A 230,686-nucleotide genomic window follows, 5' to 3' on the forward strand; every position below is an offset into this window, starting at 1 on the left:
ATCCCCTCCAAGTGGCACTCAAAACTTCATGTTAACACGAGGTTTTTTTGAGTGTCTACTTGAAGGGGATAATACCAAAATGGTAGCTTTTTATTTTTTTGTTATAAAGTTGTCGAGTGACAAAAACATTACGTCTTTAAGTGCCGCGAATTTCGCGGCTTTTTGTATTTAAGGGATCAAGTTCTTGTCAAAACCAAATGACAAGAACTTGATCCCTTTACCGAAATTGACAAAACTTAATCTCAATCTCGACGATAAGCAGGGGACCGAAAGGGCTGAGTCGGTTCGCATATGGTAGCAAGAATCTTAAAATGAAATCAATAAAAAATTACAATTCCCTTACATAGGGTCCTAGTAAAAGAACAAATTTGCAAAGAACAAACTACATCTACCAGCCTATGGAAATAGAATTCAATATATGAAATTATTAGTAGCAGATTCACCTATCTTATTGAAAACTTCGAGAGGATGTTGTACATGCTTAAAAAGTCAGTTATTGTCTCTTCTGTTGTATTGATGTCTATGATACCTATGTTTTCGTTAAGTAGTGAATCTTATGCCTCGGACTTTAAAAAAGGAAAAGAGACTTCCATTAAAGTGATGGAGTATAATATTCACCACGCCGAAGGCATGGATGACATTCTAAATTTGAACAGAATTGGTGACGTTATTAAATCATCGGGTGCTGATATCATTGGTCTGCAAGAAGTCGATAATCATTTTTCCACGCGCAGTAATTTCGAGGATCAGGCGAAATGGTTAGCCAATTACTTAGGCATGCATTACCAATTTGCTGCAAATCTTGACAATGATCCTTTAAATGCGGGGGAACCTCGTCGTCAATATGGAACGGTTATCTTAAGTAAATATCCTATTCTTTCTAGCGAAAATCATTTACTTGATAATACGCAATATCCTGCAGAGCAGCGCGGCCTTGCGAAAACGGTAATTAATGTGAATGGCAATCATATTAATTTCTACAATACTCATCTTGACAATAAAACATCTGAAGCAAGAGATATACAAGTCAACGAGATCCTGACCATTGTAAATCAAGATCATGGAACAAGTATCTTAGTGGGAGACTTCAATGCCACACCAGATAGTCCTGAGATTATAAAAATGTCTGCGCAGTATCATGACACATTTGCGGAACTTGGTCTAAATGATGCCTATACGTCCTATTATTATTCAGACAAGCCTAATCGTCGAATCGACTACATCTATACGTCTGACGATGTAAAAATAAAAGCAGGGAAGGTTATAGATACGATTGCAGCAGATCACTTGCCCATTACGGCTGAGCTCGTTATTAATAAGAAAGAACATCCATCTCATGGTTAGCCTCGGTCACTCTGGAGCAAGGGGCTGGTTCCGGGAGCTGCCTGCACGGCCCGTTTAAGCGTTTCAAATACCAGTGGATTGTTATTGGAACGCCCTAGAACCTAGGAAACGATGGATTTATCATGAAGGTCGAGAATCGCGCTCAAGGTATCCAAAGACACGCTCTACTCGCTCGTAGATACCCATCATGACCTGCATCAACTGCAGACATGCGGACCAAGATTACAGTCTACTAAGAAGGTTTTCGTATATGTGAGTATCCAGTGTGATAATCACTGAAGATAGCGCTAAGCTTACGGATTAATAATGACCGGCCGCGGGATCTCCTCGCGGCCTTCTTTGTACCCGAAAAGAAGGATTTTCCTCCCATTTGGGGCGCAACGAACCAAGTATTGGAAGCGTAAAATGTGTAGTATTGTATTTCTGCGAAAGAGGGGGGCGAAGGTATCGCCCTTCGAGAAGATCCTTAAGGGAGGCTGTGATGAACGAAACCGCATTTGACGGACCATTATTCGCAAGCTTGAAGCCGGGCTTAACCTCGTTCTGTTACCGAATGCTAGGCTCCATGGACGATGCGGACGATGCCGTTCAGGAGACGAGCATTCGGGTCTGGCAGAGCTGGAGCACGTTCAGACAGGATTCCTCGTTCAAAACTTGGGTCTATCGGATTGCCTCCAACCTGTGCTTGGACAAGCTGAGACAAGCCAAACGCCGCGCCCTTCCCGTTGACCTGTTCGACCCGGCCATCGTCATCGTCGAGCCGCGCGACACGCTACCGGACTCTGCCTGGATCTGGCCGTCTCCCGACTTTGGGGGCAATCCGGAGGATCGGCTCGTCCGCAGAGATACCCTTCAACTGTGCTTCATCGCTCTCCTGCAGACCTTGCCTCCGCGGCAGCGCGCGGTACTCATTTTGAAGGATGTATTTGAGTGGTCCTCCAAGCAGATCGCGGAAACGTTGGCGATGTCCCCGGCAGCGGTAAACAGCGCGCTGCAAAGAGCCCGAGAGACGATGGACCGGGCGCAGCTTCGCTCGGATGAGCTCAGCAGCATGGACGTTCAACCGGAGCAGCAGCTGCTGTCGCGGTACGTGGAGGCCTTCGAGCAATTCGATATTGCTGCGCTCGTCGCGTTGTTCCACGAGGAAGGGTGCATGTCGATGCCGCCCTTCGAGATGTGGATCCGCGGCAGGGAAGATTTGTCCGTCTTCTATTCGCTTACGCGTTGGCATTGCGAAGGTTCGCGATTTGTGCCCATTACGGTGAATGGCGGTTATCCGGCGTTGGCCCAGTATATGCCGGGCAAAGAAGGCGCCGGCCTGGTACCCTGGGGCATCCACGTCATCGAAAGCAGAGAAAATCAAATCCTGCACGTTCAAAACTTCATTCATACGCCATTATTTTCGCGATTTGGGCTGCCTGAGCGAATTGACCGATGAATTTCGTCATTGGCTTACGTCTATATCATTGAGAATAACCAAACCACGAATATCATGAGAGAGGTGTCTATTTAAAATGGAAACGAGTCAACCGACGAAAGTAACCGTGCAAGCCGTCATTCAAGCCCATGTCGAGAAGGTATGGCGCTATTGGACCGAGCCGGATCACATCACGAAGTGGAATCAAGCGTCCGAGGACTGGCATGCGCCGAGAGCCGAAAACGATCTGCGGGTCGGCGGCAAGTTTCTGACACGGATGGAAGCGAAGGATGGCAGCATGGGCTTTGATTTTGGCGGCGTCTACGATGTCGTGAATCGGCATGAGGCGATCGGCTACACCATGGAAGACGGGAGAAGAGTGGATATTGCTTTCGTCGATCAAGGGAATGAGACGAAGGTCATTGAAACGTTCGACGCGGAAAGCTCCAATCCCGTCGAATTCCAGCAAGCAGGCTGGCAAGCGATCATGGATAATTTCAAAGCCCATACCGAACAAAACTAATCATCGCGAAGAAGACGCCGGGCAAGATGCCCGGCGTCTTTCTATTTGAACCCTAGTACGATCGTGCTCTCCGTTCGCCTTAACCTTGTGCCGCATCCATGTTCATATAGTTAATGGCCCACAAATGGCCGTCCAAGTCCACGAAGCCCCAATGATACATGAACCCATGATATTCAGGCTCAGCATGCAATTTCCCGCCCAAAGAGACCGCGGTATTTACGATTTCATCGACCTTTTCCCGGCTCTCGAAGGCCAATGCGATCGTCATCTGCGCATACTTGCTCGTATCGACGGATTCCTTTTCCGTAAGCGTACTAAAGAATGCTTGACTGATCAGCATGACCTGCAGGTTGTCGCCGATCACGATGCCTACCGAATTCTCGTTCGCGGGGAATTGCGGGTTGAGCTCGAATCCGAGTCCGGTGAAGAATGCTTTCGATTGTTCTACGTTTTTTACAGGCAGGTTGAAGCTCGTGAATGCGGACGTTAATGCCATTTTCAAAACACCTCTTCGCCAAATTAGTTTGTGTTCATTTATGCCTTCGTATATATAGACGACAGCTGATCCGGGAATTAATCGGTCTAAATTCATAAATTATTAAGTGATGTTGAGCAATGAGTCTTGCCTATTAAACCTGATCGTTTGTCGATTGTCGATCATCATCCGCGGGCAAAATGCTCCCATTAGCACATTGAAGCAGGACTGATAAATGGTAAAATATAGGTAATAATTACAGCATTTATGCTTCTGTGACGGAGTTGGTTGTCCATTCTTGTGAAAGGTTGATTTAGATTCGTCTGAGCAAAAACGGGAGGAGAATCTTGATGATAAAACGATCTCAACGATCTATGGCCATGGTGATCATCGGTCTGCTTGTTAGTCTTGTATCTGTATCCGACATCGCGATTGCTGCGGAAAAAACGGTGCAACAGGTTGAAGGAGGTGCTTGGCATACTATCGCTCTTCAAAGTGATGGAACCGTCTGGACATGGGGGGATAATTCAGAAGGCCAGCTCGGCGATGGAAGTAAGACAGAACGTGACACTCCCGTTCAGGTCGAGGGCGTCACAGACGTGGTCTATGTAGCTGCAGGAACTTATCATAGTTTGGCTCTCAGAAGTGATGGAACCGTTTGGGCGTGGGGGTGGAATGTAAAAGGCCAAATCGGTAATGGGAGTACGAAAGACCGTACTGCTCCTGTTCAGACATTGAACGTTACAGAGGCAGTCTCCATAGCTGCGGGTTATCAACATAGTTTAGCTCTCAAACAAGACGGAACTGTCTTGGCATGGGGGGATAATGAATTTGGACAACTTGGCGTTGGCGACGATCTGACGCCATTCACGCATACACCTGTACAAGTTCAGGGTCTCGATTCAGCGGTCGCCATCTCAGCTGGTTCAAAACATAGTTTGGCACTGAAGGACGACGGAACCGTTTGGGCGTGGGGGTATAATGGGGATGGTCAACTTGGGGACGGAAGCACGAAACAGCGATTTACACCCGTTCAAGTAGAAGGTCTCAATTCGGTAGTCGCTATCGCTGCGGGCGATGATCATAATTTTGCTCTCAAACAAGACGGAACCGTCTGGGCATGGGGGTATAATAAATTTGGGGAACTTGGCGTCGGCGACAATCTGCCGGGATACATTACACCTGTACAAGTGCAGGGACTCGATCCGGCAGTCGCCATCTCAGGTGGTCTATTTCATAGTTTGGCAGTTAAGGACGACGGAACCGTTTGGACGTGGGGGAATAATTGGGAGGGCCAACTCGGCGATGGAAGTAAGACAGAACGTGACGCTCCCGTTCAGGTCGAGGGCCTCACAGATGTGGTCTATGTAGCCGCGGGTGGCCAGCATAGTTTGGCCATCAAAAGTGATGGAACCCTCTGGTCATGGGGATTGAATAGAGGAGGACAACTCGGTGACGGAACAGAGACAGGTCGTGTTGCTCCCGTTCAGGTTTATCTGAAGCAAACGGGCTCTTTCCAGCTTTCCGATTCCAAATCTTATGAAGTCGGCGGGTCCCATTACGAGTATTTGTTATATTACGGATCGATTTTGTCCCCAGGACAATACTTGAGCGGATCTTGGAGCCCTCCTGAGGGTTTTCGCGGAACCGTTACGGTCTCGATGATTTCCACGAAAGGAGAAGATTATGACCTTACTCTGGAGACCGTTGGCGAAAACAACCGATCGCTGGAAAAAACGAAAGAATATTCGGACGGTAGCGAGTTCAGTAAAGCGGAAGTTCCTGAAGGTTTCTCAGCCGAGTGGAGCGTGAAGGGACATTCGGACGAAGATTATAGTCAGGAAAAGGTTTTCGTTTATGTGACCACTCAATATGACGATCACTAAAACATATATAAATAGGCATGGAAATCAATTTGACGAGCATGAAGGGGGCAGCAGTTGTGCATTTATAATGAATTCATTAAAAATCAGGATTCGGAAAACACCACTTAGTGAGGTGAAAATATGAATAGCGAAGTGATATTGCGAGACGTGAATAAAGATGACTTGCCGATATTTTTTGAGCAACAAATGGACAAGACTTCCAACTATATGGCTGCCTTTACTGCCAAAGATCCAACGGACAAGATTGCCTTTATGTCTCACTGGCAAAAGATATTAGACGACGATCGGATTATAAAAAAGACCGTACTCTTTAACGATCAAGTGGCGGGGCATGTTTCGAGTTTTGAACAGTTCGGTGAACCAGAAGTCAGCTACTGGATCGGACGAGAGTATTGGGGAAAAGGTGTTGCTACTAGTTCACTTTCTCAACTTCTTCTTGACTTTGTAAACATTCGTCCCTTATATGCTCGGGCAGTGAAAGATAATACAGCTTCTATTCGGGTATTGGAAAAATGCGGGTTTAAGATTTGTGGTGAAGACAAAGGGTTTTCCAATGCACGTGCTGAGGAAGTCGAAGAATATGTTTTGAAGCTGTCTTCTAAGGCAGAGTAGCAATCTCAATCTTTCTCAGCTAACGGAACACGTTAGTACGATAGCTAAAAGAATTTAGAAGTGAGTGAGAGCACTCGTAGAGTTAGATGCTGAAGAAAAGCAGTGGTTCGGAAAACATATTGAAGAAATCCGAACCGTATCAACCGATATAAGCAGGAGCATTATAACTCCTCGGTTGTTTGCATCTATTGCTGCCTTTCTTTACTTATTTTGGGCAGACCTCGAAACTGCTTTGGCAGCATTTGCAGAACCCCAAAGTGATCCGGGATTTACTCGGTTTGGGTAAATCTTCAGCATGGCATGATATAAATCTAATGCGGTGTCTGTTTCTTTATCCAGACGATTAAAGTCTAACAGATATTGTTTGGTTTCACCCATAATTTTGGGGTTGTTTTCATTTTCGGGGACTTTGTGCCCCACGATCACATATTGAGGATTTAGCTGTATCAAACGATCAATTGCTTGGATCCAATCATGTCGAGTACTCTCCGTTGTTTCAGCAAGATACTGATGGATTCCATTATAAACGACATCACCGGCCTCTAGTAATTGAATATCCGGTATCCATAATGTTGTTGTATTAGCGGTATCCGTAAACCCAGCTTCAATGATTTCAAAGCGATGTCCTTCTAGCTCGAAAAAATTAGTATCCATAACATCAGGAATAACCTGGGGCTGAGGAATTTGATTAGGGAATAATTTATCCCAAAAGCCCTCAATCATTTTTTCTTGTTTAAAACATTCTTGAACCGTTCCCGCTGTTGCGATTGCTTTAACATGGGGAAAAGCTTCTATTATTTGTTTGATTCCAAAGAAATGATCGCCATGACCATGCGTAATATAGATGTATGTCAAGTTACGGTTAAATGACTTTATCCAATCAATCAATTTTTGGTTATGTTCAATCGTTATAAAAGTATCCACTAGAACGGCATCTTTTTCTCCGTAAATAAGAACGGCCGTATTAGAAACCCATTGAAGCTCTTCGTTTCCTTCTGGCAGGTTTCTTGTGAGACTGTTGCGTTTTATACTTAGCTCAGCGAATTGTAACGTTGACATATTAACCACCTTTATATTTTCCTTAGTATTCGTCTTTTTCTTATTTAAGTCCCACATGCGATATTTAGCAAAAAACACCCGAGTTTGGGACCCCTGTTATCGAGACAGGGATAAAGACACCTTATATTTCTAAACAGCCAGTCCCGAACGGTCGTGCTTGGTTATGTTCGCATCAAATTTGGTTGGCTGCTCGGCCTAGAGGAGTCGTAGCAGTTGCCTTTGCGACGAAAGCGAAAGAAGCTAAGCCTTCGTCAACAGGGCTTAGCTTCTTCTCCATTAAAATTGTTGGGCCGCGCGAATGGCTTGTTGAATGGCTTGTTCTTTGATCGTCTCGGCTTGATCCGGCTTCTCGCTCGTTCCTTCGACGAAAATGCCCTGCACGTCAATGCCCAAGAATTTCATGATAGCTTTAATATAGCTGTGGCTGAATTCCATGTCTTCAAACTCGCCGTGCGACAGAACGGTGCCCGATGCCTGAATGTGCATCACCTTTTTACCTTTCTGCATGCCTATTAATCCGCCTAATCCGCGCCGTCCGTTATCGGCTCTTCCAAAGGTTTTGCCGAAAACAATGATCGCATCCATGTACGTTAATAATACCGGAGGAATCGAATAGTTCCATACGGGGTTGACGATCACGACTTTATCCGCAGCGACGAATTGATCCACGATTTCGCGCATCCGAATCGCTTTCGCCTTCGAGCCCTCGCTTAATTCATCGAAAGAAGCTCCGCTAGGCGGCTGTCCCCAGCGACGAAGAAGGTCCGCGTCGATTTGCGGAAGATCCATTCTGTACAGGTCCAGATGGATCACTTCGTCGTTGGGATGGGCTTCTCGATAGCTTTTCAAGAATTGTTCGCCAACGGATAAACTGTACGTATCGTGTTGAAACGGATGAGCGGTAATATAAAGCAATGTTGCCATCATAAACACTCCAATCTTAGGACGTGCGATCAATTGAGGATACAACGCTTGAATGCGGCCGGCAAAATCGCTTTGAACTTTACGGCTCCAATCGTCCGCTACGACTTCATAGCTGTCGGCTCGAACCTTCTCGACATCGAATTGCCTAACCACGTTGCAATCATACAAAATTTAAGAACGATCAGTCAAGAACAATTACGATATCAGATCGCCTCGGATTCGATGATCTCGACAATAGCTTTTCCATTCATTGCGAAATGATGCATTTTGATTACGCGTTCGGCCTGTGGTGATGCTCGGAGAGAAGAAAGGGGGACTACGTGGCCAGACCGAGGGAGTTCGATAAAGCGGCAGTACTCGACAAGGCTGTGGATTTGTTTTGGCACAAGGGATTTGAACGCACGTCGATCCAAGACTTCAGTCGAACATACCGGCGTTCATCGAGGAAGCTTATACGATACGTACGGCGATAAAAGTCAACTGTTCCTTTCATGCCTGGATCGTTTCAGACAACAGATGAGCGACCAGTCTCTTTTGAAGGATGCAGGGGACCATCGAGAAGTATGGGCGAATAGGGGGTAATCGATCGTTTAAAAGAACTTCCACAGGACATTTATCAAAATGAAATTCAGAGTGGTTTTTCTTCGTTATCGAAGATGCTTGCGCATATTTATCTCGTAGATTACGCATGGTTTGAGATTAGCTCGGGTAAAAGTATGAGCGAGGCAATGGCGTTCACGAATCAACTAAGAGCACAGGTGGAAACGAAAAAACATCTATTTCTGAATCGGTACTGCACGTTGTCACTCATGGATCATATCACCGTGGCAATATAGCTACCATGTTGCGACAAATGGGACACACCTCCGTTATGCAAGATTTTGGAACTGTATCTATATTCAAAATAAAATGAGTAACTCACCTGAAAGCACCCATTGAGCAGTTTGCCGCCGGCAGCTGCTTTTTTTCATTATCCTAACGGGCAGCATTCCTATTATGAAGAAATATGAGGTTTGAGAAACAAAAAGACTCCTTGGTATGATGTATGTGGGTCCCAGGTGCTCGCCAGCGACCGGATCCAAATACAAACCAAGGAGACTACAAAATGAATTCTACTCAAAATGAACGCATTAATCAAATTACTTCGTCGAGCTTGGGAAGCCAATTATAAATGTTCATCTGAGATGCTGTGTGATGAAGAGCGCAGCACGGTCCAGAGCTTGATCGGCTTCATCGAGAATACCAGCGAACGCCTGAAAAACATGCGGGACATCGGCGGTAACGTCAAGGATTACATCCACGCCGGCTGCCCGTGCACGGTCGGCTAACAACGTGGAGTCGTCAAGGAGTAGCTCATTAGTTCCGACTTGTAGCAGGAGCGGTGGGAATCCGGTAAGATCGGCGAACCTGGCGGGGCTAACGAGTGCATGGTTAGGGTCCTGTCCAGCGAGGTACATCGCGTCCGTGTACGTAAAGCTTTCACGGGTGAAGAACGGGTCGAGCCCCATTTTGCTATCCATACTTGCTCCGGAATGCGTCTTATCCAACCCCGGCGAGAACATCACTGCTGCTGCTGGCATCGGCAGACCCGCGTCCCGTGCCATCAGGCAAGTCGAGATAGCAATACCACCGCCGGCAGAGTCGCCAGCAAACGCAATATTCGCCGCCTCAACTCCGTTGTCCAGAAGCTCACGATAGGCTGCCAGAGCATCCTCAAGAGCCGCAGGGAACGGATGTTCCGGAGCCAGACGATAATCGAGTGAGACGGAACGGATACTGGTCCTGTTTACCAGGTTCGAGGTAAGGGACATGGCAGTGTAAGGGGAACCCATAATATACGAGCCGCCATGGAAATAGAGAATGATTCCTGTGCGGGCATCATGTGCGGGGTCAACGATCACACCTGGCCGATTACCTAGGGTCGTCTGCGTGGTCCGCACGCCCGCAGGTACTTTCATAGCTGCCATCATGGCAGCGAAGTTCGAGCGCATCTCATCGACGGTTTGTGGTTTGGTGGGTTGGGGACGCCGAAGCATTTCATCCACAATCATACGTTGTTTTCTTGACATATGATGGTCTCCTTTTTTAATCGCTTTCTGCCGTAATTTCGCGATCCGGCTTATTCTTAATGTATAATAAAATAGTGACAATACTTGTCACTATTTTTTTGGAGGGTGAATAAAATGGGAAAGTCCAGGCGCCTGATTGAATTGATGATGGCAGTAAATCGGAAGCGGAAATTCACCGTCAAAGAGCTTGCTGAAGAATTTGGTGTGTCTACCAGAACCATGCTACGCGATTTGCAGGAATTGAGCGGAATGGGAGTGCCTTTATACTCACAAGTTGGTGCAGGAGGTGGATACCAGGTTCTTACAGAGCGAAGCCTTCCACCGATTTCATTTACGGAAAATGAGGCATTCTCCATATTCTTTGCTTCCCATGCCCTTCGACACTTCAGTTCGCTGCCCTTCGAGGCATCTGCTAAATCCGCACTTCGAAAATTTTACAGGTACTTATCGGATGATGTGAAAAGCCAGATAGATGAGATGCGACACCGAATTGACTTCTTTACGCATACGCGCCCGGAACGAGCTGGATACCTTGAGATATTACTTCAAGCGTCCATTAGAAGGATGCCCGTAACAATCCATTATAGAACTCGGAAGTATGAGACCAGTGAAAGAACAATTCAACCCATCGGTATATATGCCCATGAGGGATATTGGTTTTGCCCAGCGTACTGCTATCTGCGAAAAGCCTTCCGATTATATCGGGTAGATCGAATAGGGGCTGCCGTCTTGGCGGATGCCGAAGCGTTATTGCCTCCAGTGGATGTTTCAGAGGTGGATTTAACGAACTGGGGCCTTCATTTCTACAGCAAACTAAAAAGCGTAGATGTCAAAGTAAAACTAACGGCAAAAGGGATTGAGTTATTCCGAGATAAGAGCTGGATTTTCCCTTGGGGAGAAGTACATCATTCTAATAACGGCACAGGCGTACTAGAGATGGGTATCTTCCCCTCAGAAATAATATTCTTTGCTGAATATTTCTTTTCGTTCGGAGCTGAAGCAGTCGTGCTCCAACCGGAAGAATTAAGAGAAGCTGTCAGAAGGAAGTTGGTCCATGCTCTCGAAGAGTATAATGTCCTGAATTCCTAATCTCCCGATTTCGAAATTAGGTGGATCTGAATTCTTTTGGGAGTTAGATGCAAATAACGAGCTTATCCTTAAATGGTCGTTGGTCGAACCGTGGATTAGTGATAATCAGACTGTCGAGATGCAGGGAAGCAACTTTCAAAAACTTCAAAAATATTACAGTACTTATCGGATGATGTGAATAGCCAGATAGACGAGATGCGACACCGAATTGACTTCTTTACGCATAAACGCCAGAACATCTGGGGTGAATTGATCGAGAAATTGCGGCATAAGACAACCGATCTGAGAGTACGGTTTAGGATCGAAGCGATTTATACGTCGCACATTGTCAAAACCAAATGACAACTTTTTCGGCTACCAAATCCTTCGCAGTAGCTGGTTTTGCTGCGGGTATGGTTTTCGCAGCTGGCCTTGGCATGATTCTCTTAATCGGAATGCTTTAAACTGAGCGACTAAGCGATCTGGCATAGCTGAGGTCGACAAGATGGAAGGTCATAACTGTTTCATTTCCAAGGTTACCATGCTGAAGTCACACAGGCTGCAGGTGATTACGGTGTAGATCTTCATCTTACGAAACAAGGGAAGAAGATAGCCGTACAGGCTAAAAGGTACAAGGGGAATGTCGGGCTTGAGGCAGTCCAGCAAGTACAGGCTGAAAAGGCTCATTATGGAGCAACAGAAGCATGGGTAGTTACAAACAGCGATTACACCGATCAGGCTTACACACTTGCTAAATCGAATGGTGTTCGACTGATCGCCTGTTGTCTGTGGTGGTACCATGATAAAAAGGAAGAGCAGCAAAGGCCCGATCTATGCGCGCTCGAACTACCCAGCTTGTAAGAATATCCATTAATTTGAAGAATCCTCGTTCTGGTGAACGTTTGCTGATCTGCACAGACAGAAAGGCAGCCAAATTTAATTGGCTGCCTTTTTCACGCTAGCGAGACACGACAGATCAATTAAGCACGACGGCAACCGGCAGTACGAAGTGCTGCCGTCCCTCATTGTACTAGCGGGCAGCGCGTACTTGAAAATAAAAGGAGTTAATTATAAAAATGTGGAATTGGAATCGTTGATTTGACGCATAATAACAGATGTAGAATCTTTAGAGGAAAATGAACTATTAGAGTTGATTCCGACCATCGACGAGCTGCGGATGTTCCCCCCAGTTTTTACCCCATTTGCGCATTTGCGCAAGAACGGGTATATACTCCCGTCCTTTATCCGTTAGCGAGTACTCAACGGCAACAGGTAAGGTAGGAAACACCTCGCGATTGATGACTTTATATTGCTCCAAATGACGCAGGACATCCGTTAAAGACTTGATGCTGATGTTATCTAAATTTCTTCGCATTTGGTTAAATCGTTGTGGCCCCAGACTAAGTAAGGAAAGCACCAAAAAAGACCATTTTCCGCGAACAACCTCCAAAGCTTCACGAATAGATACGAGGCATAGTTCGTCCTCTTTACGTACATCCACGGAAATCACTCCTAACTAAAATATAGGTAGTCTACTTTTTGAAGTTATATAACAATAATGTACCTACTAGTAATTATATAGTTAATTAATTAAGATAACAACAAGACTTATTTTACTGCTATGGATTTGCTTAAGCAGGGATCGTCTTAAACAATTTAGAGAGGAACATAGGATATGAGTGAAAGAAATATATTGGTTTTGGGAGCAACCGGACAACAAGGAGGTGCGGCAGTTAGGCACTTAATCGCCGATGGCTGGAAGGTTCGTGCATTTGTTCGCGATTTATCAAGCGAGAAAGCTCTGAATCTGTCCCAATTGGGAGCCGAGCTTTTTTTAGGTGATATGAACGATCTTGCCTCGCTCGATGCCGCTATGCAGGGGGTTTATGGCGTATTCAGTGTTCAAGCGTCGAGCTGGAACCCTACTCTTGAATCCAACGACGATGAAAGACGTATTGGGAAGGCTGTAGCGGACGCTGCCCTAAAGGCGAACATCCAGCACTTCATTTATACATCTGTTGGCGGTGCGAATGCGCAATCCCGATATCGCGACATGCAGAAATGGGATATTGAGCAGTACATTCAATCTCTCGATTTGCCGGCTACCATATTGCGTCCCGCCACCTTCATGGAGAACTTTGTAGACCCGATGTCCGCAGGCGTGCAGAACGGAACGATCGCACAAGCCTTCAAGCCAGATGGAGTGATCCCACTCGTAGCAGTGGACGACATCGGCGCTTTCGTCGCGTTAGCACTTAAAAACCCAGACGAATATTTGGGTAAAACGATTGAAATTGCCGGCGACAAGTTAACACCCTTGCAAATTGCCGATGCCATAGGCCGTTTAACCAACCGTACCATTCCTTACATTCAAGTTCCGCTGGAAACGTTGCGCCAGCATAATGAAATCTTGGCCGGCGTATTTCAATGGTTAAACGAAGAAGGCCACGAGGTTGATATTTCTGTTGTGCGTAAGGCATTCCCGAAGTTAACGGATTTCAATGCCTGGATCGAAAAGCAAGGAAAAGCGAAGTTTGAGGCATTGTTTCTTTCACAGCGTGCATAAGATTGTGAATCAACAGGTCTGGCATTTGAAGAACGACCGGCTTAGCCCGCGGCTTCCATCAAGTGGCTGTCCTAAGTAAATCCCCAACGATATGAGACAGCGCCCGTTAAACTATTACTGAAAAAAGCGCGAGTAACAGGGTCATTTCACCCCTGTCACTCGCGTTTTTATTATCAAGTTCTTGTCATCTGTCGGGTGACAAGAACGTTATTTCATTAAAAGCCGCGAAAATGTATTTCTTAAAAGCAGCCGACCCTCTACCCCTAAAAACCGCGTCAAATCAACGATTCCGATCCTTGGTCGGCCACGTTTGCTGATCCGCTGTCGGATGACAAGAACATAGTAACATGGAAAGCCGCATAAGTTGCGTTATATATTCCTTGACAGGAATATTCCCAATTAGGTATATTGTGAAGGTAAGCAAGAGGGGCCGCTGAACCGAGGTGATTGGTACCGAATGATAAGTAACACAACGTTTAGCGCTTTGGCAGATCCGAACCGATTACGCATCCTGGATTTGTTGGCGAATGGGCTGCTTTCCGTAGGAGAAATTGCGAAACGTCTGCAGCTAAGACAGCCACAAGCCTCTAAGCACTTGCGCGTCCTGTTGGAAGCTGGCCCGGTGAAAGTCGAAGCGGAATCGAATCGGCGGAATTACAAGCTTCGGATCGAGCCTCTTAAAGAGCTTGATACATGGCTTGAAGGTTACCGTCAAATCTGGAATGAGCGTTACGACAACTTAGAGCTTTATTTAAAACAGTTGCAAGAAATGCCCAAGAATCATCAAAATTAAAGGAGGAAATGGAATGACAAACCAAACCGTAAGCAAAGGAGAAGCAAATGTATTAATCCTGGAGTGAGTATTTAACGCCCCACGCGAGTTAGTATTCCAAGCTCCGAAGCCGGCATTTGAAGCAAGGTGGGATCCGAGCGGTTGGACGCTGCCGGTTTCGGCATCTGGCATTACTGCATGAAGTGCGAGGATAAGAACCAAGGCGATTTTCTACGGCATGGAATCATGGAGCAAAGGCGTGTACAAAGATATCGTAACCAGCGAAAAAATCGAATACACCGACTACTTCTCCGACAGTGAGGGCAATGTTTCAGCGGATATGCCTGCAACCGATGTGATCCTTCAGTTCGTAGAGTTCGCAGGCAAAACTAAATTGATTAACACTGCAGCATACACGTCTACCGAAACGCTCCAAACGGTATTAGATATGGGCATGGAGCAAGGCATCAGCGAGACTTGGGATCGTCTCGAAGATCACCTGCAAAATGTTAAATTGTAATTGTCACGTATTTAAAGAAAAAGGATGTGATTACCAATGAAACGAGTTTTAATCATGTACTGGTTTTTCACAGGGTTATTAGTTCTCTTCTTTGGGGCAGGCGCCATTCCCGACGTATTGTTAGTACCAGATGCGGTAAAATTATTCGAGCATTTAGGATACCCTAATTACCTTTTGCCCTTTCTAGGCATTGCCAAACTACTAGGCTTGACGGCTATCCTGATTCCAGGCCTTCCGCGAGTTAAAGAATGGGCTTACGCGGGTATCACTTTTGACTTGGGCGGGGCTATGTATTCCACAATCGCTGTAGGGGACCCAGTTAGCGGGTGGATCTTTTTCCTGATCGGTTTTGCGGCAATCGCTGGATCCTATGTGTATTACAACAAAAAGCAAAAAGCAGCAGTGTCCATCCCTATTGCCAGCATAACGAACTGATTTGATGTACCGGAAGGAGAATATATAAAATGTCACTAGAGAGCACTGATCCAAAAGTTACACATTACATCGAAAACTCTGAGGATTTTGCCAAACCAATCCTCAATTATCTTAGAGAGCAGATACACAAAAACTGCCCTAACGTAGTGGAATCAATTAAGTGGGCCATCCCGCATTTTGATTACAAAAACGATTTCATGTGCGTTTTAGCCTCCACTAAAAACCACTGTTCGCTCACATTCATAAAATCTGAGTTTATGAGCGATCCCCGATTTGCTGGTGGCAAGAAAGTAAAGCCAGGCCAGCGATTTATGAGCAGATTCACGAGTATCTCCGAGCTGCCATCAGATGAAGAACTCGCAGGCTTTATTAAAGAAGCGATGGATTTAAATGACCGAGGCGTGAAACTTGACAAGACAGCTAAAGCAGCGCCGAGTAGCAACCCAGTAGAAACTCCGGCATATTTCCTAGAAGCACTCTCGAAAAATCCTACTGCTCAACAAGTTTTTGAGAACCAATCACCGTCATTCCGCAAGAACTACATCGTATGGCTTGAAAGTGCAAAGACCGATGCCACACGACAACAGCGAATAGATGAAGCCCTGGAATGGATCGCCGAAGGCAAAGGTCGATTCTGGAAATACGCAAAGTAAAAGAGCGCCTAACCTTGCGATCGGGGTTTCGAATCCCTCATCCCTAGCACAATGATACATTCATACGTGTCATAAGAATGACCAAAAAGCTTAGCAGTGCTTAAATGACGAATACATCGCCGGGCCAATTGCCCCGGCGATACGCTTAGAAAAATGTAAATGAGCCCATCACTGTAATTTGGAAGCTTCTTATTTCCAATTTAACATGCAATGGGCTATTGTTTATGTTCAGTGTAAGATACGGGTCGTTAAGAACTTGATCTCACCTTTGTCAGAGGTTCTAAATGTAGCCGCACTTTTACATTAATCTTCATAGTAGACCAATGCCGATCCCATGTATCTCTGGTTATTGGTTCGGAGAACGGTTTAGAAGTCAATCCTCCGATTTGAAGGGGGTCAATCTGTAATTTTTGCATTTGGGATAGCAAGCGGATGACATTCTCCTCCAAGTACCGTTCGATTTTTTGTGTGAGAGCGGCATAATGGAAGTTATCTTCGATTCTTGCGAGCGAATCCAATTCATCAATTCTTCCCTTCACGTCGATTTCGATGGACAGGGATGATAAATCCGGGGTTAGTTTCTTACGGGTATGCGCGCGAATATTCCCTAGCGTAACCGAGAGGTCAGGAAGGACTAAATATCGTACGAATCTGTCCCTATACAACAATTGATTGATCTGATCGTCTTTTCTACGTATCTCCGCAACCATACTGTCTCGATCGAAAAATGCTGTGCCTTCGTACAGGAACTGTTCGCCTTCCGCGCGAAATACTGGTAGCTGGGGATCGGAAACCCGAGAGTACAGCATTTTCATAAACTGGTGCAGATTGACGACGGTAATTTCGCCTTGTTTTTTCTTCTCGTAATGTTTGAACATGCGATAAAGGTAATAATCGATATTGTCTGTTTCATCCAAGTGTTTGGCGAGGAATTCGTTAAAGTTGCCTTTCGTGATGACTAAGTACAACCGTTGCGAAATGTTCGGATCGGTCAGGACGGTATTGATAAGACGGGTCAGTCCCCGTTTCGCATATGCTTCGTCCACGAACAGCAAGCGGATCTGACCGGCTTTTAGTTCGTTATAATAGGTCAAATTAAACCCCTTATTGCCTTCATTCAATAGAGAGACCTTAAGGGTAAGGACTCGCTTCTTCTCCTTGATAAGAGGAGGGACGAGCGTGCTGATTGTTATCTTTCCGTGGTCGCGGTTATGCACTGTCAATGGGATTGTTTGCCCTCCCTTACTACAAAGATACCAACCCAGTGTTTGCTGGCGTCGCAAGCTGCTGCTTTATTGTACTCCCCGTAATTTCACTGAGTTACTCTCACTCATACACCGTTTCTGTGATCGGTGAGTACTTCATCGATTATGTGGTAAGCTTGAATATCTCGCTCAAGCTCTTCAAAAGTAAGGTACGTGTGCAAATAATACTTCTCACATTTGAGAGTCCCCCAGAAAGATTCCATTGGACCATTATCGATGCACCGCCCTACACGACGGGACATGCTCTGAATCATGTTATTGTCATGCCACTATTACTGGAACCCTTATTTTCTCTAGCACTTCTACAACCATGAACGATTACAAGCAAAACTAAACGGCCTCAGTCCGATGGAGTACAGGACTAAGGCCGCCTAATTGACTTTATTTATTTGTACTGTCTACTTGACGGGTTGCAGTTCAGACGAGAAAATAAAGACCTTGACGACCTTCAGATTGCGAAGGGGTTCCAACTCTCAACGTGCGTGTATCCAATAGCGCACCTTACGTCCTTGCTCCTGCGACAGTTTCCTGGACTAGTACGATTATTGGAAATCCCAATCAGCAACAGATGTTTTCAGCTTTTTCAAATGATGGCGTAATTTGGCCAGATGGGAAAGCCGAGAAAGTAGACGCCGTGATTTGGGCGACAGGGGTACCGGCCGGGTCTGGATCACTTGAATTCACTCCAGGCTTTAGACCATGAAGGTAAGCCGGCTCATAGAGCAGGGGTTAGTACGACTGAACCTGGTTTATTCTATGTGGGCCTGTACGGCCAGCGCTCTTTTGCTTCCGCAACCCTACGTGGTGTTGGTCCTGATGCAAAATTCGTCGTGAGCAAGTTAATGCGTCATATTCGTCGTTACAAAGGAAAGAAGTGATGAGGGGACGAGCGCCTAAATTAATCAAAAATTTTTGATTTACCCTTGATTTCCCTTTTTCTCCATGCTACAGTAGTTACATCAAAAAAGTTTGATGAATGGTGGTGCTCGGATGTTAAATCACTACGCAATAGAAAAGCTAATGAAGTTTCAACAGGCTGACTTAGAGCAGCGCGCTAAACAGGCCTGGAAATGGGAAAAACTAATTAACAAGAAGCCCGCAGTGTCAAGGGGACCAGTCTTAAAACAGCCGGCTGTGGCCTGCTGTGCAGCGTGCTGTTAACGGAGGAATCAAGATGATAAAAGAAATTCCAGTCAACCTTGTGTCCGGAGAAACCGTCGATTTTGCAGCGTATGAAACGAAGTTCAAAGCCTTGTCTGATCAGAAACGGCTGCAGATCATGTATGAATTGACTCAGAAAGGCAGCGTTTGTGTTTGCGATTTGGTCGAAATCGTGGAGATGCCTCAATCCAAGCTGTCTTATCATTTGAAGATTTTGCTTGATGCTGGACTCATTAAACGCGAGACGAAGGGTACCTGGAGCTATTATGAATTGAACCATGCGGAAGTAAACAGGCTGCTCTCGCCTGAGCTTTGCTGCATTTTCCGAAAAACGGACGATCGACCAAGCAATTGTTGTTCATAAGCCCACATTGTGGGTTCTATTTTGCAAAATTAATCAAAAAATATTGATTTAACTAAAGGAGAGATTTTTCATGAGCCAAGTACAAAGTGATCAGGTCCGTCAGCATGTGCGTAATCGCTATAAAGAAATCGCCATTCAGGACACCAGCAATTCAAGTTGTTGTTCACCTTCTTCAGCCGGCAGTGGCTGCTGCGGTAATGTCGATGAGGTTTCCGCTAAGCTCGGTTATTCAAACGAAGAACTTTCAGCGGTACCCCAAGGCGCCAACCTTGGATTAGGATGCGGAAACCCGCAAGCCATTGCTTCATTGCATCCTGGAGAAGTGGTCCTTGATCTGGGAAGCGGAGCAGGATTCGATTGCTTCCTTGCCTCGAAACAAGTCGGGGAGACCGGCCAAGTTTATGGGGTGGATATGACGCCAGAGATGGTCAGTCGCGCACGAAGTAATGCAGTAAAAAACGGGTATTCGAATGTCAATTTCCGACTTGGCGAAATTGAACACCTGCCGATTTCCGATTCGTCCATTGACGTCATCATTTCTAATTGCGTAATTAATTTGTCTCCAGATAAACAGCAGGTTTTCGATGAGTCATACCGGGTACTAAAAAAGGGCGGAAGACTCGCAATATCGGATATCGTTACAACCGCCGAGCTGCCGGCTGAAGTAAAAGGGGATTTGGACTCCTTAGCTAGTTGTATCTCAGGGGCTTCTACAGTTGAAGAAGTTAAAGCGATGTTACGGACCAGCGGGTTTGAAAATATTGTTGTTGAACCAAAGGATAATTCCCGTGAATTTATCAAAGATTGGGTTCCAGGCGCGAATATGGATGATTATATTCAATCGGCTGTCATTCAAGCAACTAAGTCAAGACCTGAACCAAGCAACTAAGTCATGACTTGAACCGTCCTGTAAAGAGTCGTTATCCAAGCTGATAACGGCTTGATCAAGTTCTTGTCATCCGACAATATTGTCGGGTGACAAGAATATGGTCTCATTAATGGTTGCGAATATCGCGGCTTTTTGTATTTATGGGATCAAGTTCTTGTCAAAACCAAATGACAAGAACTTGATCCCATCCCCTCCTTCGTAAGATGTTAAGGATCACAGTTGCTGGCCAGCCAATACATTTCCAAGGCGACTATACTGTGCATTCTCGGGTCATCCGGAAATAGTCGCGTCGATCGGCCGGGAGAGAAGCGAATCTTGCTCCTTTCTTTGACATACGATGACTTCAAAAAAGCTCATGGTTTAGAACGCGCTCTAAAGTTTAGAATGAGAATCAGCCAGAACATAAGAAGGAGGACGGGCATACAGGTGAAGCCGTACCCATTCCCTTTATATTATAATGCTTCAAAACTGGGACCTCTGAATTAAACTAACTGGAAACGGTAGCTGAACAGAGCAGTTCACGACGATGGTCTGCTTTTTTCATTGAAGTAACGGAGTTTAACGCAGCAAATGAGCTGGCTATTTCAAGGTAAACGGAGGCGCTCAAGAAGTGCCTGTCAAATAGCAAACATAAATTGCGCAAGACAATAAAAGTCCACCTAGTAAATCAAAAACCTGGTGGGCATGTACTTTAATCAGAACCTTCTCTTTGTGTTACCTCGCGCGCGATCTGACGTATTTCTTGCAAAATCGGTAGTTGTTTTTCCTCCTTCCACAGCACTGCCGCCTCCGAAATCAGCGGCGGATCGATAAGTCGTCGATAGGCGACTTCATCCGGTCGAACTCTGCTAATGCTGCTCGCTACTAGAGACACCCCAACTCCGGCTGCCACAAGACTAATGATAGCAGACTCATTTGCCGCCTCTTGATTAATGACGGGGCTAAATCCAGCCAAATGGCATAACGAAATGAAATCGTCGAAGATCATGCGATTTGCGCTGCGTGAGTACATCACGAACTTCTCGTTCTCTAGTTCCCGGAGCGAAAGTGATTGTCGCTCGGCTAGGGGATGATTCTTGGGGAGCGCGATCGCGGCTGACTCCCGATAGATCGTTTCATACGCCAATCCAGACATTTTGGCGCCGGGGAACATCAAGAAGCCAATGTCCACGTCTTCGTTTAGAACCTTAAGCTCCAATTCAGGAGAAACCAACTCGAGAAGCACGATCTCAAAATGCGGGAACCGTTCTCGAAACAGGCGCACAATCGGTGGCAGAACGCTATATAAACTGTAACTTGAGTAACCAATAATCAACTTGCCGCCTTCACCGCGCGCGATTCTTTGCGCTATTTCCACCCCTCGGTCAATTCGCCCAAGACCGGCCTGAACATCGGCCAGCAGCGCCTCGCCAGCGGACGTTAGCGCGACCGTACGGGTCGTTCGCTTCAACAGTTCAACGCCTATCTCATCCTCAAGCCGCTTTATTTGATAACTGAGCGGTTGCTGGGCCATATGCAATTGCTCGGCCGCGCGTCCGAAGTGTAAGGTCTCGGCTACCTTCATAAAATAACGCAATTGTCGCAGTTCCATGAAAACCCTCCATGTTTGATCAAGCTTCAATGACAATTATATAAAGATTTAGTGTTAATGTACATTGATATAGTGTTTATCATGGGGTAATTATCGATGTAAAATAGTATTTGTACCGGGGCGGAACAATTTATTCTAAGCATGATTTATACGTATTTTGTCAGTCACAGCGTATCGAAAGCCGGCATCATAGTAGGGCAGCTTATAATATTCGTGCGTTCCGATAAGCCTCGGGAGATAAGATATGTTAACCCCAATTTTTTTCGAATAAGTCTAGAAATTAAGGAGGGAGGAATTTACATGGACAGATTATCGGGCAAAGTAGCGTTGGTGACCGGAGCCTCGCGGCCACCCGACTTCCGGATGGAGGGCGGATAGCCGCTATCTCTGCTGGACTGACATTTTGCCTCATCCGGGAAATGGCGTTTACGCGGCGAGTAATGCCGCTACTGACCATCTTGTTCGAGTGCTCGCTCCGGCTCTGATCGCTGCCGGACAAGCGGTTATCGACGGAGAGATTGCCCAAACACCTCCGGCACGCGTGCTAAGAGTCTCTTTAAGCCGATTACCTTAAATACTTAACTAAATGATGCTAAGGGAGAGATAATTTGCAATGAAGAAATTCCATAATAAATTAAAGGTATTAAGTCTTGCTCTAACGATGACACTTGGTACAGTCGGAACAGTATCGTTCTCGAATAGTTCGCATTCTTACGCAGCTACTGTTGTAAGAGCGAACAAAGTTGAAAAATCCAACCAGGGTGCATCCTTTAGTCATCAACTGAAGCCAAAACAGGTAGCCGCGGCGTTCTACGCCAGCTACAACGGGGATCTCGCCGCAGGCTTCGAGAAATATATTTCAAAGAAATTGGTGCTTCACGGGTTCGACGGTCCCATGGACCGCGGAGTTTGGCTCGCTAGCGACCTCGAGCTAAAAGGGGCGCTTAAAGGTTATAAACTGCAAGTTCTCGATCAAATAGCGGAAGGCAACAAAGTCGTCACGCGTTGGACACTGGGCGGCGTCCATACCGGCACGATTCTGGGAATTCCAGCGTCCGGCCGCGAAGTCCACCTCACCGGTATTTCCATCGACCGCATTGAGAACGGCAAATCCGTCGAGCATTGGTCGGAAGGCAACTTCGGACGATTCTTGCAGGAGCTCCAAGCTCCCCGAACCAATCAAGTAACTCAAAACATTAAAAACAATAAAGTCCAGGTATCAAGCGAAGTCGCGGCCAATCACCTACTGAAGCCAAAACAGGTCGCCACGGCGTTCTACGCTAGCTACAACGGGGATCTCGCTGCCGGCTTCGATAAGTATATCTCGAAGGATCTGTTGCTTCACGGATTCGACGGTCCCATGGACCGCGGAGTTTGGCTCGCAAGCGACCTCGAGCTAAAAGGAGCGCTCAAAGGTTATAAGTTGGAAGTGCTCGATCAAATCGTAGAGGGCAACAAAGTCGTTACGCGCTGGTCCCTAGGAGGCGTCCATACCGGCACGATTTTAGGAATTCCAGCATCCGGCCGTGAAGTCCACCTCAGCGGCATTTCCATCGACCGCATTGAGAACGGCAAATCCGTCGAGCACTGGTCGGAAGGGAACTTCGGCCGTTTCCTACAAGAAATCTCGACACCTCTAAAAGGTAAGTAATGCTGCACAGCTGATCCATAGGCGCTCGGCGTACCGTTAGCCGGGAGGAAATAAAATAAATATCGGGATAATTCTGGGCAGTACACGAAAAAGTCAACGTCCGAAGAAACCGTAAAGCTGGAATCTTCGCAAGCGCGGACGATCCGCTAAACCGCACGGGAGAACCGGAGGAAATCGCTATTGTGGCCATGTTCCTTGCTTCCGATGAGATTAGATACGACAAGATAATTTAGTCAAATCTAACTACTTCTAACGACAATCCGATCTGTTTTATTGTGTATGCTACAAAGCTTGAATTAAAAAGAAGGTTTGAGACAACTATAACTTTATCCAGTTGACAACTGGCAATCCGTTCTTTACCCATTAAGCCCGATTATTAAGTCGGTTATGCTTCAAATTTACAGAGGTGGAAACCTATGGGGTTTTGGAATAGCCTATTTGGAAAAACAAAGACCAATAACATTAACAAGGAGGAAAACAAAATGTCTAAATTAAATATAGGAATCATTTTGGGCAGTACACGAGAGGGACGGGTAAGCCCGCAAGTCGGGGAATGGGTCAAAAGCGTAGGTGATAAGCGCGGAGATGCGAACTATGAAATCGTAGATATCGCCGATTTCAAACTTCCACTTTTAGGAGAGGTAGACGCGACCGAACAAGCTACGGCTTGGAACGTTAAACTCGCGAGCTTGGACGGATTCGTATTTATCGTATCGGAGTACAACCACAGTATTTCTGCGGCATTGAAAAACGCATTAGATTATGCACGCGACGCTTGGAATAACAAAGCCGCGGGAATCGTGAGCTATGGTTCGGTAGGCGGCGCCCGCGCGGCCGAGCATCTCAGAGGTATTTTGGGGGAACTATCTGTAGCGGACGTTCGTATTCATCCCGCATTGTCGTTGTTCACCGATTTCGAAAACTTTTCCGTATTCAAGCCGGCGGATCTGCATCTAACGAATGTTAATGGTATGTTGGATCAGGTGCTTTCTTGGAGTGGAGCATTAAAATCAATTCGTGAATAAAAATAAGTTTTCGGTGGTACATGCAAATGGGACGACTTCTAATAATAGAAAATCTCCTAATCGTACATGAAGCAGGTTGCCTCGGCAGCTTGCTTTTTATTGAAGTCGTTGCCTCCGGTAATCGATAGATGCATGAATCAAATAGAAACCTTAAGTTAATAATAACTAAATTCCGTAGACATTTCGAATACCAGGAGGAAAGAACATGGGAATTCTTGAAAATAAATTTGTCCTTATAACGGGAACCGCCGGAGGACTGGGTCGTATCGCGGCATTGACCTTCGCTCGCGAAGGCGCGAAAGTCGTCGGCAGCGATATCAACGTAGAGGCGAATAACGAGACGGTCGAACTCGTGCGAAGCGCCGGAGGCGAAATGACAGGCATCGCACCGATCGACCTCACCGATCACGAACAGGTAAAGAAGCTGGTAGAGGAAGCCGCGCATGCTTACGGCGGACTCGATGTGGTCTACAATAATGCGGCCATACAGAAATTCGGACCGATGCCCGACTTCTCGATCGAGGATTGGCGAAGGACGATTGCGGGAGAACTCGACATTCCTTTTTTCGTATCGAAGTACGCCTGGCCGCACTTGGTGGAAAGAGGCGGTGGCGTCATCCTGAACGTCGCGTCCATTTCCGGCATCATTGCCGGTGATGTTCCTCCGATGGTGGGACATGCGGCGGCGAAAGGAGGCGTGATCGCCATGACGCGTCAGCTAGCCTTGGAAGGTGCACGGCATGGAATCCGCGCAGTGGCAATCAGTCCCGGACCGTTTCTGACGCCGGCCAGCGACCGCGACCTAGGCGACAATCAGGAGGCGCGAGACGCTGTCACGAAGAAGACGCTTCTTAAGCGGTTCGGAAAACCCGAGGAGCTTGTAGAACTCGCGGCATTTCTTGCTTCCGATCGAGCTGCGTACATCACGGGGGTTAACTACGCCGTCGACGGGGGTGCGACTGCTTGGTAAATCGTTCGAAGCGAAAGACTCACATCAGCAGTTAGATGAGAGCGAAGAGGGCCGCGAACACCTTTGTAGAGGTGATCACGGCTTTTAAAACGGGGTACCACGAGGGCTTTCTTATTAAACCATCGCTAAGAAGCGATGGTTATTTTTTATGGGCTTGTGGGAATGAGATAAGTCCTGTCATTTATGACATCAAGTTCTTGTCACCCGACAACACAGTAAGTGTCGGGTGACAAGAACATTATCTCATTAGAGGCCGCGAAAATCGCGGCTTTTTTATTTATGGGATCAATTCTCTCGAAAGCACATGCTCGTCGACGACGTCACGCGCACGACTGCAAGTAGATGACTGAAATTTTTTCTAGCGCCGACTCGCATGTCTTCTTGACAAACGGATCACTGATCCGTTATATTTGAATCACCGATCCATTTGTGGTAATCGGTAACTGGATCAGTGAAATCTGTAAGATACAGCAATCTGTGCAATTGCGCCAAAAATGCAGTCCAAAACAACGAAAGGGTGAAAAATCATGGGAAAGCTTGAAGGTAAGGTTGCAGTCATCACGGGAGGCGCTACAGGCATCGGCCGCGCCGCAGCAAAGCGGTTCATCGAGGAGGGCGCCTTGGTCTTCATCTTCGGCCGTCGGCAGGAAGCGCTCGACGCCGCTGTGGTCGACCTTGGGCCCAATGCCCGCGCAGTGAGGGGCTCGGTCTCCGATCCAGCCGACCTCGACCGTCTCTTCGCGGCGGTGAAATCCGAGTTCGGAACCCTCGATATCGTCTTTGCCAATGCCGGGGCGGGAAGCCAGCTTCTGCTCGGCGAGATCACCGTTGAGCATATTGACGAAACCTTCGATACCAATGTGAAGGGTTCGATCCTCACGGTCCAAAAGGCGCTACCGCTGATGGGCCAGGGGGGGTCGATCATCCTAACGGGATCGAGCGCCGGCACCACAGGCGCCCCGGCAATGAGCGCCTACAGCGCGAGCAAGGCGGCAGTGCGCAACCTCGCGCGGACCTGGGCTGAGGACCTGAAAGGCACCGGCATCCGGGTAAACGTGCTGTCGCCCGGAGCGACGGCAACCGAACTAGCGAAGGAATCGCTGGGCGAGGAGGGCCAAAAAGTCTTCGCCTCAATGACTCCGCTCCAGCGTATGGCTGATCCGGCGGAGATCGGGGCGGTGGCCGCCTTTCTCGCATCATCGGACAGCAGCTTCATGACCGCGAGCGAGGTCGCCGTCGACGGCGGCCTTGCGCAAATCTGACGCGCTACACCTGGCCGGTCACTCCATTCGACATTCGGAGCCCGTAGGGCGTGGTAAACTGAAGGAGAAGAATATATGAGCTATGCAATTATTGGATTCGGCAAGATCGGTCAGGCTCTTGCTAAAGCGTTTGCCCGAAGCGGTATAGAAGTATCCGTTGCAACCACTCGGGACCCGGAAAGCTTTGCATCCGCTGCGGCCGAGATCGGAACAGAGATCATTCCCAAAAAATTGGCGGACGCTGTCAAGGCGGACATCATCTTCTTGGCTGTCCGTTTCGAGTCGCACCCGGATGTCGCGAAGGCGCTCTCCACCTGGCAGGGGAAGACCATCGTCGATGTGACCAATGCCTACGGCGTGGCCCCTGAGGAACTGGGAGGACAGCCTTCTTCCAAGTTCGTCGCACAGGCCTTCACTGGTGGACGACTGGTCAAGGGCTTCAACCATTTGGTCGCTGCCGTCCTTGATCAAGATCCGCGCGTTCATGATGGCAGGAGAGTCGTGTTCCTGGCGAGCGATGATGACGGTGCTGCAGCGGAGATAGGTGTGCTTGCGGAAAATCTCGATTTCGCACCGATCAAACTTGGCGGTCTATCGGAAGGCGGACTACTTGTGCAGGCACGCGGAAATAGATGGGGTCAACTGATCTTTAAGGATTTGATAAAGTTCGACTGATGAATCGTGACCGTAAATTTCGAGTAGACAGACGCTTGCCGATCATATTTACCTGCATCCTACTGGAACACCTCCGTGAATAAGTGCGAAATGATGTAATTGGACAAAAGTTCAAAGGCTATGACGACCAAAGAAGAAATGTTGGAGACACTGACGAGGAAGTTTGAATTTGATATAATGATAATGTAGCACATAGGAGTTAATATTGGATCATGGCTGGCTCCGTAGGGAGTCGGCCTGTCTTCGATTCATAATAAAACCATATTTTTATGGGATAATGTTACATGTTACGTGACTAGGCGTATGCCGAGAAAAGTCGCATATCGGGAACGCAGAGAAAATCAACGCCTAAACGTGACAGTAAGCTTTCGCTATTTGAGGGGGTGAAAACATATGCGAGCCGACGCCAGGAAAAATTATAATCATTTACTTGCAGTCGCGCGTGACGTCGTCACCGAGCATGGTGTCAATGCGTCCATGCGAGATATCGCCCGCCGTGCCGACGTGGGGTTGGCCACACTGCTTCGTCATTTCCCGACGCGGGAAGCCTTGTTCGAAGCGTTGCTGCGTACGAATCTGGAGGCACTGACGCAGAGGGCAGGTGAAATCGAAACGTCGAATTCACCTGACGAAGCACTTGTGTCCTGGTTTCGTGAAGTGGTATCTTTCGTCCAAAGTTATAGCGGCGTCGTCTCCTTGATGGCAAGCGCCCACGAGGACCCGGACTCCGCGCTTTACGCAACATGCGTAGCGGTGCATTCAGCGGGCGCGCGACTATTGCTCCGCGCTCAGACAGAGGGAACGGCGCGTGCCGATATGAATGGGGACGACTTGTTCGCCATGATATCGGCGGTCGGTTGGCTTGTCGGCCAACCTTCATTCGCGCCACGCACCGATCATCTTTTCAATATTATCGCGAGCGCCATCTGGATCAGTGATCAGGGTGAAAAGTCATGCACTTAAAAGACGAGAAGCCGCTTTTTTTATGGGATCAAAGATCTAATGGAGATACTTGATCCGAATGGTTGCGAAAAACAAAAGGGTCGTCCAGCAGAAGCAGTGTATGTGCAGGCATACGGAGAAATGGAAAAGACTCAGACCTAAAGGTCAGAGTCTTTTTGAGTTATGGTTGCTGGCTGCTGAGAGCCCCCAGGGGCTCTTCCTTTATCTCCAGACAAGCACCTTTATCTTTTCGCGCGGGAACCTATTCGGGGGTGTATACACAAACTGACGGGTGACAAAAACATAATAACATTGAAAGTCGCATAAATAGCGGCTTTTTGTTTTTATGTTATAAAGTTCTAGTCAAAGTGCAATGACAAGAACTTTATAACATTCCCAATCAGTGACAAGAACTTGGTAAGTGTTTTAAGGCCTGATTCAGTATCTCAGCGACCAACGAGTAGGTGGGACGAGATCCGACCGCCGTTAAACAATTGACTGCGCCATTTTCGAATGATGCCCGGAGAAGAAATATTGAAAATGACAGCTGCTTCATTAGGAGACGTCCCATTTTCGTTCATGTATTTGAGTACGCCTAGTTTAAACGTCATGGAGTAGGCTGATAGCTATTTCAAAAGCTTTGAGGCTGTGATATTCGTATTGCTTAATCCACATACGCATGACCTCATAATTAATTCCAAAAGAACTCGCTACGCTATGAATACCTTCGGTTTCCGACAAATATTGATGGATAGTGTCTTTTTTAAGGCGAGATTGAATTTTGTCAAAGAAAAACTGCACCTCCGATTGATAGATGGTGTCTAACAATTGGGGTGCAGTTCACTCGGTTGTTTGCATCTATTGCTGCCTTTCTCTACTTATTTTGGGCAGACCTCGAAACTGCTTTGGCAGCATTTGCAGAACCCCAAAGTGATCCGGGATTTACTCGGTATGGGTAAATCTTCAGCATGGCATGTTATAAATCTAATGCGGTGTCTGTTTCTTTATCCAGACGATTAAAGTCTAACAGATATTGTTTGGTTTCACCCATAATTTTGGGGTTATTTTCATTTTCGGGGACTTTGTGCCCCACGATCACATATTGAGGATTTAGCTGTATCAAACGATCAATTGCTTGGATCCAATCATGTCGAGTACTCTCCGTTGTTTCAGCAAGATACTGATGGATTCCATTATAAACGACATCACCGGCCTCTAGTAATTGAATATCCGGTATCCATAATGTTGTTGTATTAGCGGTATCCGTAAACCCAGCTTCAATGATTTCAAAGCGATGTCCTTCTAGCTCAATAGATTTACAAATATTGTATGTTTTTGCGATACTTAACAGCTGCGCTTATGCTTGGAGGGCAAGCTGGGAGCTCTTGGTGTGGGGAATGTTATGAAGTTCTTGTCATTTATGTTATAAAGTTCTTGTCATCCGACATGTTTCTTGTCGGACGACAAGAACATAATCTCATTAAGAGCCGCGAAAATCGCGGTTTTTTTATGTTATGGGATCAAGTTCTTGTCAAATTATAATGCCAAGAACTTAATCCCATTTCCGATTTTGACAAGCACTTGATCTCATTACCGACAGAAATATTTTTTATTTTTCTCAGCTTATAAAACGGAGTTCATTACGAGTTTCCAAATTGCACGATTTATTTAACCACGGCAGCTGCTCGCTGCCGTTTTTACTTGACTGAAGGGCAGTGTAATTTATCATTTGTACAGATATTTAAATATAAAGAAAGCAAAAAGCCGATCCATAGTCGGCTTTCCTAGTAGCAAGTAATGAAAACTCCTAATTGTTAAGAATCATTCGAAGCAAGTCTTTAATCATTTCGCGAAGTTCCGAAGAGTTTCTGGCGACAATTTTAAACCCGCGAGTTGCACTTGTTAAAAGATGAGCCAATTTCTCGGGAGATAGGGTATCTAGGCTTCTGGCGGATTTCGACTGAGATTCCAAGATAGTGATTAGAACGACCTCAAGCTTCTTGTAGCTCGCATGGAGTGCCTCTTGAGCGAATGTATAAGAGCTCTCAGTCATTTCTTTTACTTCCGGTGAGTTCAACGATTGATCGAAATTGTTTATAGACCATACCTCGAACGCAAATAAAATTTTGTCCTCAGGCGTTTCCTTGGAAGAAAGTCCTTCCACTATTTCTTCAATAAGAAGGTCGCCATAATGAAGAATCGTCGCGTTAAAAACTTCCTCCTTGTTCTTAAAGTACAAATACAGACCCGCACGCGATATGCCGGCGGCTTCTGCTATCTCATTCATTGACACTCGCTTATAGCCATACTTGAAAAACACGTCCAAAGCAACGGTTAGTATATGAAGCTTTTTTTTGTCGTCCATGATGTTATTATTATACACTTTACAAACTTTGTCTAGTCGTATAATATGGGCAAATAGACATCAACCGTTAGTTGTCTAAATATCAAATAAGGAGACCTGCAATGAGGACCACAGTATAAAAAAAGTTACAGCAAGGGTTGCCAACTGTTTTAGCTGGACTTTGCGGCTATCGTTTCGAAATGGATACCAAACACAAGATAAGCCATTTATTATATTAACCTTTAAAGGAGAACTTTATGATGACAACAAAGCAAACACCAATCGGCTCCGGGTTTGGAGCTTCTGTAACAGCCGAAGAGGTTATTAAAGGTATTGATCTTACCAATAAAACTGCCATCGTCACCGGGGGGTATTCCGGACTTGGTCTTGAGACCGTGCGCGTACTACGTTCTGCTGGAGCCAAGGTTATCGTTCCAACGCGTGACTACAATAAAGCGGTGATCGCCCTTGCAAACATTGACGGCGTTGATATTGAAGTGATGGACCTAATGGACCCTGCTTCGATTAATGCCTTTGCAGACAAGTTTCTTGCTACCGGGCAAGCACTGCATATCCTGGTAAACAGCGCGGGCATTATGGCGTCTCCTTTGTCCCGCGATTCGAGGGGATATGAATCACAATTCGCGACGAATCATTTGGGCCACTTCCAGCTTGTTGCACGGCTATGGCCAGCGCTGCGCAAGGCGAACGGCGCGCGGGTGGTGTCGGTTTCTTCTTGGGGGCATCACTTTTCGCCTGTCGTGTTTGATGATCCTAACTTCGATCGACGTGACTATGATCGCTGGGCAGCCTATGGGCAGTCCAAGACGGCAAACATTCTCTTTGCGGTCGCGCTGGATAAACGCGGCCAGACCGACGGCGTGAGGGCTTTTTCTCTTCATCCGGGCAGCATCGTTGGCACCGGTCTCGAAAAACATCTTTCGGAAGAGGAACTTCGAGCGGCCGGCGTCATTGACGAGAACGGACAACCGGTTCTAGATCCCGCGAAAAATCTCAAGACTGTAGAACAAGGAGCTGCTACCAGCGTATGGTGCGCGACGAGCCCACAACTTAACAATATGGGCGGCGTTTATTGTGAGAACTGTGATATCGCCCCTCTGGGTCATGACAATGAGTCGGACTTTTATTTGGACAACGAGTCGACTTTAACGGATTCCGGCGTGATGCCGTACGCGGTTGATTCGGAAGCAGCCGATCGGCTCTGGAGCCTAAGTGAACAACTAACTGGCCAAAAGTTTGCAATATAAGAAGAAAGAGTTCATGCAGCGGATAAAAATGACAAAGCCTTGTAGCGAGGAGAAATGAAAATGAAACAGACAAATAGTTCCGTAACCAAGGCAGCTGTTACTTTCGCCAAGGATCTCGAATGGTTCGATACGATGCCGGGTGAACAAATGGCTATTCGCATTCACAGCAGTCAAGTTGGCGGAGCAATAACGGTCATTGAAGCACGTGTACCAGCTTTGATTGGCCCGCCGAAGCATATTCATAAGGAAAGGGAAGAGGTATTCGAGATTCTTGAAGGAACTTTCCGTTTCCAAGTGGGAGAAGAGGAATTTGAAGCTACACCCGGAACGAGTGTCGTGGTTCCCCGAGGCATACCTCACGCGTGGGCAAACGTCGGGCATGATAAAGGACGTATTCTTTTCACTTTCGCGCCAGGCGGAATAGACGACTTCTTCCCTGAAATCGGCCGGCATACTATCGAGGAAATTGGGCGACTGGCCGAGCAAAATGATACCCTAATTATTGGGCCTCCAATGCTCCCGTAATTCGGAATTGACAATTGGACTTCATAAAATAACCGAAACGGGACAGTCGAGGACTAATTCATGGCAAGAGGTGATTATGACAGATGATATTATCCGGCAACCACGGCGAAGAGCTTCTCACGAAGCTATGGGCCAACGTATACAACCATCCGCAAAATCTCGATGTCATCGACCAACTCTGTACGGAAGACTTTATTCTCTCGAACTCGGATGGTGACATTGTGGGTCGCGATGCATTTAAGGAGTGGGCACGAACATTCACTTCGAAGATCCGCGACATCAAGTTAGAGAGCCTTGATATGTTCAGCGGTGCAGACGGCAAACGCGTTGTATCGCGATGGGTAGTCACGGGATACAACCAAGGCGTACTTGGTTCTCTGCCTGATGATCGCCCGATTCAGCTTACCGGCATCGCAGTATGGGAGGTTCGTGATGGCAAGCTAGCCCACAATTGGGTAGAGAGAAGCGCATATGAGCTCTCGAAGCGACTTATGAAGCCCATAGAGTAACAGGCTCCGGTATCCAGCGAAAGGTGATCAGTGGGGCTGTCCCAAAAGCCATAGGCTTTAGGGGCAGCCCCTTCCATGTTTTTCGCCTGAGCGATCACCTCTTTTTAGGTGCGTATCCGGGCGGTGGCCGAGACAGCTACCATCCGAAAATGTTTACGAAAGTCATCATCTACGCGTACACCCAGCGCATCTATTCCTCTCGTCAAATTGCCAAAGTCGTCCGCGAAAACGTCATGTTCATGTGAATTGCAGGCCGGACAACAGCCGAACTTTCGGACGATCAACCGGTTTCGTTCCGAACGGATGAAAGAGGTGCTGGAGAAGATATTTACAGCCGTACTTCAATACCTAGCTGAAGAACAATACGTGCAGTTGGAGCACTACTTTGTCGATGGAACAAAGATTGAGGCCAATGCGAACCGGTATACGATTGTCTGGGGAAAAGCGGTCGTGAAGCATAAAATGAAATTGCAGGAGTAAGTACAGACACCCTTTGCGACAATCGAGGAAACAGAGAAGCAGGAAGATCGGAAACACAGTGGCCGAGATCTACCTGGACTTGGCGAGCGCGCACAGATCACCGATGAGAAGTTGGAACAGGCCATGAAGCAGCTAGAAGGCCAGCTTGAAGAACGGCCGAAAGACAAACCGTTGAAAAAAGCCGTTCGTAGCTTACGCAAAGATTTGCTCCATAGCTTGAAGAAATATGAAACGCAGCAAGCCTTGCTATGCGGACGTAACAGCTACAGCAAAACCGATCCAGACGCGACCTTCATGCGAATGAAAGAAGATCATATGCGAAATGGCCAACTCAAACCGGGCTACAATGTGCAGATCGGAACTGAGAATCAGTTTATCGTCGGCTACAGCTTGCATCAACGCCCGAAGGATACCCGCTGTTTGAAGCCGCACCTCAAGAAAATCAAAGCGGAGCTCAGAAAACTTCCATAAACTGTAATTTCCGATGCTGGATATGGGGGTGAAGAAAACTACGCGTATCTCGAAGAAGAGCAGATCGAGGCCTTGGTCAAGTTCGGCACGTATCATAAGGAGAAGTCCAAGGCATGGCAGAAAGATAGTAAGCACGATTTGCAATCATCTAATTACCTTCGCATGTTTCCTGATGATCGGGGGGGGGGAAAATGAGTGATTTGCTTGGAAGAAAACGCGTACTAGTGATCGGTCTATTTTTTTTGGACTTCCCTTGCCGGAGGATTATCGCTGAATCCGATTTGGCTGATCGCCAGCAGAGCAATCCATGGAATCGGCGCAGCAATTTCAATTCCGGCTGCTATGTCGCTCAGAACAACAATTTTCCTATCGGACTACAGCGAAATAAAGCCTTTGGAATCTTCGGCGCTATAGGGTCCAAGGGGGAGCGGCCAGATCGATCGAAGGTGTTTTGCTTATGGATTCTGCAGGTTCGAGATCAATTTTTTATTTAAATGTCCCGTTAGGAATCTTGCTCATCCTCGGATTGTCGCTGGTTATTGTCAGCCCTTCCGCTAATAATTCAAGTTATTATGAAATTTTTTAATTGATGTTGGAGCTAGACATTGACATGTCCAACAAAAGATGTTAAAGCAAATTGGTCATTCAGGGAGATGTAAATAAATGGGGATTCTAAATAGGTATATCATACTTCGGACAAGAAATCCTAAATAAATCAAATCAAAAAATAACTAAAAGGATGGAATACACACCAATGAGTAGCCGCTCGATAACAATCGAAAAAGTGAACGCCGCCCCAACCTGTGCGGAGCATCGCATAGATCGCGGCCAGGGCAGCATTTATGCCCGGGATTACGCAGGTAATGGACCTACCTTTGTCCTTATGCACGGCTTTCCGGACAATATGCATATTTACGATCATTTGATTCCCTATTTGGTTGCGGGAGGCAGACGAGTCGTGGCATTCGATTTTCTCGGCTTCGGCAATTCTGACAAGCAAGCTGGCGCGAGCTACAGCTTCGCACAGCAGCTGGGCGATCTTCACGCGGTAGTCGAACACTTGGGACTGGGTAAAATCGTTCCCGTCGCGCATGATGCATCTGGTCCCGCCGGTGTTAATTATGCGATTGATTATCCGGAGCATGTGGATTCCTTATGTTTGCTCAATTGCGCTTATGGGACGGCAGCTACGAAAAGAACACCGGAGATCATCGCCTTGTTTGCGCACTCGGATCTGCAATCCTTAACGCAAGAGCTTCTGCGGAGCCCGGAACAGTTTCAATGGGTGTTGGATTTTCAAATGCGTAAATTCACGGAAAATTTGGAGGACGGACAAAAGCAACATCTTTCAGGTTTCCTGCGTTCGCTAATCGAAGACAATATCAAAAAACAACCGAGCTCGATTCCGGCGTTCGTGCAAATGACGTCGCAGTTATTCGAGGAAGTAGCACGAAATACAAAACGTATCACTCAAATGGAGGCGCTCGATATTCCGGTCAAACTCATTTGGGGCGAAAACGATGCCTATCTCAATACGGGCGTGGCCAAGGATTTCCAATTGCATTTAAAACACGCTTCGCTGCACATCTTGCCGGCCGGTCACTGGCTGCAAATCGATAGCCCGGAACAAGTTGCAGCGATCATGCTGGGGCAGGCATAACATGCGAAACGTCAATGGATGAAGAAGTCGATGGTCCAGCCAATAATCTGATTCGTATCGATCGGATGCCGGAGGATTATACTTGCATATAGCACGCCGCCAATCGTGGCCAAGGCGATGTTGACTGTTTTTTCTTTAACGGAGGCACCCGATCTCACCATCGTAATTGTCGAGGCGACAATGTACACAACATAAAAAGCGATTAGCATAATCATGCTTGATTGATGTCCGGAAGTTGTTTTTTTCGTATCCAAGATACAATGACGAGCAGTGCAGGAATGACGATGGCATAAAAAGAATCGAAGGCAAAACTGTACTTGCGATCCCATTCAATATTGGATATGACGCTTTCGAACAGCAGGGAAATCGGAAGGATGATCCAGATGAGAGGAAGGGCGATGAACGTTCTGTTCTTCAAATGGAAGAGCTGGATTATTCCCGCAGCTGCGCTGTACATAGAGATGGATAGCTTTATGGAAATGGCGCAAAACCAAACCAAACAAATAATGACTTCCAGATGCTCGATAAAAAATGAAAACGGCAGCTCTTGCGCTAGAGTGAAGATGGGATAGGTCAGATGCGACGAACGATAAACGCCTACGATGCCAAGGACGAAAAACACGATTAAGCTGATGAGTATGGCAGCTACGCCAATTCCAGCTATAAAAGAGGTTTTAAGCCGTTGCTGGACAAACGGGAAGAACATCGTCAAGCATACCGTCTCGGAGAACGGGAAACCGAATATTTGTTTCGATGTCGCCATGAGCTGCCATGGATGAAATTCCTGCGCCGGCCCGAAATTCGCCCAGTCCCAACCTTTCAGCATGAGGAAGAATACAATCCAGAAAACAATGACAAGCACGGGCGTTAAAAACTCTGTCAGCATAGCGATCGTTTCGGCGCCAAGAATGACGGTATAGGCGGAAACGAGCAAAAACATGAGATGAACAGCTGAGATGGGCGTGTGGACGAGCAGATTGACTTTGATGAAATCCCCTAAATTTCTAACCACCCAAGCTGCCAGTTGAATGAAGAAGACAAGGTACAAGCATCCGAAAAGAAAGCCGATCTTGGGACCTAACAGCTTAAGACACAGCTGTATGATGCCGAGGCCCGGATAGCGAGAAGTCAAATACAGCCAAAGTGCAGCGACAACGATGCCATACAGCCCGGCACCAAGGGGAATGAGCCACGCATACTCTTTGGCATTGCCGATGATTCCTCCCGGGATGATGAAAAAAGAGGTCCCTAATGTAAATGCCAGCGTAAGCAGAAACATTTGCCAACTTGACAAGCGAGCGGTTTCCATTATTTAGACTCACTTCTTCCATATGAAGATTTTGTTCGACCCAGCCACTTGACTTTAAAATCAGCCGAGATATGGACATCCGTTTTCTTCCATGCGTTCGAATCGGTTTTATACCCCGACCAAACCTTACTGCGCTTACGATCGATCTGATCTTGTATGCCTAGCAAATCCCAACTTTTTTTTCTTGTGAGCTGCACCAATTTCAGACAGCGCTTCTCGAATTCTTTGGTCATCAATCGTTCGATTTCATGAACATCAAAATAATCCGAGTCTTTGGTTCGATTGTCCAAATAAATGCGTAAGGAAGCATTGATGTTCAGGCTAAGGATCGGCGTATCCCCGGCTATAGCTAATTTTCGATCGATGATCGGGTCCTCCAGCATCACCTCGATTCCGCCTTCGCCATCCGAATAATTCAATAAATATCGGTCGGCATCTCCGCTGAGCAAATTGCTCAAATTGTTCGTTTCATAATCGATTTTACCTGTCAGGCGGTCTTTGACATAAACGGCGCCTCCATCGAATACAACGCTTTTATAAGGGGCATTTATGGCTTCGAGCTTCGCGAATTGAGGGTTCACTTTGTCGTTCATGACCGATACGAAAGGAATGACGATCGGGCGGTTTCGGGAAAGGCCGTTAATGGCATCCCGTGCCCGAATATGCTTCCCATAGACGCCGCTAACCTTCTGCTGCAGCTCGATCATGGAACGCATTGCTCGGCCGGGCACGCGTTCCACGGGGACAATCGTATTCATAATCGTATCGATCGGCGCATCGGTCGCCACGAAATAACCCGTAGAACGCCTGGTTGGATTGCTTTCAATGAAGTCGAGGATTTCCCGGTAATACTTTTGGGAATAGCGGAGCGTCATAATATACAACTGCACGTCGTTGCTGAAAATCATGCGAGGGATCTGTTTATTGGCAAATACCGTGAATCCGGAAACCGAGTCGATGCTGCTCATTTTGTAGGTGTAGACAGAAGCTTTGGAGGATTCTCCGGATTTGCCCCCTACCCCGGGTGGATTAACGATCTGAAAATAAACCAATCTCTCGCCTGAATCAGGATCGATGTCCACGCCGATTGCGTCAACGATCGCCAGGTCATTAATTTCCTTTTTATCCCAACAACCGGTTAATAAACAGCATATTACCACTACAACAACTGACATTGCACGCTTTCGTTTCATCGTCTATCCCCTTACAACCATCCTAATGCCGCTTCGAGAAAAGCCTGCGGCGCTTCATCTGCGGCCTCGGCGCTCTAAATATGGCGTCCTTCAAACCAGCTAGACGCAAAGGAGCCAAAGGTGAAAAATATTTCACGCCAAAGGAACGAATGGAAACGAGATGAGTAATGACCAGCAGGATTCCGCAAGTGATTCCGAATAGACCGAAAACGCCGGCTAGCACCAGAAAGCCGAATTGAATGATACGCTGAGCAATTCCGAAACCATAGGTTGGAGCAACGAAATTAGCGATCGCGGTGATAGACACGACAATGACCATCGAGGCCGATACGAGGCCAGCTTCGACTGCTGACTGACCTAGCACAAGCGCGCCGACGATCGAGATCGCTTGACCCGCGATCCTAGGCATTCGAAGCCCGGCTTCTCGAAGGATCTCGAAGGTAACAAGCATGATGATCGCTTCGATAAATGCCGGAAACGGTACGCCTTCGCGTTGGGAGGATAAGCTTATCAGAAGGGAAACCGGCAGTATTTCCTGGTTGTAGGTAACCGCGGCGATATAGAGCGACGGAACAAAAATAGCCAGGAGAAACGACAGAATGCGGAGCCAACGAATTAAATTGGCGATGTCGGTCCGTTCATAATAATCTTCCGGCGAATTAAATAATTGGAAAAACGTTATCGGCCCGATCAATACGCTCGGCGTACCGGCTGTCATAATCGCAAAAGCGTTTTCCAGCACGTGCGCAGAGACGACATCCGGCCTTTCCGTTGCGTACATTTGGGGGAAAGGAGACCAGGAACGATCTTGGATCCATTCTTCGATGTATGAGCTTTCGAGCACGCTATCCGTTTGGATGGACGTTAATCTACGCTTCGCTTCCGCAATGACGGCAGGCGATGCTAGATGGTTCATGTAAACCAAATAAACGTCAGTTTTCGTTTCTTGACCAAGGGTTAGTCGTTCGTAAGTGAAATGGTCCGATTTGATACGCTTCCGGATCAAGGCCAAATTCGTTTTTATATCCTCCGTGAATCCTTCTTTCGGGCCGCGGATCGTAACTTCGATCGTGGGTTCGGTAACCGTTCTGGAGGGAATCTTCGAATAATCCAATGCCGAAGGGAAGCCGATATGTACTGGGAAAATGACGATATATCCCTCTAAAAGATATTTGATACAGGATTGAACATCGTGCAAGGTTTCGATGAAATTCCCATTCGTGCCGGTGGAGAGGATGCTAGTCCATTGGTCTTCATTGTCCAAGATAGGGTTGGCATGGAAGAAAGGTTGAAGTATAAATTCATCGAAACGGACCTTGTCTACGAGCGTTTCGATAAAGAAACAGTGGATTTCGCGATGATCGACTGCTGGCAATAAACGGTGATTGAAGTCCGGCGAATGGCCAAGTGCTTCTCTAATCAAACGAACGAAATCGATCGGTGGCGAAGGGACAGGCATCTGGCAATCCTCCAAAGGAAAATGTGCTGGTGATTTCCCGTAGTAGTATGAGAATCCAAACGTTATTTTATTCACTTCTACATGATATCGATGTGTATACTTCGCGTGTCAAAATTAAATAGACAGTCACAGCTGGAAACGCGCATGCTTGACACCTACTATCGAATCAGTTAGACTTCGGGTATGGAAAATCGAAAAACGCAAATTCTCAAACTGGCTTTAGATTTGATTCGTGAAAAAGGATATGTAGCTTTTAGTTACGACGATATATCCAAACAACTGGGTCTGACTAAGGCTACCATTCATTACCATTTTGAAAAAAAGGAGGATTTAGCACTCGCCATAACGGATATGATGCAGCAATCTTTACAAGGTTTTTTGATATCCATGAGTAATACAGTTTCAATACCCGTTGAAGAAAAGATCAAGCAGCTCATTTTAAAACAATTCGAAATTGCTGGTAATGGCATTTGTCCTTTATCTTCGTTACAAGCGGACTATGAATCCCTTCCCGAAGCGGTTCAACTAAGAGTTGAAAAGCTGAGCCAATTTGAATTGAAATGTTGGAATGACATATTAAGAGAAGCCCAAAAAGAAGGCATCGTTCATAATGCCGTCGATATTGAATCTTTGGCTTATGCTGTAATCAGCTGTATAAAAGGCGGTATGCAGTATAAACGGGTGTTAAAAAGAGACATTTTACCGCAAATAGAAGAACAAGTGTGCAGATTAATAAAAAGCTGATCTCTCATGTCGAAAACTGATCAACTAGTAGATTAATTTACAAATCGTTACTACCCATTCGGATATATCCATCATGCCATTCATGCAGCCGTAAAAGGCATGGCATGACGTATATTTTGCACAAAACTGATCAACTAGTAGATTAATTGCTTTATTATGTATAATTTGTTCAAGCCATTGATCAAAACCTTCTTCGCTTATTATTTTTTTGCCAACAACTGATCAACTAGTAGATTAATTGCTTCTATATGGTAATTGATTAACTCACAAACGTAAAGGATGGGACAAAGCAAATGACTAACACAATTAACAAACCATTCAACGCAACTCCGGCTTATCTAGAGCACCATATCGATCGTGGACAGGGCAGCATTTATGTCCGCGATTATGAAGGCAGCGAGCCGGCTTTTGTTCTCATGCACGGCTTTCCGGACAATTTGCATATCTACGATGATTTGATCCCGCACCTAGTAGCAGGCGGCAGACGAGTCGTGGCATTTGATTTCCTTGGCTTTGGATACTCAGACAAACAAACAGGCGCCAGGTACAGTTACGAGCAGCAATTGAGCGATCTCCATGCTGTCGTGGAGCATCTAGGACTTGATAAAATCGTTCCCGTGGCACACGATGCTTCCGGGCCGGCAGGGATCAATTACGCGATTGATTATCCGGAACACGTAGCTTCCGTTTGCTTGCTCAACTGCGCCTATGGGGTAGCGCCAACGAAAAAGACGCCGGAGATTATCGGACTGTTTGCGCATACGGATTTAAAATCTTACACGCAGGCGCTTCTGCAGAGCCCGGAGCAGTTCGAATGGGCGCTGAAATTTCAAATGAGCAAGTTCCTTGAACATATGAAGGATGATTCCCAGATTCAATACCTTGCAAATTTCCTTGGCCCCATTATCGAAACCAATTTCACCAAACACCCGACCTCTACGCCGGCATTCGTGCAAATGACGTCGCAATTGTTTGAAGAAGTCACGCGAAATACAAAACGCCTGCCTGAAATGGAGGCGCTCGATATTCCATTCAAACTGATATGGGGCGATCATGATCCCTATCTGAACACCGGCGTTGCCGAGGATTTCCATGCTCGTTTAAAAAACTCATCGTTACATGTTTTACCGGCAGGCCACTGGCTGCAAATTGATATTCCGGAACAAGTCGCCGCGATCATGTTAAGTAACGAATAAGCCAAGGCGAATCGCATTCAGCGTGGCAATTCAGGTTAAAGCGCTGACTAACAATGAATGGATTGTCCACTAATCAAAAGAGAGAGGTATTTATTCAAATGCTTGCACAAGCCAATGAAAAACCTGAGTTTTCAATCAAAAGCATTATCGCTCCGCTTCTTGCCGTTATGATTGGAATGATTATGGTTCTATTGGATACTACGATAATGAATGTAGCCGTACCTACCTTGCAGAAATACTTTAATAGCCCATTAAAAACGATTCAATGGACTATAACAGGCTACACGCTTGCACTAGCAACGGTTATCCCATTAGCAGGTTGGATGACGGATAAGTTCGGCGCAAAACGGATATTTCTAATAACGATTGCATTGTTTACGATTGGCTCCGTTCTATGTGCCTTTGCCCAAACGCCTGAACAACTTGTCCTATTCCGTATCATTCAAGGCCTCGGAGGAGGCATGGTGTCTCCGATTGGCATGGCAATTGCTTTTAGGCTAGCTCCTCCTGAAAAGAAAGGTACCGTGATGGGCGTTCTAGGCGTGCCTATGTTGGTTGCCCCCGCAACAGGACCTTTGATTTCCGGCTGGCTGATCGGAATTGCATCTTGGCACTGGATCTTCCTCATCAATTTGCCGATTGGAATCGTAGCTCTCCTGGTAGGCATTAAACTATTGCCTAAAGTGGAGCGCGGTAAAGCACCTGCTTTGGACATCTTGGGCATGATACTGGGCCCGATCGCGTTTACCATGCTTACTTACGGCGTAAGCGAAGGCGGAACGGATTGGAGTTCCCAAAACACGCTAACAGGCTTAATCGTTGGGGGAGTCGCCTTAATTCTGTTCATTATCGTAGAGCTGCGGCATAAACAACCTTTACTTGAATTACGCGTATTTAAATCTTCCGATTTTACCCGCGGCATTATAATTTCTTGGGCATTACAAATATCGATGTTCGTCTCTATTCTTTTGCTCCCGTTATATCAACAAGGCGTACTGGGTCGCACACCTATCGTAAGCGCGGCAATCGCTCTTCCTATTTCGCTGGGTGCGCTGCTGATTACGCCATTCTCAGGAAGATTGGCTGATAAATTAGGTGCTAGACCACTGGTATTTACGGGGATGAGCATCATGTCCGTCGCCTTATTATTGCTTTCTAGGATTGACATCGATACAGGCGTGATAGCGTTAATGTTTCCGCTATTCCTGATGGGCTGCGGCATGGGAATGTCGATCATGACCATCAATACGCATGTTTTGAAATCCGCCCCGCGCGAACTGATCAGCCGGGTAACGCCGTTAACTTCCGCTACGCAGCAGGTTGTGATTTCTTTTGCCATCGCTGCTTTCATGGGACATTTAACATCACGAATCGGAACTCGCATGGCGGAAGCGGGAGCACACGCCGATCGATTGAAGATATCCGCTCTTGCGTTCGGCGATACTTACTTTATCGTGGCATGCGTTGCGATCTTCGGCGTGTTATTAAGCTTAATTCTTCGGAAGCCTCGAACCGTTGCTTAATAGAATGGGTAGAGCACAGCAAATGAACCCTACTTGAGGTGCGTTTTAATTCGAAATTGTGGGTAGCATATGGGATAAATGAGCTTACGCCAGAGCGTTAACCATACTAACTACGTCATGAATTACAAAATCTTCACTCGGGAGCTGGCAAACATGACACATCTAGAATCGGTAGACACATTGGTTATTGGTTCAGGCACAGGAGGTTATGTGGCTGCACTGAAATCGGCGCAGCTTGGGATGAAGACGGCCGTTGTCGAACGAGAACAGATTGGTGGGGTATGTACCAATGTAGGTTGCATTCCTTCGAAAGCATTAATAGCGGAGGCACATCGCTTCAAATTACGCAAGGAATTGTCCTGTGCATCCGATGCGTCTTCATTCGAGGAGTCGCAAGCTTTCAAGCAAGCGGTCGTGAACAAGCAGGCTGGCGGAGTGAATTATCTGCTGAAGACGGCCGGCGTAACAGTGATTGAAGGAGAAGCGAGCCTTATCGACGGTCATACCGCCGTGATTAAACAACAAGACAGCGATCATGAAATCTCGTTCAAACATGTCATCTTGGCGACGGGTTCCCGTCCGATCGAGATCGATGCCGTACCTTTTGGCGGCAGGATCTTGTCTTCCACGGAGGCACTGGGACTGACTCAAATTCCTGAGAGCCTGGTGGTCATCGGCGGCGGTTATATCGGCGTTGAATTGGGACAGATGTATGCGAAATTCAGAACGAAAGTAACGATCCTTGAAGGAGGCGGACAAGTGCTGCCGGGGTTCGAAGCAGAACTTACGCGTCCTGTCGTCCGGCAGTTAACCGCCGAAGGCGTAACGATCATAACCGAGGCAAAAGTCAATCAATCCGAACAGCATGCAGACGGAGTGACCATTTACTATTCAAAAAACGAAGAGCAGCAAATGATTAGCGCAGATTACGCGCTAGTGACCGTCGGCAGAAGGCCGAATACGGACGGGAATTTGGGGCTCGAGCACATCGGCTTGATGACGACGAACAGAGGATTGATCGAGACGGACGACCAGTGCAGAACTGCGATCCCAAATATTTTCGCGATCGGCGATATTATTAGCGGTCCGGCACTTGCTCATAAAGCCTCGTATGAAGCAAAAATCGCTGCAGAAGCGATTGCGGGAAAACAATCCGCGCTTGATTACAAAGCTATTCCGCTTGTCGTCTTTTCCGAACCGGAGATCGCAAGCATTGGTCTAAGCGAAACGGAATGCAAAGCAAAGGAAATTCCCGTTACGATCGGTAGATCCTCTTTTTCAATTAACGGCAGAGCGTTAGCGTTAAAGGAAGTGGAGGGTTTCGTGAAAATCGTAGCGGATCAGGCGTCAGGCATTATTGTGGGGGCGCAAATTGTCGGCCCCGAAGCGTCAACGCTTATATCGGAATTTGCCTTGGCCATCGAGATGGGAGCGACCCTCGAGGATGTGGCATTAACGATCCATCCTCATCCTACATTGGGCGAAGTGATCATGGAGGCTGCGGAGAACGCGGTGAATAAAATTAAAAAACAACAAATCGGCTAAATAGCGTGTTCACCAACATTCCGGGGATAAAGACACAATATTATATTAAAGTACATTAGCCAGAAGGATGGGGACAACACAATGAACGTTAAATTTGCAGAGCATTGCATCGATCATGGACAAGGCAGCCTCTATGCACGAGATGACGCAGCTAAAGGAGTGGAAATCCTATGAACCAGAACAACATGAATGAGGCAGAAGCAGCAAAAAAGGACTTAGCATCTTCGTCAAAGATGGAGATTGGCGAGTTGCAGGTCAGTTCGGATATCAAGCTTCGCCATATGGTCTATCGTCCTGCCCATCCGAAGGCTACAGTGTTGTTCCTACACGGCTTCCCGGAGTCGATGTATGCGTGGATGCCGATTGCCGAACTGTTGTCGAGCGATTATGAAGTTCATGCGTTCGACTGGCCCGGTTACGGACAATCCTCACGTCCGAGCGCCGATCGCTTTTCCTATGCGCCGATAGACTATGCCGAGGTGCTGGAACAATATATCCGCGCTTCCGGTATCGACAGCTCGAAACTGGTGATTTACGCAACCGATATTGGGGCTTTGCCGGCGTTACTGGCCGCTCTGGAACAGCCAGATATCGCGAGGAAGATTATCGTCGGAGATTTTGCGCCGTTCAACCGGCCCCAATACATGTGGGGAAACCTGGTGGCCCTGAAATCAAAGCCCTCGTCCGATGTCGCGCGTGCTGCATTGAACCAGACCAGAGATGAAGTGCTGGCAAACGCGTTCTTCTTTGACGATCCGGCAGAGGAGCGCTACATGTTGCCCCAAGAATTCAAGGACGATATAGCAAAAGGGTGGGACGGCGATATCACAGCGGCCGACGCGTTCTATCACTACTACTCTCACTTCACTCGCGACCAGGACTATTTTGAAGCCAATATGTCGAAGCTTAACGTCCCCGTGAAAGTCGTGTGGGGCGAAAAGGATAACTACATCAAGAAGGAAATGGGCGTCGAGCTCGCTGAGCGTAATAATTTAAACCTTACGATTCTCCCTAGTCTCGGCCATTATCCGCATCTGCAAGCACCCAAGCAGACCGCGGACGAGCTTCGAGCCGAAATTGAAGGTTGATGTTCGCCAAGCTGGCAGTATGGTGAACTATCAGGAAATTGCCGGCCAACTCGACATAGACGATATTTCAGAATACGTTGATATATAGTCAGAATTCAGATCGCCGTCTTATTAAAAAATAACCATCGCCAATGAGCGATGGTTATTTTCTAATAAGACGAGAAATGGGCAATGAGATAAAGTTCTTGTCATTTATGACTGTCGGATGACAAGAACATTGCCTCATATAAAGCTACGTAAATCGCAGCTTTTTTATGTTGTGACATCAAGTTCTTGTCAAGAGCCATTGACAAGAACTTGATGTCATTCCCGATTCCGACAAGAACTTGATGTCATTGCCGACAACAGTTCCAAGCAGAACGTAGGTGCGCGTCAAGGTTAATTTACATAGCGTTGGAATTTAGTTCCTGCGTACGAACCTACATCGCCGCATGTAGCTACGCGTGCTCTTTTTTGAGTATGACTGTTCCAATTTTTACGGCGAATGCAGACATAGTGTCGTTTGGAGACGGAGAAGGTATGAAAGCCCCTTCGGAGGCAGCGGGAGAGCCAATTTGAATCTGTACCGGCTTTTCGGTTGGCAGGAAACTTGACCCGGCGCCAGTTGTTCCCGGCTCTTCAAAGCCAATATGATCGTCATCTGCGCATACTTGCTCATATCGACGGATGCCATCTCCGTGAGCGTAGTAAAGAATGCTTAATGGATCAGCATGACCTGCAAGTTGTCGCCAATTACGATGGCTGCGAAGTTGATGACCGGCCAGAGCAAGCTGCTGGGTTATCAAGGGAGATTAAGAATAATAGGACCTTAGCTATGGCTCAATGGAGTACTATCGGGATTTCCAAATAATAGTATACTTTAACATTGGTACTGACGATTCTGATTGTCATTCTGGTCATTTTCCGAGGCGGTTCGCCTGCAATTAGTGCGAAGAACAAGCGTGAGATTGATTTGGCAAGCGAATATTGAGTAGACGAGCCTGTTGGTGACCCAACAGGCTTTTTCGTGGAAAGATATCTGGACCAAAGCTTGTTTTTGGAAGTGCGTAGCTGTAAGCTCGTGAAACAGACTAGCCGAATCATGCCACTCTGGACTCATATGGGCTGTACGGGAATTTCATGCTCATTTCATAATTGATCGGTACATTGATGATTGATGTTCTATGGATGCTACAGGAGGTAAGAGTCATGCGTATCTTGCTGGCGGAGGATGATGAAATGCTTGGGGAACTAACCGAGCATCAGCTGAAGCGGCAATATCATGTTGTCGATTGGATGAAAGATGGCCGTCAGGCGAAGGCAGCATTGGCAGCCGGTCGGTATGACGTCTTCGTGCTGGATTGGATCATGCCCGAGGTGACGGGTTTAGAGCTCGTACGGGAGATCCGCAGAAGCGAGGAACATACGCCCATACTTCTATTGACGGCGCGGGATGCCGTTCATGACCGGGTAGAAGGGCTGCGAGCAGGGGCAGACGACTATATGATCAAACCGTTTGCGTTCGAGGAAGTGGAAGCGCGCTTATTCGCTCTGTTTCGGCGGCAGGATCGGGGATACCGATCGTCGGATACGATCAACTTAGGAGATATCCGTCATGCGGGACAAGTCCTTTCACGGGAGCAGCTGCTGGATCAGGTGTGGGGGCTCGAGTCGGATGTGACGCTGAATGCCGTCGATGCCACGATCAAATTGCTGCGCAAAAAAGTGGCCGGGCCTTATGAATCAAAATGCATTCAAAGCGTCTACGGCGTAGGATACCTGTTTAGTATAGGTGGGGAATGAGGACCATGTTCAAACGGACGCGAACCCGGTTAACGCGAGAGTTCTCGCTTACCATCGGCGTTATTCTTATGGTCTCCGCGATTTTTTCCTTATGGGTGGTACAGCAAATGCTGACATCGACGGAAGACAATCAGCTGGACTCATTAAGAAATCAGTATGAGGCGGAGCTGCAGAAACTGATCCAGTCTCCTAAAGGTAAGCTGTTGTTCGATCCTTCGGCGGATAGGGACAAGGTGAATTCGTTCTATGATCCTGGAGGGCTGCAGCTTGACCAGATGGCATGGCTGCTCGATTCGAACGGTGAAATAATTTTTCAGTCCTCGGCATCCAGCAAAGACCCGGGTGAGGCGGATTTTCCGCTGACGGCGCTTTTACCCAACCTTCTCGCGGAACCGGATCATGTTTATCGGAATGTAAGCGCCGATGGAAGAACCTTCCGAATTGGCGGAACGATCATTCCGAATGGTGTAATCAAGGACTACAGGATAATCGTTGCGCAGGAAGTGACGAATGATAACGAGCTTTTAGCTCAGCTGCGATGGGCGTTTGCGGGGTTCGCCCTGCTCATGCTTGCCGTCGGGGGAGCGGCCGGGTTTATATTGGCGGGCCGATCGATGGGGCCGATCGTACAAGCCTTCCAGCGACAAGAACAGTTTACGTCCGATGCATCGCATGAGCTGCGGACGCCGCTTAGCATTTTGAAATCTGCCTACGAGGTGTTGGAAGAGCAGAGCGATAAGCTGCCGGACTTCCATCGGAATGTATTGATGAAGTTTGGACGGGAAATCCATCATATGAGCCGGCTCGTCGAGAATTTGCTCGTGCTTGCGCGAAGCGACAACGGGCGGCTTGAGCTGGTTGTCTCGCGTTTCTCACTGCGTTACACGATCCGCCAAGTGATGGAGCAATTGGAGCCGATTGCGGCATCCAAGCATGTGCAGCTGGTATGGGAGAACCGTCAAAGCGCATCGGTTGAGGACGAAGCGATGATTCAAGCGGACGAAGTACGCATTCGGCAGCTCATCCTCATTCTGATCGAGAATGCAATCCAGTACAACCGGGAAGGCGGCAGCGTTACCGTTTCCTTGGAAACGAATCCACAAAAGGCATCCTTTATCGTCAGGGATACAGGGATTGGCATTGAAAACGAGCATCTGCCTCGTGTGTTCGAGCGGTTTTATCGGATGGATAAAGCCCGGACCCGCCGGTCGGAAGGGACAGGCCTCGGGCTTGCGATCGCCAAACAAATCGTCGATGCGCACCGGGCAAGGATAGAAGTGTGGAGTACCCCCCAGGTCGGTACAACTTTTCGCGTAACGCTTCCGAGCATTTCAGATTCTTTTCAGAATGTTGTTTTATCTTAAACGATGCAGCCTCCCGGCTGTAAGGAAGGCAAATCCAAATAAGGATGGGATAATCCATGAGGAAGAATTGGAAGCTCGCCGGCGCAGCAATGCTGATCGCGATCGCAGTGCCGGTAACCGCTTATGCGGCAGACAACCTGAACGGCAAATCGCAGGAGGATAAGAAGGCAAGCTATGCGGATTCCCAACAGACAGCGCCAGCCGGCAAGCAAGGAGAGAAGCCGGATCCGGGCAAAGCGAATAAGCTGAAGCTGGATTTGAAAGCCATCGCTTCATCGAAGCTCGGACTGGATCAAGCGGCTTTCGAGCAAGCGCAAAAAGACGGCAAGTCGCTCGCAGACATCGCGAAAGAAAAAGGCAAAGCGCTTCAACCGCTGATCGATGAGCTGACGAAGGAAATCAGCGATGAGATTCAGGCGAATCTCGATCCGAAGGATCTTACGGCGGAGGAAAAGGCGAATGTGAAGAAGAAAGCTGCGATGGAGGCAGAACGCATCTTCGCAATTCCGCTTAATCAAGAGAGCGATAAGCAGCAAGGCAGCTGGAATTTGGCAGCGGCTCTTGCATTAGTCGGAATCGATAAGGCCGCTTTCGCCGATCAGGTACACGTGGGCAAATCGTTCGCCGATATCGCTAAGGATCACGGCGTATCCCGTCAGCAGCTGATCGATGCGCTGTTGTCCGATGTAATCGCTAAAATCGATGAAGCGAAGGCAAACGGTGATTTGACGCAAGCGCAAGCCGATAAGCAGAAGCAGGCAGCACTGACCGATGTCGAAGATCTCGTCGACCATACGCAGTCGCTGTTCATGAAGAAGGAGAGCTTGGTAGTTGAACGGGGCAAAGGCGATAAAGGGGAATCGGACAAAGGGATAACCATCGATTTTGAGCAAACTGCTTCAACTAAGCTTGGTCTGGACAAAGCAGCCTTCCAACAAGCCGTGAAGGACGGCAAGTCACTGGCTGACATCGCGAAAGAGAAAGGGAAAGCGCTTCAGCCGTTGATCGATGAGTTAACGAAGGAAATCAGCGATGAAATTCAGGCGAAGCACAGCCCGGAGGTTCTTACGGCCGAGGAGAAAGAGAACGTGAAGAAGAAGGCCGCGATGGAAGCGCAGCGCGTCTTCACCACTCCGCTTAACGAGGAGCAAGGGAAGGAGCAGGGCAGCGGCGAGTACAATATGCAAGCCGCCTTAGCACTGCTCGGCATCGACAAAGCTACTTTCGCCGAACAGGTCCAAGCAGGCAAATCGTTCGCGGACATCGCCAAGGATCACAACGTATCCCGTCAGAAGCTGATCGATACGCTTGTTTCCGACTTCACTACCAAAATCGACGATGTAAAAGCACAAGGAGATATCACGCAGGAACAAGCCGATCAGAAGAAGCAGGCAGTGCTTAAGGAAGCAGAAGATTTTGTGGATCATACGCAGACGATGTTTGAGAAGAAGATAAAGTAATCGTCTAGAAATGAATGTTCGGTGACTGATGCTCCTCATGCGGTAGACAGGCGAAGTGCGAAAACCTGCTATGGTGTGGGGAGTTTTTTCATGGGCAAATACGCAATGGCGATGACTCATTTATGACATCAAGTTCTTGTCAACCGACAGTCATCAAGATCTGTCGGGTGACAAGAACATTATCTCATTAATGGCCGCTTATATCGCGGCTTTTTGTATTTATGGGATCAAGTTCTTGTCAAAATAAAATGACAAGAACTTGATCCCATTACCGAAATTGACAAGATCTTGATCTCATTGCCGACGCAAGTGCAGCGTCTTACTCAGGCTAAGACTAAATGTACATAGCCATGAAAGGATTGGGAAATGCTAGAACAAGCTGGGCTGTAGGCTGAACGACCAACTCATTCACGTCGACATCTTCCGGCTGCTCAAGCGCATGTTCTATAGCACGCACGATGGCGGAAGCCGGTAAGGCGTCGCGCCGGCTTCCGTAATTCATTTGACGCAGTTCATACTTGGATTATTGAGAATGATTCATCTTTTGTTGGCAGCGTAGCTCTGAAACCAACGTTAGACGGTTATTTATTGGAACATTTTTATATTCATCCCAATTACCAAGGTAAAGGTATCCGTAGTCATCTATTAAAAAATTTGCTTGAACAAAATGATGTAAAAGGAAAACGTGTCACATTAAATGTCTTACAAGGAAGCTCTGCTAAACGTCTTTATGAACGGTTTGGTTTTAAAGTGGAGAGTGAGGATCTCGTAGACCTTTACATGTCTTTGAATGTAGCGGGAAATAATAGAAATGCCGAGGGCGTGTAATAATGTTCTAAAATGTTCTCCCTAACGTGGAATATTCGCCTTGGCCGGCAAGGTATCGGGGATATGCTCGACGTGTTTGCAGAAAAAAACGTTAAATAAGCCGGTCATAATGACCGGCTGAATTTCTATCGGACTTTTTTGAGCAAGATCAACGGTTTAGTGCGGCTAATACCCGCGTTTCGAAAAAGGCCATCAGGTTGTTGATTGTTGCTTCCGGATCTTCATCCGGGAAGAAGTGGCCGACGTTGTTCAACTTCACCATCTTGACATCGGAAGCCCTACTGGCCAAGAACGGGTTCAGCATATCGTAAAAGGTCGAGGCCAAGCCCAGCACAGGCATGGTTAGCAACGGATAAGCGGTCAGATCTTTGATGTCTTGATTCCAGGCTTGAAACCAAGCGTTCGACGCGCGAATTGCATCGCGGCTGTCATAAGCTTGCGCGTACACGCTTCGGTCGAAGGCGTCAATCCGAGTCGGGTTAATCGACAAGTAGTCCATCACCCAGTTCTGCATAAGGTAAAACCGGCCTTCCAGCAGTTGCTGCGGCAAATCGGGCACGGAATTGAACGCGTCCCACCATGTAAAATAAATCGGATTTGGCTTGGTAAAGGCGTTGTCGGAAGGCAGAATGGATACGAGCTTGAACGCTTCGCAGGGATGCGGCACATCAAGCATCGCGAGCTTTTTGACGGCGGACGGGTAATTAGCGGCGAAACTGTAGGCAACCATCGACCCGATGTCGTGCCCAGCGATGTTTACCTGCTTCAAGCCCAGTTTGTCCACGAGCGCTTTAATGTCCTTAGCCATCATTTTCTTATCGTAGCCGCTCTGCGGCCTGCTTGTCCCGCCCATACCGCGCAAATCTACCGCGATGACGTGGAACCGCGTCGCGAGCGCGGGCATGATTTTGTGGTAAGACCACCAGGTTTGCGGCCAGCCCGGCAGCAGTACGAGCGGTTCGCCTTTGCCGCCTTCGACATAGTGAATACGGATACCGTTCGCCTCGGCGTAACCATTCTTGAAGCCGGGGAGTTTATTGATAAGTTCTGCATCAAGTTGGTCGATGGGCTGCATCATTCCAGCCGTGTAACTTGTATTGGAGAACATGGTGCTTGTGCTTGGCTGCGGAGTATAGCTGCTTTGCCGTTTGGGAATGCCCTGATATTGGGATTGTACGTAGCCTGACGGTTGATAGGTGCTACGGTTCTGCTGAAGTTGAAACTGATTCTGATTCATCCCGAGCTGCTGTATGCCATTCGTGTAAGACCCTTTGCCATAGAACCCCTGCTGCCCAGACTGATTCATGAGTTGTCCTCCCTAAATAGTTGAAGTTCGATCGGCGAATCGAAGCTAGGCACCTCGTTCCCCAATAATCACCTTTTATCTTTGGAGGAATATTACGAATTTATGACCGTTAGAATTTGGATTTGAATCTCAGCAAAAGGTATACACTACTTCAACACTTCGTTACAGGGTGACGGATTATGTACGTTGGCTGCTGTGTCCGCCGTGCATGAATCCCCACTTTTTTTCGTTGAAATAAAGGGGCAAGATAGCTTTCGGAATCCAACATTTCATTGCGTATATACAATTTTGAATTGAGAAATTGACATATTGCAAATCCGTAATATATAATGAGCGACATGACCAACCCAATCGAAATTTTTAAGGCACTTTCCAATGAGGCGCGTATTCAAATATTAGAATGGCTGAAGGATCCAACCACCCATTTTTCTCCCCAGGAAGGGGCTGATCTTGTTACGGTCGGGGTATGCGTAAGTCAGATTACCGAAAAATTGAATTTGAATCAATCCACCGCTTCGCAATATCTTTCCATGCTTCAACGAGCTGGGCTGGTCCATGCGACGCGTTCAGGGAAATGGACCTACTACAGAAGGAATGAAGAGGCGATTAAGGAAATCGGCCGGTTCCTTCAGAAATAACCGAATACCGGATACGGAAAACTGAATGGATGTTCGAATTCAGTTTTCCTACGAACAAACATATCGACAATTTGCGAACTCTAAATATTTTTTTGATCACTCATATCGATTATTTGAAATATATAAATGTTACTTTAAGGAGGTGATGTGCATCTGGAAAGATCTCGATCCGCATGACGGTTTTACGGATTAAGGATAGTGATGGTTGGTCAAAGAACTTAAAACTACAATCGAGAGGTGTATAACGAATATGGAAAGCTTTGCGTTTCATAATCCTACTAAGCTTTTGTTCGGTAAAGGTCAAGTAAGCAGCTTGAAAAAAGAGATTCCCGCGTACGGCAAACGCGTCCTTCTCTTGTACGGCGGCGGAAGCATTAAAAAAAGCGGCCTTTACGACAAAGTAATCGGCGAACTGAACGAAATCGACGCCTACGTCGTTGAGCTGGGGGGCGTTGAGCCGAATCCGCGGCTCACGACCGTCAACCAAGGGATTGCCCTCATCCGAGAAAATCAGCTCGATTTTATTCTTGCGGTCGGCGGCGGCAGCGTCATCGACGCCGCGAAGGCGATCGCCGCGGGCGTTCCCTACGACGGCGACGTATGGGATATCGTGACGAGCAAGGCAAAAGCACCTTCCAGCGCCGTACCGATCGGCACGGTAATCACGATCGCGGGAACGGGATCCGAGATGAACGGAAATTCCGTCATCACGAATTGGGAGACGAATACGAAAGCCTTCTTTAACTCCAATCACGTGCTTCCGAGATTCAGTATTCTAGATCCGGAGCTTACATCCACCGTACCTCGGGACCAGACGGTATACGGCAGCGTGGATATTATGGCCCATGTTTTCGAACAGTATTTTCATGCTTCGAGCAATGCGCCTCTTCAAGAACGAATCGGCGAAGCGATTCTTCGCACCGTCATCGAAACGGCGCCTAAGCTCGTGAACGACTTGAACAATTATGATTATCGTGAAGTCATGCTCTTAAACGGCACATTGGCCTTAAACGGACTAACCGGAATGGGCGTGAATCCGGATTGGGCGACGCATCTGATCGAACATGCAGTATCGGCTGTCCACGACATTCCGCATGGCGGCGGGATCGCGATCATTGCTCCGCATTGGATGGAACATGTCGCGGCCGTACGCCCCGAGAAAGTCGCGCAGCTGGGCGTTCGCGTATTCGATCTGGATCCAACGGGAAAAACGGATGCAGAATTGGCATCGGAAGCGATTCAGGCACTCCGGGCATTTTGGGCGTCCATTGGAGCGCCTGCGAAGCTGTCGGACTATGGAATCGATGACAAGGAAATTGAACTGATGACGGAAAGAGCGATGCTCGCCGAACAAATCGGTAACTATGTTCCGCTTACAAAGGATGACGTCAGAACCATTTTGAGAAAATCTTTATAACGAACTCAAAATAGGGCTGACTCAAAGAGAGACAGCCCTGTTTTCGCGTCCCGTAAATACGCCCTGTTCCATCGGTTCCTCCGGGGAAGAAATGAACCGCCCCCAAGGCGATCGGTTCATTGAATAGCCCATGGGACGGATGCTCGATTGAGAACGACCTTGCATAGGCAGACTTGATGCAAGGTAAGCAAAAAGCAGTCATATTCGGAGGAATTATAAATGAATGAAACGATGAACCGCCTTCTAAAGCCGTTTGCATCCGACAAGCTTTCCTTAAAAAATCGCATCGTCATGGCGCCGCTTACGCGCTCTTTCTCGCCAAACGGCGTTCCGGGCGAAAACGTAGCCCACTATTACCGTCGACGCGCGGAAAATCAAGTTGGACTTATCATTACGGAAGGAACCGTGATTAATGATGCGGCTGCCTCGGGTGATCCCGACGTTCCGCGTTTTCATGGCAAGGACGCATTAGACGGATGGGCAAAGGTTGTGGAAGAAGTTCATGCTGCAGGAGCGAAAATTGTACCCCAAATATGGCATGTTGGCATGACACGAGCATCTAACGATAGCTGGACGAAACCAGATCGGCTTCCGAATCCAGAAGCGCCGGCAGTAGGACCATCCGGTATCGAAGTGTATTCCATGCAACAAGCAGCTGAACCTTTGACCGAAGAAAGAATCCGATCGATCATCGCAGCATACGGTCAAGCCGCTGCCGATGCGAAACGGCTGGGTTTCGACGGTGTTGAGATTCATGGTGCGCATTCGTATCTTATTGATGAATTTTTTTGGGAAAAGACAAACCGACGGACAGATAAATACGGCGGCGACTTCGTGCAAAGAACGCGCTTTGCCGTTGAGGTCATCGAGGCGGTCCGCAAGGCCGTCGGTCCAGAATTCCCCATTATTTTCCGGATGTCACAATGGAAGCTCGGCGAACATCGGTCAAACTTGGTCAACAGTCCGGAAGAACTTGCCATGTTCCTCAAACCGCTCGTAGAGGCCGGGGTAGACCTTTTTCATGTTTCGACGTATCGGTTTTACACGCCCGAATTTGACGGCTCAGATCTTAATCTTGCGGGTTGGGTGAAGAAATTGACGGGTAAACCAACCATTGCCGTAGGCTCGGTCGGTCTTACCAGCGACCTTACTACTGCCCATGTAGAGCATTCCGTTGAAACGAACTTGAAAAAGCTTGCTGATGAGATTGAAAATGAAACTTACGATTTAGTGGCGGTTGGTCGCGCCCTGTTGGCCGATCCGGCATGGGTAACCAAAACACGTGACGGCCGATCGGACGAAATTATTCCATTCGTCTTCCCTGAATCACTTAGAACATTGTCTTGACGTTCAAAATACGGGCTATCGCATTCACCAACGAGACAAGTTTAGAAGGAGAACATCGATGACAACTAAACAGGCTCCTATCGGCTCCGGTTTCGGAGCTTCAACGACCGCCGTCGAGGTTATGAAGGGGATTGATTTAACTGGCAAAATCGCCATTGTTACAGGGGGTTATTCCGGAATAGGCTTAGAAACGGTGCGCGCGTTTTGCTCCGCCGGAGCCAAGGTCATGGTCCCAGCCCGAAATATCGAGAAAGCTAAAAAGGCATTGGCCGGCTTGCCGGATGTCCTAATTGACACAATGGACTTGCTTATTCCGGCCACGATCGATGCATTTGCGGATCGTTTCCTTCGCCAATTCGAAAAGCTTCACATCTTGGTAAATAACGCGGGCGTGATGGCAACGCCGCTCATGCGGGACGAGCGCGGCTACGAATCCCAGTTCTCGGCGAACCATCTCGGTCACTTTCAATTGACCTGCCGCCTTTGGCCTGCGCTCGTAGGTGCAGAAGGGGCTCGTGTCATAGCGCTCTCTTCCTATGCGCATCGGAGGGCGGGACTCAATTTCGACGATCTTAATTTCGAGCGCCGCGAATACGATCCATGGCTTGCTTATGGGCAAGCTAAGACCGCGAACGCTTTGTTCGCCGTCGCACTTGACTCGATTGGAAAGCACTATGGCGTGCGGGCTTTCTCCGTCCATCCGGGCGGGATCGTTACGGATCTTCAACGTCATTTATCGCAAGCTGATATGGACGCCTTAAATATTCTCGACGAAACCGGCATGCCGATTATTGATCCGGATCATAATAAGAAGACTCCCCAGCAAGGAGCGGCAACGAGCGTCTGGTGCGCGACTAGCCCTTTACTTGCGGGTAGAGGAGGCGTTTATTGCGCGGATTGCGAAATTGCCCGCGCACTGCCAAGAGATGCTTCAACCGAGATGCATGGCGTGCGCCCTCGTGCAACGGATCCCGTTGCTGCCGGTCGGCTTTGGCAGATTAGCGAGCAACTCACCGGCGTAAAACTCGACTGATGCTGCAATCCGAAGGCAAATTTTGACTGAAATCAATGATTGACTTTCTATCTACTAGAAGGTAGAATTCGAACATAACGAAAAAACGGCAGGGTTGATCCCCGAAGGCACATGGAATCTTGGCCTCCCATTAGGGGCGCAGCTCCTTGCAAGAACCTTCAAGAGATGCTAATCGGTTCAACTTGATTGCGGAAGGTATAATGTTCACCTTAAAAGCAAGTGGAGAAAGCACACCGTTATTTCGTTTTAACTACCTTTTAGTAGGTAGCTAGATGATTTCAGACATACAACTAACCAAAGAGTTATACGAAGAAAATAAGCAATGTTTTAAGTCCATTGACAAGTATATAAGAAATAACTTGTTAAGTAAGCATCATAATTGCATAAGAGTGCTGCAAGAATTGCGTAAGCTAGAAGAAGGGGAGTTTAACCCTATTTGCCCATACGCTTATGCTTATATTTTTTGGAGGCAGACAATACTTAATGCTCAGCATTTTTATAGCATCGAAGAATGATCAACAATTTCCAGCAAGCCAATCTGGAACGAGAAATTTCGTTACACAGCTTATAGAAGAAACGCTTATGGACCTAAGAGATAGGTTATCGGCTCAAATTAACCTGGACGTGAGAGATACCGCTGCTGTACTAAAGTCTGGTGTTAAACCGTTACACAACAGAATTCTGCTTGAATTACTTTTATCATTGGTTGTCGATAGCAAAGGAAAATGCTGCAGCTATACGCGTCCCAACATGGGCGTATGGTTATTTTTGTTAGTGAATCTTCAGTTCGATGGGTAATGGGATAAAGTTCTTGTCATTTATGACATCAAGTTCTTGTCAAACCGACAACAATCATTTATGACATCAAGTTCTTGTCAAACCGACAACAAGAGAAGAAACAAATGATAGAACGATTTAATGACATATGTATAAAATACGGGTTTTGTGAAAAAGTGTATAAGAAACCCCGGGTTCACTTAACCCCTCCAGAACTCTTAATCTCAACCCGCACGTTCGGCTTAAACGCCAGCTTCGGATAAATCGTTTCCCACGCCGTCCATTCGGCTTGCTGCCCGTTATGATGCGTTGCGCAGTAATGCAATCCGAATCCGATCGGATCCACGTTCAGCGCCTGCAGCTTTTGCAGCAAATGCGTGTAGCGCGCGGCGACGCCTTGTTCGGCAAGCCGTTCGTAATACGACCACGGCTTCTCATAAAAGGATTTCGACGATTCCTCGGCTTGGCCGATCATGCGCACGTTCAAGTGCAACACCGGCGCCAAATCTTCGGATGTGTCGATGTTATAGTTGGTCTTGATCTTATCCACGTTCAAGGCAAATTGAATTTGATCCGTTTTCGTCTCGATATCGAATTTCTGATATTTCGCCACCAATTTATTGAAGATTCGCGTTTCCTCCGGACTCAGCACGGCTTTCAATTTCGTCTTGTCGAACACGGCCACCTGATCGATCAAGTACGCGTTGCCCGTCGGCCGAATGATCGGCAAATACGGATCGAGCCCCTTCTCGGTCACTCGACGATGAAAATCGAACAAATATTCGGTCACGATATACGACGATTCGGTGCCGTCATGGTCGAAGCTCAAGAACAAACTGTCGCCCGGGAACCGTTCGGAATCGGTTTTCACGTTCAGCACTTCTTCGGCGCTCGGATCGCCCAGCGCCATGTAAGCGGCTCCTTGGATATCCCGTCTGCGCATGAACCAGTCCAGCGTATCCTTCTGCAGGATCTCCGCGCTCATTTGTTTGCCGATGACGACGATCTTGGCTTGCGAGAAGTCCAATTCTTTATCGACCTTGGATTTCATATGCCGTATCGCTTCGGTAATGGAACTCGCGTCATCGCTGACGAGCTGATACGTGTTGGTTTTGCCGGGCTCGATTTTGGAGAACGGAATCGCCATTTTCAAGGAAACATGATACGGCTTGTCGGGCTTCTCCGATTTATCGATGCCGATGGCCATCACGAAGAAACGCCGATCGATGTCCTTGAAGCCGCAGCCGGGCAAACCCGCGAGCAGCAGCATTCCTACGCTCATCCACAGTATCGTCCGTTTCACGCTTTTAACCTCCATCGGCTGAGTAGAACTACGGCGAACACGATCAGCACATCGAGCGGCATCCGAATACCCATCCAGAACGAGGACGCTTTGAACAGCGTGGTCTCGTCGAAACGCGCCCCGGCGATCACCGTCCCGATCCCGATCAGCACGCAGACGGCAAGCCTGGGAAGCTGGGTTCGCAGCGAAGCTTTCTTCGGCGGACGGATTCGAAACGCCCCCGTGACCAGCTCGGCGCCGACATGCCACGTGATCATCGTAAACACGTACGTCACGACCAAGAGAATCAACAGATAAATAGAGACGACCCGTTCGATCAGCAAGTATTTCATCCGAAACGCATCCACCGTCGACACCCAGGTATAGATATAATCGTCCACTCCGTCCGTTCCATGGAAGCCGATAGGGATGAAGAACGAGAACAACTCCAGGATGAGCCCCACCGCCGGAATCAGCCAGAGATGCTTGATTTGCTTATCGGCCGGAAACGTCCGGTTGAACACCGACAGCGCCATGTAGCCGGCAAACGTATTGGTAGCCGCCGACAAGCTGCTCCATGAAGGCATGACCCATGTATAGTCGAGCATGACCTTCACCGAGTCGTAATTCATGCTCTTGCTGAAGAGGCCATGAATCAGCAAGACGACGAGCAGCGGCACGCACACGATATATATGATTTCCGTGCTGAACAGGACCGTTTTCGACGTCTGAACCGCTCCAGCGCAGGTGACGATCACGAACAGGATGAGCAGCGCATACGGCGACATATCCGGGTTCAGATACTTGGAAATGATGAATGCGCAATGAATCCAAGCCATTCCCCCGGCGATGAACGACATTAGTCCCGCGCCCAATACCAGCGGCAGGCTTAACGCTTTCGGAAGCCGTTCGGCCGCGATTTCCGGCAGCCCTTTCCCCTTGAATTTCGAGAGGGACCGGGTATACGCGTAGACCAGCACGCCTCCGATCGCAGGTCCGATCAGGAAGGACAGGATCGCCCCGTCATATCGGGCGTTCATATGATCGCGAGGCACGATCAAGATGGTATGGATCAACATGGAGATGCTCATAAAGTAGAAAAAATAACGCGACAAATCATTCACCTGCTTCTTTTGGCTTCCCCGGAAAAGAGCTTCAGATACGGCTTGCCGAAGCTTCGCAGGCTCGCCGCATACAGGACGAAGCAAAATATGCCGGTCACGATGCCGACCAAGCCGAAATACATCGCCAGGATGATCAACGGGAATTTCGCGACCCGCACCGCATAGCTCATCGTATTGATCGGGATGACGAAGTTGGAGATCGCCACGGAAGAGGCAATGATGATCATGATGCTGCTGACCAGCCCCGCTTGCTGCGCCGCTTCGCCCAAGATCAGCCCGCCGACCGTCGTTGCCGTCGAACCGATATGCTTCGGCAGACGGATGCTCGCCTCCGTCAACGCTTCCGTCAGAAACAGCATCAGAAAGACCTCGTAGTACGAGGCGTACGGCACCGCCGCGCGGCTGCCGGCAATCTCGATCGCCAGCTGCGCCCGGAAGAATTCCGGATTATACGAGACGAAGGCGACGTACAGCGCCGGCAGCGTCATCGTAATGCAAGCCCCGATGTAGCGCAGCGCCTGCAGCGGCCGCATCAACCAGGGATACTGGTATACGTCTTCCATGGAATCCAGGAAATCGAAGAAGACCGCCGGCAAATTGATCGAGAACGGCGTGCCGTTCAGGAGCAGGATCACCTTGCCCTGACTCAAGTTCAATACCGTTCGGTCGGGACGATCCGTGACTAGCCCCGTAGGAAGCAAATGGTACCGGTCGGTTAGCAGCATCTGTACCTGATTGGAGGCCTGCACCACTTCCGCGTCGATTTTGGACAGCCGCTCGTCGAGCTCCAGCAGGACGTCCGGGTCGACTTTCGAAGCATCGTACAAGATCGCCAATGAAGTCTGGCTGACGGTTCCGATCACCGAGTATTCCACGCGCAGTTCTTTCGAAGGATAACGCGTCCGAATGATTTGCACGTTGGTCGCGATATCTTCGGAGAACGCATACTGCGGCCCCTGCAAAATGCTCTCCATCGTCGCGTCCAACGGCTTGGAGGTCGACGCCTTCGCCGATTCGATCGCGCAGATCGCATCGGGAAACAGCACGAGGGCATACCCGCGCAGCAGCTTTTGAACGGCCGCGTCCCCGCTCTGTACCTGCTCATAACCGGGAATCAAGCTCAGCCTGTTTTTGAAATCGGCCCTGTCGCTGCTATCGCCGAACGCTTGCATGATCGAGCTTTGAAGATATTGTTTGTCGCACAAGGACGACAGATAGACCAGCTGCACCGACTCCTCGTCGATATTCAGCCCCCGGCTGACGAGATCTCCGGAATGCATCAGCCCGGGAATCGCGGCGTGCAGATCGAACGGCTTCATGAGGCATTCATCCTTGTCGGTCATTTGGCTTAGTATACCCTGCGATCGGCCGTTTATATCCAGCAATATCCAAATGCGTTGACATGCGAATCGGTTGACATGCGAAAAAACCGGGCAACGAGCTCGCCCGGCATTCTCTCGCGATGGCACTTATGACAACGGTGAACCATAACTACTCGTTACGCGCGGCAGGCCGACAATAGCGCGGCGAGCAGCGCTTCGATATCGCCTTCCAACGCGTCGTCTAACAAGACGCGATTTATTGAAAGATTCTGGCTAATTAGCGTCATTAAACATCGTTATGTTTTCATACTTTTTTGACGCTATCTTCGAAATCATCCCGGAATCATTCCGCCGTCTTCCGGAATCAACCGAATCATCCGGCTCGCGCCGGTAAAGCCCGGCGCGCCGACGTACTGGTAGCGGCCTTCCCGAAACGCGTCGATGTGGTCGAGATGCACGTGCCCGCAGAATATGCCGCGGATGTTCCCGCTGTCCGGGCTTGCCAGCCATCGGCAGAATTCGCCCGTGCTTTCGTCTTGATGCGGCACCTGCCAGGCTTCCTGCACCGCGGGATCCCAGCCCGCGGCCCCCATCATGATCGGCGCTTTCCACCGCTTCACGACGTCTTTCACGAGGCCGGAAAGATACATCGGAATGTGCATGAACAGCAAGTAAGGCTCGCCGGACGCGGCCGCATCACGGATCGCGCCGAACTGGTCCGCGGTCACTTGGTAGTCGCTGTTGTCCAGCGCTATAAGCTTAACGCCAGCCAAAGTCCGAATCTCGCAGCCCGGCGACGACGAGATCCATTCGGCGAACTTCGGATACGCCGCGGCGCGAACCTCGGCGGAGAAGCTGCCGCCGGAGTACCAGTCATGGTTCCCGAGCGTGTACATATACGGCGCCGACAGGCGGGCAAAGGCCTCGCGGATCGTCTCCAGGTTGCCCTGCGACGGAAAATCGATGATATCGCCGGTCATTACGGTGCAATCGACAGCTTGCGCATTGGCGGCGTCAATGATGCGCTCGAAAATTGCGCGCGCGGATTCGCCTCCGCCATTCTCAGCGGCAAGATGCTCCGCACGGCTTTTTGCCGCGTCCTTGATCTCCTCCGGCTCCCGCTCGTCGCATTCCGTCAGATGGCAATCGGTCAGATGCAGGATCGACAAGTCGCGCTCAAGTCCCGGGATTCGAATCGTGATCTCGATTTGTTTGGCGTCCTCTGCATGGTTCATGTTCATCAGCTCCTTCACCCTCCTTACCCGATCCGGCCGGCAGCGAATACGCCGCGGTGCGGATTCTTTCCCCAGTATTGCCAGTAAATGAACCGCGATGACGTCGGGCATGATCGCCATTCCGCCGTACACGCCCGCATTCGTTACTTAACCCCATTAATCAATGTTCGCCAACGCCGCCAGAAACGCCTTGCTTGCCGGCCTGCCCGGTTGCGATAACCATTGTCCCAGCTTTGACATATCCCCTGCGTATTGCCACTGCATCGCCTGCTTGAGCTCCTTGATATAGACTGAACTTCCATGATCCTTCGCCTCCCGGCTCAAGTCCGACAGCAGCCGGCTCCAATCCGTTACGGTCTCGCCGCTTTTGCGTTCCGGGTATCGCGCCGCCAAGTCGGTAGCATGCTCGATCGAACCGACGACGAGGAGGTCGGCGGCCAGGAGATGCCCGACGAACCGATGGCTCTTCTCCGCGGGCATGACCGCCGCGAGCAATTCCTTCGCCTCTTCGAATCTGCCTTGCGTCATCAATGCCGCGGCATAGACGGACTGCACGTAAGTCAAGTCGCCGTCTTTGCCCAATTGCAGCCCGAGCTCGTAATATTGCTCCGCGCCGGACCAATCCTTCGCCGAGATGAACTGATTCATCAGCCAGAAGCTGTACTGTTGCTCGGGCCGAAGCTTCATCATCTCCAGGACATACGGGACCGTCTCCTCGTCGAGCCGTTCTCTGGCAGAACGATCGCTTGTTTCCCGCGAGTGATAAAGCCGGATAATCATGCCGAGGCTGTACGCATCCGCAGGATTCGCCGCCCAAGCTCGCTTGTAAGCCTTCAACGCGTCATCGTCGCGATAGGCGAGCAGCAGCCGATCGCCCTCCGACAACGTTCGATCGTGCAGCGTGAAGAACGGGAGCTCCCCCATCGTGTCCGGCGTCAACCGGTACCCGTTGCTTTGCGACAGCTTGTTCCCCTGCTCGTCGAACGCTTCGACGTACCACGAGAACCGTTTCCCCGGATTGGCGAATCCGAGCAGCGAGACGGGGTCGGGCACCTCTTTGCCGTCTACCTCGATGAAGGAATAACCCGAAGCGAGGTTATAGAGCGTGTCGACCGGCGCGCTCCATGCATGGCCCGTTATATGGTTTCGGATCTCGACGCCGATCGTGCCGTTCTCGACCTGGATATTGCCGTTAAGCTTGTAATAGGCGGCACCTTCGACGGGCTCCCAATCGAAATCGATGCGCGGACCGGCCAGCTCCACGTTGTTGACCGGGGCATTAAGCTTGATTAATGGCCTCAGAATGACGGGTATCGTCATGCGGCTGCCGGGATCGACGTCGATCCACTCATTGATTCCTACCGGCCAGCTCCACCCGTCGATCTGATCGTAGTCGAACCCGATCGTAAGCTGGTAGCTGCCGGGAAGCACGTCCGTGAACGTATAGCGGCCTTGATCGTCCGTCATGGTCTGATACGGCTCCGTATCCAATACGCTGTGATTGACCGCATCCTCCGTCCGCAGAAACACGGCGACGCGGGCCATCGCCTCGCCGTTGCTGCGCAGCACCGTTCCGGACACGGAAGCCGGCGCGTACGAGCCCGAAGTCGATTGCATCGCCGCGAAATACTGCCTCAGCGTCTCGAGCGGTTCCAATTGCGCCGGCTTCTCGCTCATGGCATCCCCCGGCTGGCTCATCAGTTTCTTGTACGCGACCGCATAGTTCGAGATTGCCTGCTGCACAAGCGCCTGCGCTTCGCTCGGACGCCCCTGATGAAGGAGAATTTGCGCTTTGAGCTTCGCGGACTTCACGTCCCCGTCGAGATCGATGTAATTGCCGGCCTCACGGTCGATTTCGTCCAACGATGCCTCCGCTCGCGAATACTCGCCTTGTTGCATAAGCAGCTTAACCTGCTCGAATCGCAGCTGCTTGACGATTCCTTCCTGACCGGCCGGATTACGCCGCTCGGCGGTCTCCAACGCTTCGATAGCCCGATCCGGTTCCCCCGACGAGCCGTCATACAAGGCCAGCTGCATGGCAGCCTGGGAGAGATAAGTGCCGACGGCCGGCCCGTTATCCAAATAGTCGCGCAGAGACGGCAGCTTCTCCTCCCAGGTTAACGCTGGCCGTTCAATGCCGTCGCTGCTGCCGCCCGATGTCGTGAAATTCGAACCGACATACACCCGATAGCCGCTGGCTAGCCGATCCTTGCCGTCGCCGAGCACGTAGGTTTGGATCAGCTTCCACTTCGCCTCGCTGGGCTTCGGATCGTCCAATGCCCGCAGCAATTCGGATTTGACCATGCCCGGAGACGCGGTGCCGGCCGGAAAATCGTTCGCCTCCGAAGGCATCAGCATGGCGCCTGCGCCGAACAACAGCCCCAATCCGATGATCCCGGAGACCAGATGCTTCACTTTAACGCGAATCTTCAGTCTCAATGGAGGCCACCGCCTTCTCGTATTCGTCCTGCCAATAATAATTTTCGCCTTCTTTGACCAGCACGCGATTCGCCGATGGTCCCGGACGGCCGTCTTCCGACATGCCGCGCAAGCGCCCGACCAGCAGCGAGCCGGCCAGCAAGGCAACGACCGCGGCGACCGGCACGACCGGAATTACCAGTTCCTTGTTCCACCATGCGCTTAGCCGGCCACGCCAACCGCGGGGGTGCGTGCGTTCCAGGACGCGCGCGCGACCGCCGAACCGCAGCGGGTTCAATTCTTCGTCGAGCGCGGATTTCATCGTTTCCTGCCGATCCTGCCCGTTCATGGCCAACCCTCCTCATCGGCTTCGAGTTCCGCCTTCAGCAGCCGGCGCCCTCTGGCCAGCCTCGCTTTGATCGTGTTTTCGTTCGTTTGCAGCTGCTCGGCGATCTCCGCGACCGACAGCTCCTGGTAATAGAACAGCGTGATGACCTCGCGGTATTTGTAGTCCAGACGGCCGATCGCTTCATGGACTTGCACGCCGCGCAGTTCAAGCAGCAAGCTTTCCTCGGGTCCCGGATCGCCCGGTTCCGCGTCCAGCTCCATGCGCGGGGACGGGAAGATATGACGCCAGCTCCACGTCCGCTGCTTCATGCGGCAGCGGTTGAGCGCGATCCGCAGGAGCCAACTGCCCAGCTTGGCCGGATCCTCCAGCTGCCCGATTTTGCGGTACGCCTGAACGAATGTATCCTGCACGGCTTCCTCGGCGGCCTGAAGATCTTTGAGCAGCAGATAAGCCGTTCTAAGCAGACGGTCGCCGTGAGCATCCATCAGCATCCGCAGCGCGTCTTCGTCTTTCTCCTTCAAGCGTGCGACGACATCCAAACCGGATTTCCCACCTCTCCTCCCTATGATGATGCGGCCAGCTTCCAATAAGTTGCAAGCGAAAAAAAAAACATGCCGGAAAATGAAATGGAACATAACTATTGTTATGTAAACTACTTGTTTTGGACATGCGCAACAAAGTTGAACCCTGCTTAATTTTGAGGGCGGCGACAACACTGTTTCTCTAGACCCACACGGTAATCGTCCTTTATCATTACGAACGAAGCATGTATTGATGGAGGTTTGGCATGGACAGGATGTACGAGGATATTAAAAAAGGGGAAAAAGGCGCATGGATCAGCATCGCGGCCTACTTGTGCCTGGCGGCGCTCAAGCTGTCGATCGGGCATTGGACGAATTCGGAGGCCTTGTCGGCGGACGGGCTCAACAATTCGACGGATATCGTCGCGTCGCTGGCCGTCTTGATCGGACTTCGGATATCCCGGAAGCCGCCCGACAGGGATCATCGCTATGGCCATTTCCGGGCGGAGACGGTATCGGCGCTCGTCGCGTCCTTCATTATGTTCGCGGTCGGTTTGCAGGTGCTGTACCAGGCGGCAACCTCCTTCGGCACGCCGCACGCGACTTCGCAGGGCAGCGTGGCTGCTTGGACGGCTTTGTTCTCCGCCGCGGCGATTTATATGGTTTACCGGTATAACGCCAGATTGGCCAGGCAGATCAACAGTCAAGCGATGATGGCCGCAGCCCAGGATAACCGGTCGGACGCGCTCGTCAGCCTCGGTGCTTTCATCGGCATATTCGCCGCGCAATGCGGGTTGCCTTGGCTCGATCCATTAACGGCGTTAATCGTCGGAGTGATCATCTGCAGGACGGCTTGGGGCATCTTCCGCGATGCCACGCATGCGTTGACCGACGGGTTCGACGATCAAGAGCTGCAAGTGATGAAGAAGACGATTCGCGAAGTGCCCGGCGTCAAGAAAATCATCGACATCAAAGCCCGCATTCACGGCAACAACAAACTGGTCGACGTTACGATCGGCGTGAACGGCATGCTCAACGTCTCGGAGAGCCATGAAATTACCGAGCAGGTCGAGAAACAGATGTACGATCACCACCGGATCACGCACGTGCACATTCATATCGAGCCGTTCGAGACGTCGTAAGACTACCTGAAGAGACGGAGCGAAACGTCAGCGTGATCTGGCTTTGCGAGGCGACGGAGTAATGAGGCATTGTGAAGCGACAGAGTGATCGGGCACTGCGAAGCGACCGAGTGACTTGGCATTGTAAAGCGATAGAGTGATCTCGCATGGCGAAGTGTCAGAGCGAGGTGTCAGAGCGATGCGATCTGCGAAAAGACGCAATTAAGAAGTCATAGCAACGAAATTTAACAGCACGACATAACAATAGTTATGTCAACCAATTAATCCATCCCAAAGGACCGGTAATCGCTGCCCGACAGCTTGCCGGTCCTTGATTTTTGACACCCAAATACTAATTATATCTAAAAAGGTCTATTTATATCTAAACACTATAAATCGCAATAGAGATATGTTACGATAACTCTCATGAATGCGGTCATAACCGTCTCAGGAGGGAATCCTAGCATGAAAAAGCAAGTAGGCATCAGTCTTGCCTTGTTGGCGGCGGTCGTGGCGCTGCAGGCTCAGCCGTCCAATGCGGCAGCCAAGAAAACCGAGCTGCTCGTCTCCGCGGCGGCCAGCTTGAAGGACAGTCTCGACACGATCGAGAAAACGTACGAGAAGCAGCATCCGGACATCGATCTCGTCTTCAATTACGGCTCTTCCGGCACCCTGCAGAAGCAAATCGAGCAAGGCGCGCCGGCGGACCTCTTCTTCTCGGCCGGACAGAAGCAGATGGATACGCTCGTCAAAGAAAAATTGATCGCCGACCACGCCACGCTGTTGAACAACGATTTGGTCATGGTCGTTCCGACGAATTCCAAGCAGGCGTTCACGACCGTCAAAGAACTGACGGACAAATCCGTGAAGAAGATCGCCATCGGCCAACCGGAATCCGTTCCAGCCGGTCAATACGCCAAGGAAACGCTCACGACCCGTAAGGTCTGGGATTCCCTGCAATCTAAGCTCGTCTACGCGAAGGACGTCCGGCAAGTGCTGACCTACGTGGAGACAGGCAACGTCGATGCCGGCTTCGTCTACAAAACGGATGCGTTGACCTCCAGCAAAGTAAAAATCGCGCTCCGCATCATTCCCGGCGTCCACAGCCCGATTCTCTATCCGGCCGGCGTCGTGAAGGAAACCAAGCATGCCGCGGAAGCGAAAGCCTTCTATGCGTACCTGCAAACGAAAGAAGCGGACGCCGTTTTCACGAAATACGGCTTTAAACTGTCGTAACGGCCGCCGTCTTAAGGGAGTCTTGCCATGGATTGGAATCATTTCCTGGACCCGATCGGATTATCCATCCAGATATCCGTCGTCGCCAGCATACTCGTCTTCGCGGCTTCGCTCTTTATCGCTTGGCGCATGGCCAAGGCTCGTTTCTGGGGCAAAGCCCTGTTTGAAACCGTACTCCTGCTTCCGCTCGTGCTGCCGCCGACCGTCGTCGGCTTCGTCCTGCTGGTCGTCCTCGGCCGCCGCAGCTGGATCGGAAAAGCCTATGAATCGCTGTTCGGCGGGCCGATTCTGTTCACCTGGGAGGCAGCGGTGATCGCGGCCGCGGTCGTGGCTTTCCCGCTTGCCTATCGCACGATCAAGACCGGCCTGCAAGGCGTCGATGCCGATCTGGAAAATGCCGCCAGGGCGATGGGCGCAAGCGAGTGGCAGGTATTCCGCTACATAACCGTGCCCCTGTCTGCGCGCTCGCTCGCATCCGGCTATATTCTCGGCTTTTGCCGGGGGCTTGGCGAATTCGGCGCCACGCTGATGGTCGCGGGCAACATTCCGGGCAGAACGCAAACGATCCCGACCGCGATCTACGTCGCGTCGGACGGCGGAAGCATGACGATGGCCTGGGCGTGGGCGGGATCAATGATCCTCCTCTCGTTTCTCCTGCTGCTGGTCGTCGACCGTATCTCCAAGGATCGGTGACCGGGGCCCCGTAACAGCTAATCAACGTCCAAGCAACAGCAAAGTAGCAAAGCAGCAAACCAACAAACAAAAACCTTCTTCTGCGGAAGTCCGCGGAAGAAGGTTTTTGTTGTTTCGGATGATATTCCAGTCGTCGATAGTTGATGCCATTAATGGATTGCTATCAGCCCAGCTTGCGTCAGATCCTCGGACTCGTCAGTCAATATAATCGAAAGCCTTGGCTTTCCAAATACGCGCGCATATGCGGCCGAAGCTGCTCCGGCCGGAAACGGGCCGCCATTTCCGTCGACCACACCGACGTCCGCCCTGTTCCCGACCGCTCGGCATAGTAGTCCCTCATCGTAACGTCGTAGGCCTCGATTCCTTCGGCAATCGCTGCTTCGTCGTATGCTTCTTCATGATACACGGCCGATAACGGTAGCCTCGGACGCTGATCCGGCTCCTGATCCGGAACCCCAACGCACATGCCGAATACGGGATACACGAGCTTGGGCAGCTTCAACAGCTCCGTCACGTCCTGCGGCCGGTTGCGGATGCCGCCGATATACACGATGCCGAGGCCAAGCGATTCCGCGGCAACGGCGGCATTCTGCGCGGCAAGCCCGGCGTCGACGGTCGCCATGATGAACGTCTCCATGTTCTGTTCGAGCTGAAATCCGGGCGATTCCCGGTGCAGCCCGACCGCCGTCTGCAGCCGGTTCAAATCCGCGCACCAAACGAGGAACAGCGGCGCCTGCGCGACATGCCGCTGGTTGCCCGTCAATTCGGCAAGCTTATCCCGTTTCTCCTCGCTCCGGATGCCGATGACGCTGTAGGCTTGCATATTGGATGAGGTCGAGGCGGCCTGCGCGGCGGCCAGAATTTGCGCGAGCTGCGCGTCGGTGACGGGCTGCGAAGAGAATTTGCGGATGGAGCGATGCGATTTTAACAGGGAGATCGTGTCGTTCATGGGTATGCCTCCTTCATTCTTCTTGGCTTAACCGATAGGCTAGTCGTCGGCAAACAGTTCTTTCAGCACCTTGTCCTTGTTCTCGAGAAACCTTCGCGTCAAGACGTAATGGAGCGTGTCCTCGTAACGGATCTCGCCGACGGGCAACGAATCGAAATCGAATATTTGCGCGTCCGGATAGCCGAGCAGGATCGGGGAATGCGTGGCGACGATGAATTGGGCCTCCCCTTCCAGATCATGCATGATCCGCAGCAGGGCCAACTGTCTCGCCGGCGACAGCGCGGCTTCGGGCTCGTCCAACAGGTAGATCGCCTTCCCGCCGAACCGGTTGGCGAACAGCGACAGGAACGCTTCGCCGTGCGACTGCTGATGCAGCGAACGGCCGCCGTAATACGGCAGCGAGTCCGGCATCGTATCGATGTGGCTCGCGAACTGATAGAACGTCTCGGCCCGCAGGAAGAAGCCGTTCGTGATCTTCGGCAGCCACGACAAGCGAAGATGGCCGCCAAGCGCGGATGCGGACGCCTCCACCTCGTACGCGTTGCTGCGTCCGCCGCCTGCCGTATTGAAGCCGCATTGATACGCGATCGCCTCCAGCAGCGTGGATTTGCCGGACCCGTTCTCTCCGACGAAGAACGCGACATTCGACGTGAAAATTAATGACGTTAACGAACGAATCGCCGGTATCGAGAACGGGTATTCGCGCGGATCCATTTCATCGACGCTTGCGAGCGAGATGCTTTTCAAATACATGGGCTACAGCTCCATATTCGAAGATAGATGGACGGCTTCAAGTCAATTACCCGCATCATGCCAGTGTTAAAAAACAAGCCCTTGCACGTCGGCGACGCCGATCAAGCCTCCTCGGCTTTGCGGTCCGACAGCAGCATCGTCGACGTGACGATGCTGTTGATGACGATCCAGATCAGGACGCCCGGGACGATCGCCAGCAGCCCCCATGCGCCGTACGCCTTCAAGCCGCAGATCATGCCGAACAATCCGGCGGACGGCACGACGAGCCAGAACCGTACCCGTCCGGCAGACTTGCGCTTGACGGCATCCGGCCAGCGAAACTGCGCGAAATACGGCTCCGCCATCATCCCCCGCCAATGGGACGTGATCCAGGTCGAGAACAGCAGCATCAGCGCGATCGCGACATAGGGTTGGATGACGGCCGGCGTCAGAATCAACCCAACGGCAGAGAGCAGATTGAACGCAAGCCAGGTGCGGACCAGCGGAAACCGTCTGACATAGGCTTTGATGATCATTTCGCCGAGCAGGGTCTCGCCGTCGAAGCGCTTGAAGATGCGCTTGGAATTGCGAAGCAGCAGCGGACGGCGAAGCCGGATGCGAGGCTTGCGTTCCATGACGTTGCGCAGCAGAAACTGCGTGCTCGCCAGCCGGGCCAGCTGTTCCTGCTGCGTGTCCGATTCGAACGCATCCCTGGCGCGAAGCTTGACCCGCAGCAAGAGCGCGAACGCTGCCGCTCCGATCAGGATGGGCGGCAGCAGGCGCGCGGGCGAGCTGCCCCAATAGATCATCGGGATCAGGTAGGTGATCGCGAGAAGCAGCAGGACGGCCGTTTTGACGAGCCATTTGCGGAAACCCGAGAAACGGGCTTCGAGCAGGTTCCGCCACACGGCGCCGATGCACGCCCACGCCCAGGTGTAGACGATCATCGTGACGAGCGTCGCGGCCGAGAAATGATGGACCGCCACGAAGAAGGGCAGCAGCACCGCGTAGACGAGGGCGGTCAGGAACAGCAGCACGGCGGCGGTATACGCCGCGCCCCGCAGCATCATTCCCCTGCCCCATGTTCGCCTCTGCAGCAGGAACAGCACGTCCGCTTCTTCCGCGAACGTTCGCAGCCGGCCGACGAAGACGACGACGAGCGGCAGCCGTTCTCCGGTCCACATGGGCAATTGCCGCAGCCAATCCGGCGGATGATGCCAGATGTCCAAGTACGTGCCGCCGCCGATCCAGAGCAGCGGCAGGATGAAGTACACCCACACCGTCCAGTCCAGCGCCGTGCGCCACGCTCTCCATTGTTCCGCCCAGAAGCGCTTCAGCCGGCGGCGGAAGAGCGTTCCGACGCGCCAATTAACGGCGAGATCCCGCATCGCATTTCCCCCTTATGTCAGCGCGTAGAAGCAGTCGGTCAGCGGCGCGTCTTCCGCGCAGCCTGCCTGCTCACGGATTTCTCCGAGCGTGCCCTTCGCGACGACGGAGCCGTCGTTGATGAGTATGATGCGATTGCAGATACGTTCTGCGGTGTCGAGCACATGCGTGCACATCAGAACGCCCGCGCCCCTGCGGCGTTCGTCCTCCAGCAGCTCCAGGAAATCCCGCGTTGCCCGCGGATCGAGCCCGACGAACGGCTCGTCCACGACGTAGACGTCCGGCTTCAGCAGGAAGCCGATGATGAGCATCATTTTCTGTTGCATGCCCTTGGAGAAGCCCGTAGGGAGCTTATGCCGCTCGCCGGTCAACCGGAACCGCTCCAGCATCGTCTCCGCGCGCTGCAGAAACGTCGCTTCATCCAGCTCGTATGCTGAAGCCGCCAGCTGCAGATGCTCCCACAGCGTCATGTATTCGTAGAGCACCGGCTGTTCCGGCACATAGGCGTATCGCCCCTCCTCGCCGCCGAAGTTCACGCTTCCGTCCACGTAGCGGATCAGTCCGAGCAGGGACTTGATCGTCGTGCTCTTGCCGGCGCCGTTCGGGCCGATCAAGCCGACCAGCTCGCCGGCTTCGATCGAGAACGCGATATTCCGGATGATCTCGGCATCCGCGGCGTATCCGGCTTTCCGGATATCTACCTCTAGCACAGCCATAATTCGTCCTCCATGCGGCAACCGCCGTCTTGTTAGTCTTGCTTAGGGTCTCGCTGGCATTTTCCCTCCATCATATCACCTTACGGGAGGCGTTACGAGGGCACGGCCCTGTGAAACCTCTTCGTGATGATTTTCGATTCCCAAACTTGTAATTAACGTACAAAGACATCAAGCGATTAGATATTATTTAAAATTACATTGTTCGACAAAAGGGTTCGGCTTTATACTAGAATAGACAATGACATCATTTGGAAGGGAGCTAAAAAACTGAACGCTGCTGAATCAACCCTACTATTCGACAACATGCTGACACTGACAACAAAGCTATTCTTTCAACAAGAGGATTCACTTCTGCATCGTGAATATTTGAGCCACGCTTCCAATTTATTGGATATTGGGTGCGGAAACGGGGCTTATCTGGAAGAAATAAAACAACATTATCCACACTTGCATTGTATCGGATTAGAGAAAGATGGACGTATATTCCGTTATGCGGAGCAACGCTCGAAACCCGGTCTGGAGTTCGTTCATGCCGATTATCGCGAAATGGCGGCTCCGGCGGCTCCGTTTGATGTCGTGATTGCACGCTTAATCGTTACGCATTTAACCGATCTCGAGCAATTTTTCGCTTGGCTCGGTTCCATTACTCATGAGACGTCGACGATTATTATAATCGACTTGGACGATGCTGCTACAGGTCCCGCGCCTCCCGCATGCCTTCCTCTTTTCGAGTCGTTGTTCCGAGCTTCGCGAAAAACGCTATTAGATCGCTATCCCGTTCCGCTCGCCAAGCGGATAAACGACGCGATCGTGAAGGTAAGCAATATTCGGATAGAACTGAAGTCCTACCGTCGGAATGTCGAAGACCTGGAATCAAAAACGGATATGCACAGGTATATGGAAACCGTTACGAAAATCATGCAAACGGGATTTCTTTCAGTCGAACGCAAACTGGAGTTGGATCGTTGGCTGCTTGATGATGCCAGTTCATACCAAGCTGGGATGTTCGCACTAATCATCCAACGTGCTCAATTACATTTATCGAGAGGAACATAGGCCTATGTTATGGAGAACGGACTACGTACAAGAACTCATTTATGTGTTCGGAGAAGCAGAACGGCTTATACAAAACTACCCGGCCCCGTTGAACGTCAAAGGTTTGGACTATTTGCAAGCCTTTAATCCGCTCAATCCCGCAAGTACCAAGAATCATATTTGCTATCTGCTTCCATTCTGGATGAAACCAGTGACGAACTTAGAACCTCAACAATACCGTGACCTGTCGCTTGCGAATGTGTTCGTGATGCTCTACTTCTTTATTCAAGACGATTTGATGGATACAGCTCCATCCGACTGGAAAGAACAACTTGCATTGGGCAATCTGTTTCATCTAACCATGCTGGATCTCTACCGTTCTTTGTTTGAAAGTAAGTCTCCATTTTGGAATCACTATCGAACCTATGTCATCAATTGGTCTTTGGCGGTTGCGTATGAGAGTCCATTAAGCAGTATTTCTACGGCAAAACTGGCTCAGAAAGCGGCTCCCGTTAAACTGGCAAGCACAGGCGCGCTTTTCCTGGCTGGTAAAGAGGATCTTGAACCTAATGTTTCCGAAGCGGTCGATCTGGTACTGGCGACACTGCAATTTTCTGATGATTGGGTCGACTGGGAAGAAGATTTCGATTTACATAACGCTAACAGCTTAGTTAGCATGATTGATTCCGAAAGGGCGGATGCATTAGCGCCGCTCACAAAAACAGACATCAAGAATGCCATACACATTAATGGCGCTCTCACGAGATTCTCGCGGTTGGCAGCAACAAATGTCGAATCTTTGGCATCGCTTTCGCTGACGCTCCCTCACCTTGCGGCTTTTCAAGATAATTTGGCCAGTAATCTCGCAAAATCGGCAGACCAATTGGAGGAGACGAAGAAGCTACTATTAGATGGCGGGTTTACGCATTGGTTGTCGAAAAATGTTGCTAGTCAACCCAGCAATTAACATGGTAAAATGTTACTGTAATAATAATCCAATAAAGGTGGTAAAGAAATGACAACATCGACAAATGCAATTAAAGAACAAATCATTGAAAAAGCATGGAACGATACTGCTTTTAAAGCAGCTTTGGTCGCTGACCCTAAAGCTGCTTTACAAGAAGCCTTCAACATCGAACTTCCTGAAGGCGTGCAGCTCTCGGTAGTTGAAGAAACCGCAGAAAGACTTGTTCTTTTCATACCTCCTAACCCAGTAGAAATGGCAAAAAAGTCGGACGTTATTACATACACCTGGTAAGAAAAACGTCATAGAAAAATCAAAGGGATCGCCAGATTTGGCGGTCTCTTTTTTGTTATCATAAATTGTCGTAAACATTCGATAAATGATGGATTTCGCATTATTTTAATGGTACAATTTACCCGGTACAATATTCCTAATAACGAGGTGTGAAAAACATGTCAAAGCAAGAACTTTCAAAACAAATTATTGAGAAAGCGTGGTCTGACGAGGCTTTCAAAGCGAAGTTGTTGGCTGATCCGAAAGAAGCATTGAAAGAAGCTTTCAATCTCACGATTCCAACGGACGTAGAACTCATTGTCGTTGAAGAAACATCTACCAAACTAGCGTTGGTTATTCCTCAACATCCTTCCGATGATGCAAAGACAGTCGAACCAGTTGGCGATACTTGGTAAGATACATAATCAAACAAACGCGAAGGTCATACTGAGACCTTCGCGTTTGTTTGATTAACAAATCTTGAAGCCGGGAATCGAATCATTGCTTCTGTTCCAATTCCTTTCTGGCTCTTAAATTCTAAAGTTCCTTGCATGACTTCTATTATCCGGAACGTCACCATAAGCCCCAGCCCCGTTCCCTTCGTCTTATTAGAAAAATAAGGTTCTCCCAATCGTTCAAGTATTCTTTCATCCATCCCACTACCGCTATCAGCTATATGAATGACCACTTGTTCTCTTTCCTCGTAAGCCCAAATTCGTACGACTCCAGAGCCTTCCAAAGCTTCTATGCTATTTTTGATGATATTAATGATCGCCTGCTTAAGTTTAGAGGAATTACCCATTATTTTAAGCGACCGCGGTACGCTAATTTCAAGTCGACCGCCTTGAAGATTAGCAAGCGGAACGATAATTCCTTCAACATGCTTAAACTCATCTGCTAAATTCAGTTCATTAACGTGCTCCATCTGAGGCTTCGCAAAGGTAAGAAAATCGGTAATTATCGTAGATGCTCGATCTAACTCGTTAATTGCTAGTTGATAATAATTCTCGGAACCCTCCTTTACTTCATGACGTTCATCAAGCAATTGAAGCAAGCCCCTGGTAACTTGAAGAGGGTTTCGAACCTCATGCGCTACCGATGCTGCTAATTGACTGATGATTTCCATTTTCTCGGATCTTTGGAGCTCCGAATTATAGATTTCCAAATCTCTCGAATAGCTAATGATAAGTTTGTGCTGATATGCAAACCTTCGTCCCAACAAAACGATGAGCGAAAGTACGAAAGCAGTTAGACCCCATTTCCACCATGACAACGTATACGTCTGGGATGACGCATAGAATAAAATGAGTTCCGAGACACAAGTGGAAGCAAAAACTGCCAACCCGATCGACAGGATAATGGAATCGATATTGCGCTGCCAAAGTTTGCGTATAAGGATCATGAGCATCAAGATAAATTGAAGCATCATGATTGTCCCGGAGATATTAACGGATAAGAACCGATAAGCGGTATGGAATTGATTATCTGTAGCCCTGTTAATGACAAGCGCTAAAATGCACAATAGTGAATAAGCAATTCGAAAGCGACGGAAGTAAGTTACGATGTTACGATAGCCGCCCCCAAACAAAAGCTCGAAGAAAATAATTAACGATGGCAAGAAGAGGTATAAGGAAATATCGAAGATACTCTGATACAGAAAACCATACTGTCCGTAGAATGTATAAAGGAATGGTGAATAACCAATCAAAAGGCCGCCAATCGGCAGAATAATAAAACAAAGGGACAACCATATCTTAAGTTGATTACGCCCTAAAAACACGGAACAAACAAGCATAACGAATGCTACGAAGATGTAGGCACTTCCTAAAATAATATCGAGCAAATCCATTTTAGCATAGCTTCTTACCAGTTCTTGATAATCAGCAATGTTTATTTCACCATTTATACCTAAGCGGTCAATTTTACTTTCAAGGTGCAAAAAAAACTCTTTCCCCGAATCGACTTCCTTTAAAGGAATCAAGACGCGATTTAAATCGAACGAATGTTCCCTTTCGGTGTGAAACACTATTTTGCCACCTAGAAAAACCGTTACATTCTGGCCATAAACATAAGGCAAGAAAATTCCTTCGTTATCTTTCAACTCAGGAAGTTTTAATCGAATCCATGCGGAATCAATATTATCCGGTTTGGATAGCATGGGATCTTCTTTATTGAGAAGCTTCCAATTGCCGGCCGAGACAGCTTGGTCCGGTGTTTCAGATCGATCCGACGCCTCTTCCCACCGTAATTGCCAAGAAATGCGAGAATTTTCTGCATTGATTGAAGGCGCTCCAAACACAAAATTCGGAAGAGAAGTTAGCATACAAAGCATAGTTATTACTACGAAAGAAATTCTTTTTAGCTTCATACGAGCCGGCACCTCAGACTTTTTGGATAAAAGCTTATACCTTCCTTGATTCGACAATTTTCACGGTTTGCCTGCTATAAAGTTCGACAAACGCTAAATTTTACATTCCGGCGCGCCCGCGTAGGTCTATTTTACCTCAAACCGGCGATGAATGGCATAAAAAAAGCCGCAATATCGCGGCTTTTGTCTAAACAAGCTTATTGATGGCGAATGCGGGGCAAGCCGAGAAACTAGTCCTCGAACTCGACGTTATGATACACCTGCTGCACGTCTTCCAAATCCTCGAGCATGTCGATCAGCCGCTCGAACTGCGCTTGCGATTCTTCCGGAATCGTCACGTAATTCTGGGCGAGCATCGTTTGCTCGGCTACGGTGAATTCCGTGATGCCGGCTTGCTTGAACGCTTCCTGCACGGCTTGGAACTGGTTCGGTTCCGCGTACACGATCACCGCCTCGTCTTCCTCCACGATGTCCCGGACGTCGACGTCCGCTTCCATCATCAGCTCCAGCACCTCGTCGACCGATTTGCCTTCCACGCCGATCACGGCAGTCGCCGTGAACATGTAGGAGACCGAACCGCTGACGCCCATGCTGCCGCCGCACTTCGTGAAGGCGGAGCGCACTTCCGGCGCCGTGCGGTTGACGTTGTTCGTAAGCGCGTCGACGATGACCATGGATCCGTTCGGACCGAAGCCTTCGTAGCGCAGCTCGACGTAGTTCTCGTCCGAGCTGCCCTTGGCCTTCTCGATCGCGCGGTCGATGATCGCCCGCGGCACGTTATATGTTTTCGCGCGCTCAAGCACGAATTTCAGCGATTGGTTGGATTCCGGATCCGGCTCGCCCTTCTTGGCGGCTACGTAAATTTCAAGTCCGAACTTGGCGTAAATGCGACTGGTATTGGCGTCCTTGGAGGCTTTCTTTTCTTTGATATTATTCCATTTGCGACCCATCTTGGCTCATTCCCGCTTTCTTTGGATTTCGACTGCCATAGAACATTACGATGTATATTATTGCATTTTCGACCGCACTTGAACAAGCTCTCGCGGGAAAAATGCGTCGAAATCCGCTCGGATGCATGCAACTTTTCCCTTCCGACGCCTGTCTGGAAAGAAAAGGGGGAATCGGGATGGTACGCAAACCGCATTTTGCTTTGACCTTGGCGGCCTGCTTATGGCTGACGATCCCGCTCCTGGCCGGCTGCGGGATCGAATACGCCGGCAGCGGCACAAGCCCAGGCGCGGCCGATGCTGCGAACCAAGCCGCATCGCCGATTAACCGGATGTCGGACAGGACGCCGCCGTCGCCGAACATCACGGTCCAAGGCAAGAGCGTCGGCATTGACCTCACCGGTTATACCTGGTGTCCGGCCAGCGGCGACGGAACCTGCGCCAGCGCGGCTTTTTCCATTGCCGCGATCAGATCGACGAAAGTGCCGGCCGGTTCACGGATTCGCCTCGTAGCGCCGGAAGGCGTCGAAGCCGTATCGCTCGCCAATTCGATCAAAGGCTTTCTCGGCGATCCCCATGTCGTTCCGAGCGCGAAGGGCACCTATGTATACAGCGTTCATTGCAAATGGAGCTTCGATCAAGGCGAGTCCGACTATTCGTTCGCGCTGGAAGTCGTATGAGGAAGCTGCGGAAGCTGCGTCATCGCGCGGTAGGCGAGCGGGTATCCATGGCATGGAAAAGGCGGCCGACTCGGCCGCCTTTTCTCGTATGCGCATGCTTGCGCCTGCCGCTCCGCCGCGCGTTCAAGTACCCGCGCGCGATTGGCAAGTCCTATCGATACGCGCGTCGTCCCTTCTGCGCAGCAAATGCATGAAATTCAGATTCCCGTCAGCTCCTGGAACTCGTACTCAACCTTCGGCCCGGCATCGATCCCGTTCGCGCAATTCCGTCCGTCCGTTACGGCGCGCCTGCGGCCCAATCGGCGATGATCTCCTTCGCCGCGCGTTCCCCGCTCTCGACCGCCCCGTTCATATAGCCCTGATATTCGATCGAGGTATGCTCGCCCGCGAAATGGCAGCTCCCCCTTGAACCTTCGCGTTCCATCTCGACCCCCGCAAACGCCGTGTACTGACCGATGCGCCGATACGAATAGGAGCCGAGCGAGTACGGATTGCCGAGCCAATAATCGCGCGCCGCCTTGCCGTTCCACTTGGCCGACAGTCCCGGGAGGAGCGGCTCGATCTGCTGCAGGAAGCCGTTCGCGCGCTCTTGGACGCTCCCCGTGATCAGGCCTTCGCCGATGCTGCCGCCTGTATAGTCCACGAGCATCCCGGACTTGCCGGGCTGGCCGCGGACGACGTCGAACGTATTCTGATACCCGGTATCGGCGATCGTGTCCCCGTTCGAGCCGAGCGCATGCCAATGCCGGTCCGTGAATTGCAGGTGCAGCTTGCTGTTCGTGCCCATGCCGAGCTCGCGAATCGCCTCGAGCTTTCGCGGCGTGAACCCGGCCCTTCCGATGTCGACGGACGACCGCAGGATGGAGAAAGGAAGCGTCAGCACCACCTTGTCCGCTTCGACGTCGAACGCGTCGGCTCCCCGCCGCAAGGTCAGCCTGTAGCTGCCGTCCGGGTTCTCCGCGACGGCGGTCAGCCGCGTCCCGCGAACGAGGCTCGCTTCCGGCAGGTTGCCCGTCAGGCGATGGATCAATTGCTCGTTGCCGCCGCGGACGTGATACCGCTCGTCGGACAGTCCGAACATGCGGAAGGCATCCTCCTCCTCCAGCAGCCCATGCAAATAAATGAAATTCAGCGCGCTCTGAACGCCGGATTCCGCGCCGTATTCGATGTTGCAGGCGATGTCCAGCAATCGCCCGAACTTCGACCGCATTCCCCCGGGGACGGACGATTCGATCCAATCGGCGACGGACATCCGGTCGAGTTCGAGCCCGCGCGGCGTATAGCGGTCATAACGCGTCGGGAAACCGGCGAGCCGCAAATCCCGGTTGATGGCGGGCATGACCGCTTTGAAATCCTCCGCCGCTTCGGCGAACGAATACGGCGCCCCGTCGAAATAGTAGCATGGCGCCGTTCCCGGCGGTTCGGCCGCGAGCAGATCGATCAGCGGCAGCCCCAGCTCGCGCGCGAGGCGGCGAACGGCGCGATGGCCGGTGTCGATGAGCATCCCTCCCCGCTCCGCGACCTGCCCGTCGTCGAATTCGTCGTAGCGCGTGCTGACCCGGCCGGCGGCGGGCTTATCGTCGGCTTCGTAGATCACGGCGTCGTAACCGGCCAGCCGCAGCCGATACGCGCAGGTCAATCCGGCGAGACCGGCGCCGACGATGACGATCCGCGGCTGCGGCGTTCCCGCTCCCCCCGAGCCGCCGGTTCGCGTCCGATTCTCCGGCTGTCGCGAGCGCAGCGGCTTCTCCGGCGCGCTCGAGCCGCCCTTTTCCAAGCGTTCGAGCATCGTCTGGCGATGTTCCGCCCGTTCTTGCATAATATGCGTTATCGAGACATTCCGATTTTGCGAGGCACCTGCAACGACATACATTTCGCGAAGCAATCTGGCTAGCGGTGTGCGCGGCATGCTATCATCCTTCGAAACTCGTATTTGCTTGTCTGCAAGAGTTGTCATGCTTCAGCATATGCAGGCCGCAAATGAGGGGCATTACGCGTCCGTCTGTTTTTCATCGTTTTCATAGATTTATCGGCCGGCCGGACGTCGGGGCAGCTTCGGCGCGAACGGGCGGACGGCGTCATGAATCAAACCGCCGATTCGTGGTAAGATATACCTGGTTGAATCGCGGTTATTTTTGTCATCTGGAGGTTATTTCGCATGCTTTCGATTATTCTGATCATCCTGCTCGTCGTCTTCCTGGTTCCTCCGCTCGCCTTTTTCGGTTACATGTTCATCCTATCGAAGCAACCGAAGCATTCCATCATCCGTTCCCATCCGTTTCTCGGCTGGGTTCGCTACTTGCTGGAGAAGCTCGGGCCGGAATTCCGGCAATATTGGTTCGATCACGATACGGAAGGCAAGCCGTTCTCGCGCGCGGACTTCGTCGGGCTCGTCTACGCGGCGAAGTACCGCACGGATCTCATCTCCTTCGGGGGCCGGCGCGATTACGAGAAGCCCGGTTATTATTTGTCCAATGCCATGTTTCCTAAGCTGACGAGCGAGCTGCGCATCGACAACGCCGCCATGCAGCCGGGCCGCAGATATGTCATCACGGACGAAGGCTTGATCACGCGGAAGGAGAAAATCGTCGAGGAGCAGGTGAAGCCGTGGCTGCTGCATGACGAGGATGCCATCGTCGTGGGCGGGGCGCGCCGCGAGCCGTGGCGGCTGCGAGGCTTGTTCGGCGCGTCGGCGACATCCTTCGGCGCGGTCGGCGAGCGCTACATCCAGTCCACGGGGAACGGGGCGCGCATGGCCGGAGGCTCGTGGATCAATACGGGCGAAGGCGGCGTCGCGGACGTGCATCTCGAGACCGGCGCGGATATCGTCGCGCAGATCGGGCCGGGCCTGTACGGGTATCGGGACCTGGAAGGCCATTTCTCGCTCGAGGCGTTCAAATTCAAAGCGTCGCTGCCCCAAATCAAAGCCTTCGAGCTGAAGTTCCATCAAGGCGCCAAGATCCGCGGCGGCCATCTGGAAGGCGCCAAGGTGACCGAGCCCGTCGCGAAAGCCCGTCTCGTGCCCATCGGCAAAACCGTCAATTCGCCGAACCGGTTCGAATTTCTGACGAGTCCGGACGAAGCGCTCCGGTTCATCCATACGCTCCAGGAGGAAGGCGGCAAGCCGGTCGGCGTCAAAATCGTCGTCGGCGATCCCAAGCGTCTCGAGCCTTTCTTCCAGGCGATGCTCGACCTGGACATTTACCCCGACTTCATCACGGTCGACGGATCCGAAGGAGGCTCCGGCGCCACGTTCAAGGCGATGGCCGACGGCATGGGACTGCCGCTCTATGCCGCCCTGCTCATCCTCGACGATACGGCGCGCAAATTCGGCGTCCGCGGAAAGTTCAAGCTGTTCGCCTCAGGCAAGCTGATCACGCCCGACAAAGTCGCGATCGCGCTGGCGCTCGGCGCAGACGCGGTCAATTCCGCGCGCGGCTTCATGATGGCGAACGGCTGCATCATGGCGATGCAATGCCATACCGGCAAATGTCCGACGGGCATCACGACGACGGACTCCAAGTATCAGGAAGCGCTGGCGCCGGAAGAGAAGCAGTGGCGCGTCATGAACTATATCCTGCAGATGCGCGAAGGCTTGTTCTCGCTGGCGGCGGCCTGCGGCCTGCGCAGCCCGGTCGAGCTGCGGCGCGAGCACGTCGTCTTCACCAACGAGAGCGGGCAAAGCACGCGGATCGTCGATTTGTTCCCTTACCCGGACGCCGCGTCATAAGCCGGGCGAACCGATTCCACCGAAAAACGCAGCCTCCCGGCTTGAAGCGGGGGCTGCGTTTTTCGGTTGCGCTCGTTAGGTCACGCCAACCTGATTCGTTGGTGCGGACGATTAAAGTCATTGACTGCTCGGCAAGCCAGCATCGGAGCGCGCAAGTCGGCATGCATGCCGCCCGGTTCCTCTATCCAGGACATCTACGCTTCCTCCGCCTCGCGTCTCCGTCTTTGCCATCCGCCGTTATATGTGCTATTATTTGCACATATAACGTCAAAGGCGGTGGATTGCGATGAACATCATCTGGTACGGTCAATCCTGCTTTCTCCTCACCTCCGAGCAAGGCACGCGCGTCCTGATCGATCCTTACCGCCGTTTCCTCGGCTACCGCATGCCGGTCGTCGAAGCGGATCTGGTCCTCGTGACGCACGACCATCGGGATCATAATCAGATCTCGGCGGCTTCCGGCAACTACAGGCTCGTGAGAGAGCCCGAGCCGATAACCCTCCGCGATGTCTCGGTCCGGGGAGTGCGGACGTATCACGACAAGCAGCAAGGCGCGAAGCGCGGCCCCAATCTCGTCTTCGTCATCGAGATGGACGGACTTGTCTTCTGCCACTGCGGCGATCTGGGCCATCCGCTCTCGGCGGAGCAGGCCGCGTCGATCGGACGCGTCGACGTTCTCGCCGCCCCTGTCGGCGGCAAGATGACGCTGAACGGCGCCGAGGCCGCGCTGGTCGTCGGTCAGCTGCAGCCGTCCGTCGCGATCCCGATGCATTACCGCACGAAAGCCACCGGCATCATCGGCCGAATCTTGTTCGAGACGGCGGATGCGTTCATCCAAGCCGTCGGTTCTCCCGTCGACAAGGACGTACGAACGCTTGTTCTGAATCGAGACGATCTTGCTGCCAAGCCCCGGGTCGTCCAGCTGGACTACCTCCATAGTTAGACCAAACCGGGCTTCCGCTGGCAAATTCGCGTTCGCCGTCTTGCCTCGCGCAGGTAGCTGCGTAAGGCGAGACGGCGCGAGAAGGCTGGCGACCTACTAAGGAGGTTACAGTCGCAGCGTGCAAGGCATACTCCTGCGACATTTTAGCTCGTGGGATTCTTTTGGCTTGTGGCTCCTAAGGTTTCAGTGACTTTTGCGGCTCGTATACGTCTACCCCTGATGCAACCCCGGCTCGGCCATGCCCGCCCGATGATTGACATGCCTGGCCGCGACGAACAGCAGGTCGGAGAGCCGGTTCAGATAGGAGAGAACGGCCGGATTCATGTCCTCGTCCTTCCATACCACGACAGCCAGCCGTTCCGCGCGCCGTACGATCGTCCTGGCCGCGTGCAGCGCGGCGCCGCACGGATGGCCGCCGGGCAGGATGAAGTTGGAAAGCGGCGGCAAATCGGCCTCCATCTCGTCGATCCGCGCCTCCAGATACCGCACGTCCTCCTCCGCGATCGGCCATGCGACCTTTAAGCGCGACGGCGTCGCCAACTCCGAGCCGACATGGAACAGCTTCGTCTGCACCGTATGCATCAGCTCCCGGAATGCCGCCCAATCCTCCCGCTGTCCCAGCGCGGACAGCGCCACGCCGATCATCGAATTCGCTTCGTCGCAGGTGCCGTAGGCATCGACGCGCGCGGCGTACTTGGGCACCCGCTTCCCGTGCACCAGGCTGGTTTGCCCTTTGTCTCCCGTTTTCGTGTAGATCTTCATGGCCATCCTCCTCGATTGCGCCTACGTATTCCGCCGGTACTGACCTCCGACTTCGTATAAAGCGCCCGTGATTTGACCGATGGACGCGTATCTCACGACCTCCATCAACGCCTCGAACACATTCCCGCCCGCCGCCGCAACCTGCTTCAGGTGAATCAGCGCCGCCGCGCTCCGGTCCTGATGCTTTAACCGAAACGCCTGCAAAGCGCGAATTTGCTCCCGCTTCTCTTCTTCCGTCGAACGGGCCAATTCAATGTCGTACCGGTTCTCGCCCGGATTCGGATCGAGAAACGTATTCACCCCGACGATCGGCAGCGAGCCGTCGTGCTTGCGATGCTCGTATTCCAGCGATTCCGCTTGGATTTTGCCCCGCTGGTACCCGGTTTCCATCGCCCCGAGCACGCCGCCGCGTTCGTGGATGCGTTCGAGCTCGAGCAGCACGGCCTCCTCCATGAGATCGGTCAGCTCCTCGATCACGAAGGACCCCTGCAGCGGATTCTCGTTCCTGGCCAAGCCGAATTCCCGGTTAATGATCAGCTGAATCGCCATCGCCCGGCGCACCGAGCTCTCGGTCGGCGTCGTGACGGCCTCGTCGTACGCATTCGTATGCAGGGAATTGCAGTTGTCGTAGATCGCCATCAGCGCCTGCAGGGTCGTGCGGATATCGTTGAAATCCATCTCCTGCGCATGCAGCGAACGCCCGGAAGTCTGGATATGGTACTTGAGCTTCTGGCTGCGCTCGTTCGCTCCGTATTGCTGCTTCATCGCCGTCGCCCAGATCCGGCGGGCAACGCGTCCCATGACGCTGTATTCCGGGTCCAGGCCATTGCTGAAGAAGAACGACAGGTTCGGCGCGAAATCGTCGATCCGCATGCCGCGTGCCAGATAGTATTCGACATAGGTGAAACCGTTCGCCAGCGTAAAGGCCAATTGGGTGACGGGATTCGCGCCGGCCTCCGCGATATGGTAGCCGCTGATGCTGACCGAGTAATAGTGGCGCACCCGGTGGTCGATGAAGTACTGCTGAATGTCCCCCATCATCTTGAGCGCGAACTCCGTGCTGAAAATGCACGTATTCTGCCCCTGATCCTCCTTGAGAATATCCGCCTGCACGGTACCGCGCACCGCCTGCAGCGTCGCTGCCTTGACAGAGGCGTACTCCGCGTCGTCCGGCCGCCGCCCGTGCTTCGCCGCGAACCGATCGGCCTGCTGGTCGATGGCCGCGTTCATGAACATCGCCAGAATGACCGGCGCCGGGCCGTTGATGGTCATCGAGACGCTGACCGCGGGATGGCAGAGGTCGAAGCCGTCGTACAGCTTCTTCATGTCGTCCAAACAGCAGACGTTCACGCCGCTGTTGCCGATCTTGCCGTAAACGTCGGGACGGTCGCTCGGGTCCTGTCCGTAGAGCGTGACGCTGTCGAACGCGGTGGACAATCGTTTGGCCGCGTCGTTCCGGCAGAGATAATGGAAACGGCGGTTGGTTCGCTCCGGCGTGCCCTCACCGGCGAACTGGCGCTTCGGATCCTCGTCGGCGCGCTTGAAGGGGAAGACGCCCGCCGTATACGGGAAGTAGCCGGGCAGGTTTTCGAGCAGCATCCAGCGCAGCAGGTCGCCGGCTTCTTCGAACCTCGGCAGGCTGACCCGCGGAATTCGGCTGCCCGACAGCGATACGCTCGCGAACTCGGTCGTCGTTTCCTCGCCGCGCACCACGGCGGTCAGCCGGTCTCGCCGGTATGCCTCGCTGATCGCCGGCCATTCCGCCAATCGCTTCCGGCATTCGGGCTGCAAGCCCGCTTCGCAATCGGCGATCATGACGCGCAGCTTCTCCGCGAACGCGCTCGCCTCGTCGCCGGACAGAAGCCGTCCGCCGTCCGCTTCGATCAGCCGTTGCGTCCCCTCGAGCCATGACAGCCTTCGGGCGACGGCAGCTTGCTCCTCCGCGAAAGCCCGGTAACGGCGCACCGTCCGAAGGATCTCGCCGAGGTAACCGGTTCGGTCCGGCGGGATGATCCTGTTCGTCTTCGGCGCGTTTCCCGCTATCGCGTTCGAAGAACCCGCTTGATGAAGGATCGGCCAATTCGCGCCCGTCTTCGCCGCCACGATCCGCATCAGCGCATGGAAAAGCGCCGTGGTGCCGGGATCATTGAATTGGCTCGCGATCGTACCGAACACGGGCAGCCGTTCATCCGGCCCGTCGAACGATTGCCGGCTCCGCCTGTATTGCTTGCGCACGTCGCGCAGGGCATCCTCCGATCCCCGGCGTTCGAATTTATTGATGACGATGGCGTCCGCATAATCGATCATGTCGATTTTCTCCAGCTGCGTCGCGGCTCCGAACTCGCCGGTCATGACGTACGCCGACACGTCGCACAGATCCACGATGGCTGCGCCGCCTTGCCCGATCCCGCTCGTCTCGAGAACGACGAGATCATAGCCCGCCCGCTTGACGATCGCGATGGCGTCCTTGGCGGCTGCGCTGATCTCGGACTTGGATGCGCGCGTCGCCATGCTCCGCATGTAGACCCGCGCATCCTCGATCGCGTTCATGCGAATCCGGTCGCCGAGCAGCGCGCCGCCCGATTTCGTCTTGGTCGGGTCGATCGACAGAACGGCAATCGAACGCGCCGGATAATAAGCGAGAAACCGGCGAACGAGCTCGTCGGTCAGCGAGCTCTTGCCCGCGCCGCCCGTCCCCGTGATGCCCAGCACCGGGACCGCCGGAATATCGGAGCGCAGCGCCTTGAGCACGGCTTCCTCGGCATCGTTCAAGCTCGCGTTCGCCGCCTGTTCTTCCGCAAGCGTGATCAGCTGCGCGACGGCATTGCGGTTGCGGTCCTTCAACGCGCCGAAAGCCTGTTCCGCCTTCCGCGGCGTCTCGCGGTCGCAGACCCGTATCATGGCGTTGATCATGCCCTGCAGGCCCAACTCCCGGCCGTCGTCGGGCGAGAAGATCTTCGCGATCCCGTATCGCTGCAAGGCCTCGATCTCCGCAGGCACGATAACGCCGCCGCCGCCCGCGAAGATCCGGATATGTCCCGCGCCTTCCCGAATCAACACGTCATGCATGTAGGTCAAGTATTCGACATGCCCGCCCTGATAAGAGCTCACGGCAATCCCCTGCACGTCTTCCTGAATGGCCGCGTTCGTCACTTCCAGCACGGAACGGTTATGTCCGAGGTGGATGACTTCGACGCCCGACGCCTGGAGGATCCGCCTCATGATGTTGATGGACGCATCGTGCCCGTCGAACAAGGCGGCAGCCGTAATAAAACGAACATGGTGTTTCGGGCGATAAACTTGCGTCTCCAAGATTCCCTCCGCCCTTCCGTCCAGCTGTTTCCGCTGCGACTCGTTGTTACCCCTTACTACGATATTCGCGGCCGCGCGAGAGGATGCCGCAGCCGGTGAAACGGTTTCATCAGCCTTTGCATGCGTTCATTCGCAGGCGGCTGCCCGCTACCCCATGGCTGCAGCAAGGCGAATTTGGATAATTAATGGCGTTTAGCATTATAAATTTAATGTCACTATATCTAACATATACACTGTGCATTTAACGCTACTCTGTACTAAAGCGATAAAGGGAGAAAATAGGTAAAAAATGCAGGATAATGGCAGATTTAAGGTGTTTTTCGGGCAAATATCTCATTTGATTTGATTTGCTATCTTAACTAATATAAACGGTAGATTTGAAGAGAGATACAAAGGGGGAACGACATATGTAAGATATATGTCAATTTAATGGCTCAATGACGTTACTCGTTCTCAATCGAAAGTTATCTTAGTTCACATTCAAGACTGGCTTGAGCCAACCCGAGGAGGACGCCATGATTAAACCGATTTTGAAAACCGCCAGCCTTCTGTTACTGAGCACCACCTTCATATTCAGCACGCCTTTCTTGGATTCCGGGGCTTACGCCGACGTTTCGAGCTCGCCCCCCGTTCAGGAACAAACGCAGGCTCAGTCGCCGACGGCGATGGTCCGGCTCACCGGCCCTTCGCTTGCCGCGATCGACGAATCCTTCACCGTGAACGTATCGCTGACGGGCGCGACCGGAGCGGCGACCGCGGGTAAATTCATTTTCGAATACGACCCTTCCCTGTTCGACTACATATCCGCGGCGGCGGCCGATCCGGCCGTCAGCATTGCCGGGGAAAACGCCGAGTTCGGCAAAGTCACTATCGTGACGACGGATACGACGGGCAGCTTGACGACGGTCGGCTCCATCCTCGCCTTGACCTTCAAAGCCAAGACCGCCGCGGACCTTAGCGGCATCAGCGGCACCGTGGAACTCGGCATCGACGACGGCAGCACCGTGCAAACGCCGGAGGAGTCGCTAGCCGTTCAAATCTCCGGCGCGGCCGAGGGCGATCTAAACAGCAACAGCGTCATCGACGTCGGCGACCTCTCCGTCCTGATCAAGTATTTCGGCATCGACTCGACCGATCCGAACTGGCCGAATGCGGCCAACGGCGATTTCAACAAGGACAATGTCATCGATCTGCAGGATCTGGCTTCCCTGGGCAAAAAGGTGCTCTACGACAACGGCCAGCCGTTCCAGCTGATGGAAGCCGACATCATGAGCATTCAGAACGCCATGGCCGCCGGCAAACTGACCTCGGAGCAGCTCGTGCAGATGTATCTGGACCGGATCAACGAATACGACGACGACGTCCATTCGCTCATCACGATCAATCCGGATGCGCTGGCGACCGCGAAGGCGCTGGACGACGAGCGCAAGGCGCAAGGCCCGCGCGGTCTGCTGCACGGCATCCCGATCATCGTCAAGGATAACTACGACACGCTCGGCATGCCGACGAGCGCCGGCTGCACCTGCCTGAAGGACAACCAAACGGTCAGCGACGCCTTCATGATCAAGAAGCTGAAGGATGCCGGAGCCATCATCCTGGCGAAAGCCAATCTGAGCGAATTCGCCATCAACACGGACACGCTCAGCTCGCTCGGCGGGCAGACGAAAGATCCGTACGATCTGACCAAGAATCCCGGCGGCTCCAGCGGCGGCACGGGCGCGTCGCTCGCCTCCAACTTCGCCGTCGCCGGTCTCGGCACCGATACGGGCGGATCGATCCGCATTCCGTCTTCCTGGAACAGCATCGTCGGCATCCGTCCGACGATCGGACTGACGAGCCGCGACGGCATCATCCCGCTCGCGCTGTCGCAGGACGTCGGCGGGCCGATGGCCAGAACGGTATCCGACGCCGCCATCATGCTCGACGCGGTCAGCGGCTACGATCCGAACGATATCGTCACGGCCGGCAGCGTCGGCAAGAAACCGGTCAGCTATACCAAATATTTGGACAAAAACGGCCTGAAAGGCGCGCGCATCGGCCTCGTGATGGACAGCAGCGTGATCGGAACCAACCAGGAAGTGCTCGGGCTGCTCAACAAAGCGGCCGAGGATATGCGAGACCAAGGCGCGACGGTGGTCGGCGTCAATATCCCGAACGTGGCCGACATTTTGAAATACCCGAGTCTGAGCGGCTATGAGTTCAAATTCAACCTCAACGCCTACCTGTCCAACCCGCGCTTGGTGGATCCGGCCGTGGTCCGTTATCATTCGTTGACCGACATCATCGCTTCGGGCACCGACTTCCTGCCGTCGCTGAACGGCACGCTCAACACGCGGAACAGCGTCGAATCGCTCGATACCCAGGAATACAAGGACATCGTGCTGTTCCGGACGCGCACGAGCCAACAGTCGCTGCTCAGCCTGATGGCCGACAACAATCTGGACGCGATCCTGTATCCGTCGACGACGGGACCGACCGGTTCGAGCTCCGGCAACGCCAACCGGCTCAGCCCCTTCTCCGGCTTCCCCGCGATCAGCGTTCCGGCCGGCTACGTGTCGAGCGGCACGCCGATCGGCATCGAGCTGCTCGGACGCCCGTACGACGAAGGCGAGCTGATCAAGCTCGGCTATGCCTACGAACAAGCGACGCATAACCGCGTGGCCCCGAAGTCGGTTCCGGCTTTGCCCGGCGATTAAGCTTAACGGAACGTGACCGGAGCGCGGAGAGACGGACAAGACCCGAATCCCCGCCTCCCGCTTCTCCCGGCCTCGCGTTCGCCGGCGTTTTACTATACGAGAAAGGACGAACCACTTATGGCGCGTAAACGACTTTCCCTGCTTGCGACGATCTGCTTGGCGATCGCCATGCTCGTCCCCCGATACGCGATGGCCGCGGCCGAATCGCCTTCCTTTTCCGTGGTGTCCGACAACAATGCCGTGAACAGCGGCGACGAAATCACGGTGACGGTTAAAGGAAGCGGCCTGCAAGACCTGTATGCCTTCGAACTGCACGTGTACTACGATACCGCTCTGCTGACGTTCGAGACGGGCAGCGAGAAGACGGCCGCGGTCGGCTTCGGTACGCCGGTCAAGGTCATCGACGACGGCGGCGGCGAGTCGCATCTCGTGTTCGCCCACACCAAGACGGGAAGCTCGCCCGGCGACAGCGGCGATCTCGATCTGGCGTCCTTCACGTTCAAGGCGGCCGCCAATGGCATGGCCAACGTCGAGGTCAGAGAGATCCGGCTCGTCGATTCCCGGCTCGCAGCGAGTTCCGTTGCCGACGATTACCGCACCGCGATCCAGATTGGACCGTCAAGCGGCACCGGCACGGGCCCGATCGGCGGATCCTCCGGGGGCACGACCGCCGATCCGGCAGGCACGTTAACCGTCACGAACGATCAATTGCAGGATGACGGCACCGGCCATGCAACGGTCAATGTTCCGGAATCGGCTACCGTGATCAAGCTGCCCGCCAATGCGGGCGAGCTGCTCGGGAAAGCCGCGCTGAACGTCGTCACTTCAAACAAGGCCGCGCTGGACATCCCGGCCGGCGTGTTCGCCGAGCTGAAGCGGCCATTGACAGCGGCGCAGCTGCAAGGCGGCTCCATCGCCTTGATCGTCAAGCCGGTCGCTGGCAAAGATACGCCCGCGCTTGGCACGGACGCTACGCTTAGCGGTGGCCGCGTATTCGAGCTGAAGCTGCAATGGATCGCGGCGGACGGCACCGCGTACGACCTGCATCAGTTCAGCCAGCCCGTAACGCTTCGCTTGCCGGTCGACGCTTCGATCGATCCGAAGCTGGCGTCCATCTTCTATCTCCCCGATAGCGGTAAGCCGGAATTCATCGGCGGGACGTACGAGAATGGCGTCTATGTCGCGCAGATCACGCATTTCAGTTCCTACGCGTTGATCGAGATCGACAAGCATTTCTCCGATGTGCCCGCCGGCTACTGGGCTTCCGGCGTTATCAAGGAGCTCTTCGCGAAGCAGATCGTGACCGGCACGACGGACGCCGCCTTCGAGCCGGCCCGCAGCATCACGCGCGCCGAATTTACCGCGCTGCTCGTCCGGGCGCTTGGCTTGAAGGCGGAAGGAACGCCGGCCTTCGCGGATATCCCCGCCGGCGCCTGGTATGCGGCCGACGTTGCCGCCGCTTACAAAGCCGGCATCGTGCAAGGCGTAAGCAGCACGGCGTTCGCTCCCGGCGCCGATATCACCCGGCAGGAAATGGTCACGCTCGCGATGCGGGGCTATGCATTATTGAACGGCAAGCCTGCGGTTACGGCGACCGCTCCGTTCAAGGACGAAGCCTCCATCGCCGCGTGGGCGCTGGATAACGTCAACAAGGCCGCGTCGCTCGGTCTCGTCCAAGGACGGGCGGCGGGCGAATTCGTACCGCTTGGCACCTCGACCCGCGCCGAAGCCGCGCAAATGATTTACGGCGTATGGAATAAGCTGTAAATCGGCTCAACGGAGCGAATCGAAGAGATGCCGCCCGCGGCAGCACGGAAACGGCAAAAACGGAAGGGAACCTGTCCATCGGTTTCCTTCCGTTTTTTTGCGTTTATTTGCAAGTCGCGGATCTCGGGAGCACGTTCCCGTTCCCGCCTGGATTCGCATTCTCCCGCCCTACTGCCTCGGAGTACGATTCCTAGACCTGCCATTGGCAGCCGCTGTTTCGCGCTTAACGAATCGCCCTTCGAATGCGAGAAAAACGCGCAAGCCGGCGGTCAACGGCGTACGCGTTTTATTTAGGCTGTTTATCGCCGCCCACAATTTCAAAATCGAAACCGCGCGTGGCCATTCTTGTTAAATGCATGAAAGCCCTCCAGACGAAGCAATTCCTCCTTGACCTTCAGTCCGCCCCTGAAGCCGGTGAGCGCGTCGTTTTTGCCGATGACGCGATGGCACGGAATGACGATGGGAACGGGATTCGCCCCGTTCGCCGCGCCTACCGCCCGAACCGCCTTGGGATGGCCTACGGCGCCGGCGAGCTCCGAATAACTGCGAGTCTGGCCGAAAGGAATCCGGGTCAGCGCCTCCCAGACGGCCATTTGAAAATCGGTGCCGCGCAGATCGAACGGCAATTCGAATGCGGTGCGCTCTCCGTCGAGGTACTCCCGAAGCTGGCGGACGTAAGCGGACATCCGCTCCGGCGCCTGGATCAGCACGGCATTCCCAATCTTTCGCTCCGCCCATGCCCGCAGCGTGGCGAACGATTCGTTCGGCAGCGTGATCGCGCATAATCCGCGCTCGGTCGCGGCCAGATAAAGCGGCTGGTCTTGGAACGACGAATGCAGGAAGCTTTCCCAATAGACTTCGGTTGCGTTTCTGCTCATGATGGTCTCCTTCTTCTAATCGCGATACCGTGAATCTATCACACGCCGTGCCTGGCGGCAAGGGCATGCAAGCCTCCGGATCAACCGCGCATCGCAAAATGAACGGCGCCGTCGATTGAAGAGCCCTAAAGAACGGGCATTATCAAAACGAGGCCGGCGGCGGCAGCGGCGCCGTCTAAGGTTCAGCTTTATTTTGCCGGCAAGCGCAGACGAAAAAAAGCCAAGTCTCGACCGAGACTTGGCTGGAGGAAAGAAAAATCACATCATTTCGGCTTCGACCTTAACCGCCGGCGCGCCTTCCGCGCGTTTCGGCATCCGCAGCTTGCCGTAGAAGATCGCCGCGACCAGACCGATCAGGACCACGACGATCCCGATGACGAATACCGAGGTCACCGCGTCGCTCAAAATGTTTTGCAGCGCCGAAAGCAGTTTGGCCGGTATTTGCGCCTTCACTTCCGGTTGAAGCAACGATTGCGGGTTGCCCAGCTGAGCGAACTGATCGGCGGGAATGTCTTGGAAATCGTTTCGAATGTCCGCGATTCCGCTCGTCATCTTGCTGGACATGATCACGCCCATGATGGCGACGCCGACCGTGCCGCCGATGGAACGCGTGAACTGCGTCGTAGACGTGGCAACCCCCCGAAGGTCATGGCCGACGGCGCTTTGCGCGGCGATCGTCAGAACCGGCATCAACGCGCCCATGCCGCCGCCGACGACGATCATGTAGAGGATCAGCTCGAAGCTGCTCGTATTGACGCTCATCTGCGACATGAAGAAGTATCCGACCGTCATGACGGCCATCGCGGTCACGACGATCGACCGGTAGCTGACCTTCGTAATGAGCCGGCCGCCGATAATGCTGGATAGGATCAACGACAGCATCAGCGGCGTCAGAATATACCCGGAATTCGAAGCCGACGTGCCGATGACGGCTTGCGAGAACAACGGGATGTACGTGATCGCGCCGAACATGCCCATCCCCATCATGAAGCCCACGACGCTCGATACCGAGATCGCGCGCACGCTGAACAGCTTCAGCGGAATAATCGGTTCTTTGACGATTCGTTCGATCCAGAGGAATGCCAAAATCAGCACGATGCTGGCGCCGAATAAGCCGAGAATCTGCGGGGAATCCCAAGCGTACTTCGTCATGCCGCCTTCGGCCGTGCCGCCGCTGCCGCCCATCTCGATGGCGAGGAGGAACGCGACGACCGCGCCGGTAAGCGTGGCGGCACCGCCCCAGTCGATCGATTTCTTCTCGGTGCTTTTGGATTCCTTGAGCGAGACGGATAAAATAATGGCCGCGAAAATACCGAACGGAAGATTGATGTAAAAAATCCATTGCCATGCCAGGTGGTCGACGATGAAGCCGCCGACAGCCGGGCCGAGCACGCTCGACAAGCCGAACACGGCGCCGAAGATGCCCTGCATCTTGCCGCGGCGGTCCGGAGGGAAAATATCGCCGATGATCGTCATGGCGATCGGCATCAAGGCGCCCGCCCCGATCCCTTGAATCGCGCGGAAGACGATCAATTGCGTCATGTCGTGCGACAAGCCGCAGAGCGCGGAGCCGACCAGGAAGAGCGCCATCCCGATCAGGTAGACGAGCCGTCTGCCGAACAAATCCGCCAGTTTGCCGAAGATCGGCACGGCCGTCGTCGAGGTTAGCATATAAATCGTGAATACCCAGCTGTACAAGTTGAATCCGTTCAATTCGGCTATGACATGCGGCATGGCGGTCGACACGATCGTTTGATCGAGCGATCCGAGCAGCAGGCCAAGCATAAGCCCGGTCACGATCCAACGGATCTGCCGAGGACTGATGTTCGTCATCGTTCCACTTCCTTGTTGTGAGTTGATTTGTCGTCCAGCGCATCCAGCAGCAGCTTGAACGCATCCAGGACGACGTCCAGTTTGGACTCTTCCAGCTGCCCGACGATGCCCGTGAACCATTCGTTGCGCCGTTGCCTGGTCAAGGTAACGGTCTCTTTGCCCTTCGCCGTCAAACTAAGCCGAACGACTCGGCGGTCGTCCTCTTGGCGCGCGCGTTCCACGAGGCCGAGCGCGGTCAGCTTGTCGGTCAGCCCGGTCGCCGCGCCCGACGTGATGCCGAGAATCTTGGCGACGTCGTTGACCCGGCAGGTTTCGGCATGATGCAGGTAAAACAGGACGAATATCTGGCCGTTCGCCAGATGCAGCGGGTTTTCCACCGTTTTCAGGCTGTTCTTCGCCTTCTGGGACCACCGTTCCATAATAAGCTGCAGCTCGGAGAGTTTGGCTTCTTTCGTGCTTGAATCTCCTATCGTTTTCTCCCTCCGTTCAGAGCATGACATCCATCGCGCGGCCGATATCTTGTCGCTTAAATAACTTAGCGATTAAGATATTTAACTTCTAAGACGTTATAACAAATCAAGTTATATGTCAATAGTTATATATAAAATCCAACCTTCCCAAACGAAAAAGGACCCCCGTTCCGGCCGCGCTGCGGACAAGAACAAGGATCCGTTCGTTTAGTGCCTTGGGTAGTTCACTTGCATGATATCCATGAAAGGCACCTTCTCCATCCCTTCGGACGTCGCCACGTGGACCTTCCCGGTCCGCGAGTCCATCGCGATGATCTGCCCTTGCACCGACTCGTCCTTCCCCCACACCGACAACACGATCGTCGTCTCCTCGTGGAAGGCCTCGCTCAATTGATTGCCTAATTCCTCCAGCACGAATTCGTCCCGCGTCGGACGTTTCGGAATCTTGGGTTTTGCCAACTTACTCACGCTCCGCTAGTTCTACTTGTATAAAGCCTAACTTCTAGTATACAACAGAACGGGCCTTCAGCGGCATAGTTCGAGACATTTCTCTGTTAGACAAATACGTACGGGTCCTGCGGCTTTTTCTTAAATCGCGGCCGATCACCTGTCACTTCTTAATTTTATTTGGAAGAAGCGGCTGCAACTTCCCGCAAAGCAACATAGTTTATTCTAATGTTTCTTAATTTTTCAGTCTCTCGATACTCTTCAGCTGCGGCGGTCTTAATAAACTCGACTGTTTCGTCATGATTTCTTTTAATAACTTCCTCAATCTCGTTTAACGAAACGTTAAAATATTCTCTTCTGCTATTAATAGCATTTACCTTTCGCGATTCGAATTCTCTATGTAAGGCCGTTTCTAATCTTGGAGCATCATTTGAAAAAATCATAGCATGAACATCGAAATTAAATGGAACCGACGCATCTCCAAGTTCACTAACTCTATCATAAGGATCTAATCTTCTCGTCATTCCAATTTTATAAATATCATTTCCGAATGAGCCAATATTCGAGATAATATATACATACCCCGCTCTTTGGTTGGCCTCACGGTAATCAACCTCTTTAATTTGCTTTTCGATTTCGACTAATTGCGATTGTAATTCATTTATCTTACTTTGAAGCAGTTGTTTTTCATCCTCGTTTTCGCAATCACTAAACTGCTTTTTTGCTCGATCAAGCGCATTTAAGTAATGCTTTTTTTCTTTCTCTGCCGTTTTCCGTACTTCTTCTATTTCACGTTGAAGCTTGGCCTCTTCTCGCATTTGCTCTTTCAGCATTTTCTGTGTCTCTTTTTCCTCTTGTTTTTTTAATTGATATTCATAAGCCAAATGCAATTCTTCCAATTTGTATTTTTTGTATTGAGGAGAAATAAGCACATTCATTATTTTCCCAAGCTTATTAATCGTTTCAAACGACTTATTTATGCGTTTTTCGCTTAATTCGATGTTATTGAATTTCACTCCGTCGACACATGCGTCGCATTCGTTATTAAAAGAACGAAGTAGAAGTTTAATCATGTCGTTTACCATTTTTCGCCCTTCGGCTACGTTGTTATTTACCGTCCAGTTTTGATTTCCGGATGCCGCCTTCCCTTCTCTAATCATATCTTTTTGTTTATTTCTAATTTGTTCAAGGCGTGACTTGTATTCTTCACTATTTTCCAAATCATACTTTGTCTTATATAGAGCAAAAGACTCCATAAGTAAAATGTCATCTAAGACAAGGACCTCGTTCAACTTTTGATTAATGTCAGCATTAATAAGTTCAGATTTATGATCGATTATTTTTAAATTATTGTTTCTTTCTTGGACTTCATCATTGAGTGAAGCGATTTCTTACTGTAATTCCAAGATTGTTCTATGCTCAGGTTGAAGAAGAGACATGAGTTGCTCGTTCTGCGCGTTTAATGCAGTAATATGATCTCTTGTTTTATTGAGTTCGACTTTGATGCTTTTTATCCGAAAAAAATCCATGAAACTCATGTAATAACTCCCCATTCCAAATGTTATTTTTCCATATTAATGCGTGACTATTAAATCATACCATTTTTAGTTCCAATGTACTATTTTCCTATAAACGAATTCAAAAAACCACTGACAATAATGTCAGTGGTCATGCTGAATATCTCTTTTTATTAAGACCGTATTTAAGCGCCTTGCAGGACGCCGCGCACGAATGTGGCTTCCTCCGCGTTCAGCGGGTTGCCCGCTCCCCGCGCGTTGGATTCCACCTGTTGGGCGTTCTTGAAGCCGGGAATCACGCACGCATGCGGAGATTGCGCAAGCGCGTATTGAATCGCCACCCGCACCAAATCCTGGACCTCGCCGCCGAACCGTTCTTTGACCGGACCGAGCCGGCGGCGGATCTCCAGCAGACGCTCCTTGGTATACGCCGCGTTGGAAGCCCGAATGTCGCCCTCGCCGAACCGGGGCGGATGCTCCGGTTCGAACTTGTCGAGCAGCAAGCCCTGCGACAAAGGCCCGAACAGCACGATGCCGAGCTCCCGCTCGTCCGCCCACTTGAACAGGTTCGTGTCCGGCTGATCGAACGGGCTGCCGAACGCGTTGTAATGGAATTGCAGCACATCCGGCCGCGTGATCGGACAGACGCGCATGAAATCCCCGTAACCGTAGCCGGATTGGCCGATGACGCGCACTTTGCCTTCCTTCTGCAGCTGGCGCATCGTATCGGCCGCCTCCTCCAGATACAGATCGTCCGGACCGAAATTCGTATTGTGGAAATAATGAAGGTCCAAATAATCCGTGCTTAAATTCAAGAGCGTCTGCTCCAGCTGATGCCGGATATGCAGCGGCTGCATCGCGTTCGGTGCCGTACCGCGGAACCAGCCGACTTTGGACGCGATCACGATTTCCTCGCGCGGGACTTCCTTCAGAAACCGTCCGATGACGCGCTCCGAATGACCGTCGCCGTATACGTCCGCCGTATCGAAATGATTGATGCCGAGCTCGAACGCGCGCTTCAATCCGGCGAGGGACGCGTTGTTGTCATGGCCTGTCCAGCCGACCGCTTCGCCGTCGCGCCACGATGGCCCGCCGATCGCCCAACAGCCTAAGCTTACCTCGCTAACCCGTAAACCGGAACGTCCCAATACGCGATATTCCACAGCGCTTACTCCCTTTTCCTGGTTCGGATGCCATATGCGCCTCCATTTGGAATCATACCCAAGAAGCGGAGTTCTTGGAAGTACGCACTTTCGCTTCACCTAGTTACCTTTTCGTAACGATCGTGCCGTCCGGCGAAAAAAAAGAGACCCGAAGGTCTGCTTCATTTGCCGGCAATCGCGCGGTATGTCGCCTCGTCGGCGATCATGTACAATCTCGCGTCCGGCGGGATCGGCACGGCCAGCTTGCGGTTGACCCCGAGATCGCCGCGGTCCGAGATCAGCGTCGCGCCTCGCGCGAGCAGGTCCTGGAAGGCATCCCCGTACGTCCGCCAGCCCGGCTGCACGGGAACCTCGTAGATATCGTCGCCATGCTGCCGGCTGAGCAGCTGGCTGAAGATCTCCGAATTGCCTTCCTGCAGCGCCGCGCGGACGGCAAGCCGCGAGATCGCGTCATGGGACAGCACGAATTCGTTGACGTTGATGTAGCGGAAGTTCTGGATGTTCTTCTCCTGCACGATCTCCACCGTCGAATGAATGCCCGGCGCGAGCCGCTCGATGCTCGAAGCGATCAGCAGCGATTTCCCGTCGGCCAACGCGGCCTCGTCGATGCGCGAATCCGCGAAGACGATCGCCGACCGCGCGGTCAACAGGTTCGCTTCCGCCAGCGTCTCGTCGGAGGCCGGGTCCCCGCTGATGAAATGCACATTGCTCCGCCGCTGCAGCGGATGCCGGTCGGACTCGTCGATGATGACGATCTCCGCCTCGGGCAGGTAGGCCAGAATTTCCTCGACCGCATACTGGGCTTTCTTGCTCCAATTGATGATGATGAAATGATCCTTCCCTTGAAAGCTCAATTCACCGGCCTCCCTCTGGCGTTGAATGGATGCGATGGAATCGATGACCTTGCCGATCAGGAGACTGAGCAGCCCGATTCCGAAGATATACAAAAAAATGGTAAGCAGCTTGCCCAGCACCGTCTTGGCGTAATAATCGCCGTAGCCGACCGTCGACATCGTCGTCAGCACCCAGTACAGCGCGTTGAACCAAGAATGGAATGTATCCGGCTCCAGCATGTAGGCGAGCGACGTGCTGACCAGAATGAAAACCGCCGCGGCGAAGACGAGCGACGTGTTCTTGAAGTGCATCGTTTTTAGGAACAATCGCAGGAAAAAATACATCTCTGACCCTCATCCTCTTCGGCTCTATTCGGGCGATGCCGCAAAAAAATGGCTCTGCCGGCTTGCGTGCGGGCAGAGCATGTTGAAAAGTTTCAAGCGACAAATCAAGCGGCGCGTCTACACGATCAGGCTGCTGACGGCAAAGCTCGTGCCCAGAAAAACGAAGCAGAGCAGGATGCCGATAGCCGTGTTGCCCTTCTGCAGATGCTCGGAGATCTTGAGTCCGGGCGTGATCAGCTCGAAGAGCCAGTAGGCGGCGATCAGGCAGACGTACCCGACCGCGAACCACAGCATCATGTACCAGATGGACGTATTCGTATAGGCGGACACGCCGAGAATGATCGCCGTCGCCAGAAATTTGCCGCCCAGAGCGAGGCCGACGGCCATATTGCCCTTCCGAAGCTCTTCCAGATCCTTGAACGGCGTCATCCAGCTGAAGATGAGCATCCCGATCAGCTGAAGCAGGAAAATCACGATCACACTCACGACGATATTGGTCACGACGACCATCATGCCCACCCCCTGAATTTTGCGTAAGCCAAGTCATAGTCGACGTAATCATGGATTTCCTCGACCTTGATCGGCACTTTCTTCAAGCTCTTAAGCGATTTGTAACGATCTTCGTCGATCGGCTGCTTGAGCTGGTTGCCCGAAGGCAGCGTCAACACCGCGAAGTTGCGCGTCTTGCCTTGATATTCCGTCTTGTACACGCCGACAAGCGGGACCGTCGTTTGCAGCGAGATTTTGAGATTGGCGAGATCCGCCTTCGCCTTGGCCTCGTCCGGATACGACTTGATCGTCGTCCATGCGGACAATTGGACCTCGTCGTGGCCGCTGGCGCCGGTCGTCATGTCGGCGCTCATGAATTGCATCGTCCAGACGCTGTCGCCGGTCGCGTAATTGCCGTCGTTGGGGAGCAGCGCATTGTCGGGCAGAATCGTCATGTCGCTGCCGATCAGATCGCCTACCGTACCCTTCACGATCTTGTAGTCCCACGGAATCCGGTTCGTATCGCCGCCGGCATCGGCGGTCGCCGTATCCGAATCGGTATGGAAAACGGTTCGCTGATCGTTCGCGCACGAGCTGAGAAGCGCGACGGCGAACAGCGCGAGCATCAGGAATCCAAGCGGCTTCAGCAGGCGGCGGGATCGGGTCCCGGCCGCGCGGGATGCCGCGAGTTGGCTTGCATGGTTGTCTGTCATAGTCAATCCTTCACTCCCAACGGGATAAAATGACTCGTATTGCCGGTAATCAGGCCGCCGGCTCTGCCAAGCATGCCGCCCGGCTTGCCGTTCAGCATGAACATGCCCGTCAGCAGATGGAACTCGCCCTTCGCCGTCCGGATGCGGGCAAGCTCCGCCCGCTTCTGATAGACGATCGGGAACAAGACGCTCGTATCGAACCCGTCCCGATCCTCCACTTCCAGCTGGCCTTGTTTGTCGAACAAGCGAACGGAGCCGCCTTCGCGGCCGAACATCGACTTGGACACGAAGCTGCCCTGGAAGACCGGTTTATTGTAGGTCGGCAGCATGTAACGCCTGATCGTCTTGCGCTCCTCGGCGTCGAACAGCTGTCCGAGCTCGTACAGCCCCCAGACCGCCGCTTGCAATCCCTTGGATTGAAGCAGGATGCTGTGCGGAGCGTTGAACAGCGCCAGATGGCCGTTATCCACCGCGTAGAGCAGCGCGTCGCCGCCTTCGTCGATGGCCAGCCATTCTTTCGGATACAAGGCGAACATCCGCTTGATCGCGGTGCCGGTTCCGTCCTTGAGCACGCCTTCGTCCACCCACAGCTCGAGACAATCGACGCAGCGAACGTCGAGTCCGCTGTGGCGAACAAGCGCTTCGATCGTGCCGGAATCCTCCAGATGCTCGCCGTACCCGACGCAAGCGGCCGCTTCGGGCCGTTCCTCCGCCCATGCCGCGGCGACCAACTCCGCCATCTTCGCGTTCGGCGATGAAATGCCGGCCTTCTCGCACAGCCACGGCGTCGCGATGGCGGATTCGACGTAGCCCGTCGGCGTATCCGCATTCAGCTCCAGCAGCTTGATCGTTCCGTCGGCGGCAATCGCGAAGTCGAACCTCGCATAGCGGCTGATCAAGCCTTCGGGCGGCAGCGGCAGCAGATCGAGCGTATCCCACAAAATCTCGGGAATGCCGATCAGCTCGTAAAGCTCGCGTTTCCCGACCAGATGGCGAACGGCCTTGTCGAGTATGAGCCACAGCTTCGCGGACGCGAGCTCGAGCTCGGCGTGCGTCTCGCTCGGCATCAGCACGATCTGGTCGATCCAGTATTCTTCAGTCTCCAGGTCCGCCCAAGCGAAGCCGAGCTCGTTCAACCGCGCGACCCGGGCGGCGCGGTCCGGATCCGGTTCTCCCCATACATCGAATATCGACTCCGTCAACCGCCGAATCCTCCGGACGAATGAGAGCTGCTGCTCGAGCCGGACGAGCTCGATTTCGACGAGCTGAATACGCTGGACGGCTTGGAGCTGCTCGAACCCGAGCTGCTCACGCCGCTCGACGTGCCTCCGATGCCGCCGGGCTTGGAGGACGAGGACCGCCGGGTGATCGTGCCGGACGCGGCGGTCGTCTTCGGATGCACGGTCGAGCCCACGACGGGCTTGTTCTGGAAGTTGCCGCTCGAATAGCTCTTCGTCTTGTAAGGCGTGCTCGTTCCCGCGTAATAGGTCGTGTGCGAGCTGGACCAGGAACGCGTCGAATACGAGGAACCGCCGTTAAACAACAAATGATACAGAATCAGATCGTCCCAGCCGAAGCCGGAAGAATAGCCGCCGTTATTGATGATGATCGTATCGCCGGAGCCGCCGCCCTGGCTGACCGCTCCTGTCCCCGCGGCCGGGTCCGTGCCTGTTCCCGCGGCTTCCTCGTCTTCTTCCAGCAGCGGAATGTTCCAGTCGACCGCCGGATCGAAATACGTTTTGACTTCGTCCGAAGACCACTCGACCAGCTTCGGCTGATCGCCCGCCGCCGTGCCGTCCGCGGCATACGACGAGGATCCGAACACGGCGCTCGCGAGCATCGCGATGACCATCGAGGTGGATAATATCCGAAGCGGCTTGCCGTCCTTCGTAAATAGCTTGGATCTCGCCGGTTCATCCGGTTTGGCTTCCCATTTCAACTGCGCTTCCCCCTGTCGCTGACGGTGTATCAATCGTTCTGCATCGGAACGACCAGAATTTCCAGCTTGCCGTTATCCAAATTCAGCCGGCCTTCCAGCGTCTCGTATTCGCGCGCGCCGACCGTAATATAGTTCACATGCTCGAGCGAAGCGACCATGTTCAGCGACCATGTCCGTTCGTCGATCCGAATCAGCTCGCCGCCTGCGCTCTTCTCGTACAAGACGACGGATATTCCATTATCCAAACGCGTACACCCTTTCGAACTTGGAGTTTCTACCAAGATTTACAGTAAACGACCAACGAAAGAATTGTCAATGAAAGACTTGTCAAGAAATGTTGGAAAACCTCGCTTTCTGCTCATTTGTCATTTGGAAATTATTTGTAATTTCCATCATTCACTTATTCAAGTTACGTAGCTCCGGTTATAAAGATTCACAATTTTATCACGAAATAGAGTCCTTGCAAGGAGGTGATAAGAATAACCGGAACCGGCTGTCCGATCGACAAAGCCTTCCCGGTCCATGCAGCGCCGCTTTCCGCGGAACCAGCAAACAGGCACGATTAACTTGGGCCGCCGACATATAGCTGTCAACAAAAAAAGCCGCGCCAGGCGCAGCTTGGTAGATCATTAATGCCATTAAATAAACGAAGAAACGATTCGTTACGCCATGTATTTGGCGACCAGCGTCTCGTAGACGGCTTTCGGCCGAAGGCCGACGAGCTTCTCCACCGGCTGGCCGTCATGGAACACGATCACCGTCGGCATCGACATGATGCCGTATTCCGTCGCGATCCTCGGCGAATCGTCGCAGTCGAGCTCGAGCACCGCCAGCGCGTCTCCGTGCTCCGCGCCCAGCTGGTCCAGCAGCGGCTTGATCGCCTTGCACGGCGGACACCATGCGGCCCCGAATTCGACCAGCGTCACGCCTTCCTGCCTGATTCCTTCATGAAACGTAGCATCGTTCACCGCGATCATCGTCATGTTCGTTCCTCCCGGTACGGTTATTGGCTTTCCTGTATCGACCGGATACGGTCCAGCAGATTCGTCCGGATCTGGCCGAGCTGAAGCAGCTGGGCATCGATCTCCTGCAGCTTGCGCTCGTAGATCGGAAGCACCTCCGCGCAGAACGCCTCCTTGTTCTTCAGCACGCAGTTCAGAAAGCTGCCGATCTGCTCCGTCGTGAGCCCGAGCGATAAATAAAACTGAATCGTCCGCACCTGCTCCTCGGCCACCCAGTTATACGTCCGGTATCCGTTGTCCATGCGCACGGAAGCCAACAGTCCCTCCTGCTCGTAATAACGCAGCGAACGGACGCTCGCCCCGGTCCGCTTGGACAATTCGCCGATTTTCATGCCGCCCTGCCTCCTTCTCCGATCGTTACGCCTTCATTATAAACCCTGCCATTAACGTCAGGGTCAAGTCGTTTTTTCAAAGCTGTCCCGCTCCGGCGGTCCGCCGGCTGCGTACCGATCATGGAGACGCTTACTGCGTGCCGATCATGCGGGCGTTGGCCGAGAACGCGCAAAAAGCCGCAGTTACGCGGCTTTTTGCGGGTTCTGGCTATATTGATATTGCAGGTTCACGATTCGATGCCAAAGCCTGCTCCGCATCCGCTGCGAACACGGTTATAACGTCAGTTCGATCACATGCTCCGCCTGATCGTCCTCCAGCGCGACGAACGGACTATCGTCCATCAGCTGCGCGCCGAGCTCGGCTTCCTTGCCGTTAATGCGCAAGGACGCGCATCCGCCGGATTTGCGCGACGGATTATAGACATGGATGCGATAAGCCGTGCGCTTGTACGTATACGTGACGCTGAATTCCGGCCATTCGGCAGGGATGCACGGCTTGATCAACAGCCGATCCCCTCTTCGCTTCAGCCCCAATATCCATTCGATGCCCGCTTGGTACATCCAACCCGCCGCGCCGGTGTACCATGTCCAGCCCGCGTGGCCGCGATGCGGCGGCTCCGTATAGACGTCGGCCGTCATGGCGTACGGTTCGCCGACGTAAGTGCGCGCCTCGAACGCGGACTTCGTGTGCGTGATCGGGTTGAACATATGGAACAGCTCGAATGCCTTGTTCCCGTCGCCGAGCATGCTCCACGCCACGATGCTCCAGATGACGCCGTGCGTATACTGGCCGCCGTTCTCGCGAATGCCGGGCGGATAGGCTTGAATATAGCCCGGGCTTGGCTTGGTTTTGTCGAACGGCGGCGTCAGGATGTGCGCGACGGCCAGATGGCGGTCGACCAGCTCGCGGTCGAAGGAGCGCATCGCCTGCTGCGCGCGGTCCGGCGGCGCCATGCCGGAGATGACCGACCAGGATTGGGCGATGGCGTCGATGCGGCATTCCGCGTTGTGGACGGACCCGAGCCAATCGCCGGCGTCGGTGAACGCGCGGCGGTACCAGTTTCCGTCCCAGGCCGCTTCCTGCATGGCCTGCGCGAGTTCGCGGCGGGCGTTCGCGTAACGCTCCGCGCGTTCCCGCTCGTCGCGACGCTCGCAGATGCCGGCAATGCCCTGCAGGACATCGCCCAGGAACCAGCCCAGCCATACGCTCTCTCCGCGCCCGTGCGGGCCGATATTGCTCATGCCGTCGTTCCAGTCGCCGATGCCCATGAGCGGCAGCCCGTGCTCGCCGAACCGCAAGGCGCGGTCCACCGCGCGGAAGCAGTGCTCGAGAATCGTGGCGCTTTCCCGCGCCTGCACGGTTTCCTCGTACCGTTCGTGCTCGTCCTCCTTCAGGAGCTCGCTCTGCAGGAAGGGCGCGATTTCCGCCAAAATGCTCTCGTCTTCCGTGTGTTCCAGATAGCGGACCACGGCATACGGCAGCCAGAGCAGATCGTCCGAGAAGCGCGTGCGGATGCCGCGGTGCGTCTCTTCGTGCCACCAATGCTGCACGTCGCCTTCCAGGTATTGATGCGAGGCATGGCGGATGATCTGTTCCCTCGTCATGTCGGGCCGGATATGCAGCATGGCCAGCGAATCCTGCAGCTGATCGCGGAAGCCGAAGGCGCCGCCCGCTTGATAGAAGGCGGTGCGCGCCCACATCCGGCAGGACAGCGACTGGTAGAGCAGCCAGTTGTTCAGCATGATATCCATCTCGGGCGAAGGCGTGGCGACCCGGATCGTGCCGTTCACGTCTTTCCAGAGCGCGCGCATGTCCTGCAAAGCCTGCTCGCAGGCGTCAGCTTCGCCGTATTTCAACGCCAGCCGCGCCGCGGATTCGCGGGAATCGCCGCAGCCGAGCAGGATGTGGACCACGCGGTCCTCGCCCGGTTCGAGCGATATGGAGGCTTGCACGGCACCGCAGGCATCGTACGCCGGTCCGGTCTCGCCCGAGAGGCGCGCCATGCGCATCGCAGCCGGGTCCTCGAGATCGCCTTCGCGTCCGATGAACGACAGCCGGCTACCCGTCCATGACGGTTCCGCGTCCGGCTCGCGCGCGCGGATCGCGAGGAACGGGGTCGCCTCCCGGAACGTGTCCTGGTACGTGTTCCGCGCCAGGAGGATGCGCGCGTCCGCATCCCATTCCGAGACGATGCTGGAGGCGTTCCCTTCGCGGTGCACGCCGATGACCCACTCGGCGTAATACGTCACGGACAGCTTCCGCACGTCGCTCGTGCCGTTGCGCAAGCGCAGCCGGACGATTTTGACGGAATCCTCCGGCGGGACGTACACGGTCATCTCGTGCCGGAGCCCGTGGCTCTCGTGCTCGAAGCGGGAATAGCCCTGCCCGTGCGCAACCGCGTAAACCGCCGTCGAGTCCGATTTGCGGGTCGGAGCCATGCCCCAATATTCGCCGCTCAATTCATCCCGCACGTAGACGGCTTCGCCCGGCGGATCGAGCGCGGGGTCGTTGGACCACGGCGTCAGCTTGCATTCCCGGCTGTTGCGCCACCAGGTCTGGCCGGTGTACAGCTCGGAGGCCAGGAAGCCGAAATTCGCGTTCGCGACCACGTTGATCCATGGCGCGGGCAGATGCTGGCCGCCCCGCAGCGTGATGCGGTATTCGCCGCCGTCCGGCGAGAAGCCGCCGTAGCCGTTGAAGAACAGCTCGGCGTTCTCCTCCGGCGCCGGCTTGGCCGGGTAACGGTTGGGCGGCGCGACGGGCGCGAGCTCAGGCGTCCGATCGGCGCGCGCGGGATCGTGCGGCAGCAGCTGGGCTCTCAAGCTCGGCCCGTCCGCATGCAGGATCAGCCGGGCCGCGGCGAACAGCAGATGCTTGTCCTCGTCCGATTGCGCGGATGCCGCGATGATGTGCACGCCGGCGCCGTTGCCCTGGTTATGCACGTACTGCTCGATCATCCGCTGCAGCGCGTCCCTCAGCTCCTGCTGATAGCCGCCGGAGGACTCGTTCCAGATGACGAGATCGAAGCCCAGCCCTTTCCGGCGCAGGTATTCATACCCGACCAGCAGCTTGTTCATGAACGGCAGGCTCGACGTATCGTCGATGCGGGCCAAGGCGATCGGCCGATCGCCGGACACGCCGTGCGCCCACAGGCCGGGCTGGCCCTTCGCGTTGGCGGCGATGCCGACCTCCTGCTCCGGCCTCAGCGGCGAAGCGAACAGGATGCGCCCGGCCAACAGCTGGTAAGCGGCCGCATCGGCGTCGGCGATGTGCAGATGCTGCAGGTCGATCTGGCTTCTCGTCCATGCCAGCTGAAACGTATGCTCGGCCTGCCGGGGCGGCGACAGCCGAGCCGCGATATCGAGCGCCTGCTCCCTGCTGTCGGCGGCGCCGGTCACGGCCGTCAGGCTGACCTGCTTGCCCGGCTCGACGCGGACGCGCCTGCGCATGATGAAGGCCGGGTCGGCGACGGAGCCGACCGCGCCGCCGAGACGGGCGTCCAGGCCGCGCGGATTGGCGAGCGTATGTCCCCGTCCGATGAAGGCCGCGCGGTCGGTCTCGAATTCCGCCTCGCCTTGAACGCCGTCGTCCCCCCCAAGGACGTGAAACGCCCATATGGACGCTTCGCCTTCGTTGCGGGGGCGTTTGCGGGCGAGCAGGCACTGCGCCTCCGAAGCGAATTCCGTCTGCAGGAACAGCTTCGTGAAGGCCGGATGGGCTTTGTCCGCGTCATGGGCGGCCAGCGCAAGCTCCATGAACGTCGTCACTTCGACGATTCGCGCCTCCCCCGTCGCGTTGGTCAAGGTCAACCGGCGAAGCTCCGCGTTATGCTCGGCCGATACCGTCACCTCCAGCGTCGTCAGCAGCCCGTCGTCCTCGCGCCGGAACGTCGTCCGCTCCTTCAGGAATTGCACGCTCTGCCGATCGGCTTGCTTGCGGCACGGCAGGTAAGACGGGGACCAGCTGACGTTGTTCGCCACGTCCCGAACGTACATGAAGCTGCCCCACGGGGTCATGACGGGATCCTCCCGCCAACGCGTCAGATCGAGGCCGTTGTACCGGATGAAGCCGCTGCCGGTTTCCGTGAGGACCGTGGTCAGCGCGCCGTTGCCGTGCACGTTCGCCTCGGGCACGGGCGCCGGCACCTCCGCGAATTCGCGCAGCGGGTCGTTGTGCGCCGGCCGGGGCGCGCCGCCGTTTCTCGTCTTGCCCGGCAGCTCCCGATCCAGGATCGCGGACTTCGGCGGGATCCGCTCGATGAGCAGCAGCTCTGCGGCCCGAACGCGCTTGTCCGCGTGAAAATAATCGATCATGCATGCCGGCGCAAGCATGTTCGCCAGCGTGAGCAGGCTCATGCCTTGGTGATGCGCCATGAAGCTGCGGATGACCTTATGCGATTCGCCTTGCGGCAACCGGCCGGCGGTAAAATCGATCGCCTCGTAGTAGCCGTACTGCCCGCGCGCGCCGAGCTCGTCCAAGCGCGCCAGGTTGCGCATGCCTTCGCGCGTTGCGAACGGGAGGGCCATGATCGCCGCATACGGCGCCACGACCAGGTCTTCTTCGAGTCCCCGCTTGAAGCCGAGTCCCGGCACGCCGAACGCGCGGTATTGGTAATTCAGCTGATAATCGAACGCGTAATAGCCCGATTCCGAGATGCCGAACGGCACGCCTCGTTCCTGCGCGTATTCGATCTGACGCCGCACGACCCCGCGGTACGTGCTGTCCCATACCGTGCCCGGATACGTCCGCATGATCAGCCACGGCATTATGTATTCGAACATCGTGCCCGACCAGGAAATCAGCGCCGCGTGGCTGCCCTGCTTCTTGGCCGTGCGGCCGATCGCCAGCCAGTGGGCGACCGAGATCTGCCCGAGGGCGATGGCGACGAAGCTCGTCTGCCTCGCTTCCGACGCCAGCAAATCGTAAAGTATCGTATCCCGCCGGCCGGAATCTGCATGGTAGCCGAGCACGAACAGCTTGGCTTTATCGTCGTACAGCTGACGGAAATCCGTCGCGACGATCAGCCGTTCCAAGCGGTCGACGAGCTCGTAGCCGCGGCCGACCCACGCATTCGCCGCGGACGGCAGCTCGTCCTTCTCCCGATGCATCGCCTCTTGCCGCGCATCGTAGAAGTCTTCCGGCCGGACCTGATCCAGCTCCACGGCGAATTCCGCGCCGACGGCGGACAGATGCCCCCGGCTGCGCCTCGTTCCCCCGCTTTGCCGTCCGTCCTCCCGCAGCCAGCGAAGCAGGCCTTGCTTGACGGTCATCAGGCTGGCCACGAAATTGCCGGAATCCACCGTCGAGACGTAGGCCGGATGCAGCAGCCCCAGCGTGGACGTGTCGTACCAGTTGTACAAATGGCCGTTCCACTTCTCCATCCGTTCGACCACCTCGACCGTCCGCTCGAGGCGTTCCACGAGCACCGGCGTCGTGATGAACTCCAGCTCCCTCGCGGCCACGGCCGCCGTCAGCAGAAAGCCGATATTGGTCGGCGACGTGCGGTGGGCGACGCCGTTCGCGGGCTCGACCTGCACATTGTCCGGCGGCAGGAAGTGATCCTCTCTCCCGGCGTAGTCCTCGTAAAACTGCCAGATTTCCTTGGCCAAGCCGCGGAGCTGCTCCGCGTCCGCCGCTTCGAGCGGCCGTTCCACTTCGACTGCGGGCTGATCCAGCCAGCGAACCGCGAGCGGCGCAAGCGCCCAGAAGAGGCACAGCGCCAGCCCGAACCACATGAGGCCGCCAAGCGGCTGCAGCACGGTCGCGGCCGCGAACAGCACGATCAGCGAATAACCGCCGCCGGCGCCGAGTATCGTGCTGCGCCGTGCCTGCCCCTGCGTTCGTTCCGTTTGGGAGAAGCTGGTCCATTCCAGCATCCGGCGCTTGCTGAAGGCCATGCGGTATAAAGTCTTGACGATGGCATCGAGCAGCACGGCGGTCTGGAACGGAAGCGTCCAGAAGCCGATGCCGGCCAGCACCAGCGTCGACAACAGGCGCTTCGGGTGCGGATCGGCCGGATTCATGCCGGCGAGCTGCCTGATCAGCGGCAGCAGCAGCGTGGCGATCAAGAGCGTCAGCCAGCGCGCCGGATACCCGGGCAGCACGGTCACGGCCAGCGCGAACAGCGCGAAGATCGCGATCGGCAGCAGGCTGCGCCGCAGATTATCGACGATCTGCCAGCGCGTCAGCAGGGAGAGATCGATCGGCTGCAGCGCGCCGCGCCGGTCGCAAAGCTTGGCGCGAAGCCAGCACAGCAGCTGCCAGTCGCCGCGAATCCACCGGTGCATCCGTTTCTGGAAGGAAAGAAACGTCGACGGATGCTCCTCGATCAGCTCGATGTCGGACACGAGCGCCGCCCGCAGAAACCCGCCTTCGAGCAAATCATGGCTCAGCACGGTGTTGTCCGGGATGCGCTCGCCGAGCAGGCGGGCGAATATGTCGACGTCGAAGATCCCTTTGCCCGTGAAGATGCCCGCGCCGAGCGCGTCCTGATACGGATCGGAGACGGCGAACGCGTACGGATCGATGCCGGGGTCGGACCAGAAATAAGCCAGCCGCGAACGCATGGCGGATTCATGGCTGGTGCCGACGCGGGGCTGCAGCACGCCGTAGCCTTCCACGACCCGCGTGCCCGCTTTGTTCAATCGCGGCCGGTTGTACGGCAGATGCAGCGTGCCGATCAACCGCTGCGCGCTGCCGAGCGGCAGCTGGGTGTCGGCGTCGAGGGTAATGATATACCGGATGCCGGACATCGCGTTCCGGTCGCCGTGCGCCACCTCGTAGCTGGTATCCCCGCTGCCGCGCAACAGCTCCACGAACTCGACCAGCTTGCCCCGCTTGCGTTCCCAGCCCATGAATACGCCCTCGCCGGGGTTCCACTTCCTGGCCCGCTGGTAATAATGAAAGGTCGAGCCGCCTTCTCCGCCATACAAGCGATTCAATCGGTCGATGCAGGCTTTGCCCGCGGCGACGAGCGGCTCGTCCGCCGGGAGGCGTTCTTCCCCCGCATCGGCGAAATCGCCGAGCAGGGCGTAATGAATATGCGGGTCCCGATTGCCCAGGTAGTGGATTTCGAGCCGATCGGCAAGTTCCTCCACCTCTTCGGCCGTCGACCAGATGGCCGGTATGACGACCATCGTCGCGGCTTCGGGCGCGATGCCGTTCGAGTAATCGTACCGCAGCAGCGGCTTGACCCGGCAGATGCGTTCGATCCCGAAATGCAGTCCCGTCATGACCCATTCGCTGACGGGGAACAGCAGGGCGAACAGGACCGCGACCATGCCGGCGGCGGAAACGGTACGCCAATCGACGATCCACGCCGCGAGCGCGATCATGAGCAGCGCGAACAGCCCGAGCAGCGAGGCGAAATAGTTCGCGGGCGCGCGCCCGGCCAAGCTGGCGGCCGGCATGGCGCGCGGCTCGCTGCATCGCTTCAATGCTTGAACCAAGCGGTTGACGCCCGCCGGTTCGAAGACGTAGTACGCCGCAAAGGCTTGGCGCGCGAGCTCGTCCTGCGGCTGCGCCGCCGGCGGAAGCGCGTCCGAAGCAAGCGCGGCGGGGGCAACCGCTCCTCCGGCATCCCGGCGTTCAACCGCTCTCGATTCGGCTGCCTTCATCTCGGCTGCTCTCGTATCGGCCGCTCCCGTATCGGCGCCAGCAATCTCGTATTGCTGCTTGGCTAGCGCGAGCGATTGCGTCGCCACGAGGCTTTCCGGCACGCGCATGCGTCTTGCCAGTTCCTCGATTCGATTCAGGATCTCGTTCCTGCTGCCCGCGTCCAATCGGGGGTAGAGGCCCGTGACATCCTCGCGCATCGTGCGATCGAGCAGACTGATCCCCTCGAACAATTCCGCCCAATCCCTGCGCTCGTTGCTGCGCAGGCTCGTGATCAGATTGCCTGCTTTGACTTGATAGGCGGCCTGAAGCTTGGCTTCGTAGGTGACGACGCGGTCGAGATCCTCCGAGCCGTTCTCGTATTTGCAGACGAGCCATTCGCGTATGGCGGCCGAATCGCCCGACCATTCCCGCAGATGGCTGATCAAATGCGCGGCCCACGGACCGGACAGCGGCTCGCCCTGCCCCGCTTGCTCCAATGCCTTCCCGATGGCGTCCGCGCTCAGCTTGGACGGCTCGATCCGCTTCAGCAGCTGCTGGACCCCGCTGCACACTTCCCGCCGATCCCGCACCAAAGCCATCGTTTCGGCGATCTTGCCGATAAGCGATACCTTCAGCATGATCGGAATCGCCCGGGTCTCGGCGAGCGTCAGCGCGGATACTTCCTGATAGGCGTTAAGGAAGACGCGCAGCGTTCCCTCGTCGAGAATGCCGTCCGCCTGATCGAGGTACGCCAAGCAAAGCGCATGGATGCGCAGTCGTGCTTCCCGGCGCAGCCGCGGCAGATGGACAAGCGACGGCTTGGCCAGGTGCAGCTTCACGTCGAGCGCCTGCTCTTCGATGAACTCCGCGTTGTCGAGCAGCCACTCCTCGGCCTGTTGGCCGCAGCCGACCGGCTCGCCCTGCAGCAAAGCGACGAACGATCGAATGCCGGCGATGTCCGCTTCGAAATGTTTCTTTATATAACCGGGCTGGCTAGCCGCGGCTTTGGTATGATGCTGGAGCGCCAGCTCGTGCGCATGCTGGCTGAGTTGTTCGATAGTGGTAGACATGGATGGTTCCTCTCGGGAAATCGGTGTAGGATCGGCAATGCAACGCTTTCGTCCGGTGCGTCCGGAAATCGTTGGACTACCAAATTATTCCCATCCAAGGCGAATTTTATAAATTCGAACGCTTAACTTCGGCGCGAAACGGCCAAACGGCAAAAAAACCAGGAGCCGCCCATAGGCGGACATCTGGTTTGTGCATGTTTCTTCCGGTGATTAACGGATCGCGCGCAGGGGGATGTTGATCGTGGACATCGCTTCTTTCTTCTGGCTGTCGTTGACATGCGTGTAGATCATGGTGGTCTCGATCGAGGCATGCCCCATCAGCTCTTTCACGACGCGGATATCGACGCCGTTCTTCAGCAGCATCGTCGCGAACGTATGCCTTAATTTATGGCAGGACAGCTTCATGTCCGCGAGATCCGGATGTTGTTCCTTGAAGGCCGCGAAGGTCAGCCCGGCGATCTTTTGGATCTGGCGAATGGACAACCGTTTGCCCTTTTGCGAGACGAAGAACGCGTCTTCCTTGGCGCGGTAAGGCGCGATCCGCTCCTGCTCGACCTCGCCGAGCACCGACAGCAGCACCTCGGGCACCGGTATTTCGTTCCATTTGCGCCCTTTGCCGAACACCTCGATGATGCCCTTCGCCTTCTTGAAGTCCCGCAGATTCAAGCGGTGGATCTCGCCGACCCGCAGGCCGCAATAGCTCATCAGCAGGAAAATGCCGATGTTGCGGCTGCGGTAACGCCCGCCGACATGCGCAAGCGTCGCGACCAGCTCCTCTTCCTCGAGGTACACCGGCTTCTTGTTCTTCTCGGTCTTGGATTTCTTGACCTCCAGCGCCGGGTTACGCGAGGCCATCTCGAAATCGATCAGCGCCGCGTAAAAGGCTCGAATGGCGGAAAGCGTTCGGTTCCGCGTGCGGTCTCCGGCGGTAGTCCGCTTGGATACCAGAAAAGCGATCACGTTCATCTTCCCGGCGGCGTCTGCCGCGAGTCCGTCCAACGATTGCAGATAAGCCTCGATTTCTCTCGCATATTCCTTTTGCGTCGCATTCGTATAGCCCGCTTGCTTCATCCAGATGCGAAAGGCATGGGTCTGCGCCCCGTAGATTTCTTCCAGCTCGTATCGACCAGGCAATCCGCGTTCACCTCGTTCTATTATGTAAGCCTATCGGCAGCGAGAACCTATTAAAGCCGTTCTGATCCGAAAGTGCGCAAAACACTGATTTTGCGCACTTATTATAGCATAAATCGGAGCCTTTGTTTATTAGTTTACATAACTATTGTTATGTATACTCTTTTCATCTTCTCGTGGATTTCCGCAGCTTTCATGCTCCTTCTCCCCCATTGCCCATCTGAAAAGCTTCCTATCGTCTAGCGGGACATTTGGCGTTGATCATTTGCCTCCCTGGCAAATATCCAAGCATTTGGTAGCGCGACGACATAACTTAAAGAGACTTGAAACATAGCAACCGACGTCCCCCCAGGCTGATAAGGTCAAAGAGTCGAAGTTGGCAAGTCGTTGCGATGCGCTATGCATGAGACTACGAACAAGGAGATGGCACGATGGGTAAATGTAAATGTCCGCCTGGACCGGCGGGACCGCGCGGTCCGCAAGGACCGGCCGGCCCTGCGGCTGAAGGACCGCAATTGCTTCAAGGACTTGCTGGCGCGATTGGAGAAGCCGGAGCGGCAGGACTTGCCGGCGCGCTTGGACCGGCCGGCTTGGCCGGACTCGCGGGGGCGATCGGCGCTGCTGGCCCGGCTGGGCTTGCGGGACTTGCCGGCGCGCTAGGAGCAGCCGGACTGGCTGGGGCGACGGGTGCGCAAGGGCCGGCAGGACCTGCGGGGGCAGCGGGACCCGCTGGGGCGACGGGAGCCGCCGGCACTGCCGGTTCGCAGGGACCTCAAGGCCCGGCAGGACCTGCGGGAGCGCAAGGACCCCAAGGAACGACCGGTGCAGCCGGGACGCAAGGACCTCAAGGTCCTTCAGGCGCAGCAGGAGGAATAATTCCGTTTTCGACGGGAATCATCCTCAGCGGCGCGGCAGTCGTATCCGCTGCTCCGATCTTAATGGGCTTCGGCAGCAGCACGGTCGAAGTAATCGACGGTTCCGGAGAATCGACGATGCCGCCCGAAGCCGGCGGGTTCGCGTTCCCGGTTCCGTTCGCGGGTACCGTCCAGAACTTGCAAATCAGCGCGGATCTGCTGGTGGCTTCCGTGGTATCGATCAATACGCTCGGTCTTCAATACGATTTTACGGTATTCCTCTCGCCTTCGGTTCCGAATAACGGGATCGATCACAGCTCGTCGGCATACGTGACGACGCCGCTCACGAGCTCGGTTCGATTCGGATTCCCGAATAATGTCATTACGGCGGGCACCTTCCGCTCCGCTACGAATATCAATTTGGGCTCGTTGGTCGTCGCGGCGGGCGACCGCATCGGGATTCGCGTCAGGACGCTTGCGTCGACGGATCCTTCGGCAGCCGACATTACCCAACTCTCGTTCAGCGCGACTTTATCCTACACGCCTTCATAATCGCCGCTCATCTGCCGAAATTTCGGGGAAGGCTATATGTTCTTGGCTAACGTGCATGTCAAGAACATATAGCCTCAATTTGGGAAATTATGTTTTTGGAGGAGCTAGTCGGATACCAGTTCCTGACAATAGATTACATAACTTTAGTTATGTAATCTATTTTATTTCCGATCCGTACATAACCGCACGGGAAAAGGACGCAGTCACCGCGCCCTCCATGCTTACCCTTCAAATCCATCTCGTGAATGATTTATGAACCACCGCGACCTTATTCTTTTCCGCCCATGCAGCGAGATCCGCGAGGCCTTGTTCTTCGTCGGCGCAGAATCGAAAACAGAGCGGCACGGGAACGATCGCTTTTCCGACCGGCTTTATTCCGAGCACCGGCCTGAAATAGCCCCTCTTGAGTATGACCTTGATATCCTTCGCTTCAATCGTCCTTCCGTTCAGTCGGAGCTTGCCTTGGCCTAGATGAAGTTCTGTCGGTTTCTTAAACGCGCTGTACAACGACCAGACCACTGCAACCAAGCAATAGAACGCCAGCATGGCCGGAACGAAGGAAAGCATTAGACGTTCCGGCTGTTCCCAATAACGAATGGCATTCATAAGCATTAGCGCGCCTATTGCCGTGAGGGCGATCATGCTCGTTACCCCGGAGGGATGTTTGACGGCATGGCGAATGGTTTCCATAAATCGTATCCCCTTCCGTAACCGGATAAACGACCGCGCTAGCTTCCGGGCCGGCGCAGCGCAGCCCTAATCGGACGCAACGTTCCCGTCATAGCGCAGATAGCATGTTTGAAAAGGAACGGCTCGCGCGCCCCCTGAAGATCGGCCTCCGTACCGCCATGCTTCAAGACGGGAACGGCATGCACGTAATCCGGCTCATACCTGCGGGTCAAACGAGGGTACACGGTCATCCGAGATCGCTCCTTCGGAAATAAGCTATTCTTCCATTCTATCAGATGACGTCCCGGCCGGAACGAAAATCGTGCCGCAGCTTGCCTTGTTTTCATTAAAAAAGCCGTTCCTCCGTCCGTTCGACGATTTTCGCGCCTCTTTGCCGCCGGAAAAGGTAAATTTTTAAACTTACATGGCGTTTCGTCAAGTCTTGTATTTATTATGTTAGGGGCTATACTTGAAAAATGATCAAATGAAAATCCAAATGAAAGGAAACGCTTGCATGCCAAAAGCCTTACAACTCGCCTGGATCGTTCCCGGAACGCTCTTGGTCGTCCTTCTGTTTGCCATGTTCCCCGCGGTGCTGCATTCCGATCCTATGGATGGCGTGCTTCACGTCGATTGGAAGAACGGGTTTTCCAGCATCCGCGATTATGTCGAGGGGTTCGGGAACGGACAAGCCTTCCGCTACTTATCCGGAAGCAACGAATTGTCGTTCTGGTCGCAGATTGGCGACAGCTTCTCCATCACGCTGTTCTATATGGCCGTCGGCGCATTGGCGGGGATCACGATCGGCGTCCTGCTCGGGGTTTATTTCGCGGTTAGCCGCGCCGCTTGGCTGAAACGCATCCTGGAGTTGACGAGCGTGCTGCCGGATTTCGTCATCGTGCTCCTCCTGCAATTCCTCATCGTGTATCTCGCTACCGAGACCGGATTCGTCTTCTTCAAGGTCGCGAGCCCCACGATGGATGATCCCGCGATCGCGCTGCCCTTGCTGTCGACCGTCATTATCCCGGCCAACTATATGATCCGCAACGTCGCGCTGCATATGAATCTGACGCTGACCGAGGATTACATCAGCTTCGCGAAGGCGCGCGGTCTCGGCAAAACGTACATTATTTTCTTCCATGCGGTGCCGAACGTGCTGCCCTACCTCAAAGCGGACCTGCATAAGTTCATGGGCATCCTCTTCGGAAACTTGTTCATCTTCGAATACTTGTACAATCTCAACGGCGTGACCTTGCTGGTCTTCTCCAACGCCTTCGCATTCGGGAACTATCAGTACAATCTCGTCGTGAACGGCATTCTTACGCTATTCGTGCTTTATGCCATCATTTTCGCGTTGCTGCGATTCTTCATTTACGGCTGGGAGAAGGTGGTCGTGCGATGAATAAAACTTTGTTCGCGGGTCTATTCATTACGCTCGTCATTATGGCGGCCGCGCTCTTCGGCAAATATTTCGCCCCGCACGATTTGAACGAGTCCCAACAAGTCAGCTACCACGTCGATCCGAACGGCGAAAGCACGTTGATCGTGCCGCCGACGCCGCCGTCGGGCGACTATCCGTTCGGCACCGATAAATACGGCTACGACATGATGGCCAAATTGTTGGCGGGGGCGCCGTACACGATCTTCGGCTCCATCGGGGTCGCGTTCGCACGACTGGCGATCGGCGGCACGCTTGGCTTGATGCTCGGCTTTTTCGGCCAACCGAAGAAATGCCGCGAAGGACGCTTTTCCATCTGGAACCTGCTGAACGGCATTCCGATCTTCATCATCGTCTGGATGATCATGATCGGCATCACGATGAATCCGTTGACCTCCACCCTCAAGATGACGCTGATTCTCACCGTCGTGCTGGCGCTCGCCGGCATCCCGTCCGTTGCCTCCACCATGCGGGAGAAAGCGATGGTCCTGCGGGAAAAGCAATTCGTGCTGTCGGCCAAATCGATCGGAGCCAGCCCCTGGACGATCGTTCGCACGCATATCTTCCCGCATATGAAGGAAAGCTTCATCATTCTGTTCGTGCAGGAAATCGTGATCGTTCTCGGCTTGTTCGGACAGCTGGCGATCTTCGATATCTTCCTCGGCGGCACGAAAATGACCTTCGACCCCGTCGAGTATTCCAGCCTCACGAACGAATGGAGCGGGCTTATCGGCGCCGCAAGGGACAATGTGTACATGTACCAATGGGTGCTCTTCATTCCGCTCGCCGCGTACATCCTGTTCATACTCGGCTTCCATCTGATCTCCGTCGGGCTCGAGCAGCTGTACAGGAAGCGATTCGCCAAGGTTTCCCAGATCTGATCGAACGTCGCATGCACATAAACGCAAAGCAGGAGCCGGGCGATATTCGTCCGGCTCCTGCTTTTGCGTCTTGGCATTGTCGATCGTGAAAGCGCGAGTACCGCCAGTCGTTGTCTTCGCCGCCCGGCTAGGCTGGCCCGTGATGCTCCTGCGGATGAGGCTTTCCGTGCTTGCCGGGACCGCCCGCGGGCGGATGATGCGGCTTGTCGTCCGCGGGCGGGCGATCCGGTTTATCGTGATGCTTGCCGGGCTTATCGTCATGGTTCTTCCCGGGCGGCGGCTTAGATTCCTCGTTCTTGCCGTCGTCCGGCGGGCGTTCGTGTTTGGCCGGGATGCCCGGCGCATTCGGAAAGTCCAGCACCGGCTCTCCTTCGAGCGCCTCGCCCATCAGCGCCCGGAAGACGGCCGCCGCCGCCTTCGACGTCGTCGTCAAATAATGGCTCGCGTCCGTATGATCGTATCCGAGCCACACGGCGCCGACGAGCTGCGGCGTATAGCCGACGAACCAATTGTCCTTGATTCCCTCGCCCCCGGTGCCCGGCATCTGGGTCGTTCCCGTCTTGCCGGCGAGCGGGCGATCCCCCAGCGCGGCCGCCTCACCCGTCCCGTCGCGCACGACGTCTTCGAGCACGGACGTCATCGTTCGGGCTACCGCCGGATCCGTCGTCCGTATGCCGGCATTCTTCGGCGCTTCCGCCAGCAGCTCGCCGTCGGCGGATTCGATGCGGCTGATCGCATGCGCCGGCATGCGCGTCCCGTCGTTCGCGAACGCGCCGAACGCCTCGGCCATATCGAGCGGCGATACGCCTTCCTGCAGGCCGCCCAGCGCCAAGGAGAGCGTGCGGTCCGCGTCCGTCAGCGCGATGCCGAAGCGGGCGGACGAATCCATGCCGGCATCGATGCCGATATCGTTCAGCAAGCGCACGGCCGGAATATTGTAAGAGTTGACGATCGCGTCATGGATCGATACTTCGCCGTGGTAGCCCCCTCCGGCATTCTGCGGCCGGTAGCCGCCGAAATCCACCGGCTCGTCGAGCAGCTTGTCGTCGGGGCCGTATCCTCGTTCGAAGGCCGGCGCGTACACCGAGATCGGCTTCATCGTGGATCCGGGCTGGCGCTTCAGCTGCACGGCACGGTTAAAGCCACGGAAAGGCTGATCGCCCCGACCGCCCACCAGCGCCCGTATCCCGCCGTCGCGCGGATCGACGAGCACGGCACCGCTCTGGATGAGCTGATCCGACGCGCTGGATGGAAATACGTCGGCTTGCGCATACACGCGCTCGGCCGCCTGCTGCATGTCCGTATCCAGCGCCGCGTAGATGCGCAGCCCCCCATGCAGCACTTCATTCTCCGTCAGGCCGTACTTGGCCGCCGCTTCGCGAATGATCGCATCCACGTAATACGGATATTTCATGGCTTCCTTGGCGTTCGGCTCGGAACCCCCGAGCACGATCGGAGCGCGGTTCGCCGACGCGTACTCGTCAGCGCTGATCATGCCTTGGTCCCGCATCAGCTGCAGCACGACGCCGCGGCGCTCCTTGGCCGCGGTCAAATGCTTGCGGGGCGATAGCGCGGACGGCGCCTTGATGATGCCCGCCAGCAAGGCCGACTCCGACAGCGTGAGCCGTTCGGCCTTTTTGCCGAAGTAGACCGCGGCCGCCCGTTCGATGCCCCAGGCACCTTCGCCGAAATAAATCTGGTTGAGGTACATCGTCATGATCTGCCGCTTATCGTACTGCTGCTCGATCTTCTGGGCCAGCAGCACTTCCTTCCATTTGCGCGTCCACGTCCGTTCCTGCGACAAGAAGACGTTCTTGGCGAGCTGCTGCGTAATCGTGCTGCCGCCCTGTACCGTCTTCCCGCTTAACAGATTGGTCGCCATGGCGCGTCCGATCCCCCAAGCATCGGTTCCGCCATGTTCGAAGAACCGTTTATCCTCCACGGCGACGACCGCGTCGACCAGCTGCTTCGGCAAGCTGTCGTAACTCGCGGGCTCGGGCGTGTTTTGCGTTATTCGGGTCGCTTCCTTCCCGTCCATGTCATAAATGATCGTCGGCGCCGGCAGCGGCTTCTCCAGCAGGGAAATATCCTGCTTCGCGACCAGCATGCCGAATACCGCCCAGCCGGCGGCCGCGAACAGCGCGCCCGCCAGCACGACGATGACGATAGCTTTCGTCCACCTCATCCGTTTCGGAGCTTTTTCTTTATTGACTGTTTTCATGCGATTGCCCCCATGCGCTTCCTTGCGATCTGCGTTCATTCTCATAGTCATTCGCAGCGATGCGCGATTTTCGGTGCGTTCCGGAGAAAGAAACATCGGACCCCGGGAGAGGAGCATGTCCTGTCCGTACGTTCGCGCGGCCATAAGGACATCAAAAAGCTTGATCGCTCAAGCTATTCTCCGATTGCCGGCGGCGCCGGCATGCTGATGCCGGATGTCGCTCGCGCAGCCGCGGCCGATCTCGGCAGTTTCATCGTCCGCTGCTGAAATGAATCCTGCCCGCATAGGATAGTGCTATGAGGTTCCGCATAAACCAGCTCGAGGAGATGAATTGCCTTGCATGCCGGAAAAGCGATTCGCCTGTTTCTCGTCGGCCTTGTCTTTGCCATCGTCGCGATCGGCCTCCTGCCGTTTCTGGTCGTACTGAACTGGAGCGATCTGTACGGCTTGTCGGAGATGGACCCGCCTTCGTTTCCCGTGCCGTTCCTGCAGAAGCTCTTCAAGTAGCGGCCGCAGCCGGTATCCAAAGCGAAAGGCCGCCTGTCGTCAGGCGGCCTTTCGGGATAATAAGCCCTTCCTCCAACAATCCCATGGCGTGCTTCAAAGCGGCGATCGGCGTTCGTCCAAGCCGTTCGGGCCGGCCGCGCGAACGATCTCCTGTTTCCGCTCGTTGACGACGAGCTGGAAAACGTCCGGCCGGCTGTAGTGGCCGACCGCGTCAAAGTCGAAGCGGCTTTCCGCGACCTGCGAAAGATCCAGCTCGGCGAACAGGATTCCTTCCCGATCGTACAGCGGCTCCGCGACGTATTCGCCAAGCGGTCCGACGACGGCGCTGCCTCCTCGGCAGAGAATATCGCGGTCGTCCCGAAGATCCGCATGCGCCGCATAGTCCGCGGGGTAGGAAGCCTTGGTCGCAAACTGGTTGCAGGACACCACGAAGCAGCGTCCCTCGCAAGCGATATGCCGGATCGTTGCCTGCCACGTATCCCGCGCGTCCGCCGTCGGCGCGAGGTAGATGTCGACGCCCTTCGCGTACATCGCCGCGCGGGCGAGCGGCATGTAATTTTCCCAGCAGATAAGCCCGCCGATACGTCCGAACGGGGTATCGATGACGGTGAGCGTGCTGCCGTCTCCTTGCCCCCATATGAGCCGCTCGGAGCCCGTAGGGACGAGCTTTCGATGCTTCCCCAGCAGCGCTCCGTCCGGACCGATGTAGACGAGCGAGTTATACAAGGTGCCTCTGCTGAATTCCTGGTCGCGTTCCACGACGCCGATGGCCAGATATACCCCCAGCTCCTTGGCCAATTCGCCGAGCAGGCGCGTTTCGGCACCCGGCACGTCGATGGCGCCCGTCCAGTAACGCGCCCAATCCTTGCGTCCGTCATCCGTGCGGCTGCCGACGCGCGCGCCGAAGCGCAAGCCGCGCGGATACCCGGGGAGAAAAGCTTCCGGGAAGACGATCAAGCCGGCGCCTTGCCCGGCCGCTTCCTTCGATAGACTTGCGATCCTGTCCAGCGCGGATTCCTTGTCGAACAGGATCGGCGCGGCTTGGACGACCGCGATTGTGATCCGTTGCGCTTTCATTCCACCACTCCCTCCCAGGCAGTCGCCCGTTCGTCGTGCCCTGCCGGCGCGGCGCGACGCGGATGGCATCGATCCGAAGACCTGTACCGTTCATACGCTGCAGGACACCTGCTTGATGACCATCATAGAAGATAAACAAGGGCATGAAACCATCCAATGACGGATGAAATCGAACCCTCCACTTGCTGCCCGGGATTCCGGTACGGCGCGCCTCGCCGGTTTCATAAGCCAGGAATAGCCGAATAATCGTCACGGTTAACGCGGAATCAGGCCGGGATGCATCGGGAAAAAGTGGTATGATAACAATCGAATCGTCGTTATCGACAAGCCGGAGGTCGTCTTATCATGTGGAAGCCCGATCGAGACAGCAAGAAGCCGCTGTATGAACAAATCGCCGATCATCTGGAGCAGCGGATCGCCTTCGGCGAATTTCCGCCGGGCAGCCGGCTTCCTTCCGAACGCAGGTTGGCGGAACAGCTCGGCGTCAACCGCAGCACCGTCATTCTGGCGTTCGGGGAGCTTCGCGCGCTCGGCATCATCGAGAGCCGCGCGGGCAGCGGGACCCGCGTAAGCACGAGCAAGTGGGAGGCCGCGCCCAACCATGCGCCCAATTGGCGCCGGTACGCGGAAGGCGGCGGTTTCCTGCCCAACCCTCCTTTCATGCGCAAAATCCGCGAATCGCTCGCGCGGCATCCCGAGCTGATCGATTTCGCGAGCGGCGAGCTGTCCGCGGATCTGGCGCCGACCGAGGAGATCGCCGCGCTGATGAGCGAGCATCGCTATGCTTCTTACCTGGGATACGACAATCCGCAAGGCTATATCCCGCTAAGGCAAGCGCTCGTCTCGTACCTGGAGCGGCATCGGGGCATCCGCGCGACCGAATCTTCGATCCTCGTAACGTCCGGATCCCAGCAATCGTTGTTCTTGATCACCCAGTGCCTGTTGTCCCCGGGCGACGCCGTCGCGATCGAAGACCCTTCCTATTGCTATTCGCTGCCCATGTTTCAATCGGCCGGGCTTCGGCTGTTCCGCCTTCCCGTCGACGAATGCGGCATTCGTCCGGAGGATATTCGCGCGCTATACAAGAAGCACCGCATCAAGATGGTGTTCACGAACCCGAATTATCAGAACCCGACCGGGACCGTGCTGAGCCCGGAGCGGCGCAAGCAGCTGTTCGAAGTCGCAAGCGAGCTGGGGCTGCCGATCGTGGAGGACGATCCGTTCGGTTTGACTTCGTTCGAACCGAACGTCCCGGCTCCTCTCAAATCCTTCGATGCGAACGGCTCGGTCCTGTACATCGGCTCGTTCTCGAAAATCGCGGCTTCCGGCCTGCGCATCGGATGGATGGTCGCGCCGAACGCGATCGTGGAACGGCTCGCGGACGCGAGACAGCAAATGGACTTCGGGCTCAGCGTGATTCCGCAGCAGGTGGTCGCGCAATTCATGGAATCGCCCTATTTCATGCCGCATCTGGAACGGCTGCGCATGCAGCTCCAGTTCAAACGGGACCTGTTGATCGACGCGCTGCGCCGAGAGCTCCCCGGTCAGGTCGCGTTCGCCGTTCCACGGGGAGGCTTGCATCTGTGGTGCAAACTGCTTCGCGAGGTGCATGACGGCAAGCTGCTCGAGGAAGCGATCCGGGCAGGCGTCGTATTCGTGCCCGGCGGCGTATACGGCTCGGATTCCGGGTTCGTGCGGTTCACGTACGCAAGACCGTGCGCGGAGGACATCGGCACGGGCATCGCGAGATTCGCGGAAGCGCTGCGGGAAGCGACGGCTCGGACCCCCGGCGGCCAGACCTCGCCCCGGTAAACGCAAAGAACCACGCCGACCGGAGGTGGCTAACCCTCGCCCCGAAAACGCAAAGAACCGCGCGACTGTTCAAGCCGCGCGGTTCTTTTGCGTTTGCATGCGAATCAATGGTTAAAGAATACCAGCAAGCAAATGCCGGCTACGAGGAGACCGATCACGTAAATCCCGCTTAAGCTGCGCCATTTTCGATCGGTATTTTGGAAATAACCCGGATTTTCCTTCTTGTTGTCCTTCGATTCCCCGATCATGATCGTCCCCACCAAGCCGGCCAACAACACGATTACGACAAGCACGATTAATCCCGTCATTCTCATCACCCGGCTTCATTATAATGAACCGGCCGCGAGAGCGCACCCGCCAATTGCCGGCGGTTCGGACCATCCAATTCGAGAACGTCCAGGGCTTCCGGGCCGCTTGTCCGAGAGAAGTCGTGCGATTGCCAGGCATCCGTATCTTGCGGCGGCTTGCCCCGCGTATTGCTCGTCCGCCGGATTTACCCTTCCGTCACCGCGGCCTCCAAATCGCCGGCGACCTCCATCATCTTGGGAATGACGGCTTCATTGGTGCCGGATACGTAGATATCCCCCTGATAATGACGGAACGGGATCTTCGCCTCCCCATGGCTCCACATGAAGAAATCGCCCTCGATCGACATGGTCGTCGGCCCGGTCACGGTAAACACGGGCGTATAGGAAAATTCCGGCTTGGCCCCGAAATAAAGCATGCATTCCTCCAGGGTGATGGTTTTCGGTTCCCCGTTTTCGTTCAGTTCTCTCGTAATGCGGTAGCGTTGACTCATTGCGATGCCTCCAACCTGATTGTAGTTACCGTTAGTTTACCATAGCGGAGCTCCGGATTGAACCGGAGGCCGAGATGCGCGGCGATCTGCGGGTCGAGCTCGGCTTAGCGCGTCCGCAAAGCAGACAGAAAGACGGCATCGAATCGATGTCGTCCTTTCTGTCCATCCCTTCTATCCGCGCCTTCCGTCCCGTGCTCAGACGTCCTCGTCCGTTCGCACCGTGCCGCTGGCGTTCCCGTATTCCTCCAGCGATTTCCACGCGTCCGCCTCATCGAACCGTCCGGCGTGCGACTGTCTGCCCGCGCCGGCTCCGGCCGGCGGCGGCGTCATGACCTGCTCCTCCACCGGCCGTTCCTCCGATAGCGTATCCGAGGCATGCTTGGCGCAGCGCGCCGCGGCCGGCATCGCCCGCAGCCGCTCGAACGGAATCGGCTCGCCGCATGTCTCGCACCGGCCGTAGGTTCCGTTCGCCAATCGTTCCCGCGCGGCCTCGACTTCCTCCAGCCGTTGACGCAGCCGCTCGTCGATCGCCATGTCCCGTTCGCGTTCGAACGTCTCGGTGCCCAAATCGCCGGGGTGATTATCGTAGGCGGAGAGCTCCCCGGTCGCCGCCGTTTCCGATTGCCGGAATCCGCCGGCCGCGTCCTCGCGCTCGAAATGCGCCTCCAGCTCCTGCTTCTCTTCGCGCAGCAGGCCGTCCAGTTCCCGGAGCTGCGCGCCGTTTAACGATGTCATCGATCCGTCTCTCCCTTCGGCCTTGAAATCGAACGTAGTTCTGTTTACCCCTAGCCGCAAATAGTTGACGCACCGCCGCGCGGGACCAGGCGCCGGCATAGAAAAAGAGGGGCTGGTCGCCCCTCTCGCAAGATGCCGCTATCCTCGGCCGGATTCCGCCTTAACGCGCAAGCCATTCCCGCAGCTGCGCATCCTCCGTTTCGGTCAGCGGCCCGCGGCCGACCGACCGCAGGTTGGCGTGAACCCACTCCGCCTTCCGCATGGAAACGATGACGCGATCGATCAACGGCTCGGCGGCGGCCCAACGCAGCAGGATGCCGGCGGCGGCGTCCTTGTCCGCGCCGATCTCATCCAGCTTCCAGCCGCGGACGAACGGCGACAAGGCGATCGCGTCCATGCCCATCGCTTTCGCCGTCTTGAACATCTCCTTGGCCTCCGGATGGAACGCATTGTACGGGGCCAATACGGCGGATACCGGATGCACGGCCGGCAGCTGCCGCAAATGCCCGAGCTGGGCCATGCCAAGCGCCACGCGCTTGACCTTGCCCGCCTGCACCCAGTCCTGAGCCAGCGCCAACTCTTCCAGGAGCTTCGCGGTATCGTCGTGGGCATGGATCACCAAGAGATCGATCTCGTCCGTCTGCAGTTCGTCCAGCATGAGGTCGAGATGATGCTCCTCGTACGGCGTATAGCCGACCAGCTCGTTTTCCCGGCCGGGCTGCTTGAAGAAATTCCACGCCATGATCCGCGCTTCGTCCCGCCGGTCCAGCTCCTTGAGCACATGCCCGAGCGCGACGCGTTCCTGATAGTACGTCGTGTCGATCAAAGCGATGCCGTTATCGAGACAAGCGGTCACGATCGCGCACTGCTCTTCGAACGACGCATGCGGATCGTTTCCCAACTCCGCGATGAATGAATGTCCGCCCAAGCCCAGCTTCGATTCCATGCTCATGGTTGCCTGGCTCCTCTCTTCGCTTCGTGCGCTACGTTCGTTCGACGATCGTTCCGTCCTGCGTGAATTCCCGGATGAAGGTGCCGAAATTATAACGCGGCTCATATCCGAGCTCCTCGCGTTCCCGCGACAAGTCCATCGTCTCGAGCCGGGCAGGCAGCTCTAGGCGATAGGCCTCGATGAGCCGCTTCGCGCCGGGATACAGCCGATCCCACGCATCTGCGGGAGAGGCCGCATAAGCCTGCTTGTCCGCTTCGGCGAACGCGTCATGCCGCACGATATGATACGTGCCGTACGACTGCGGGCATACGACGGCGGACGCCACGGCTTGAATCACGTCCCGGCGGTCCACGCCGCCGTGTAGCAGCCTTTCGCCGTAGCGGCGCGCATCCGCATAAGGCGTAAAATCCGCCGGACGCAGCAGGATGACCTCGATGCCGTGCTGATCGTGGTAGTAGCGGCACAGCTGCTCGCCGATTTTCTTCGTGTACGCGTAGAAATCCGAACCGTAGAACGACATGCTCGACAGCCATACCACGCGGCGCACGCGATTGCTGACCGCGGATTGGAACATGTTGAAGGTCCCCGTTATATTGAGCTCGTAAAAGTCCCGCTCGGAGCGCTGCCCCATGTGGATGCCGTGCCACGCCGGCGTATGGACGATGACATCCACGCCTTCGGAGGCTTGGTCCAACGCGCCGGGCTCGCGAACATCCGCGGGGTAGAACGGCAGCGTCGTATCCATCGCGGCGATATCCGACAAACGGATCTCGTGCTGCCCGCGCAGCGCCTCGGCCGCGCCGGAGCCCACGCTCCCGGTCGCGCCGGTAATCAATAGCTTCATCTGCTTGTCCCCTCTCCATGATGGTCTCGTCTCCAGTATACCAGCGCGCGCCGCAGCCTGATAAGAACTGAAAAAATGATTACTCACTAACCTTGAAGTAACTAAAGGCCCGCGCGAACGGCGGAGCCGCAAATTAATCCCGAACCTCGCTCATGTCAAAAAGCCGCCGAACGCATGTCGGCGGCTTGCGGCCAGGGTTCAACTATTCGCGCCGCGTCCGGACGGCGGATTTTACGTCTTGCTCCACGAATCCTTCAACGGCACGATTCGATTGAGTATCAGTCCGCCGCCGGGCTCGCTGGTCTTATCCACGCAGAAATACCCGTGACGGAACAATTGGAAGCGATCCTCCCGGCGGGCATCTCCCGCGGAAGGCTCCAGCAAGGCCTCGCTCACGATAACCCGTGAATCCGGGTTCAGCGCTTTCGCCCAATCGCCGCCGTCGTCCTTCGGAACATGCCGGTCCAGCAGCAGCCTGTCGAACAGCCGAACCTCCGCCCGGACGGCATGTTCCGCCGAGACCCAATGAATCGTCCCCTTCACCTTGCGTCCGGCAAACCCCGTGCCGCTCTTCGTAAGCGGGTCGTACGTGCAGCGAAGCTCCGTGATCTCGCCCGTCTCCGGATCCTTGACGGCTTCCTCGCAGCGGACGTAATACGCGCCCTTCAGCCTGACCTCCGAGCCCGGACTGAGCCGGTGAAAGCCCTTGACCGGCTGCTCCATGAAGTCGTCCCGTTCGACATAGACCGTGCGGGAGAACGGAACATCCCGCTTGCCGAGCGCTTCGTTCTCGGCGTTGTTCTCGATCGTCACGTATTCCGTAACTTCCGGCGGATAGTTGTCGATGACGACCTTCAGCGGGCGCAGCACCGCCATGATGCTCGGCGCCGACGCCTTCAGCTCCTGCCTGAGGCCCTGCTCGAGGAGCGAGATATCCACCGTGCTTTCGGCGCGGATGCTGCCGATCTGCTCCATGAACCCGCGAATGCTCTCCGGCGTGAAGCCTCTCCTGCGCAGGCCGCGCAGCGTCGGCAGCCGGGGATCGTCCCACCCGTCCACGAAGCCGCCTTCGACCAGCTGGCGCAGGAACCGCTTGCTCGTCACGACGCCGGTCACGTTCAGCCGTCCGAATTCCCTTTGCCGCGGCGGTTCGCGCGTATCCAGTTCGTTCAAGACCCACTCGTACAAAGGCCGGTGATCCTTGAATTCGTTGGAGCATAAGGAATACGTGATTCCCTCGATCGCGTCCTGGATCGGATGGGCGAAATCATACATGGGATAGATGCACCACTCCGTGCCCGTGCGGTAATGCGCGGCGAAAAGGATGCGGTAGAGGACCGGATCGCGCAGATTGATGTTGGGCGAGCCCATATCGATTTTGGCGCGGACGGTCTTGGCGGACGCCGGAAATTCGCCGTTCTTCATCCGCTCGAAGAGCGACAGGTTCTCCGCGACCGGGCGGTCGCGATAAGGACTGTTCTTGCCGGGCTCCGTCAACGTTCCCCGGTATGCGGTCACTTCCTCCGGCGTCAGATCGCAGACGTAAGCCTTGCCTTTCTCGATCAACGCGACGGCCGCCCGATAGATGGCGTCGGAATAATCCGACCCGTAATAGACGTGGTCGCCGGGATCGTAACCCAGCCACTTGATATCCTCGAGGATCGCGTCGACGTACGCCATGTCCTCCTTCAGCGGGTTCGTGTCGTCGAAGCGCAAATGAAACGTCCCGTTATATCTGGCGGCCACCGAGTAATTCGTATGGATGGCATAGGCGCTGCCGATGTGCAGATAGCCGTTCGGTTCGGGCGGGAAACGCGTGCGCATCGTCCTGCCGAAGGGCTTCGCCGACGCTTCCTCGTCGATTAACTTGACCAGAAAATGGTCGGAGCCGCGTACTTTGCCGCTCGCGTTCTCGTTTTCGTATTCGTTTTTCGTATTAGGCTCGTTTACGCCAGCGCGCTCGCTGCCGATTCCTTCATCATTCTCGTTAAGTTTATCCTTCTCATACCTCATGGCCGACGCCTCCTATGAACAAGCAGAATGGAAATCCGCGCAAATAAAAAAAACCTCACCTCCAAGACCTCCGGTCTTGGGGACGAAATTTTCGCGGTACCACCCCAGGTTCATTAATATGTCGCCATATTAACCTCTTCGAGTGCGGCATTGCCGAACAATGCGATACTCTAGCTCTATAACGGGAGCGCCCGTCATGCCATCCCCCGACTGCAATCAGGTTCCGGCACGCTGCTCGGAGGCTTGATTCGAGGATCGCCGCTTCGCTCCTTCTCAACTGCCGGAGCTCTCTGTGCAAGCGCGCCATCCCTTACTCTTCTCGTCATCGCGTTTGGATATGCTGTAAATGGTAACAAATCGCAATCGCCTTGTAAACCGGCATCCGCGGATCGCGGCCCGATTTCTCCCCCCGGTCGAATCTCTGCGTCAACGCTTACATCCCGCTTCCAATAATTGAGGATAGGTATTCGGGCTTCGAATGATTACGATAGGATCAGTTGTGCTTGCAAAAAACATTCGGAAAGCGGGAACCTGGCTATGATCCGCAAGGATGCGTTTCGACGAACGACGGTTTCATTTCTGCTTATTATGGGAATGGCCGTCGGGTTTTATCCCTCTGCTTCATCGGCGGCCGCCGCGCTGCCTTACGACGATATACGCAATAATTACGCCACGGAAGCGATCGTCAATATGACGAAGCTTCATTTCATAACCGGAACGGGAGATCGCCTCTTCCAGCCGGATAAAGCGATCAGCCGCGCGGAGTTCATGACGATGATCGGGCGCATGCTCGGCATCCGGCCGGTATCCGGCGCGATTCCGCCCTTCGCCGACGTGCCCAAGACGGCTTGGTACGACGCGTGGGTGCAGCCGGCGATCCAGCTCGGACTCGCGGAGGGTACTTCGCCCCGCACGTTCGAGCCTAACCGTGCCGTCACCAGGGAAGAAGCGGCCGTTATCCTGGCCAGGGCATTAAAGCAATCTTCGGCAGCCACGGTCGCCCCGCCGGATGCGCGCTATCTCGATCAGGATCGGATCGCTTCGTGGGCGCAGCCTTCCGTCGCGCGTCTGTCCGTCCTGGGCTTGATCGCCGGCGACGAGAACGGGAACTTCCGTCCCGGGACCTCGATCACGCGGCAAGACGCCGCCGTCCTCATGAACCGGGCATGGACGCATCCGGGATGGTCCGATCAAATGCAGTCCTCGCCGCCCGCGACGATCCAGCTCGGCTGGCAGTATGCCCAGACGACGGCGCAATTCGAACGGCAGGTCGCGCAGTCGACCGTGAATACCTTGTCCCCGCCGTGGTACTACCTCGGGAAGACCGGCGCGATCGAGGATCATGCGGACGCCGCCTTGATCGCATGGGCGCATCAACAAGGCAAGCAGGTATGGGCGATGGTCGGCAACCACTCGGACCAAGCGGCGACGCACGCGATGCTGTCCGACAAGGCACGGCGTCAGGCCTTCGTGCAGCAATTGGCGGAGCGCGTGCGGAAGTACGGCAGCGACGGCTTGAACGTCGATTTCGAGAACGTGATGCCGCAGGACCGGGATGATTTTACGGCGTTCATCACGGCCCTGCATCAACAGCTCACGGCCGTTCCGGCCGTCCTGTCGGTGAACGTCTCTCCGGACCTCGGCTCGGACTGGACGGAAGTCTTCGATTACGAAGCCCTCGGCAAAAACGCGGATTACGTCGTTCTGATGGGCTACGACGAGCATTGGGGCGGCGATCCGGTCGCGGGTTCGGTCTCTTCGCTGCCGTGGCTGCGGCAAGGGCTGAGCGACTTGCTCCTGCAGGTGCCCGCGGACAAAACCATCCTGGCCGTGCCGCTCTATACGCGCGACTGGCAAACTTCCGCCGGCGGCGCCGCCGTATCCGCGGAGATCGATCTCCTGCGGCAGAACAGCCTCGTGCTGTCCAAGAAACCGTCGCTGCATTGGGATGAACGGCTTGGTCAGTACGTCGCGCAATACGGCGATAAGTCCGCGCCGCATCGCATCTGGCTGGAGGACGGAAGATCATTGACCCTCAAAACGAGACTGGGCGATTCGTATTCCTTGGCCGGAACCGCGTATTGGTACATGGGCGGCGAGAGCAGCGACATCTGGACCAGCTTGCGCAACGCGATGCGATACGATGCCTATGACTTCTCGGCTTAGATGCTACGAACCTCGGAATGCGGAAGACGGTCCGGCATGATGGCGCTTCGTAGCCCAATGCGATTTCATAACCTTATGCAATATCCTTCACCGCCAGAAAGGACAGCCCGGCATGAGCTCATGCCGGGCTGTCTTCTTTTAACGACGATCGCGTTTCTTCTGGCCCGTCAAGGCTGCTTCAAGCCCGCGACTTTGATGACGTTCGGCTCCGCATTCATGAGCCGGCAGGCTTGAATGGCCGCGGCCGGGTCGGAGAAGCCGCCCCAGCTCACCGGAAACCGGAATTCGTAAAAGCCGCCGACGGAGGCTTTGAAGTTCGTCTCCCAATAATTGTTCAGCGCCCATGCGTACAACAGCTGCTTCTCTTCCCCCAGCGCGGGATGGCCCGTCAGCTTGCGGGGGCCGAAGGCAAGCGAGCCCGTCTGCAGCAGCGGCGTATCCGGCATCCCGATGGCAAGACCGGCGCCGCCCGCCCAGAGCGCGGCACCTTCCTGAATGCAGTAGAAATCGGTGCCCGTGCCGGGCAGTTGATCGACCGCGGGACGGAAGAGCGTGCCCGTCTTCTCCGCCCATAGCTGCTCGCCCTGCAGACCGGTACGGAACGGCAGCGAGAGATAGACGTTCTCCGGCTCCCATACGGATTGCTTGTGCATCCTGACTTTGACGTCGACTCTCGCTTCCAGCGCGTACGCCGTGACGAAGACCGAGTAGAAGTCCATGCCGTCCGTCTCGAAGGTCAGCTCGACGGTCGCCATCAGCGGTCCTTGCTCGACGCGGCTAACCGCGGTCAAGCGGCCGGCCGTGCGCCGAACGGCCTCGCCTTTGCGGTTGCGGCCCATGCGAGTTCGCGTGCCCGTCGTCTGGCGGCGGTCGGCGACAGGCGTCACTTCGTAGACCGGCGTGAACGCGCCGTGGTCGCGGTCCTCGCGCAGCAGCTCCCGGCCGCTGGCCGCATCCTGCCAGGAGACGATGCCCTCGCCCGGCTGCCAGCGAATCCGCACGTACGGGGAGATCAGCGTGTTATCCCGTACCTGCACGGGATATTCCTCGGCATCATCCGTCAGGCCGGCATCGATAACGCCGTCGGCGCCGATCAGCAGGAAGCTCGACGTCGAGCCCGCGGGCTTCGCGCCTTGCGCGGGGATGATCCGGTAACGCGCTTCGCTCCCCGCTTCCAAGTCGTACGGCACGATGACGAGCGTGCCGCGGGCGGATTTTTGCTTCTGATGCGCGACGTAATCGCCCGTCGTTTCGTTCAGCACCTCGAAGCCTTGGCTGATGACCGGCAGCTGCCAGTAATGGACATGGAGGGCGGCAAGTCCCGTTTTCCGATCGGGCTGCGAATTGATGACGAGGTAGCTGAGGTCCGTCTCCGCGGACAAGGAGACCTCTCCCCTGCTTTCGAGGACGTCGTCCAAGGCCGAGTAGACCAAGCGATGCGCTTCCGCCGCGAATTGCGCTTTGCGCGCTTCCAGCGCCTGCACCATGGGATGCCACGGCTCGCCGATCGAGGACGAATAGCCCCATGTATGCTCCGCGTACATCATCAGGTTGTATTCGGCCGCTTCCAGCAAGCCGTCATCGGCGCGCTTGGCCGCATCCAGCGCGCGCACGGAACGCAGCGTCCGCTGGGCGTCCCGGAACAGCTGGGTGGACAAGGCCGTCGAGGACACGCCGTCCGACCACCAATCCGGCCAATCGCCGCGATGCACGGGAATGTCGGCGTCCGACGCCCGGACCGTATCGAAGAAGCCCTGCAGCGTCGTCAGCTCCAGTTCGATGCGATGGCCGTGCTTCGCGTTCCATTGCTTGATAAAGTCCACGATCGCGGTGTTCGGAGGGGAATTATCCGTGATCAGGCCCGACACCATGATCGGCGCGAAGTCATACGGGTACTGCTCCTCCTCCAGCTGGCGCACGTACCGGCCGATCCGCGTCTCGGCGAACTCGAAATGGTTTTCCATGATCGGAGGCGTATCGAATTCGTCCCTGATCATGTAGGAATGAATCGCTTTGGGGGCGAGCCCGAGCTCGTTGCCGAGATGATAGTGGTCGCCGTTCCAGACCAGCAGCCGCTCGCCGCCCGCCGTTTCCCACCAGAACGGAATTTGCTTGCGGCCGAGCGGGAACATGCCGTGATGCGTGTGCACGCAGGAGAACAGATTCTCGACGCCGGCGTCCAGCAGTCCTTGCGCGTAGCCCCAAGCGTAGCCGTTGATATCGGCCGTCATCGCGGAGCGGATCGACAGTCCCGATTCGTTCGCGTACCGCTGCGCCCTGCGCAGGGATGCCGCCAGCAGCTTATCGTCCAGCAGCTCCGTGAAATTCAAATAATTGCCGGTCACCTCGATGTCGCCGCGCTGGACGGCCTGTTTGAACCGTTCCGGCCAATCGCCCCCCGACGACAGCAGGAAACGCTCGACGGCCCAGAACGTTTCGCAGATCCAGCGGAAGCCCGCCCACTCGGGACGCTTGCCCGAATGCGCCGCTTCGCCGATCTCGATCGCCTGCTTGATGAAATTCACATGATACCGCTCGATCTTCTCTTGGCGGTCCGTATACCCGATATCGGTATGGGAGTGGTGCAGGATATGGAGTTTCCATGGTTTTGTCGGATAGTGCACGGTATACGCTCCTATTCATGGCGGACATGAGTGCCGCTTTCGCTATAATAGCCATAATTATAGAGATTCGCGGGCCGACTGTATTTGAAGGGTCAAGCCAAGTTTTTGTCTTATGCGGACATTGGGGGGCAAATGCCGTAAGTCTCGGCGGGCGAGTCTGGCGTCAATACTGCTGCTCTGCCGGGCGACCGCGTTTTATGGTTCCGCCTCGGGCCGACATGACGCAGGATCGCGGCGAACGGCTCGATCGCCGCGACGATGCTGACGAGCATGGCCGAATTCGGCGCCGCGCGGCATCCGGCCGCGAACGTCCGCGCGCGACCGGACGCCGATGATTTGGCGTACCTCCGCAGCGGCGCCGCGTCGCGGCGCTTGCATGGTCCGCATGGAAAATTCTCTCAATCTCGCAACTCCGCGTACCTCCGCTGCGTTATAATAGAGACCGCTTGCGCGTTCCCGGCAGTCGATTCTATCATTTTGCCCATAAGGAGATGTACGATGCCTCATATTCCTTTCGGTACGAAAATCCGTACCTCGCTGCTTGCCGCCGGCTCGGCGTTGGTCCTGTTGTCGGGACTTACCGGGGCTGCGGCGGCCTCGGCTGCTGCCGCGGTTCCTCCCAAGCCGATCAGCATCCTGCTGGACGGCTTCCCGCTTCCCTTCCCCGCCGCGCCGTTCGTTACGCAGGGCACGACGATGGTTCCCTTCCGCGCGATCGCCGAAGCCTTGAACATCCAGGTCGTGTGGTCCGCGCAGGCGCATACCGTCACGGCTACCAAATCGCGCGACGGCGAGACGACGACGGTCGTGCTTCGCCAGAACGACAAGAAAGCCGCCGTCAACGGGCAGCAGCAGCTTCTGCGCGTGGCTCCGACGTCGAAGAGCGGCTCCGTCTTCGTGCCGCTCGGCTTCTTCAGCTCGCAATTCGGAGCCGCCGTGAACTGGGACGGGGCGGCGCAAACCGTCTCGATCACGTCGCCCGCGGAGCCCATGTACTCGGAGGCGTTTTACGCCATTTCCTCGTACAAGGAAGTCGGTCTCGTGCGGAAGTTCAATGCCGTCTCGTTCGGCTGGACGCGCATCGACGAGACGGGCAATCTGACCTTGGAGGGCAAGGATTTCTTCTGGCCTGAGGCCGCGGGCGACGTGACGCCCGAATCGATCGTCCAGGATGCGGCCGATGCGGGAGGCAAACCGAACCTGATGGCGGTCGCGACCGACGGCAAGGGCGAGCTGACCAAGCTGCTGCAGGACGCGGCGCTTCAGGCGAGCGTCATCGAACAGCTGGTAACGCTGGCGACGGACAACCATTTCAGCGGCATCACGCTCGATTTCGAAGGACTTGGATTATCCGGGGATCTGCCGGCGATTCAGCAATCGTTCACGGCTTTCGTGAAGAAGCTGGATCAGCGCGCGCAGGCGGCGAATCTGAAGCTGACGCTGGCCCTCCATCCTCTCAACAGCTCCTATCGCGGGTACGATTACAAGCAGCTGAGCGCTTATGCGGACGAAATCATCATCATGGCCTACGAATACTCGTACGAGAGCGGGCCCGAGCCGCTGAACCGCATCGACGAGGCGATTCGCCTCGCGGTAAACGCGGTGCCGAAGTCCAAGCTCGTGCTCGGCATCTCGATGGGCAGCGAGACCGACCTGACCGTCGCGGGCAAGATCGGACTCGCCAAACGATACGGCCTCAAAGGCGTGGCCTTCTGGCGCCTCGGCCTCATGGGCGAGAAGACGATGAGCGCGATCGGAAAGTCGATCGAGCTGCCGTAACGGAAACGCCGGCGGCCTAAGCTCCGCCAAGCGCGGCTCCGGCCGGGCATGCCGATAACGGAAGCAGCGCCCGGACGCAACATGGCGCAAAAAAATCCCCCTTGAAGCAGACGCACGCGGAACAACAACCGCTTGCATCGCTTAAGGGGGATTTTTACTTGCATGGGGACTTTTTATGCCCCTGGCTAATTCAGCGTCCTGCCGGCTCCATTAATCTGCTTATACGCCGATGGACATCGGCGCGACACGCGCGACGGTTCCAAGGTTCGTGAAGGATTCGCCGGATTCGGCTCGAATTCATTCCGTAGTCTAGCGCGAAAGGAAGTCGTTTCTCTTGTTTAATGATGTTAACTATCCACCAACCCGCTCCGCATCGGGTATAGTCGTCGCAATCGTCGACTCCGGGATCGATCCGGACCGGCTGCCGTCCGGAACCGTTCTCCTGCCGGGCGTGAACCTCAGCGGCGACGGGGATATCGCCGACACGGGCGATCCGGCCGGGCATGGGACCGCCGTGGCGTCCACGATCCTGCGAATCGCGCCCGGCGTCCGCCTCCTGCCCGTCAAGACGATGAACAGGCGCGGCGTGCTGCGCGAAGCCGCCCTCGTCGAGTCGGCCCTCGCCTGGATCGCGACGCGCCGGGAAGCGCTCGGCATCGGCATCGTCTGCGCTGCTTTTGCCGACTCGAGCCATCGCGTATCGGACGAGAGCTTGCGCGGCACGGCGGTGCGGCGCCTGATCGCGGAGCTGCGAGAAGCGGGCGTTCCGACGGTTGCCGCCGCCGGCAATTGGTACCCGGAGCATCGCGCCCGCAGCCGTCACGGCATGGCGTGGCCCGCGATCATTCGCGAAGCCGTCAGCGTCGGCGCGTTGGCCGGCCGCGAAGAAGGCGTCAAGCTCGCCAATGCGAGCCAGCGCCTTCATGCCAGTCTGGGTACCGGGTGCAGCACGACCTTCTTCGCCCTGCCCGGCGAGCCCGGCGAGACGAGCGGCGCGGCCGCGGTCGTCGCCGGATGCTTGGCCGCGCTGCGGCAATCGTTCCCGGGAGAATCGGTCGATGCGTCGGTCGTTCGGCTGCGCCGTATCCAGCGGGAAGTCGCGGATGCCGACGGTCTCCGCTGGCCGACCGTGGATCCGCGCGACCTCGCCGCCGATTAATTGGTCAGCAGCTGTTCCTTCCGGGCCGTGATCGGGACGCGGATCAAGTCCAGCACGAAAGCCAGGCCTTTGCCGCCTCCGCCGAAAGCGAGCAGGATCGCCTTGGTCTCTTCGTCGTCGTCCAAATCCGCGGCGGAGATGAGCGCGGAGCCGGCATGATCGAACAAGCTCTCGATCCAGGCGAGCGATTCCGTCGTCTTCTCGTCGTTCGCTTCGGGCGTATTCGCCTTGACGTCCCCGTCGATGACTTTGCCGAACACGGCCGTGCGCAGGATGAAATGCACGACATTGCCGACGACGTCGATGCCGGAGCTGACCTTGCGCAGCTTATCGGCATCCGCGCCGCTCTTGTTCTCCGCGAGGAGCAGCGCGACCGATTTGACCGACAACACCCCGGAGAGCGCCAGCATCGTCCACTCCAGCGCGGATACGTCCTCGCCTTTGTTCACGTGCATGCCGAACGCTTCCGCGGCGACGCCGATGGCGCCGAAGCCCGCGCCGAGCCAGAGCTGCCAGGCTTTGGCCGGCTCCGATTTGCTGCCCGTCGTGGCAGCGGTGCCCTGCACGAAAGCTTGGTAGCCCGCGATGATCATGCTCATGAACGAGCCGGCCAGGCCGCCCGCCCACGAGAATTTGCGCAGTCCGTCGACGCCGGATTGGACCGTGACGCTGCCGAACGAGAACGGAATAATGTCGCCTTTCTTGAACGGCGCTTCTCCGAGCATGAGCTTGTAGGCGATCGTGGCCGGAATGGCGGTCAGCATCATGACGCCGTCGATCATCCGGAACGACGTATCGATATGGGCGCCCGGCGCGACGAGTTTGACCAGCTTCTCGATGAACGGGAAGCTGATTCTGGCGAACAGCGCATCCCGCGCCACGCCGATCAGATTCCGCATCAAGTCGAGCGTGCGCAGCACGAAGTCGCGAAGGCCAGCCAACACGCCCTCCAGGACATCCGCCCCGATAGTGACGAGCACGTCCTTGATCGTCTCGAAATTCAACTCCCCCGCCTTCGGCATCGTGCCGTCGAACAGCCGGCCGAGGTCGTGCTGCAATTTGCCCCACGTGGTCATCAAATCATCAAGCTCGTCGCTGAGCAGTCCCTCGACGAACGCCTCCGCGGCAGCCACCGCTTCGGTCGCCGGGTCCGGTCCTTCCACGTGGATGATCTCGTCCGCGAGCTTCCCGAGATTTTGCGTAACCCAGCCTACGACGCTGTTGCCGCTTACGTCGTCCAGCAGCTTCTGGATCGGGGCCGTCGCGCGGCCGATATCGTCCAGGAGGCTAAGGCCCGGACCGGGACGGCTCGGTTTCGCCGGCACATTGCTTCCGTCCCCCCGCCATTGCTCGATCTGGGCGATCGCTTTGCCGAAGCCGCCCGCGACCTGCGTCTTCAGGAAGTCCACTTTGTCCTTGAGCGAGGACAACGCTTCGTCCGTCGCTTCCACCATGGCATTGCGGACCAGGACGATATCTTCCCAATCGAACAGGAACTTCAAGTAATCCCATAGCCGCTCCAACCCCGTTTTGACCTGCGTCCAGAGCCATTTGAAGAACGCGCCGGCCTCCTCGAGCGTGGACAGCACGAATTTTTTGATTTTGTCGCCGATGGCGCACACGAACCGGAATGCCCCTTCCGCCTTATGCAGCACGAAGGTCAGGCCTTCCTTGGCCTTCTCTCCGATCCCTTCGAAGAAATCGGCGATCGTATGGCCAAGGTTGACGAAGAAATGCTCCGCGCTCTCCGCCGCCCCGATGAGCTTCGACAACGCGTCGCCTTGCACGGCCCGCACGCCGTTCCCGTCGGCCTGAATGCCCCAGCGGAACGAATCCGGCAGCGCATCGGCCCGCAGCGCCGAGCTGTATGGCGCATTCGCCGGCACCGGCCGCGCGTCCGGAGCCGCTCCTCCCGAAGAGAAGGCGATGCCGGCCGCCTGATTGAGCGAAGCCGCCACCGCGTCGACTTGATCCCGGTCGGCGCCGGAGCGGAAGTTATCCGGCAGCAGCGGCTGGCCGCCGTTCGGCGTGCTCACGGTCGCTTCGCGCAGCTCGTCGCCGGTCATCGTCTTGAACCGGTCGAATACGCCGGAAGCCGGATTGACGTCGATATGCCCGTCGATCCCCTCCACCGTGAACCGGTAGACGGCCGGCGTCAGCGAACGAACCTTGTTGAACAGGATGACGCCGCCGTTCAAGTCGGTTAGCGCCTCGACGGAGGCGCCGGGTCCGATAAGCACGGCGCCGCCGTTCAGGGAGACGCTCGACAGCAGCGACGCCGCGACCGACACTTTCACCGCCTGCTTCGGCGCTCCTCCTTCGCCAAGGATGCGAAGCGACGTGCCGTAACAGGTCGTCTGCATCATGCCCGCCGGATCGGCTACGTGCAGCGTCGTCTCCTGCCAGACGCCGGTCGCCGCGTCCTGCCAGACGTATCCGGCATGCGCGTCGGCATAGACGGCCAATATCGAAGCCGTCGCATGGCCATCGCCGGGGACGGGAGCGATCTCCTGCACGCCGGTTCTCAGCCGGAGCGACGGCGTCCAATCCGCGCCCGCGTTCGGCCTTTTCGCGACGATCAAGTCGCCGTTCTGCAGCAGCGCCCATACGGAGACGCTGCCGTCCGCGCCTTCGCCGACGATGACGTCCCGGACGTTCACCGCGGCCGCGGCATCGACGATCGTCGCCGCCTGCGCATCGTCGGCGTTGTCCAGCTCTTCGGCCGCGATGAGCTGCAGGCCCTGTCCGCCGATATACACGTTCGTGCCGTTCTCCGTCGTGATTCCGGTCTCGATCACGTTGGCGCCGGCGGGACACGGTAGGCCGACGACTGGCGGAATCGTAGTCGGCTTGCCGGCGACGTCGTATTCGGGAAACGGCCGGAAGGCCAGCACCCGTTCGCCGCCGCCCGTGCCCAGAACGATAAGCCCTCCGCCGTACGTCGGATGGACGGCGGCCTCGAAATCGAGGATTTCCTCCAGGGTCACGGCAGGATTGAAGACGAGCGCTCCCGGGAAGGAAGCCGCTCTGCCGCTGCGCAGCAGATAGACGGCTTCGTTCGGCCCGCTGCTTCCCGCAAGCGCGACGGTCCATGTGCCGTCGCCCTCGTCCAGCACGCGGATGCCTTCGACGCGGACGCTCTCCCTCGTGCCGCAATCGGCCCAGGCGAGCTTGGTCCAATCGCTGCTGGCGCTGGATACGTCGTATGCCACGAAGACGCGGCTTTGCGTCTGGCCGGGTCCGGCGTCGACCGCGACGGCGACCGTCATGCGGTCGTCGTCCGTCCAACCGGCGCCGACGGCGCGCACTTGGGGCACCCCGCCGACCGCGGAGGCGAGCGCGGCGCCGAGATCGGTCCTGCTCCAGCCGCCTTCCGCGTTCCCGTCCTTGCGGACGAGGTAGAGGCCGTTCTGATTGCCGATCGTCAGCACCATCGGCGTGACGATGCCGGACCTGCGGTCGGGAAGCGCGATGACGCGCCGCTGAAAGCGCCCGTGCGCGGACGGGTCGGCCAGATCCTCAAGGCCGAACGTCCGGGCGGCCTCCATATGGTCGATAATGTCGTTCGAGACGGTAAACTGCACCGGATTGCCTGTCGTATCCTTCGCCTCGAAACGCACCACTCTCGGTTGATTCATGGTCATTCCCCTTTCGATTGCAAACTTTTATTTTGATCGACGGCTAAACGCCATTCGAGCTGCGTTCACGGCGCCTGGTAGATTACGTCGAGCAGCATGTCGCCCGTCTGGTCGGAGAACCGCAGATCCTGGAACGAGAACACGCCGCCGCCCGGCGGAATGAAGTGGCTTTGGGACAGATCGACCGCGACGTGACCCAGCGCGTTCTGCAGCGCGGCATTCATGGCGTCGACCTTGTCGGTCACGATATTGCCGAGCATCTCCAGCATCGTGCCGCCGTTGATCCCGAGAATCTTCGGTATCCATGAGACGCCGTTCTCGACGACGCCGAAGCCGCTCGCATCGTCCTTCGTCTGCTTGAAGTCGCCGATGCTGTAATTCAGCTGCGAATCCACCGCGAATTCCTTCGTTCCGCCCCGCGCCGTCAGCGTGACGGCGCCGCCGATCGGCCGGTACCCTGCCGCCTCCAGGCGGGACGTCTCCGTGCCGAGCGGTCCGAGCGTATGCTCGGTATACGTGAACGATCCGTCGATGCTGCCCGAGATGTCGAGGCGGTTCGCGCCGGGAACGATGGCGATCTCGAGCAGATAGCTGCGGGCCTGCACTACTTTACGGTCCACGAGATCCCGGTTCGTATGGCTGGCGGAATCCTCGAATGCGAATCTCCGCTTCAACCCGTCGACGACGGGATCGGAGCCCAGCGCTTGCTTGAACTGCGGCATCAGGTAATTGTCGAGGAACACTTCCTTGCGGATCGCCAGCAAGCCGGACACGAGTCCTTTCGTCCCGTCGATCATCGCCGGATCGATCCAACCGTCCGCCAGCTTAATCCTGGCCGCGTTGATGTCGCCGGGAAGGCTCTTGCCCGAGAACATGCCGAGATAGCTGAGCGTTGCGGCATCCGCCGCCCGCCAATCGGCGTGCACGTCAAAGATGAAGTCCGTCATCGCGAACGTCGGCGTTTGATGCGCCGTGTTGCGCCGCACGACCGTACCGAGCATGTAATCGCCCAGATCGCCCTGCAGCAGGAGGTTGAGGCAGCTGAGCGCCTTGGTTCGGGCATGCTTCGACACGCCGTCCGGGATGGCTACGTCCTTGTTGTCCGAGAGCAGCAGATCGACCTCGGTCAATTTCATGAATAAGTACTCGATCGAGAAGACGTCCTCCGGCAGCCCGCTGGCGCCGATCGTCTCCTGCGCCGCGTCATGGGCGTCTGCATCGATCAGCGCGAGCGTCTTCAGGTCGACCGGCTTTTTGTCCAGATCGGTAAGGAACGAGACGCGCCAGTCCGCGATCGCTTGATCTCCGGTCTCTTCTTCGTCTTCGTCGTAATAATGGACATTGCCCGATTGCAGCGTGAGGGTCACCTTCACTTGGCCGAGCTTCCCGTCCGCCACGTTCAGGCTGACGTCAAGAGGGGCGATAACCGCCGTCATGCCGAATTTGGACGTCGTGCCATCCTCCTTTTTCGGATAGATGGACAACGTTTCGTCCAGTTGCTTCCGCCGTTTCCACGCCTTCCATGCATAGGCCATCTGGCTGTTGATCGCTTTCTGGGAAAGCGCCAAACAGAGATCGAAATCGGTCAATATGTTTTTACTGTCGCTCATCGTTATCTCTCCTCTGATTAAGTTTGCGCGGTGCTCTTCGTGCGGTCGATCGTCTTGCTCGTCAGGTAACCGGCATGGCTGATGCCGAGCAACGCCAGCAGTCCCTCGCTCACTGCCGGGAACGTCGCGATGCCGCCGGGCGCGCGGGTATTGAACATTTGCAGCAGCAGCGCTGCGTAGCTAAGCGCGGCAATCACGGTAAAGAAGAACATTTGCAGCTTCGCCAGATCGACGTACCGCGCGTTTTTCACTTCTTCTCCCTCGAACATGTCGGTCCAGGAAGCGTCGGCGAAGCTCGAATTGGCGAACAGGATGCCGTCGCTGCCTTCCACGTCCGCGGGCTGCAGCTTGCCTGCCTCGTCCGGGTCGATCGTCTTGGCCTGCTTCGTCGTATGAATGAGGGGCGTCGCGACGAGCGACGTGAAGCTGATGCCCATCAGCGCCCACAGATGCCAATCCATCGCGATATTAAGCGCCTCCTCGATGTCCTGCAATCCGTAGATGCGCAGCGATGCGGCCGTATAGTAAGCGGACAGCAGCACGAGCGTCCAGAGCACCGTCTGAAATCGCGACAGGCTGATCAGATTGCGTTCGTTCACGAGAAGCCCGAACGGCCTCCCGGTCACGCGCAGGCTGACGATCATGAAGAAGCAGCCCATGAGGACGAGCGCCGCGATCCACAAGACGCCTTGCCCGGCGCTGGCATGCTCGCCGAGGTCGGCCGCCTGCCGCAGCGCGTCATCCGACACCGGCGGCTTCGCGCCTTCTTGAACGCCGGCCAGGATGCGATTCAGCTCGGCCTTCATGACGTCCGCGTCCGAGAGGTCCCGCTTCGTCAGTTCCTTGCCGAACAGCTCCCGGTCGAGCGCGATGACGAGCTCTTTCGCCGCCGGCTTCGACAGATTGGCGTGCACGAGCAAGCCGGGAAGCGCGAGCAGCAGCGCCAGGATGCCCAGCAGGCCGGCGAAGCCGGTCAGGCCGATCGTTCTCGGCAGCGGTGCAAGCCGCAATTGCGCCATGCGTCCGTCACGCTCCCTTCACTTGGAAGCCGCCGCAGTCGCCGGTGCTGACGTTCGTGTCCACGGGGATGCCCGCCACCGTCGCGCCCGACAGCTGCTTGATGTTCCAATCGCCGAACGCGTCGTGTCCGCTCCATCCCCGCGATTCGGCCAGCCAGGCATAGCTGACGCTTGGATTCGCGTTCAGCATGTGCCGACAGGTCCGGCCCGAGCCGTAAATGCCGATCGCGTATTCTCCGCCGGCTGCCTTTGCCCCCTGGAATGCATCGACGATCCCGCGCATGTACGCGCCGACGTCGCCCGCCAAGTCTTCGGCCGATGCATCGTAATCGACGGCGAAGTAGATCGGCGTCTTCGCCGGCTGCCCGACGGACCTGGCGCAGCGGCAGGCGTCGGCTCCGTCCTTCTTCCCCGCTTCGTACGAGAAATACGCGCGCGAGGTCGGATACCCGTTCTCCCATACCGCGACGATATGCAGGCCGGCATTCGATAACGCCGCCGCTTCCGTGGCCGTCAGGTTCTTGCCCAGATTGTTCCGGTTGTAATACCTGCACACGAAATCATATCCCGCTTCCTTGATGGCAGCGGCGAGCGAATGGCAATTGACCGTCGTATCGAGTCCTTTTCCCATTGACGCTCCTCCTTTCTCCTTTTGCATGAATGTGATGGCCTTTCTGTATACAGTTATACCGGGAATGACAGTCATGGCGGCAGTTACGGCCGTCATCGATTTTGTCATATGACAAAAAAACCGACCCCTAAGGGTCGGCATGGGCAAGATATTAGATCGATTGCATTTCCTTCAGCGCAAGCAGCGCTTTGGCCCGGTCGCTTACGCCGATTTTGGAATAAATGACGCTGACATAATTGCGCACGGTTCCTTCCTGCATGAATAGTGCTTTGGCTATCTGCTTGTTTGTCAGCCCCTGAAGCATGAGCCGCGAAACTTCCGCTTCGCGTTCCGTCAAACGGATTTCGCGGCGAAGCAGATGCGACGCTCCGTCCAGGGGTTCGGCCGCCGCCGACAGCCGCGTCAGGTTCGCCGCCAGCTTGGCGGCTATGACGGCCGGCATCATGAGCTTCCCGGCTGAGGCGTCCCGGATCGCCTCCACGAGGCGCCTGCCTTCCATGTCCTTCAGAAGGTATCCGCTCGCGCCTAGCGACAGGCCGTCCACGATATACCTATCCTCGGCGAAGGTGGAGAGCAGCAGCACGACCGTGTCCGGCGCCTCCTCCTTGATCCGCCGCGTGCATTCGATCCCGTTCATGACCGGCATCTGGATGTCGAGCAGGACCAGATCCGGCTTGCAGGCGTGAACGGCTTCGAGCGCTAGCAGTCCGTTCTCGGCCGAGCCGACTACCTCCATGTCCGGCTGGAGCTCCAATATCGTCTGTAAGCCCTCCCGCATCAGCGCTTGGTCGTCGGCAATTACGATGCGCATCGCCCTCATACTTGCATCTCCGATCGCGGTACCGGCAGCCGAATGCGCAGCTCCATGCCCGTATCCGCCGCTGCTTCCAGGGCCAGCGTTCCGTGCGCGAGCTCCACTTGATCCCGCAGCGCGCCAAGTCCGAACCCGAAACGAACGCCTGGCGGCGCGGACCCGTTATTGCGAAGAGTGAACACAATCAGACTGTCCAAGAAACCTAGCTCGAACTGGAAGCGGGAGCTTCGTCCGTGGCGGATGCCGTTCGTCAGTCCCTCCTGCAGCGCATGGCAGATCAGCTTGATCTGAAAAAACGTCAGCTTGGGCAGCTGTCCGATGCGGCAGTCGATGTCGACACCTGCATGCGCCACTGTCTCCCCGACGATCCGCTCCAGATCCTTGCGCAGATCGATCGTCTCCCGTTCGCCCGCCAGCTGATGCACGGAGCTGCGGATCTCGTCCAAGCCTTTGCGGACGAGCTGTCCCGCCAGCTCCATTTTTCCAGCGGCCCGGGACGTGTCGACCTCGATCAATAACTTGCCCGCTTCCAGCTGGACGACGGCGGTCGTCAGCGTATGGCCGACGACGTTATGGATGTCCCGCGCGATCCGGTTGCGTTCTTCGAGGACCGAGACTTCCATCATTGCCTCGTAGGCCTGCCGGATGGACGCTTGAAGCTCCTTCGCCCGCGCTTCTAACTCTTGCGTGCGCTCGCGGACCCGCTGCTCCAGCGTTTCCTTGGCCGCGAGGACGCCGCTTAAATGCTGATACGTGCGGATCGAGGCGTATACAGCGCTGAACAGTTTGGTGCTGGTCAGCTCCGTCTTCTCCTTGTAATCGCTGATATCGTAATCGCGAATGACCGTATGCTCCGGCGCTTGCCCGGGCTGCCCGGTCCGCAGGATAATGCGGACGAGCGAATTGCCCATCACGCTTCGCACATGCCTGACGAGCATTAGCCCGGCGTCGTCCGTTTCCATGACCACGTCGAGCAGCACGACGGCGATATCCGGATGCCGCTCGAGCAGCTGCACCGCCTCGCCTGCGGTGTACGCGCTCAAGAACTGCAATTTGCGCGCCTCGAACGCCTGCCCTTCCAGCACCAGCTTCGTTACTTTATGAATATCCCGGTCGTCGTCGACGATCAGAAACTTCCAGAAGCGCATGTCCGCGTCCTCGACGGGATCGTCGCCGGCCAGATGCACCAGCTCCGACGCCGGGTCTATGATTTCGTTCATCCTGTTCCCTCCAATGCCGCGCTTTGCAGCGGCAGCGCCATCTGAAAGGCCGTTCCGTGGCCCAAGACGCTGTCGCAAACGATCGTTCCGCCCCATTTCTGCACAACCAGGTTATACACGACGCTGAGCCCGAGGCCGGTCCCGCCCTGACCGCGCTTGGTCGTGACGAACGGATCGAAGATCCGGGGCAGCAGGCCGGGCTCGATGCCCCGGCCGTCGTCCGAGAAGGTGACGATCAACGAGCGGCCGTCGGATTCCGCCCGGATGACGATATGCCCGGCCCGGGAGTCGTCGAACGCGTGCAGCAGCGAATTCAGCAGCAGGTTCGTGACGATCTGGTACAGCACGCCCGGATAGCCCCGCACCTCCAAGTCCTCGTCGGCGACCAACGCGACCGCATGGCGGGTTTGCTTTAATTTGGGCGATAGGCTGAGCAGGATCTCCTCCAAGTACGCTTTTACCCGGAACGCACGACGCTCCTCGAACGTCTGGTCCGCGGCCACCTGCTTGAAGCTGGCGATCAGCTTCTCCGTGCGCTGCAGGTTGCTGAGCAGGATCGACGCGGTCTCGCCGCATTCGGCGAAGAATGCTTCCAGCTCGCCGCGCCGAAGCAGCCCCTCGGAATACCGCGCCAGCAGCGCTTTCGAACGTTCCACCAAGTGGGAGGACGCGGTCACGCCGATTCCGATCGGGCTGTTGATCTCATGCGCGACGCCGGCGACGAGTCCGCCGAGCGAGGCAAGCTTCTCCGACTGCAGGAGCCGGCTTCTCGCCTGCTTGAGCGAAGCGAGCGTCTCTTCGAGCTGTTCGGTCCGCTCGCTCACGCGCCGCTCCAGCGATTGGTTCCATTGCGCGAGCTGCAGGTGCAGCCCGATGCGCGCGAGCAGTTCGCGCTTGACGACCGGCTTCGTCACGTAATCGTTGGCGCCCGCGCCGAAGCCATCGATCAAGTCGTCGTCGAGCGGCTTCGCGGTCAGGAAAATGACCGGGAGCTCGATCGCCGAATACGACTCGCGAAGGCGGGCGCATAATTCGAAGCCGGACATTCTCGGCAGCATGACGTCCAGCACGGCCAGATCCGGCTTGCCCTGGGCTTCGATCAAACGCAGCGCCTCGACGGGATCGGCAGCCTCCATCACCGCATAGCCGGCCATCGTCAGATGGTTGCGGAGCACCTGAAGGTTCACCGCTTCGTCATCCACGATCAGGATGCGTCCCGCCTTTTCTGCCCGCTCTGCCGTCTCCGCCGTTGCTCCTGATTGAACCGGATCGGACGATTCGGGCACCGCAGTCCCTGCCGCGTCCCGAATGGCCATCGAAGGTTCCGCGGCGCCCGCAAGGACGCCGCGCGCGGCTTCGTCCGGATGATTCGCGCCGACCGGCGCGCGCGAAGGCCCCGCGGAATGGCGGGACGCTCTGGGCAGCGTGAAGACGACGCTCGTTCCCCCGCCGGGCGGCGATTCCGCGAATACGGCTCCGCCGTGCAGCTCCACGAGCTTCTTGGTCACGGCCAGGCCGAGCCCTGCTCCTTGATGCGCGGCGCCTTCGCCCTGCTCGTAAGCTTCGAATACCCGTTCGCGGAACGCCTCGGCTATGCCGGTGCCCGTATCCGTCACCCGGATCTCCGCTTCCTCCGCGCTTGCCGCGGCGGTGACCGCGATGCGGCCGGCTTCCGTGAATTTGACCGCGTTGCCGATCAGATTATGCAGGATTTGCTGCAGCCGGTTCTCGTCCGCCAGGACCGTCAGGTCCCTCGGCACTTCGTTGACGAGCTCGACCTTCTTCCCGCGCAGAAGCGGCCCGTTCAGTCGAAGAACCGCGTCGACGGCGGTGCGCAGTTCAATCTCCATCCGGTGTAGCGTCAGCTCCTTATGCTCGAGCCGGGCGTAATCGAGCACGTCGCCCACGAGCGTGGCGAGCCGTCTCCCGCTTGCGACAACCAGCTGCAGGTTGTCGATTGCTTGCCGCGGCAGCGGACCGGCTACACCGTCTATAAGCGATTCGGACAGCCCGATCATGCCATGCAGCGGCGTCCTCAGCTCATGCGAGGTCTGCGCCAGAAATTCGTCCTTGAGTTTATCCATTGCGATCAGCCGGCTGGATAACTGCTCGACGGAGGCGAACGCGCGTACGAAGCGGCCAGCCAGAATGAGCGATTGCATGACGATGAACACGAGCAATCCGTATGGCGCCAGCGATCCGAGATGCGTCTTCTCGCTCATGTAGAGGAAGTCATGCATGATCGTTCCCGCGAGCCCGGCATATCCGATCAGGAAAACCAACGTGCCCGCTTGCCTATCGCGCAGCGCACGCAGCAGCACATGCAAGGTATAGGCGATAATTCCGCAGGTGAACAGCTCGAATGGGATCAGGATCTTGTCGTACCATCGCTGCGGCGTCAACAGGCAGAAGAGCGTCGCGGCTCCGCCCGCCCATCGTGTCACGGTCACGACGCGCCGGGCGAAATAGCGCGGATACAGCGTCTGCACGAACATGACGATCATGATGAGCCCGAAGAAAAAGACGGCGTACGGCACTTTGCAGAACAGCTGCCAATTCAAGTTAGGAAACCAGTTGTAGATATACCTGTCGTTCACGAAAAGAATGCGCACTGCCACGAGCAGCGAGAAAATGCCCAGGTACAACGCGGAACGCTCGCGCCGGCGCAGCACGTACAGCACCAAATGATAGAGGGCCATGATGGTGCAGGCGCCGAACGCGATGAACGTTCCTTCCATGTTCCGCCTGTACAATGATTCGATGCCTGCCGCCGAACCGAGCTGGATGTTGTTCTGCAGGCCGCTCTTCGTATAACTGTAATTCGACAGCTGCACGACGATATCCAGCCGGTCCTGCCCAGAAGCGATGCGCAGCGGCGCGGTTTGCACGATTTGCCGCGCGACCGCGCTGTTCGCGTCGGTGCCGACCGTTCCGGCGGAGGCGACCGGCTCGCCGTTCACCCAGATGCGGTAGGCGGTGAACAGGTTCGTCGCTTTGAGCGATAGCACGGCGTCCCCGGGCTTGAAGCGAACCTGGAGCCGAAGCGTCGCGTAGCCGTCAGCCGGAAAGCTATGGTCTCGTACGGCATGACGATTCCAATAGCCGGGGGACGTGAAATAGCCGGTCGGCTCGGGGACCGCGGGTCCGCGAAAATCTTCCGGCGTCAGCAGCTTCGACCAGTAGAACGCCCACTCGCCCTTCAAGGACACCGGCCCGTCCTGCTGGGAATCCCAATCCGACAAATCCAGGATGCCGGCAACCGCGCGCGGCGCGTGATCGGATCCTCCGCGGGCCGCGCCGCAGCCCGCCAGTGCGATCGCCGCAAGGACGAGCAGCGCCAGGAGCCGAACCGGTCTAGACATCGTTCAGATATAGAAGCTCGTCGCTTAGCCGATAACCGCCGCTCAGCGGCAGGTTCGTGCGGTCGGAGAAATCGATCGGCCGGTAACCGTTGGAGGGCACCGTCCGTTCCATGATGCCGAGCCGCATGTAGGTTTCCGCCACGAGTTCGCTGCAGAAGAAGCTGGCATATCCCGCTTGCGCATGGAAGAGCTTACCTTCGAGCAGCTCGAAGGCCATTCGTTCGAGCGAAGGAAAGGATGCCCCGTGCACCTCTTCGATAAATGCTTGCAGCTTCTCCGCCGTATCGGCTCCGCGCTCTCCCTCCAGCAGGCGGAAGGCGAACAGCGCATCGTATTGCTCGGCCACGTCCGTCGCGATGCGGTCGCGCAGCGAGACGAGCATCGGTCCGGTCTTGATGCGGCGCAGCTCCACGTCCGGGATGGTCTGCGTCGTGGTCGATTCCCAGAACAACGGCTCTTCTACGCCCGGCAGTCTGACGACCATGCCGATATGCGACCAAGGCGCGCCTTCGACCGCCTCCACTTGAATCGCCTCCGGAAAGATGCCGTGGCATAGCAGCAGGTCCCCCGTTTGCAATTTCCCTTTGATCTCCTCGTAAGCAACGCGCCGGCTGTTCATGCACACACTACCTCTCCCATGGAAAATAATTACTGCTCTATTGTATCAAAACAATTTCTCCGCGGGCAGAGGAAATCGAACGAAAAAAAGCCGCCCGCGGGCGGCGCGGCGGCTTTCGGCTGCATGGTGTCTCGGCTTGCACCGCGCGGCATGCGCGCGATTTTGAAACGTTCGTCATTCCTTCACGGACCCGAGCATGATGCCCGAGATGAAATACTTTTGCAGAAAGGGGTAGACGCACAGGATCGGTATGGACGCGACGAACACCTGCGCCGACTTGATCGTGCGGTCGGAGACCATGCTCATCAGCTTCGCGTACTGCTGCGTCATCACCACGGAATTCGACTGCACGAGAATCGTCTGCAGGTAGGATTGCAGCGGATAATGCTTCTGGTCGTTCATGTAGATCAGCCCGTCGAACCAGGCGTTCCAATGGCCGACCGCGACGAATACGATCAGCGTCGCGATGATCGGCATCGACAACGCGAGGTACAGCTGCCCCAGAATCCGGAAATGCCCGGCGCCGTCCATGAAGGCCGATTCTTCGATCTCCCTCGGAATGTTGCGGAAGAAATTCGACAGCAGCAGCACGTTGAACACCGATACCGCGCCGGGCAGCACGAGCGCCCACATGGAATCGAGGATGCCCGTGTACTTCACGATCATGAACGACGGCACGAGCCCGCCGGAGAACAGCATCGTCACGACGAGGTACCAGGCGAAGCTCGACTGGTGCTTGAAGGACGCCTTGTTCTTGGACAGCGGATAGGCGATCAGGATCGTCAGCAGCATGCTGACCGCCGTGCCCAGCACGACGCGCTCGAGCGATACGGCCATCGCGGTCCAATACTCCGATTTGTTCAAGATATATTCGTACGACTTGAACGTCGGCTTGACCGGCCAAATCGTCACGTCCCCGGCGTTGACCGCGCTGCTCGCGCTCAGCGATACCGACAGCACATGGATCATCGGCACCACGCAGCTCAGCGAGAAAAGAATGAACAGCAGCCCGTTCAACGACGTGAACACGCGTCTTCCTATCGAACGATCCGGCATGATTGTCCTCGCCTTCCTTTCCTAAAAGATCCGATGATCCGATACCTTGCGCGCGACGTAGTAAGAGACCGAGATCAACAGCAGGCTGACGACCGACCGGAACAACCCGATCGCCGACGCGAGGGAATATTGCGATTGCTGCAGCCCCATTCGATATACCCACGTATCGATGACGTCGCCGGTCGAATAGACGAGCGGACTGTAGAGCATCAGCACCTGCTCGAAGCCGGCGTTCAGGATGTACCCCATGCTGAGCGTCATCATGAGGATGATCGTTGACTTAATGCCGGGAATCGTGATGTGGAGAATCTGCTTGAACCGGCTCGCGCCGTCCATGACGGCCGCCTCGTACAGCGTCGGATCGATGGTCGTGATGGCGGCCAGGAAGACGATCGTCCCGAAGCCGGTCACCTGCCAGGTCTCCGTGCCGACCAGCACGAACGGAAACAGCGCCGCCTTCGACAGGAAGACGATCGGCGCGATGCCCAGCTTGCCGAGCAGCACGTTGATCAAGCCTTCGCGCGCGAGCATATCCCGGAGGATGCCGCCGAGGATGACCCACGAGAGAAAATACGGAAAGTAAATGATCGTCTGCACGACGCGCCTGAACAGCTTGGAGATGATCTCGTTCAGCAGGATCGCGACGAAGATGGCCGCGAGCGTCTCGACGACGATCTTCATCGCGGCGATGAACAGCGTATTGAGGACGACCTGCTTCACGTCGGGAATGTACATAAGCCGGCGGAAGTTATCGAAGCCGACCCAGTCGGAGTGCAGGAAGCCGAGACTCGGCTCGAAGCGCTGGAACGACATGACGACCCCGAACATCGGAAGATACGCGTAGACGAACAAGACGACGACCGGCGCGATCAGCATGACGTAAAGCGCGAGCTGCTTGCGCGGGATCGTGAACGCTTGCAATAGTTTCATGGCTGCACCTCTATTCCAGGATTACGAGTACTCGGAGAGTGCCTTATTTGCTTTCGAACCATTTTTGGATGCTGTCCTTGTTCTTCGCCTCGAACCATTTGTTCACGCCGGGGTACACCGCCGACATGTAGAGCGAGTCGTATTGCTTCAGGAAGTCGTCGTATTGGCCGATGTCGCCGCCCTTGACCACGTTCAGGAACATGACGTCGTAGGCTTTCTTGATGATCGGCGCGTTGTCGATCATGTCCTGGGTCGGCATCGCGGTGTATTCGTTCATTTGGAACGCTTTGTTCTTGATGTAACCGTCGACGACCGCGAGGCTGCCTTGGTCGGTGTACGACAAGTAGGACGGGAAGCCGGCTTTGTCGTTCTTGTCGGCATAGGCTTTGGCCTGGTCGTAGAATAGCTTGTCGGATTCCGGCATGCCGTCGGCCTTGCCCGTCTTGAACGCTTCGCTCACGACCTGGAACGCCTCGTAGTTGAACGACGGATTATAGACCGGCATCGGATAAGCCAGGAATATGCCCGAATTGTCGACCGGATCGGTATTGTATTTGCCGAACTGCATCGTCTCCGGGTTGTTGTTCAGGTCGTGATAAAGGTTCTCCATCTCCACGAGCGCTTCCGGATGCGCGACGCCCTTCTTCGCGACGCTGATGCCGAGCACGGTCGCGGCCGTGACGGACGATTTGGCCGGCTCCGCGTCCGCGGACGGGACGGCGACCGGCAGCCATTTGGAATCCGGATGCTTGTCGAGGTTCAGGTTAAGCGGCCACCAGGCATCCCACAAGCCGCCGAAGACGACGCCGGATTGGTTGTTGACGATCGCTTCGTTGTATTTCGCGTCGTCGAACGTCGCGAAATCCGGGTTGATGTAGCCCTTCTTGTAGTAATCCTGAAGCTTAAGCAGCGCCTTGCGCGTGTTCTCCCGGTGCTCGGGACCGAACATGCCGTCCTCCAGCTCGCCCTCGCTATTCTCCACCCAGATGTTCGGATACGCATGGAACATATTGAAGAAGGCGTCGCCGATGCCCCAGAAGTTCGACGCGATGTTCGCGTCCGCGAGCGCGATCGGGTATTTCTCGCCTCCGCTTTTGTCGTAGTCGTTGTTTTTGAACGCCTCCAATATCTTGTCGAGGTCGTCGACCGTCTTCGGCAGCTTCAATCCCGCCTTCTCCACGTTGTCGGAGCGCATCCAGAGCATGAACCCGGAGTCGTGGTACGTCTGGCCGTTCGGGATGCCGTACACCTTGCCGTTCTTCGTGACGCCTTCGAGCAGACCCGCGTAATCGCCGGTCAAATATTTCTTCATGTATTTGGAGCCGTAATCCTTCAGCACCTGCGTCAGATCCTCGAGCTGACCGGTCGAGGCGAGCCGTTCGAACTGGGACGGGGAAACGTAGAAGAAATCCGGCAAATCGCCGCTCGCGATCATCAGGTTCATCTTCTCTTCGCCCTGCGCGCCGGGCGACGTCCAATTGTACTTCAGGTTGATGCCGAGCTTTTCCGACCACGTGCGCGTGTAGATGTTGCTTTCGATCGTATCGGGCTTCTTGAGGTTGGAGGCGACTTCGTTGTTCGTATGCACGGTCGTGACCGTGATCGGCGGATCGAATTTGCCCAGCGGATCCTTCGCCGGCTCCGCGTTAGGATCGAGCAGCTTGGAAATGTCCGATGGCGACGCATCGCCTTTTGCCGTTCCGGCGTTGGAGGCGGTACCGTCCGAAGCGGCGCCGTTCGATGAAGCGCCGTTCGAATTCGAACCGGAATCGTCGGCGCAGGCCGCCAAGGAAAGCGATAACGATAGACAGACCGCAAGCGTAACCGGTTTTGCGAGAACCTTCTTCGCATTCATGAGATTTCCCCCTGTACGAGCCGCAACGGCCCGTCGTTTTGAATAAGTCGGCTGCTTTATTTCTTGCATGCTTGGCGGGATTCGTTGTACGCATCCTTGCAGCGCTGGATATGTAAGCGCTTTAGAACATCTGTCTGCATTATAGTTCCTGCATTCGGTACCGTATTGTATAATCAGGCGGCCATTTGTAAAATTGTCATAAAAAAATGGCGGACCCGAATTCGGGCTTCGCCATTATTATCGTTTTATGGGTGAAATTCCTTCCTAACGCGACTTGTTTCGACGGCTTCTCCGCGCGTTCTCGCTTCCCGCCCAAATATCCTGCCGCGTCCAATTGTAAATTAATACTTCCGAATACGATCCATGTTCTCTATCCGCTTGACCGAGATTACAAGAAGCCGTTCTGCTCGCGATACTCCTGCGGCGTCAGGGCGACGTTCGCCTTGAACGCTTTGGAGAAATGCGCCCCGTCGTAAAAGCCGCTGACGATCGCGATCTCCGTGATCGGCATCGCCGTCGTCTCCAGCAGCCGCTTGGCGCTCTCGATGCGGGCGGACAGCACGTACTTGCCGATCGTCGTGCCGGTGACGTTCTTGAAGAGCTGGTTCAGGTACCGTTCGTTAAGCGCATGCCGCGCCGCGATGTCCGGCAGCAGGATTTTCCCGCCGCTGTCCATCCGTTCCTGAATGTCTTCGATCACTTGCCGCACGATGACCTCGTGCTTGTGGGGATGCCCGGTGTTCTCGATCTGGTCCATGTAGATGCGCACGAAGATATGAAGGAAATAGATTTTGGCCGTCACCGAGATTTGGCGGTCCATCCGGAGCTCGGTGATGAGCGCGCGGAATTCCGCCTGCAAGCCCGGCATCGGCAGCGGGGCCTTCTCGAATTCGAGGCACCGGAACAACTCGGCCATCCGCGCGTTAAGATCCGGGCAATCGAACCGGAACATCAGATAATACAAGTCGAAGGAGCCCTCTTCGCAGAAGCTGCTTCGCACGTCGTCCGGAACGTAGATCAGATCGCCGTGCTTGAAGTGCAGCGTGCGGCTATCCTGAACGACGGCGTTGGCGCCGCGCGTGTAATAGTTCAATTCGAATCCCGAGCCGGTGCCGTTCCAGCCCCGGTCCCGCCAGAAGCCGAAGGATGGGAACGAGAACCGCTGCCATTCCCGGTCGAACAGTTCAATCAGCGTCTTCAGATGCGACGTCGGCTTCGCATGGTGCATCCGCATGGCAATCCTCGCTTTTTCTTACAATTTTACAATTGTCTGATCAACTATACAATACGGCCCGCGGATTCTGCACTATACTCGATTCATATTCACGGCTTCCTAACACGACAAGAGGGATGTGAAGCATGAAGGACAACATCGGCCTTATCACGCAAAGCGACAAGGAATTTTACAAGGAGAACGGATACTGGGTCAGCCCGGTCCTGTTCGATGAACAGGAGATCGAGGAGCTGCGCCGGGCGCATGAGCGCATCTGGGCGTACGATTACGACGGCGACGGTTATCCGCTCGACGAATGGCGCCCGACGAATAATCCCAAGATGCTCCGCAAGATCGACAATTCCTGGTGGATCAACGATGCCGTCCGCAAGACGGTGACGAACCCCGTGCTCGGGCGTCTCGGCGCGGGTCTCATGGACAGCGGCGGGGCGCGGTTATGGTACGACCAAGTGATCTACAAGCCGGGAACCGGCACGGGCGAGAAGGACGCGCTCTCCCCCGGCAACGTCGGTTGGCATCAGGATTATATTTACTGGCAATGCACCGATACGAGCAATCTGGTCACCGCTTGGATCGCGCTGCAGGATACGGACTTGACGAACGGCTGCATGTCAGTCGTGCCCGGCTCGCACAAGTGGGGCCTGCTCGAAGGCAGCGACGCGTTCTTCAACCGCGACCTCGAAGCGGTCAAGTCCAGAATCGCCGAGGAATCGGGCCGCGCGTGGAAGGAAGTCCCGGTGACCCTGAAAGCCGGTCAAGCGAGTTTCCACCATGCGCTGACGATTCACGGCTCCGGGCAAAATCATGCCGAGCGGCCGCGCCTGTCCGTCGTCGCCCATCTCATGCCGGACGGCATGGCCTACAAGAAGCACGGTCGTCACAACGTCGATAACATTCGGCTGCTGGGCCCGCGTCCGCGGGAAGGACAACCGTACGACAATCACTACTTCCCCCTGCTGTATTCCGACAAGCAATAGCCTGTTACGATCGCCGTACCGATGCAATGACCCATTCTACCGGCGCCGACTCGGTGCCCCTACGGAGGCAAACGACCATGAAAATGACATTGACAGCCGAAGAAATCAAGAACGGCAAGCTCGAGCCCGAGAAGCTCGCGATCGCGATCGAACAAGTGAAAGCGAACGGCTACATCGTGTTCGACAAAGTGTACGGCGACGAGCAGGTCGCCGGGCTCCGCTCGGCCTTCGACCCGCTGTTCGACGAATACATCGGGCGCCGCGGCTACAACACCGGCACGAACCGGGCGCAGATGCATCTGCCGTTCCAGGCGCCGTTCAACGATCCTTCCATTATCGAGCATCCGATCGCGATGGCCGTGATCGACGGCTTGCTCGGCGAGTATAACAAGATCTCGTACTTCGCGTCCGACACGCCGATGCCGGGTTCGGATTACCAGGCCGTGCACTGCGATATCAACCCGCTGTTCCCGGATATGTCGGTCGCCCTGCCGCCGTTCAGCCTCGTGCTGAACATCCCGCTCGTCGACACGACCGAAGAGAACGGGCCGCTCGAAGTCTGGCCGGGCGGCACGCATCTGCACGGCGACCGCGCGAACCAGGATACGCTCGGCGGCATCGTCAATCCGCATATGCATATCGTGCGCGCGGCTGAATTCATGCATTCGGAGAAGGTTTACATGTCCGCCGGCTCCATCGTCATCCGCGACATCCGGATGTGGCATCGCGGCACGCCGAACCGTTCGGACTATCGCAGAACGAACATCGCGCTGATCTACAACCGCGACTGGTACGGCAGCGGCTATCAGATCCAAATTCCGCGGGAAACGTACGACAGCCTGCCGAAGCGCTCGCAGCAGCTGCTGCGCAGCGAGAAAGTCGGCTACCCGGTCAAAATGCCTTGGGAATGGTAGGAACTTAGCCTGCGCCGAGCTTGTGCCGAGTCGGGGACTGAAGCTCAAACTGGTGCTTAGCCCGCGTCGGTCAAAATCGGCCTTGCCGTTGCGCGGCTGCTTCCTAAGCCGACGCCGCAACCGAGAAAGCAGCTCGTTCATCCAGAACGAGCTGCTTTTTTCTTGCCGCGGCGAGCTTGTCCGCCGTCAATATGCTTTTTTTGCCGTCGCCCGTCTTGTCCGCCGTTATGATGCTATTTCTTGCCGCGGCGAGCTTGTCCGCCGTCAATACGCCGGTTCCATCTCGCGCGACATCGCCTGGAGCTTCTTCTTCGCGCGATGGATCTGGGTCTTCACGGCGCCGATCGATATTTTTTGAATGGACGCCAGCTGTTTGTACGTCAGCCCGTAGCCGTACACGAGCAGCAGCGCCTTCCGCTGCTCCGGCTTCAAGACCTCGAGCAGCTCGAACTCGTCCGATTTTTCGAGGGCGCTTTCCATGCCCCCGTCGACGGCGCCCGAGATGACCTCCATGCGGTCGTACGAGAATTCCTGGCTTCTCATCCGTTTCCGGTACAGATCGATCGCGGTGTTGCGGGAGATGACGTTGAGCCAGGCCTCCTGAATGTCGTCGAACTTCAGCGCGTTGAACCGCCGGAATATTTTGATGAACGTTTCCTGCACCGCGTCCTGCGCCAGAAAATGGTCCCTTAAGATCGAATACGCGTAATAATACACTTGTTTGTAATGCTTCTGATACAGAGCGTTGAATACCTCGTTTGCGCCAAGATCCATCATCGTCGCTTCATCCTTTTGCATGGAGAACTCCTCCTGCTTGGTCCAGTTGGGGGGCAGGCGCGGCTTGGCTGCCATCGGATTCCGCCGCCAAGTATGCCGCGCATAATTTGAATACCAAACCGCCGATCACGCCGCCTGCCGTATTGAGCAGCAGATCGTCGACGTCGAAGGTGCCGATGGCGAATACGGCCTGCCCGCCTTCGAGCAGCAAGCTCAGGCCGAACGAAGCCAGCAACGTGCCGGTCAGCGGCATCCCGCCGTTCTTGGACAGCAAGCCGAGAAACAGGCCGAGGGGAGCGAAGATCGCGATATTCCCCACCAGGTTCATCAGGTCGTGCGGCGATTGGCCGTGTAGCGTCCTGGCGATTTCCTTGAAAGGCGTCAGGTTGCCGCCGTGCAGCTGCCAGCTGAGATAACCGGGGCTGTCCAAGCTCCTCAGGAGCTGGTGCCACAAATACTTGGCGTCGATGAGGCGGAATTTAAATAAAATGATTTCGAATAACGCGTATAGGTACATGGCAAGCAGCGCGCGAATCATAAAGCCGTTCAACCGTCTGTTGGGTGTCATCTCGTTTCCTCGCTTTCTTCCTGGCCTTTCTACCTCTTCAGCATAAGAAAAACAATTTAAAGAGAAAGTGGGTAAATCTTAAATAAATATAAAACTTGCGCCCCTCGCGAGCGCGAAAGCGTCTCTGCGACCAACCGGCGAACCGGCCGACCAACCGGCCGGCACAGAAACGAAAAAACAGCCCGCGGCCCGGGCTGTTCCTTCGTCGATTCCGATCGGCGCGTCTACTCGTTCAGAACGGTCGTGGCGCGGTTCTGGATCAGCTTCGCCGCTTCCTCCGCGGTCTTTTGCCCGCCGTAATACGCGTAGGCTTCCTCCCCGACGATCCCGACCACTTTGCCGTCCAGCTGCTCATAATTCGTCGTGGCATGGAGAAGCTCCTTGAAGCGGGCGAATTCCTCGTCCGTCGCGGTCGCCGTTTGTCCGTTCGGCAGTTTGCGGGAGCCGCTCTTCACTTGTGCCGCCAGATCGTCCAGCTGCTTGTCGTTCACCGATTTGAGCAGCGAAAATCCTGCCCGCCCCTCAGCGGTTTGCCCTTCCTCGGACAGCAGGAAGGCGATGAATTTCCAGGCCGCCTCCTTCGCCGGGGACTTCGCCTGGATCGCGAACTGCATCACGGGGATGATCCGCATGCCGCTCGCCTCGCCGATGTGCGGCTTCGTCACGACGCGCGGATGGGCGAAATACGCATGCAGGCCGTCGATGATGTCTGCCGGCGATTGCACGACCGCCGAATAGAACAATTGCTTGCCCATGTCCGCCGGCTCCGAAGTCATGACCTTATCCGCGTAGATTTGGTCGACTTGCTTCAGCAAGCTCACGAATTCGGGAGCATCGAAGCTGGCTTTCTTGGCGTCGGCATCCACGAATTTGGCGTAATTATCGACCACCATTTCTTGCAGCAGGACATCCGGCGGCATATCCGCCATGGCATATCGGCGTTCCTTGCCGCTCTGCTGCTCCTGCTGCATGATCGCCTTCGCCGTCGTCACGAACTGCTCCCAGGTCCAGGTCGCTTCGTCGTAATCCGCCTGCGCGAGCGCGTCCCCGTCGCCCACGAAAGCCCGCACGTTGAAGCCGGCCGGCATGGCGTACGTGCCGCCGTTCATCTTCACCGCGTTCAAGACGTTCATTTCCAAATCGCCTTTGTTCGGCAGAGCGTCCTTCGACATGAGATCGTCCATGTTCAGAAACAGCTTCTTGTCCACGTATTCCTCGATCGGCAAATTGTCCGTTTCATAAACATCCGCGCCTTTCCCCGACAGCAGCGCCGTATTCGTCGTCTTCTGGTACTTCTCGTAATCCTCGGGCTCGAATGTTTCGCCGATTTGTTTATACGCCTTGATTTGCAAATCGATCTCGGGATGCTTCGCTTCGAACTTCTTCTCCAGCGTCTGGTAGAAGGGGGTCAATTGCCGGACCGACAATGTCACGGTCGACGTTTCGCCTTCCGATCCCTTGTTGTCTGCCGTAGTCGCTTCCCCTTCGTCGCCGGAACTGCAGGCGGTCGTCAAGGTCAGGAACAACGCTGCCGTGCACAGCCATTTTTTCATCGTTGAAATGCCTCCGTTTTGTTTATTCATCCTGCTTCGGTTACTGCAAGCGAACGCGGTTCCCGTCCTGGAGCGGTTCGCCGCTCTCGAGAACGATCCGTTCGTCCTCGCTCAGCAGGTCCGATTGGATCATCGTCTGGACGCCGTTCGTTTGCTCTTCCTGGATTCGCACTTGGCGGGCCGCAAAGACATTGCCGAGCGCCCCTCTCCGTTCTTCGACGACATAGACGAATGCGCCGTTGCCGTCGCGATGAATCGCCGCATTGGAGACGAGCAAGCCCGATTGCGGCGAAGGCTGCTTGAGCGCGAGCTTCGCCTCCTCGCCGCCTTGCAGGCCGGCGTCCGCGAGCTTCAGCTTGACGACCTGCATCGGGATCGGCGGCGCGTTCGCCCCATCGTCGCCGGCGGCGCGCAGCGGAGCTTCCTCCAGCTCGTCGATCGTTCCGGCGACGATGCGCGTCCGTTGCCCTTGAACGGTATGTACCTCGACGTCAAGCCGCTTCCCGACCGTCAAGCCCAGGTTGGCGATCAGCGCGCGATCCGCCGTCACCGCAAGCCGGTAGCCGAGGCTGCCGTTCGCGATGCGGATATCCGGTTCGCCGGAGGACGCCAATCCTTCGACGGCGTTCACCTGCGTGACCGTCCCGTCGAACGGCGCGCGGATTTCCCGCTCGGCGGCCAGCTTTTCGGTCAGATCGGCGATTTTCCGCTGCTGCGCGCCCAGATCGAGCTTCAAGGATTCGATCGCGCGTTTGGCTTTGCGAATCTCGAGCGCGTCTCCCCCCGCCGACGTCAGGATGAACTGGTCTTGGGCGTTCTGCAGCTCGATGTTTTGTTTCTCCGCGAAGGAGCGTTCGTCTTCCAATTCGCGTGCCGCGGACGCGCCGTCGTACGTGACGAGCAGCTGTCCTTTCTTCACGCGCTCGCCTGTCTTCACCCGCACCTTCCGTACCTTCCAGCCGGCCGGGTTCGGCAGCTCCGCTTCCGAGTAGGGCTCGAGCCTGCCGCCGGCTTCGAGCGTGAACGCCAGGCTGCCGCGAACCGGTTGTTCCGTCCGCACCTTCGGCAGCGTCAACGATTGCAGCGTGTTGCCGAATAACGTCATGATCGCAAGCAGACCCGCAAATACCGAGAAGGCGATCAAAATGATTCGTTTGCGCCTGCCGTCCGACCGCGCTGCTGCCAATTCCATCTTCCGTCTTCTCCTCCGTTCGAATGATCCGGCCGACCGCGATCCGCGGACGCCGTTCTTGCGCGGCCATGGTTATCCTTTGATGCCGGACAATTGGATGCCTTCGATAAAATACGTCTCCGCGTACAAGAACAACAGCACCATCGGCGTCATGTACAGCATCGACGCGGCGAACGCGATCCCTTTCTCGGCGTTGATCCGCGATAAATAGACGGACAGCGGCTGCTGGAACGGATTATCCAGAAAAATCAGCGGCTGCTCGACCATGTTCCAATAATCGACGAACAAGAGAATCGCGAGCGAAGCCAAGCCCGGCTTGATCAGGGGCAGGATAATCGCGCGAAAGATCCGCAGGTGCCCGGCGCCGTCCATCTTGGCGGCTTCGAGATACGCGTAGGGAATATGCAGCGCGAACTGCCGAAGCATGAACACGCCGAACGCCGCGAAGATGCCGGGCAAAATAATCGCGTTCGCGCTGTTCAGCAGCCCGAGCTTGCCGGCCATGATGTAATTCGGCACGAGCGTGACTTGGAACGGCATGAGCATCGTCAGCAGGTAGACGAGAAAAATCGTCTCCCGGCCGCGGAATTGCAGCTTGCCGAGCGCATAAGCGGCAAGCGCCGCGATCAAGGTCTGCCCGGCGATTATCGGCGCCACCATGTATACCGAATTCCAGAACATCCGCAGATACCTCGGACTGCTCAGCAAAACCTCGCCGTACTGCTTCAAGGACACGAGATCCGGCAGCAATTTCAGGTTCGCGAACGGCGGCTCGTCCCCGGAAGCCGTCTTCACCTGCCCGATCGAGCCGTAGTTAATATCGAGCTCCTGCGCGGTCATGAGCGAATTGGTGAACGTGATCGCGATCGGACTCACGAACAGCAGCGCGATCATGCCGAGCACGAGCGTTAACGCGCTTTTTTGCAGCGACTTGGCGATGGGCACGCGCCCTCCCTCCTATTCCATGAACTGCCGATACCGGCGTTCGACCGCGAACAAGCCCAGGACGATCAGCAGGATGCCGCCCGCCATCAGCGTCGCCGCCGCGGTCAGTTTCTGAATGTCGAGCGACAGGAACATGTTGTTCATGTAATGCTGCAGCATATAGATGCTGTCATGCGGATAATCCCCGGCGATCAAGTACGTCTCGCGAAATACTTTGAACGAGTTCATGATCGACATGATCGCGACCACGAACATCGCGGGGATGAGATACACCAGCGTGATGCCGCTGAATCGCCGCCAGCGCCCCGCGCCTTCGATCTGCGCGGTCTCGTAGTAATCCTGCGGAATCTGCTGCAAGCCCGCCAAGAACAAGATGACGTTATAGCCGACGTTCTTCCACAGGTACACGACGACGACGACGTTGCGCGCCGATCCGGTCTTCATCCAATCCGTCCGCTCCCAGCCGAATGCGCTCAGCCATGCGTTCAGCGAACCGTTCCAATCGATCAGTATCTGCCAGACCAGCACGATCGAAGCGACCGGGACGACGAGCGGCAGCACGTAAGCCGTCCGCAGCCATCTCCGCAGATAAAGGCTCTTGTTCAACAGCAGCGCCAAGCCGAGCGATATCGCGAGATTGAGCGGAACGCCGACCGCGCTGAAGTAAGCGCTGTTGGCCGCCGCCTTGCGGAACGAACCGCTCGCCAGCAGCTCGCGATAATTCGCGAGACCGGCGAAATGCCCGTCCACCGGACTGTCCAGCACCGAGTAGAAGACGCCCATCGCGAACGGAATCAGATAGAACAGCGCGAATCCGGCGCCGCTCGGAGCCAGAAACAGCCATGCCGCAGCCGCGTCCGTGCGATGCCGCCGCGCCGGCCATCGCCCCGTTTTCCATCCCTGCCATCTCTTCCTCACATTCTGTATCCACCTGCCTTTCATGCCTCAACAATAAAGCGGACGGATAAAGAAAGAAGTAGGCGAAAGATTAAATTTCCCTAAAACGGCGGCGACTCGGCGTCTACCGGCACGGCAGCCGCACTTCGAACATGGTGCGGATCAGGCTGCTCTGGGCCGAGATGTCGCCCTGATGCTGCTCGACGATATTCTTCGCGATGAACAGGCCGAGCCCGGTGCTCCCCTCTTGATGCGTTCGCGCATGATCGCCGGTGTAGAACATGTCGAAAATATAAGGCAGCTCCTCCGCGGGAATGGAATCGCCGTAGTTGATCACCTGAATCGTCGCCTCGTCCGCATTCGCCGTGCAGCGAATATCGACGAATTGGCCGTCCTTGCCGTAGCGCACGGCATTGGTCAGCAGATTCTCGAAGACGCGCGCGAGCAGCTCGCCGTTTCCTTGGATGCACACGCCGGGCGGCACCTCCAGCCGGGTCGTCAGGCCGCCGCGCTCGAACACGGGAAAGAGCTCCTCGTTCAGTTGAACGAGCAGCTCGCTGAGATCGATCGTTTTCTTGTCGACGGCCAGCTTGCCGTAGTTCATGCGGGTGATCTCGAACAGCTCGTCGATCAGCCGCTCGAGCCGCTGGGACTTCGCGAACGAGATATTCGCGTAATGCTTCATCTCCGCCGCCGACAATCCGTCGTCGCGAATGATGTAATCCAGATACCCGAGCACGGACGTCAGCGGCGTGCGCAGGTCATGCGCCAGGTTCAGGACCAGCTGTTCCTTGCTGTTCTCGGCAAAGTCTCCCCGCTCCAAAGCATCCTGCAATTTCACGCTGGCGAGGTTGATGTCCCTGGCGATCGCGCCGAATTCGTCCGTCGAGGGGATACGGACGCGATTGTTGAAGTCGCCGTTCGCGAGCTGGTTGATGCCGCTCGAGATCTCGCGGAAATACCCGGCGTACCGCTTGGTCAGCACGAAGAAGAAATAGACGGACAGCGGGATGAAGATGATCAGGAAGAAGTTGACGTCGCCGATGTCCCGGATGAAATACCGCACCTTCGTCAGCGGATTCTCGACCTTGGTCGTATAGTAGTAAAGCTGCAGCGCTTTGTAGATCGCATACGTGATCCCTGCGGCGCACAGCATGCTCAGACCGAACAGCAGAATCATTTTGAAACGGAAACTCCGGATGATGTCAGCCATTGAACGTATACCCCACTCCCCAGACGGTTTTGATCAATTTGGTTTTCTGCGCGTCTTCCTTGAGCTTCTTCCGCAAGGTGCGAATATGCACCATGACCGTGTTGCTGCCTTCGTAATAGGTTTCGCCCCATACGTGCTCGAAAATGTTTTCCGAGCTGTACACCTTCTTCGGATAGCTGGCCAGCAGAAGCAGGATGTCGAATTCCTTCGGCGTCAGCTCGATCGGCTCGCCGTACAAGAAGACGGCGCGTTCGTCGGGATGGATGACCAGTCCGCCGGCTTCGATCGTCTGCTTGTTCGCGGGCGCGGACGCGTTGAACTGCTTCGCCCGCCTGAGCTGGGCATTGACCCGCGCCACCAGCTCCATCGGGTTGAACGGCTTGGTCACGTAATCGTCCGCCCCCCTGACGAGTCCCGCGATCTTGTCGAGATCGCTCGCCTTGGCGCTCAAGAAGATGATCGGCAGATGATGCTGCTCGCGAATTTGCCTGGTGACCTCGTACCCGTCGAGCTTGGGCATCATGATGTCCAAGATCGCCAGATCGACGGCATTCGCCTGCATCGCGGAGACCGCCTGCTGGCCGTCGTATACTTTCAGGCAGCGGTAACCTTCCTTCTCCAGATGCAGCCCGATCAGATCGGCGATCTCCGCTTCGTCGTCGGCGATCAATATGGTGATCGACACACTCTTCCCCCCTGCCTTTCGTCATAGGCGGCCATCATCGTCCGCAGGCCAAAAAGCCCGTTCATGCCGTGATCAGCTGGACGGGCCGTTTCGTGCCGTAGGTTAGGCTTGCTTGGTTGCGGTCGGCTATGCGCGCTTATAGTCTCACGGTGACGATGACGCCGTCCGTGTTGTTGCCGGATATGTCGTAGCTGCCCTTCGCCGGCACATGCAGGGTCGTATCCTCCGCGACCGGGAAATAGAAGATCTCGTAGGTTTTCCCGTCGACCGTGACGGACGCCTTCTGCTGTGCTTTCAGATAAGCCAGATACTCTTCCAAGACAAAATCATGATCCGCCATGATGGCGCTGTGCGGCAACCCGACGTACCGGAAATGCCAAGGCTCGAACAAGATGCCCGTCACGGCCGTCTTGTTCGCCGGGTAACGCAAGGTGAATCCGTATTTCCACGCGTTCTCCGTCAACCATTTTCCTTCGGGGGCGTCGCTCATCTCCCCCAAGGTGGAACCGACATCGAGCGACAAGCCCAGGTTATGCTCGCTGTAGCCGGCGGGCATCGCGTAATCGGCGCCCATTTGCCGGTAGAGCTCGTCCTGCTTGGTCTCGTCCCGGTAGCCGCTGCTGACGATAAAATGCTTCACGCCTTCGCCCGCCGCCGCGTCGACCATCGTCGAGAATTTCTCGGCCAAGTCCGGCGACAGCATGATCGAGCTGTCCAGCAAGCCGAAGCCGTCCAGCAGCTCCTTATGCCGGTATAAGTTGACCGCTTCGGTCTCCGCGCCGCCCTCCGGCACGGGATTGTCCTTGTTGACCAGCAAGAGATCGCCCCGGTGAACCTGATCCCGGGTCACGTCGATATTCATTTCCGATTCGGATGCATCCGTCTCCTGCGCGTGTTTATCGGATGCCGGCGCCAGCTCCGGTCCGGAAGCCGGATCCGGCCCGGAGGCTTGATCGGACGACTGGACTTGTCCGGAATCCGCCGGCGGTCGTTCGCGGTCCGCTTCCGATTTGTGCTGCGACGCCCGGTAGCCGATCAGCAGCAGGACGGCAAGCACTACGATTCATTTCTTCATTGCAATGTTCCTCCTGAACGTTCGTCTGTCCCAGCATAAGGCGAACTAGTTAAAAAGAAAACGCGTTAAACCTAAAATATTTCTTAAATTCCGTACCGGAATGAGCGGCGCGACGCGGTCCCGGACGCCCCGGCGGACGGCAAAAACCCCCGACCTTTCCAGATCGAGGGTTTTCGCTTAGATGAACCATGCACATGCAGACTGGGGATATTCGCTTGCTTCGAGCATCGAATGCACAGGTCGGGGATGCTTGCTTGTACGGCGCATTCGACGAACGCGCACCTCGGGAAGACGTTACCTGCGGCGCAGCCGCTTGTCGAGAACGGCCGGGTGGTCGGCATTGTAATTGTCGGCCGGATTGAGATCGGTGCCGGGCGGGACGATCCCGTCGATGCGGTCGAGGATCTCGCCGTTCAATTCGACGTCGGCGCCGGCAAGCAGTCCGTCCAGCTGTTCCTGCGTCCGCGGACCGATAATCACCGAACTGACGCCGGGATGCGACCGGACGAACGCCAGCGCGAGATGCGGCAGCGCGATGCCCGTCTCGTCCGCGAGGGCGTTCAGTTTCCGAAGCGCTTCCGCTTTGCCTTGATTGGCCGGGATGGTCGCGTCGTACAACGCCGGTCGGCTCGTCGCCCGGTGGCTGCCCATTTGATCGGCGCGGCCGGACAACCAGCCGCCGTTCAGCGGGCTATAGGTGAGCACGCCCATGCCGTAACGCTGCGCGGCCGGCAGGACGGCCGCTTCGAGCTTACGCGCGAAGATGGAGTACATCGGCTGCTCCGTCAGAAAGCGATGATGGCCGCCCTGACGCGCCGCCCATTGCGCCTCGACGATCAGCTCCGCGGGGAACGTCGACGAGCCGATCGCCCGCACCTTGCCCGCTCGGATCAGATCGGACAGCGCCGCGAGCGTCTCGTTGAGATCGGTATCGTAATCCGGGCGGTGGATCTGGTACAGATCGATGTAATCCGTTCCGAGCCTGCGAAGACTGTCGTCGACCGCGCGCTTGATCCAGCGAGCCGAACCGCCGCGGTGATTCGCGTCGGGGCCCATGGGAAGGCCGAACTTCGTCGCGAGCACCGCGTCGTCCCGCCGTCCTTTGAGCGCCTTGCCGACGATTTCCTCCGACTCGCCTCTCGAGTAGACGTCGGCCGTGTCGATAAAGTTGATGCCGGCGTCCAGCGCCGAGTGGATCATGCGGACCGAATCGTCATGATCCGCGTTGCCCATCGTGCCGAACATCATGGCGCCAAGCGTAAATTCGCTGACCGAGATGCCGGTAACGCCGAGAATTCTTCGTTTCATGGATGGAGCCTCCTCCTTCGCGATGCTTGATTGGCGTTCACCTGCATCGTACCCGATGGAGCAAACTCCAAGTCAAGCGACCGTCCGATACTTGCGGCCGTCCGCGCGCTCAATCGTTAAGCTTCACGCCGGTCAGCGCTTCGCTGAGCGTCCATAAGCGCTTGGCCGCTTCGGGATCGATCGCCCACGGACGAACGCCCGTGCCCTTCACGCTGTCGGCCGGCACGGCTTCGGAGATATCGTTATCCTCGCAGTAGACCCCGCCCATGCCGTCCAGCCGGCTGCTCGTCGCGCACCAGACGCTCGTCGCCGCTCCCTGCGGGACGGTTTTCATCTGGTCCGCGTTCGCGTCGCCGACCTTGCTGCCGTTCTTGTCCGTTACCTTCTGGACGCCGTTCTCCTCGTCGGTCAAACTGCGGCCGATATCGGTCGGGATGAGACCGGGATGAACGGAGAACGCGCGGACCCCGCTGGATTTGCCCAGCTTGTCCAGCTCCAGGGCGAATAAAGCGTTGGCGGTCTTGGACTGCGCGTACGCCTTCCATTTGTCGTACTCCCGCCGTTCGAAATTCGGGTCGTCGAAGTCGATGCCGCCCAGCCGATGCGCGCGCGAGGTGACCGCGACGACCCGCGCGCCGCCGGCCTCTCGCAGCGCCGGCCACAGTCTGGCCGTAAGCTGGAAATGCCCGAGATGGTTCGTCGCGAACTGCGACTCGTAGCCGCGCGCATCGCGCGTCAGCGGGTTCGCCATGATGCCCGCGCTGTTCACCACTATATGGAGCGGCCGGCCGGAAGCCAGAAACCGCTCGGCGAAGCCGTCGATCGAGGCCGGATCCGTCAGTTCCATCCGCTCGGTCTCCACCCGCGGTATACCCGCAAGCGCGGCTTGCGCTTTCTCCTGCGACCGCACGGGCACGATCACCGTGGCGCCGGCTTCGGCCAGCACGCGCGTCGTTTCGAGTCCGATGCCGGAATAGCCGCCCGTCACGATCGCGATTTTGCCGGTCAAGTCGCGTCCGGCAAGCACTTCCCGCGCCGTCGAGCGCGGCCCGAATCCGGATCCGATCGGCGCCTGCGGCGTTGTTTCGTTTGCTGAATATAAGTACATATGGGTTACCGCCTTCGATAGGATTCATTCCGTTCGCTATAGGTTGTCGACTTTCCCGGAATGTCATCCCATCTTACGCCTTAAAGTTCACTTTAAGGCAAGCATTTTCTTCGGGCGGTCCCTGGGCGAAGGCTGGACGACGAGCGAACAGCAACATGCCGCCGACAAATCGAAGGCATCTGCGGCAAGCTGTCCGTCATGCAGGCTGAAACCTGCCGCTTATGAATCCAACGTCGGCCCCTTAGCGCATTCGTCAACGCGATACGGGATCCTGATAGTGCCCGCGCGGCTTTTTGCCGCTCCAGCGGTCGTCGATTTGCTCGAGCGTCGATTGGTAACGCGTATCCACGCTGAGCCGATAATGATGCGTCGTGTTTTCCAGCGAGCAGTGCATGAGGAACATGCCGAAGATGAGAATATCCCCTGCCCGGAATTCCGTCGTCGCCCACTTGCCGCCGTATTTGTTCGTGATGACGAGCGGATCGTCCGTGTAATGGCCGATGCCGTCCCGGTCCGCGTCCTTCTTGCCGTACGATTGCTTCAAGTCCTCGAAGCGATGGGAATCCAGGCAGAGCGCGAGACCGCCCGTCGCATAATCGACGTCGCCCAGCGGGGACCAGACGGTGTACACGTTGCGCGTGCCGCGGCCCATATAGACGATGTCGTAATGCGCGCCCGTGAAGTCGCCCTTGCCGACGGCCCGAAGCCACTTGTAATGATACGTCAGCGACTTCGCGTCCAGCAGCCGATCGAATAACAGCATGATGTGATCGCCGTTCAGCACGTTCAGCAGCTCCGGCAGGTCCTCGTTCGTACCGCCCATGAAGAGCGACTTGCTTCCGTCCGCCATGACGGCTTCCTCCAGCAGGGTGTCCCGGTCAAGCTTGCCCATCTTTCGCATCTTCTCCAAAACGGCGCGTCTCGCCTCCAGCACCCGTTCCCGATCGTGAAAGCCGCGCAGCAGCAAGTACCCGTCCTGCGCGATTCGCCTTCGCAGCGCATCGGCATCGTGCAAAATGTCGTTCGAATCCTTTAATTCCGTTAAATGCGGTCCTCCGAGCTCCAGCTCCCGGCTTCCAACCTTGACGAACATGCGGCAGCCCCCTATCGCGCGTGATAGCTTCATTGTAGCCGCCGGCGGCTCCCCGTTCCATGGAGCGAAGTCGCGGAAACATGTATAATCGTACGTATAATGCCCATTCGATCCCCTCGTCAGGAGGCCGCCCGCATGACTTACATGAACATCCCCTACGGACCGGACGATCCCGTCGCGCTTCGCGAGCTTCGGTTCAAAACGATCTGGAAAGTGCTGACGAACGACGCCTACCAAGTCGCCAAGCCGCAGGGGTTCGAGTCTCCCGGCATCTTCGTCACGTTCGACGGAAAAGGCACGATCGCGTTGGCGGACCGTGCCTTCGAATTGGACGCCGGAACCTATATGATCGTCCCGGGCGGCGTTCCCTGCGCCTACCGTTGTCCGGCAGGCGAGTGGAAATTTTATTTTATGCAATTCGATCCCCTGGACATGGCGCATGAGCTCGAGCTCGCCGTCGGAGAGCCTGTCTCGACCGCCAAGATTGCCGAAGCGGTCCGGCTCTGCGAGCGGCTCATCGACAGCCTCATCGTCCGGCCGATCGGCTACGGCTACGCCGTTCGCGAAGCCGCGCAGGAACTGCTGCTGCTCTTTGCCAGGGAGCAGGAAGCGACCGGCCGGCGGCGGCATCCGGAGCTCGACGACATCTTGTTCCGCATGCATCAGCATATCGGGCAGCCGGTGCCGGTCGGCGACTTCGTCCGCCGGAGCGGGTTGTCGCGCACGGCGTTCTTCGCCCGCTTCCGCGACCGAACCGGCATGTCGCCGGCCCGCTACATGCAGGAGCTCAAGCTGGCGTCCGCCAAGGCGGCGCTCGAGACGACGAGCGCCTCGATCAAGGAGATCGCGGCATCGCTCAGGTTTTACGACGAGTTCCATTTCTCCAAGCTGTTCAAGCAAAGGTACGGCATCTCGCCCCGCGCATACCGGGGCGGCAGGGAACTTTAGCCGCCGATTCCTTGCGATTCGTTCGCAGCCCGGACCGCGATCGGCTTCAAGGCGGCTTCCAGCTCGGCCCTGCGCGGTTCGAACCAGGCCGGCAGCATGAGCTTCCGTCCCAATTCGCCCGGCGCCTCGTCCCGCGCGAAGCCCGGGACGTCCGTCGCGATCTCGAATAGAATGCCGCCCTTCTCGCGGAAATACACCGCATGGAAGTATTGCCGGTCCTTGATCTCGGTCGGCTCATACCCGCCGCGGACGAGCAGCTCCCGCCAGCGCGCGAGCTCTTCCTCGTCCTTCGCCCGGAAAGCGATGTGATGCACGGTGCCGACGCCGCCTTTGCCCCATTCCATGTCGGTCAGCGGCACGTCGATCACGCCGCCCTTGTCCGCCGTGCCGACGAATCGGGCATAGCCGTCCTGTTCGCCGACCTTGGTCAGCCCGAGCACGTTCTCGAGCGCATCCAAGGTCGGTTTGTAATCCCTGCTGAAGAGAACCGCGCCGCCGAAGCCCTTGATCGCTTGGCCGGACGGAATGCCCGCGTAATCGTCCTCGCGTTCGGGTCCTTCCGCCCGCTCGACCAGCTCCATGCGCAGCCCTTCGCCGTTCTCGAACTGGAGGAAGGCTTCCCCGAACCTCGTCTCGCAAGCGGCGGCGATGCCGTGTCCCGCCAGGCGTTCTTCCCAATACCCGCTCGCGCCGGCCGGTATGGCGAACGTCGTGATGCCCGGCTGTCCCCCGCCGACCTTTCCGTCCCGCGCGGTCGAGGACGGGAAGAACGTAATCACGGTTCCGGGCGCGCCGATCGGATCGCCAAAATACAGATGATACGTATCCGGCGCGTCGAAATTAACCGTCCGCTTCACGAGCGGCAGTCCCAATATGCCCGTATAAAAGTCCACGGTCGTCTGCGGATCCCGCGAAAACGCCGTAATATGATGAATGCCTGCCGTCCGTTCGGACATAACCATCTCTCCTTGTTCATTTCTTGTTGTCGAATTGCATCGCCCCGCAGGGAGGTTGCCCGCGCACGCGGAAACAGCCGCCCTCCGTCCGAAACGGGGAATCGGCTGTTTGGCTTGCGCCCGAGGCTTCAAGCGATCAGCTTCTGCGCTTGATCGCCAAACACTGCTCGATCGCGGACGAGACGGCGTCCATCTGGATCGGCTTGCTGATGTATTCGTCCATGCCCGCCGCCAAATACCGCTCCCGGTCGCCTTTGAGCGCATGCGCCGTGACCGCCACGATAAACGGAATTTTCTCCGCCGACATTTTTTCCTTGATCACGCGGGCGGCCTCGACGCCGTCGACGAGCGGCATCTGAACGTCCATGAAGATGATGTCGTAGGGGGAACGTTCGACCGCCTCGATCGCTTCCGCCCCGTTCACGACGACGGTCGAATTGTAGCCGAGCTTCTCGACCATTTTCTTGAGCACGGTCTGGTTGACTTCGTTATCCTCCGCGATCATGATCCGCAGCGGATCCGCCGCCTGGACTTCCTCGGACTCCGCGCTCGCGACGGCCGGCAGCTCCAACTGCCGGAAGGTGCCCGTGAACACGAACGTCGAGCCCGGTTGATCGCCGTTGTGCTCGTGCCAGATATCGCCGTCCATCAGCGCCACGAGCTTCTTGCAGATAGCCAGCCCCAAGCCGGTGCCCTCGAACTCGCGCGTCATGAAATAATCCGCTTGGTAGAACGGATCGAACAGATGAACGACCTTGTCCGCGGCGACGCCGAGGCCGGTATCCCGGATCGAGAACCGGAGCTTGACCTTGTCCGCTTCCGACGAGGGATCGCGCTGGACGACGATCGAGACCGCGCCGTTCGGCGTAAATTTGATCGCGTTGCCCATCAGATTCATGAGCACCTGGCGAACCTTCGTCACGTCCCCCATGACAATCTGCGGCACATCCTGCGCGATGGAGGTCGTGAGCGCGAGATTTTTCTCGAGCGTCTTGGGCAGGATCACGTTCAGCGCATCCGATAGCGTGGTCCTGACGCTGAACGGTTCTTCGACGAGCTCCGACTTGCCCGATTCGATCTTGGAGAAGTCGAGAATATCGTTGATGATGGCGAGGAGCGTCGTGCCGCTCTTCTTGATGATTTGAACGTACTCCTGCTGTTCGGCGTCCAAGGGCGTCTGCAGGATCAGATCGGTCATGCCGATGACGCCGTTCATGGGCGTCCGGATCTCATGGCTCATCATGGCCAGGAAATCGCTCTTCGCCCGATTCGTCTTCTCCGCGGCTTCCTTCTCGATGATGAGCCGCTTCTGCTCCGTCATGTCTTTGGCGATCAGGTAGAAGCCGACGTTCTTGCCGCGAATGATGATCGGCGCGACCGTCGCCAGCACTTCCACCCGATGCCCGTCTTTATGGCGAATCAGATTAATGTCGTTCTCGACCGACGTGTAATCGCCGTGCGTCGTCAACACGTTGCGCACATTGAGCTCGCCGATCAACTTGGCGATATCCGTGCCGATCAGCTCCGGTATCTTGTAGCCGGTCAGGCTTTCCGCCATGACGTTCCCGTTGATGACCGTGCCGTCCAAGCCGAACGAGACGATCGCGTCGTGATTGTATTTCTTGAGCGACGTGTAACGTTCGATGCTCTCCTGCAGCTTGAGCTCCGTCGCTTTGGTCGCGGTGATATCCAGCACTTGCGAGATGTAATATAGCGGAAGCCCGGTCTCCTCTTCGCGAACGAGCGAGACGTGCAGCGACGTCCAGATGCTGTCGCCGTTCCGGTGCATGAAATGTTTCTCGACCTCGAAGGTATGCGAAGCGCCGTCGAACAATTCTTGGAGCACCCGCGCGTTGATCGCGGGATCGTCCGAATAGACGAAGTCGGTTGCCGGCCGGCTCAGCAATTCTTCGTGCGTGCAGTCGAATATTTTGCAGACGGCAGGGTTCGCGCTGATCCAATCCCCCTCGATCGACACGAGCGCGATGCCGATCGGCGCGTGCTTGAACACATGTTCGAAAACCGATTGCTGACCGACGATCTCCAAATCCTGCATGACGATATACCTCCCGATGAGCCCGATGTAGCCGTTATCCGGGGCTGCGAGCAATCCTCGCCGAGCGCCATGGCGCTTTATTCCCCTAGCATAACTACACCGCTCAGCCATTATGCGAAACAGCTAAACGGCATTCTCGGCGATGTATTTTAGCAGGAAGCCGTTGCGGAACTTCCCATTCGGGTCGCTATCCTCCAGCAGGCGGACGAATTCCGGCCGTTTCTCGTACAGCGACTGCACCCGCGCTGGCGCCATCGTGAACAGCTTCGCCCAGTGCGGACGGGCGCCGAAGGGCGCCAGCCCTTCCTCGATCAACGGCAGCACGGCCTGCACCGCCGCCCATTCCGGCTTCCACGTGAAATGAATCGCGACCGAATCCTGCCGGTAGCACGGACTCATCCAAAACCCGTCCGCGGCGATCGTGCGCACTTCGGACGTATACAGCAGCGGCGAGATCGCGTCCCGCAGCCGGTCGATGGCGAGGAGCGCTTCGTACGCCCGTTCGCGCGGCACGAAATATTCGCTCTGCAGCTCCTCGCCCGCGCTCGGGGTGAACGCCATGCGAAAATGCGGCAGCCGTTCATGCCACGGCCCCGGCACGCCGAGCTGTTCGCTGCAATTCTCCGCCGAGTGGCCCGGCACGGGATGCAGGTTCTCCCGGGCGGGCTTCGCGCCGAACAGCTCGGGCAGGACGCCAGCGTCAGCGTCGCCCGCATGCTTCGTCTTCACCCATACTTGATTGAACGCCGGCTGCTTCCAATCCGTGAACAAGCTGACGCTGTAGCCGCCCGCGAGGATCGCCTCCGCGTTCGACTCCAGCTGTGCCAAGGGCAGGTCCTCGTACACCTGCTGGGTCATCTCGAACGCCGGGACGACGTCCAGCGTAAGCTTCGTGACGACGCCCAAGCCCCCGAGCCCGACCGCCGCGCCGTCGAATCGCCCGTCTTCGTCCCCGCGGGAGAACACGACGGTTTCCCCGTTGCCCTGGACGACCTCGAGCGAGCGGACCGCCGTGGCCAGATTGCCGTTCCGGACGCCGGACCCGTGCGTGGCCGAAGCGCACGCGCCGGCGACGGTGATGTGCGGCAGCGACGCCAGGTTATGCAGCGCGCGGCCGTTGTCTTGCAGATATGCGCACAGGTCGCCGTAGCGAATGCCGGCTTCGACCGTTACCGTGTTGCGGACGCGGTCGAGCGCGATCACCCGGCTCAGCTTCTGAAGCGACACATGCGCGCCGGTCGTGTCGGCGATGTCGTTGAACGAATGCCGCGTGCCGAGCACCTTCAGCCGCTCGCTTCGCGCCACCAAGTCCTGTACCTGCTCCAAGCTATCGGGAATATGGATTTCCGAGGCGCCGTACGTGTAATTGCCGGCCCAATTTCGTTGCTGTTCCACCTCTTCGCACCTCCGTGAGTAGTCGTTCCTCCCTTAACTACTTCGAGAAGCGCGCGCATTTCCCTCCATCGGCTGCAGATCCGCTCCAAAGCGCATGGTTCGGGAGTCCCGGTCCCGGCCAACGCCAAAAGCCGCCTCGCCCGGCAAGACGGCCTTATCATCCTTCTTCATCCTTTTGCGATCCTTGAGATCCTTGCCCGCTATTCGATCCGCGCGCCGGTCATATCCTCGCTAAGCCGCCACAGCCGCTCCGCGAAGTCCGGATCGATCGCCCACGGAAGCACGCCTGCCAGCACTTGGCCGGTCCCCTCGAGCGCAATGTCCGGGATGACCCTCGGCGATGTCGGCATCCAGGCAATAGACGCCGCCCATGCCGTTCAAACCGGCGTTCGCCGCGCACCAGACGCTGGTCGCCGCCCCCTGCTCGACCGACTTGTAGGCCGTCCCGCCGGCGGCCTTCTCCTCGTCCGTCATGAACCGGACCAGATCGGTCATGATCCGGCCCGGATGCACGGAGAAAGCACGGATGCCATGCTCGTAGCCGCGCTTGTCGAGCGCGACGGCGAACAGCGCGTTGGCGGTTTTGGACTGGCCGTACGCCGTCCATTTGTCGAACGGACGCCGTTCGAAATTCGGATCGTCGAAATCGACGCCCCCGAATCGAATGCCGGACGAAGAGACGGAGACGACGCGCGCGCCGCCGCCCGCCTGCTTCAACGCCGGCCATAGCCGCGCCGCGAGCTGGAAATGGCCGAGGTGGTTCGTCGCGAATTGCGACTCGTAGCCGCGCGCGTCGCGCGTCAGCGGCGCGGCCATGATGCCGGCGTTATTGACGAGCATGTCGAGCGGCCGTCCCGAAGCCAGGTAACGCCGCGCGAAAGCATCGATCGACGCGGGATCGGCCAGATCGAGCGTCTCCAGTTCGACGCCCGGGATGCCGACCGCGGCGGTACGGGCTTTCTCCGGCGTCCGCGCGGGCACGATCACCGTCGCGCCCGCTTCCGCCAGCGCCCGGGTCGTCTCCAGTCCGATGCCGGAATAGCCTCCGGTCACGATGGCGGTCCTGCCGCTCAGGTCGCGGCCGCCCAACGCTTCGCGGGCGGTCGTCAGCGGGCCGAAGCCCGAGGGGATCGGCGCCTGCGGGGTGACGCGGTATGCGGTGTCGGTCGGCATGTCAGTCTCCTCCTAATCCCGATAGGTGCATCATCTGTTCGAAATGCTCGATTTTATAGCCCAAGGCTTTCAGCGTCTCGCTCATCTCCGCCATCTGCGACTCGATATGGCGTTTGTGCTCGACCAGCATCCGGCTGCAGCCCTCCAACTCCTTGGCCGCCGCCAGCTTCATGTAGCGCTCGATTTCCTTCAACGGCATCTGCGTCCGCTTCAAACGCGTGATGAAGACGAAACGTTCCAGATCCGACTTGTCGTAGGTCCGCTGCCCGTTCGGCGCGCGCTTGGCTGGCGGCTGCAGCCCGATCTTCTCGTAATAACGGATCGTATCGTAGCTTAACCCCGTCCTTTCGGCAATGTCCGCGATCGACAATACAGGTTCCATGACTCGCCGCCTCCTTGATTTCCGGCCGGCCGGATGGCTGGCCGTTAGTATTAGCATCTTAACCGGTGGAGCATACTCCAGGTCAAGCGCGCGGTCTCCCGCGTCATGCGGTATATTTCGCCGATTTCGGGCCACACTACGTTCAGTTATTTCCAAATTCTTCGCACGGCGATTTTCTTTGGGGGGAGGATAACCCGCGTGGACCCGGCCGAACAATCGAAAATCGAATCGTTCGATCAGCTGTTAACCTTGGTCGGCAAGTCCAGCGATTTCCTGCGGATTGCCCTGGATGCCGGCCCGAACGCCTTACGCTCAGCTATTATCTGTCCATGACCGACAGTCGCGAGGTGCACGACAACCTCCTGCCCGCGCTGCGCAGGATGCAAGACAAAATCGACGGCTGGGCGGACGTTATCGCGCATCTTCCCTTCGACGATGCGAAGACCGAGCGCGAGACGGACCGAATCGTCCAGAAGCTGCAGCAGGGCTACGCCATGATCCAGCTTGCGGCCGGCGCAGGCCAAGCGCTGCTCGTCAACGTCCGCGACGAGAACATGGGTCATCGGGCGAACAACGATACCGAGAACGAATTCAGCGTCATCGGTCCCAAAACCGGCTTCGTCGAGAATCTGACGATCAACATGCACCTGCTGCGGCAGCAAATCGCCGTCCCGCAGCTGATCTTCGAAGAAACGACGATCGGCTCGCTATCCCGAACGGCGGTCGTCATTGCTTACATCGAAGGGATCACGAACCCTCAGATCGTCGAAACGATGAGAAAACGGCTGAAGGGCATCGACTTGGATGTCGTCTACGACAGCGCGCTGCTCGAGCAAGTCATCGCGGATAATTCGAATACGCCTTTCCCGTTGTTTCTGACCACGGAACGCGTCGACCGGATCGCTTACGCCGTGTCCTCCGGCCAAGTGGCCGTGATAAGCGGCGGCTCGCCCTACGTGCTGTCCGGTCCGTCGACCTTCATGGATTTTTTCGTTTCGCCGGAGGACTATTACTTGAATTGGATTTCCGGCACGTTTTTCCGGATCATCCGCATGCTCAGCGTGTTGTTCTCGCTGTTCGCCTCGCCGATCTATATCGCCGTGCTCACTTACCATTTCGAAGTGATTCCGACGCGGCTGCTGCATCCGATCATGCTGTCGGGGCTGCATGTTCCGTTCTCGCCCGTGATGGAGGTGCTGTTCCTGGAGACGACCATCGAGCTGCTGCGGGAAGCGGGAGCGAGGCTGCCCGCGAAGATCGGGCAAACGCTCGGCATCGTCGGCGGCATCGTCATCGGCGAGGCTTCGGTCCAAGCGGCGCTCACGAGCAATATTCTGCTGATCATCGTGGCTTTGTCCGCGCTCGCCTCCTTTACGACGCCGATCTTCAAGATGGCCAATACGATTCGCGTGCTGCGCTTTCCGCTTATCTTGCTCTCCGCGCTGCTCGGCGGTCTGGGCATTGTCGTCGGTTTCATCATGCTGTTGACTCATCTGCTGCGGCTCAAGAGTTTGGATACGCCGTACTTGGTTCCGTTCTATCCGTTCCGGTCGGGCAACTTCGCCGACAGCCTGGTTCGTTCCTCCTATCAATATACGACCAACCGCGCCTTGTTCTTGAACCCCCAGCGCAAGAAGCGCTATAAACCGGACACCGTGAAGGAAGATATCGATCATGAGGACTAAGCTGCTGCTGGGCATGCTTACGCTGAGCGCCATGCTGCTCGCCGGCTGCGGGAACGCGAACATCGTCAATCGGATTCGGATCCTGGTGGCGGTCGGCTTCGACCGGGACGGCGAGCTTTGCAAAGGAACCGTCGCTTACCCGAATTATATCCACCGGAAAGGCAGCCTGGCCATCATGAAAGGAACCGGCAACGATCCGAAGCTGATCCTGCAGCATCTCTCGCTGCAAACGCCGCGCAAAATCAGATACAACAAAATCAATACGATCGTCTTCAGCCGGGAAATCGCGGCCGGAGGCATCACCAGGCTCATCGACACGGTCGCTCGCGATCCCTCGCTAGGCGGCAACGTGCTGCTGGCCGTATCCTCGTGTTCCGCGGAGAAGGTGATCAACAGCCTGGACCGTCAGGAGCTCGAGAATTCGCCTTACAATGTCGTGCAGCAGAACATTCGCGACGGCAACGTCCCGCTGTCCAACCTCTATCTGTTCCTTCACGATTACTATTCGGAGGGCAAGGATCCGTCCATGCCGAGCCTGAGGCTGGACGCCGAGCGCCAAATCGAAGTCGACGGATATGCGTTGTTCAAGAAAGAGCGGCTCCGGCTTGTTCTGGACACGCCCGAAATGACCCTCTTCGAAATCCTGCTGGGCAAGAAAGTCAAGGGCGAAGTGCCATTTACGTACAAAGGCGAGCTCTTCGTAATGTCGATCCATCACGGAAGCACCCGGCTTTCCGCCAATATGCGCGCGGTCCCGGCCGCAGCGCGGTTCGAGGTCCGCTTGAACGGCGGCATCCGGAGCTTCCAAGGAAACCGCATCGCCAAAAACCTCTTCGAAGTCGACGATCTTGCCGCTTCGATCGAACATCAACTGATGGAGAAGCTGGTTGCGCTGCTGAAGAAGATTCAAGCGAACGGCATCGATTCAGTGGGAGTCGGAGAAGAATTCAGATCGGTGGACCGGCATTGGAACGCGGCCGAGTTCTACCGGAACGTCTATCCGGCCATGAAGTTCGACGTACGCGTGAAGGCGACGCTAAAAAATTCCGGAGCCGGAGAATAACATCCATGAGCTATCAAGCCTCTCTCTCCAAAACCGTATCGCCGTACCTGCTGTGGTTCCTGATCCATAAATCGCAGACCGGCATCGCCGTGCTCGATTTCCAATGCAAGATCGCGCACGGGGCCGAACAGGATTCCTGGGTGTCCGTGCTGCTGGTGGGCATGTCCATGCATCTGGTCGTGCTGTTGATGTTCTACGTGCTCAAGCATGCGAAAAAAGGCGATCTCATCTCGCTGCATGTCCAGCTGTTCGGGAAATGGCTCGGAACCCTGCTGAACGGCGTCTTTTGGCTGTATTTGCTCCTGTTCGTCTGCAATCAGCTCGTCACGTATTCGCAGGTCATTCAGACGCTGGTGTCCCCCGACATTCCGACATGGCGCGTGGGCTTGGTCTTTCTGCTGCTGTTCGTCTATATCGCCGACGGCGGCTTCCGCGTCATCACGGGACTCTCGTTCTGGTTCGTCCTCATCCCGAGCCTGCTGATCATCACGCTGTTCATCCCGCTGCAGTACGCGGATTGGCGCAATTTTCTTCCGGTGTTCAATCACGCGCTGCCCGATTACGCGTATTCGGCCGAGCGCAGCGTCCCGCTTTACATGGGCGCGGAACTGCTGCTGCTGTATTATCCCTTCATTCGGGACAACGCGAAAGCGATCAAGTGGGCGCATATCGGCGTCATGCATTCGTATCTCCTGTATGGAATCTTCACGATATCCGCGTTCGCGTATTATAACCTGGGCCAGCTCAAGCATTCGGTTTGGCCGACGCTCGGCATGTCCAAAATCATTCATTTCACGTTCCTGGAGCGGTTCGACTACTTCTATATCTTCAATTGGATCTTCATCATCACGCCGCCATGCTGTCTGGTCCTTTGGGGCAGCGCGCGCATTCTCCGCTTCTCCACGCCCCTATCCGGCCGCGTCTCGTTGTGGGTAACGGCCGCGATCGTATTCGTCGTCGTCACATGGTCGGAGGACATCCTGGCGGTCGGGCTTTTGGAGACAATCAGCCGATACGCCGGCAGCATCCTGCTATACGGCTACATTCCCTTCCTTGCCCTGTGCGTGCTGGTCTCGAACTGGATACGAAAGCCGCTCGTTAGCAACGCCGGCTAAAAATACGGATATTCGCGGTAAGAGGGACGCAAGGATGAATGGGAGTTCGGCCCGCGCGGGCAGACAGACGAAAAAACAACCGATCCTCGTAGGAGAATCGGTTGTTATCGAATTGCCGTTCGTTAAAGCGCGAATCAGATGGAAGTACGCGGCGGCGATGATTGCTCGGCACTACGATGGTTATGCCTCAGAAGGCGTTCAGTCCGCGAGACGCGACGTCGATTCCCACTGCACCACTTCGTCGATCCGCTTGCCAAGCTCGTCGCGGATGCCCATGGACGCCATTCCGCCGACCGGGAAATGCAGCGGCGGATTGCCGCTGTTGATCATCGCGATGATCGCTTCGACCGCCTTGCCTTGGTCGCCCTTCGGCACGGCTTCGTAGCTCTTGTCGAAGGCCTCGTAGACCGGCGCGTATTCTGGCAGCGGGTCGGCCATTTTTCTCGATTGGCCCATGAATTCGGTCACGAAGATGGCCGGCTCGACGATCGTCGTCTTGATGCCGAAAGGCGCGAGCTCGACGGCCATGGACTTCGAGAAGCCTTCGACCGCGAACTTGGAAGCGGCATACAAGCTGTAGGCCGGAATAGCCCAAACGCCGAAGATCGAGGAAATGTTCACGTAATGACCCGCTTGCTGCTTCTTGAAGACGGGCAGCGTGGCGCGGATGACATCCAGCATGCCGAACACGTTGACGTCGAATTGATGGCGCGTCTGTTCGTCCGTGTATTCCTCGAGCATGCCGAACAAGCCGTAACCGGCATTGTTGACGACGATATCGATTTTCCCGAATGTCGCCACGGCTTCATCGACCGCCGCTTGGATCTGTTCCTTGTTCGTGACGTCCAGCGCCGCGACGTGCACGTTGTTCGGCGATGCCGCCTTCAGGTCGGCGATGTCGTTGATATTGCGCGCGGTAGCGACGATCTTATCTCCGGTCGGGATTAATTGCTCCACGAATTTGCGGCCGAATCCCGTCGATGTTCCCGTAATAAACCATACTCTGCTCATGCCTGTATCGCTCCTCTAATTCGTGAAATTTTGCGGCCGCCGTTGGTTTGCAAACCGGCCTGCACGGCGCCAACCAATAAAAGACAGACCGTTCGTTTTTTATTATAGCCATGGACGTTGATCGCTGTCAACGCTTAATATGTTCACTTTCTCGTCGTTGCCTGCTTCGAAGCGACGATGGCGGTTGCTCCCTGATGGCAGCGAGCCATTTTGGAAGCAACAAAAAAACCGCCCTTGAACGGGCGGTTCGGACGGTTCGAGCGGGCCAAGCAGCTCACAGATGCAAGTTGAGCCGGGCCACGAATTTCTCCAAGTAATGCTGGTCCTCTTCGTCGAAGCGATCGAGCAAGGGACTGTCGATGTCGAGCACGCCGACAAGCTCGCCGTCCTTGACGATCGGGATGACGATCTCCGATTGCGAGGCGGCGTCGCACGCGATATGTCCCGGAAACTCGTGGACGTTAGCCACGCGCACCGTCGTCCGCTCGGCCGCCGCTTTCCCGCAAACCCCGCGGTTCAGCGGGATGCGAACGCAGGCCGGCAGCCCTTGGAACGGTCCAAGCACCAGCTCCCCGTCCCGGTATACGTAAAATCCTACCCAATTGATGTCGTCCAGAAATTGATTGAGCAGTGCCGAGCTATTGGACAGGTTGGCGATGCGATCCGATTCGCCTTCCAGGAGCGCTTGCAGCTGACGGATGACCAACTCGTAATTTTGCGCCTTGGATTCCGTATAGTGTTCGGTATGAAACATCGGCGTCGTCTCCTTATGCGGATAGATGTATTGCCTATCTAGTGTAGCGCATGCAGCGAAGCCAAATCAATGGCGGGGCAATGGTTGCTGCTCACCGAATTCGACGTCACATAACATTACATTAACATCGCAAAAACCGGCATTGACAAAATAGATGTACGTGAATAGAATGAAATTACATTCAATATGTTAGTTTATCTAACACGCTATTCACACTCTTGTATAAGCTCATTGATCGGAGTGAGCGTCTCGACCAGGCAACCGTAAATTGCCCCAGGCTACAAGAGGCCGCATGCGAGGAACGGCTTTTATTTCGATGTTCGAAGTAAAAGCCGTCTTCGCCTCCCGCCTCTTCCGCTTGGGGCTTTTTGGTACCCATCCCTATGCAAAAGGAGCGATTCCACATGAATGCCATGAACCCGTCCGCCGATTCCCGCCTGCAACTCCCCCGCGACTGCACGTTCACGCCGAACGATTGGCAGGTGCTCGCCCGATACTGGTATCCGATCGCGATCGCCGGCGACATCGCGGATAAGCCGGTCGCCGCGAAGCTGCTCGACGTCAAGCTCGTCTGCTACCGGAGCCGCGGCAACGTGGTGGTCGCCCGCGACCTTTGCTTCCACCGCGGCGCCCCGCTCAGCAAGGGCTGGATCGAGAACGACGAAATCGTCTGTCCCTACCACGGCTTCCGGTACGATTGCGAAGGCGCCTGTACCGCCGTTCCCGCCCATCCCGGCGCCAAAATCTCGCCTAAGCTGAAATTAATCCTATATCCGGCCGTGGAACGCTACGGCTTGATCTGGACGTCGCTTGCCGGAGCGTCCGAATCCGCGATCCCGGACTTCCCCGCGTGGGACGATCCCGACTACGTGAACGTGCTCCCTCCGGGCTTCGATATCGCGGGCTCCGCGGGGCGTCAGATGGAGGGCTTCCTGGATGTGTCGCATTTTGCCTACGTGCACACCGAAACGTTCGGCGACCGCAACAACACCGAGGTGCCGCAGTACAAGGTCGCGCGGGAAGGAAACGAGCTGCGCGCCGACTATTGGAGCACGGTCAGCAATTACGGCAAGGGCCAGGAGAATCCGGCGCCGGACGGGTTCATGTGGCTGCGGGCGTTTCGCGTGTTCGCGCCGTTCGCGGCTTCGCTCACGGTTCATTTTCCGAACGACGGCAGGTTGATGATCCTGAATTGCGCCTCCCCGGTATCCGCCCGATATACGCGGCTGTTCTCGCCCGTCTCGCGCAACTTCGACAAATCCGTCCCGGCCGAGGACACGATTGCCTTCAACCTGCAGGTGTTCGCCGAGGACCGGGAAATGGTCGAAGCTCAGACCCCCGAGGATCTCCCGCTCGATCTGACGGCGGAAGCCCATATCCCGGCCGACCGGACTTCGATCGCGTACCGGCAGCTGCTGACGGAGCTTGGCCTGGGCCGGGACTACACGTCTTGAATTTGCTTCGCCGTGAACGCGAACGCCGACATCGGTTTGACGCCATGGGCGGCCGCGGCTTGCTTCAAGAGCGCCAGCTCGGATTCGACGAGCGCGGCCAGCTTGTCCGGCACCTGGCGCAGATCGCCGATTTCCGCGCGCGCCTGACTCAGCGTGTAAGACACTTCCCAATGTCCGTCCTGCAGAAGCGGCGAATCGAGCGATCCTTCCGCGTTTACGTTCCATCCGGCCGCCGCCGCGATTTCCTTGATCGTATCCGGCGTGAACAACGTGCGGATATTGGCGAGGCTGGACGGCTTGAACGATTCGTATTGCGCCTGAATCAACGCCGCCAGCCAATGCGCGTACTGTCCGATGTCCGCGATTCTGGCATCCCACTCGGCGAAGCAGAGCGTGCGGCCCCATTTTCGCGCTTTGACCAAGACCGCCGTTAGCTGCTCGGCGGATTGAAAATACCAGGAACAATGGGATAACACGATCTTATCGAAGGCGCGCTCGGGAAAATCGATCTCCGGCGACAGCACATCCGTCTCGAAATCCATGCGCAGCCTGCCGCCGAGCTTGGATGTCGGAAGCTGCGCGGCGGCTTCCCGCAACGTAATCGGGGCTCCGTAATCCGGCGCGGCGACGTCCAGTCCGTGAACGAAGCCGCTCTCCCCGGCCAAATAAGCAAGCACGGCCGTCGTGTCGCCCTGCCCGCAGCCGATCTCAAGCACGCGGTCCCCCTCTTCGATGCCCCAGAAGCGGGCGAGCTTGAGCCGATGGGCCGTCTGAATGCGTTGAATACCGTCATCTCCGCCGTGAATCGCCATCGCCTCGACCACTTCGCCGATGATTTGCTCGTCGGTTAATTTCATGCCGCATGCCTCCATTCGATTGCCGCGCTTCCGACGCATCGCGAGGCGCGGTTGCCGCTTGACGATTTCTATTGTATCGTGATCGCCGCAAGGAAGCACGTCCCCGGCAATTCACCCGCCTTCCGTACTTTCGTTACAACAAGGAAGCAGCCGCCCCATGCGGGACGGCTGCTTCCTTCGTTCTCGCGGATTCGCGATCAATCAGCTCGTGAACAAGCGGCTGTTCGGCACGACCTGTTTCGTCTGGGATGCGCTGGACCAGGACAGCTGCGCGTGCGCGTTGCCGCCGTTTTCGAGGAACTCCATCTTCAGGTCGTATTTCACGCCGGCGGTAAGCGTGATCGTCGCGCTCAGCTCCCCGTTCATGGACACCCAATTGTTGATCAGCTGCACGCCGTTGACCCACAGGCGCACGCCGTCGTCCGTGTTCGTGTAGAACGTATACGTCTCGGAGTATTGCGGCTGGACTTTGCCCGTCCAGCGCGCCGTGAACCATTCGCCCGGCACGTCGTCCGTCGGGCGTCCGCCGCCCCAATCGAAATCGATGGTCGCGTCGGTCCGCGACAAGGCCAGCGTACCGAAATCGCCGGCATAGTATTGCCCGAGCAAGCCGTTCGTCGGCGTGCCGGCCGCGTTCGTCGTCACGTTCAGCGCGGAGCTCGCCGACGAGACGTTGCCCGCCGCGTCCTTCGCTTTGACCGTAAAGGTATACGCCGTGCTTGCCGCGAGGCCGTTGACCGTGAAGGTCGTCGCCCCCGTCGTCGAACCGGCAAGCGCGCTGCCGTTGTAGACGTCGTAGCCCGTGACGCCGACATTATCCGTCGAGGCCGTCCACGACAGACTCACGCTGCTGCTCGTCTTCGACGGCGACGTTAATCCCGTCGGCGCCGTCGGCGCCTGCGTGTCGCTGCCGGCGTTCGTCGTGACGTTCAGCGCCGAGCTCGCCGACGAGACGTTGCCCGCCGCATCCTTCGCTTTGACCGTGAACGTATACGCCGTGCTTGCCGCGAGGCTGCCGATCGTAATGGTCGTCGCCCCCGTCGTCGAACCGGCAAGGGTGCTGCCGTTGTACACGTTATATCCCGTGACGCCGACGTTATCCGTCGAAGCCGTCCACGAGAGATTCACGCTGCTGCTCGTCTTCGACGGCGAAGTCAGTCCCGTCGGCGCCGTAGGCGCTTGCGTGTCGCCGCTTCCGCCCCCGCCTGCCAGGTTCACGTCGCAGGTCTTGTATTGACCCGGGGCCGGATCGGTTCCGAATCCATTATTGGAGCACATGATCGTGTTCGTGAACGTGCCGTAGACGTAGCTTCCCGGAACGCCGTAGCGCACCTGCTTCGTGCCCGTGAAGTTGCACGGATTGTTCTCGCCCGCGCAGTTGACCCAATTGGCGGCCGGATCCGTCGTCACGGTCACCGCGTTGCTGGCGGCCGATACGTTGTTGGAGGCATCCTTCGCTTTGACCGTGAACGTAAACGCCGTGTTCGAAGCCAAGCCGGTCGCCGTGAAGGAGGTGGCATTGGCGCCGGACGTCGTGCCCGCCAGCGTCGTTCCGTTGTAGACGTTGTACCCGGTGACGCCGACATTGTCCGTCGAAGCCGTCCAGGACAAGCTGACGCTCGTATCCGTCTTCGCCGGCGAGCTCAAGCCGGACGGCGCCGTCGGCGCTTGCGTGTCGCCCGCGTCCGTCGTCACGTTCAGCATGTTGCTGGCGGCCGATACGTTGCCCGAAGCATCCTTCGCTTTGACCGTGAAGCCGTACGCCGTGCTCGGCGTCAGGCCCGTGACGACGAAGGAAGTCGCGCCCGAAGTAGAGCCGGCGAGCGTGCCGTTCTTGTAGATATCGTAGCCGATTACGCCGACGTTATCGGTGGAAGCCGTCCAGGACAAGTTCACCGTGACGTTCGATTTGGCCGGCGAGGTCAAGCTTCCCGGCGCTGACGGCGCGGTCGTGTCCGGCGGTCCCGTGAAGACGGTGACGGTCTGTTCCTTCACGCTCGCGCGGCCGCCGTTATCCCAGACGCCGAGAATGACATGGTAGGTGCCGGCCTTCTGATAGGTGTATGTCGGGCTTGCGGTCGTGACCGGAATGCCCTCGCCCAGATCCCACAGCGTCTCGACGATCGTCCCGTTATCGGTGGACGTGTTCGTGAAGGTGATCGGCTGGCCGAGCTGCACCGTCAGCGGCGCCGTGAAATTCGCCGCGGGCTTGGCGTCGCCGAAGCCGCGGCTCGTCAACTGGGTGTTCGTGCCGTTGCCGCTCACCGTGTTGCCGCTCCACTCCAGATCGGCCGCGGAGGACGGATATTGATCGATCGAAGGCCCGCCGTTGCCCGTGATCGTATTGTTGACGAAGCTCAGGCGGTCCGTGCCGGAAGCGGTCGTGATCTCGATCGCTTTGCGGCCGTTGTTCAAGATCTGGTTGCTGTCGAAGACGATGTTCTTCGTATCGCCGTGGATGCGGACCGCGTTGCCGTCGTAGCCCGGATACGCCGCGGCCGGATTGCCGGTCGGACCGTTCTGCCAGGTGTTCTTGTAGAAGTATTGATACTGCTCCGTGAAGCCGGTGCCCGCGCCTTGGAGCTGCATCCCCCACATGACGATATTTTGGACGGTGTTGTAATTCCACAATTGATAGCCGGTGCCCGGCGACTGCTGCATGCCGACCTGCTGGCCGCCGTCCACGAGGTTGCCCGACGTGATGCCGTGGTCGACCATGACCTCGAGGCCCATGTTGCCGACGGATCCGTCGTTCGCCTTGACGACGTTGTTGCGTACCGCGATGTACTTGGAGCGCACCGCGCTGATCCAGTGGTCGACGTTGTTGTTCTCGACGAGGGAGTAATCGACGTTGGTGTGCAGCTCGATGCCGAGGCCTTCCATATGCTTGCCGGTACCCGTGATCGTATTGCCGCGGACGGTCGCGTACGGGCTGTCGTCATTGACGAAGATGCCGCCGCGGCCCGTATTCGAGATCGTGTTGTTCTCGATCAGGGCATGGCTGGAGCCCCAGCCCGCGCGCACGCCCGCGCCCCAATCGGAATTGACGCCGCTGTTCGAGACGATGTTGTCGGAGATCTCGAGATTGGTCGATCCGATCGCGTAAAGCGCGAACGGCCCGAAGCCGGCGGAAGCGGCCAGATCCTTGACCCGCAAATGGCGCATCTTGTTGCCGTCGCCCGACTCGGAGGTGACCGCGGACAGCAGGACCGTGCTGCTGCTGCCGTCCAGCGTCATGTCCGAAACCTCCGCGTTGCTGACGTTATGCAGGTAGAAAAACGTCGTCGCCGAGGAAGCGATCGGCTTCACGGTCGTGACGTCGCGGCCCGCGCCGGCGATCTTGACGCCGGTCTTGCCGTTGACAGTCCCGGATAGATAGTAGGTTCCTGCCGGAAGCAGCACCGTATCCCCGCTCGAAGCGGCATTGACGGCGTTTTGGATCGCGGTCAAATCGTCCGCCGTATCGCTTCCGTTCGCGCCGTAAGCGGTTACATTGATCGTGGCGGCAAAAGCCGAGGTTGCCGGCACGGCCGGCAGGAGCAGCGCGGCAGCGCCGAATAAACGGATCGCTTTCATTTTCCATGACCCGGATTGCCGGGTATTTCTGGTCATCGTCATGAGTCCCTCTTTTCTATTCCATAGTTTGACTGCGAAATGCCCGATTTTCTATGATCGACCGCTTGCTTCCCTCCTTCCTCCTTCATAATCGCGCAGACCGCTCGTGCCCGTATACTGCGAGATCCGCGAAAAGCGGAAATAAAGCTGTAAAAAATGCGAATTCCTGCATCCCGGACTTTATCCGGCCGCAGCGATCGCAGTGAAATGCATGGTTGCCTTCAAAACATAGCGCTTCGCCGCCGCTCCGGTCGATCACGAACTCGCGGCGGGCGATGCAGACGATCCCGGCTTCATTCAATATTGAAAGTATGAACGTACTGTCTTTTATTAGGATTGACGAGCCGATTCATTGCGACTACAATAGATGCAATATGTTCTCTACCGGGAGGGATCCATCATTCGAAAGGGCGAGAAAACCAAACAGCATGTCATCGAGCAGACTTCCCTGCTGCTCAATCGACGCGGATATTTGTCCACGACCCTGTCCGAAATCACGGATGCGACCGGCTTGCAGAAGGGCGGCTTGTACAATCATTTCCGCGACAAAGAAGAGCTTTCCCTGGCATCGTTCAGACACAACTGCGCCGCGCTCGGCGAATACGTGTACCGCGCGGCCGAGGAAGCCGGCCCGAATGCCGTGGATCGGCTGCTCGCTTATCTGACCGCCTATTGCCGGGTCGACTATCCCGGCGGCTGCCCGATCGCCAACATGGCCAGCGAAACCCGCTTCGTCTCCGAGCCCCTCTTCTTGCAAGCCAAGGAAGCGATGGACGACGTGCTGCGTTTCACGGAGGAGACCATTCGGACCGGCATCGCGAATCGCGAGATTCGGCCGGAAGTCGATGCGCGCGACGCGTCGCTGTTTATCTTCTCGATGGTCGAAGGCGCGATCCTGATGCACAAGCTCTACCCGGATGCCATCTCGATGCTGTTGGAACGGATTACGCGGTACGTCAATGCGGAATTGCGGCTGCAGGTCCTGTCTTGAATAACCAAAAGGAGCACTCGCGCAGACTCCCTCCTGCCGATCGCTCCTTTTTGCTTTCTACGAATGGTTAAGCTCCTGAACAGATCCGCCCCGCTTCTTGAACAAGGTCAGCACAAACACGCACACCGGGACCAACACGGCGTTCAAATTAACCGAAACCGGGAGGATTTTCAGGTCGTACGCGACCAGCTCCGCCGGATTCACGAAGCTTTTGGTCGCCACCGCGAAGAAGAACACCCCGACGGGCAAATAAAAAGGCTTCAATGCCTTCATCCCGAACAGCCTGCCCGCGATCTGAACGAAGACGTACTGCAGCACGATAATCTCGTACATCGTCATGATCGTCCATATGGCGATGATCAGGATTTCGATCCGCTCGATGTATTCGCCGAACTTCACCAGCTGAATCGACGAGAAGAACGGAAACATGGCCGTCTTGAACATGTTGTCGCCCAAGCTTCCTATCGTGAGATAGGTTGCGATCAGCAGATACGCGCATGAGAACACGACGGCGATGGAACAGGATTTGAACAGCTTTTTCTGGTGCGTGACCTCCGAGAAGAGGAACACCATCACGTACGATTTGCAGAACGGAAATCCGAACGAAATCAACGACCCGTACAGGAGCAGCGGAAGCGGGTGCTGGAGCTGCGGCATGAACGGATTGGCTTCGACGTCTTGGTAAATAAAGAAGCCGATCGCCACGATGGAGACGACGAAGAAAGGCAAAATGACCAGCACCGACCTGGCGATCGTGCTCAGTCCAAGCGACGCGGCGTACGTGGTAACGATCACGACGAGCAGCATGATCAGATTAGGCGACGTGCCCGGAAGAATGGCGGACGTATAAAACACCGATATCGAGCGCAGCGACAGCACCCCGAGGCCCAGCATGCCGAGGAGATAAAAGGCATGCGCCAGCTTGCCGAGCCATTTGCCGAGCACGATGTCGATGATGTCGCTCATATTGGCATGCGGGTATTGATTTTGCACGTAAGCGTTCATTTTCAACAGCATCAGAATGAACAGACACGCCGTCAAATTAGCAATCCAAACGTCCTGCATGAGCAGTTTCGCTTCCAGCAAGTAAAGGGTCGAGAATCCCGACAGGAACGAGAAGCAGAGACAGCCCAGCTGAAACGGCGTTATCCGTTCGCGGATCACGGGACGTTAACCTCCGTGGATACATTCAGCCACTCGATCACGTAATCCGACAGCGGCCGGTATAACCATGCATGGATGGATTCCGCCGTCGGCAGATGACGGACCCCCGGCAAGAGGTATGCGGCCACTACGGACGATACGAGCCCGAGCACGACGCTTTCGCGCAGCTTCCCTCGCCTCCACAACCTCGCGCAATGCCACGCTCCGTAGGCCGCAATGGCCGCAATTACGAAATATCCGATCATGTCAATCTCCTCCCAGAACTTTGCTCATTCCGATCGCCGGAATCGATACGTCGACATGGACGCGAACGGGAACCGTCGGATATATGGCGGTCGACCACGTCTTCTCCATCCTCTTCCACGCTTGCGGGTGGTATTTTCTCGCGATATCCGAAAACCCGACGACGTCGATCTTCAATTGCTGTTGGAACCGATTCAAGCTCGCCTTCAATTCCCCCTCGATAAACCGTCCGGCGGCCAGCTCCAGCTCCCGCAGCGTATCCGGATTCGCCAGATTCACCTGCTTGTCGATCGTAAGCACGGTGCCCGTCAAGCCGATTCGGACGTCGAAAACGGGCTGACCGTCCGTTTGACGCATGCGGACCGACCGATTGGCCACCCTCATCAGCAAGCTGATCTTGGCCGACCGGAACGGCACGGTTTGCGGAAACTCCAGCTCGCGCCAGTACTTCTTCTTGATGATCAAATGAATCGCCAGGACGTCCTTGCCCGGCAGCCAGCCCGCGAGCTTCCCTTGATGAATGACGGAGCCTCCGCTCAGGAACAGCACCTCGCGGTCGCCGGCGACCGGCATGGATCGGCTCAGTTTCCCGGTCACGAACCCCCGGTAGGGATTTCCGTAATAATCGGCGACGTCCTTGATCGTGAGCGACAGGCTCTTGCCCCACAATTGCTCGTTCTTGATTCTGCCGACCGTTTCGTTCGAGATCAGATCGCCGGTTTCGGATTTGATCCGCATCAAGTCGCTTGCCGTCCCTTGGCTGACCACCAGATAGCCGGATAACCGGATATCCCGGTTCCGCGACAGGAAATCCACGACCTCGTATAACGAGTTCCGCGCCGCGCCTTCCCCGATGAGAAAAAACTTGTCATGCTGCCAGACCAGGATTTTCCCGGCACGGCTCCGCAAATTGCGCGCGGCCTCCAAGATGGTTTTGCCGGATGCGCTGGCTATCCATTCCAATTTCTTCGCGGAATTCTGGGCGTCGTTCGTTGAGGCGTCGATGCAGTTGATCGTGAAGACATAGTCGCGCTTCTGCTCGTCGTAGTCGATCGCTGTCAGCATGACGAGCGCGATATCGCTGATCTCGCGAATATCCGGCGAGCATCCGACGAGCATGCATGTCAGCAAGCCGAGCGCGGCGAACCGTCTAAACCTACTCATGCTCGAGACCTTCCCGCGACTCCGGCGAAGCCTCCGTTTTGGACAGACTGCGATGTCTGATCGGCAGCAGCACGTAATGGCCGACGACATCCCGCCACCTTTTCGGTTCCAGCGTGGGCATGTAATAGACCCCGAAGGACTTCAAGGAACAGAGATGCAGCACGAGCGCGAACATGCTGAGCGCGATGCCGAGCACGCCCGTCCACGCCGCGACGAAGATAAGCGGAAACCGGAGCATCCGCAGCGTAATGGCGGTATTGAACGACGGGATCGTAAAGGACGCGATGCCGGTCAACGCGACGACGATCACCATCGGCCGCGAGACGATGCCCGATTGGACGGCGGCTTCCCCGATGATGAGCGCCCCGACGATGCTGACGGATTGGCCGATCGCCTGGGGCAGCCGCAGGCTGGCTTCGCGCAGCACCTCGAAGGCGATTTCCATCAACAGCGCTTCGAGAAACGTCGGCAGCGGGATGCCGGCTTTCGTCGAGAGGAACGTCAGCATGAGCGGGGTCGGAATCATTTCCAGGTGAAACGTCGTGAGCGCGATATAGACCGATGGAAGAAAGAGCGAGACGAACAAGGTGATGACGCGCAAGCCGCGAAGAAAATTCGCGAAGTAGAACTTCTCGTAGAGATCCTCGCTCGGATGCAGAAAATCGGTGAAGATCGCGGGCGCCAGCAGCACGTTCGGGCTTCCGTCCGTCAGGATCGCGACCTTGCCCTGATTCAACGCCGTCGCGACCCGGTCGGGCCGTTCCGTGTTCTGGATCTGGGAGAACGGCGAATAGGGACTGTCTTGGATCCATTCCTCGATCTGGGCGCTGTCCACCACGACGTTCAACCGGACGGCGGCAAGCCTTCGCTCGATTTCGCGCAGCACGCGGACGTCCGCTTGATCCTCCAAATAAAGCAGCTTGACGTCAGTCCGGCTCTCATTGCCGACGACATATGATTTGCTCTTCAGCTTAGAGGTCTTCAGCCGGCGGTAAATGAGCCCCATATTGGTGTTCAGATCTTCGATGAAGCCGGCGCGCGGACCGCGCACGCTCACTTCCAGCATCGGCTCCTCGATCGCGCGTCTGCCGTAACCGGGCAAATTCATGCCGAGGGCTTCCGTCATGCCTTCGATGAACAGCACGATGCAGGCATCGGTGATCAGGCGCTCCGCTTCCTCCATATCCGACGCGGGCTGTTCGATGCCGAGGGCGCGGACCGCTTCCGCGACCGATTCGATGTCCGCGCCATCCGCGCGAAAGCGCTCGGCGATCGGCGGTATAAGCTGCCGGTACAGTCTCTTCTCGTCGACCAGGACGTTCACGTATGCCGCGGCCGCGACCGGCTCGCCCGCCCTCGATTCGAACAGATGGAAGCTGATCGACCCGTGATCCGCGAAGCGGCGCCTGAGCGTCTCCACATTCCGAACGACCGAAGGTGCGATCGGCGTCTTCCGATTATCCATATGTACCTCCAGGCGGCGATCCATGATCGGGATTCTTTGGAAGTATTTGCATGCGCCACCCCGGTTATGCAAAATCGGCGACAAACGACCTGGCCTCGGCCCGGCAAACCATGCATTCGAGTCTCCTGAAAACGATCGTGCGAGCAATTTAATCAGCCATTTCATTTACATTCACGCAGGAATGGGATACGATAACTTTGACCAATGAACCAAACATCCTACGTTTAGTAAATAAAAGGAGCGATCCCCGTTGCTGAAGAAACTGAGCCGTACCTCGCTCGCCGATCAGGTCTACAAGGAAATGGGAGACATGATCGCCTCCGGGAAATGGCCGTCCGGCAGCCGCATCCCGAGCGAGACCGAGCTGATGGAGCAACTCGGCGTCAGCCGCAACACGCTGCGCGAAGCCGTTCGCGCGATGGTGCATGTCGGCATGCTGGAGACGAAGCAAGGCGATGGCACGTTCGTCAAGGCCACCAGCGCGCTGAACGCGATCTTGCAGAAGCGCGTGCAGCATTCGACGCTGCTCGAGACGATCGAGGTCAGGCACGCGCTGGACAGGCAGGCCGTTGCCCTCGCCTGCGCCAAGCGTACCGACGAGGATCTGGCGACGCTCGAGCATTGTCGGCGCCTGTGCATGACGGCCTTCCGCGAACAAGACCTGGAGCGGTTCGTCCGCGCGGATTGGCTCCTGCACCAAGCGGTCGCGGCCGCCTCCCATAATGCGCTGCTGACCGATATCTACGCCAATCTGTTCGAGGAAATCCAGATGTCCATCGCCAGCACGACGGAATTCGGCGATGACGCGCTGGTCGGTCATCCCGCGCTGCTGCAGGCGATCCGGGATCGACATGCGGATCGCGCCGTCCAGGAAGTCGACGCGTACATCGCCGTGAACAAAAGCGTTCTCCGCAAGCATGATCTAGACGCCTGACCTTGCCATCCTTGACCTCATTTATCTATAGATAGGAAGATTCCGATGACACCTACGAACGCACGCGCGTCGGCCTTGCATCCCGAACGCCCGCCGCACGGCCGAAACGCCGCATGGCTGATTGCCGGCATCCTTATGATCGCCGCCAATCTTCGCACGCCGCTGACTTCCATGAGTCCCTTGATCGAGCTGATCCGCGGGGACATGCCGATATCCGGCACCTTGGCGGGCATGTTGACTACGCTGCCGCTGCTCGCGTTCGCGGCGCTTTCCCCTTTCGTGCCCCGGATGGCGCGCGCGTACGGCATGGAGCATACGCTGTTCGTCGCGCTAGCTGTGATGTTCGCCGGCAGCCTTGTCCGCGATGCCGGCAGCGAGTTCGCGCTGCTGGCGGGCACGGTCTTGACCGGGCTCGGCATCGCCGCGGGCAACGTGATGCTGCCCGCGCTGATCAAACGCGAGTTCCCGCTGCGCGTCGGCCTCATGACCGGCTTTTATTCGATCGCCATGAACAGCTTTGCCGCGACCGCCTCGGCCGTCAGCGTACCGATCGCTTCCCGGACGGGTTACGGCTGGCGAGGCACGCTGATGGTCATCTCGATCGCCTGCCTGGCCGCGGTCCTGCTCTGGATCCCGCAGTTGAAGCATAATACCGCTACCGTCCGTATCGCCGCCGGGACGACCGCCAGGAAGCGTTCCGTCTGGCGTTCGGGGCTGGCCTGGCAAATCACGCTCTTCATGGGCCTGCAATCGTTCATCTTCTACGTGTTCGTCGCTTGGCTGCCCGATATGCTGCTGGATCAGGGGATGAGCAGCGCCCGATCCGGTTATATGCTCTCGTTATTGCAGATCGGCTTGATTCCGTTCACCTTCCTGATCCCGATCCTGGCCGGCCGGCTGCCGAGCCAGCTTGGCCTGCTGGTCGCCACCTGCTGCTTCTATCTCGCCGGCTTCGCGGGCTTGCTGGCCGCCCATGGGAGCTTGGTCCTGACCGCGGCCTCCGTTATCGTGCTCGGCGCGGCGGGCGGCACGTCCTTCAGCCTGGCGATGATGTTCTTCAGCCTCCGCACGCGCACCGCGCAGGAAGCGTCCGAGATCTCGGGCATGGCCCAGTCGATCGGTTATCTGCTCGCGGCCGTCGGCCCGTTGCTGTTCGGGATGCTGCACGAAACCGTCGGCAACTGGACCGTTCCGATGCTGCTTCTCGTCGCCGCGGCCATCCTGCTGCTGATCGTCGGCTTCACGCCTTCCAGGGGAACCCGTTACGTGTTTCAGGCGGAAACGGACGGGCGGCAGGAAGCGACGAATTAGAAGATTATCGGTGCGGAACGTTCAGGTTCGTTGCAAGTTCCCGTCAACGGATGCATAAGCGCATGGCAAAACGGTCCGCGTTCGAACGCGGACCGTTTTCTTTCGTTATGATGATGGAGCCGCCAGATCGGCAGCAATGCTCCAAGCTCGGTTATAGATGCTTCCAGCCCGTTTCCTTGCCCGAACTCGGACAGCTCGGGAAGGCGTCTCCGACCTTCAGCTCCACCTGCTGGCCGCTCGCGTCGACGTACCGGCCGGCTTCCGTTACGGACTGGCCCGTCTTATGCTCATGGTCGGCATGCCGCCAGTTCGTGGCCTTTCCCGTCCGTGGACAGGCGGGAAACGAATCCCCGCGGCTTAGCTGCTTCGTTTCGCCGATTTCGCAGACGTACCTGCCCGTTTCTTCGACCTGTTCTCCCGTGCGGTGTAAATCGGACATCGTTTTCATGACGGATTCCTCCTTGGACAAGCAGTTTAGGCTTGCGTTCTCCAACCGGTTGAAGGAGTCTTGCACAACCTCTATATACCCGCCTGAGCCGCATCGGACGCAGGTTCGAATAAAATCGACCGGCTGCAAGTCAAGAAATCCGGCAATCGCCGAACAAAAACCGCGCCTTTCGGCAGGGTTTTTGTTCGACGATATAAAGCTCGGCGATATAAAATTACGGCGCGGTTATCGCGGGTCTCGCCGAACAATCCTCGAATCACCGAAGCCCTTGCGTGCATCGCCATATCTGCTCCGGCGTCAGCGGCAAGCGGTTAAGCTGGACGCCGGCCGCGACCGACAATGCATTGGCCAGCGCCGCGGGCATGCCGATCGTGCCGTGCTCCGAGATGCCGCGGGCGCCGTAAGGCCCTTGGAGGTACGGGGTTTCCACGAAGTCGACGACGTACTCCGGCGTCTCGCCGTAACGGATGAGCTTGTAATAACGCAGCTGCGGGTTGAGCACGATGCCGTCTTCGTTGTACAGGAAGGCTTCCCGCGTCGCAAAGCTAAGCCCCATGCTCATCCCGCCCGTCACCTGTCCCCGCGCGGTCGCCGCGTTGATGACTTTGCCCGCATCGATGACGGAGACGGCCTGGAGCATCCGGTACGTGCAATCGCGCGTGTTGTATTCGACCGTGACCGCCTCCGCGCCGACCGTCCACTGCTCGCCCGGGATGCCCTTGCCCGTCTCGGGATCGAGCCGCGTCAGGCCATGGACCCGGTTGCGGCCGCGGCCGATGACGGGTTCGCCGACCGCGCTGCCGTCCGGATACATATAGCCGCTCATGAGCGAAGCGAAGCTCAGCCTCGCGCTCGGATCGTCGCGAACGAAGACGTATCCGCCGCCGAAGTCGAGCGCTTCGGCCGGACGCTTCAGCACGAGCGACGCATTGGCTTTCAGCTGCGCGACGGCATCGTCCGCCGCGTCCAGCACGGCATTGCCGACCATCATCGTGCTGCTGCTCGCCACCGTCTTCCAATGCTCGGGCGTAACCTGCGTATCGATGTCCAGCATGACGTGCACGTGGTCGACGGGCACGCGGATGCGTTCGGCGAGCAGCTGCGCCATGACGGTCCGGTTCCCCTGGCCGATCTCGACCGCGCCGACGGTGAGGTTCATCGTGCCGTCATGGTTGAAGGTCAAGATCGCGCCGGAGCCGGTATCGATCTCGGAACCGGAGGTTTTCCAGATGCAGGCCACCCCGGTCGCCCTGACGAGGTCGCCCGCGACCGCGACGCGTCCGCCTCCCTCCCACTTGATGAGCGGCTTCAACCTTTCGATGCATGCCGGCAAGTCGCCCAGGTTGCTGCGGTCCAGCGGCGCCTGCGTCGGCGTCGTGTCCCCCGGCAAGATGGCGTTGCGCCGTCTCAGCTCCAGCGGGTCCATGCGCAGTTCCTCGGCAAGCAAGTCCATCGCGCGCTCCATGCAGAAATGATTCTCCAGATGGCCGAAGCCGCGAAACGCCGTCGCGTAAGGATGGTTCGTGTAGACGCTGAGCGCGTCGCACCGCACATGGTCGATCCGGTACGGTCCGGTGCAGTCGACCGCGGCCGAAGTCGTTACGATGGCGCCGTTGTCGGTGTAGCCGCCGTTGTCGAACAGCAGCGTAATCTCCGCTGCCGTCAGTTTGCCGTCGCGGGTCGCGCCGAGCTTGACCTTGGCTTCCAGACCGATGTGGCAGGGCGAGCTCACGATATCCGTTTCGCGGGTATTGTTGATCTTGACCGGCCTGCCGCCGCATGCCCGAGAGGCGATATAGGCGATGTATTCCAGCTGAATCGAGCCTTTCCCCCCGAAGCCGCCGCCGACCAGCGGGGTATGGACGAGCACCTTCTTCTGTTCGGCCCGGAAGTAGCGCTCGAACAGCCGCTTGATGAAGAACGGGTCCTGCGTGCTCGTCTGGATGTCGATCGTGCCGTCCGGCATCGCTTCGACGATGGAGCATCGGGGCTCCATGGCGCAGTGGTCGGAGGAATCGAAGGCGAATTCGCCCTCGACCGTGACTTCGCTGGCCGCCCACCCGGCTTCCATGTCGCCTTTGCGGATCTTGACGAAATTGCCGATATTCGTCCCCGGCACCGGATAGACGTCGCCGAATTTCTCGTAGCCGCCCAGCTCCTCGTGAACGAGCGGCGCATCCGGCCGCAAGCCTTCGCTTGGCGATTGCACGAGCGGGAGCGGCTCGAACTCCGCCCGAATCAGCGCCGCCGCCCGTTTCGCGAGCTGCTCCGTATCCGCCACGACGACGGCGAGCGGCTCGCCGAAATACCGAACCTTGTTCACGGCGAGCGGCGGACGGTCGGCCAGCACCGTGCCGGTCAGCACCGGATAATCCGCGCCCGTGACCACCGCGTGCACGCCGCTTGCCGCCAGCGCCCCGGCGCAATCGATCCTGACGATGCGCGCATGCGCATAAGGGCTGGTCACCAGCCAGCCATGCAGCTGGTCCGCGTTTTGCGCGTCGTTCGCGTATCTGGCGGTTCCGGTCACCTTTTTCCGCGATTCGATTCTCGGCACGCTTTTCCCGATGGTTTCCATCCCGCACCACGCTTCCCTTCCGGCGAAACTGAACGGCTTGACCGAGGAATCCGAACGGGACGTTCCGCTCGCAGTCGCGCCTCTATCTACATCGTATTGCCGGCGGACGTTGTCCTATTCGCGCAGGCCGAATCTAATGGGTTGCCCGCGCGGATCTGCCGGCCGGGTATCGGGCTGCATGGAAGCGATAGCAAAAAGAGGCATCCCTGGAGACGGGATACCTCTTTATCATGCATTGGAACAGACGTTGCGGCCAAAGCCCGGTTACGTTGTCTTCGCTAAACCGAGCGCCCGATGATCCCAGAGAATATCCTCGACGACGGCGTGCTGATCAGCTTCGCAGGTCACGATCAGGATGACTTCGCCCCGCTTCCCTTTCTTGATTCGGGACTTGTTTCTCCGATTATGGACGAGATAGATCGCCCAACTCCAGACCAAGCCTGCTAGAAAGCCGGCTCCCGCGCCGATCATTCCCCAGATGACCGGCCCCCACGCCCATACGAATCCTTTGCTTGCCCCGACCGTAGCGAACATGAAGGCCAAGATCATGCCTTTATCGATAAAAGACATGCCGTCGGCCCGGTTCATGCCGTCCAGCAGCCGCGGTTCTTTTTTGCACGGCTCGAGCGGTACCGCGTAGATGCTAGAGACGCCCTTTTCCTCTAGCTCCGTAATCGCGATTTCGAGCAAATTCGTATATTCAAACGTGGCGAATATTTGCATGGTCCACCTTTTCTCCGATTGCTACCACCGTGCCTGCCGGTTGGTAGTTGCGCAACAGGTAATTTTTCAGCGCGTCGTCGAATAATTTATTGGCTTCCACCGTGTTCGCGTAAGCGTCGTAGACGGTGAAGAAATACAGGGAGGGAAAATACAAGAGCCATTGCATGTTCACGACGGTCGCGGACGCACGGATATCCCCGATAATCACGAGATGCAAAGCAAGGACCAGATTGGCTTGCCAGACCAGGACGATCGTCGTCACCAAGATAAACGTAGCCAGCAGGAGACGGTGCAGATACAGCTGGCCCATGCTGGGGATCCCCATCGACCACACCAACGCAAGCCACGGTTTGCGCTTATCGAGGTAATTGATTTCGACGGCGCCGATGCTGAATTCGTTGAAGCGGGCGTTTTCTCTTTGCGCGAGCAGATAGACTTTGTTGATGTCCACCGCCGAACGGTAGCTGTCCCAGATGGCGAACAAGTAGACCGGAATATAGAGGGACATGAACTTGGGGTCCATGACGTCTTTGGCAGCCTGGTATTGCCCGTTGAACGAATAGACGATGGCCATATTCAAGTGGATCTTCTGATTGATGAACATTTCCCATAATATCAACGCGTACCCGCGAAGATATTTATTCAGCAGCAAATGGCCGAATCCGGGAAAGGCCATCGACCAAAAGCCGATGACGTAAGGGCTTCTTTTATGAAGCTGCGTTGTCCCCACCAAACTGACGAGTGCTTTGTAGCGCTTGTCGCGATACGGATTCCCGAAATTATCGATCGTCATCACCTCAAGATCCTATGCCCATACCGGCCGCATGATGGTATATTGCCCCCAATCATTGGTTGCATTCATGCCGTTCCCGGCAGCGCGGCCGCATCGGCGAGGTCCGCCGGTTACCCTCGCCGCTGAACTTGAACTCCAGGTCGATCAAGCCTTCGGCATGGGAAGGCTGCCGGACTCTCGCGGATCTTCGAATGACTCGCTGGCGAGGATCGCGCCGCGATCGTCGAGCGCTTCGATGCCGTACGGAGGGGCGGCCGTCTTCGGAAGCACGGCGAACCAGATCCGCCCGCCGGCGCCGACGGACGCGATAAGCGCCGGATATTCGCCTGCATCTGGGCCGCCGGTCGTTACCCTAACGTTCGCAACGAGCGGCGACGAGAGCTGGCCGAAGACGATCGGGAACGGACCCGTTCCGCCGGCCGGCAGCCTGGGCATGCTCATGTAATTCAACGCCTCCGTCCCCTCCTTCGCGACCGACATGCCGTAACCTCCGCCCATGACCCACTTCCACCCCAGCCAGGTTTTGCGGACGAATTCGAGCTGCAGGTCGGTACCGCCGACGGTCGTATTCCGTTTCATGAACAGCAGCGCGCCGCCGTCGAGATGCGCCTCGTGGATGAGCTGCATCGGCGTACCGGAATTCCCCATTTTCAGGAATGCTTCCTCCGGCGTATGGCCGATCGGGATCCTCATGGTCCCGGACATCCCGATCGCGCGGGAGTACCGCCAATCCGCGATGCCGCCCGGGGTTTCGTAGGCATAGCCCAGCGCCAGCAAGAACATGAGAAACGTCAAGACGGCGCCGGACCAGACGATCCAGGCCTTTCTTCGTCGAGCGGTTGGACGCGGCATGCCGGAAACCTCCCTTTCAATGATGGCAATGCGGGATTCGGAAGGCATTCGAATCGCCGCAGCATGAGACGGCCTTCGCTCGGCGAGTAAACCGTCAGCCAAGAACGCTGCATCCATGCTCCGCGGTCCCGCCTCCCGCATTCGCTTGGCGAGCTTCGCTCGGGCCCGGCGAAGACGGGCATTCGCGCTGCCTTCGGCAATGCCGAGCAGCTTCGCCAGCTCGGTGCCGGCCAAGCCATAATGCGTATGCAAAACAAGGATTTCGCGGTATCTGCCGGGAAGCTGCATAACGGCGGGCCAAATCTCCCCCGAGATGGAGATCTCGCTGCTCGAGGACTTCGGTTCCGCCGATCCCGAGCGTCCGTCGGGCGGCAGCAATCCGGCCGTGGTTGCCTTTGGCCGAATGGCCGTGACGCGGGAAAGGAATGCCGCCTTCCGGACGAATGCGAACAGCCAGCTCCGGAAAGCGACTTGGCCGCGGAACGAATCGACCGCGCGGAACGCCCGGATGAACGTGTCGTGGGCGATGTCATCGGCCAGCCGCTCCTTTCGGGTCAAGAAATACGCGTACTGCCGGACATCCTGCCAATAACGGCGAACAAGCGCGTCGATCTCGGGCGAGCTCAGACGCGCGATGTGCTTGAGATACTCCTCCTCCATGCGGACCTCCCCATACTCTTAATCGTCCATCAAGGATACCAAATTGTTCCTTGCTGCGCCGCAACAATTTTTTCCCGGCTCGCCTGGCGAGCGGCAGCGCACGCTGCGCGAGAAGCAAAAAAGCCGCAGCGCGTGCGGCTTCTAAACGCAAACTATTTTTGCGGTGAACGTTACATTCGGCGTCGCTTTGCTTCACGAGCCTAGTCCGATCGCATGCTGCTCCACCGACACCGTCTCCGCCCCGTGCGCGCGGGCGAACGCCTCGAGCGCCTCGTGCACGGAGTGCTTCAGGCATGCGGTATACGCGATTTCCGGATCGATTTGCAGCAACTGCACCGACAGGTGCTTGCGCTTGTTGTCGAGGCGGGGGTCCATCCGGCCGATCAAGCGGTCGCCGGCCAAGATCGGCATGGCGTAATAGCCGTACTTGCGCTTGACGGCGGGCGTGTAGATTTCCCAGCGGTATTCGAATTCGAACAGATCTTCGAGCCGTTTGCGGCTCCACAACAGATTGTCCAGCGGCGGAAGGAAGCGAACCGGCGTTTCCTCGTCGCCCGAGCTTGTCCGCCCGCCCTCTTCCTGCCGATGAACGTCGAGACGCTCGGCATCCGAGGTCAGGATATAATACGGCTGCTTCACCCCGTCGATCGCGACCGCGGCCATCTCCCCGGCTTCGATGCGGCCGTTGACCGCATCCCTTCGCTCCTGGGCGCTTAACTTCTGCCAGCCGAATCGCGCGTCGCTCGGCTCGAATACCCGATAGGCGCGGCAATATTTGCGCAGCATCCGGTCGCGCGCGTCGTCAGGGGCGATGCCCGCCGCCTCCTCCCGAAGCGCCGCCGGAACGCTGCGGTCCGCCACGTCGAACAGGCGATGATTTCCCTCGCGGCCGACGATTCGGATCTCCGCCGCGTCCATCAGCAGATTGAGCGCGTGCGACGTCGCTTTGGTCGTCGCGTTGACGTTGTCCCAATAGCCGTGCACCCGCTGATCGGATTCGAACGCTTTGGCCGGGAGCGGCCCCTCGCTCTCCAGCTTGCGCAGCACCTGCTCGACGATCGGCCGGATCTCGTCCAGCTGCGCGCTCGTCCGCTCCCGCATGCGCTGCCGGACCGGCTCGAATATCGGGTAATCCGCCATCGGAATCATGCAGGCGGCATTCGCGAAATATTCGAACACGTCGTTCCCACGCAGCAGCTCGTTCAATATGCCGGGGTCGTACCCTTCGATTCGAGCCGCCAGCGCCAGATGCTGGTTCGGGCGCACGGCCGCTACCGGATCGATCTGTATGCATTCCAGCTCGGCGATCACGCCGAGCACGCGCCGGCGCATGTCAGCCGCGGCGCTTGAACCGCCCGCAAGCGGAGGCGCCAGCAGCTGCTTCTCCAGCAAGAAGCGCCGCAGCGCCCGTTTCGTCGTTCGTATCGGTTCCATCGACCCCATTCCCTCCCGCCAAGTCGCTTTTACTGCAACCATTATACACCAATGCCGCGCTTGTTCGCATCTTGTTCGTCACGCCCGTTATTCGCCCGCTTCGACGGCGATAGGGCCGAACGACTCGAAATCGAACAATCCCCGGTCCGTCAGCTTGAGCGCCGGAATCACCGGCAGCGTCAGGAACGATAAGGTCAAGAACGGATTGAAGGACGGCTGCGCGCCGATGGCGGCCAACGCCCGGTTCACCTGCCGCAGCTCCTCGTACACCTCGCCGTACGGGCGATCGGACATCAAGCCGGCCACGGGCAGGGACAAGGACGCGATGACCGTCCCTTCCGACACGACCGCCAATCCGCCGCCCTGCCGGACGACCTGCTCGAGCGCGGCCAGCATGTCCGCATCCGATGCGCCGGCGATCACGATGTTATGCGAATCATGGGACACGCTGGAAGCGATCGCGCCGCGGCTTAGCTTGAAGCCCTTGACGATCCCGAGCCCGATATTCCCGGTCGCGCGGTGCCGCTCGACGACGGCAAGCTTCAGCTGATCCTTCTGCGCGGAGGGACGGAACATGCCGTCCTGAATATCCACGGATTCCTTCAAGCGACGCGTGACGATTTGATTGGGGATGATCTCGATCACATGGCACGAATCGGACGATATCGGAAGCGCGAAGTCCGACAGCGACGCTTGCTTCGCATTCAGCGACGTCAACGAACTGGCCTGCTTAAGCGACGGCGGCGGTTCCGGAAAAGCTCCCTCGCGAACGCTCCCCTGCTCCACGACGCATCGGCCTTCCTTGTAAACGGCGTGAATCTTGACGTCCCTCGGCTCGTCGAGCACGAGGAAATCGGCCAAGTAGCCCGGCGCGATGGCGCCCCTGTCGCGCAGGCCGAAGCAAGCCGCGGTATTGATCGTGACCATCTGGATCGCGGTAATCGGATCCAGCCCTTTGGCGATCGCGAGCCGCACGACGTGATCCACGCTGCCTTCCTCGACCAGGTCGTCCAGCAGCTTGTCGTCGGTCACGAACAAGCATCTTCCCGCGTTGCGCGGCGTAATCGCGGGCAGCAGAGCATCGAGGTTTTTCGCGACCGTCCCTTCCCGGATCATCAGGTGCATGCCGAGGTCCAACCGGTCCTTGGCTTCCTCGCGGGTGACGCTTTCGTGATCCGTGCGGATGCCCGCGGCCATATAGACGTTCAAACCTTCGCGGTCGATTCCCGCCGCATGGCCGTCGATATGCTTCGAACTGGCCCCCCGGAGCTTGTTCAGCATGGACGCCTCCCGATTCGCGACCGCCGGAAAATTCATCACTTCAGCCAGCCCGAGCACCTTGGGGTGCGCGTAATAAGGGGCCAGGTCCTCGGCTTCCAGCCGTGCGCCGTTGCTCTCGAACGGCGTGACCGGCACGCAGGACGGCAGCAGGACGAACATGTCGAACGGAAGCCGGTCCGCCTGATTCAGCATATAGTCGATGCCGCGCGTCCCCGCTACGTTCGCGATCTCATGCGGGTCCGTGAAGGCAGAGGTGACGCCGTGCTTCAGCAGCAGCTTGGCGAACTCGCGCGGAGCCAGCATGGAGCTCTCGACATGCACATGCCCGTCCATGAAGCCGGGAACGATATATTTGCCGTCCGCGTCGAGCGTTTCCCTCCCTTCGTACGTGCCGATGCCGGCGATGACCCCGTCCGCGATCGCGATATCGCCCTCCATCCATTCGGCCGTGAACACGTTCAGGATCCTGCCGCCCTTCACGACCAGATCGGCCGGCATCTGCTTGCCGGCGACCGCGATTCGTTTGCTTAGCGCCGCATCTTCGACGCTTTTTCTTCGTGCCTTGTCTTCGATTCCGTTGTTCATTTTTGCTCACCCTCCTCTTCGTATTCGCAGCTGCCGTTCATGATAGACGCAAAAAAACCCGACTACAAAAAAGCATGACTGCGCTTTTCGTAATCAGGATTTTACGGTTCCTGGTAGAGACCCTCAAACCATATCATTGAGGTTATACTCGCCTATTCGGTTGACTGCCTCCATCATAATACGATCCAAGACGCCCGTCAATGCGGCTCGTCCGCAACCTTTTCGGCGCCGGCGCCGTCTATGGGAATGCAGTTAACTTGAGGAGGCCTACCGATGAAACCTACGATAAAATCCCTACTGATGCTCTCTGCGGTGCTGGCGGGCTCGCTGTCCGCCGTGCAAGCGAACGCGGCGGCCGGCGCCCCGAACGCCGGCGGCAGCGTCGTCTTCCAACAAGGCAATCCGCTGATCACGGTCGGCGGCGAACAAGTGAAGGTGCAGCTGGCGCCGTACTCGCAGAACGGCACGTTCATGGTGCCCGTGCGCGAGCTTGCCGAAGGCTTGAACGCTTCGGCAGCCTGGAAGGACGGCGGCTTGACGCTGACCCAAGGCAACCGCGTGATCCTGGTTAAAGGAAGCCGCCTGCAGACAAACGGCAAGTCCGTCGCGCTTCCCGCCGCGATCCAAAATAAAAACGGCAAAGTCTACGTTCCGCTCAGAGCGGTCGGCGGCGCCCTCGGCGGCGTCGTGGATTTTCGGGACAATTCGGCCGTCGTCACCGCATCCGCCCCTGTCGCGGACAAGCCGGTCGCGATCCGGTTCGATTTCGCCAAGGACGCGCAAGGCTGGACGGGCGGGTTCGCCGACCTGCCCGTGGAGCATGCCGGCGCGGATTACCAGCTGGATTACAAATGGTCGCCGCTGCCCGTCATCGACCATAAGCAGCTGAACGGCCTCATGGTCAAAGGCATGAACCGCAGCGACGACCTCTTCATGTTCGTCGCGCGCAAGCTCGATGCCAAGGACGGCCTGAAGCCGGGCACGACGTACGACGTCAAGCTGGATTTCCGATTGGCGACGAACGAAGCGTCCGATTCGATCGGCGTGGGCGGTTCCCCCGGCCAATCCGTATACGTCAAGGCGGGCGTGACGAACACCGAGCCCAAATCCGTCGAGGTGCTCGACTCCGGCATGGATTCGTCCTACCATATGAACCTCGATAAAGGAAACCAGGCTACGGACGGCAAGGACATGAAGCTGGTCGGCGACGCCAGCAAACCGGACGGGTCCAAGGAAGGCTACCAGCTCAAGCCGATGCAGCTGAGCGCCGTCGTGACGACGGGCGCGAACGGAGAAGCCTATCTCGTTATCGGGACGGATTCCGGCTACGAGGGCCTCAGCACGTTCTACTTCACCGACATACACGCCGTATTCACGCCGCAAGCGAAGTCATGAACCTCGGCAGGCGACTGGATTGTTAATCCCGTTAATAAATAAGGTAATTAATCACGTTAATATCCAGGCGGCCGGCCATCGACTTCGATGGCCGGCCTTCGGCGTTTACTCGGACCCGCTCGCGGCCGGCGGCGTTCCGGCAGGGAAATCCCCGGCCGAATATGCTATGATTAGACTAATCTCGTGCCGTCGGCATGACGAACGAAACCCAAACCCGAGGAAAGGAGATCGCCGGCATGACTGCCTTAACGGAACAGCAATTTTCGAGAATATCCCGCGCCTTGGCCGAACCGAGGCGATTTCAGATGCTCAGGGAAATCGGAGCGACCCCGGATCCGCTTCCTTGCGGCGTGCTGCTCGATACCCATAACGTGAGCGCCGCGACCGTATCCCATCACTTGAAGGAGCTGGAGACGGCCGGCTTGATCGTAAGCCTTCGCGAAGGCAAATTCATGAGTCTCGTCCTGCAGCGCGACGTCCTGCAAGCGTACGTCGACCAGCTCTCGGAAATTTTCTCGCGCGACCAATAATCGCCTTCGCGCCCGGCTGCGGCAATGCTTGACCATTCGATTTCCCCCGCATGTCGAGGAGCCTCCGGGCTCCTCTTTTCCTTTGCCCGCCTCCGCTCCGCCCTTAGGCCGTCATCCGGATGCATGCGACCGGAGGTATCGGAGAAATTCGGCGGCGTCAAGAAGAAACGAATCGCAGGTTCAGCCTGCCCGCCGACGTCTCCCGTCGACGAGCGTGGCGATCCACAGCAGCAGCGGAATGCCGATGCCGCACACCGGGAAGGCGTAATAGCTCCACCAATTAAAAAACGGGCCGTACATGGTCGCTCCCGGACTGAGCTGCGCCGCGACGAAGATCACGGGAGCGATGATCCAGATCAAGGCGTACCAATCGTTGAGCTTGAGCCATTGCGACAGCTCGTAGCTGACGACGAACAGGTGCGCGGACAAGATCGTCGTGATGCCGAAGATCCAAAGCGAGAACATGAAAATATCGATTTGCTGAATGAATTCCATGATGTCGACGGTACGCATGAACGAGAAGAACGGATCCTGCAGCCTTACCGCGAGCGCCGGCCCGAACACCGATAAGGAGAGCACGGTAAGCGCGACGAACGTCAAGGTCGTCCCGCCGAGCGCGATGGAGGACAACAACGGCGCTTTGCGGGGATTCGCCATGAAGGCGATTAGCACGAGCAGCAGCAGGGATTCGCCGCCAAGCAGCGTCGTCAACGGCACAGCCCCCTTCGCGATCTGCAGCCAGCCGTTATCGTAATAGACGGGGAGGATCCGCTCCCATCGCAGATTGCGGCCGTTCAGGGAGAAGCTTACGACGGTCGTGATGAAGAACACCGGTCCGACGACTTCGTTATACCGTCCGATCCCGCCGATCCCGCCATGCGCGGAGTAGACCATCAGCATCGACAGGATCAGCATGACCACCCACACGGGCGCTTTGTCGAGCAGCACGCTCTGTATGAAATCTCCGCTATAGCGCAGGATCATCACGGATATCGAGATCCAGGCCGCAAAATACGGCAGGACGACGATCCGGCCGAACCACGGCCCCAAGACGGCCCGGCTGAAGCCGAACAGGGTTTTCCCCGGATGCATCAGGCTCAATCGAACGAGAAGCAGCGTCAGGACGATGGCCGACAAGCCGGCGATCAGGATCGAGATCCACGCGTCCTGCTTCGCCTCGACGATCGCGGTTTTGATGAACGGAATGAAGTTGCAGCCGTCGATGATCAGCAGCGTCCAGATGAACTGCGATCCCGTGATCTTCATGAGTCCTTTGATTCGCACGTTCGCTCCTCCTCTCCCGTCCGGGCTCTCGAATCAATTCACGTCGATCGGAGACGTGACGAGTCCCGAATTCCGCTCGCAGGTCAACTCGACTTGCACGGCGACCCGAAGCTCGGGGAAACGGTCGTTCCATTTCCCGCTCACCTTCTTCCATTGCAAGGGATGCTGGCGGTGATAGGCTTCGCCGAATCCGAAGATATCGGCGCGGTACTCCCGCTGGACCTTGGCGATCAAAGTTTCGATCTCCCTCTTCGTCTTGCGGTTGATGGCTTGTTCGATGGTGCGCCGGTCCGGAGCCCGAGTCGGATTCAGCGTCGAATTGTTCTCCACGATCGCGCCGATGCCGGACAAATGAAGGTCGACCATGATGCGATCCTGCGCCTTCCGCGTACGGATGCTTTTGCGCAGCGAATTGAACGTCACGCTGATGTTGTCGCCATTGCCGCCCCCTATCGGCAGCGAGCATTCATATCCGGCTTGCTTGCCCGTGATCCAATTCGCGTAGGCGGTCTCGTTGGCGTCAAGGAAGCCCACCGTCTTCAAGCCCATCGCTTTGTTGAACACGGCGGAACCATAATAATACGGCTTGGACGCGGCCGTCAGGCCGATGGCCGGCACGTATGGATCCAGGCCTTCCGTTAGCGTATCCGACATGAAATCATGGAAGTAGACATGACGCAGCCGGAGAATATCCTGCTGCCTTCTGAGCCCCATCGACATGAACGGTTCGAAGATCGCCTTTTGCGCCAGCACGTCCTTGGCTTCGGCATCCTTCACGACGAGCAGCTTGGAGCGCAGTTCCGATCGCGGATTCCGGACGAACTCGTCGAGAAGATGCGCGATCCCGTGCTCCGCCAGAGGCTGCCCGATCAGGATAACCTCGCGGTGACCGGGAAACAATTCGCGCGACAGCTCTTTCTGCGCATGCTGGATCGCGTCGTAGATGTTGATCCCTTTCGCGCTCGTCAGTTCGTAAGTCTCGTGAGCGGCTCCCCCGCCTCCCCAGGTGCCGTCTCCCCCTCCGATGCCGGAAGGCAGCGCGATTTGGAAGCTCACCTCGAGCTTGCCGTCCTTCGTCATATCCAGTCCGTCTCCCATGTTGAAGGCGAGGTGGTCGGGCTCTCTTCGGTTTCCGCAGCCGGCGATCAGCGATACGCCCACGAGCGCGAGCAGCAGCAGGCCGAGTCTGTGCGCGCTCATGCTTCTCCGCCTCTATTCTCCGGCTCCGGTTCGCTGCGTTTCGTCAAGCGCTGGGGCCAGCGAATCCACCAATCCTTCAACCATTGGCCGGCTGCCGGCGCGAGGGGGGACAAGTACGGCATGCCGAACGGACGCAGCTGCACGAGATGAATGAGGATGGCCACGACGCCCGTCGTCAGCCCGAACAAGCCGAACATGCCGGAGAGCACGAGCAGCGGGAAACGGAGCATCCGCAGCGGAATGCCGAACCGGTAGCGCGGGATGATGAACGAGGCGATGCCGGCCGCGGACACGACGATGACGATGGGCGACGATACGATGCCCGCGCTGACGGCCGCCTCTCCGATGACCAGCGCGCCGACGACGCTCACGAGCGGGCCGATCGGCTTGGGCAAGCGCAGCCCGGCTTCGCGCAGCCCTTCGAACATGATCTCCATCATCAGCACTTCGATCACGGTCGGGAAAGGCGCCCTCTCGCGGAGCGCCGCGATCGTGATCATCAGCTTGCCGGGAATCAATTCCTGATGGAAATTGGTCAGCGCGATGTAGAAGGACGGCAGGAGCACCGAGAACGCCGCGAAGAAGTACCGGATGCTCCGGTTCAAGGCGACGTACAGAAACCGCTCGTAATAATCGTCCGGCGCCTGCAGTCCGCTCCAGAACGTCATCGGCACGACCAGCGCGAACGGCGTGCCGTCCGCGATGATGGCGACCTTCCCTTCCATCAGCCCGGCCGCGACGACATCCGGACGCTCGCTGCTCATCATTTGCGGGAACGGGGAGTAGTGCGTATCTTCGATGGCTTCCTCGATATAGCCGGAGTCCAATACTCCTTCCACCTGGATGCGCGCGACGCGTGCGCGGACCTCCTCGAGCAGGTCGGGGTCCACGATCCCGTCGAGATAGGCGATCACGACGTCGGTTCGGGTGAGGCTGCCTACCGTCATCTCTTCGATCTTCAGTCGGGTCGTCGCGAATTTGGCGCGCAGCAGAACGGTATTCGTGCGAAGATTCTCGGTAAAGCTCTCCTTCGGTCCGCGCAGCGCGGGCTCGGAGGTCGACTCCTCGATGCCGCGGGTCGCGACCTGCTTCACGCCGGCCAAGCAGGCGGTTGCTTCGCCGTCGGCGAGAATGGCGAGGTTTCCTTTCAGAATGCCGGTCACGAGCTCGCCGAGATTCGACGACTTCCTCATCTGCAGCACGGAGAACAGCTGCTGTTCGCACATCTGGGCGATGTTGTCGATGGCGCCGAGCCCCTGAGGCAGCCCCTTGTAGATCAAGGGCGACAGCACGTTGACCGTGATGAGCTCGACGTCGATCATGCCATCGATATAGATAAGCAAGAGCTTGGTATGATTTTCGATCGCCAGCTCCCGGAACACGAGATCCGAGCAGTCTCGGAACGCGTGCTCGAAGGCTCGCCGGTTGGCAGCCAAATCATTTGCCAGGGGAGCGTCTTCGCGCTCTGCTTCCGCCTGTCGGAGCGCCGCCGGCTTATGCAGTTTTTTATGGGCGAGCTTCGTCCAGTCCATGCGCGGGCCACCTTCGACTTGAAACGGTCATTGACGTACGGCAAATCGGTGAACAGTGAACCGTGAATGAGAACACGGCAAAATCAGGATAGGAAAAATCAGGAACGGTAGGAATAACAGCAGTAATATCCCCCAAAAGCGGTCAATTATGTATGCCCGCGCATCGCGGCCTATCCCGCGCCGCGGCAAAAAGGCGAGCATCGCGCGATGCTCGCCTTTTCTTCATGCGCGTCCGGTCTATCGGCCAGTCGTGCGGAAGCCCGTCGGCCGCGCCGGCGCGAAACCGTAATCCGCCTTGAACCGGTCCATCGCATAGAGCGGCTTATAGGCGTTGCCCGGCTCGTCGTAATAGTCGAAGCCGTCCGTTCTTCCGAGCAGGGCTTCCAGCGCTTCGCGGGCCGGAATGTCGCTGCTGATGTCGGGGCCGACCAAATTATAGTTCCTCGCGCCGGCGCGGGCCGGGGCTTCGACGACCCTGACGATGCCTTCGACGACATCGCCCGCATGCACGTGCGCAAGGACGACGAACGGAACGGACATCGGCGCGGTCAAGTCGACGGGGCTTGGCGCCCAGTCGTCGGAAGCGACCGCGCCGAAGCGCAGGTTGACGAACTCCGCCTCCGGTTCCTTGCGCTGGAAATAGCGGGTCAGTTCTTCGACCATCGCTTTGCTCAGCCCGTAGGCGTCCGTCGCCAGGCAGGGATGGTCGTCCGAAATCGGAAGCGAGCGCGGAACGAAGGCGTCGTCCAGACTGCCGACGGCCGCGATGGAGCTTGCCGTCACGAACCTCCGGCAGCCGCGATCGAGCAAATACCGGTACAGCCTTCGCGTTCCCAGCACGTTGACGTCGAGCCCTTCCTCCTCGCTGCAGCCTCCGGTAACCGCGCCTAGATGAATGCAGAGCTCGATCGCACGGTCGTCCAAGCCGCGCAGGTCCTCGGGCCGGTCAAAGGCGCCCTGCACGAACGCCGCATTCGCCTCGAACGCCGTTCGCGACAAGCAGATGACCGTATGGTCGCCCGACAGGCGCGAGACTAGTTTCTTGCCGATGAATCCGCTTGCTCCGGTAATCAAGATATGCACGCAATTCTCCCCTATCTTCGCTCAGCTTCGGCATCCGCCGCTTGATTATGCCTCTCTCTCCCATGCCTCCGCCAGCAGCTCGGTGTTGATGCCCACGCCGGCCAGCGAGCCGAGCGACGCGGCGACGACCGCCTGGTACAGCTCCGTCGCCGCGTCCCCGGCGGCGTACGCCCCGGGGACGCTCGTTTTGCCGAACGCGTCCGCGACGACCGTGCCCGCCTCCGTCACGCGGCAGCCGAGCGACTTCGGCAGCTCCGACCCGGCAGCCAGCTTCGGCGCGAAGAAGATGCCGGCGCAGGGCACGGCCGTGCCGTCCCGCAGGATCACGCGTTCGACCATGCCGTCCGCGGACTCGATCCGCCGGATCGGCGAGTCGAATACGGTTACCCGGTGCCGCTTCAGCTCTTCGCGCTGCCCGTCCGTCCATTCGTCCGGTCCGTCGGTAAGGATCGTGATGTCGTTCGTCCATCCCGACAGCGTCTTCGCCGAATGCAGCGCTCTTGCGCCCTTGACGATCAAGACGAGCTTGCGGTCGCGCAATTCCCAGCCGTCGCAGTACGGACAGACGAACGCGCTCCTGCCGTAGACGTCCGCCAGACCGTCGATGTCGAGCGGGAGATCCCGCATGCCGACGGCGAAGAGCAGCTTCTTGCAGCGATAGCTGCTGCCTCCCGCCGTCTCGATTCGAAAGTCGCCGTCGGTCCCCGTCACCGCGGTTGCCGCGTCCGATACGAAGGCGATGGACGGATATGCTTGCATCTGCTCCATCGCGATCCGCCGGAATTCGCCGGGCGCGATGCCGTCTCTCGTCAGAAACCCGTGGGTTTCGCCGGTCACGCGGTTGCGCGGCCGCCCTTCGTCGATCACGACGGCGCTTTTTCTGGCCCTGCCCAGCACGAGCGCCGCATTCAACCCCGCCGGACCGCCGCCGATAATGCCTACATCCATCCATTGTTCCATATTCATCATCCTTCCGGAGCTATAATGTCCATAATAAAAGCACAAAAGTTGCTTGAGTTTGAAGTGCCTGCGCGCGCCGTCTCAAGCTCGCGCGATAAGCAGACGCGAACCGCCGTCCTTCTCGCCTTTCCCGCCGCGGACGCTGCGCGATTACTGGCTTACTCAACCTCTCCCCGCTATGGCCGTTTGATTCCCCTTCCCCCGAATGCCGCGCAAGTGCCGTCTTACTCCCCGTTTCCCCCGCGGATGCTGCCCGGCGACGCATGGTCCAATACCCATTGGATCGTATGCGCGCGCAAATACGACTGCATCTGCAGCTCGGCACCGTTCATCACCTTCTTGACGAGGCAATCCTTGCTTTCCGGGTGGCCGGATTCCTCTTCCTCGCTCCATTCCGCCGCCTCCGCGAGCGGATGATGATGCGCGTTCGCGTTGAGGCATTCGTATAATTGCTGGCGGCCTTCGATCACCTGGATCACGTCGAGAAACGAGATCCGGTCGGCCGGACGCGCGAGCTCGTAGCCGCCGCTCGCTCCCGTCGACGCGCGCACGATGCCGTCCTGCCGCAGCTTGGACATGATTTTGGACAAGTAGCTGTCCGATACGCCGAGCGACGACGACAGCTCCTTAATGCCGACGTGCTGCCCCCGGTCGGAATGCGCCAAGTGGATCAAGGCATGAAGCGCGTTGCCCGTGCTTTTGGAAAACTGCATGGCGTTGCCTCCTTCCGGATATCTAATCCTTTATGGATGTATAATGTCCATAATAAACGATGAACTCGCCGGATTCAAGTCGATGCGCGTCATTGGTTTTGAATTTTGCGGATCCATTTGTAATAAGCCAGCAGGATCAAGAACAAGATCGGGTCGATGATCGCCGAATAGCCGAGGTTCCACCAGCCGTAATGAAAATACCCCCACGGCTCGGGCAGCATCGTAACGAGCTCGTAGCCCAGGATGATGACGGTCCAGGATGCGATGTATACGGACTTGGCTACATACGTCCGTTGAAACGGAAAAAAACTCAAAAACAACACGTTGACCGGCGGAATCAAGACGCTTCTGGACAGCACCGCCGCCCACTCGATCGTCTCTTTGGCGAAATACCAGTAGCCTTTGAACCTGAAATCGATGATGGTATCGAACAACAGCTGAAACGCCATCGTAAACGTCCAGATGTGAACGAGCTCGTTCCGGCTCAGCCGTTTATTGGCCTTGAACGCAAGCACGTTGAAGATTGCAATCGAGCCGATGAAAAGAGCCATGAAATGATTTTCCTTTTTTTTATTGTTAGGCTTGCCAATTTCAAGTCGGGCCAAACCGGAAAAACGCCAAAACCGGAAAAAGGCTTCGCGTCGCTCCGTTCGCGCCGGCGGCGGCTTTCCCGATAGGCGCGATAACGCGGAAATGGCCGCAAAGCTTGCCGAAGCGGCAGTTCGTCGATCGCGCCGTTGAACGGAATCGGCGACTTGTGGTACATTCCCATTGTAATCCATTTCTATCGAATATCACCATTGTCACAAAACTTGACCGAGGAGGAACTGAAGTGAGCAAAACCGAACTGCTGCTGCGCGGCTGGGATTACGCATACGGCCAGGAAGACTGGTATCCCCCGCTCTCGGACGCGCTGAACGGACTGACGGCCGAGCAGGCGCATTGGCGACCGGAAGGCGGTCATGTCAACACGGTCCGGGAGACGGTCCAGCATCTGATTTTTTACAAGGAACGGCTGTTGAAACGGTTGACCGGCGAAGAGCGCGCCTACCCTGAGGGCGTGACCAACGACGATACGTTCGCCGTCCCCGCCGCATCGCAGGCCGATTGGAACGACGCCCTGGACCGGCTCCGGGCGATTCATGCGGGGATCCGCGCGCAGCTCGCCGGCTGGACGGAAGAAGACTTCGAACGCAAGCTTCCGACCACGACCTTCGGCAACTGGGCGCACTCGCTCGCCATGCACGACGCGTACCATACCGGGCAAATCATCATGGTCCGCAAACTCCAGGGCTCCTGGCCCGAGCGGCGTTCGTTCGACTGATCGGCGACGGACCAACGCAAAAACCTCCGGCTCCCCTTTGTACAAGGAACCGGAGGTTTTGGCATGTCTTCCCGGGGTCAACGCCAGGGCGCTACTCTTCGAAAATCTTCGTCAGCAGCTCGCCGAGCGTTTGAACGGCCTGTTCTTCCTGATCGCCGTCCGCTTCGAGCGTCACTTCCTCGTTCTGCTGGATGCCGAGCGTCAGCATGCTGAGGGAGCTTTTGCCGTTGACCTTCTTGCCGCCCTTCTGGACGCTGATCTTGCACGGAAAGCCGCCGGCGGCTTGAACGAATACTTTGGTCGGGCGCGCGTGGAAGCCCGACGGATTAAGCACGGTAAAGGTTTGCGCGATCATGCGAAGTCACTCCTAGTCTGTTGGTTAACGAATGCGTGAATGCTCTCTTGGCTGTCCATGGACAGGATCTGCTCCGTATGCGCGGCCCAATCCCGTTGCGACAGCCGCTTGATCAACGCCCGCGCGGGAAGGATCGAGCTCGCGCTCATGCTGAATTCATGCAGCCCCATGCCGAGCAAGACGGGGATCGCCGTCTGATCGCCCGCCATCTCGCCGCACATGCCGACCCATTTGCCCTCCTTGGCCGCGGCCTGGATTACCATGCGGATCAGGCGCAGAATGGACGGATGGCAGGGCTGGTACAGATACGCCACGTTCTCGTTCATGCGGTCGGCCGCCATCGTATATTGGATAAGGTCATTGGTGCCGATGCTGAAGAAATCGGCTTCCTTCGCCAGCATGTCCGCGGCGAGCGCGGCGGCCGGCACTTCGACCATGATGCCGACCTCGATCGATTCCGATACCGGGACGCCTTCCCGGAGGAGCTTCTCCTTCTCCTCCCGCAGCAGCCGCTTCGCTTCGCGCAGCTCCGCGGCGACCGCGATCATCGGGAACATGATCTTGAGCTGGCCGTGCACGCTTGCCCGCAGCAGCGCCCTGAGCTGCGTGCGGAACAGCTCCTGCCGGTCCAGGCAGAGGCGAATCGCGCGAAGCCCGAGAAACGGATTGCTCTCGGCCGGGAGCTTCATGTACGGCAGCTCTTTGTCCCCGCCGATGTCGAGCGTCCGGATCACGACCGGCTTGCCTTCCATCCGTTCGAGCACGTGCTTGTATACGTGGAACTGCTCTTCCTCGCTCGGGAGCGCGGCGCGTCCCATATACAGGAATTCCGTGCGGAACAGGCCGATCCCTTCCGCGCCGTTGGCCAGCACCTTCTGCAGGTCTTCCACGCTGCCGATGTTGGCCGCCAACTCGACGCGATGCCCGTCTTGCGAGACGGTCGGTTGATCCATCAGCTTGCGCAGTTCGTCCTTGCGGCGGTCGTATTCGACCTTGCGCGCTTGGTACGCCGTCAGTTCTTCATCGGACGGCTCGACGATCACGCTGCCTTGCTCGGCGTCCATAATGATCATCGTCCCCGTCTCGATATCGGCCGCTTCGGTCCCGGCGCCGACGATGGCCGGTATCTCGAGCGAGCGGGCCATGATCGCCGAATGGGAAGTGCGGCTGCCGATCTCGGTCACGAAGCCGAGCACGTAGTCCGGGTTCAGCTGCGCGGTATCCGAAGGCGTCAAATCCTCGGCGACCAGCACGCAGGGTTCGCTAATGGCGGATACCGCCGCGTAGGAAACGCCGCGCAGCCGGCTCATCAAGCGCCCGGAGACGTCGCGGACGTCAGCCGCCCGCGCGCGCAGCAGCTCGTTGTCCATCGACAACAGCAAATCGATGAAGCCCTGGGCCGTCTCGTGAAGCGCGTATTCCGCGTTCATGGATTCCTGCCCGATCTTCTCGAGGATGGCATCGATCAGGTCGGGATCTTCCAGCAGCAGCAGATGCGCTTCGAAGATCTCCGCCTTCGCCGCGCCGATCTTCCGCTCCGTCATCGCCCGAATCGCCTCGAGCTCCGCCTTGGCGACGGCAGCCGCCTCCCTGAACCGTTCCGCCTCGGCGACCGGATCCGCGATTGCGCCATCCGCGGGAACGTAATGATCCTGCCGCAGCCGAAACGCCTTGGCGATGGCGATGCCCGGCGACGCCGCGATGCCGGAGAGCCTTTTCGTCGTCTTATTCGTCATGGTGCGCACGCCCCCCTTAGGTTTTCGCTTTCTTCAGCTGCTCGTATTGGTCGACGATCGCCGCGTGAAGCGGATGCTCCTCGCCGATCGCGGTGTACTTGGTTACGGTCCCGCTCGCGCCGATCGCTTGCAGGTCCGCCTGGAGTTGCACCGCTTCGGGATCGTCGGCGGCGACGAACAGCAGCGCCGCCGCCATGCCGAGCGTCAAATACTTGACGGGCAGCCCCAGCTCGAAGGCCTGCATGGCGGGCCGAACGAGGCGATCGTTCGCGGACAGCTTGCGGATCGGCGATCTGCCGACGCGCTTCACGTCGTCCGTCAAGTACGGATTGACGAAGCGGTCCAGGATCTGACGGATATAGGCCGCATGCTCTTCCGCGTCGAAGCCGTACCGCTTGACGAGCACGGCGCCCGTCTCCTCCATCGTCTGCCGCACGAGCGCCGCGACCGGTCCGTTCGCCATGGCGTCCTGGATCGTCGCGAACCCGTAATAGCTCCCCAAATAAGCCGCGACGCAGTGTCCCGCGTTGACCGTGAACAGCTTCCGCTCGATGTACGGCTCCAGGATATCCACGTAATGAATGCCCGCGATGCGCGGCGTGCCCGGAATCATTTGCGATTCGTCGACGACCCATTCATAGAACGGCTCGACCCGGACTTCGAGCGGATCGTCGTTCTGCTGCAGCGGCACGATCCGGTCGACGGCGGCATCCGGGAACGCGATCGACCGGCTCGCGTGCTCCTGCTGCTCCAGGCTCAGATGGCCGTATACATGCGCCTTCAGCTGCGTGCTCCCGCCGATCGCGTTCTCGCAGGCGATAATATGCAGCGGACCGGCCCCGCGCGCCATGCGCAGCTCCAAGCCCTTCGCGATGCCGGCGGCGATATGGCGCAGGATGTTCACGCCGACGGCCGTGGTGACCAGATCCGCCTGGGCCACGGCTTCCGCCACTTCGTCCAGGTTATTGCCGTTGATCGCCGTTACGTTGTCGACGTGAAGAATATCCTGCGCTTCGTTCGCCAAGCGGACCGTATACGCCTTTTTTTGCCGCAAGTGCTCGACCAGCGCGACGTTCACGTCGGAGAACACGACCTCGTATCCTGCCTGGGACAGGATGAGGCCGATGAAGCCCCTGCCGATGTTCCCCGCTCCGAAATGAACGGCCTTCATGATTCCAGCCCGCTTTCGAAGATCCGCACCATCGCTTCGGGCGAAGAAGCCTTCAGGATGGCTTCCATGTTCTCGTCCTCGGAGCAGATCATCGCGACGTTCGTCAGTATCTCCAGATGATCGTTGCCCGCCGCGGCGATGCCGATCACGAGATAGGCCTTCTCGCCTTCGCCGAAATCCACGCCTTCCGGAATTTGCACGATGGACAGCCCCGTCGAATGGATCAACGATTTCGAATCCTGCGTGCCGTGGGGAATGGCGAGCCCGCTGCCCATATAAGTCGACAGCGTGGATTCGCGCTCCAGCATCTTGGCGATGTAGCCCTCCGACGCGTGCCCGGCATCGACGAGCAGCTGCCCTGCCATGCGGATCGCGTCGAATTTATCCTTCGGCCGCGCGTTCAATTTCACTTTGTCGTTCGATAATATACTCATCGTAGGTTTTCTCCTCTATCCGTTTATTTTTTCGTCTCCAGAAACGCTTCGAGCTCCCGCGACAGGAACCGTTGAATCTCTGCGCGGCTGCCGTCCTGCAGCAGCTCGACCATCTGCGGGATCAGCAGATACGAGCTGATCTCGCTCAGCACTTCCAGGCTTTCCTTCGAGAGCTCGCGCGGTCCGAGCATCAGCAGCACCTGCCGGACGCCGGAAGGCGCGCTCCCCTCCAGCACCAAGTCCTCCCGCAGCCGGAACAGTCCCAGCGAGGGCAGGCGGACCAGCTCGCTGCGGACATGGAAGAGCGCTAGGCCTGTGTCGGGAATGACCTGGCTGCTCTGGCGTTCGCGCTGCAGCAATAGCCGCACGATCGGCGCCTCGTCGTCGATGACTCCCGCCTGCCTCGCATAGCCGCACATGGCGGCCAGCGTCGCCTGCAGGCTGTCGAACGAATTCTCCAGCTCGCGGACGACGAACCGTTCGACGATCCCGACGATTTCGTCGACGTACCGCTGGACGCGGTCCGGCATTGCGAACGGCTCGCCGAATGCATGCGTATCGGTCCCCGGCAAGTCGGCGTCGTCCTTGCGCAGCGTCACGTTCTGAATGAAGAACCGCAGCCGCTCCGTTTCCTCCGGCGTCAACAGCGGGCTGAGCTTGACGTACCGCTCCTCGTCCAAGGGGAGCTCAACCGTCGAGATGATCAGATCGTACTCGCTTTCCGGGATTCTGGCCGCCTCGAACCAGGACGCGTGGCCGACGATGTCGACTTGCGGGAGCTCCTTCGTCAGGCGGACGGCGAGCATCTTGGACGTCCCGATGCCGCTCGTGCAGACGATGATCGCCCTGACATTGCGCCGGAACTGCTTTTGCCGCTCCAGCGAAGCCCCGAAATGCATGACGAGATAGCCGATTTCCTCATCGGGTACCTCGGTCTCCGTCAACGTCTCGTTCACCGCATCGCGAAGCTCGCGAAACAACCCCTCGTAATCCCGCTTGATCTGCGCGAGCAGCGGATTCCGGATATTGGCCCCCGTCCGCAGCCGCTTCAGCGCGGATTCCAGATGGCCGAGCAGGCCGTCCCTCAGCGAACGGTCGGCGCTGTATCGAACGCCGCTCCGCGCCTCCATGTTCCGGACGAGCTTCCAGACCAGCTCCATGTAACCCAGCGCTTCCTCGGGCAGCAATTGATTCGGATGCGCGGCGCGCCGCGGCTCGAGCAGCCCGGCGATATAGGCGGTCTCCGCGGTGGAGAACGCCAAGCCGACGGCCTGCGACAGATGCGCGATCACGTCCGCCGACAGCTCGCGCCGGCGCTCGGACTGCTTCTCCGGCCGCAGCTCGATCGGCCTGCCGGCTCGAATCCGCGCGATCGCAATCGCGATCCGGATCAGCAGCTGCGTGTATTCCTTCTCGGGCAAGGCGTTCAGCTCGTCGTCCGCGGCCTGCCACAGCGCTTCCTCCACCTGGCCGAAGTACGATTTTCCGATCAATGCCAGCAGCCTCGCCGTGGCGGGACCCTGAGGTTGGTCCGATCGGCCGAACAAATCGGATTCGTCCAGGAAGCTTCGCGCCAGCCGCGCGATCATGCCGCGCATGTTCGACTCGGAGCCGCCCAGGCTGACGCCGTACCCTCTTCTGCGGACGAGCACGAGGTCCGCTTGCTTGATCCGCTCCTCCAATTCGTCCAAGTCGCTCGTGACCGTCGGCACGGTGACCCCGAGCTCGCGGGAGAGCGTGAACAGCTTAAGCGGTTCATTCTCCTGCAGCAGCAGGCACAGCACGATCAGCTTGCGGTCCTGCGCGGAGTATTCGACCGCCTTCGATTCGAGCAGCAGGCTTCTCAGCGCCTGCAGCTTCTCGCCGTCCGCCTGCAGGTGAATCCCCGTGCCCGACTTCTTCTGCAGCGCCGCGCCCATCTCGCCGACGACGGTCTCGAGCTCGGACAGCTCCCGGTGAACGGTTCTCGTGCTGACGTTGATCTCGGCGGCGATCTCCCCTGCCGTGACGTCTTCGCTTCGCGCGAGCAGCAGCTCCAGAATCTGCCGATGCCGGTGAGATAATTTCATGCCCATGCACCTCATGCCGAAAAGGAGATAACGCCGGCAGGATGCCAGCGTTAGTCGGTTCTGTTAACGTAAACGATTGACCAACTCGTCGTACGCCGGACTTTTCATGAAATTGTCGATCCCGATATGCTCCGCCTGCGGCGCTTGGCTGCGCGCCCGGTCTGTCAGCGATTTGTGCGTGACGACGATGTCGGCATCGGACGGAATCTCGCTGATCGCGGTATTGATGACCGTTACGCCGACGCCGGCGTCTTTCATCTTCTTGCGAAGAATCGAGGCGCCCATCGCGCTCGAACCCATGCCGGCATCGCAGGAGAACACGATCTTGTTCACGTCGGCCGCCGCTTTGACGACTCCCGCAGCGTCCGCGTTCGATGCCGGCGCTGCCGAAACCGCGCTGCCGCCCGATCCTTCCGCCACGATCGGAGCTGCCGCCGGTGTCGCTGGCGCTGCCGATGCCGCGATCGGCGCTTGCTTCATTTGTTTCACTTTCGCCGCGGCTTCTTCCAAGCCGTCTTCTTCCTCGGTATGCTTGCTCGTCTTCAGCAGAAGCGCCGCGACCAGGAAGGATACGATCGTCGCCGTGATGATCCCGGTGAAGATCGACAGCAGGCCTCCCTTCGGCGCCATGGCGATGTAAGCGAATATGCTGCCCGGCGACGGCGGCGCGACCAAGCCCGCGTGGAACAGCGAGAACGTGAACGTGCCGGTCACGCCCCCGGCGATGACCGCCAGAATCAGCCGCGGATTCATCAGAATATAAGGGAAGTAGATTTCGTGAATCCCGCCGAAGAAGTGGATGATAGCCGCGCCCGGGGCGGACATCTTGGCGGAGCCCCGTCCTACCAGCCAATACGCGAGCAGGATGCCGAGTCCCGGACCCGGATTGGATTCCAGCATGAACAGAATCGACTGCCCCGTCTTGGACGCTTGCTCCAGCGCGATCGGGCTGAGCACGCCGTGGTTGATCGCGTTGTTCAGGAACAGCACCTTCGCCGGTTCGATGAGCACGTTCGCCAGCGGCAGCAGGTTCGCGTCCACCAGCGCTTGCACGCAGTTGGCGAGGCCCTTGCTCACGACCTGAACGGCGGGTCCGACGACCAGATAGGAGACGATGGCCAAGATGCCGCCGATGATGCCGGACGAGAAGTTGTTCACGAGCATCTCGAAGCCGGATTTGATCTTGCCTTCGATCGCGCGGTCGAATTGCTTCAGCACCCAAGCCGCCAATGGTCCGACCAACATCGCCCCCATGAACATCGGAATGTCCGTGCCGACGATGACCCCCATCGTGGTGACCGCGCCGATGACCCCGCCGCGCGTCCCGTGAACCATCGTGCCGCCCGTATATCCGATCAGAAGCGGCAGCAGGTACGTGATCATCGGCGAGACCAGCTTCGCCAGCTCCTCGTTCGGAATCCAGCCCGTCGGAATGAACAGCGCGGTAATCAGGCCCCAGGCGATGAAAGCGCCGATATTCGGCATGACCATGCCGCTCAAGAAGCGTCCGAAACGCTGTACTTTCACTCTAGCGCCATCTGCGGATGGCTTTTGTCTCGCAGCTGCAGTTGCCATTAGGATAGCCCCCCATGGAATGAAATATGTTGCGTCCTTATCGTAAAGCCAAGCGCTTTCATGTTCAATCAAATGAAAATCGCATTCGGTCATGATCGATGTTGACATGATTTTGCTAGCCGTCGTTCGCTGCCGATAGTATTGCCGAATCCGCTCCCCGCCGATTCGGAATGACGAATCGGAATGATGAAGGCGAAAACGGCATGAACAAGGAGAAAACGCAAAAAACCGCGGCCTCCCATGCTTGGGGAAACAGCGGCCCGGCAGACTTCTCATCGCCTGCCAATCCGATCGCAATGCGTTGTCGATTCATGCGAATCGAACTCTTGGATAGCAAAAAAACCGCGTCGGCCGCGGTTGTTCGGGGAAGGCATGCCAGGCTCGCATCTACGGCCTCCATCAACTTCGGGCGGTTATTCGCGTCCGCGATACGCCCTTTCGTGATACCTGGTGATCGCTTTGAACAGCTCCCTGCCGTCGTCCGTCAAGGGATGGCCGGCGTCGAAGCTCATAACCATCGCGCGGTACGTCTCCGGGACCCAGATATAGGCGTGCACGTATTCCGTCAGCGTGAATCCGGCCTTCTCCCAGAATCGGATCCGCTTGGCGTTGTCCGCCGTCTCCTCGGCTTCGGCTTCGATGACGAGGCCCTTGCAGTCCGGCTTGACGCCAAGCGCCCAGTGCCTGACCGACGCGACGCATGCGCGGCCGACTCCTTCGCCCCGCCGCGACTCCCGCACGGCCAAGTAATCGATGACGAGCACGCCGGCGCGCGCGTCGAACGCCGTCAGCGCCATCGCGAGCGCCGCGCCGGGCTCGCCCCAAACATGCAGCTCGCAGATGCCCCGCTCGAACATGCGGCGGACGATCGCCTTCGGCTTCCTGCCGTGCTCGGGAAATCCTTCCCGGTAGATCGGCTCCGCTTCCGCCCATAATGCCTCGTTCCACTGTTCCGTCGTCCGATGTTCCAGTTCCATGCTCGATCCCTCTCGTGTCTCTTTATTCGTCCAAAAAGCTGTTGAGCCTGACGGTGAACGACGTCTCGTGCCGATTGGATTCGAACGAGATCGTGCCGCCGTTCCGTTCCACGATTTGCTTGCAGATGGCAAGCCCGAGGCCCGTTCCGTCGGATTTGCTCGTGACGAACGGCGCGAACAGGCGCTGCTGCATCTCCTGCGGGATCTCCGGCCCCGTATTGCTGATTCTTACGTATGTATAAGCATCGTCGGCATAGGTGAGCACGATGATCTTCCGGTCGCCCTTCCCTTCGCGCAGCGCGTCGATCGCATTGTTCAGCAGGTTGGAGAACACTTGAACGACGGACACCTTTTGGATTTTGACCCGGATGCCTTCCTGCAGCGACAACGACAGATCGATATTCTCGTTCAAGAGCAGCGGACTGACGAGCAGCAGCGTTTTCTCGATCAATTCGTTCAGCGGCGTGACGATGCTGTCCTCGTCGGCGATCGGCTTGCGCGAGAAGCTCAGGAAGCCCGTGATTTGCATTTCGATGTTGCGGAATTCATGGTCGATGATATCCAAATAGTTGTCGATTTTGCCCAGTTCGTCCGGCGGCAGCAGCTTGCGGACAAGCACGAAGAAGCCCTTGATGGTCGTCAATGGATTGCGAATCTCGTGCGCCATGCTGGATGCCATCTTGCCGATGAGATTCAGCTTATCGTCGTGCATATCCTCGATCAGCTTGTCCTGCGCTTGGATTTTGCCGTGGGCATGCTTCCAGAAATAGGTGTAAATCGTCGCTTGAAAGGTGTCGATCCGCGAGATCGCGCATGCGATCAGCCGCATTAATTCGGATCGTTCCGCGTCGAATTCGGCGATCGCGTCGATGAAGGCTTCGCGGAAGAACGCCGAGCTTTTGAGCACTTGGTCGATCGTCACTTTCTGCTGCAGGAGATTCTCGCACCATACTTCGAATTCGCGATAGATGGGATGGTGATCCAACGGGATATCGATATCGGCGATCAGCACGATATATTTTTTGCTGAGGGCGCGCAGCAGGTCCAAATTGTTTTGCCCGGGGTAAGCTGTTTCCATACGGTAGATCCAGTTTTCGATAATGGTGCCGGTATGCGTTTCGAAAAATCGGATGAATTCGCTCATGGTATCGCTCCGTCGTATGAAATATACTACTACTTTCCACAATCCGCCTCGTATTCCTGCCAAGGCGCTCAATTACCATATATTACCCTCCAAATCCCGTCCTGATTTGACAATCCCTTCCTGCGCGGTTATATCTGAATAGTAAACTATGCCGAAATGGAGTGAATCGGAATATGACCTTCGGGAATCGCCATGTCATGATTACCGGCGCGGGCGGCGGGATCGGCCGGAACGTCGCGCTTGCCTATGCCAGGCAAGGCGCGAACGTAATCCTGGTGGACAGGAATGCCGAGTCGCTGGAACGAACGTCCGCGCTCGTCCGCAGAGAAGGACCGGAGCCGGTCAGCCGCACGGTCGACCTAAGCGATCCCGCCTCGATCGAAGCGTGCTTCGCCTCGCTGCGGGACAACGGCGGCCGCTTGGACGCCCTGATCAATAACGCCGGTCTCGGCGCTTGGAAGTCCGTGTACGAGCTGTCCGTCGAGGAATGGGATTACGTGATGAACACGAATTTGCGGGGAACGTTCCTATGCGCGAGAGAAGCGGCCAAGCTGATGAAAGCCGGCGGCCGCGGCGGCGCGATCGTCAATATCGCCTCGACGCGGGCGCTCATGTCCGAGCCGAATTCCGAGGCGTACGCGGCATCCAAAGGCGGTATCCTCTCCCTCACGCACGCGCTCGCCCTCTCGCTCGGACCGGATGGCATCCTGGTCAACGCCATCAGCCCGGGCTGGATCGAGAACGGCGATTACGGCAGCCTGCGGCCGGTAGACCATGCCCAGCACCCGGCCCAGCGCGTCGGGAAACCGGACGATATCTCGCGCGCCTGCTTGTACCTGACGGATCCCGCGAACGATTTCGTCACGGGAACGAACCTTGTCATCGACGGCGGCATGACCCGCAAAATGATTTACGAGGAATAAGCACCCCGTTCGGCGCGCCCAATCCCACTATTGGAGCAAGCACGACCAGACGACCGGTCGATGAAGCGTCTGTCGGCTTGACGACGACGATACGACGACAGACATTCGACAAAAATAGAAAACCGGGCTCCCCGCATGGCGGAGCCCGGTTTTCCAATTCAAGCCGCGTTATTTGGATGGCTTGTTGTAGCCCCTGTCCTCGTACGGCTGCAGCTTCTCCAGCCAGCGCGTCTCCATTTGCTTCAATGCCCAGCGTTTGTCGGCGACGTCGCCGGCATCCTTTTCCTCGAGCACCTCGTAGCCGAAAGCCTCGGCCCCGAACGCGTTCCAATCCCGCTGAAGCCCCGCGTTCGCGAATCTCCCCATGTCGAGCTGGCTCTGGATCGTCAGCCATTTGTTTTTCAGGTTCGGATATGCGCCGACATAACTCTTGCCGCTCGCGGCATGCGTGATTCGGACGACCCCCATGTACGTCTTGATTTGGCTGTACGCTTCCTGCAGCTCCTTGCGCTTTTGTTTGTCCATTTGTATTCTCCTTCCCCTTCTCCTTCTAAGTTCGCCGATTCGGACGAAGCGTGCCGACGCTCGCCGAAACGGCCGTTCATAAATGCCGGGCGATCAAACGCACGAGCTTTCCCGGCAGTTCCTCCAGATCCGTAATGTCCAGGAACCGTTCGCTTCCGTAGATGCGGCCGATGACGTCTTTGTCCTGACCGATCGCGGCCGCCAGGAAAGCGATGCCCCGCCGCTCGTATTCCGCGATGACCGCTTGCATGTCTTGAACCGCGATGCCGCCGGCGTAGTCTTCCATCGCCTTCGGCTGTCCGTCGCTGACGCTGATGAGCAGCTTCGTCCGCTGGGGAGCGGCCGCCAGCCGGTCCGCGATGATGCGCAGCGCCATGCCGTCCCGATTGTTGCTTCTGGCCCGAATGCTCATGAGCCGGAACCGGTCGTTCGCATCCGCCGCTTCGAGATCGGCATACGCGTAGATCGACATTTGCTCCAGCCGCGATACGTCCGCCGTATCCCCGTAGATCAGGACCGGGATGCCGCATAGCCGGCAAAATTCGTAAACCGCGAGCGCCGCGCGCTTCGCCGCCTCCAATCGGCCGAACGCCGACATCGAGGCGGATTCGTCCACCCGCAGCGCAACCGCGAGCGACGGCGATTCCGAAGGCGGCCGCTTCTTGGCGAAGTGGCGATAATCCCGGTAAGCGACGCTGTCCGCCTGGAACTTGCTGCCGGAATATTGATTCCGCGCGAATTCCGAGGCCGTCTCGTGCTCCAGCAGCGGAAGCGCCTGTCCGGCGATCTCCCGGACGATCGGCATCAGCTCCGAGCGATACCGCTCGTATTCGCGTTCGCTCTCCGCGTCATGGCCGGGCCGGTGCACCACGAGCCGCACGGCTTGATGCATCGAGGCGTTCACCGCTTCCCTGGCGACTTTGTTCAGCTTCTTGCGATGCTCCCGCGCGGCGCGCTCCGCATCCGCGGGCGCGGCGTCCGGGTTCGCTTGATGATACCTGGCGCCTCCGTCTTCCACCGTCTCCGACCTTTCCATCGCCGCATGCTCGCCGGCTTCGCCGGCCGAGCCTTCCTCGCTGTCGGCGGACTTTTTCAGGCGGATCCCTTGTTCGTCCGTCGGTTTGTCCTGCTCGGCCGAAACGGCATTCACGGCGCCCCAGGTCTTGATTGCGATGGACTCGGCGTCATCGTCTTCGTTTCCGCTTAATTCGGTCTCGTTAGCTTCCATGTCGTTTTCCATGTCGTTTTCGATGTCGTTCCGATCGGCGACTTCATCCTGCCGTTGCTCATGGCCGCGATCTTCCGGATGCGCAACCTCGCGTTCGTTGGGTGCCGTCCGCAGCCGATCCAATTCCGCGAGCAAGCCGCGGCGTTCCAGCGCTTCCTCCAACAGTCCGACGTCCGCCGGATCGGTAGAAATCTTGTAGATGACCTTGTGATAAAGCGATTCCCGCGCATCGACGCCGCCGGCCACCGCGTCGGCCCAGTAGAAATAGGAACGCATGCCGGCGACGCCTTTGATCGCATGGGCTCTCGCGGCGTGGTCGAGCACCATGATAGCGTCCGCCAGGACGTTCAACGTCCGCTCGTTCCGGTAGCCGGTCTTGGCCATCGCCCTTTCGATCATGACGGACTTCGCCGGCAGATCCATCCGCTCCGAATGCTGCACCCGGTCGCGAAGCGCTTCGTTCAGCGGTCTGACCCCCGCGTAGCTGCGGTTCGTCGTGATGACCGCGATGAAGTCCGGATGCCTGCGCAGGATCCCCGTCGGGAGGTTGAGCGCGCCGTCCGGCTCCAAAGCGGAATTCAAAGCCATCAATACCGCGGCGTCGCGAATGACGGTCGGCTCTTGGATCTCTAACAGGTAGCCCTGCCGATACGCCCTCACGATCTCGGACGGGTAGAAACGGTATTCGACCGCTTCGCTACCCGCGCTTGCCGAAGCTGTCTTCATAAGTCGCTTGAGCTTCGCGGCGGCTTCTTCCGGCGAGAAGCCGAATGTCTCCGCCAACGTGAGCGACGCGCTCGCGAACCCGTCGCTTTCGTACAAGGCCTTCAGCATCGCCCGGTCCTCCGGTTCCAACGCTTCCATTCCCTCCGAGGTCAACACCGGCAAAATCGCGCCGATCACATCGGATTTATCCATGTCGGCGAAACAAGTGATTTTCGTATAAGGCAGGCCGAAATCGGCCGATAGCGCTTTGGCCAGCTGCGTCTTGCCGGAGCCCGCGTCGCCCTCGAGCAGAATCGTGGCGATTTTCATTTCGCCGCTATTCCAATTCCGCTTGACCTCCCGGCATATCCGGCGCTCTTCGGCGCTGACTTGATGGGTTGGCGGCTTGGACCAGACCAATGCCCTTTCGTCGGCCGTCAGCGGCCTGGCCGGAGACAACACATAATTTTCTTGCTGCGTCACTGCTAAACTCCTTTCAAGCACATCGGATGCGATCGCGACATCGAGTACACCAGCGATGTGTTTGTAGTTTACTAATTTACTAAATTACTAATTCCAAAAACATTATAGTCCCGCCTGCCGCCGCGCGTCAATCCATGGCGGAAATTTCCGCGAAAGCCTCAGGCTAGACGCCCGGGCACGCGAAGCGGCTACGTCCAAACGAAAAAAACCGCATTTTCTGCGGTTTCGGTAATTATTAATGACATAAATTATTCGTATCGTTTAATAAATTAATGCACTGCATTGTCTAGCCATCCATTTATCGTCATTGATGAAACGACTTCCAGAACGCCCCTTCCGTGTCGAGGATATTCCCGAACTGCGTGAACGGAATCGTGAACGTCGGGAACCCAGCCGCGTAAGGCGCGATCTCGTACGGCTGGAAATACAGATGCAGCGCGTTCGCCGTGACGAAGAACGGCTGATCGGGCCGGATGCCTTTGTAGGCGTCAGGGAAAACGTACGAATATTGCGGATCTTCTTTGATCTGCTTGCCGACGATATCGCTCAGCACTTTCACGTAGTCGCTGCCGGGCTTGAACAAGTCCTTGAGCGCGAACATCCGCCCGCTCGTCAAATCGATGATCGCGTAGGTCCTCGTCGGCATCCCGTGCGCCGCCCCGAAGGGAAAGTTGTAGCCGGTCAGCTCCAGTTCCAGCAGCTGCTGCTTATAGAACCCCACTTCGAAATCGCCGCTGTACGCGTAATCGAGCTGCTGGTTCGCGGGAATCGGCTTGACCTGGGACATCTCCTTCAGCTTCGCGTTGACGGCGCGCTGCCCCGCCGCATCCGCGATGCCCTCGACCTCCGGATAATAGACGAGGTAATCCGGATTCGGCTTGAACTTCAATTCCTTCACCGCGTACGGCGCCTTTAGCGGGATAACGGTGTTCTGCTTCCAGACGATGCGACCGTCGCGGGCCAGGTACGAGAGCCGCTGATCGATATAGGCTTTAATCAGACCGCCTTCCTCCACCGTCAACGAGCCGCTTCCCTCCGCGCGCGGATAGCCCGGCGCCGGCTTGCCGCCGAGATCGATGAGATACGTTTGTGTCGCGTCCGACGCGGATGCGAGCCCGTGCTTGTAATCGGAGACGTCGCGATACAGATAATCGGTCAGCCGTTTGCCGTTCCAATCCGCAATGGCATACCGCGAGCCGATGAACGGCTGATCGGGATCGACCGCGCGGCCGAGGGCGAACCGCCGTTCGCCCAGATCGCGCACGTCGTTGTATTCCGGCTTGACGATGACCTTCCCCCGTTTGTCGATGACGCCGTAGTCCGAACGGAAATCCTCCGCGACGTTGACGATCGCCCTGCCTTCACGAAACGGAAACGCCGACGTATACGCGGGCCGGATCGCGACGGTTCCGCGCTCGTCCATATAGCCGTATTTGCCGGCGGCCTCCTTCTGAAAGGAAAGCAGCCCGTCGCTAAGCGGGCCTACGTAGGCGTACGCATAGGTCGCGATCGTCCGTCCGTCCTTGCCGATAAGCGCGTATTCGTTGTCCGCGATTTTCACGACGGCTTTGCCTGCGTTGAAGTCGTTCGCGTCCGCGAATCGGGCCGGTATCGCCTCGTTCCCCTGCGCGTCCAGTTAGCCGAGCCGTACCGAGAAGCGCCGCCTTCGCCGTCGCCCGTCACGTAGAACAGCGCTCTTCCGTCATGCAGATCCGCGATGAACGGATAGGATCGTTTGGTCACGACGGCGCCGTTCTCGTCGATCAAGCCGAAGCCCTGCGCGTCGATGACGGTCGCCCTTCCCTCGGAGAACGAACCGATGGAATCGTAGACCGGCTTCACCCGATAATCGCCGGATGCGTCGATCAAGCCGTATTTTCCATGCTCCGCGACGGCGGCAAGCCCGTTCGGCTGAAAATCCATCGCATCGTCGAACCGAGGGGAGATCGCCATCCTGCCCGAGGCGTCGATAAAGCCCCAGCGAGTTCCGTCTTTGGTTTTGAGCGAGGCCGGGTATAGGCCTGCGGCGCGCGGAACGCGGTACGGCGCAAACGATAAACGAATCCGGCGCTCCAGCGCCAGCAGCTCGTCGCGCGACGGCTCCAGGGCGATGCCGAGCGCCCGGTCGACGGATGCCAGCGCGAGCCGCTGCTGTCCGGCGCGATGCTGCGCGTCCGCGAGATGGTACCAATAGAACGGATTTCCGGGGGCCAGCCTCGTCAAACGTTCGTGATAGCGGGCGACGACCGGAAAGTAATACCCGTACGCGTCCGGCGCGGGCACGAAGTCGCCGTCCGTCCATCTGACGACCTCGACCCGGTACGCGCCGCCGCCGGCATGCGACCAGAGGGCGAGCTCGGCTTTGCCGTCCAGGCCGGTCGTCGCGTCCGGCATATCCATCGCCTCCATATAATGGCAGCGCAAAACGGAAGAAGCCGTCTCCGCGAATCCCTCGCGGGTCCGCTCGTAGACCGAAAGCTTCGTCCATCCGGCCTCGTCCCGCCAGCCGACGATCAGATTCGGCGTCCCCGCCCTCGTCACGGGCATCGCAGCAAAATGCGTGACGCCGATGCCCTGTCCGTCCGCTCGCCACGCTTCCTGCCATGCGCCGTCCCGGTAGGCTAGCACCAGCAGGCAGAGCCCGCCGCCATGGCGATAGACCGCCGCGACCTCCGGTATCGCGTCCCCGTCCAGATCCGCCGCGACGACCGCCGCATGCGGGTAAGGCTTGTCGATCATGAACGGCTCCGCGCCGATCGGCAAGCAAGCCCGTGCCAGCTGCGCCAGCCGCGATTCGTATGCAGCCATCTCCAGCATCCTCCCTCGTATCCCGCATCTTCGCCTAATCGTATGCGGACCTGCGTCAGATATGCATCGAAGGTAACGCGGATATTCGTTCGGCGCGTATCGGCGCGGGACTCGGAATCGCCGCTCGGGGCAAGATACCGCCGGATGGGCTGGAGCCCGGGCAAATTCTGCGCCCGCCCGCAGAGCGAACGCGCGCAGCGGTTCCTCGGGCGCGTCTTGCAGCTCGCGATGCCTGCCCGACGTTAAAAGCGGCCCGAAGCATGAAATTTCATGCTTCGGGCCGCTTTTTGGTCGCGTCGGCGCTTCATGGTTTCGCGCGATTCGCCAAATGGATCGCACGCAT

Annotated in this window: 190 protein-coding genes, 6 pseudogenes, 2 riboswitches and 1 other annotated feature; of the genes and pseudogenes, 77 read left to right on the forward strand and 119 right to left on the reverse strand. The window is 56.7% G+C overall.

What is annotated here, in order from left to right:
• Positions 1-477: 477 nt before the first annotated feature.
• From GT019_RS04125 to GT019_RS04135, 3 genes are all read left to right on the forward strand, one after another.
• Positions 478-1,344 carry an endonuclease/exonuclease/phosphatase family protein gene (locus GT019_RS04125; protein WP_235946865.1) on the forward strand — a complete coding sequence of 289 codons (867 nt, stop codon included), beginning with the start codon at positions 478-480 and terminating at the stop codon, positions 1,342-1,344.
• Positions 1,345-1,825: 481 nt separating this feature from the next.
• The gene (locus tag GT019_RS04130) at positions 1,826-2,782 is read left to right on the forward strand and encodes a sigma-70 family RNA polymerase sigma factor (protein ID WP_161741502.1); all 957 of its coding nucleotides are present in this window, start codon (positions 1,826-1,828) and stop codon (positions 2,780-2,782) included.
• Between the two features lie 76 nt (positions 2,783-2,858).
• Positions 2,859-3,284, forward strand: coding sequence for an SRPBCC family protein (locus GT019_RS04135; protein WP_161741503.1), 426 nt, complete (start codon positions 2,859-2,861; stop codon positions 3,282-3,284).
• A gap of 79 nt (positions 3,285-3,363) precedes the next feature.
• On the opposite strand, the gene GT019_RS04140 is transcribed toward GT019_RS04135, so the two are convergent.
• Positions 3,364-3,780 carry a VOC family protein gene (locus GT019_RS04140; protein ID WP_161741504.1) on the reverse strand — a complete coding sequence of 139 codons (417 nt, stop codon included), beginning with the start codon at positions 3,778-3,780 and terminating at the stop codon, positions 3,364-3,366.
• 329 nt (positions 3,781-4,109) lie between these two features.
• Here GT019_RS04140 and GT019_RS04145 point away from each other — a divergent pair, with 329 nt between their 5' ends.
• Both GT019_RS04145 and GT019_RS04150 read left to right on the forward strand, forming a co-directional pair.
• Positions 4,110-5,645 (forward strand): RCC1 domain-containing protein, encoded by a 1,536-nt coding sequence (locus GT019_RS04145; RefSeq protein WP_161741505.1) that lies wholly within the window; start codon positions 4,110-4,112, stop codon positions 5,643-5,645.
• Positions 5,646-5,765: 120 nt separating this feature from the next.
• Positions 5,766-6,257 (forward strand): GNAT family N-acetyltransferase, encoded by a 492-nt coding sequence (locus tag GT019_RS04150; protein WP_161741506.1) that lies wholly within the window; start codon positions 5,766-5,768, stop codon positions 6,255-6,257.
• 201 nt (positions 6,258-6,458) lie between these two features.
• On the opposite strand, the gene GT019_RS04155 is transcribed toward GT019_RS04150, so the two are convergent.
• Both GT019_RS04155 and GT019_RS04160 read right to left on the reverse strand, forming a co-directional pair.
• Complete coding sequence (locus GT019_RS04155; RefSeq protein ID WP_201755238.1) at positions 6,459-7,394, reverse strand: MBL fold metallo-hydrolase; 936 nt, start codon at positions 7,392-7,394, stop codon at positions 6,459-6,461.
• 198 nt (positions 7,395-7,592) lie between these two features.
• The gene (locus GT019_RS04160; protein WP_161742098.1) at positions 7,593-8,240 is read right to left on the reverse strand and encodes an FMN-dependent NADH-azoreductase; all 648 of its coding nucleotides are present in this window, start codon (positions 8,238-8,240) and stop codon (positions 7,593-7,595) included.
• A gap of 626 nt (positions 8,241-8,866) precedes the next feature.
• Here GT019_RS04160 and GT019_RS04165 point away from each other — a divergent pair.
• Positions 8,867-9,153: pseudogene (locus tag GT019_RS04165) on the forward strand (DinB family protein).
• Between the two features lie 262 nt (positions 9,154-9,415).
• Here GT019_RS04165 and GT019_RS04170 read toward each other — a convergent pair.
• On the reverse strand, positions 9,416-10,309 hold the full coding sequence (locus tag GT019_RS04170) for an alpha/beta hydrolase (RefSeq protein WP_161741507.1): 894 nt from the start codon (positions 10,307-10,309) through the stop codon (positions 9,416-9,418).
• A gap of 114 nt (positions 10,310-10,423) precedes the next feature.
• Between GT019_RS04170 and GT019_RS04175 the strand changes: the two genes are divergently transcribed.
• Positions 10,424-11,398 (forward strand): helix-turn-helix transcriptional regulator, encoded by a 975-nt coding sequence (locus GT019_RS04175; protein ID WP_161741508.1) that lies wholly within the window; start codon positions 10,424-10,426, stop codon positions 11,396-11,398.
• Between the two features lie 498 nt (positions 11,399-11,896).
• Entirely contained in the window at positions 11,897-12,238 is a 342-nt protein-coding gene (locus GT019_RS04180; RefSeq protein ID WP_235946958.1) for a restriction endonuclease, read from the forward strand.
• Between the two features lie 283 nt (positions 12,239-12,521).
• On the opposite strand, the gene GT019_RS04185 is transcribed toward GT019_RS04180, so the two are convergent.
• The gene (locus tag GT019_RS04185) at positions 12,522-12,878 is read right to left on the reverse strand and encodes a winged helix-turn-helix transcriptional regulator (RefSeq protein ID WP_161741509.1); all 357 of its coding nucleotides are present in this window, start codon (positions 12,876-12,878) and stop codon (positions 12,522-12,524) included.
• A gap of 174 nt (positions 12,879-13,052) precedes the next feature.
• Between GT019_RS04185 and GT019_RS04190 the strand changes: the two genes are divergently transcribed.
• The 5 genes and pseudogenes from GT019_RS04190 to GT019_RS04210 all read left to right on the forward strand — a co-directional run bounded on the left by GT019_RS04190 (position 13,053) and on the right by GT019_RS04210 (position 16,323).
• The gene (locus GT019_RS04190) at positions 13,053-13,943 is read left to right on the forward strand and encodes an NmrA/HSCARG family protein (protein WP_161741510.1); all 891 of its coding nucleotides are present in this window, start codon (positions 13,053-13,055) and stop codon (positions 13,941-13,943) included.
• 457 nt (positions 13,944-14,400) lie between these two features.
• Positions 14,401-14,736, forward strand: a complete 336-nt coding sequence (locus GT019_RS04195) for an ArsR/SmtB family transcription factor (protein WP_201755239.1) — start codon at positions 14,401-14,403, stop codon at positions 14,734-14,736.
• Positions 14,737-14,749: 13 nt separating this feature from the next.
• Positions 14,750-15,235: pseudogene (locus GT019_RS04200) on the forward strand (SRPBCC domain-containing protein).
• 36 nt (positions 15,236-15,271) lie between these two features.
• Positions 15,272-15,670: a DoxX family protein gene (locus tag GT019_RS04205; protein ID WP_161741511.1), complete on the forward strand. Its 399-nt coding sequence runs from the start codon at positions 15,272-15,274 to the stop codon at positions 15,668-15,670.
• A gap of 29 nt (positions 15,671-15,699) precedes the next feature.
• Positions 15,700-16,323, forward strand: a complete 624-nt coding sequence (locus GT019_RS04210; RefSeq protein WP_161741512.1) for a YdeI/OmpD-associated family protein — start codon at positions 15,700-15,702, stop codon at positions 16,321-16,323.
• Positions 16,324-16,571: 248 nt separating this feature from the next.
• On the opposite strand, the gene GT019_RS04215 is transcribed toward GT019_RS04210, so the two are convergent.
• Together GT019_RS04215 and GT019_RS31790 are read right to left on the reverse strand one after the other, a co-directional pair.
• A complete protein-coding gene (locus GT019_RS04215; protein WP_328803919.1) occupies positions 16,572-17,540 on the reverse strand; it encodes a Ger(x)C family spore germination protein in 969 nt (322 codons plus the stop codon).
• A gap of 113 nt (positions 17,541-17,653) precedes the next feature.
• Positions 17,654-17,842: pseudogene (locus tag GT019_RS31790) on the reverse strand (hypothetical protein); the annotation flags it as partial.
• Between the two features lie 49 nt (positions 17,843-17,891).
• On the opposite strand from GT019_RS31790, the pseudogene GT019_RS32620 reads away from it, so the two are divergent.
• The 3 genes and pseudogenes from GT019_RS32620 to GT019_RS04235 form a co-directional block, all read left to right on the forward strand.
• Positions 17,892-17,963: pseudogene (locus GT019_RS32620) on the forward strand (IS3 family transposase); the annotation flags it as partial.
• A gap of 799 nt (positions 17,964-18,762) precedes the next feature.
• The gene (locus GT019_RS04230; RefSeq protein ID WP_161741515.1) at positions 18,763-19,113 is read left to right on the forward strand and encodes an ArsR/SmtB family transcription factor; all 351 of its coding nucleotides are present in this window, start codon (positions 18,763-18,765) and stop codon (positions 19,111-19,113) included.
• A gap of 70 nt (positions 19,114-19,183) precedes the next feature.
• Complete coding sequence (locus GT019_RS04235) at positions 19,184-20,002, forward strand: arsenite methyltransferase (RefSeq protein WP_161741516.1); 819 nt, start codon at positions 19,184-19,186, stop codon at positions 20,000-20,002.
• Between the two features lie 691 nt (positions 20,003-20,693).
• Here GT019_RS04235 and GT019_RS04240 read toward each other — a convergent pair.
• Positions 20,694-21,593 (reverse strand): LysR substrate-binding domain-containing protein, encoded by a 900-nt coding sequence (locus tag GT019_RS04240; RefSeq protein ID WP_161741517.1) that lies wholly within the window; start codon positions 21,591-21,593, stop codon positions 20,694-20,696.
• 613 nt (positions 21,594-22,206) lie between these two features.
• On the opposite strand from GT019_RS04240, the gene GT019_RS04245 reads away from it, so the two are divergent.
• The 6 genes from GT019_RS04245 (at position 22,207) to GT019_RS04270 (ending at position 28,139) form a co-directional block, all read left to right on the forward strand.
• Entirely contained in the window at positions 22,207-23,244 is a 1,038-nt protein-coding gene (locus GT019_RS04245; RefSeq protein WP_161741518.1) for an ester cyclase, read from the forward strand.
• 482 nt (positions 23,245-23,726) lie between these two features.
• Positions 23,727-24,269, forward strand: coding sequence for an NADPH-dependent FMN reductase (locus GT019_RS04250; protein ID WP_161742102.1), 543 nt, complete (start codon positions 23,727-23,729; stop codon positions 24,267-24,269).
• Between the two features lie 205 nt (positions 24,270-24,474).
• Positions 24,475-25,239, forward strand: coding sequence for an SDR family NAD(P)-dependent oxidoreductase (locus GT019_RS04255; protein ID WP_161741519.1), 765 nt, complete (start codon positions 24,475-24,477; stop codon positions 25,237-25,239).
• A 527-nt stretch (positions 25,240-25,766) separates the two neighbouring features.
• Positions 25,767-26,501 (forward strand): SDR family NAD(P)-dependent oxidoreductase, encoded by a 735-nt coding sequence (locus tag GT019_RS04260; protein ID WP_161741520.1) that lies wholly within the window; start codon positions 25,767-25,769, stop codon positions 26,499-26,501.
• 75 nt (positions 26,502-26,576) lie between these two features.
• Positions 26,577-27,176 (forward strand): NADPH-dependent F420 reductase, encoded by a 600-nt coding sequence (locus tag GT019_RS04265; protein WP_161741521.1) that lies wholly within the window; start codon positions 26,577-26,579, stop codon positions 27,174-27,176.
• Positions 27,177-27,569: 393 nt separating this feature from the next.
• The gene (locus GT019_RS04270) at positions 27,570-28,139 is read left to right on the forward strand and encodes a TetR/AcrR family transcriptional regulator (protein ID WP_161741522.1); all 570 of its coding nucleotides are present in this window, start codon (positions 27,570-27,572) and stop codon (positions 28,137-28,139) included.
• A 1,786-nt stretch (positions 28,140-29,925) separates the two neighbouring features.
• On the opposite strand, the gene GT019_RS04275 is transcribed toward GT019_RS04270, so the two are convergent.
• Positions 29,926-30,483, reverse strand: coding sequence for a TetR/AcrR family transcriptional regulator (locus GT019_RS04275; protein ID WP_161741523.1), 558 nt, complete (start codon positions 30,481-30,483; stop codon positions 29,926-29,928).
• Between the two features lie 236 nt (positions 30,484-30,719).
• Here GT019_RS04275 and GT019_RS04280 point away from each other — a divergent pair, with 236 nt between their 5' ends.
• The 6 genes and pseudogenes from GT019_RS04280 (at position 30,720) to GT019_RS04305 (ending at position 35,375) form a co-directional block, all read left to right on the forward strand.
• Entirely contained in the window at positions 30,720-31,730 is a 1,011-nt protein-coding gene (locus GT019_RS04280; RefSeq protein WP_235946867.1) for an oxidoreductase, read from the forward strand.
• Between the two features lie 60 nt (positions 31,731-31,790).
• Positions 31,791-32,255, forward strand: coding sequence for a cupin domain-containing protein (locus GT019_RS04285; RefSeq protein ID WP_161741525.1), 465 nt, complete (start codon positions 31,791-31,793; stop codon positions 32,253-32,255).
• An 83-nt stretch (positions 32,256-32,338) separates the two neighbouring features.
• Positions 32,339-32,764 (forward strand): ester cyclase, encoded by a 426-nt coding sequence (locus tag GT019_RS04290; protein ID WP_161741526.1) that lies wholly within the window; start codon positions 32,339-32,341, stop codon positions 32,762-32,764.
• A 77-nt stretch (positions 32,765-32,841) separates the two neighbouring features.
• Positions 32,842-33,841: pseudogene (locus GT019_RS32790) on the forward strand (transposase); the annotation flags it as partial.
• 65 nt (positions 33,842-33,906) lie between these two features.
• Positions 33,907-34,209 (forward strand): hypothetical protein, encoded by a 303-nt coding sequence (locus GT019_RS04300; protein ID WP_161741527.1) that lies wholly within the window; start codon positions 33,907-33,909, stop codon positions 34,207-34,209.
• Between the two features lie 260 nt (positions 34,210-34,469).
• Positions 34,470-35,375, forward strand: coding sequence for an alpha/beta fold hydrolase (locus tag GT019_RS04305; RefSeq protein ID WP_161741528.1), 906 nt, complete (start codon positions 34,470-34,472; stop codon positions 35,373-35,375).
• Between the two features lie 211 nt (positions 35,376-35,586).
• Here GT019_RS04305 and GT019_RS04310 read toward each other — a convergent pair whose 3' ends face one another.
• The 3 genes from GT019_RS04310 to GT019_RS04320 are packed head-to-tail and all read right to left on the reverse strand — an operon-like array spanning position 35,587 to position 39,336.
• Positions 35,587-36,684: a GerAB/ArcD/ProY family transporter gene (locus tag GT019_RS04310; protein ID WP_161741529.1), complete on the reverse strand. Its 1,098-nt coding sequence runs from the start codon at positions 36,682-36,684 to the stop codon at positions 35,587-35,589.
• Positions 36,684-37,877 (reverse strand): Ger(x)C family spore germination protein, encoded by a 1,194-nt coding sequence (locus GT019_RS04315; protein WP_161741530.1) that lies wholly within the window; start codon positions 37,875-37,877, stop codon positions 36,684-36,686. Before GT019_RS04315 ends, GT019_RS04310 begins: the two co-directional genes overlap by 1 nt.
• Positions 37,878-37,899: 22 nt before the next feature.
• Complete coding sequence (locus tag GT019_RS04320; RefSeq protein WP_161741531.1) at positions 37,900-39,336, reverse strand: spore germination protein; 1,437 nt, start codon at positions 39,334-39,336, stop codon at positions 37,900-37,902.
• A gap of 183 nt (positions 39,337-39,519) precedes the next feature.
• On the opposite strand from GT019_RS04320, the gene GT019_RS04325 reads away from it, so the two are divergent.
• The 9 genes and pseudogenes from GT019_RS04325 to GT019_RS04375 form a co-directional block, all read left to right on the forward strand.
• Positions 39,520-40,080 (forward strand): TetR/AcrR family transcriptional regulator, encoded by a 561-nt coding sequence (locus tag GT019_RS04325; RefSeq protein WP_161741532.1) that lies wholly within the window; start codon positions 39,520-39,522, stop codon positions 40,078-40,080.
• A 293-nt stretch (positions 40,081-40,373) separates the two neighbouring features.
• Positions 40,374-41,276 carry an alpha/beta fold hydrolase gene (locus GT019_RS04330; protein ID WP_161741533.1) on the forward strand — a complete coding sequence of 301 codons (903 nt, stop codon included), beginning with the start codon at positions 40,374-40,376 and terminating at the stop codon, positions 41,274-41,276.
• Positions 41,277-41,374: 98 nt separating this feature from the next.
• A complete protein-coding gene (locus GT019_RS04335; RefSeq protein WP_161741534.1) occupies positions 41,375-42,799 on the forward strand; it encodes a DHA2 family efflux MFS transporter permease subunit in 1,425 nt (474 codons plus the stop codon).
• Between the two features lie 153 nt (positions 42,800-42,952).
• Positions 42,953-44,344 (forward strand): dihydrolipoyl dehydrogenase, encoded by a 1,392-nt coding sequence (lpdA, locus tag GT019_RS04340; protein WP_161741535.1) that lies wholly within the window; start codon positions 42,953-42,955, stop codon positions 44,342-44,344.
• A gap of 170 nt (positions 44,345-44,514) precedes the next feature.
• Positions 44,515-45,432: an alpha/beta fold hydrolase gene (locus GT019_RS04345; protein WP_161741536.1), complete on the forward strand. Its 918-nt coding sequence runs from the start codon at positions 44,515-44,517 to the stop codon at positions 45,430-45,432.
• 1,188 nt (positions 45,433-46,620) lie between these two features.
• Positions 46,621-47,214 (forward strand): response regulator transcription factor, encoded by a 594-nt coding sequence (locus GT019_RS04355; RefSeq protein ID WP_161741537.1) that lies wholly within the window; start codon positions 46,621-46,623, stop codon positions 47,212-47,214.
• A 107-nt stretch (positions 47,215-47,321) separates the two neighbouring features.
• Positions 47,322-48,578: a sensor histidine kinase gene (locus tag GT019_RS04360; RefSeq protein WP_161741538.1), complete on the forward strand. Its 1,257-nt coding sequence runs from the start codon at positions 47,322-47,324 to the stop codon at positions 48,576-48,578.
• 89 nt (positions 48,579-48,667) lie between these two features.
• Positions 48,668-50,038: a hypothetical protein gene (locus GT019_RS04365; RefSeq protein WP_161741539.1), complete on the forward strand. Its 1,371-nt coding sequence runs from the start codon at positions 48,668-48,670 to the stop codon at positions 50,036-50,038.
• A 513-nt stretch (positions 50,039-50,551) separates the two neighbouring features.
• Positions 50,552-50,866: pseudogene (locus GT019_RS04375) on the forward strand (GNAT family N-acetyltransferase); the annotation flags it as partial.
• A gap of 148 nt (positions 50,867-51,014) precedes the next feature.
• Here GT019_RS04375 and GT019_RS04380 read toward each other — a convergent pair.
• Positions 51,015-52,172 carry an alpha/beta fold hydrolase gene (locus tag GT019_RS04380; protein WP_201755241.1) on the reverse strand — a complete coding sequence of 386 codons (1,158 nt, stop codon included), beginning with the start codon at positions 52,170-52,172 and terminating at the stop codon, positions 51,015-51,017.
• Between the two features lie 338 nt (positions 52,173-52,510).
• Here GT019_RS04380 and GT019_RS04385 point away from each other — a divergent pair, with 338 nt between their 5' ends.
• The 4 genes from GT019_RS04385 (at position 52,511) to GT019_RS04400 (ending at position 56,607) form a co-directional block, all read left to right on the forward strand.
• Complete coding sequence (locus GT019_RS04385; protein ID WP_161741541.1) at positions 52,511-52,810, forward strand: ArsR/SmtB family transcription factor; 300 nt, start codon at positions 52,511-52,513, stop codon at positions 52,808-52,810.
• A 250-nt stretch (positions 52,811-53,060) separates the two neighbouring features.
• Positions 53,061-54,227, forward strand: coding sequence for an iron-containing alcohol dehydrogenase (locus GT019_RS04390; protein WP_161741542.1), 1,167 nt, complete (start codon positions 53,061-53,063; stop codon positions 54,225-54,227).
• Positions 54,228-54,446: 219 nt separating this feature from the next.
• Positions 54,447-55,574: an NADH:flavin oxidoreductase gene (locus tag GT019_RS04395; RefSeq protein WP_161741543.1), complete on the forward strand. Its 1,128-nt coding sequence runs from the start codon at positions 54,447-54,449 to the stop codon at positions 55,572-55,574.
• A 58-nt stretch (positions 55,575-55,632) separates the two neighbouring features.
• A complete protein-coding gene (locus GT019_RS04400) occupies positions 55,633-56,607 on the forward strand; it encodes an oxidoreductase (RefSeq protein WP_161741544.1) in 975 nt (324 codons plus the stop codon).
• Positions 56,608-57,580: 973 nt separating this feature from the next.
• Here the strand turns inward: GT019_RS04400 and GT019_RS04405 are convergent.
• From GT019_RS04405 to GT019_RS04435, 7 genes are all read right to left on the reverse strand, one after another.
• Entirely contained in the window at positions 57,581-58,687 is a 1,107-nt protein-coding gene (locus tag GT019_RS04405; protein WP_161741545.1) for a Ger(x)C family spore germination protein, read from the reverse strand.
• Complete coding sequence (locus GT019_RS04410) at positions 58,684-59,757, reverse strand: GerAB/ArcD/ProY family transporter (RefSeq protein WP_268896022.1); 1,074 nt, start codon at positions 59,755-59,757, stop codon at positions 58,684-58,686. The genes GT019_RS04405 and GT019_RS04410 overlap by 4 nt, the downstream gene beginning before the upstream one ends.
• Positions 59,758-59,786: 29 nt before the next feature.
• Positions 59,787-61,109, reverse strand: a complete 1,323-nt coding sequence (locus tag GT019_RS04415) for a spore germination protein (RefSeq protein ID WP_161741547.1) — start codon at positions 61,107-61,109, stop codon at positions 59,787-59,789.
• A gap of 335 nt (positions 61,110-61,444) precedes the next feature.
• Complete coding sequence (locus GT019_RS04420) at positions 61,445-62,347, reverse strand: metallophosphoesterase family protein (protein WP_161741548.1); 903 nt, start codon at positions 62,345-62,347, stop codon at positions 61,445-61,447.
• Positions 62,348-62,503: 156 nt separating this feature from the next.
• Positions 62,504-64,786 carry a carboxypeptidase-like regulatory domain-containing protein gene (locus tag GT019_RS04425; RefSeq protein WP_161741549.1) on the reverse strand — a complete coding sequence of 761 codons (2,283 nt, stop codon included), beginning with the start codon at positions 64,784-64,786 and terminating at the stop codon, positions 62,504-62,506.
• Positions 64,764-65,114, reverse strand: a complete 351-nt coding sequence (locus GT019_RS04430) for a hypothetical protein (protein WP_161741550.1) — start codon at positions 65,112-65,114, stop codon at positions 64,764-64,766. The genes GT019_RS04425 and GT019_RS04430 overlap by 23 nt, the downstream gene beginning before the upstream one ends.
• The gene (locus GT019_RS04435; RefSeq protein WP_235946874.1) at positions 65,111-65,653 is read right to left on the reverse strand and encodes an RNA polymerase sigma factor; all 543 of its coding nucleotides are present in this window, start codon (positions 65,651-65,653) and stop codon (positions 65,111-65,113) included. Before GT019_RS04435 ends, GT019_RS04430 begins: the two co-directional genes overlap by 4 nt.
• Positions 65,654-65,901: 248 nt before the next feature.
• On the opposite strand from GT019_RS04435, the gene GT019_RS04440 reads away from it, so the two are divergent.
• The 3 genes from GT019_RS04440 to modB all read left to right on the forward strand — a co-directional run bounded on the left by GT019_RS04440 (position 65,902) and on the right by modB (position 68,685).
• The gene (locus GT019_RS04440; protein ID WP_161741551.1) at positions 65,902-66,777 is read left to right on the forward strand and encodes a cation diffusion facilitator family transporter; all 876 of its coding nucleotides are present in this window, start codon (positions 65,902-65,904) and stop codon (positions 66,775-66,777) included.
• 444 nt (positions 66,778-67,221) lie between these two features.
• Positions 67,222-67,992 carry a molybdate ABC transporter substrate-binding protein gene (gene modA, locus GT019_RS04445; RefSeq protein ID WP_161741552.1) on the forward strand — a complete coding sequence of 257 codons (771 nt, stop codon included), beginning with the start codon at positions 67,222-67,224 and terminating at the stop codon, positions 67,990-67,992.
• A gap of 27 nt (positions 67,993-68,019) precedes the next feature.
• A complete protein-coding gene (gene modB / locus GT019_RS04450; RefSeq protein WP_161741553.1) occupies positions 68,020-68,685 on the forward strand; it encodes a molybdate ABC transporter permease subunit in 666 nt (221 codons plus the stop codon).
• Positions 68,686-68,884: 199 nt separating this feature from the next.
• Here modB and nfsA read toward each other — a convergent pair whose 3' ends face one another.
• From nfsA to GT019_RS04470, 4 genes are all read right to left on the reverse strand, one after another.
• Positions 68,885-69,634 (reverse strand): oxygen-insensitive NADPH nitroreductase, encoded by a 750-nt coding sequence (gene nfsA / locus GT019_RS04455; RefSeq protein WP_161741554.1) that lies wholly within the window; start codon positions 69,632-69,634, stop codon positions 68,885-68,887.
• A gap of 39 nt (positions 69,635-69,673) precedes the next feature.
• Positions 69,674-70,387: an AAA family ATPase gene (locus GT019_RS04460; protein WP_161741555.1), complete on the reverse strand. Its 714-nt coding sequence runs from the start codon at positions 70,385-70,387 to the stop codon at positions 69,674-69,676.
• Between the two features lie 101 nt (positions 70,388-70,488).
• Positions 70,489-71,754 carry an ABC transporter permease gene (locus tag GT019_RS04465; RefSeq protein WP_161741556.1) on the reverse strand — a complete coding sequence of 422 codons (1,266 nt, stop codon included), beginning with the start codon at positions 71,752-71,754 and terminating at the stop codon, positions 70,489-70,491.
• Positions 71,755-71,766: 12 nt separating this feature from the next.
• Positions 71,767-72,468, reverse strand: a complete 702-nt coding sequence (locus GT019_RS04470; RefSeq protein ID WP_161741557.1) for an ABC transporter ATP-binding protein — start codon at positions 72,466-72,468, stop codon at positions 71,767-71,769.
• Between the two features lie 198 nt (positions 72,469-72,666).
• Between GT019_RS04470 and GT019_RS04475 the strand changes: the two genes are divergently transcribed.
• The 4 genes from GT019_RS04475 to GT019_RS04490 all read left to right on the forward strand — a co-directional run bounded on the left by GT019_RS04475 (position 72,667) and on the right by GT019_RS04490 (position 75,156).
• Entirely contained in the window at positions 72,667-73,524 is an 858-nt protein-coding gene (locus tag GT019_RS04475) for a class I SAM-dependent methyltransferase (RefSeq protein ID WP_268896019.1), read from the forward strand.
• Positions 73,525-73,528: 4 nt separating this feature from the next.
• A complete protein-coding gene (locus GT019_RS04480; RefSeq protein WP_161741559.1) occupies positions 73,529-74,470 on the forward strand; it encodes a hypothetical protein in 942 nt (313 codons plus the stop codon).
• Between the two features lie 48 nt (positions 74,471-74,518).
• Complete coding sequence (locus GT019_RS04485) at positions 74,519-74,761, forward strand: NHLP leader peptide family RiPP precursor (protein ID WP_161741560.1); 243 nt, start codon at positions 74,519-74,521, stop codon at positions 74,759-74,761.
• A gap of 158 nt (positions 74,762-74,919) precedes the next feature.
• Positions 74,920-75,156, forward strand: a complete 237-nt coding sequence (locus tag GT019_RS04490) for an NHLP leader peptide family RiPP precursor (RefSeq protein ID WP_161741561.1) — start codon at positions 74,920-74,922, stop codon at positions 75,154-75,156.
• A 26-nt stretch (positions 75,157-75,182) separates the two neighbouring features.
• Here GT019_RS04490 and GT019_RS04495 read toward each other — a convergent pair whose 3' ends face one another.
• Positions 75,183-77,108, reverse strand: coding sequence for a sensor histidine kinase (locus GT019_RS04495; protein WP_161741562.1), 1,926 nt, complete (start codon positions 77,106-77,108; stop codon positions 75,183-75,185).
• A gap of 230 nt (positions 77,109-77,338) precedes the next feature.
• Positions 77,339-78,058, reverse strand: coding sequence for a YebC/PmpR family DNA-binding transcriptional regulator (locus tag GT019_RS04500; protein ID WP_161741563.1), 720 nt, complete (start codon positions 78,056-78,058; stop codon positions 77,339-77,341).
• A 176-nt stretch (positions 78,059-78,234) separates the two neighbouring features.
• Here GT019_RS04500 and GT019_RS04505 point away from each other — a divergent pair, with 176 nt between their 5' ends.
• A complete protein-coding gene (locus tag GT019_RS04505) occupies positions 78,235-78,735 on the forward strand; it encodes a hypothetical protein (protein WP_161741564.1) in 501 nt (166 codons plus the stop codon).
• A gap of 277 nt (positions 78,736-79,012) precedes the next feature.
• On the opposite strand, the gene GT019_RS04510 is transcribed toward GT019_RS04505, so the two are convergent.
• Positions 79,013-80,524, reverse strand: coding sequence for a flavin monoamine oxidase family protein (locus GT019_RS04510; protein ID WP_235946876.1), 1,512 nt, complete (start codon positions 80,522-80,524; stop codon positions 79,013-79,015).
• A 369-nt stretch (positions 80,525-80,893) separates the two neighbouring features.
• On the opposite strand from GT019_RS04510, the gene GT019_RS04515 reads away from it, so the two are divergent.
• Positions 80,894-82,465, forward strand: a complete 1,572-nt coding sequence (locus GT019_RS04515) for an FMN-binding glutamate synthase family protein (protein WP_161741566.1) — start codon at positions 80,894-80,896, stop codon at positions 82,463-82,465.
• A 286-nt stretch (positions 82,466-82,751) separates the two neighbouring features.
• Positions 82,752-83,408: an MBL fold metallo-hydrolase gene (locus tag GT019_RS04520; RefSeq protein ID WP_161741567.1), complete on the forward strand. Its 657-nt coding sequence runs from the start codon at positions 82,752-82,754 to the stop codon at positions 83,406-83,408.
• Positions 83,409-83,618: 210 nt separating this feature from the next.
• Here the strand turns inward: GT019_RS04520 and GT019_RS04525 are convergent, their stop codons facing one another.
• Positions 83,619-84,170 carry a cob(I)yrinic acid a,c-diamide adenosyltransferase gene (locus GT019_RS04525; protein ID WP_161741568.1) on the reverse strand — a complete coding sequence of 184 codons (552 nt, stop codon included), beginning with the start codon at positions 84,168-84,170 and terminating at the stop codon, positions 83,619-83,621.
• Between the two features lie 21 nt (positions 84,171-84,191).
• The gene (gene icmF / locus GT019_RS04530) at positions 84,192-87,482 is read right to left on the reverse strand and encodes a fused isobutyryl-CoA mutase/GTPase IcmF (RefSeq protein ID WP_161741569.1); all 3,291 of its coding nucleotides are present in this window, start codon (positions 87,480-87,482) and stop codon (positions 84,192-84,194) included.
• 515 nt (positions 87,483-87,997) lie between these two features.
• Between icmF and GT019_RS04535 the strand changes: the two genes are divergently transcribed.
• Both GT019_RS04535 and GT019_RS04540 read left to right on the forward strand, forming a co-directional pair.
• Positions 87,998-90,178 carry an amidase family protein gene (locus tag GT019_RS04535; protein ID WP_235946887.1) on the forward strand — a complete coding sequence of 727 codons (2,181 nt, stop codon included), beginning with the start codon at positions 87,998-88,000 and terminating at the stop codon, positions 90,176-90,178.
• A 117-nt stretch (positions 90,179-90,295) separates the two neighbouring features.
• The gene (locus GT019_RS04540) at positions 90,296-91,945 is read left to right on the forward strand and encodes an S-layer homology domain-containing protein (protein ID WP_161741570.1); all 1,650 of its coding nucleotides are present in this window, start codon (positions 90,296-90,298) and stop codon (positions 91,943-91,945) included.
• A gap of 317 nt (positions 91,946-92,262) precedes the next feature.
• Here the strand turns inward: GT019_RS04540 and GT019_RS04545 are convergent, their stop codons facing one another.
• The 16 genes from GT019_RS04545 to GT019_RS04620 all read right to left on the reverse strand — a co-directional run bounded on the left by GT019_RS04545 (position 92,263) and on the right by GT019_RS04620 (position 113,727).
• Entirely contained in the window at positions 92,263-92,823 is a 561-nt protein-coding gene (locus GT019_RS04545; protein WP_201755242.1) for a methylated-DNA--[protein]-cysteine S-methyltransferase, read from the reverse strand.
• Positions 92,824-93,081: 258 nt separating this feature from the next.
• The gene (locus tag GT019_RS04550) at positions 93,082-94,656 is read right to left on the reverse strand and encodes an MDR family MFS transporter (RefSeq protein ID WP_201755243.1); all 1,575 of its coding nucleotides are present in this window, start codon (positions 94,654-94,656) and stop codon (positions 93,082-93,084) included.
• On the reverse strand, positions 94,653-95,075 hold the full coding sequence (locus GT019_RS04555; protein ID WP_161741571.1) for a MarR family winged helix-turn-helix transcriptional regulator: 423 nt from the start codon (positions 95,073-95,075) through the stop codon (positions 94,653-94,655). The genes GT019_RS04550 and GT019_RS04555 overlap by 4 nt, the downstream gene beginning before the upstream one ends.
• A gap of 258 nt (positions 95,076-95,333) precedes the next feature.
• A complete protein-coding gene (locus GT019_RS04560; protein WP_161741572.1) occupies positions 95,334-95,585 on the reverse strand; it encodes a YolD-like family protein in 252 nt (83 codons plus the stop codon).
• A 164-nt stretch (positions 95,586-95,749) separates the two neighbouring features.
• Positions 95,750-96,829: a DUF4041 domain-containing protein gene (locus tag GT019_RS04565; protein WP_201755244.1), complete on the reverse strand. Its 1,080-nt coding sequence runs from the start codon at positions 96,827-96,829 to the stop codon at positions 95,750-95,752.
• A 446-nt stretch (positions 96,830-97,275) separates the two neighbouring features.
• Positions 97,276-98,253, reverse strand: coding sequence for an aldo/keto reductase (locus GT019_RS04570; protein WP_161741573.1), 978 nt, complete (start codon positions 98,251-98,253; stop codon positions 97,276-97,278).
• Positions 98,254-98,414: 161 nt separating this feature from the next.
• Positions 98,415-99,431, reverse strand: coding sequence for a potassium channel family protein (locus tag GT019_RS04575; protein ID WP_161741574.1), 1,017 nt, complete (start codon positions 99,429-99,431; stop codon positions 98,415-98,417).
• Between the two features lie 117 nt (positions 99,432-99,548).
• Positions 99,549-99,941 carry a DUF350 domain-containing protein gene (locus tag GT019_RS04580; protein WP_161742115.1) on the reverse strand — a complete coding sequence of 131 codons (393 nt, stop codon included), beginning with the start codon at positions 99,939-99,941 and terminating at the stop codon, positions 99,549-99,551.
• Positions 99,941-100,633 (reverse strand): hypothetical protein, encoded by a 693-nt coding sequence (locus tag GT019_RS04585; RefSeq protein ID WP_235946889.1) that lies wholly within the window; start codon positions 100,631-100,633, stop codon positions 99,941-99,943. The genes GT019_RS04580 and GT019_RS04585 overlap by 1 nt, the downstream gene beginning before the upstream one ends.
• Before the next feature lie 2 nt (positions 100,634-100,635).
• The gene (locus GT019_RS04590; protein ID WP_161741575.1) at positions 100,636-101,835 is read right to left on the reverse strand and encodes a glutathionylspermidine synthase family protein; all 1,200 of its coding nucleotides are present in this window, start codon (positions 101,833-101,835) and stop codon (positions 100,636-100,638) included.
• Positions 101,832-102,572, reverse strand: a complete 741-nt coding sequence (locus GT019_RS04595; RefSeq protein WP_161741576.1) for a hypothetical protein — start codon at positions 102,570-102,572, stop codon at positions 101,832-101,834. Before GT019_RS04595 ends, GT019_RS04590 begins: the two co-directional genes overlap by 4 nt.
• A gap of 29 nt (positions 102,573-102,601) precedes the next feature.
• Entirely contained in the window at positions 102,602-102,817 is a 216-nt protein-coding gene (locus GT019_RS04600) for a hypothetical protein (RefSeq protein ID WP_161741577.1), read from the reverse strand.
• A 417-nt stretch (positions 102,818-103,234) separates the two neighbouring features.
• Positions 103,235-103,555, reverse strand: coding sequence for a thioredoxin family protein (locus GT019_RS04605; RefSeq protein ID WP_161741578.1), 321 nt, complete (start codon positions 103,553-103,555; stop codon positions 103,235-103,237).
• Positions 103,556-103,575: 20 nt separating this feature from the next.
• The gene (locus GT019_RS04610) at positions 103,576-103,926 is read right to left on the reverse strand and encodes a MerR family transcriptional regulator (RefSeq protein WP_161741579.1); all 351 of its coding nucleotides are present in this window, start codon (positions 103,924-103,926) and stop codon (positions 103,576-103,578) included.
• A gap of 273 nt (positions 103,927-104,199) precedes the next feature.
• The gene (locus GT019_RS04615; protein ID WP_161741580.1) at positions 104,200-112,593 is read right to left on the reverse strand and encodes a GH36-type glycosyl hydrolase domain-containing protein; all 8,394 of its coding nucleotides are present in this window, start codon (positions 112,591-112,593) and stop codon (positions 104,200-104,202) included.
• 210 nt (positions 112,594-112,803) lie between these two features.
• Positions 112,804-113,727 (reverse strand): tyrosine-type recombinase/integrase, encoded by a 924-nt coding sequence (locus GT019_RS04620; RefSeq protein ID WP_235946891.1) that lies wholly within the window; start codon positions 113,725-113,727, stop codon positions 112,804-112,806.
• 420 nt (positions 113,728-114,147) lie between these two features.
• On the opposite strand from GT019_RS04620, the gene GT019_RS04625 reads away from it, so the two are divergent.
• Complete coding sequence (locus GT019_RS04625; RefSeq protein WP_161741581.1) at positions 114,148-114,384, forward strand: hypothetical protein; 237 nt, start codon at positions 114,148-114,150, stop codon at positions 114,382-114,384.
• A gap of 332 nt (positions 114,385-114,716) precedes the next feature.
• Positions 114,717-115,130 (forward strand): hypothetical protein, encoded by a 414-nt coding sequence (locus tag GT019_RS04630; protein WP_161741582.1) that lies wholly within the window; start codon positions 114,717-114,719, stop codon positions 115,128-115,130.
• Between the two features lie 228 nt (positions 115,131-115,358).
• Here GT019_RS04630 and GT019_RS04635 read toward each other — a convergent pair whose 3' ends face one another.
• Positions 115,359-115,820, reverse strand: a complete 462-nt coding sequence (locus tag GT019_RS04635) for a hypothetical protein (protein WP_161741583.1) — start codon at positions 115,818-115,820, stop codon at positions 115,359-115,361.
• Between the two features lie 493 nt (positions 115,821-116,313).
• On the opposite strand from GT019_RS04635, the gene GT019_RS04640 reads away from it, so the two are divergent.
• Both GT019_RS04640 and GT019_RS04645 read left to right on the forward strand, forming a co-directional pair.
• Entirely contained in the window at positions 116,314-117,201 is an 888-nt protein-coding gene (locus GT019_RS04640) for an ABC transporter permease subunit (RefSeq protein ID WP_161741584.1), read from the forward strand.
• Positions 117,198-118,118 carry an ABC transporter permease gene (locus GT019_RS04645; RefSeq protein WP_161741585.1) on the forward strand — a complete coding sequence of 307 codons (921 nt, stop codon included), beginning with the start codon at positions 117,198-117,200 and terminating at the stop codon, positions 118,116-118,118. The genes GT019_RS04640 and GT019_RS04645 overlap by 4 nt, the downstream gene beginning before the upstream one ends.
• Before the next feature lie 127 nt (positions 118,119-118,245).
• On the opposite strand, the gene GT019_RS04650 is transcribed toward GT019_RS04645, so the two are convergent.
• Positions 118,246-120,339: a PBP1A family penicillin-binding protein gene (locus GT019_RS04650; protein WP_161741586.1), complete on the reverse strand. Its 2,094-nt coding sequence runs from the start codon at positions 120,337-120,339 to the stop codon at positions 118,246-118,248.
• A 336-nt stretch (positions 120,340-120,675) separates the two neighbouring features.
• On the opposite strand from GT019_RS04650, the gene GT019_RS04655 reads away from it, so the two are divergent.
• On the forward strand, positions 120,676-120,846 hold the full coding sequence (locus tag GT019_RS04655) for a hypothetical protein (protein WP_161741587.1): 171 nt from the start codon (positions 120,676-120,678) through the stop codon (positions 120,844-120,846).
• 93 nt (positions 120,847-120,939) lie between these two features.
• Here the strand turns inward: GT019_RS04655 and GT019_RS04660 are convergent, their stop codons facing one another.
• A complete protein-coding gene (locus GT019_RS04660; RefSeq protein ID WP_161741588.1) occupies positions 120,940-121,923 on the reverse strand; it encodes a carbon-nitrogen hydrolase family protein in 984 nt (327 codons plus the stop codon).
• A gap of 345 nt (positions 121,924-122,268) precedes the next feature.
• On the opposite strand from GT019_RS04660, the gene pdxR reads away from it, so the two are divergent.
• On the forward strand, positions 122,269-123,735 hold the full coding sequence (gene pdxR, locus GT019_RS04665) for a MocR-like pyridoxine biosynthesis transcription factor PdxR (protein ID WP_161741589.1): 1,467 nt from the start codon (positions 122,269-122,271) through the stop codon (positions 123,733-123,735).
• Between the two features lie 104 nt (positions 123,736-123,839).
• On the opposite strand, the gene GT019_RS04670 is transcribed toward pdxR, so the two are convergent.
• The 6 genes from GT019_RS04670 to GT019_RS04695 all read right to left on the reverse strand — a co-directional run bounded on the left by GT019_RS04670 (position 123,840) and on the right by GT019_RS04695 (position 129,078).
• Complete coding sequence (locus GT019_RS04670; protein WP_161741590.1) at positions 123,840-124,043, reverse strand: hypothetical protein; 204 nt, start codon at positions 124,041-124,043, stop codon at positions 123,840-123,842.
• Positions 124,044-124,228: 185 nt separating this feature from the next.
• Positions 124,229-124,534, reverse strand: a complete 306-nt coding sequence (locus GT019_RS04675) for a hypothetical protein (RefSeq protein ID WP_161741591.1) — start codon at positions 124,532-124,534, stop codon at positions 124,229-124,231.
• A 195-nt stretch (positions 124,535-124,729) separates the two neighbouring features.
• The gene (locus GT019_RS04680) at positions 124,730-125,269 is read right to left on the reverse strand and encodes a TraR/DksA C4-type zinc finger protein (RefSeq protein ID WP_161741592.1); all 540 of its coding nucleotides are present in this window, start codon (positions 125,267-125,269) and stop codon (positions 124,730-124,732) included.
• 160 nt (positions 125,270-125,429) lie between these two features.
• On the reverse strand, positions 125,430-126,221 hold the full coding sequence (locus tag GT019_RS04685; protein ID WP_161741593.1) for an aldo/keto reductase: 792 nt from the start codon (positions 126,219-126,221) through the stop codon (positions 125,430-125,432).
• A gap of 31 nt (positions 126,222-126,252) precedes the next feature.
• Positions 126,253-127,065 (reverse strand): NAD-dependent epimerase/dehydratase family protein, encoded by an 813-nt coding sequence (locus tag GT019_RS04690; protein WP_161741594.1) that lies wholly within the window; start codon positions 127,063-127,065, stop codon positions 126,253-126,255.
• A 231-nt stretch (positions 127,066-127,296) separates the two neighbouring features.
• Positions 127,297-129,078: a glutamine--tRNA ligase/YqeY domain fusion protein gene (locus GT019_RS04695; RefSeq protein WP_161741595.1), complete on the reverse strand. Its 1,782-nt coding sequence runs from the start codon at positions 129,076-129,078 to the stop codon at positions 127,297-127,299.
• A 75-nt stretch (positions 129,079-129,153) separates the two neighbouring features.
• Positions 129,154-129,413 (reverse strand) — a binding site (T-box leader).
• A 202-nt stretch (positions 129,414-129,615) separates the two neighbouring features.
• Here GT019_RS04695 and GT019_RS04700 point away from each other — a divergent pair.
• Complete coding sequence (locus GT019_RS04700; protein ID WP_161741596.1) at positions 129,616-131,244, forward strand: S-layer homology domain-containing protein; 1,629 nt, start codon at positions 129,616-129,618, stop codon at positions 131,242-131,244.
• 167 nt (positions 131,245-131,411) lie between these two features.
• Here the strand turns inward: GT019_RS04700 and GT019_RS04705 are convergent, their stop codons facing one another.
• On the reverse strand, positions 131,412-133,868 hold the full coding sequence (locus GT019_RS04705; protein WP_161741597.1) for a glycoside hydrolase family 38 N-terminal domain-containing protein: 2,457 nt from the start codon (positions 133,866-133,868) through the stop codon (positions 131,412-131,414).
• A 498-nt stretch (positions 133,869-134,366) separates the two neighbouring features.
• On the opposite strand from GT019_RS04705, the gene GT019_RS04710 reads away from it, so the two are divergent.
• Positions 134,367-135,647 carry a stalk domain-containing protein gene (locus tag GT019_RS04710; RefSeq protein ID WP_161741598.1) on the forward strand — a complete coding sequence of 427 codons (1,281 nt, stop codon included), beginning with the start codon at positions 134,367-134,369 and terminating at the stop codon, positions 135,645-135,647.
• 334 nt (positions 135,648-135,981) lie between these two features.
• Complete coding sequence (locus GT019_RS04715; protein ID WP_161741599.1) at positions 135,982-136,806, forward strand: S8 family serine peptidase; 825 nt, start codon at positions 135,982-135,984, stop codon at positions 136,804-136,806.
• Here GT019_RS04715 and GT019_RS04720 read toward each other — a convergent pair.
• The 12 genes from GT019_RS04720 to GT019_RS04775 all read right to left on the reverse strand — a co-directional run bounded on the left by GT019_RS04720 (position 136,803) and on the right by GT019_RS04775 (position 154,788).
• Complete coding sequence (locus GT019_RS04720; RefSeq protein WP_161741600.1) at positions 136,803-140,444, reverse strand: hypothetical protein; 3,642 nt, start codon at positions 140,442-140,444, stop codon at positions 136,803-136,805. The genes GT019_RS04715 and GT019_RS04720 overlap by 4 nt on opposite strands.
• Before the next feature lie 65 nt (positions 140,445-140,509).
• The gene (locus tag GT019_RS04725) at positions 140,510-142,054 is read right to left on the reverse strand and encodes a hypothetical protein (RefSeq protein ID WP_161741601.1); all 1,545 of its coding nucleotides are present in this window, start codon (positions 142,052-142,054) and stop codon (positions 140,510-140,512) included.
• 17 nt (positions 142,055-142,071) lie between these two features.
• Positions 142,072-143,073: a hypothetical protein gene (locus GT019_RS04730; RefSeq protein WP_161741602.1), complete on the reverse strand. Its 1,002-nt coding sequence runs from the start codon at positions 143,071-143,073 to the stop codon at positions 142,072-142,074.
• Between the two features lie 7 nt (positions 143,074-143,080).
• On the reverse strand, positions 143,081-143,704 hold the full coding sequence (locus GT019_RS04735) for a DUF1906 domain-containing protein (RefSeq protein WP_161741603.1): 624 nt from the start codon (positions 143,702-143,704) through the stop codon (positions 143,081-143,083).
• A gap of 151 nt (positions 143,705-143,855) precedes the next feature.
• Complete coding sequence (locus GT019_RS04740; RefSeq protein ID WP_161741604.1) at positions 143,856-144,524, reverse strand: response regulator; 669 nt, start codon at positions 144,522-144,524, stop codon at positions 143,856-143,858.
• Complete coding sequence (locus GT019_RS04745; RefSeq protein WP_161741605.1) at positions 144,521-145,738, reverse strand: ATP-binding response regulator; 1,218 nt, start codon at positions 145,736-145,738, stop codon at positions 144,521-144,523. The genes GT019_RS04740 and GT019_RS04745 overlap by 4 nt, the downstream gene beginning before the upstream one ends.
• Positions 145,735-149,100, reverse strand: coding sequence for an ATP-binding protein (locus GT019_RS04750; protein WP_161741606.1), 3,366 nt, complete (start codon positions 149,098-149,100; stop codon positions 145,735-145,737). Before GT019_RS04750 ends, GT019_RS04745 begins: the two co-directional genes overlap by 4 nt.
• Positions 149,093-149,719 carry a hypothetical protein gene (locus GT019_RS04755; RefSeq protein ID WP_161741607.1) on the reverse strand — a complete coding sequence of 209 codons (627 nt, stop codon included), beginning with the start codon at positions 149,717-149,719 and terminating at the stop codon, positions 149,093-149,095. Before GT019_RS04755 ends, GT019_RS04750 begins: the two co-directional genes overlap by 8 nt.
• A 174-nt stretch (positions 149,720-149,893) precedes the next feature.
• Positions 149,894-150,775, reverse strand: a complete 882-nt coding sequence (locus tag GT019_RS04760) for a carbohydrate ABC transporter permease (protein WP_161741608.1) — start codon at positions 150,773-150,775, stop codon at positions 149,894-149,896.
• Between the two features lie 21 nt (positions 150,776-150,796).
• Complete coding sequence (locus GT019_RS04765) at positions 150,797-151,705, reverse strand: ABC transporter permease (protein WP_161741609.1); 909 nt, start codon at positions 151,703-151,705, stop codon at positions 150,797-150,799.
• Positions 151,706-151,748: 43 nt separating this feature from the next.
• Positions 151,749-153,560, reverse strand: coding sequence for a type 2 periplasmic-binding domain-containing protein (locus GT019_RS04770; RefSeq protein WP_161741610.1), 1,812 nt, complete (start codon positions 153,558-153,560; stop codon positions 151,749-151,751).
• A 388-nt stretch (positions 153,561-153,948) separates the two neighbouring features.
• On the reverse strand, positions 153,949-154,788 hold the full coding sequence (locus GT019_RS04775) for an AraC family transcriptional regulator (protein WP_161741611.1): 840 nt from the start codon (positions 154,786-154,788) through the stop codon (positions 153,949-153,951).
• A 131-nt stretch (positions 154,789-154,919) separates the two neighbouring features.
• Between GT019_RS04775 and GT019_RS04780 the strand changes: the two genes are divergently transcribed.
• Both GT019_RS04780 and GT019_RS04785 read left to right on the forward strand, forming a co-directional pair.
• Entirely contained in the window at positions 154,920-155,771 is an 852-nt protein-coding gene (locus GT019_RS04780) for a phytanoyl-CoA dioxygenase family protein (protein WP_161741612.1), read from the forward strand.
• 77 nt (positions 155,772-155,848) lie between these two features.
• Positions 155,849-156,685 (forward strand): phytanoyl-CoA dioxygenase family protein, encoded by an 837-nt coding sequence (locus tag GT019_RS04785; RefSeq protein WP_161741613.1) that lies wholly within the window; start codon positions 155,849-155,851, stop codon positions 156,683-156,685.
• Between the two features lie 103 nt (positions 156,686-156,788).
• On the opposite strand, the gene GT019_RS04790 is transcribed toward GT019_RS04785, so the two are convergent.
• From GT019_RS04790 to GT019_RS04850, 13 genes are all read right to left on the reverse strand, one after another.
• A complete protein-coding gene (locus GT019_RS04790; protein WP_161741614.1) occupies positions 156,789-156,953 on the reverse strand; it encodes a hypothetical protein in 165 nt (54 codons plus the stop codon).
• On the reverse strand, positions 156,950-157,483 hold the full coding sequence (locus GT019_RS04795; RefSeq protein ID WP_161741615.1) for an RNA polymerase sigma factor: 534 nt from the start codon (positions 157,481-157,483) through the stop codon (positions 156,950-156,952). The genes GT019_RS04790 and GT019_RS04795 overlap by 4 nt, the downstream gene beginning before the upstream one ends.
• The gene (locus tag GT019_RS04800; protein WP_161741616.1) at positions 157,470-158,030 is read right to left on the reverse strand and encodes a VanZ family protein; all 561 of its coding nucleotides are present in this window, start codon (positions 158,028-158,030) and stop codon (positions 157,470-157,472) included. Before GT019_RS04800 ends, GT019_RS04795 begins: the two co-directional genes overlap by 14 nt.
• Positions 158,031-158,254: 224 nt before the next feature.
• Positions 158,255-159,583 carry an ABC transporter substrate-binding protein gene (locus GT019_RS04805; RefSeq protein WP_161741617.1) on the reverse strand — a complete coding sequence of 443 codons (1,329 nt, stop codon included), beginning with the start codon at positions 159,581-159,583 and terminating at the stop codon, positions 158,255-158,257.
• Between the two features lie 40 nt (positions 159,584-159,623).
• On the reverse strand, positions 159,624-160,775 hold the full coding sequence (locus tag GT019_RS04810) for an efflux RND transporter periplasmic adaptor subunit (RefSeq protein ID WP_161741618.1): 1,152 nt from the start codon (positions 160,773-160,775) through the stop codon (positions 159,624-159,626).
• 72 nt (positions 160,776-160,847) lie between these two features.
• Positions 160,848-161,669 carry a carbohydrate ABC transporter permease gene (locus GT019_RS04815; RefSeq protein ID WP_161742121.1) on the reverse strand — a complete coding sequence of 274 codons (822 nt, stop codon included), beginning with the start codon at positions 161,667-161,669 and terminating at the stop codon, positions 160,848-160,850.
• 63 nt (positions 161,670-161,732) lie between these two features.
• Positions 161,733-162,638 (reverse strand): carbohydrate ABC transporter permease, encoded by a 906-nt coding sequence (locus GT019_RS04820; protein WP_328803906.1) that lies wholly within the window; start codon positions 162,636-162,638, stop codon positions 161,733-161,735.
• A gap of 103 nt (positions 162,639-162,741) precedes the next feature.
• Positions 162,742-163,830, reverse strand: a complete 1,089-nt coding sequence (locus tag GT019_RS04825; RefSeq protein ID WP_161741620.1) for a sensor histidine kinase — start codon at positions 163,828-163,830, stop codon at positions 162,742-162,744.
• The gene (locus GT019_RS04830) at positions 163,823-164,515 is read right to left on the reverse strand and encodes a response regulator transcription factor (protein WP_161741621.1); all 693 of its coding nucleotides are present in this window, start codon (positions 164,513-164,515) and stop codon (positions 163,823-163,825) included. The genes GT019_RS04825 and GT019_RS04830 overlap by 8 nt, the downstream gene beginning before the upstream one ends.
• A gap of 136 nt (positions 164,516-164,651) precedes the next feature.
• On the reverse strand, positions 164,652-165,572 hold the full coding sequence (locus GT019_RS04835; RefSeq protein ID WP_407945061.1) for a M15 family metallopeptidase: 921 nt from the start codon (positions 165,570-165,572) through the stop codon (positions 164,652-164,654).
• A gap of 312 nt (positions 165,573-165,884) precedes the next feature.
• Entirely contained in the window at positions 165,885-166,898 is a 1,014-nt protein-coding gene (locus tag GT019_RS04840; RefSeq protein ID WP_161741622.1) for an aldo/keto reductase, read from the reverse strand.
• A 109-nt stretch (positions 166,899-167,007) separates the two neighbouring features.
• Complete coding sequence (locus GT019_RS04845; RefSeq protein WP_161741623.1) at positions 167,008-168,006, reverse strand: oxidoreductase; 999 nt, start codon at positions 168,004-168,006, stop codon at positions 167,008-167,010.
• A gap of 253 nt (positions 168,007-168,259) precedes the next feature.
• Positions 168,260-169,099, reverse strand: a complete 840-nt coding sequence (locus GT019_RS04850) for a phytanoyl-CoA dioxygenase family protein (RefSeq protein ID WP_161741624.1) — start codon at positions 169,097-169,099, stop codon at positions 168,260-168,262.
• Positions 169,100-169,234: 135 nt separating this feature from the next.
• Here GT019_RS04850 and GT019_RS04855 point away from each other — a divergent pair, with 135 nt between their 5' ends.
• Positions 169,235-170,047, forward strand: a complete 813-nt coding sequence (locus GT019_RS04855; protein WP_161741625.1) for a helix-turn-helix domain-containing protein — start codon at positions 169,235-169,237, stop codon at positions 170,045-170,047.
• On the opposite strand, the gene GT019_RS04860 is transcribed toward GT019_RS04855, so the two are convergent.
• From GT019_RS04860 to GT019_RS04880, 5 genes are all read right to left on the reverse strand, one after another.
• Complete coding sequence (locus tag GT019_RS04860; protein ID WP_161741626.1) at positions 170,044-171,003, reverse strand: ring-cleaving dioxygenase; 960 nt, start codon at positions 171,001-171,003, stop codon at positions 170,044-170,046. The two genes, GT019_RS04855 and GT019_RS04860, sit on opposite strands and share 4 nt — an antisense overlap.
• Positions 171,004-171,139: 136 nt before the next feature.
• A complete protein-coding gene (locus GT019_RS04865; protein ID WP_161741627.1) occupies positions 171,140-173,059 on the reverse strand; it encodes a PAS domain S-box protein in 1,920 nt (639 codons plus the stop codon).
• Positions 173,060-173,182: 123 nt separating this feature from the next.
• Positions 173,183-174,454 carry an FAD-binding protein gene (locus GT019_RS04870; protein WP_161741628.1) on the reverse strand — a complete coding sequence of 424 codons (1,272 nt, stop codon included), beginning with the start codon at positions 174,452-174,454 and terminating at the stop codon, positions 173,183-173,185.
• 231 nt (positions 174,455-174,685) lie between these two features.
• The gene (locus tag GT019_RS04875) at positions 174,686-175,627 is read right to left on the reverse strand and encodes an SDR family NAD(P)-dependent oxidoreductase (protein ID WP_235946897.1); all 942 of its coding nucleotides are present in this window, start codon (positions 175,625-175,627) and stop codon (positions 174,686-174,688) included.
• Between the two features lies 1 nt (position 175,628).
• The gene (locus GT019_RS04880; RefSeq protein WP_161741629.1) at positions 175,629-176,009 is read right to left on the reverse strand and encodes a MerR family transcriptional regulator; all 381 of its coding nucleotides are present in this window, start codon (positions 176,007-176,009) and stop codon (positions 175,629-175,631) included.
• Between the two features lie 198 nt (positions 176,010-176,207).
• Between GT019_RS04880 and GT019_RS32255 the strand changes: the two genes are divergently transcribed.
• The 4 genes from GT019_RS32255 to GT019_RS04895 are packed head-to-tail and all read left to right on the forward strand — an operon-like array spanning position 176,208 to position 179,872.
• Complete coding sequence (locus GT019_RS32255; RefSeq protein WP_268896020.1) at positions 176,208-176,342, forward strand: hypothetical protein; 135 nt, start codon at positions 176,208-176,210, stop codon at positions 176,340-176,342.
• Positions 176,339-177,694, forward strand: coding sequence for a spore germination protein (locus GT019_RS04885; RefSeq protein ID WP_235946900.1), 1,356 nt, complete (start codon positions 176,339-176,341; stop codon positions 177,692-177,694). Before GT019_RS32255 ends, GT019_RS04885 begins: the two co-directional genes overlap by 4 nt.
• Entirely contained in the window at positions 177,684-178,757 is a 1,074-nt protein-coding gene (locus GT019_RS04890; protein ID WP_161741630.1) for a Ger(x)C family spore germination protein, read from the forward strand. Before GT019_RS04885 ends, GT019_RS04890 begins: the two co-directional genes overlap by 11 nt.
• A gap of 5 nt (positions 178,758-178,762) precedes the next feature.
• Entirely contained in the window at positions 178,763-179,872 is a 1,110-nt protein-coding gene (locus tag GT019_RS04895; protein ID WP_161741631.1) for a GerAB/ArcD/ProY family transporter, read from the forward strand.
• A 198-nt stretch (positions 179,873-180,070) separates the two neighbouring features.
• Here GT019_RS04895 and GT019_RS04900 read toward each other — a convergent pair whose 3' ends face one another.
• Both GT019_RS04900 and GT019_RS04905 read right to left on the reverse strand, forming a co-directional pair.
• Positions 180,071-180,883, reverse strand: coding sequence for an SDR family NAD(P)-dependent oxidoreductase (locus GT019_RS04900; protein WP_161741632.1), 813 nt, complete (start codon positions 180,881-180,883; stop codon positions 180,071-180,073).
• 274 nt (positions 180,884-181,157) lie between these two features.
• Positions 181,158-181,637: a GAF domain-containing protein gene (locus GT019_RS04905; RefSeq protein ID WP_161741633.1), complete on the reverse strand. Its 480-nt coding sequence runs from the start codon at positions 181,635-181,637 to the stop codon at positions 181,158-181,160.
• Between the two features lie 198 nt (positions 181,638-181,835).
• A riboswitch (purine riboswitch) is annotated at positions 181,836-181,938 on the forward strand.
• Positions 181,939-182,041: 103 nt separating this feature from the next.
• Between GT019_RS04905 and GT019_RS04910 the strand changes: the two genes are divergently transcribed.
• A complete protein-coding gene (locus GT019_RS04910) occupies positions 182,042-183,091 on the forward strand; it encodes an aromatic ring-hydroxylating dioxygenase subunit alpha (protein ID WP_328803907.1) in 1,050 nt (349 codons plus the stop codon).
• On the opposite strand, the gene GT019_RS04915 is transcribed toward GT019_RS04910, so the two are convergent.
• A complete protein-coding gene (locus GT019_RS04915) occupies positions 183,079-183,948 on the reverse strand; it encodes a class I SAM-dependent methyltransferase (RefSeq protein WP_235946902.1) in 870 nt (289 codons plus the stop codon). The two genes, GT019_RS04910 and GT019_RS04915, sit on opposite strands and share 13 nt — an antisense overlap.
• Positions 183,949-184,149: 201 nt before the next feature.
• Complete coding sequence (locus GT019_RS32425; protein ID WP_161741634.1) at positions 184,150-187,566, reverse strand: fibronectin type III domain-containing protein; 3,417 nt, start codon at positions 187,564-187,566, stop codon at positions 184,150-184,152.
• Between the two features lie 364 nt (positions 187,567-187,930).
• Here GT019_RS32425 and GT019_RS04925 point away from each other — a divergent pair, with 364 nt between their 5' ends.
• Positions 187,931-188,554 carry a TetR/AcrR family transcriptional regulator gene (locus GT019_RS04925; RefSeq protein WP_161741635.1) on the forward strand — a complete coding sequence of 208 codons (624 nt, stop codon included), beginning with the start codon at positions 187,931-187,933 and terminating at the stop codon, positions 188,552-188,554.
• A 57-nt stretch (positions 188,555-188,611) separates the two neighbouring features.
• On the opposite strand, the gene GT019_RS04930 is transcribed toward GT019_RS04925, so the two are convergent.
• From GT019_RS04930 to GT019_RS04945, 4 genes are read right to left on the reverse strand one after another with little or no spacing between them, the layout of a single operon-like run.
• Positions 188,612-189,718 carry a GerAB/ArcD/ProY family transporter gene (locus GT019_RS04930; RefSeq protein ID WP_161741636.1) on the reverse strand — a complete coding sequence of 369 codons (1,107 nt, stop codon included), beginning with the start codon at positions 189,716-189,718 and terminating at the stop codon, positions 188,612-188,614.
• On the reverse strand, positions 189,715-189,963 hold the full coding sequence (locus GT019_RS04935) for a hypothetical protein (RefSeq protein WP_161741637.1): 249 nt from the start codon (positions 189,961-189,963) through the stop codon (positions 189,715-189,717). The genes GT019_RS04930 and GT019_RS04935 overlap by 4 nt, the downstream gene beginning before the upstream one ends.
• 1 nt (position 189,964) lies before the next feature.
• The gene (locus GT019_RS04940) at positions 189,965-191,125 is read right to left on the reverse strand and encodes a Ger(x)C family spore germination protein (RefSeq protein ID WP_161741638.1); all 1,161 of its coding nucleotides are present in this window, start codon (positions 191,123-191,125) and stop codon (positions 189,965-189,967) included.
• Entirely contained in the window at positions 191,118-192,590 is a 1,473-nt protein-coding gene (locus tag GT019_RS04945) for a spore germination protein (RefSeq protein ID WP_161741639.1), read from the reverse strand. Before GT019_RS04945 ends, GT019_RS04940 begins: the two co-directional genes overlap by 8 nt.
• A gap of 250 nt (positions 192,591-192,840) precedes the next feature.
• On the opposite strand from GT019_RS04945, the gene GT019_RS04950 reads away from it, so the two are divergent.
• Positions 192,841-193,524 carry a FadR/GntR family transcriptional regulator gene (locus GT019_RS04950; RefSeq protein ID WP_161741640.1) on the forward strand — a complete coding sequence of 228 codons (684 nt, stop codon included), beginning with the start codon at positions 192,841-192,843 and terminating at the stop codon, positions 193,522-193,524.
• 45 nt (positions 193,525-193,569) lie between these two features.
• Positions 193,570-194,835: a CynX/NimT family MFS transporter gene (locus GT019_RS04955; protein WP_161741641.1), complete on the forward strand. Its 1,266-nt coding sequence runs from the start codon at positions 193,570-193,572 to the stop codon at positions 194,833-194,835.
• A gap of 151 nt (positions 194,836-194,986) precedes the next feature.
• Here GT019_RS04955 and GT019_RS04960 read toward each other — a convergent pair whose 3' ends face one another.
• The 7 genes from GT019_RS04960 to ade all read right to left on the reverse strand — a co-directional run bounded on the left by GT019_RS04960 (position 194,987) and on the right by ade (position 204,189).
• Positions 194,987-195,283 carry a hypothetical protein gene (locus GT019_RS04960; RefSeq protein ID WP_161741642.1) on the reverse strand — a complete coding sequence of 99 codons (297 nt, stop codon included), beginning with the start codon at positions 195,281-195,283 and terminating at the stop codon, positions 194,987-194,989.
• 256 nt (positions 195,284-195,539) lie between these two features.
• Positions 195,540-197,861, reverse strand: coding sequence for a xanthine dehydrogenase family protein molybdopterin-binding subunit (locus GT019_RS04965; RefSeq protein ID WP_161741643.1), 2,322 nt, complete (start codon positions 197,859-197,861; stop codon positions 195,540-195,542).
• A gap of 264 nt (positions 197,862-198,125) precedes the next feature.
• Positions 198,126-198,584 carry a hypothetical protein gene (locus tag GT019_RS04970; RefSeq protein ID WP_161741644.1) on the reverse strand — a complete coding sequence of 153 codons (459 nt, stop codon included), beginning with the start codon at positions 198,582-198,584 and terminating at the stop codon, positions 198,126-198,128.
• Positions 198,562-199,377, reverse strand: coding sequence for a hypothetical protein (locus tag GT019_RS04975; RefSeq protein WP_201755245.1), 816 nt, complete (start codon positions 199,375-199,377; stop codon positions 198,562-198,564). Before GT019_RS04975 ends, GT019_RS04970 begins: the two co-directional genes overlap by 23 nt.
• Positions 199,378-199,521: 144 nt before the next feature.
• Positions 199,522-200,889 (reverse strand): RNA polymerase sigma factor, encoded by a 1,368-nt coding sequence (locus GT019_RS04980; protein WP_161741645.1) that lies wholly within the window; start codon positions 200,887-200,889, stop codon positions 199,522-199,524.
• A 192-nt stretch (positions 200,890-201,081) separates the two neighbouring features.
• Complete coding sequence (locus GT019_RS04985) at positions 201,082-202,323, reverse strand: winged helix-turn-helix domain-containing protein (RefSeq protein ID WP_161741646.1); 1,242 nt, start codon at positions 202,321-202,323, stop codon at positions 201,082-201,084.
• Between the two features lie 87 nt (positions 202,324-202,410).
• A complete protein-coding gene (ade, locus tag GT019_RS04990; protein ID WP_161741647.1) occupies positions 202,411-204,189 on the reverse strand; it encodes an adenine deaminase in 1,779 nt (592 codons plus the stop codon).
• An 89-nt stretch (positions 204,190-204,278) separates the two neighbouring features.
• A riboswitch (purine riboswitch) is annotated at positions 204,279-204,337 on the reverse strand.
• Between the two features lie 125 nt (positions 204,338-204,462).
• Here ade and GT019_RS04995 point away from each other — a divergent pair.
• Entirely contained in the window at positions 204,463-205,584 is a 1,122-nt protein-coding gene (locus GT019_RS04995; protein WP_161741648.1) for a copper amine oxidase N-terminal domain-containing protein, read from the forward strand.
• A 236-nt stretch (positions 205,585-205,820) separates the two neighbouring features.
• On the forward strand, positions 205,821-206,114 hold the full coding sequence (locus GT019_RS05000; RefSeq protein WP_161741649.1) for an ArsR/SmtB family transcription factor: 294 nt from the start codon (positions 205,821-205,823) through the stop codon (positions 206,112-206,114).
• 180 nt (positions 206,115-206,294) lie between these two features.
• On the opposite strand, the gene GT019_RS05005 is transcribed toward GT019_RS05000, so the two are convergent.
• The 7 genes from GT019_RS05005 to GT019_RS05035 all read right to left on the reverse strand — a co-directional run bounded on the left by GT019_RS05005 (position 206,295) and on the right by GT019_RS05035 (position 213,437).
• Positions 206,295-207,398 carry a GerAB/ArcD/ProY family transporter gene (locus GT019_RS05005; RefSeq protein WP_161741650.1) on the reverse strand — a complete coding sequence of 368 codons (1,104 nt, stop codon included), beginning with the start codon at positions 207,396-207,398 and terminating at the stop codon, positions 206,295-206,297.
• A gap of 33 nt (positions 207,399-207,431) precedes the next feature.
• Positions 207,432-208,598 (reverse strand): Ger(x)C family spore germination protein, encoded by a 1,167-nt coding sequence (locus tag GT019_RS05010; protein ID WP_161741651.1) that lies wholly within the window; start codon positions 208,596-208,598, stop codon positions 207,432-207,434.
• Positions 208,595-210,130, reverse strand: a complete 1,536-nt coding sequence (locus GT019_RS05015) for a spore germination protein (protein ID WP_161741652.1) — start codon at positions 210,128-210,130, stop codon at positions 208,595-208,597. The genes GT019_RS05010 and GT019_RS05015 overlap by 4 nt, the downstream gene beginning before the upstream one ends.
• Before the next feature lie 237 nt (positions 210,131-210,367).
• Positions 210,368-211,213 (reverse strand): NAD-dependent epimerase/dehydratase family protein, encoded by an 846-nt coding sequence (locus GT019_RS05020; protein WP_161741653.1) that lies wholly within the window; start codon positions 211,211-211,213, stop codon positions 210,368-210,370.
• Positions 211,214-211,258: 45 nt separating this feature from the next.
• The gene (locus GT019_RS05025; protein WP_161741654.1) at positions 211,259-212,173 is read right to left on the reverse strand and encodes an NAD(P)/FAD-dependent oxidoreductase; all 915 of its coding nucleotides are present in this window, start codon (positions 212,171-212,173) and stop codon (positions 211,259-211,261) included.
• A gap of 224 nt (positions 212,174-212,397) precedes the next feature.
• Complete coding sequence (locus GT019_RS05030) at positions 212,398-212,886, reverse strand: RrF2 family transcriptional regulator (protein WP_161741655.1); 489 nt, start codon at positions 212,884-212,886, stop codon at positions 212,398-212,400.
• Between the two features lie 89 nt (positions 212,887-212,975).
• Positions 212,976-213,437 (reverse strand): hypothetical protein, encoded by a 462-nt coding sequence (locus GT019_RS05035; protein ID WP_161741656.1) that lies wholly within the window; start codon positions 213,435-213,437, stop codon positions 212,976-212,978.
• Positions 213,438-213,718: 281 nt separating this feature from the next.
• Here GT019_RS05035 and GT019_RS05040 point away from each other — a divergent pair, with 281 nt between their 5' ends.
• On the forward strand, positions 213,719-214,210 hold the full coding sequence (locus tag GT019_RS05040) for a DinB family protein (protein ID WP_161741657.1): 492 nt from the start codon (positions 213,719-213,721) through the stop codon (positions 214,208-214,210).
• 91 nt (positions 214,211-214,301) lie between these two features.
• On the opposite strand, the gene GT019_RS05045 is transcribed toward GT019_RS05040, so the two are convergent.
• The 8 genes from GT019_RS05045 to GT019_RS05080 form a co-directional block, all read right to left on the reverse strand.
• On the reverse strand, positions 214,302-214,565 hold the full coding sequence (locus GT019_RS05045; RefSeq protein ID WP_161741658.1) for an HPr family phosphocarrier protein: 264 nt from the start codon (positions 214,563-214,565) through the stop codon (positions 214,302-214,304).
• Positions 214,562-216,301, reverse strand: coding sequence for a phosphoenolpyruvate--protein phosphotransferase (ptsP, locus tag GT019_RS05050; protein ID WP_161741659.1), 1,740 nt, complete (start codon positions 216,299-216,301; stop codon positions 214,562-214,564). The genes GT019_RS05045 and ptsP overlap by 4 nt, the downstream gene beginning before the upstream one ends.
• 16 nt (positions 216,302-216,317) lie before the next feature.
• Positions 216,318-217,472: a mannitol-1-phosphate 5-dehydrogenase gene (locus GT019_RS05055; protein ID WP_161741660.1), complete on the reverse strand. Its 1,155-nt coding sequence runs from the start codon at positions 217,470-217,472 to the stop codon at positions 216,318-216,320.
• Positions 217,469-217,906 (reverse strand): PTS sugar transporter subunit IIA, encoded by a 438-nt coding sequence (locus GT019_RS05060; protein ID WP_161741661.1) that lies wholly within the window; start codon positions 217,904-217,906, stop codon positions 217,469-217,471. The genes GT019_RS05055 and GT019_RS05060 overlap by 4 nt, the downstream gene beginning before the upstream one ends.
• A gap of 23 nt (positions 217,907-217,929) precedes the next feature.
• Entirely contained in the window at positions 217,930-219,975 is a 2,046-nt protein-coding gene (locus GT019_RS05065; protein ID WP_161741662.1) for a BglG family transcription antiterminator, read from the reverse strand.
• Between the two features lie 63 nt (positions 219,976-220,038).
• The gene (locus tag GT019_RS05070; protein ID WP_161741663.1) at positions 220,039-221,550 is read right to left on the reverse strand and encodes a PTS mannitol transporter subunit IICB; all 1,512 of its coding nucleotides are present in this window, start codon (positions 221,548-221,550) and stop codon (positions 220,039-220,041) included.
• Positions 221,551-221,963: 413 nt separating this feature from the next.
• Positions 221,964-222,527 carry a GNAT family N-acetyltransferase gene (locus tag GT019_RS05075; RefSeq protein ID WP_161741664.1) on the reverse strand — a complete coding sequence of 188 codons (564 nt, stop codon included), beginning with the start codon at positions 222,525-222,527 and terminating at the stop codon, positions 221,964-221,966.
• A gap of 22 nt (positions 222,528-222,549) precedes the next feature.
• On the reverse strand, positions 222,550-223,671 hold the full coding sequence (locus GT019_RS05080; protein ID WP_161741665.1) for a sensor histidine kinase: 1,122 nt from the start codon (positions 223,669-223,671) through the stop codon (positions 222,550-222,552).
• 173 nt (positions 223,672-223,844) lie between these two features.
• Here GT019_RS05080 and GT019_RS05085 point away from each other — a divergent pair, with 173 nt between their 5' ends.
• Complete coding sequence (locus tag GT019_RS05085; protein WP_161741666.1) at positions 223,845-224,594, forward strand: SDR family NAD(P)-dependent oxidoreductase; 750 nt, start codon at positions 223,845-223,847, stop codon at positions 224,592-224,594.
• Between the two features lie 168 nt (positions 224,595-224,762).
• Here the strand turns inward: GT019_RS05085 and GT019_RS05090 are convergent, their stop codons facing one another.
• From GT019_RS05090 to GT019_RS32435, 4 genes are all read right to left on the reverse strand, one after another.
• On the reverse strand, positions 224,763-225,119 hold the full coding sequence (locus GT019_RS05090; RefSeq protein WP_161741667.1) for a GIY-YIG nuclease family protein: 357 nt from the start codon (positions 225,117-225,119) through the stop codon (positions 224,763-224,765).
• A gap of 76 nt (positions 225,120-225,195) precedes the next feature.
• Entirely contained in the window at positions 225,196-227,535 is a 2,340-nt protein-coding gene (locus tag GT019_RS31825; protein WP_328803908.1) for a cobaltochelatase CobT-related protein, read from the reverse strand.
• A gap of 304 nt (positions 227,536-227,839) precedes the next feature.
• Complete coding sequence (locus GT019_RS32430; RefSeq protein ID WP_328803920.1) at positions 227,840-229,171, reverse strand: WG repeat-containing protein; 1,332 nt, start codon at positions 229,169-229,171, stop codon at positions 227,840-227,842.
• Positions 229,093-230,343 (reverse strand): WG repeat-containing protein, encoded by a 1,251-nt coding sequence (locus GT019_RS32435; RefSeq protein WP_328803909.1) that lies wholly within the window; start codon positions 230,341-230,343, stop codon positions 229,093-229,095. The genes GT019_RS32430 and GT019_RS32435 overlap by 79 nt, the downstream gene beginning before the upstream one ends.
• Positions 230,344-230,686 lie beyond the last annotated feature (343 nt).

The sequence above is a fragment of the Paenibacillus glycinis genome (assembly GCF_009909185.1).
Lineage (GTDB): Bacteria > Bacillota > Bacilli > Paenibacillales > Paenibacillaceae > Paenibacillus_Z > Paenibacillus_Z glycinis.

Coding starts and splice junctions, on each gene's coding strand:
- GT019_RS04125 (WP_235946865.1), top strand. CDS start 478: ATGCTTAAAAAGTCAGTTATTGTCTCTTCTGTTGTATTGATGTCTATG.
- GT019_RS04130 (WP_161741502.1), top strand. CDS start 1,826: ATGAACGAAACCGCATTTGACGGACCATTATTCGCAAGCTTGAAGCCG.
- GT019_RS04135 (WP_161741503.1), top strand. CDS start 2,859: ATGGAAACGAGTCAACCGACGAAAGTAACCGTGCAAGCCGTCATTCAA.
- GT019_RS04140 (WP_161741504.1), bottom strand. CDS start 3,780: ATGGCATTAACGTCCGCATTCACGAGCTTCAACCTGCCTGTAAAAAAC.
- GT019_RS04145 (WP_161741505.1), top strand. CDS start 4,110: ATGATAAAACGATCTCAACGATCTATGGCCATGGTGATCATCGGTCTG.
- GT019_RS04150 (WP_161741506.1), top strand. CDS start 5,766: ATGAATAGCGAAGTGATATTGCGAGACGTGAATAAAGATGACTTGCCG.
- GT019_RS04160 (WP_161742098.1), bottom strand. CDS start 8,240: ATGGCAACATTGCTTTATATTACCGCTCATCCGTTTCAACACGATACG.
- GT019_RS04170 (WP_161741507.1), bottom strand. CDS start 10,309: ATGTCAAGAAAACAACGTATGATTGTGGATGAAATGCTTCGGCGTCCC.
- GT019_RS04175 (WP_161741508.1), top strand. CDS start 10,424: ATGGGAAAGTCCAGGCGCCTGATTGAATTGATGATGGCAGTAAATCGG.
- GT019_RS04190 (WP_161741510.1), top strand. CDS start 13,053: ATGAGTGAAAGAAATATATTGGTTTTGGGAGCAACCGGACAACAAGGA.
- GT019_RS04195 (WP_201755239.1), top strand. CDS start 14,401: ATGATAAGTAACACAACGTTTAGCGCTTTGGCAGATCCGAACCGATTA.
- GT019_RS04205 (WP_161741511.1), top strand. CDS start 15,272: ATGAAACGAGTTTTAATCATGTACTGGTTTTTCACAGGGTTATTAGTT.
- GT019_RS04210 (WP_161741512.1), top strand. CDS start 15,700: ATGTCACTAGAGAGCACTGATCCAAAAGTTACACATTACATCGAAAAC.
- GT019_RS04230 (WP_161741515.1), top strand. CDS start 18,763: ATGATAAAAGAAATTCCAGTCAACCTTGTGTCCGGAGAAACCGTCGAT.
- GT019_RS04235 (WP_161741516.1), top strand. CDS start 19,184: ATGAGCCAAGTACAAAGTGATCAGGTCCGTCAGCATGTGCGTAATCGC.
- GT019_RS04240 (WP_161741517.1), bottom strand. CDS start 21,593: ATGGAACTGCGACAATTGCGTTATTTTATGAAGGTAGCCGAGACCTTA.
- GT019_RS04245 (WP_161741518.1), top strand. CDS start 22,207: ATGAAGAAATTCCATAATAAATTAAAGGTATTAAGTCTTGCTCTAACG.
- GT019_RS04250 (WP_161742102.1), top strand. CDS start 23,727: ATGTCTAAATTAAATATAGGAATCATTTTGGGCAGTACACGAGAGGGA.
- GT019_RS04255 (WP_161741519.1), top strand. CDS start 24,475: ATGGGAATTCTTGAAAATAAATTTGTCCTTATAACGGGAACCGCCGGA.
- GT019_RS04260 (WP_161741520.1), top strand. CDS start 25,767: ATGGGAAAGCTTGAAGGTAAGGTTGCAGTCATCACGGGAGGCGCTACA.
- GT019_RS04265 (WP_161741521.1), top strand. CDS start 26,577: ATGAGCTATGCAATTATTGGATTCGGCAAGATCGGTCAGGCTCTTGCT.
- GT019_RS04270 (WP_161741522.1), top strand. CDS start 27,570: ATGCGAGCCGACGCCAGGAAAAATTATAATCATTTACTTGCAGTCGCG.
- GT019_RS04275 (WP_161741523.1), bottom strand. CDS start 30,483: ATGGACGACAAAAAAAAGCTTCATATACTAACCGTTGCTTTGGACGTG.
- GT019_RS04280 (WP_235946867.1), top strand. CDS start 30,720: ATGATGACAACAAAGCAAACACCAATCGGCTCCGGGTTTGGAGCTTCT.
- GT019_RS04285 (WP_161741525.1), top strand. CDS start 31,791: ATGAAACAGACAAATAGTTCCGTAACCAAGGCAGCTGTTACTTTCGCC.
- GT019_RS04290 (WP_161741526.1), top strand. CDS start 32,339: ATGATATTATCCGGCAACCACGGCGAAGAGCTTCTCACGAAGCTATGG.
- GT019_RS04300 (WP_161741527.1), top strand. CDS start 33,907: ATGAGTGATTTGCTTGGAAGAAAACGCGTACTAGTGATCGGTCTATTT.
- GT019_RS04305 (WP_161741528.1), top strand. CDS start 34,470: ATGAGTAGCCGCTCGATAACAATCGAAAAAGTGAACGCCGCCCCAACC.
- GT019_RS04310 (WP_161741529.1), bottom strand. CDS start 36,684: ATGGAAACCGCTCGCTTGTCAAGTTGGCAAATGTTTCTGCTTACGCTG.
- GT019_RS04315 (WP_161741530.1), bottom strand. CDS start 37,877: ATGAAACGAAAGCGTGCAATGTCAGTTGTTGTAGTGGTAATATGCTGT.
- GT019_RS04320 (WP_161741531.1), bottom strand. CDS start 39,336: ATGCCTGTCCCTTCGCCACCGATCGATTTCGTTCGTTTGATTAGAGAA.
- GT019_RS04325 (WP_161741532.1), top strand. CDS start 39,520: ATGGAAAATCGAAAAACGCAAATTCTCAAACTGGCTTTAGATTTGATT.
- GT019_RS04330 (WP_161741533.1), top strand. CDS start 40,374: ATGACTAACACAATTAACAAACCATTCAACGCAACTCCGGCTTATCTA.
- GT019_RS04335 (WP_161741534.1), top strand. CDS start 41,375: ATGCTTGCACAAGCCAATGAAAAACCTGAGTTTTCAATCAAAAGCATT.
- lpdA (WP_161741535.1), top strand. CDS start 42,953: ATGACACATCTAGAATCGGTAGACACATTGGTTATTGGTTCAGGCACA.
- GT019_RS04345 (WP_161741536.1), top strand. CDS start 44,515: ATGAACCAGAACAACATGAATGAGGCAGAAGCAGCAAAAAAGGACTTA.
- GT019_RS04355 (WP_161741537.1), top strand. CDS start 46,621: ATGCGTATCTTGCTGGCGGAGGATGATGAAATGCTTGGGGAACTAACC.
- GT019_RS04360 (WP_161741538.1), top strand. CDS start 47,322: ATGCTGACATCGACGGAAGACAATCAGCTGGACTCATTAAGAAATCAG.
- GT019_RS04365 (WP_161741539.1), top strand. CDS start 48,668: ATGCTGATCGCGATCGCAGTGCCGGTAACCGCTTATGCGGCAGACAAC.
- GT019_RS04380 (WP_201755241.1), bottom strand. CDS start 52,172: ATGAATCAGTCTGGGCAGCAGGGGTTCTATGGCAAAGGGTCTTACACG.
- GT019_RS04385 (WP_161741541.1), top strand. CDS start 52,511: ATGACCAACCCAATCGAAATTTTTAAGGCACTTTCCAATGAGGCGCGT.
- GT019_RS04390 (WP_161741542.1), top strand. CDS start 53,061: ATGGAAAGCTTTGCGTTTCATAATCCTACTAAGCTTTTGTTCGGTAAA.
- GT019_RS04395 (WP_161741543.1), top strand. CDS start 54,447: ATGAATGAAACGATGAACCGCCTTCTAAAGCCGTTTGCATCCGACAAG.
- GT019_RS04400 (WP_161741544.1), top strand. CDS start 55,633: ATGACAACTAAACAGGCTCCTATCGGCTCCGGTTTCGGAGCTTCAACG.
- GT019_RS04410 (WP_268896022.1), bottom strand. CDS start 59,757: ATGAGCATCTCCATGTTGATCCATACCATCTTGATCGTGCCTCGCGAT.
- GT019_RS04415 (WP_161741547.1), bottom strand. CDS start 61,109: ATGAAGCCGTTCGATCTGCACGCCGCGATTCCCGGGCTGATGCATTCC.
- GT019_RS04420 (WP_161741548.1), bottom strand. CDS start 62,347: ATGAACCATGCAGAGGACGCCAAACAAATCGAGATCACGATTCGAATC.
- GT019_RS04430 (WP_161741550.1), bottom strand. CDS start 65,114: ATGAACGGGCAGGATCGGCAGGAAACGATGAAATCCGCGCTCGACGAA.
- GT019_RS04440 (WP_161741551.1), top strand. CDS start 65,902: ATGGACAGGATGTACGAGGATATTAAAAAAGGGGAAAAAGGCGCATGG.
- modA (WP_161741552.1), top strand. CDS start 67,222: ATGAAAAAGCAAGTAGGCATCAGTCTTGCCTTGTTGGCGGCGGTCGTG.
- modB (WP_161741553.1), top strand. CDS start 68,020: ATGGATTGGAATCATTTCCTGGACCCGATCGGATTATCCATCCAGATA.
- nfsA (WP_161741554.1), bottom strand. CDS start 69,634: ATGAACGACACGATCTCCCTGTTAAAATCGCATCGCTCCATCCGCAAA.
- GT019_RS04460 (WP_161741555.1), bottom strand. CDS start 70,387: ATGTATTTGAAAAGCATCTCGCTCGCAAGCGTCGATGAAATGGATCCG.
- GT019_RS04465 (WP_161741556.1), bottom strand. CDS start 71,754: ATGCGGGATCTCGCCGTTAATTGGCGCGTCGGAACGCTCTTCCGCCGC.
- GT019_RS04470 (WP_161741557.1), bottom strand. CDS start 72,468: ATGGCTGTGCTAGAGGTAGATATCCGGAAAGCCGGATACGCCGCGGAT.
- GT019_RS04480 (WP_161741559.1), top strand. CDS start 73,529: ATGTTATGGAGAACGGACTACGTACAAGAACTCATTTATGTGTTCGGA.
- GT019_RS04485 (WP_161741560.1), top strand. CDS start 74,519: ATGACAACATCGACAAATGCAATTAAAGAACAAATCATTGAAAAAGCA.
- GT019_RS04490 (WP_161741561.1), top strand. CDS start 74,920: ATGTCAAAGCAAGAACTTTCAAAACAAATTATTGAGAAAGCGTGGTCT.
- GT019_RS04495 (WP_161741562.1), bottom strand. CDS start 77,108: ATGAAGCTAAAAAGAATTTCTTTCGTAGTAATAACTATGCTTTGTATG.
- GT019_RS04500 (WP_161741563.1), bottom strand. CDS start 78,058: ATGGGTCGCAAATGGAATAATATCAAAGAAAAGAAAGCCTCCAAGGAC.
- GT019_RS04505 (WP_161741564.1), top strand. CDS start 78,235: ATGGTACGCAAACCGCATTTTGCTTTGACCTTGGCGGCCTGCTTATGG.
- GT019_RS04510 (WP_235946876.1), bottom strand. CDS start 80,524: ATGCTCGAACGCTTGGAAAAGGGCGGCTCGAGCGCGCCGGAGAAGCCG.
- GT019_RS04515 (WP_161741566.1), top strand. CDS start 80,894: ATGCTTTCGATTATTCTGATCATCCTGCTCGTCGTCTTCCTGGTTCCT.
- GT019_RS04520 (WP_161741567.1), top strand. CDS start 82,752: ATGAACATCATCTGGTACGGTCAATCCTGCTTTCTCCTCACCTCCGAG.
- GT019_RS04525 (WP_161741568.1), bottom strand. CDS start 84,170: ATGAAGATCTACACGAAAACGGGAGACAAAGGGCAAACCAGCCTGGTG.
- GT019_RS04535 (WP_235946887.1), top strand. CDS start 87,998: ATGATTAAACCGATTTTGAAAACCGCCAGCCTTCTGTTACTGAGCACC.
- GT019_RS04540 (WP_161741570.1), top strand. CDS start 90,296: ATGGCGCGTAAACGACTTTCCCTGCTTGCGACGATCTGCTTGGCGATC.
- GT019_RS04545 (WP_201755242.1), bottom strand. CDS start 92,823: ATGAGCAGAAACGCAACCGAAGTCTATTGGGAAAGCTTCCTGCATTCG.
- GT019_RS04550 (WP_201755243.1), bottom strand. CDS start 94,656: ATGACGAACATCAGTCCTCGGCAGATCCGTTGGATCGTGACCGGGCTT.
- GT019_RS04555 (WP_161741571.1), bottom strand. CDS start 95,075: ATGGAACGGTGGTCCCAGAAGGCGAAGAACAGCCTGAAAACGGTGGAA.
- GT019_RS04565 (WP_201755244.1), bottom strand. CDS start 96,829: ATGGAGTCTTTTGCTCTATATAAGACAAAGTATGATTTGGAAAATAGT.
- GT019_RS04575 (WP_161741574.1), bottom strand. CDS start 99,431: ATGTATTTTTTCCTGCGATTGTTCCTAAAAACGATGCACTTCAAGAAC.
- GT019_RS04580 (WP_161742115.1), bottom strand. CDS start 99,941: ATGGTCGTCGTGACCAATATCGTCGTGAGTGTGATCGTGATTTTCCTG.
- GT019_RS04585 (WP_235946889.1), bottom strand. CDS start 100,633: ATGACAGACAACCATGCAAGCCAACTCGCGGCATCCCGCGCGGCCGGG.
- GT019_RS04605 (WP_161741578.1), bottom strand. CDS start 103,555: ATGACGATGATCGCGGTGAACGATGCTACGTTTCATGAAGGAATCAGG.
- GT019_RS04610 (WP_161741579.1), bottom strand. CDS start 103,926: ATGAAAATCGGCGAATTGTCCAAGCGGACCGGGGCGAGCGTCCGTTCG.
- GT019_RS04615 (WP_161741580.1), bottom strand. CDS start 112,593: ATGTCTACCACTATCGAACAACTCAGCCAGCATGCGCACGAGCTGGCG.
- GT019_RS04625 (WP_161741581.1), top strand. CDS start 114,148: ATGGCACGATGGGTAAATGTAAATGTCCGCCTGGACCGGCGGGACCGC.
- GT019_RS04630 (WP_161741582.1), top strand. CDS start 114,717: ATGCCGCCCGAAGCCGGCGGGTTCGCGTTCCCGGTTCCGTTCGCGGGT.
- GT019_RS04635 (WP_161741583.1), bottom strand. CDS start 115,820: ATGGAAACCATTCGCCATGCCGTCAAACATCCCTCCGGGGTAACGAGC.
- GT019_RS04640 (WP_161741584.1), top strand. CDS start 116,314: ATGCCAAAAGCCTTACAACTCGCCTGGATCGTTCCCGGAACGCTCTTG.
- GT019_RS04645 (WP_161741585.1), top strand. CDS start 117,198: ATGAATAAAACTTTGTTCGCGGGTCTATTCATTACGCTCGTCATTATG.
- GT019_RS04650 (WP_161741586.1), bottom strand. CDS start 120,339: ATGAAAACAGTCAATAAAGAAAAAGCTCCGAAACGGATGAGGTGGACG.
- GT019_RS04660 (WP_161741588.1), bottom strand. CDS start 121,923: ATGAAAGCGCAACGGATCACAATCGCGGTCGTCCAAGCCGCGCCGATC.
- pdxR (WP_161741589.1), top strand. CDS start 122,269: ATGTGGAAGCCCGATCGAGACAGCAAGAAGCCGCTGTATGAACAAATC.
- GT019_RS04670 (WP_161741590.1), bottom strand. CDS start 124,043: ATGACGGGATTAATCGTGCTTGTCGTAATCGTGTTGTTGGCCGGCTTG.
- GT019_RS04675 (WP_161741591.1), bottom strand. CDS start 124,534: ATGAGTCAACGCTACCGCATTACGAGAGAACTGAACGAAAACGGGGAA.
- GT019_RS04680 (WP_161741592.1), bottom strand. CDS start 125,269: ATGACATCGTTAAACGGCGCGCAGCTCCGGGAACTGGACGGCCTGCTG.
- GT019_RS04685 (WP_161741593.1), bottom strand. CDS start 126,221: ATGAGCATGGAATCGAAGCTGGGCTTGGGCGGACATTCATTCATCGCG.
- GT019_RS04690 (WP_161741594.1), bottom strand. CDS start 127,065: ATGAAGCTATTGATTACCGGCGCGACCGGGAGCGTGGGCTCCGGCGCG.
- GT019_RS04695 (WP_161741595.1), bottom strand. CDS start 129,078: ATGAGGTATGAGAAGGATAAACTTAACGAGAATGATGAAGGAATCGGC.
- GT019_RS04700 (WP_161741596.1), top strand. CDS start 129,616: ATGATCCGCAAGGATGCGTTTCGACGAACGACGGTTTCATTTCTGCTT.
- GT019_RS04710 (WP_161741598.1), top strand. CDS start 134,367: ATGCCTCATATTCCTTTCGGTACGAAAATCCGTACCTCGCTGCTTGCC.
- GT019_RS04720 (WP_161741600.1), bottom strand. CDS start 140,444: ATGAATCAACCGAGAGTGGTGCGTTTCGAGGCGAAGGATACGACAGGC.
- GT019_RS04725 (WP_161741601.1), bottom strand. CDS start 142,054: ATGAGCGACAGTAAAAACATATTGACCGATTTCGATCTCTGTTTGGCG.
- GT019_RS04730 (WP_161741602.1), bottom strand. CDS start 143,073: ATGGCGCAATTGCGGCTTGCACCGCTGCCGAGAACGATCGGCCTGACC.
- GT019_RS04735 (WP_161741603.1), bottom strand. CDS start 143,704: ATGGGAAAAGGACTCGATACGACGGTCAATTGCCATTCGCTCGCCGCT.
- GT019_RS04740 (WP_161741604.1), bottom strand. CDS start 144,524: ATGAGGGCGATGCGCATCGTAATTGCCGACGACCAAGCGCTGATGCGG.
- GT019_RS04745 (WP_161741605.1), bottom strand. CDS start 145,738: ATGAACGAAATCATAGACCCGGCGTCGGAGCTGGTGCATCTGGCCGGC.
- GT019_RS04750 (WP_161741606.1), bottom strand. CDS start 149,100: ATGTCTAGACCGGTTCGGCTCCTGGCGCTGCTCGTCCTTGCGGCGATC.
- GT019_RS04755 (WP_161741607.1), bottom strand. CDS start 149,719: ATGAACAGCCGGCGCGTTGCTTACGAGGAGATCAAAGGGAAATTGCAA.
- GT019_RS04760 (WP_161741608.1), bottom strand. CDS start 150,775: ATGCCGGATCGTTCGATAGGAAGACGCGTGTTCACGTCGTTGAACGGG.
- GT019_RS04765 (WP_161741609.1), bottom strand. CDS start 151,705: ATGAAACTATTGCAAGCGTTCACGATCCCGCGCAAGCAGCTCGCGCTT.
- GT019_RS04770 (WP_161741610.1), bottom strand. CDS start 153,560: ATGAATGCGAAGAAGGTTCTCGCAAAACCGGTTACGCTTGCGGTCTGT.
- GT019_RS04775 (WP_161741611.1), bottom strand. CDS start 154,788: ATGCACCATGCGAAGCCGACGTCGCATCTGAAGACGCTGATTGAACTG.
- GT019_RS04780 (WP_161741612.1), top strand. CDS start 154,920: ATGAAGGACAACATCGGCCTTATCACGCAAAGCGACAAGGAATTTTAC.
- GT019_RS04785 (WP_161741613.1), top strand. CDS start 155,849: ATGAAAATGACATTGACAGCCGAAGAAATCAAGAACGGCAAGCTCGAG.
- GT019_RS04795 (WP_161741615.1), bottom strand. CDS start 157,483: ATGCAAAAGGATGAAGCGACGATGATGGATCTTGGCGCAAACGAGGTA.
- GT019_RS04800 (WP_161741616.1), bottom strand. CDS start 158,030: ATGACACCCAACAGACGGTTGAACGGCTTTATGATTCGCGCGCTGCTT.
- GT019_RS04805 (WP_161741617.1), bottom strand. CDS start 159,583: ATGAAAAAATGGCTGTGCACGGCAGCGTTGTTCCTGACCTTGACGACC.
- GT019_RS04810 (WP_161741618.1), bottom strand. CDS start 160,775: ATGGAATTGGCAGCAGCGCGGTCGGACGGCAGGCGCAAACGAATCATT.
- GT019_RS04815 (WP_161742121.1), bottom strand. CDS start 161,669: ATGATCGCGCTGCTGTTCGTGAGTCCGATCGCGATCACGTTCACCAAT.
- GT019_RS04825 (WP_161741620.1), bottom strand. CDS start 163,830: ATGGCTGACATCATCCGGAGTTTCCGTTTCAAAATGATTCTGCTGTTC.
- GT019_RS04840 (WP_161741622.1), bottom strand. CDS start 166,898: ATGAAACGAAGAATTCTCGGCGTTACCGGCATCTCGGTCAGCGAATTT.
- GT019_RS04845 (WP_161741623.1), bottom strand. CDS start 168,006: ATGTACTTATATTCAGCAAACGAAACAACGCCGCAGGCGCCGATCGGA.
- GT019_RS04850 (WP_161741624.1), bottom strand. CDS start 169,099: ATGTTCGTCAAGGTTGGAAGCCGGGAGCTGGAGCTCGGAGGACCGCAT.
- GT019_RS04855 (WP_161741625.1), top strand. CDS start 169,235: ATGACTTACATGAACATCCCCTACGGACCGGACGATCCCGTCGCGCTT.
- GT019_RS04860 (WP_161741626.1), bottom strand. CDS start 171,003: ATGTCCGAACGGACGGCAGGCATTCATCATATTACGGCGTTTTCGCGG.
- GT019_RS04865 (WP_161741627.1), bottom strand. CDS start 173,059: ATGCAGGATTTGGAGATCGTCGGTCAGCAATCGGTTTTCGAACATGTG.
- GT019_RS04875 (WP_235946897.1), bottom strand. CDS start 175,627: ATGCCGACCGACACCGCATACCGCGTCACCCCGCAGGCGCCGATCCCC.
- GT019_RS04880 (WP_161741629.1), bottom strand. CDS start 176,009: ATGGAACCTGTATTGTCGATCGCGGACATTGCCGAAAGGACGGGGTTA.
- GT019_RS04885 (WP_235946900.1), top strand. CDS start 176,339: ATGACCGACAGTCGCGAGGTGCACGACAACCTCCTGCCCGCGCTGCGC.
- GT019_RS04890 (WP_161741630.1), top strand. CDS start 177,684: ATGAGGACTAAGCTGCTGCTGGGCATGCTTACGCTGAGCGCCATGCTG.
- GT019_RS04895 (WP_161741631.1), top strand. CDS start 178,763: ATGAGCTATCAAGCCTCTCTCTCCAAAACCGTATCGCCGTACCTGCTG.
- GT019_RS04900 (WP_161741632.1), bottom strand. CDS start 180,883: ATGAGCAGAGTATGGTTTATTACGGGAACATCGACGGGATTCGGCCGC.
- GT019_RS04905 (WP_161741633.1), bottom strand. CDS start 181,637: ATGTTTCATACCGAACACTATACGGAATCCAAGGCGCAAAATTACGAG.
- GT019_RS04910 (WP_328803907.1), top strand. CDS start 182,042: ATGAATGCCATGAACCCGTCCGCCGATTCCCGCCTGCAACTCCCCCGC.
- GT019_RS04915 (WP_235946902.1), bottom strand. CDS start 183,948: ATGAAATTAACCGACGAGCAAATCATCGGCGAAGTGGTCGAGGCGATG.
- GT019_RS32425 (WP_161741634.1), bottom strand. CDS start 187,566: ATGACGATGACCAGAAATACCCGGCAATCCGGGTCATGGAAAATGAAA.
- GT019_RS04925 (WP_161741635.1), top strand. CDS start 187,931: ATGCAATATGTTCTCTACCGGGAGGGATCCATCATTCGAAAGGGCGAG.
- GT019_RS04935 (WP_161741637.1), bottom strand. CDS start 189,963: ATGATCGGATATTTCGTAATTGCGGCCATTGCGGCCTACGGAGCGTGG.
- GT019_RS04940 (WP_161741638.1), bottom strand. CDS start 191,125: ATGAGTAGGTTTAGACGGTTCGCCGCGCTCGGCTTGCTGACATGCATG.
- GT019_RS04945 (WP_161741639.1), bottom strand. CDS start 192,590: ATGGATAATCGGAAGACGCCGATCGCACCTTCGGTCGTTCGGAATGTG.
- GT019_RS04955 (WP_161741641.1), top strand. CDS start 193,570: ATGACACCTACGAACGCACGCGCGTCGGCCTTGCATCCCGAACGCCCG.
- GT019_RS04960 (WP_161741642.1), bottom strand. CDS start 195,283: ATGAAAACGATGTCCGATTTACACCGCACGGGAGAACAGGTCGAAGAA.
- GT019_RS04965 (WP_161741643.1), bottom strand. CDS start 197,861: ATGGAAACCATCGGGAAAAGCGTGCCGAGAATCGAATCGCGGAAAAAG.
- GT019_RS04970 (WP_161741644.1), bottom strand. CDS start 198,584: ATGCAAATATTCGCCACGTTTGAATATACGAATTTGCTCGAAATCGCG.
- GT019_RS04975 (WP_201755245.1), bottom strand. CDS start 199,377: ATGACGATCGATAATTTCGGGAATCCGTATCGCGACAAGCGCTACAAA.
- GT019_RS04980 (WP_161741645.1), bottom strand. CDS start 200,889: ATGGAGGAGGAGTATCTCAAGCACATCGCGCGTCTGAGCTCGCCCGAG.
- GT019_RS04985 (WP_161741646.1), bottom strand. CDS start 202,323: ATGGAACCGATACGAACGACGAAACGGGCGCTGCGGCGCTTCTTGCTG.
- ade (WP_161741647.1), bottom strand. CDS start 204,189: ATGAACAACGGAATCGAAGACAAGGCACGAAGAAAAAGCGTCGAAGAT.
- GT019_RS04995 (WP_161741648.1), top strand. CDS start 204,463: ATGAAACCTACGATAAAATCCCTACTGATGCTCTCTGCGGTGCTGGCG.
- GT019_RS05000 (WP_161741649.1), top strand. CDS start 205,821: ATGACTGCCTTAACGGAACAGCAATTTTCGAGAATATCCCGCGCCTTG.
- GT019_RS05010 (WP_161741651.1), bottom strand. CDS start 208,598: ATGAGCGCGCACAGACTCGGCCTGCTGCTGCTCGCGCTCGTGGGCGTA.
- GT019_RS05015 (WP_161741652.1), bottom strand. CDS start 210,130: ATGGACTGGACGAAGCTCGCCCATAAAAAACTGCATAAGCCGGCGGCG.
- GT019_RS05025 (WP_161741654.1), bottom strand. CDS start 212,173: ATGGAACAATGGATGGATGTAGGCATTATCGGCGGCGGTCCGGCGGGG.
- GT019_RS05030 (WP_161741655.1), bottom strand. CDS start 212,886: ATGCAGTTTTCCAAAAGCACGGGCAACGCGCTTCATGCCTTGATCCAC.
- GT019_RS05035 (WP_161741656.1), bottom strand. CDS start 213,437: ATGGCTCTTTTCATCGGCTCGATTGCAATCTTCAACGTGCTTGCGTTC.
- GT019_RS05045 (WP_161741658.1), bottom strand. CDS start 214,565: ATGATCGCGCAAACCTTTACCGTGCTTAATCCGTCGGGCTTCCACGCG.
- ptsP (WP_161741659.1), bottom strand. CDS start 216,301: ATGACGAATAAGACGACGAAAAGGCTCTCCGGCATCGCGGCGTCGCCG.
- GT019_RS05055 (WP_161741660.1), bottom strand. CDS start 217,472: ATGAAGGCCGTTCATTTCGGAGCGGGGAACATCGGCAGGGGCTTCATC.
- GT019_RS05060 (WP_161741661.1), bottom strand. CDS start 217,906: ATGAGTATATTATCGAACGACAAAGTGAAATTGAACGCGCGGCCGAAG.
- GT019_RS05065 (WP_161741662.1), bottom strand. CDS start 219,975: ATGAAATTATCTCACCGGCATCGGCAGATTCTGGAGCTGCTGCTCGCG.
- GT019_RS05070 (WP_161741663.1), bottom strand. CDS start 221,550: ATGGCAACTGCAGCTGCGAGACAAAAGCCATCCGCAGATGGCGCTAGA.
- GT019_RS05075 (WP_161741664.1), bottom strand. CDS start 222,527: ATGGAACTGGAACATCGGACGACGGAACAGTGGAACGAGGCATTATGG.
- GT019_RS05080 (WP_161741665.1), bottom strand. CDS start 223,671: ATGAGCGAATTCATCCGATTTTTCGAAACGCATACCGGCACCATTATC.
- GT019_RS05085 (WP_161741666.1), top strand. CDS start 223,845: ATGACCTTCGGGAATCGCCATGTCATGATTACCGGCGCGGGCGGCGGG.
- GT019_RS05090 (WP_161741667.1), bottom strand. CDS start 225,119: ATGGACAAACAAAAGCGCAAGGAGCTGCAGGAAGCGTACAGCCAAATC.
- GT019_RS32435 (WP_328803909.1), bottom strand. CDS start 230,343: ATGGCTGCATACGAATCGCGGCTGGCGCAGCTGGCACGGGCTTGCTTG.